General features: G+C 65.1%; 225 protein-coding genes, 2 tRNA genes, 3 pseudogenes and 1 riboswitch (2 of these 231 cut by a window edge). Of the genes and pseudogenes, 135 read left to right on the top strand and 95 right to left on the bottom strand.

The genetic code is table 11. From position 1 onward, the window contains the following. From DIE15_RS12685 to DIE15_RS12670, 4 genes are all read right to left on the bottom strand, one after another. Positions 1-613, bottom strand: the 5' portion of a protein-coding gene (locus tag DIE15_RS12685) for an IclR family transcriptional regulator (RefSeq protein ID WP_057927823.1). The gene continues 212 nt to the left of window position 1, outside the view; only the first 613 of its 825 coding nucleotides appear in the window; it begins with the start codon at positions 611-613; its stop codon lies off the left edge, out of view. Between the two features lie 589 nt (positions 614-1,202). Then, complete coding sequence (locus DIE15_RS12680) at positions 1,203-3,161, bottom strand: PhoX family phosphatase (RefSeq protein WP_124833384.1); 1,959 nt, start codon at positions 3,159-3,161, stop codon at positions 1,203-1,205. Positions 3,162-3,353: 192 nt separating this feature from the next. Continuing rightward, complete coding sequence (locus DIE15_RS12675) at positions 3,354-4,547, bottom strand: ammonium transporter (protein WP_124833383.1); 1,194 nt, start codon at positions 4,545-4,547, stop codon at positions 3,354-3,356. Positions 4,548-4,800: 253 nt separating this feature from the next. After that, positions 4,801-5,136: a hypothetical protein gene (locus DIE15_RS12670; RefSeq protein ID WP_057927826.1), complete on the bottom strand. Its 336-nt coding sequence runs from the start codon at positions 5,134-5,136 to the stop codon at positions 4,801-4,803. Positions 5,137-5,329: 193 nt separating this feature from the next. Here DIE15_RS12670 and DIE15_RS12665 point away from each other — a divergent pair, with 193 nt between their 5' ends. From DIE15_RS12665 to DIE15_RS12650, 4 genes are all read left to right on the top strand, one after another. After that, complete coding sequence (locus DIE15_RS12665) at positions 5,330-5,758, top strand: hypothetical protein (RefSeq protein ID WP_124833382.1); 429 nt, start codon at positions 5,330-5,332, stop codon at positions 5,756-5,758. Positions 5,759-5,851: 93 nt separating this feature from the next. Then, entirely contained in the window at positions 5,852-6,307 is a 456-nt protein-coding gene (locus tag DIE15_RS12660; RefSeq protein WP_124833381.1) for an Rrf2 family transcriptional regulator, read from the top strand. Positions 6,308-6,442: 135 nt separating this feature from the next. Beyond that, complete coding sequence (locus tag DIE15_RS12655) at positions 6,443-7,084, top strand: NAD(P)-dependent oxidoreductase (RefSeq protein ID WP_124833380.1); 642 nt, start codon at positions 6,443-6,445, stop codon at positions 7,082-7,084. A 292-nt stretch (positions 7,085-7,376) separates the two neighbouring features. Beyond that, positions 7,377-7,847: an Lrp/AsnC family transcriptional regulator gene (locus tag DIE15_RS12650; RefSeq protein WP_006754321.1), complete on the top strand. Its 471-nt coding sequence runs from the start codon at positions 7,377-7,379 to the stop codon at positions 7,845-7,847. A gap of 102 nt (positions 7,848-7,949) precedes the next feature. On the opposite strand, the gene DIE15_RS12645 is transcribed toward DIE15_RS12650, so the two are convergent. Genes DIE15_RS12645 through DIE15_RS12635 form a run of 3 tightly spaced genes read right to left on the bottom strand, consistent with a single transcriptional unit; the run spans position 7,950 to position 11,437 of the window. Then, entirely contained in the window at positions 7,950-8,723 is a 774-nt protein-coding gene (locus DIE15_RS12645; RefSeq protein ID WP_124833379.1) for an ABC transporter ATP-binding protein, read from the bottom strand. Between the two features lie 4 nt (positions 8,724-8,727). Further along, positions 8,728-10,404, bottom strand: coding sequence for an iron ABC transporter permease (locus DIE15_RS12640; protein ID WP_124833378.1), 1,677 nt, complete (start codon positions 10,402-10,404; stop codon positions 8,728-8,730). Next, complete coding sequence (locus DIE15_RS12635; protein ID WP_124833403.1) at positions 10,394-11,437, bottom strand: Fe(3+) ABC transporter substrate-binding protein; 1,044 nt, start codon at positions 11,435-11,437, stop codon at positions 10,394-10,396. The genes DIE15_RS12640 and DIE15_RS12635 overlap by 11 nt, the downstream gene beginning before the upstream one ends. Before the next feature lie 242 nt (positions 11,438-11,679). Here DIE15_RS12635 and DIE15_RS12630 point away from each other — a divergent pair, with 242 nt between their 5' ends. After that, the gene (locus DIE15_RS12630; RefSeq protein WP_014897547.1) at positions 11,680-11,847 is read left to right on the top strand and encodes a hypothetical protein; all 168 of its coding nucleotides are present in this window, start codon (positions 11,680-11,682) and stop codon (positions 11,845-11,847) included. 171 nt (positions 11,848-12,018) lie between these two features. Here the strand turns inward: DIE15_RS12630 and DIE15_RS12625 are convergent, their stop codons facing one another. Both DIE15_RS12625 and DIE15_RS12620 read right to left on the bottom strand, forming a co-directional pair. Next, complete coding sequence (locus DIE15_RS12625; protein ID WP_124833377.1) at positions 12,019-13,386, bottom strand: amino acid permease; 1,368 nt, start codon at positions 13,384-13,386, stop codon at positions 12,019-12,021. A gap of 331 nt (positions 13,387-13,717) precedes the next feature. Beyond that, on the bottom strand, positions 13,718-16,009 hold the full coding sequence (locus DIE15_RS12620; protein WP_057927833.1) for an FUSC family membrane protein: 2,292 nt from the start codon (positions 16,007-16,009) through the stop codon (positions 13,718-13,720). 181 nt (positions 16,010-16,190) lie between these two features. Here DIE15_RS12620 and recC point away from each other — a divergent pair, with 181 nt between their 5' ends. The 4 genes from recC to arfB are packed head-to-tail and all read left to right on the top strand — an operon-like array spanning position 16,191 to position 25,928. Next, complete coding sequence (recC, locus tag DIE15_RS12615; protein ID WP_124833376.1) at positions 16,191-19,529, top strand: exodeoxyribonuclease V subunit gamma; 3,339 nt, start codon at positions 16,191-16,193, stop codon at positions 19,527-19,529. Then, on the top strand, positions 19,526-23,230 hold the full coding sequence (recB, locus tag DIE15_RS12610) for an exodeoxyribonuclease V subunit beta (RefSeq protein ID WP_124833375.1): 3,705 nt from the start codon (positions 19,526-19,528) through the stop codon (positions 23,228-23,230). The genes recC and recB overlap by 4 nt, the downstream gene beginning before the upstream one ends. Next, positions 23,227-25,527 (top strand): AAA family ATPase, encoded by a 2,301-nt coding sequence (locus DIE15_RS12605; RefSeq protein WP_124833374.1) that lies wholly within the window; start codon positions 23,227-23,229, stop codon positions 25,525-25,527. Before recB ends, DIE15_RS12605 begins: the two co-directional genes overlap by 4 nt. Then, positions 25,524-25,928, top strand: a complete 405-nt coding sequence (gene arfB / locus DIE15_RS12600; RefSeq protein WP_059449423.1) for an alternative ribosome rescue aminoacyl-tRNA hydrolase ArfB — start codon at positions 25,524-25,526, stop codon at positions 25,926-25,928. The genes DIE15_RS12605 and arfB overlap by 4 nt, the downstream gene beginning before the upstream one ends. Positions 25,929-25,980: 52 nt before the next feature. Here the strand turns inward: arfB and DIE15_RS12595 are convergent, their stop codons facing one another. From DIE15_RS12595 to DIE15_RS36975, 6 genes are all read right to left on the bottom strand, one after another. Next, positions 25,981-27,261, bottom strand: a complete 1,281-nt coding sequence (locus DIE15_RS12595; protein WP_124833373.1) for an EAL domain-containing protein — start codon at positions 27,259-27,261, stop codon at positions 25,981-25,983. A gap of 487 nt (positions 27,262-27,748) precedes the next feature. Next, the gene (locus DIE15_RS12585; RefSeq protein WP_057927840.1) at positions 27,749-28,675 is read right to left on the bottom strand and encodes a DMT family transporter; all 927 of its coding nucleotides are present in this window, start codon (positions 28,673-28,675) and stop codon (positions 27,749-27,751) included. A 142-nt stretch (positions 28,676-28,817) separates the two neighbouring features. Continuing rightward, the gene (locus DIE15_RS12580; RefSeq protein ID WP_057927841.1) at positions 28,818-29,066 is read right to left on the bottom strand and encodes a hypothetical protein; all 249 of its coding nucleotides are present in this window, start codon (positions 29,064-29,066) and stop codon (positions 28,818-28,820) included. 225 nt (positions 29,067-29,291) lie between these two features. Then, positions 29,292-29,507 carry a glycine zipper 2TM domain-containing protein gene (locus tag DIE15_RS12575; protein WP_057927920.1) on the bottom strand — a complete coding sequence of 72 codons (216 nt, stop codon included), beginning with the start codon at positions 29,505-29,507 and terminating at the stop codon, positions 29,292-29,294. Positions 29,508-29,756: 249 nt separating this feature from the next. Then, positions 29,757-31,688 carry a phosphomethylpyrimidine synthase ThiC gene (gene thiC / locus DIE15_RS12570; RefSeq protein ID WP_048024440.1) on the bottom strand — a complete coding sequence of 644 codons (1,932 nt, stop codon included), beginning with the start codon at positions 31,686-31,688 and terminating at the stop codon, positions 29,757-29,759. A gap of 124 nt (positions 31,689-31,812) precedes the next feature. After that, positions 31,813-31,929: riboswitch (TPP riboswitch) on the bottom strand. A gap of 31 nt (positions 31,930-31,960) precedes the next feature. Then, a complete protein-coding gene (locus DIE15_RS36975) occupies positions 31,961-32,128 on the bottom strand; it encodes a hypothetical protein (protein WP_185734437.1) in 168 nt (55 codons plus the stop codon). Positions 32,129-32,185: 57 nt separating this feature from the next. Here DIE15_RS36975 and DIE15_RS12565 point away from each other — a divergent pair, with 57 nt between their 5' ends. From DIE15_RS12565 to DIE15_RS12555, 3 genes are all read left to right on the top strand, one after another. Further along, positions 32,186-32,437, top strand: a complete 252-nt coding sequence (locus DIE15_RS12565; protein WP_124833372.1) for a pentapeptide MXKDX repeat protein — start codon at positions 32,186-32,188, stop codon at positions 32,435-32,437. Positions 32,438-32,532: 95 nt separating this feature from the next. Further along, positions 32,533-33,165: a cytochrome b/b6 domain-containing protein gene (locus DIE15_RS12560; RefSeq protein WP_057927843.1), complete on the top strand. Its 633-nt coding sequence runs from the start codon at positions 32,533-32,535 to the stop codon at positions 33,163-33,165. Positions 33,166-33,195: 30 nt separating this feature from the next. Further along, positions 33,196-33,984, top strand: a complete 789-nt coding sequence (locus DIE15_RS12555; protein ID WP_124833371.1) for a molybdopterin-dependent oxidoreductase — start codon at positions 33,196-33,198, stop codon at positions 33,982-33,984. A 47-nt stretch (positions 33,985-34,031) separates the two neighbouring features. Here DIE15_RS12555 and DIE15_RS12550 read toward each other — a convergent pair whose 3' ends face one another. Then, positions 34,032-34,313 (bottom strand): helix-turn-helix domain-containing protein, encoded by a 282-nt coding sequence (locus DIE15_RS12550; protein WP_057927845.1) that lies wholly within the window; start codon positions 34,311-34,313, stop codon positions 34,032-34,034. Next, complete coding sequence (locus DIE15_RS12545) at positions 34,310-34,663, bottom strand: type II toxin-antitoxin system RelE/ParE family toxin (protein ID WP_124833370.1); 354 nt, start codon at positions 34,661-34,663, stop codon at positions 34,310-34,312. The genes DIE15_RS12550 and DIE15_RS12545 overlap by 4 nt, the downstream gene beginning before the upstream one ends. 495 nt (positions 34,664-35,158) lie before the next feature. Between DIE15_RS12545 and DIE15_RS12535 the strand changes: the two genes are divergently transcribed. Further along, on the top strand, positions 35,159-36,340 hold the full coding sequence (locus tag DIE15_RS12535; protein WP_124833369.1) for an EamA family transporter: 1,182 nt from the start codon (positions 35,159-35,161) through the stop codon (positions 36,338-36,340). A 21-nt stretch (positions 36,341-36,361) separates the two neighbouring features. On the opposite strand, the gene DIE15_RS12530 is transcribed toward DIE15_RS12535, so the two are convergent. The 7 genes from DIE15_RS12530 to DIE15_RS12500 all read right to left on the bottom strand — a co-directional run bounded on the left by DIE15_RS12530 (position 36,362) and on the right by DIE15_RS12500 (position 43,583). Then, positions 36,362-37,561, bottom strand: a complete 1,200-nt coding sequence (locus DIE15_RS12530) for an MFS transporter (protein ID WP_124833368.1) — start codon at positions 37,559-37,561, stop codon at positions 36,362-36,364. A gap of 245 nt (positions 37,562-37,806) precedes the next feature. After that, the gene (locus DIE15_RS12525; RefSeq protein WP_124833367.1) at positions 37,807-38,631 is read right to left on the bottom strand and encodes a phosphodiesterase; all 825 of its coding nucleotides are present in this window, start codon (positions 38,629-38,631) and stop codon (positions 37,807-37,809) included. A gap of 38 nt (positions 38,632-38,669) precedes the next feature. After that, complete coding sequence (locus DIE15_RS12520) at positions 38,670-39,701, bottom strand: ABC transporter ATP-binding protein (RefSeq protein WP_057927850.1); 1,032 nt, start codon at positions 39,699-39,701, stop codon at positions 38,670-38,672. 13 nt (positions 39,702-39,714) lie between these two features. Further along, the gene (locus tag DIE15_RS12515; protein ID WP_124833366.1) at positions 39,715-40,611 is read right to left on the bottom strand and encodes an ABC transporter permease; all 897 of its coding nucleotides are present in this window, start codon (positions 40,609-40,611) and stop codon (positions 39,715-39,717) included. Between the two features lie 10 nt (positions 40,612-40,621). Further along, entirely contained in the window at positions 40,622-41,446 is an 825-nt protein-coding gene (locus DIE15_RS12510) for an ABC transporter permease (RefSeq protein ID WP_057927852.1), read from the bottom strand. A 17-nt stretch (positions 41,447-41,463) separates the two neighbouring features. Next, positions 41,464-42,492 (bottom strand): ABC transporter substrate-binding protein, encoded by a 1,029-nt coding sequence (locus DIE15_RS12505; protein WP_124833365.1) that lies wholly within the window; start codon positions 42,490-42,492, stop codon positions 41,464-41,466. Between the two features lie 65 nt (positions 42,493-42,557). Next, on the bottom strand, positions 42,558-43,583 hold the full coding sequence (locus DIE15_RS12500) for a substrate-binding domain-containing protein (RefSeq protein ID WP_057927854.1): 1,026 nt from the start codon (positions 43,581-43,583) through the stop codon (positions 42,558-42,560). Positions 43,584-44,399: 816 nt separating this feature from the next. On the opposite strand from DIE15_RS12500, the gene DIE15_RS12490 reads away from it, so the two are divergent. After that, a complete protein-coding gene (locus DIE15_RS12490; RefSeq protein ID WP_124833363.1) occupies positions 44,400-45,428 on the top strand; it encodes a tyrosine-type recombinase/integrase in 1,029 nt (342 codons plus the stop codon). On the opposite strand, the gene DIE15_RS12485 is transcribed toward DIE15_RS12490, so the two are convergent. From DIE15_RS12485 to DIE15_RS12405, 17 genes are all read right to left on the bottom strand, one after another. Continuing rightward, on the bottom strand, positions 45,425-45,649 hold the full coding sequence (locus tag DIE15_RS12485; RefSeq protein WP_260428243.1) for a helix-turn-helix domain-containing protein: 225 nt from the start codon (positions 45,647-45,649) through the stop codon (positions 45,425-45,427). The two genes, DIE15_RS12490 and DIE15_RS12485, sit on opposite strands and share 4 nt — an antisense overlap. Continuing rightward, complete coding sequence (locus DIE15_RS37630) at positions 45,646-45,978, bottom strand: hypothetical protein (RefSeq protein ID WP_260428242.1); 333 nt, start codon at positions 45,976-45,978, stop codon at positions 45,646-45,648. Before DIE15_RS37630 ends, DIE15_RS12485 begins: the two co-directional genes overlap by 4 nt. Beyond that, a complete protein-coding gene (locus tag DIE15_RS12475) occupies positions 45,975-46,274 on the bottom strand; it encodes a hypothetical protein (RefSeq protein ID WP_260428241.1) in 300 nt (99 codons plus the stop codon). The genes DIE15_RS37630 and DIE15_RS12475 overlap by 4 nt, the downstream gene beginning before the upstream one ends. After that, positions 46,271-46,825, bottom strand: a complete 555-nt coding sequence (locus tag DIE15_RS12470) for a hypothetical protein (RefSeq protein ID WP_124833362.1) — start codon at positions 46,823-46,825, stop codon at positions 46,271-46,273. Before DIE15_RS12470 ends, DIE15_RS12475 begins: the two co-directional genes overlap by 4 nt. Continuing rightward, entirely contained in the window at positions 46,818-47,324 is a 507-nt protein-coding gene (locus tag DIE15_RS12465; protein WP_124833361.1) for a hypothetical protein, read from the bottom strand. Before DIE15_RS12465 ends, DIE15_RS12470 begins: the two co-directional genes overlap by 8 nt. Beyond that, on the bottom strand, positions 47,321-48,559 hold the full coding sequence (locus DIE15_RS12460) for a hypothetical protein (protein WP_124833360.1): 1,239 nt from the start codon (positions 48,557-48,559) through the stop codon (positions 47,321-47,323). The genes DIE15_RS12465 and DIE15_RS12460 overlap by 4 nt, the downstream gene beginning before the upstream one ends. A gap of 9 nt (positions 48,560-48,568) precedes the next feature. Then, positions 48,569-49,564, bottom strand: a complete 996-nt coding sequence (locus DIE15_RS12455; RefSeq protein WP_124833400.1) for an RNA-directed DNA polymerase — start codon at positions 49,562-49,564, stop codon at positions 48,569-48,571. A 325-nt stretch (positions 49,565-49,889) separates the two neighbouring features. Beyond that, positions 49,890-50,267: a four helix bundle protein gene (locus DIE15_RS12450; protein WP_124833359.1), complete on the bottom strand. Its 378-nt coding sequence runs from the start codon at positions 50,265-50,267 to the stop codon at positions 49,890-49,892. Between the two features lie 14 nt (positions 50,268-50,281). Then, positions 50,282-50,764 (bottom strand): DUF1566 domain-containing protein, encoded by a 483-nt coding sequence (locus tag DIE15_RS12445; RefSeq protein ID WP_124833358.1) that lies wholly within the window; start codon positions 50,762-50,764, stop codon positions 50,282-50,284. Positions 50,765-50,793: 29 nt separating this feature from the next. Next, positions 50,794-51,147, bottom strand: a complete 354-nt coding sequence (locus DIE15_RS12440; RefSeq protein WP_124833357.1) for a DUF1566 domain-containing protein — start codon at positions 51,145-51,147, stop codon at positions 50,794-50,796. A 26-nt stretch (positions 51,148-51,173) separates the two neighbouring features. After that, on the bottom strand, positions 51,174-51,536 hold the full coding sequence (locus DIE15_RS12435; protein ID WP_124833356.1) for a DUF1566 domain-containing protein: 363 nt from the start codon (positions 51,534-51,536) through the stop codon (positions 51,174-51,176). 35 nt (positions 51,537-51,571) lie between these two features. Continuing rightward, positions 51,572-52,297 carry a 1-pyrroline-5-carboxylate dehydrogenase gene (locus tag DIE15_RS12430; RefSeq protein WP_260428240.1) on the bottom strand — a complete coding sequence of 242 codons (726 nt, stop codon included), beginning with the start codon at positions 52,295-52,297 and terminating at the stop codon, positions 51,572-51,574. Positions 52,298-52,460: 163 nt separating this feature from the next. Further along, on the bottom strand, positions 52,461-53,099 hold the full coding sequence (locus tag DIE15_RS12420) for a ribonuclease H-like domain-containing protein (RefSeq protein ID WP_124833355.1): 639 nt from the start codon (positions 53,097-53,099) through the stop codon (positions 52,461-52,463). A gap of 8 nt (positions 53,100-53,107) precedes the next feature. Continuing rightward, positions 53,108-53,317, bottom strand: a complete 210-nt coding sequence (locus DIE15_RS12415) for a hypothetical protein (protein ID WP_124833354.1) — start codon at positions 53,315-53,317, stop codon at positions 53,108-53,110. Positions 53,318-53,319: 2 nt separating this feature from the next. After that, positions 53,320-53,454 carry a hypothetical protein gene (locus DIE15_RS37625; protein WP_260428239.1) on the bottom strand — a complete coding sequence of 45 codons (135 nt, stop codon included), beginning with the start codon at positions 53,452-53,454 and terminating at the stop codon, positions 53,320-53,322. A gap of 100 nt (positions 53,455-53,554) precedes the next feature. Then, the gene (locus tag DIE15_RS12410; RefSeq protein WP_124833353.1) at positions 53,555-53,902 is read right to left on the bottom strand and encodes a hypothetical protein; all 348 of its coding nucleotides are present in this window, start codon (positions 53,900-53,902) and stop codon (positions 53,555-53,557) included. Between the two features lie 580 nt (positions 53,903-54,482). Beyond that, entirely contained in the window at positions 54,483-55,199 is a 717-nt protein-coding gene (locus tag DIE15_RS12405; protein WP_260428238.1) for a LexA family transcriptional regulator, read from the bottom strand. 113 nt (positions 55,200-55,312) lie between these two features. Here DIE15_RS12405 and DIE15_RS12400 point away from each other — a divergent pair, with 113 nt between their 5' ends. Next, the gene (locus DIE15_RS12400; protein ID WP_124833351.1) at positions 55,313-55,543 is read left to right on the top strand and encodes a YdaS family helix-turn-helix protein; all 231 of its coding nucleotides are present in this window, start codon (positions 55,313-55,315) and stop codon (positions 55,541-55,543) included. 12 nt (positions 55,544-55,555) lie between these two features. On the opposite strand, the gene DIE15_RS12395 is transcribed toward DIE15_RS12400, so the two are convergent. Beyond that, positions 55,556-55,807, bottom strand: a complete 252-nt coding sequence (locus DIE15_RS12395; RefSeq protein WP_124833350.1) for a hypothetical protein — start codon at positions 55,805-55,807, stop codon at positions 55,556-55,558. A 236-nt stretch (positions 55,808-56,043) separates the two neighbouring features. On the opposite strand from DIE15_RS12395, the gene DIE15_RS12390 reads away from it, so the two are divergent. The 27 genes from DIE15_RS12390 (at position 56,044) to DIE15_RS12260 (ending at position 76,695) form a co-directional block, all read left to right on the top strand. Further along, the gene (locus DIE15_RS12390; RefSeq protein ID WP_124833349.1) at positions 56,044-56,307 is read left to right on the top strand and encodes a ribbon-helix-helix protein, CopG family; all 264 of its coding nucleotides are present in this window, start codon (positions 56,044-56,046) and stop codon (positions 56,305-56,307) included. Positions 56,308-56,471: 164 nt separating this feature from the next. Further along, the gene (locus DIE15_RS12385) at positions 56,472-56,741 is read left to right on the top strand and encodes a helix-turn-helix domain-containing protein (RefSeq protein ID WP_124833348.1); all 270 of its coding nucleotides are present in this window, start codon (positions 56,472-56,474) and stop codon (positions 56,739-56,741) included. Positions 56,742-56,934: 193 nt separating this feature from the next. Beyond that, positions 56,935-57,258 carry a DUF4406 domain-containing protein gene (locus tag DIE15_RS12380; RefSeq protein WP_260428237.1) on the top strand — a complete coding sequence of 108 codons (324 nt, stop codon included), beginning with the start codon at positions 56,935-56,937 and terminating at the stop codon, positions 57,256-57,258. Beyond that, complete coding sequence (locus DIE15_RS12375; protein ID WP_124833347.1) at positions 57,255-58,379, top strand: hypothetical protein; 1,125 nt, start codon at positions 57,255-57,257, stop codon at positions 58,377-58,379. Before DIE15_RS12380 ends, DIE15_RS12375 begins: the two co-directional genes overlap by 4 nt. After that, on the top strand, positions 58,376-58,891 hold the full coding sequence (locus DIE15_RS37620; RefSeq protein WP_260428236.1) for a DUF1064 domain-containing protein: 516 nt from the start codon (positions 58,376-58,378) through the stop codon (positions 58,889-58,891). The genes DIE15_RS12375 and DIE15_RS37620 overlap by 4 nt, the downstream gene beginning before the upstream one ends. Continuing rightward, positions 58,891-59,541, top strand: coding sequence for a hypothetical protein (locus DIE15_RS12365; protein ID WP_124833346.1), 651 nt, complete (start codon positions 58,891-58,893; stop codon positions 59,539-59,541). The genes DIE15_RS37620 and DIE15_RS12365 overlap by 1 nt, the downstream gene beginning before the upstream one ends. Further along, positions 59,538-59,831 carry a hypothetical protein gene (locus DIE15_RS12360; protein WP_124833345.1) on the top strand — a complete coding sequence of 98 codons (294 nt, stop codon included), beginning with the start codon at positions 59,538-59,540 and terminating at the stop codon, positions 59,829-59,831. Before DIE15_RS12365 ends, DIE15_RS12360 begins: the two co-directional genes overlap by 4 nt. Beyond that, positions 59,828-60,118: a hypothetical protein gene (locus DIE15_RS12355; protein ID WP_124833344.1), complete on the top strand. Its 291-nt coding sequence runs from the start codon at positions 59,828-59,830 to the stop codon at positions 60,116-60,118. Before DIE15_RS12360 ends, DIE15_RS12355 begins: the two co-directional genes overlap by 4 nt. Then, entirely contained in the window at positions 60,118-60,525 is a 408-nt protein-coding gene (locus tag DIE15_RS12350; protein WP_124833343.1) for a hypothetical protein, read from the top strand. Before DIE15_RS12355 ends, DIE15_RS12350 begins: the two co-directional genes overlap by 1 nt. A 60-nt stretch (positions 60,526-60,585) precedes the next feature. Beyond that, positions 60,586-60,870, top strand: a complete 285-nt coding sequence (locus tag DIE15_RS12345; RefSeq protein WP_221624170.1) for a hypothetical protein — start codon at positions 60,586-60,588, stop codon at positions 60,868-60,870. A 130-nt stretch (positions 60,871-61,000) separates the two neighbouring features. Then, a complete protein-coding gene (locus DIE15_RS12340) occupies positions 61,001-61,360 on the top strand; it encodes a hypothetical protein (protein WP_124833342.1) in 360 nt (119 codons plus the stop codon). A 6-nt stretch (positions 61,361-61,366) separates the two neighbouring features. Next, complete coding sequence (locus DIE15_RS12335) at positions 61,367-61,558, top strand: hypothetical protein (RefSeq protein WP_124833341.1); 192 nt, start codon at positions 61,367-61,369, stop codon at positions 61,556-61,558. Then, a complete protein-coding gene (locus DIE15_RS12330) occupies positions 61,558-62,142 on the top strand; it encodes a Hin recombinase (protein WP_124833340.1) in 585 nt (194 codons plus the stop codon). The genes DIE15_RS12335 and DIE15_RS12330 overlap by 1 nt, the downstream gene beginning before the upstream one ends. Continuing rightward, complete coding sequence (locus DIE15_RS12325; RefSeq protein WP_124833339.1) at positions 62,139-63,374, top strand: PBSX family phage terminase large subunit; 1,236 nt, start codon at positions 62,139-62,141, stop codon at positions 63,372-63,374. The genes DIE15_RS12330 and DIE15_RS12325 overlap by 4 nt, the downstream gene beginning before the upstream one ends. After that, positions 63,374-65,494, top strand: a complete 2,121-nt coding sequence (locus DIE15_RS12320) for a portal protein (RefSeq protein WP_124833338.1) — start codon at positions 63,374-63,376, stop codon at positions 65,492-65,494. The genes DIE15_RS12325 and DIE15_RS12320 overlap by 1 nt, the downstream gene beginning before the upstream one ends. 1 nt (position 65,495) lies before the next feature. Then, the gene (locus tag DIE15_RS12315; RefSeq protein ID WP_124833337.1) at positions 65,496-65,801 is read left to right on the top strand and encodes a hypothetical protein; all 306 of its coding nucleotides are present in this window, start codon (positions 65,496-65,498) and stop codon (positions 65,799-65,801) included. A 107-nt stretch (positions 65,802-65,908) separates the two neighbouring features. Further along, positions 65,909-66,631, top strand: coding sequence for a hypothetical protein (locus tag DIE15_RS12310; protein ID WP_124833336.1), 723 nt, complete (start codon positions 65,909-65,911; stop codon positions 66,629-66,631). Between the two features lie 8 nt (positions 66,632-66,639). Then, positions 66,640-67,848, top strand: coding sequence for a P22 phage major capsid protein family protein (locus tag DIE15_RS12305; protein ID WP_124833335.1), 1,209 nt, complete (start codon positions 66,640-66,642; stop codon positions 67,846-67,848). Next, on the top strand, positions 67,848-68,261 hold the full coding sequence (locus DIE15_RS12300; protein WP_124833334.1) for a hypothetical protein: 414 nt from the start codon (positions 67,848-67,850) through the stop codon (positions 68,259-68,261). Before DIE15_RS12305 ends, DIE15_RS12300 begins: the two co-directional genes overlap by 1 nt. Further along, positions 68,258-68,974 carry a packaged DNA stabilization gp4 family protein gene (locus tag DIE15_RS12295; protein ID WP_124833333.1) on the top strand — a complete coding sequence of 239 codons (717 nt, stop codon included), beginning with the start codon at positions 68,258-68,260 and terminating at the stop codon, positions 68,972-68,974. The genes DIE15_RS12300 and DIE15_RS12295 overlap by 4 nt, the downstream gene beginning before the upstream one ends. Positions 68,975-69,039: 65 nt before the next feature. Beyond that, positions 69,040-70,398: a packaged DNA stabilization protein gene (locus DIE15_RS12290; protein WP_185734435.1), complete on the top strand. Its 1,359-nt coding sequence runs from the start codon at positions 69,040-69,042 to the stop codon at positions 70,396-70,398. After that, complete coding sequence (locus DIE15_RS12285) at positions 70,395-70,814, top strand: hypothetical protein (protein WP_124833331.1); 420 nt, start codon at positions 70,395-70,397, stop codon at positions 70,812-70,814. Before DIE15_RS12290 ends, DIE15_RS12285 begins: the two co-directional genes overlap by 4 nt. After that, entirely contained in the window at positions 70,811-71,137 is a 327-nt protein-coding gene (locus DIE15_RS12280) for a hypothetical protein (RefSeq protein ID WP_124833330.1), read from the top strand. Before DIE15_RS12285 ends, DIE15_RS12280 begins: the two co-directional genes overlap by 4 nt. Beyond that, positions 71,137-71,649, top strand: coding sequence for a GNAT family N-acetyltransferase (locus DIE15_RS12275; protein ID WP_185734433.1), 513 nt, complete (start codon positions 71,137-71,139; stop codon positions 71,647-71,649). Before DIE15_RS12280 ends, DIE15_RS12275 begins: the two co-directional genes overlap by 1 nt. Beyond that, positions 71,640-72,485: a hypothetical protein gene (locus tag DIE15_RS12270; protein ID WP_124833328.1), complete on the top strand. Its 846-nt coding sequence runs from the start codon at positions 71,640-71,642 to the stop codon at positions 72,483-72,485. Before DIE15_RS12275 ends, DIE15_RS12270 begins: the two co-directional genes overlap by 10 nt. Before the next feature lie 2 nt (positions 72,486-72,487). Next, positions 72,488-73,930, top strand: a complete 1,443-nt coding sequence (locus tag DIE15_RS12265; RefSeq protein ID WP_124833327.1) for a hypothetical protein — start codon at positions 72,488-72,490, stop codon at positions 73,928-73,930. After that, the gene (locus DIE15_RS12260) at positions 73,930-76,695 is read left to right on the top strand and encodes a glucosaminidase domain-containing protein (protein WP_124833326.1); all 2,766 of its coding nucleotides are present in this window, start codon (positions 73,930-73,932) and stop codon (positions 76,693-76,695) included. Before DIE15_RS12265 ends, DIE15_RS12260 begins: the two co-directional genes overlap by 1 nt. Before the next feature lie 33 nt (positions 76,696-76,728). Here the strand turns inward: DIE15_RS12260 and DIE15_RS12255 are convergent, their stop codons facing one another. After that, positions 76,729-76,929 (bottom strand): hypothetical protein, encoded by a 201-nt coding sequence (locus DIE15_RS12255; protein ID WP_124833325.1) that lies wholly within the window; start codon positions 76,927-76,929, stop codon positions 76,729-76,731. On the opposite strand from DIE15_RS12255, the gene DIE15_RS12250 reads away from it, so the two are divergent. The 7 genes and pseudogenes from DIE15_RS12250 to DIE15_RS12220 all read left to right on the top strand — a co-directional run. Next, positions 76,919-79,096 carry a glycosyl hydrolase family 28-related protein gene (locus DIE15_RS12250; protein WP_124833324.1) on the top strand — a complete coding sequence of 726 codons (2,178 nt, stop codon included), beginning with the start codon at positions 76,919-76,921 and terminating at the stop codon, positions 79,094-79,096. The genes DIE15_RS12255 and DIE15_RS12250 overlap by 11 nt on opposite strands. A 15-nt stretch (positions 79,097-79,111) precedes the next feature. After that, positions 79,112-79,447 carry a holin gene (locus DIE15_RS12245; protein ID WP_124833323.1) on the top strand — a complete coding sequence of 112 codons (336 nt, stop codon included), beginning with the start codon at positions 79,112-79,114 and terminating at the stop codon, positions 79,445-79,447. Continuing rightward, positions 79,447-79,716: a holin gene (locus DIE15_RS12240; protein WP_260428235.1), complete on the top strand. Its 270-nt coding sequence runs from the start codon at positions 79,447-79,449 to the stop codon at positions 79,714-79,716. Before DIE15_RS12245 ends, DIE15_RS12240 begins: the two co-directional genes overlap by 1 nt. Next, positions 79,709-80,128 (top strand): glycoside hydrolase family protein, encoded by a 420-nt coding sequence (locus tag DIE15_RS12235; protein ID WP_124833321.1) that lies wholly within the window; start codon positions 79,709-79,711, stop codon positions 80,126-80,128. The genes DIE15_RS12240 and DIE15_RS12235 overlap by 8 nt, the downstream gene beginning before the upstream one ends. 124 nt (positions 80,129-80,252) lie before the next feature. Further along, positions 80,253-80,573 (top strand): hypothetical protein, encoded by a 321-nt coding sequence (locus DIE15_RS12230; protein WP_124833320.1) that lies wholly within the window; start codon positions 80,253-80,255, stop codon positions 80,571-80,573. Continuing rightward, positions 80,570-81,046: a DUF2514 family protein gene (locus tag DIE15_RS12225; protein WP_124833319.1), complete on the top strand. Its 477-nt coding sequence runs from the start codon at positions 80,570-80,572 to the stop codon at positions 81,044-81,046. The genes DIE15_RS12230 and DIE15_RS12225 overlap by 4 nt, the downstream gene beginning before the upstream one ends. 309 nt (positions 81,047-81,355) lie before the next feature. Then, a pseudogene (locus DIE15_RS12220) lies at positions 81,356-81,688 on the top strand (tyrosine-type recombinase/integrase); the annotation flags it as partial. 179 nt (positions 81,689-81,867) lie between these two features. Here the strand turns inward: DIE15_RS12220 and DIE15_RS12215 are convergent. The 3 genes from DIE15_RS12215 to DIE15_RS12205 all read right to left on the bottom strand — a co-directional run bounded on the left by DIE15_RS12215 (position 81,868) and on the right by DIE15_RS12205 (position 84,032). After that, positions 81,868-82,671, bottom strand: coding sequence for an SDR family NAD(P)-dependent oxidoreductase (locus tag DIE15_RS12215; RefSeq protein WP_124833318.1), 804 nt, complete (start codon positions 82,669-82,671; stop codon positions 81,868-81,870). Between the two features lie 93 nt (positions 82,672-82,764). After that, positions 82,765-82,965: a hypothetical protein gene (locus DIE15_RS12210; RefSeq protein ID WP_124833317.1), complete on the bottom strand. Its 201-nt coding sequence runs from the start codon at positions 82,963-82,965 to the stop codon at positions 82,765-82,767. 293 nt (positions 82,966-83,258) lie between these two features. Then, positions 83,259-84,032, bottom strand: a complete 774-nt coding sequence (locus DIE15_RS12205; protein WP_124833316.1) for a GntR family transcriptional regulator — start codon at positions 84,030-84,032, stop codon at positions 83,259-83,261. 211 nt (positions 84,033-84,243) lie between these two features. On the opposite strand from DIE15_RS12205, the gene DIE15_RS12200 reads away from it, so the two are divergent. The 9 genes from DIE15_RS12200 (at position 84,244) to DIE15_RS12160 (ending at position 92,459) form a co-directional block, all read left to right on the top strand. Beyond that, entirely contained in the window at positions 84,244-85,740 is a 1,497-nt protein-coding gene (locus DIE15_RS12200; RefSeq protein ID WP_124833315.1) for a class I adenylate-forming enzyme family protein, read from the top strand. Then, on the top strand, positions 85,740-86,498 hold the full coding sequence (locus DIE15_RS12195) for a citryl-CoA lyase (RefSeq protein ID WP_124833394.1): 759 nt from the start codon (positions 85,740-85,742) through the stop codon (positions 86,496-86,498). Before DIE15_RS12200 ends, DIE15_RS12195 begins: the two co-directional genes overlap by 1 nt. 64 nt (positions 86,499-86,562) lie before the next feature. Then, entirely contained in the window at positions 86,563-87,522 is a 960-nt protein-coding gene (locus DIE15_RS12190; RefSeq protein ID WP_124833314.1) for a VOC family protein, read from the top strand. Between the two features lie 89 nt (positions 87,523-87,611). Next, a complete protein-coding gene (locus DIE15_RS12185; protein ID WP_260428234.1) occupies positions 87,612-88,247 on the top strand; it encodes an alpha/beta hydrolase in 636 nt (211 codons plus the stop codon). A gap of 14 nt (positions 88,248-88,261) precedes the next feature. Beyond that, positions 88,262-89,320, top strand: a complete 1,059-nt coding sequence (locus DIE15_RS12180) for a maleylacetate reductase (RefSeq protein WP_124833312.1) — start codon at positions 88,262-88,264, stop codon at positions 89,318-89,320. Between the two features lie 39 nt (positions 89,321-89,359). Continuing rightward, a complete protein-coding gene (locus DIE15_RS12175) occupies positions 89,360-90,070 on the top strand; it encodes an NIPSNAP family protein (protein ID WP_124833311.1) in 711 nt (236 codons plus the stop codon). 272 nt (positions 90,071-90,342) lie between these two features. Next, positions 90,343-90,792, top strand: a complete 450-nt coding sequence (locus DIE15_RS12170; protein ID WP_124833310.1) for a nuclear transport factor 2 family protein — start codon at positions 90,343-90,345, stop codon at positions 90,790-90,792. 167 nt (positions 90,793-90,959) lie between these two features. Then, the gene (locus DIE15_RS12165; RefSeq protein ID WP_124833309.1) at positions 90,960-92,039 is read left to right on the top strand and encodes a porin; all 1,080 of its coding nucleotides are present in this window, start codon (positions 90,960-90,962) and stop codon (positions 92,037-92,039) included. 66 nt (positions 92,040-92,105) lie between these two features. Then, positions 92,106-92,459: a BON domain-containing protein gene (locus DIE15_RS12160; RefSeq protein ID WP_124833308.1), complete on the top strand. Its 354-nt coding sequence runs from the start codon at positions 92,106-92,108 to the stop codon at positions 92,457-92,459. 109 nt (positions 92,460-92,568) lie between these two features. Here DIE15_RS12160 and DIE15_RS12155 read toward each other — a convergent pair whose 3' ends face one another. From DIE15_RS12155 to DIE15_RS12110, 10 genes are all read right to left on the bottom strand, one after another. Further along, positions 92,569-93,249: a hydrolase gene (locus DIE15_RS12155; protein ID WP_124833307.1), complete on the bottom strand. Its 681-nt coding sequence runs from the start codon at positions 93,247-93,249 to the stop codon at positions 92,569-92,571. Between the two features lie 307 nt (positions 93,250-93,556). Next, entirely contained in the window at positions 93,557-94,549 is a 993-nt protein-coding gene (locus DIE15_RS12150) for a cytochrome d ubiquinol oxidase subunit II (protein WP_124833306.1), read from the bottom strand. Further along, positions 94,546-95,949, bottom strand: coding sequence for a cytochrome ubiquinol oxidase subunit I (locus tag DIE15_RS12145; RefSeq protein WP_124833305.1), 1,404 nt, complete (start codon positions 95,947-95,949; stop codon positions 94,546-94,548). Before DIE15_RS12145 ends, DIE15_RS12150 begins: the two co-directional genes overlap by 4 nt. Before the next feature lie 53 nt (positions 95,950-96,002). Then, entirely contained in the window at positions 96,003-96,194 is a 192-nt protein-coding gene (locus DIE15_RS12140) for a hypothetical protein (protein ID WP_124833304.1), read from the bottom strand. A 167-nt stretch (positions 96,195-96,361) separates the two neighbouring features. Further along, positions 96,362-97,267: an HlyD family secretion protein gene (locus DIE15_RS12135; protein ID WP_124833303.1), complete on the bottom strand. Its 906-nt coding sequence runs from the start codon at positions 97,265-97,267 to the stop codon at positions 96,362-96,364. Positions 97,268-97,296: 29 nt separating this feature from the next. Continuing rightward, positions 97,297-97,497: a DUF1656 domain-containing protein gene (locus DIE15_RS12130; protein WP_124833302.1), complete on the bottom strand. Its 201-nt coding sequence runs from the start codon at positions 97,495-97,497 to the stop codon at positions 97,297-97,299. Continuing rightward, positions 97,487-98,995 carry an efflux transporter outer membrane subunit gene (locus tag DIE15_RS12125; RefSeq protein ID WP_124833301.1) on the bottom strand — a complete coding sequence of 503 codons (1,509 nt, stop codon included), beginning with the start codon at positions 98,993-98,995 and terminating at the stop codon, positions 97,487-97,489. Before DIE15_RS12125 ends, DIE15_RS12130 begins: the two co-directional genes overlap by 11 nt. Then, positions 98,979-101,135, bottom strand: coding sequence for an FUSC family protein (locus tag DIE15_RS12120; protein WP_260428233.1), 2,157 nt, complete (start codon positions 101,133-101,135; stop codon positions 98,979-98,981). Before DIE15_RS12120 ends, DIE15_RS12125 begins: the two co-directional genes overlap by 17 nt. Positions 101,136-101,438: 303 nt before the next feature. Beyond that, on the bottom strand, positions 101,439-102,392 hold the full coding sequence (locus tag DIE15_RS12115; RefSeq protein ID WP_124833393.1) for a LysR family transcriptional regulator: 954 nt from the start codon (positions 102,390-102,392) through the stop codon (positions 101,439-101,441). A 132-nt stretch (positions 102,393-102,524) separates the two neighbouring features. Continuing rightward, positions 102,525-102,920, bottom strand: a complete 396-nt coding sequence (locus DIE15_RS12110) for an NADPH-dependent FMN reductase (RefSeq protein WP_124833299.1) — start codon at positions 102,918-102,920, stop codon at positions 102,525-102,527. Between the two features lie 288 nt (positions 102,921-103,208). On the opposite strand from DIE15_RS12110, the gene DIE15_RS12105 reads away from it, so the two are divergent. Beyond that, positions 103,209-104,111, top strand: a complete 903-nt coding sequence (locus tag DIE15_RS12105) for a LysR family transcriptional regulator (RefSeq protein ID WP_124833298.1) — start codon at positions 103,209-103,211, stop codon at positions 104,109-104,111. A gap of 60 nt (positions 104,112-104,171) precedes the next feature. On the opposite strand, the gene DIE15_RS12100 is transcribed toward DIE15_RS12105, so the two are convergent. From DIE15_RS12100 to DIE15_RS12080, 5 genes are all read right to left on the bottom strand, one after another. Then, positions 104,172-105,143, bottom strand: coding sequence for a LysR substrate-binding domain-containing protein (locus tag DIE15_RS12100; protein ID WP_124833297.1), 972 nt, complete (start codon positions 105,141-105,143; stop codon positions 104,172-104,174). A 100-nt stretch (positions 105,144-105,243) separates the two neighbouring features. After that, positions 105,244-105,537: a putative quinol monooxygenase gene (locus tag DIE15_RS12095; RefSeq protein WP_124833296.1), complete on the bottom strand. Its 294-nt coding sequence runs from the start codon at positions 105,535-105,537 to the stop codon at positions 105,244-105,246. A 57-nt stretch (positions 105,538-105,594) separates the two neighbouring features. Continuing rightward, positions 105,595-105,981, bottom strand: a complete 387-nt coding sequence (locus DIE15_RS12090; protein WP_124833295.1) for a DoxX family protein — start codon at positions 105,979-105,981, stop codon at positions 105,595-105,597. 131 nt (positions 105,982-106,112) lie between these two features. Further along, on the bottom strand, positions 106,113-106,751 hold the full coding sequence (locus tag DIE15_RS12085) for a hydrolase (protein ID WP_124833294.1): 639 nt from the start codon (positions 106,749-106,751) through the stop codon (positions 106,113-106,115). Positions 106,752-107,158: 407 nt separating this feature from the next. Further along, positions 107,159-107,872 (bottom strand): FCD domain-containing protein, encoded by a 714-nt coding sequence (locus DIE15_RS12080; RefSeq protein ID WP_124833392.1) that lies wholly within the window; start codon positions 107,870-107,872, stop codon positions 107,159-107,161. A gap of 160 nt (positions 107,873-108,032) precedes the next feature. Between DIE15_RS12080 and DIE15_RS12075 the strand changes: the two genes are divergently transcribed. The 5 genes from DIE15_RS12075 to DIE15_RS12055 all read left to right on the top strand — a co-directional run bounded on the left by DIE15_RS12075 (position 108,033) and on the right by DIE15_RS12055 (position 114,181). Further along, positions 108,033-108,881: a fumarylacetoacetate hydrolase family protein gene (locus DIE15_RS12075; protein WP_124833293.1), complete on the top strand. Its 849-nt coding sequence runs from the start codon at positions 108,033-108,035 to the stop codon at positions 108,879-108,881. Positions 108,882-108,923: 42 nt separating this feature from the next. Beyond that, complete coding sequence (locus tag DIE15_RS12070) at positions 108,924-110,714, top strand: FAD-dependent monooxygenase (protein WP_124833292.1); 1,791 nt, start codon at positions 108,924-108,926, stop codon at positions 110,712-110,714. Positions 110,715-110,725: 11 nt separating this feature from the next. After that, the gene (locus tag DIE15_RS12065; RefSeq protein ID WP_124833291.1) at positions 110,726-111,685 is read left to right on the top strand and encodes a VOC family protein; all 960 of its coding nucleotides are present in this window, start codon (positions 110,726-110,728) and stop codon (positions 111,683-111,685) included. Between the two features lie 119 nt (positions 111,686-111,804). Then, positions 111,805-112,902, top strand: coding sequence for a porin (locus DIE15_RS12060; RefSeq protein ID WP_124833290.1), 1,098 nt, complete (start codon positions 111,805-111,807; stop codon positions 112,900-112,902). A gap of 34 nt (positions 112,903-112,936) precedes the next feature. After that, positions 112,937-114,181, top strand: a complete 1,245-nt coding sequence (locus DIE15_RS12055; RefSeq protein WP_124833289.1) for an MFS transporter — start codon at positions 112,937-112,939, stop codon at positions 114,179-114,181. 185 nt (positions 114,182-114,366) lie between these two features. Here DIE15_RS12055 and DIE15_RS36970 read toward each other — a convergent pair whose 3' ends face one another. Further along, positions 114,367-114,558 carry a hypothetical protein gene (locus DIE15_RS36970; protein WP_185734431.1) on the bottom strand — a complete coding sequence of 64 codons (192 nt, stop codon included), beginning with the start codon at positions 114,556-114,558 and terminating at the stop codon, positions 114,367-114,369. A gap of 250 nt (positions 114,559-114,808) precedes the next feature. After that, complete coding sequence (locus DIE15_RS12045) at positions 114,809-115,108, bottom strand: H-NS family nucleoid-associated regulatory protein (RefSeq protein WP_057927921.1); 300 nt, start codon at positions 115,106-115,108, stop codon at positions 114,809-114,811. A 479-nt stretch (positions 115,109-115,587) separates the two neighbouring features. On the opposite strand from DIE15_RS12045, the gene DIE15_RS12040 reads away from it, so the two are divergent. The 6 genes from DIE15_RS12040 (at position 115,588) to lpdA (ending at position 123,109) form a co-directional block, all read left to right on the top strand. Further along, on the top strand, positions 115,588-116,736 hold the full coding sequence (locus DIE15_RS12040; RefSeq protein WP_057927855.1) for a porin: 1,149 nt from the start codon (positions 115,588-115,590) through the stop codon (positions 116,734-116,736). Between the two features lie 327 nt (positions 116,737-117,063). Then, entirely contained in the window at positions 117,064-117,690 is a 627-nt protein-coding gene (locus tag DIE15_RS12035; RefSeq protein ID WP_057927856.1) for a flavin reductase family protein, read from the top strand. 404 nt (positions 117,691-118,094) lie between these two features. Next, positions 118,095-119,327 (top strand): 3-methyl-2-oxobutanoate dehydrogenase (2-methylpropanoyl-transferring) subunit alpha, encoded by a 1,233-nt coding sequence (locus DIE15_RS12030; RefSeq protein WP_057927857.1) that lies wholly within the window; start codon positions 118,095-118,097, stop codon positions 119,325-119,327. A 2-nt stretch (positions 119,328-119,329) separates the two neighbouring features. Continuing rightward, positions 119,330-120,373, top strand: coding sequence for an alpha-ketoacid dehydrogenase subunit beta (locus DIE15_RS12025; RefSeq protein WP_057927858.1), 1,044 nt, complete (start codon positions 119,330-119,332; stop codon positions 120,371-120,373). Between the two features lies 1 nt (position 120,374). After that, complete coding sequence (locus DIE15_RS12020; RefSeq protein WP_124833288.1) at positions 120,375-121,712, top strand: dihydrolipoamide acetyltransferase family protein; 1,338 nt, start codon at positions 120,375-120,377, stop codon at positions 121,710-121,712. A 5-nt stretch (positions 121,713-121,717) separates the two neighbouring features. Beyond that, on the top strand, positions 121,718-123,109 hold the full coding sequence (gene lpdA / locus DIE15_RS12015; protein WP_124833287.1) for a dihydrolipoyl dehydrogenase: 1,392 nt from the start codon (positions 121,718-121,720) through the stop codon (positions 123,107-123,109). 86 nt (positions 123,110-123,195) lie between these two features. Here the strand turns inward: lpdA and DIE15_RS12010 are convergent, their stop codons facing one another. Beyond that, a complete protein-coding gene (locus DIE15_RS12010) occupies positions 123,196-124,170 on the bottom strand; it encodes an alpha/beta hydrolase (protein WP_124833286.1) in 975 nt (324 codons plus the stop codon). A gap of 147 nt (positions 124,171-124,317) precedes the next feature. On the opposite strand from DIE15_RS12010, the gene DIE15_RS12005 reads away from it, so the two are divergent. The 5 genes from DIE15_RS12005 to DIE15_RS11985 all read left to right on the top strand — a co-directional run bounded on the left by DIE15_RS12005 (position 124,318) and on the right by DIE15_RS11985 (position 129,225). After that, positions 124,318-125,334: an AraC family transcriptional regulator gene (locus DIE15_RS12005; protein ID WP_124833285.1), complete on the top strand. Its 1,017-nt coding sequence runs from the start codon at positions 124,318-124,320 to the stop codon at positions 125,332-125,334. Positions 125,335-125,478: 144 nt separating this feature from the next. Then, positions 125,479-126,108, top strand: coding sequence for an NAD(P)H-binding protein (locus DIE15_RS12000; RefSeq protein ID WP_057927862.1), 630 nt, complete (start codon positions 125,479-125,481; stop codon positions 126,106-126,108). 15 nt (positions 126,109-126,123) lie between these two features. Then, positions 126,124-126,255 carry a hypothetical protein gene (locus tag DIE15_RS37610; protein WP_260428232.1) on the top strand — a complete coding sequence of 44 codons (132 nt, stop codon included), beginning with the start codon at positions 126,124-126,126 and terminating at the stop codon, positions 126,253-126,255. 304 nt (positions 126,256-126,559) lie between these two features. Beyond that, positions 126,560-127,990, top strand: coding sequence for a cytosine permease (locus DIE15_RS11990; RefSeq protein ID WP_057927863.1), 1,431 nt, complete (start codon positions 126,560-126,562; stop codon positions 127,988-127,990). 164 nt (positions 127,991-128,154) lie between these two features. Further along, positions 128,155-129,225 carry a porin gene (locus DIE15_RS11985; protein ID WP_124833284.1) on the top strand — a complete coding sequence of 357 codons (1,071 nt, stop codon included), beginning with the start codon at positions 128,155-128,157 and terminating at the stop codon, positions 129,223-129,225. A gap of 252 nt (positions 129,226-129,477) precedes the next feature. Here DIE15_RS11985 and DIE15_RS11980 read toward each other — a convergent pair whose 3' ends face one another. Both DIE15_RS11980 and DIE15_RS11975 read right to left on the bottom strand, forming a co-directional pair. Beyond that, entirely contained in the window at positions 129,478-130,683 is a 1,206-nt protein-coding gene (locus DIE15_RS11980; RefSeq protein ID WP_057927865.1) for an MFS transporter, read from the bottom strand. Between the two features lie 760 nt (positions 130,684-131,443). After that, on the bottom strand, positions 131,444-132,355 hold the full coding sequence (locus tag DIE15_RS11975; protein ID WP_124833283.1) for a LysR family transcriptional regulator: 912 nt from the start codon (positions 132,353-132,355) through the stop codon (positions 131,444-131,446). A 173-nt stretch (positions 132,356-132,528) separates the two neighbouring features. Between DIE15_RS11975 and DIE15_RS11970 the strand changes: the two genes are divergently transcribed. Then, positions 132,529-133,449 (top strand): pyridoxal-phosphate dependent enzyme, encoded by a 921-nt coding sequence (locus DIE15_RS11970; protein ID WP_124833282.1) that lies wholly within the window; start codon positions 132,529-132,531, stop codon positions 133,447-133,449. Between the two features lie 273 nt (positions 133,450-133,722). On the opposite strand, the gene DIE15_RS11965 is transcribed toward DIE15_RS11970, so the two are convergent. Further along, the gene (locus tag DIE15_RS11965; protein WP_124833281.1) at positions 133,723-134,952 is read right to left on the bottom strand and encodes a DUF2242 domain-containing protein; all 1,230 of its coding nucleotides are present in this window, start codon (positions 134,950-134,952) and stop codon (positions 133,723-133,725) included. A gap of 137 nt (positions 134,953-135,089) precedes the next feature. Continuing rightward, complete coding sequence (locus tag DIE15_RS11960; RefSeq protein ID WP_124833280.1) at positions 135,090-135,983, bottom strand: LysR family transcriptional regulator; 894 nt, start codon at positions 135,981-135,983, stop codon at positions 135,090-135,092. A 108-nt stretch (positions 135,984-136,091) separates the two neighbouring features. Between DIE15_RS11960 and DIE15_RS11955 the strand changes: the two genes are divergently transcribed. Beyond that, positions 136,092-136,847: a TerC family protein gene (locus DIE15_RS11955; protein WP_057927870.1), complete on the top strand. Its 756-nt coding sequence runs from the start codon at positions 136,092-136,094 to the stop codon at positions 136,845-136,847. A gap of 60 nt (positions 136,848-136,907) precedes the next feature. Further along, a complete protein-coding gene (locus DIE15_RS11950; protein WP_057927871.1) occupies positions 136,908-137,210 on the top strand; it encodes a zf-TFIIB domain-containing protein in 303 nt (100 codons plus the stop codon). Positions 137,211-137,317: 107 nt separating this feature from the next. On the opposite strand, the gene DIE15_RS11945 is transcribed toward DIE15_RS11950, so the two are convergent. Both DIE15_RS11945 and DIE15_RS11940 read right to left on the bottom strand, forming a co-directional pair. Continuing rightward, positions 137,318-137,728, bottom strand: coding sequence for an Hsp20/alpha crystallin family protein (locus tag DIE15_RS11945; protein WP_057927872.1), 411 nt, complete (start codon positions 137,726-137,728; stop codon positions 137,318-137,320). A gap of 16 nt (positions 137,729-137,744) precedes the next feature. Continuing rightward, a complete protein-coding gene (locus DIE15_RS11940; RefSeq protein WP_124833279.1) occupies positions 137,745-138,185 on the bottom strand; it encodes an Hsp20/alpha crystallin family protein in 441 nt (146 codons plus the stop codon). 245 nt (positions 138,186-138,430) lie between these two features. Here DIE15_RS11940 and DIE15_RS11935 point away from each other — a divergent pair, with 245 nt between their 5' ends. Next, positions 138,431-139,348: a 3-hydroxyacyl-CoA dehydrogenase NAD-binding domain-containing protein gene (locus tag DIE15_RS11935; RefSeq protein ID WP_124833278.1), complete on the top strand. Its 918-nt coding sequence runs from the start codon at positions 138,431-138,433 to the stop codon at positions 139,346-139,348. A 40-nt stretch (positions 139,349-139,388) separates the two neighbouring features. Here the strand turns inward: DIE15_RS11935 and DIE15_RS11930 are convergent, their stop codons facing one another. Further along, complete coding sequence (locus DIE15_RS11930; RefSeq protein ID WP_124833277.1) at positions 139,389-139,667, bottom strand: DUF4148 domain-containing protein; 279 nt, start codon at positions 139,665-139,667, stop codon at positions 139,389-139,391. 176 nt (positions 139,668-139,843) lie between these two features. Further along, the gene (locus DIE15_RS11925; protein WP_039322076.1) at positions 139,844-140,692 is read right to left on the bottom strand and encodes a LysR substrate-binding domain-containing protein; all 849 of its coding nucleotides are present in this window, start codon (positions 140,690-140,692) and stop codon (positions 139,844-139,846) included. 330 nt (positions 140,693-141,022) lie between these two features. Between DIE15_RS11925 and madL the strand changes: the two genes are divergently transcribed. From madL to DIE15_RS11870, 11 genes are all read left to right on the top strand, one after another. Next, positions 141,023-141,418: a malonate transporter subunit MadL gene (gene madL / locus DIE15_RS11920; RefSeq protein ID WP_057927876.1), complete on the top strand. Its 396-nt coding sequence runs from the start codon at positions 141,023-141,025 to the stop codon at positions 141,416-141,418. Positions 141,419-141,429: 11 nt separating this feature from the next. Continuing rightward, positions 141,430-142,197 carry a malonate transporter subunit MadM gene (gene madM / locus DIE15_RS11915; protein ID WP_057927877.1) on the top strand — a complete coding sequence of 256 codons (768 nt, stop codon included), beginning with the start codon at positions 141,430-141,432 and terminating at the stop codon, positions 142,195-142,197. Positions 142,198-142,351: 154 nt separating this feature from the next. Beyond that, the gene (mdcA, locus tag DIE15_RS11910) at positions 142,352-143,998 is read left to right on the top strand and encodes a malonate decarboxylase subunit alpha (RefSeq protein ID WP_124453982.1); all 1,647 of its coding nucleotides are present in this window, start codon (positions 142,352-142,354) and stop codon (positions 143,996-143,998) included. 10 nt (positions 143,999-144,008) lie between these two features. Next, positions 144,009-144,323 carry a malonate decarboxylase acyl carrier protein gene (mdcC, locus tag DIE15_RS11905; RefSeq protein WP_057927879.1) on the top strand — a complete coding sequence of 105 codons (315 nt, stop codon included), beginning with the start codon at positions 144,009-144,011 and terminating at the stop codon, positions 144,321-144,323. Continuing rightward, complete coding sequence (locus DIE15_RS11900) at positions 144,320-145,243, top strand: biotin-independent malonate decarboxylase subunit beta (RefSeq protein WP_057927880.1); 924 nt, start codon at positions 144,320-144,322, stop codon at positions 145,241-145,243. The genes mdcC and DIE15_RS11900 overlap by 4 nt, the downstream gene beginning before the upstream one ends. A gap of 199 nt (positions 145,244-145,442) precedes the next feature. Then, positions 145,443-146,150 carry a biotin-independent malonate decarboxylase subunit gamma gene (mdcE, locus tag DIE15_RS11895; protein ID WP_124833276.1) on the top strand — a complete coding sequence of 236 codons (708 nt, stop codon included), beginning with the start codon at positions 145,443-145,445 and terminating at the stop codon, positions 146,148-146,150. Continuing rightward, complete coding sequence (gene mdcG, locus DIE15_RS11890; protein WP_124833275.1) at positions 146,137-146,805, top strand: malonate decarboxylase holo-[acyl-carrier-protein] synthase; 669 nt, start codon at positions 146,137-146,139, stop codon at positions 146,803-146,805. Before mdcE ends, mdcG begins: the two co-directional genes overlap by 14 nt. After that, positions 146,802-147,668, top strand: coding sequence for a triphosphoribosyl-dephospho-CoA synthase MdcB (gene mdcB / locus DIE15_RS11885; protein WP_124833274.1), 867 nt, complete (start codon positions 146,802-146,804; stop codon positions 147,666-147,668). Before mdcG ends, mdcB begins: the two co-directional genes overlap by 4 nt. Further along, entirely contained in the window at positions 147,665-148,597 is a 933-nt protein-coding gene (mdcH, locus tag DIE15_RS11880; RefSeq protein WP_124833273.1) for a malonate decarboxylase subunit epsilon, read from the top strand. The genes mdcB and mdcH overlap by 4 nt, the downstream gene beginning before the upstream one ends. A gap of 139 nt (positions 148,598-148,736) precedes the next feature. Beyond that, entirely contained in the window at positions 148,737-149,258 is a 522-nt protein-coding gene (locus tag DIE15_RS11875) for a phospholipase D-like domain-containing protein (RefSeq protein ID WP_057927884.1), read from the top strand. A 167-nt stretch (positions 149,259-149,425) separates the two neighbouring features. Further along, complete coding sequence (locus DIE15_RS11870) at positions 149,426-150,094, top strand: phosphoribosyltransferase (RefSeq protein ID WP_244104895.1); 669 nt, start codon at positions 149,426-149,428, stop codon at positions 150,092-150,094. Here the strand turns inward: DIE15_RS11870 and phaZ are convergent. Then, positions 150,081-151,304 (bottom strand): polyhydroxyalkanoate depolymerase, encoded by a 1,224-nt coding sequence (phaZ, locus tag DIE15_RS11865; RefSeq protein WP_124833271.1) that lies wholly within the window; start codon positions 151,302-151,304, stop codon positions 150,081-150,083. The two genes, DIE15_RS11870 and phaZ, sit on opposite strands and share 14 nt — an antisense overlap. Before the next feature lie 180 nt (positions 151,305-151,484). On the opposite strand from phaZ, the gene DIE15_RS11860 reads away from it, so the two are divergent. Together DIE15_RS11860 and DIE15_RS11855 are read left to right on the top strand one after the other, a co-directional pair. Next, on the top strand, positions 151,485-152,114 hold the full coding sequence (locus DIE15_RS11860; protein WP_124833270.1) for a glutathione S-transferase family protein: 630 nt from the start codon (positions 151,485-151,487) through the stop codon (positions 152,112-152,114). A 350-nt stretch (positions 152,115-152,464) separates the two neighbouring features. Continuing rightward, positions 152,465-152,662 (top strand): hypothetical protein, encoded by a 198-nt coding sequence (locus DIE15_RS11855; protein WP_057927925.1) that lies wholly within the window; start codon positions 152,465-152,467, stop codon positions 152,660-152,662. A 107-nt stretch (positions 152,663-152,769) separates the two neighbouring features. Here the strand turns inward: DIE15_RS11855 and proP are convergent, their stop codons facing one another. After that, positions 152,770-154,254, bottom strand: coding sequence for a glycine betaine/L-proline transporter ProP (proP, locus tag DIE15_RS11850; RefSeq protein ID WP_124833269.1), 1,485 nt, complete (start codon positions 154,252-154,254; stop codon positions 152,770-152,772). Between the two features lie 540 nt (positions 154,255-154,794). Between proP and DIE15_RS11840 the strand changes: the two genes are divergently transcribed. Further along, positions 154,795-155,127, top strand: coding sequence for a YnfA family protein (locus DIE15_RS11840; protein ID WP_057927926.1), 333 nt, complete (start codon positions 154,795-154,797; stop codon positions 155,125-155,127). Between the two features lie 37 nt (positions 155,128-155,164). Here DIE15_RS11840 and dnaQ read toward each other — a convergent pair whose 3' ends face one another. Genes dnaQ through DIE15_RS11825 form a run of 3 tightly spaced genes read right to left on the bottom strand, consistent with a single transcriptional unit; the run spans position 155,165 to position 157,190 of the window. Further along, the gene (gene dnaQ, locus DIE15_RS11835) at positions 155,165-155,899 is read right to left on the bottom strand and encodes a DNA polymerase III subunit epsilon (RefSeq protein WP_124615892.1); all 735 of its coding nucleotides are present in this window, start codon (positions 155,897-155,899) and stop codon (positions 155,165-155,167) included. Positions 155,900-155,937: 38 nt separating this feature from the next. Beyond that, entirely contained in the window at positions 155,938-156,381 is a 444-nt protein-coding gene (gene rnhA / locus DIE15_RS11830; protein WP_057927889.1) for a ribonuclease HI, read from the bottom strand. Then, positions 156,378-157,190 (bottom strand): class I SAM-dependent methyltransferase, encoded by an 813-nt coding sequence (locus DIE15_RS11825; RefSeq protein WP_057927890.1) that lies wholly within the window; start codon positions 157,188-157,190, stop codon positions 156,378-156,380. The genes rnhA and DIE15_RS11825 overlap by 4 nt, the downstream gene beginning before the upstream one ends. An 18-nt stretch (positions 157,191-157,208) precedes the next feature. Between DIE15_RS11825 and gloB the strand changes: the two genes are divergently transcribed. The 8 genes from gloB (at position 157,209) to DIE15_RS11780 (ending at position 167,732) form a co-directional block, all read left to right on the top strand. Then, complete coding sequence (gene gloB / locus DIE15_RS11820; protein WP_057927891.1) at positions 157,209-158,030, top strand: hydroxyacylglutathione hydrolase; 822 nt, start codon at positions 157,209-157,211, stop codon at positions 158,028-158,030. A 151-nt stretch (positions 158,031-158,181) separates the two neighbouring features. Further along, positions 158,182-159,768 carry a transglycosylase SLT domain-containing protein gene (locus tag DIE15_RS11815; protein ID WP_124833268.1) on the top strand — a complete coding sequence of 529 codons (1,587 nt, stop codon included), beginning with the start codon at positions 158,182-158,184 and terminating at the stop codon, positions 159,766-159,768. A gap of 153 nt (positions 159,769-159,921) precedes the next feature. Beyond that, positions 159,922-161,154, top strand: a complete 1,233-nt coding sequence (locus DIE15_RS11810; protein ID WP_124833267.1) for a nitrate/nitrite transporter — start codon at positions 159,922-159,924, stop codon at positions 161,152-161,154. Positions 161,155-161,516: 362 nt separating this feature from the next. After that, complete coding sequence (gene carA, locus DIE15_RS11800; protein WP_057927894.1) at positions 161,517-162,662, top strand: glutamine-hydrolyzing carbamoyl-phosphate synthase small subunit; 1,146 nt, start codon at positions 161,517-161,519, stop codon at positions 162,660-162,662. Positions 162,663-162,699: 37 nt separating this feature from the next. Next, on the top strand, positions 162,700-163,359 hold the full coding sequence (leuE, locus tag DIE15_RS11795) for a leucine efflux protein LeuE (RefSeq protein ID WP_057927895.1): 660 nt from the start codon (positions 162,700-162,702) through the stop codon (positions 163,357-163,359). A gap of 49 nt (positions 163,360-163,408) precedes the next feature. Continuing rightward, positions 163,409-166,663, top strand: a complete 3,255-nt coding sequence (carB, locus tag DIE15_RS11790) for a carbamoyl-phosphate synthase large subunit (RefSeq protein ID WP_124833266.1) — start codon at positions 163,409-163,411, stop codon at positions 166,661-166,663. 119 nt (positions 166,664-166,782) lie between these two features. Continuing rightward, complete coding sequence (greA, locus tag DIE15_RS11785) at positions 166,783-167,259, top strand: transcription elongation factor GreA (protein WP_057927897.1); 477 nt, start codon at positions 166,783-166,785, stop codon at positions 167,257-167,259. Positions 167,260-167,273: 14 nt separating this feature from the next. Then, positions 167,274-167,732, top strand: coding sequence for a DUF4149 domain-containing protein (locus tag DIE15_RS11780; protein ID WP_057927898.1), 459 nt, complete (start codon positions 167,274-167,276; stop codon positions 167,730-167,732). Positions 167,733-167,790: 58 nt separating this feature from the next. Here DIE15_RS11780 and DIE15_RS11775 read toward each other — a convergent pair whose 3' ends face one another. Next, the gene (locus DIE15_RS11775; RefSeq protein WP_057927899.1) at positions 167,791-168,318 is read right to left on the bottom strand and encodes a YhbY family RNA-binding protein; all 528 of its coding nucleotides are present in this window, start codon (positions 168,316-168,318) and stop codon (positions 167,791-167,793) included. Positions 168,319-168,512: 194 nt separating this feature from the next. Here DIE15_RS11775 and DIE15_RS11770 point away from each other — a divergent pair, with 194 nt between their 5' ends. From DIE15_RS11770 to phoR, 11 genes are all read left to right on the top strand, one after another. Continuing rightward, positions 168,513-169,175, top strand: coding sequence for an RlmE family RNA methyltransferase (locus DIE15_RS11770; RefSeq protein ID WP_124833265.1), 663 nt, complete (start codon positions 168,513-168,515; stop codon positions 169,173-169,175). A gap of 166 nt (positions 169,176-169,341) precedes the next feature. Beyond that, entirely contained in the window at positions 169,342-171,237 is a 1,896-nt protein-coding gene (gene ftsH / locus DIE15_RS11765; RefSeq protein WP_057927901.1) for an ATP-dependent zinc metalloprotease FtsH, read from the top strand. Between the two features lie 28 nt (positions 171,238-171,265). Beyond that, positions 171,266-172,207 carry a dihydropteroate synthase gene (folP, locus tag DIE15_RS11760; RefSeq protein ID WP_124833264.1) on the top strand — a complete coding sequence of 314 codons (942 nt, stop codon included), beginning with the start codon at positions 171,266-171,268 and terminating at the stop codon, positions 172,205-172,207. A 34-nt stretch (positions 172,208-172,241) separates the two neighbouring features. Then, positions 172,242-173,597, top strand: coding sequence for a phosphoglucosamine mutase (gene glmM / locus DIE15_RS11755; protein WP_057927903.1), 1,356 nt, complete (start codon positions 172,242-172,244; stop codon positions 173,595-173,597). A gap of 450 nt (positions 173,598-174,047) precedes the next feature. Further along, a complete protein-coding gene (gene pstS / locus DIE15_RS11745) occupies positions 174,048-175,082 on the top strand; it encodes a phosphate ABC transporter substrate-binding protein PstS (RefSeq protein WP_057927904.1) in 1,035 nt (344 codons plus the stop codon). 94 nt (positions 175,083-175,176) lie between these two features. Further along, the gene (pstC, locus tag DIE15_RS11740; RefSeq protein WP_057927905.1) at positions 175,177-176,163 is read left to right on the top strand and encodes a phosphate ABC transporter permease PstC; all 987 of its coding nucleotides are present in this window, start codon (positions 175,177-175,179) and stop codon (positions 176,161-176,163) included. Beyond that, positions 176,160-177,053, top strand: coding sequence for a phosphate ABC transporter permease PstA (pstA, locus tag DIE15_RS11735; RefSeq protein WP_124833263.1), 894 nt, complete (start codon positions 176,160-176,162; stop codon positions 177,051-177,053). Before pstC ends, pstA begins: the two co-directional genes overlap by 4 nt. A 15-nt stretch (positions 177,054-177,068) precedes the next feature. After that, positions 177,069-177,917 carry a phosphate ABC transporter ATP-binding protein PstB gene (pstB, locus tag DIE15_RS11730; RefSeq protein ID WP_057927907.1) on the top strand — a complete coding sequence of 283 codons (849 nt, stop codon included), beginning with the start codon at positions 177,069-177,071 and terminating at the stop codon, positions 177,915-177,917. 18 nt (positions 177,918-177,935) lie between these two features. Continuing rightward, on the top strand, positions 177,936-178,640 hold the full coding sequence (gene phoU, locus DIE15_RS11725; RefSeq protein WP_057927908.1) for a phosphate signaling complex protein PhoU: 705 nt from the start codon (positions 177,936-177,938) through the stop codon (positions 178,638-178,640). A gap of 33 nt (positions 178,641-178,673) precedes the next feature. Beyond that, entirely contained in the window at positions 178,674-179,375 is a 702-nt protein-coding gene (phoB, locus tag DIE15_RS11720; RefSeq protein ID WP_006750313.1) for a phosphate regulon transcriptional regulator PhoB, read from the top strand. Between the two features lie 57 nt (positions 179,376-179,432). After that, positions 179,433-180,752, top strand: coding sequence for a phosphate regulon sensor histidine kinase PhoR (phoR, locus tag DIE15_RS11715; protein ID WP_057927909.1), 1,320 nt, complete (start codon positions 179,433-179,435; stop codon positions 180,750-180,752). Between the two features lie 124 nt (positions 180,753-180,876). Here the strand turns inward: phoR and ppk1 are convergent, their stop codons facing one another. Continuing rightward, on the bottom strand, positions 180,877-182,940 hold the full coding sequence (gene ppk1 / locus DIE15_RS11710) for a polyphosphate kinase 1 (protein ID WP_057927910.1): 2,064 nt from the start codon (positions 182,938-182,940) through the stop codon (positions 180,877-180,879). 279 nt (positions 182,941-183,219) lie between these two features. Between ppk1 and ppx the strand changes: the two genes are divergently transcribed. After that, positions 183,220-184,734, top strand: a complete 1,515-nt coding sequence (ppx, locus tag DIE15_RS11705; RefSeq protein WP_057927927.1) for an exopolyphosphatase — start codon at positions 183,220-183,222, stop codon at positions 184,732-184,734. Between the two features lie 66 nt (positions 184,735-184,800). On the opposite strand, the gene DIE15_RS11700 is transcribed toward ppx, so the two are convergent. Next, the gene (locus DIE15_RS11700) at positions 184,801-185,232 is read right to left on the bottom strand and encodes a hypothetical protein (protein WP_057927928.1); all 432 of its coding nucleotides are present in this window, start codon (positions 185,230-185,232) and stop codon (positions 184,801-184,803) included. Between the two features lie 241 nt (positions 185,233-185,473). Continuing rightward, positions 185,474-185,770, bottom strand: a complete 297-nt coding sequence (locus DIE15_RS11695) for a hypothetical protein (RefSeq protein ID WP_124833262.1) — start codon at positions 185,768-185,770, stop codon at positions 185,474-185,476. Positions 185,771-185,997: 227 nt separating this feature from the next. On the opposite strand from DIE15_RS11695, the pseudogene DIE15_RS11690 reads away from it, so the two are divergent. From DIE15_RS11690 to DIE15_RS11675, 4 genes and pseudogenes are all read left to right on the top strand, one after another. Beyond that, positions 185,998-188,784, top strand: a pseudogene (locus tag DIE15_RS11690) (type VI secretion system Vgr family protein). A gap of 38 nt (positions 188,785-188,822) precedes the next feature. Then, the gene (locus tag DIE15_RS11685; protein WP_124833261.1) at positions 188,823-190,766 is read left to right on the top strand and encodes a triacylglycerol lipase; all 1,944 of its coding nucleotides are present in this window, start codon (positions 188,823-188,825) and stop codon (positions 190,764-190,766) included. Beyond that, positions 190,760-191,797 carry a T6SS immunity protein Tli4 family protein gene (locus tag DIE15_RS36965; RefSeq protein ID WP_311771972.1) on the top strand — a complete coding sequence of 346 codons (1,038 nt, stop codon included), beginning with the start codon at positions 190,760-190,762 and terminating at the stop codon, positions 191,795-191,797. The genes DIE15_RS11685 and DIE15_RS36965 overlap by 7 nt, the downstream gene beginning before the upstream one ends. A 12-nt stretch (positions 191,798-191,809) precedes the next feature. Next, positions 191,810-192,097 (top strand): annotated as a pseudogene (locus tag DIE15_RS11675) (PAAR domain-containing protein). Between the two features lie 884 nt (positions 192,098-192,981). Here the strand turns inward: DIE15_RS11675 and DIE15_RS11670 are convergent. Next, a tRNA-Pro gene (locus DIE15_RS11670) sits at positions 192,982-193,058 on the bottom strand. Between the two features lie 160 nt (positions 193,059-193,218). On the opposite strand from DIE15_RS11670, the gene sixA reads away from it, so the two are divergent. Together sixA and DIE15_RS11660 are read left to right on the top strand one after the other, a co-directional pair. After that, the gene (sixA, locus tag DIE15_RS11665) at positions 193,219-193,680 is read left to right on the top strand and encodes a phosphohistidine phosphatase SixA (RefSeq protein ID WP_057927914.1); all 462 of its coding nucleotides are present in this window, start codon (positions 193,219-193,221) and stop codon (positions 193,678-193,680) included. A gap of 159 nt (positions 193,681-193,839) precedes the next feature. Further along, positions 193,840-194,646, top strand: coding sequence for a GNAT family N-acetyltransferase (locus DIE15_RS11660; RefSeq protein ID WP_057927915.1), 807 nt, complete (start codon positions 193,840-193,842; stop codon positions 194,644-194,646). 211 nt (positions 194,647-194,857) lie between these two features. Here DIE15_RS11660 and DIE15_RS36960 read toward each other — a convergent pair whose 3' ends face one another. Further along, the gene (locus tag DIE15_RS36960) at positions 194,858-195,028 is read right to left on the bottom strand and encodes a hypothetical protein (RefSeq protein ID WP_162840567.1); all 171 of its coding nucleotides are present in this window, start codon (positions 195,026-195,028) and stop codon (positions 194,858-194,860) included. A 135-nt stretch (positions 195,029-195,163) separates the two neighbouring features. On the opposite strand from DIE15_RS36960, the gene DIE15_RS11655 reads away from it, so the two are divergent. After that, a complete protein-coding gene (locus DIE15_RS11655; protein WP_124833260.1) occupies positions 195,164-195,355 on the top strand; it encodes a hypothetical protein in 192 nt (63 codons plus the stop codon). A 19-nt stretch (positions 195,356-195,374) separates the two neighbouring features. Here the strand turns inward: DIE15_RS11655 and DIE15_RS11650 are convergent, their stop codons facing one another. The 5 genes from DIE15_RS11650 to DIE15_RS11630 all read right to left on the bottom strand — a co-directional run bounded on the left by DIE15_RS11650 (position 195,375) and on the right by DIE15_RS11630 (position 200,894). Then, positions 195,375-196,745 (bottom strand): MATE family efflux transporter, encoded by a 1,371-nt coding sequence (locus tag DIE15_RS11650; RefSeq protein ID WP_124833259.1) that lies wholly within the window; start codon positions 196,743-196,745, stop codon positions 195,375-195,377. A 10-nt stretch (positions 196,746-196,755) separates the two neighbouring features. Further along, entirely contained in the window at positions 196,756-197,082 is a 327-nt protein-coding gene (locus DIE15_RS11645; RefSeq protein ID WP_057927917.1) for a DUF2288 domain-containing protein, read from the bottom strand. Between the two features lie 83 nt (positions 197,083-197,165). Then, complete coding sequence (locus tag DIE15_RS11640; protein WP_124833258.1) at positions 197,166-198,785, bottom strand: acyl-CoA synthetase; 1,620 nt, start codon at positions 198,783-198,785, stop codon at positions 197,166-197,168. Positions 198,786-199,162: 377 nt separating this feature from the next. Continuing rightward, positions 199,163-199,849, bottom strand: a complete 687-nt coding sequence (locus DIE15_RS11635; RefSeq protein WP_124833257.1) for a peptidoglycan DD-metalloendopeptidase family protein — start codon at positions 199,847-199,849, stop codon at positions 199,163-199,165. 133 nt (positions 199,850-199,982) lie between these two features. Beyond that, positions 199,983-200,894 carry an aldose epimerase gene (locus DIE15_RS11630; RefSeq protein ID WP_124833256.1) on the bottom strand — a complete coding sequence of 304 codons (912 nt, stop codon included), beginning with the start codon at positions 200,892-200,894 and terminating at the stop codon, positions 199,983-199,985. A gap of 486 nt (positions 200,895-201,380) precedes the next feature. Between DIE15_RS11630 and DIE15_RS11625 the strand changes: the two genes are divergently transcribed. From DIE15_RS11625 to DIE15_RS11575, 11 genes are all read left to right on the top strand, one after another. Continuing rightward, positions 201,381-202,211, top strand: coding sequence for an undecaprenyl-diphosphate phosphatase (locus DIE15_RS11625; protein ID WP_057928434.1), 831 nt, complete (start codon positions 201,381-201,383; stop codon positions 202,209-202,211). Between the two features lie 176 nt (positions 202,212-202,387). Beyond that, positions 202,388-202,464 (top strand) — tRNA-Arg (locus tag DIE15_RS11620). A gap of 413 nt (positions 202,465-202,877) precedes the next feature. Then, on the top strand, positions 202,878-203,645 hold the full coding sequence (locus DIE15_RS11615) for an SDR family oxidoreductase (protein WP_057928386.1): 768 nt from the start codon (positions 202,878-202,880) through the stop codon (positions 203,643-203,645). A 132-nt stretch (positions 203,646-203,777) separates the two neighbouring features. Beyond that, positions 203,778-204,473: a TetR/AcrR family transcriptional regulator gene (locus DIE15_RS11610; protein ID WP_124833255.1), complete on the top strand. Its 696-nt coding sequence runs from the start codon at positions 203,778-203,780 to the stop codon at positions 204,471-204,473. A 73-nt stretch (positions 204,474-204,546) separates the two neighbouring features. Then, the gene (locus DIE15_RS11605; protein WP_124833391.1) at positions 204,547-205,806 is read left to right on the top strand and encodes an alpha/beta hydrolase; all 1,260 of its coding nucleotides are present in this window, start codon (positions 204,547-204,549) and stop codon (positions 205,804-205,806) included. 16 nt (positions 205,807-205,822) lie between these two features. Next, positions 205,823-206,686, top strand: coding sequence for a VOC family protein (locus tag DIE15_RS11600; RefSeq protein ID WP_057928383.1), 864 nt, complete (start codon positions 205,823-205,825; stop codon positions 206,684-206,686). Between the two features lie 22 nt (positions 206,687-206,708). After that, on the top strand, positions 206,709-208,394 hold the full coding sequence (locus DIE15_RS11595; protein WP_057928440.1) for an AMP-binding protein: 1,686 nt from the start codon (positions 206,709-206,711) through the stop codon (positions 208,392-208,394). 1 nt (position 208,395) lies between these two features. Beyond that, entirely contained in the window at positions 208,396-209,178 is a 783-nt protein-coding gene (locus DIE15_RS11590) for an Asp/Glu racemase (RefSeq protein ID WP_124833254.1), read from the top strand. A 1-nt stretch (position 209,179) separates the two neighbouring features. Then, positions 209,180-209,677, top strand: a complete 498-nt coding sequence (locus tag DIE15_RS11585) for a thioesterase family protein (RefSeq protein ID WP_124833253.1) — start codon at positions 209,180-209,182, stop codon at positions 209,675-209,677. Then, positions 209,677-210,816 carry an FAD-dependent monooxygenase gene (locus tag DIE15_RS11580; protein WP_124833252.1) on the top strand — a complete coding sequence of 380 codons (1,140 nt, stop codon included), beginning with the start codon at positions 209,677-209,679 and terminating at the stop codon, positions 210,814-210,816. Before DIE15_RS11585 ends, DIE15_RS11580 begins: the two co-directional genes overlap by 1 nt. A 144-nt stretch (positions 210,817-210,960) precedes the next feature. Continuing rightward, positions 210,961-212,301, top strand: coding sequence for an MFS transporter (locus tag DIE15_RS11575; protein WP_124833251.1), 1,341 nt, complete (start codon positions 210,961-210,963; stop codon positions 212,299-212,301). A gap of 127 nt (positions 212,302-212,428) precedes the next feature. Here DIE15_RS11575 and DIE15_RS11570 read toward each other — a convergent pair whose 3' ends face one another. After that, a complete protein-coding gene (locus tag DIE15_RS11570; RefSeq protein WP_063791561.1) occupies positions 212,429-212,815 on the bottom strand; it encodes a nuclear transport factor 2 family protein in 387 nt (128 codons plus the stop codon). Between the two features lie 147 nt (positions 212,816-212,962). Between DIE15_RS11570 and DIE15_RS11565 the strand changes: the two genes are divergently transcribed. Beyond that, positions 212,963-213,862, top strand: a complete 900-nt coding sequence (locus DIE15_RS11565; RefSeq protein ID WP_057928377.1) for a LysR family transcriptional regulator — start codon at positions 212,963-212,965, stop codon at positions 213,860-213,862. Positions 213,863-213,916: 54 nt separating this feature from the next. On the opposite strand, the gene DIE15_RS11560 is transcribed toward DIE15_RS11565, so the two are convergent. The 6 genes from DIE15_RS11560 to DIE15_RS11535 all read right to left on the bottom strand — a co-directional run bounded on the left by DIE15_RS11560 (position 213,917) and on the right by DIE15_RS11535 (position 220,569). After that, on the bottom strand, positions 213,917-214,393 hold the full coding sequence (locus DIE15_RS11560; protein WP_124833250.1) for a nuclear transport factor 2 family protein: 477 nt from the start codon (positions 214,391-214,393) through the stop codon (positions 213,917-213,919). Positions 214,394-214,412: 19 nt separating this feature from the next. Continuing rightward, on the bottom strand, positions 214,413-215,243 hold the full coding sequence (locus DIE15_RS11555; protein ID WP_057928376.1) for an SDR family NAD(P)-dependent oxidoreductase: 831 nt from the start codon (positions 215,241-215,243) through the stop codon (positions 214,413-214,415). Further along, positions 215,240-216,139: an NAD-dependent epimerase/dehydratase family protein gene (locus DIE15_RS11550; protein WP_124833249.1), complete on the bottom strand. Its 900-nt coding sequence runs from the start codon at positions 216,137-216,139 to the stop codon at positions 215,240-215,242. Before DIE15_RS11550 ends, DIE15_RS11555 begins: the two co-directional genes overlap by 4 nt. 182 nt (positions 216,140-216,321) lie before the next feature. Beyond that, positions 216,322-217,797: a benzaldehyde dehydrogenase gene (locus tag DIE15_RS11545; protein WP_124833248.1), complete on the bottom strand. Its 1,476-nt coding sequence runs from the start codon at positions 217,795-217,797 to the stop codon at positions 216,322-216,324. A 111-nt stretch (positions 217,798-217,908) separates the two neighbouring features. Beyond that, positions 217,909-219,465, bottom strand: coding sequence for a GMC family oxidoreductase (locus DIE15_RS11540; protein ID WP_260428231.1), 1,557 nt, complete (start codon positions 219,463-219,465; stop codon positions 217,909-217,911). A 201-nt stretch (positions 219,466-219,666) separates the two neighbouring features. Next, positions 219,667-220,569, bottom strand: coding sequence for a LysR substrate-binding domain-containing protein (locus tag DIE15_RS11535; RefSeq protein ID WP_057928372.1), 903 nt, complete (start codon positions 220,567-220,569; stop codon positions 219,667-219,669). Between the two features lie 540 nt (positions 220,570-221,109). Between DIE15_RS11535 and DIE15_RS11530 the strand changes: the two genes are divergently transcribed. The 3 genes from DIE15_RS11530 to DIE15_RS11520 all read left to right on the top strand — a co-directional run. Further along, entirely contained in the window at positions 221,110-222,459 is a 1,350-nt protein-coding gene (locus tag DIE15_RS11530; protein ID WP_124833246.1) for an MFS transporter, read from the top strand. Between the two features lie 380 nt (positions 222,460-222,839). Then, on the top strand, positions 222,840-223,301 hold the full coding sequence (locus DIE15_RS11525; protein WP_057928371.1) for a (2Fe-2S)-binding protein: 462 nt from the start codon (positions 222,840-222,842) through the stop codon (positions 223,299-223,301). Then, positions 223,298-225,551: the 5' portion of a xanthine dehydrogenase family protein molybdopterin-binding subunit gene (locus tag DIE15_RS11520; RefSeq protein ID WP_124833245.1), read on the top strand. 71 nt of this gene lie beyond the right edge of the window; only the first 2,254 of its 2,325 coding nucleotides appear in the window; the start codon lies at positions 223,298-223,300; its stop codon lies beyond the right edge, outside the window. The genes DIE15_RS11525 and DIE15_RS11520 overlap by 4 nt, the downstream gene beginning before the upstream one ends.

Raw genomic sequence — 225,551 nt, 5'->3', positions numbered from 1 at the left:
TCGCATGGCCTGCGCGCACCGCGTCTTCGAGGGCGGGGGTCAGGCGCGCCGAGACGTGCGGCCAGTCGTCGCCGGCCGTCGCGCGCAGCGCGTCGAGCAGCGTGCGGCGCTCGTCGTCCTCCAGCGCCGCGAGATACGCGCGGCCGACTGCGGTGCGCGCGATGTCCATCCGCGAGCCGATCTCGAGGCGCGTGACAAGCACGGCCGAGCGCGGCCGGATCACGTCGATCGCGACCATGTCGAGCCGGTCGCGCACTGCGAGGTGCACCGACAGCGACGTGCGCTCGGCGAGCTCGATCATGAACGGCCGCGAGCGCGCGCGGATGTCGAAGTTGCGCAGGAAGCCGTGGCTCAGCTCCAGCACCGACGCGGTCAGCACGAAGCGCTCGCTGTCGGGCAGCTGGAACAGGAAGCCGGCGCTGACGAGCGTCGCCGTGATGCGCGACACCGTCGGCTTCGGGATGCCCGTTAATTCGGTCAGCTCGCGGTTGCTGACCGGGGCGTCGGCGGCCGCGATGCGGCGCAGCACGGCGAGGCCGCGCGCGAGCGCGGTGATCTCGTCCGGCGACGATTCGCGGTCTCGGGGCGCGGGAGGCGTTACAGATGTCGACACGAGGGGTTCTCTCTATTTCCGAAACTCGATTTCAATTTTGTTGGTATTGTAGGATGATTGTCAAAAGATGCATGTTCCATGGGTGAATCGTTCATTGGATGAGATTTTACGGGTTCACCCTTGGTTTATTAGGAAAGCGCTCAAAGGAGCCTTGCCGGAAAGTGCAGAAACCGGTGCAAATACCGCTTGACTTGTCGGGCGGAAACAGAAAGAATGTCTCACGTTTTCGAAACATCGTTTCAGGAGTTTAACCGGCAACGGTGTTTCGCGCAGTCTCTCAGGTTCTAGCACGGCCCTCGGAATGGCTAGAACTTTTTTAGCGCCACGGTCTCCGTGGCGCTTTTTTTTGCCCGTCCGCCGGCCGCGTCAGGCCCGTATTATCCCCCCGATCGCTGAAAACACCCGTTCGACCGGGTTCGCGCATACCTGTGTGCTCACGTATCGTGACGTGACGCGCGCGCAAAAAAAAGCGCGACGCCCGCAACGGGCATCGCGCATGAAACGGCGTGGAGCGCCGACGAATGAAGCGTGATGAAGGGACGGACACCCGGCCAGGGGCGCCCGGCCAGGGGCGCCCGGCCAGGGACGTTCAGGCCTTCGCGAGCTTGATGCTGGTCGCCTCCGCCGTGAGGTAGCCGACGCTTGCGCCGAAGCGGTCCTTGTAGTTCGCGCGCACGAGCGGATCGAGCGTCGCCTTGACCTTGTCGTGCAGCGGCGACTCCCAGTCGCCTACGTGCTGGAAGTTGCTCATGATGTAGGTCCAGCCGTTAATCTCGTCGACCGCGTGCAGGCCCGTCGATTCGGCGCCGGCCGGGCACGACAGCACGCGCGCGAGCGACTTCGTGTCGACGTTGTACGCCCACAGGAAGTTGTTGACGTGCATGCCTGAGTCTTCGCCGATGAAGAGCGTGCGCAGCTTCTCGGAGAACTTCAGGTTGTCGGGGTTCGCGATCTTGTCCGGGTTCGCGAGGTTGCCGAGCGTGTCGGCCGCGGCGAGGTCCTCGCCGACGAGCGCGGCCGGCGCGCCCATGTCGACCGGCACCCATTCGCTGTCGATTGCGCCGCCCGACGTGTCGCGCTGGCCGGCCTTCAGGTTCAGCGCGTAGACGGCGCCTGCCGTGATCTTCTTGTCCACCGCGACGTCGCGCGATACCGCATTGCCGCTGACCATCGACGTCTCGATCCGCGACATCGCCGTGTAGACGATCTTGTCCTTCGCGTTGACCGTCGTGCCTTCGAGCTTCGTGAACGCCATGCTGCCGCCGATCAGCGCCGCGTAACGGTGCGTCTCGAGGAACGCGGCCGCCTTCTCCATCCCGGGCTTCACGCGCATCCAGTTGAACTTGCCGCCGAAGTGGATCTTCGTGTAGCTCGCGTCGTTCGGGTCGGTCGTCGTCAGGTCCATGATGTCCGACGCCTTCAGCGTGTTCGCGAGCGTCTCGATCTCGCTGCTCGTCGCGTGGCCGATTTTGATCCACGTGAGCGTTGCGCTGCCCGCGCCGGCGGACGACGTCTGCGTCCACTTCGCGACGTACAGCGTGCCGGCCGACAGGTCGGCCGCCTTGTCGGCGACGAACATGAACAGGCCGCCGTTGGTGGCATCGTCACCCATCATCACGGTGCGCTGGTCCGGCATCACCTGGATCAGCTCGTGCGAGATGCGGCCGAGGCAGTAGTGCTTCTTCACCGTGCCGGTGCCGTCCGGGTTCACCGTGATCTCGGGCAGGTGGCCGTAGTGGTAGGGGTTCGCCTTCGTCTCGTCGCCGAACGTGTTCTTGCTGAACGCCTTGAACTGCGCGTCGGTCGCGGCCTTCGTCGCGTCCGGCTCGTATTCCTCGCTCGACAGGTGCGTGCCCCACGGCGACAGGCTCGCGCCGCACGTGATCCACAGGCCGTGCGCCTTCGACGTGTCGACGTTGTGGTACTTGACGACCTTCAGCGCGCCGTTGGACGGATCCTGGTCGAGCGTGATCACCGCGATCGGCGACGGCAGCTGGCCGTACTGCGATGCGCTCGCCTGGTCGCGCGTCGTGTATTCGAACTGCACGACCGCGAAGACCGTGTTGCCCTTCACGCCGGCGACGTTCGTGTTCTTCAGCGTCAGCAGCGAGCTGCCGTCCGGGCAGTCCGAATAGAACTGGCGCTCCTTGCCGGCCACCGAGCGGTCGATGATCGGCTGGTTGTTGATGTCGTAGTAGCCGCCCGCGAGCGTCGTGCCGCCCTTGCCGTCCGGCACCATGTCGCCCGTCACGAAGAACGGCCGGTACGCGAGCTTGAAGTTGCGCGACGAGCCGTCAGAGAACGACACCGCGAGCGTCGAGCCGACCGTCGTGGTGGCCATCGCGGCCGCGTTGTCGAGCGCGGGCGCGGCCATTGCCGAGAACGCCGCCGACGTGTACGCGGCGGCGGCCGGCGTTGCCGCCGGACTGTCGTCGCCGCAGCAGCCCGTCAGCAGGGCCGGCAGCGCGAGGCCGGAGAGGGGCAGCATGGGCGCGCCGGCGAGGATCTTCAGGGCCTGACGACGGGAGGCATTGGGCAACGCGGGCATGTGGAGTCCAGTTTCGAATGTTGGAAGAATGGCCTTCGCGAGGCAGGCAATCGGCAAGCAATGCGAAGGCGAGTTGAAAACTGGACCGAAGTGTAGGGATGCTCGATGAAAGTTTTTTGAATTGAAAACGTAATGATGCGTCGGGCGTCCGTCAGGCGGGCTGCCGGACGCCGGTCGGACGCGTGACGGGGTTCAGTCGCGCTCGGGCGTGGCCGAGATGCGATGGATCGACAGGTCGGCGCCGTCGAATTCGGCTTCGCGATCGAGGCGCAGGCCGACGGTCGCCTTCAGCGCGCCGTACACGAGCGCGCCGCCCGCGGTGGCGATCGCGATGCCGCCGAGCGTGCCGATGAGCTGCGACACGAACGATACGCCGCCGAGACCGCCGAACGCGGGCTGTCCGAACACGCCGGCCGCGAGGCCGCCGAGCGCGCCGCACATCCCGTGCAGCGGCCACACGCCGAGCACGTCGTCGATGCGCCACTTGTTCTGCACGCAGGTGAACATCGCGACGAACACGGCGCCGGCTGCGGCGCCCGTGACGAGCGCGCCGATCGGGTGCATCACGTCGGAGCCCGCGCAGACCGCGACGAGGCCCGCGAGCGGGCCGTTGTACGTGAAACCCGGGTCGTTGCGCCCGGCCATCCATGCGGCGAGCGTGCCGCCGACCATCGCCATCAGCGAGTTCACCGCAACGAGGCCGCTGATCTTGTCGAGCGTCTGCGCGCTCATCACGTTGAAGCCGAACCAGCCGACCGCGAGTACCCACGCGCCCAGCGCGAGGAACGGAATGTTCGACGGCGGATGCGCGGCGATTCGGCCGTCCTTCGCATAGCGGCCGTGGCGTGCGCCGAGCAGCAGCACGGCCGGCAGCGCGACCCAGCCGCCGAACGCGTGCACGACGACCGAGCCCGCGAAATCGTGGAACGGCGCGCCGAACGCATGCGTGAGCCAGTCCTGCACGCCGAAGCGGTCGTTCCATGCGATCCCTTCGAAGAACGGATAGATGAAGCCGACGATGATCAGCGTCGCGACGAGCTGCGGATTGAATTTCGCGCGTTCCGCGATGCCGCCGGACACGATCGCGGGGATGGCCGCCGCGAACGTCAGCAGGAAGAAGAAGCGCACGAGCGCGTAGCCGTTGTGCTGCGACAGCGTGCCGATGTCGTCGAAGAACTCGACGCCGTACGCGATCGTGTAGCCGATGAAGAAGTACGCGAGCGTCGACACCGAGAAGTCGACCAGGATCTTCACGAGCGCGTTGACCTGGTTCTTCTTGCGGACCGTGCCGAGCTCGAGGAATGCAAAGCCCGCGTGCATCGCGAGCACCATGACGGCGCCGATCAACAGGAACAGTGTGTCGACGCCGGATTTCAGACCATCCATGCCGGAGCTTCCTTGCGCAAAAAACGGGCAAGGAATGCAAGTATCGAGCCAACTTGGTGAACGACTGCGTGCAATTGGTGCGGAAGACCGAGCGGTGCGGCATTCCGGTGAAGCATGCACGGTAGCGGGGCAGCACGTGTGCGGTCGGGATGCCGCGGCAAGTGCACGTGCGTGGTGCGAAAAGTGCGCAACTGGTGCGTATGCCGTTCGGCGCGGTGCGACGTGGTGCGCCGCGATGCACCGGTCTGGCGCGTCAGCGGCGCGCGAACAGCGTGCGCGGCCGTCGCAGCCGCAGCGCGCAGGCGGACCAGTACGCGGCGACGGTCGAAATCCCGAGTGCGGCGAGTGCGAGTGCGGCGAAGCCCGCGTGCGACTGTCCTTCGCCGTCGGGGCCGAGGATGCCTTGCGCGACGATCAGCGCGGCCGTCCAGAAGCCGATGACCGCTTGAGCGAGCAGGCGCGCGCACGCCACGCGGCGCGGGCGCCCGGCGGCGCGCAGGCGCGTCGCGGACGGTGAGCGAAGACACAGAAACAGGGTGGCGGCGAGCACGGCGGCCAGCGCGATGAACCAGTCGATGAGGAAAGCCATGAAGAAACGGAAAGCGGACGGAGCGAATGAAAGCCTGCCCACTTTAGTGTCGGCGCGCCTGCGATTGAATCAGACGAATCCGAAATTGAAAGGCATTTTTAATCGGGAGTGGTCATTGGCCCTGTTCCACAGGCGGTATCATCGACACCGGTCCAACCATTCAGGCCGTGCGGCGCACGGCCGGAGATTGCTGATGAAGATGAAGACTTCGCGGGCGCGTCGCGTGCCCGGGTTCGTGCTGGCGGCCGCGGCCGTCGGCGCGGCGCTGTTGCTCGCAGGCTGCGAGAAGTCCGGCACGCCGGCCACGCAACCCGATACGGCCGCGAGCGCGGCCGCCGATGCCGCGAACAACGCGGCCAAGGCGCTCGACCAGGTGGCGAGCACGGTCAACCAGCAGCTCAATGCCGCAAAGGCCGGTATCGCGTCGGCCGCATCGGCCGTGCCGGCGTTGTCCGCGAGCGGCCTCGCGTCCGTCGCGCAGGCACAGTTCGATGCGGCCGCTTCCGCGGTCGTCGCGCACGCGGCGTCCGAAGCGGGCGCGAGGATGGCGGAGGCCGGCAAGAAGCTGCAGCAGTGGAGTCAGCAGAATGCGTCCGGCGCGAAGCCGGCCAGCGGCGAGTAACCTGGGCCATTGCGCAATCCGTAAAATGTAATTATAGTGGTTACATATTGTCGCCGGCTGCCGTTCGGGCCGGCGTCGTCGAGTGAGTGAGAAATGAATACCAGCAGCCGGTTCGCGTTTGCCGTTCATGTGCTTGCGTTGCTGTCGATGCAGGAGGGCGCGCCGCTGTCGTCCGACATCATCGCGGGCAGCGTGAACACGAATCCGGCGCTGATTCGCCGTCTGCTGTCGATGCTGGCAGCCGCAGGGCTGACCACGTCGCAGCTCGGCGCGGGCGGCGGTGCGCTGCTGGCGCGCGAGCCTGATGAAATTACGCTGCTCGACGTGTATCGCGCGGTCGACGATGCGCAGCTCTTCGCACTGCACCGCGAGGCGCCGAATCCGGCGTGTCTCGTCGGGCGGCACATCCAGGGCGTGCTGATCGACTATATCGGCGACGCGCAACGCGCAATGGAAGCATCGCTGGCCACGCGCACGCTGGCGGACGTCACGGCAGACGTGCTCGAATCGGAGCACCGCAGCCGGCCTGCTGGAAGCGCCGGCGGGTGAGCGCAGGCAACGGGTGACGCAGGGCAGGAGGCCGGGCGGCGCGTACGCGCGGCGACCGGTACGACGGAGTTTCGCTCCGTTTTTTTTCGGTCTTATGTGTAATCAATGCAGTTACTTTTTTTATGGAGAATCGTCATGACGCAACGTACCTTGAACATCGCCCTCTTCGGTGCCACCGGGATGATCGGCTCGCGCATCGCAGCGGAAGCCGCGCGCCGCGGCCATCGCGTGACTGCGCTGTCGCGCCGCCCGGGCACGGCCGGTGACGGCATCACCGCGAAGGCGGCCGACCTGTTCGATGCGGCCAGCATCGCGGCCGCGCTGCCGGGTCACGACGTCGTCGCGAGCGCGTACGGTCCGAAGCAGGACGATGCCGCGAAGGTTGTCGCGGCGGCGAAGGCGCTGGTTGCAGGCGCGCGCCAGGCGGGCCTGAAGCGGCTCGTGGTGGTGGGCGGCGCCGGTTCGCTCGAAGTCGCGCCGGGCAAGCAGCTGGTCGACACCGAAGGCTTCCCGGACGCGTACAAGGCGGTCGCGCTCGCGCACCGCGATGCGCTCGACTATCTGAAAACGGCCGGCGATCTCGACTGGACGTTCTTCGCGCCGGCCGCCCTGATCGCGCCGGGCGAGCGCACGGGCACGTTCCGCACGGGCGTCGGCAAGCTGATCGTGGACGCGCAGGGTAACAGCAGGATCTCGGCGGAAGACTACGCGGTTGCCTTCGTCGATGCGCTTGAGCAGCACAGCTTCGTGCGCGAGATCGCGACGGTCGCGTATTGAGCGGCATCGCGGCGAGGTGGCGCGCACGTGCCGCATTCGCCGTGAGCGGCCTGTGCAGCAGGCAGCGCAAATGGCAGTGACTTCAGGCGATTCCACCTCGACAGGTGGAATCGCCTGTTTCGTCCTGGGTGCCGATGATCGATGGACGGGCGCGCACGGGATCGCGCGCATCGCGCATCCTTTCCTTGCCTGATTGGTATTTATCCCGGTCGACGCCGCGTGGCGGTTTCCATATTGTTCCCCGTCATGCACGATGCATAGAAAAAATTTCTATCTACGAGGGACCAGGTAAATGGATGCCATCGATCGCAAGCTGCTGGAGCTGTTGCAGGCAGATGCCACATTGCCGATCGCGGAACTCGCGCAGCGCGTGAACCTGTCGCAGACGCCCTGCTGGAAGCGCGTGCAGCGGCTCAAGGAAACCGGCGCGATCCGCGCGCAGGTCGCGCTGTGCGATCCGCGCAAGCTCGGAGTCGGCACGACTGTGTTCGTCGCGATCCGCACGAACCAGCACACCGAGGAGTGGGCGCAGCGTTTCACGCAGGCCGTGCGGGACATGCCGGAAGTCGTCGAGGTGTACCGGATGAGCGGCGAGACCGACTATCTGCTGCGGGTCGTGGTGGCCGGCATCGACGACTACGATCGTGTGTACAAGCAGTTGATCCGCGCGGTGCCGCTGTTTGACGTGAGCTCGTCGTTCGCGATGGAGCAGATCAAGTATTCGACCGCGCTGCCGGTGCGCGATCTGTCCGAGCCGGCGTAGCGCGATACGGCAGCGCATCGCACCGGTACGCGTGCGTACCAGCCGACGTGTGCGCCATTATCGTTATCGCCTGCCGCCTGCCGCCTGCCGCCTGCCGCCCGCTCAGCGGCCGCGCGCCAGCGCCTGGGCGCGTTCGTCCGCCAGCGCGTCGCGACGCACGAACTCGGCGATGAACGGGCTCGCCGGGTGATGGTGCAGTGCATACGGCGTGTCCCATTGCGCGAGCTGGCCATCCTTCATCACGCCGATCCGGTCGGCGATCGCGAACGCTTCCGCCTGGTTGTGCGTGACGAGGATCGCGGTATGACCCGTGCGCTTCAGGATGTCGCGCAGCTCGAACGCGAGCCGCTCGCGCGTATCGACGTCGAGATTCGAGAACGGCTCGTCGAGCAGCAACAGTTCCGGTGATGGCGCGAGTGCGCGGGCGAGGGCGACGCGTTGCTGCTGGCCGCCCGACAACTCGTGCGGATAAGCGCTGCCCGAATCGGCAAGACCGACGAGTTCGAGCATGTCCGCGACCCGGGTGCGCCGCTCGGCCTTCGGCATGCGCCGCAGGCCGAACGCGACGTTGTCGGCCGCGCTCAGGTGCGGGAATAGCGCATAGTCCTGGAACATCATCCCGATACGCCGCCGCTCGGGCGGCACGTCGAGCGACGGTGCCGCGACGGACATACCGTCCAGCATGATGCGCCCCATGCGCACGGGCTCGAAGCCCGCGATCGCGCGCAGCACGGTGGTCTTGCCGCAGCCCGATGCGCCGAGCAGGCAGCCGATGTCGCCGCGCGGCAGCGCGAGGCTCAGCCCGTCGACCACCGTGCGGCGGCCGTGCGGCGTGTCGTAGGCGACGCAGAGGTCGTCGAGTTCGAGCAGGTTCACGGTGTCAGGCTCCGATCTTGTGACGGGTGCGCGCGAGCAGGATCACGGGCACGAGCCCGGCCAGCACGATCGCGAGCGCGGCGACCGCGCCTTCCTCATAGGTGCCGCGCGCGGCTTCCGCATACAGCCAGGTCGCGAGCGTGTCGAAATTCAGCGGGCGCAGCAGCAGCGTCGCCGGCAGTTCCTTCATCGCGTCGACGAAGACGAGCAGGGCGCTCGTCGTGAGCGCGGGCCGCAAGAGCGGCAGGTGCACGCGGCGCAGCGTGCCGCCGGCCGTCTCGCCGAGCGAACGCGCGGCCTGTTCGAGCGACGGCGGAATGCGCGCGAGGCCGGCTTCGATGCTGCCGGCCGAGATCGCGAGAAAGCGCACGGTGTACGCGATCACGAGCGCGGCTGCCGAACCCATCAGCAGCAGCCCGTCGCGACCGAGTACCGCGCCGAGCAGCCGGTCGAGCGCCGCGAACGGGATCAGCAGGCCGATCGCGAGCACGGTGCCCGGCACCGCGTAACCGAGGCTCGCGATGCGTGCACACACGCGGGCCGGGCCCGTACGCGCGCTGTCGCGCTGCGCGCGTGCGGCCCATGCGACGACGAGCCCGCAGGCAAGTGTCGCGACGGTCGCGGCGGCCGCGATCGTCAGCGTGTTCGCGAGCCCGGTCAGCAATGGCGCGGACACGCCGCCAACGAGATGCAGCCGCTTGCCGGTCTCGACCGCGAGGTACGCAGCCGGCGCGCCGAACCCGAGCAGCACCGGCAGCCAGCCGAGCGCGGCGGCGCTCCACGCGGCCGTGCCCGTCAGCTTGCGCGGCGTGACGGCACGCATGCGCCGGCCGTGCGCGTAGCGCTGGCGGCGGCGTCCGTAGCGTTCGAGCACGATCATGCCGACGACGATCGCGAGCATCGCGAGCGCGATCTGCGCGGCGCCGGCGAGATCGGAGCGCGTGATCCACGTCGTGTAGACCGATACGGTCAACGTCTGGACGCCGAGGAATTCCGACGCGCCGATGTCGTTCAGCGTTTCGAGCAGCGCCAGGCTCACGCCGACCGCGATCGCGGGCCGCGCGAGCGGCACGACGACGCGCCAGAACGTCGCGATGCGTCCCGCGCCGAGCGCGCGCGCGGCTTCGAGCAGGCTCGCGGACTGCGTGACGAACATCGCGCGCGTGCTCAGGTACACGTACGGATACAGCACGAAGCCGAGCACGAAGATCGCGCCGGGCAGCGAACGCAGGTCGGGCAGGCGGAACTGGCGCGGGCTGTCGACGCCGAGCAGCCAGCGGATCGCCCCCTGCACGGGACCGATCGGGTGGAGCAGGTCGAGATACGCGAATGCGACGATATAGGTGGGTACCGCGAGCGGCAGCAGCAGCGCCCAGGTCAGCATCCGGCGGCCGGGAAAGTCGTACGCGGTGACGAGCCATGCGCAGCCGGTGCCGACCACCGAGACGATCGCACCGACGCCCGCGAGCAGCAGCAGCGTGTTGGCGAGCGCCTGCGGCAGCACGAATGCGGCGAGATGCTTCCAGTGCGCGAGATCGGCGCCGAACGCGGCGGCGACCAGTACCGCGAGCGGCGCCGCGACCGCCGCGGCGATCGCGACGGCCGCGCCGAGCCAGAGGCTGCCCGCGCGCGCACGGAACGGCCGGCGGCGCGCGCGGACGAACGATGCATCAGTTGTCAAAGCCGACCTTGTCGACGAGCTGGCTGGCCGCCTTGCGGTGCTTCGCGATGTCGGTCAGCGGCAGCGGATCGACCTTCAGCGTGCCGAAGCTCGCGATCACCGGATCGAGCTTCACGTTCGCGCGCACCGGATATTCGTAGTTCGCCTGTGCATACAACGCCTGCGCGTCCGGCGACACGAGATACTCGAGCAGTTTCACCGCGTTGGCCTTGTGCGCCGCGTGCTTCGCGACCGTCGCGCCGCTGATGTTCACGTGCGTGCCGCCGCTCTTCGCGTTCGCGAACGTCGGCCGCACGACCTTGATCGCGTCGCCCCACTTGCGCGCGTCGGTGCCGGCTTCCGCGTTCTTCATGTGACCGACGTAGTACGCGTTCGCGAGGCCGACGTCGCAGATGCCGCCGAGAATGTCGCGCGCGACGTCGCGGTCGCCGCCCGTCGCCTTGCGCGCGAGGTTCGCCTTCACGCCGCGCAGCCATTTTTCGGTCGCGGCTTCGCCGTCGTGCGCGATCATCGCCGCGACGAGTGCCGTGTTGTACGGATGCTGGCCCGAGCGGATGCAGACTTTGCCCTTCCATTTCGGATCGGCGAGATCCTCGTAGCGGAATGCATCGACCTTCAGGTCCTTCTCCACATACAGCACGCGATCGCGCAGCGACAGCGCGTACCAGTCACCCTGCGCGCCGCGCAGGTTCGCGGGAATCGCTTCGTCGAGCACCTTCGAGCGCACCGGCTGCGAGAGTCCGCCGTCGACGAGGTCGAGCAGGTTGCCGATGTCGACCGTCATCAGCACGTCGGCTGGCGACTGCGCGCCTTCCGCCTTCACGCGCTCGAGCAGGCCGTCCTTCACGAACACCGTGTTGACCTTGACGCCGCTCTGCTTCGTGAACGCGTCGATCAACGGCTGGATCAGCTTCGGCTCGCGGGTGGTGTACAGGCTCACTTCCTCGGCCGCGTGGGCCAGCGGCGCGAACGCGGCGGCGGCAAGGGCGAGGGCGCCGGCGAGCGGCAGCAGGCGGGTGCGCGGGTTCGACATGGAGACTCCGGTGAGGCAGGCGGACGAAGAGGCGTTCCGGGGCGTGCCTGCCGCCTGGGCGACCCGAAACATTACAAAGCGAAAGATTTCTGATTCTAGATCGGAATGGGAATGATTATCAAATGAAAGGTATCGGGAAGTCGCGGGAAAGGTGGGGGAGAGGGCGCGCAACGGGGCGTCGCAGCGCGGGCGCAAGCGCGTAGAATGCCCGCTTCAATGAATTCGACGGAGCCGCACCGACCATGAACGATCAGCGCAAGAAGAACCCTGTCCGCAACGTGAGCATCCTGATCGTCGTGGCGGTGCTGCTCGTGATCGGGACGATCCTCTACAACGCGATCTCGCAGAAGCGCGCGTACGACGAGGCCCATCCGGCCGAGGCCGCGAGCGCGAGCGCCGCGTCACACTGACGCCGGCACGGCGAGCATGATCGCTGCGGCCCGGCTGATCGGGGCGCAAGCGACGTGCGGAAACGGCGGGAGGCGCAGAAGGAGCGGCGGGCGACGCGCGATATCTCGCGTCGCGCCGGGACAGACACGGGCGCCGGACCCGGCGCGCCGCATGGAAAGATCAGTCGTGCGTCAACGTGACGCAGGCGCGAACTTCGGACGGACCCGCGCGTAGAACACGGCCGCGAGCAGCACGAGCCATGCCGCGCCGACGTAGAGCGCGACGCGCGTGTCTTCGAACCAGCCGAGCATCACGATCACGAAACCCATGAACGCGATCGTCAGCGCAGGCGCGACGGGCCACAGCGGCACCTTGAACTTCAGCGCGGCGACTTCCGCGCGCGACAGGCGACGGCGCATCGCGACCTGCGACAGCAGGATCATCAGCCACACCCAAACGGTCGCGAACGTCGCGATCGCCGCGACCACCAGGAACACGTCCTTCGGCATCAGGTAGTTGAGCAGCACGCCGACCAGCAGCGCGCCGGCCATCACGAGCACCGTGACCCACGGCACGCCGTGCCGCGACGTCGTCATCAGCACGCGCGGCGCCTGGCCCTGCCGCGCCATCCCGAACATCATCCGGCCCGCGCCGAAGATATCGCTGTTGATCGCCGAGATCGCCGCGCTGATCACCACGAGGTTGAGGATCGTCGCGGCCGACTTTACGCCGAGCGCCGAGAAGATCTGCACGAACGGGCTGCCGTCGCCGCCGACGCCGGTCCACGGGCTGATCGACATCAGCACGACCATCGTCAGCACGTAGAACAGCAGGATGCGCGCGGGCACCGCGTTGATCGCGCGCGGAATCACGCGCTCCGGATTCTTCGCCTCGCCGGCGCTCATCCCGATCACCTCGATGCCGCCGTACGCAAAGATCACCACCGACAGCGACGCGATCAGCCCGCCGATCCCGTTCGGGAAGAAGCCGCCATGGTTCCACAGGTTCGCGAACGTCGGCACGTCGGCCGAATGGCCGAAGTGCATGCCGGTCAGCAGGATCGCGACGCCGCCGCCGATCATCGCGACGATCGCGCCGACCTTGATGATCGACAGCCAGAATTCGAGCTCGCCGAACACCTTCACGTGGCACAGGTTCAGCCCGCAGATGACCGCGACGACGCCGAGCACCCAGATCCATTGCGGGACATCCGGAAACCAGAAGCCCATGTAGATGCCGAACGCGGTGATGTCGGCGATCGCGACGATCACCATTTCGAGCGTGTAGGTCCAGCCGGTGACGAAGCCCGCGAACGGGCCCAGATTTTCGGTCGCGTAGTGGCCGAACGAGCCGGCGACGGGCTCGCGCACGGCCATCTCGCCGAGTGCGCGCATCACCATGTAGACAGCGGCGCCGCCCAGGATGTAGGCCAGGATTACCGCCGGGCCCGCGAGCTGGATCGCGGACGCCGAACCATAGAACAGGCCGGTGCCGATCGCCGAACCCAGCGCGAGAAAGCGGATGTGCCGCGCGCTCAGATGGCGTTGCAAGTTTTTCATCGAGTCTCCGATATCGTTATGCGACGGACCGGGCGAGCGAGGCCGGTCCGGTTGGCTTAAGTTGTCTATACAACTTAAATGTGAACGAATGATAACAAGCTGGGCCATGGGACCGGAATCGGGTATTCCCTGACTGGCGCAACCGGCGGAATCGGGAATGAGGCCAGCGCGCGGCGTGCGCACGGGCTGTGTGAGGCGGGCGGGTCATGCTTCGGGAGGGTATTGCGAGCGCAGGGAGGGCTGCCGGCCGGCCCGCTTGCGTGTGCGGGCCGGCGGCGGGACAACGTCATGCGGTCATGCGGTCATGTAATGCGGTCATGTAGTTACGCAGTCATGCGGGCAGGCGGATAACGCTCGCGTCCTTGCGGATCAGCAGCGACGACGCGAGCATCTGCTTGCACTGGTGCGCGAGGACCTTCAGGTCGTGCGTGAGATCGGCACCCACCGCGTCGGATTTCTCCGCGGACACGACCATCGCGTCGAGGTCGCGCGTGATCTGCTTCGTTGCATCGAGCTGGTCGGCCGGCGGCGGATCGCCGGCTTCCGCTTTCTCGAGGTTCTCCAGCACGGCGGACAGGCCGCGGTGCAGCGCGTCGTCGTGGACGAAGTTCTCGTCTGCCGCACATGCGCTGCGGATCAGCGGCGCGGCGGCGGTGATCTGCGCGCCGAGCACGTGCGTCTGCACGAGCAGGTCGTTCAGCTCCGGCACGAAGCGCTGGTGCGCCTTCGGCTCGATCATCATCCGCTGGAACGCCTGACCGAGGTTCGCGAACGCGATGTGCACGTCCTTGCGCGCGAGGCGGTAGCGGTAGTCGTCGTCGAGGGTAGTGGCAGGCGCTTCGATCGCCGCGGCGACGCCCGGCACGACTGCCGCGCCGTCGGCGGCCGGCACGGGCGGCGGCGATGCGCCGCGCCCGGCGCGCCACGCGGCCTCGAAATACTTGCGGGTCGACGTCAGCATGTCGGTGACGAGCTTGCCCATCAGCCGGTATTCCCAGTACGGGAACAGGCGGCTCGCGGCGATCGCGATCATGCACCCGACCACGGTGTCGATCGCGCGCTCGCCGATGATCCGCATGCTGCCCGGCGCGAGCAGGTGGAACATCAGCAGCACGTACGACGACGTGAACACGACGCTCGCCGCGTAGTTGAACAGCAGCAGGCTGTAGCTCATCACCATCGACCCGAACATGATCGCGATCAGCAGGTGCGGCTCCTTCACCGTGTAGATCAGCGCGATGCTCGCCGCGCAGCCGATCAGCGTGCCGACGATACGCTGCGCGTTGCGCTGCTTGGTCAGCGAGTAGCCGGGCTTCAGGATGATGATGGTCGTCATCACGATCCAGTACGCGTTCGTGAGCGGCAGCAGCCGGCCGAGCCAGAAGGCGACCGCCACCGCGATCGTCACGCGCAGCGCGTGGCGGAAGCTCGGCGAGCGCATGTTCAGGTTGGAGAAGATCAGGAGCGGCGACATCCGGCGCCGCTGCAGGAAGCGCGTGAGCGCCTTGTCGATCTTCAGTTCGGTTTGCTGCGGATCGGCATGACCCGACAGGTTGCGGCGCATCCGGTCGATGAGGCGCGTCGCGCTCCAGATGCGCCGGAACGTCGCGAGCACGGCCGCGTACGCCTCCGCATTGCTGGCCGGGAAGTTCTTCTTGCGCATCAGCTCGATCTCGTACTCGATCGCGCGCAGTTCGGCCTTCACGCTGATCCGCGAATGCGGCGCGCGGTTCTCGAGCACCGCGAGGCCGATCTCCTCGAGATCGGCGGCCGCCTTGCGGATCAGATCGCGATAGAAAATGATCAGGTCCGAGCCGCCGAACGTGTTGCGCACGAGCGGGTAGTCGGTGTGCGCGCCGACGAACAGCTCGTGCAGGTCGACGCTGTTGATGAACAGGTTGTACATCGTCGTGCGGCCGGGATCGAGCTTGCCGCGGCGCAGCTTCGGCAGGTTGCGCAGCACGATGTCGCGCGCGGTTTCCTGCGTTTCGACCGCGGTGATCTGCTTCGCGACCAGATTGCGGTAGCACTCGTCGAGATCGGCGTCGAGATCGTAGAACTGCGCGCGCGCGAGCAGGTAGTCGGCGCACGCGAACAGGCTTTCGGCGAGCGCCTGCTGCTCGATCCGGCGCGCCTGCCATTGCGACACGAACGTCGCCCAGTACGTGTACCAGAGGCCGCCTGCGAGAATCCAGCCCGCGTTGATGAACGCCTGCAGCGGCGTGAACTTCTCCTCGAGCGTCATCACCATCATGAACAGCGTCGCGAAACTGATCTGCGGCCAGCGGTTGCCGTAGACGACGATCAACGACAGCACGAACGTGAGCGGCACGATCGTCAGCCACAACGCGAAGATGTTCGGCGTGGCGAGGCCGGTCGCGAGCGCGGCCAGGAAGCCGATCACGCTGCACGCAAGCATTTCGTTGTGCTTGTACTTCAGCGGGCCCGGCATGTCGACGACGCACGCGCCGAGCGCACCCGTCGAGATCGTGAAGCCGAGCTCCCGGTTGTGAAACACGATCAGGCACAGCACGGCCGGCAGCGACACGCCAACCGCGATCCGCAGGCCGCCGAAAAAGTACTGGCTGTAGAAAAACTTTCTGATTTCGACCGAATAGCGCATCGATGGGCTGAATGACAGACGAAGACGCCCGGGGCGGCGTATTGACTGGCGACGAGTCTATCGTATTTCGCGGTCCGCAAAACCTGGCCGTTCGGACGAGGTTCGCCGCGACGCCCCTTTTGCTATCCTTGGTGCTCCTGTTCGCGCGGCCCGGCCGGCGCGAGGCTTTGATACCCGTTTCATGCTCCATCTCTTCTATTCGAACCGTCACGAAACGCTGGCCGACGCGCTGCTCGAGGACCTGGCCGCGTTCCCGGCCCGCAACGGCCCGTGGGCGCCACAACAGGTCATCGTGCCGAGCGCGGCGCTGCGCCGCCGTCTCGAGCTCGACATCGCCGCGCGCCACGGCGTGTGCGCGAACGTCGAGTTCACGTATCTCGCGCAATGGCTGTGGGCGCAGATCGGCCGCGTGCTGGCGGTGCCTGCGCGTTCGCCGTTCGCACCCGATCGCCTCGTGTGGCGCTGCTACCGGTTGTTCGCGCAGGCCGCGGGCGGCGCGCCGTGGCTCGCGTCGCCCCGGCTGGCCGCGTATCTGTCCGCATCCGACGACGCGATGCGCTACGAGCTCGCGCAGCGCGTCGCGGCTGTGCTCGATCACTACCTGACCTATCGGCCCGAATGGCTGGCAGCTTGGCAGGCCGGCGAGTCGGTGCTTGCGGGCGGCGCCGCGCCGCGCGGGATCAGCGATGCCGCGCGCGACGACGAACACTGGCAGGCCGCGCTGTGGCGCGCGCTGCTCGCGGAACTGAGCGACAGCGGCACGCCGCCCGCGCATCGCTTCCTCGTGGAGGCGCGCAACCTCGATCCCGAGACCGTCGCGCGCGCCGATTGGCCGGAATCGGTCAGCGTGTTCGCGCTGCCGACGATGCCACCGCTGCACGTTGCGCTGCTGCGCGAGCTGTCGCGCTGGATCGACGTGCGCGTCTATGCGCTCAATCCGTGCCGCGAATTCTGGTTCGACATCGTCACGGCCGCACATGCGGAAGCGCTCGATGCAGCCGGCCGGCTCGACTTCCAGGAAGTCGGCCATCCGCTGCTCGCGGAGTGGGGCCGGCAGACGCAGGCGCAGCTGCACATGCTGCACGAACTGACTGAAAGCGCTGCGTCGGGCGACGCGTCGCGTTTCGTCGGAAATCCCGCACCGACCTGGCTCGCGCGCGTGCAGAACGCGATCCTCGACCTGCAGCCGGAAGCCGACCTCGGCGACGCGCCGGCCGAGCGCGGGATCGAGGTGCACGTGTGCCACAGCCTCGCGCGCCAGCTCGAGGTGCTGCACGACCGCCTGCTCGCGTGGTTCGATGCCGATGCGACGCTGCAGCCGTCCGACGTGCTGGTGGCGGTAGCCGATCTCGCGGCGGCCGGGCCGCTGATCGATGCGGTGTTCGGCACGGCCGGCGCCGGCGGCGCGCGCGTGCCCTACCGGATCACCGGCCTGCCGCCGTCGCAGGCGAACCCGGTCGCGCGCGTGCTGCTCGAATGGCTCGCGCTGCCGGAACGGCAGGTCGGCGCACCGGAGCTGGTCGAATGGTTGCGCGTCGACGCGGTGGCGGCCCGTTACGGCATCGACGCAGCCGCGCTCGAGACGGTTCAGACCTGGCTCGCGGCCGCCGGCGCGCGGCGCGGGCTGTCGCCGATGGCGAGCGACGATGTGGCGGTGCCCGCGCCGCGCCATACGTTCTCCGATGCGCTCGCGCGGCTCTTCCTCGGCTATGCGATGCCCGAAGGCGCCGCACCGGTCGGTGCATGGCTGCCGATCGAGGCGGCCACCGGCAGCGAGGCCGAACTGCTCGGCCGGCTCGCGCGCTTCACCGACGATCTCGACGGCTTCGCGCGGCGGCTTGCCGACGCGCACACGCCGCGCGCATGGAGCGAACTGTTTGCCGATACGCTCGCGCGGTTCTTCGACTCCGGCGCCGCGTATGCCGATGCACTCGCAGGCGTGCGCGACGCGCTCGACGCGATGCTTGCCGCAATGACGGAAGGCGCGCCCGACGAGGCCTTGCCCGCGGCCGTCGTGCGCGCTGGGCTGGCAGCCGCGCTCGACGATCCGGCGCGCGGCGGGGTGCCGTGGGGCGGCGTCACGTTCTCGTCGCTGACGAGCTTGCGCGGGTTGCCGTACCGCGTCGTCTGCCTGCTCGGGATGGACGACGGCGTGCTGCCGAGCCTCGCGCGCGCGGACGAGTTCGACCTGATGGCCGTCCTGCCGAAGCTCGGCGACCGGCAGCGCCGCGACGACGAGCGCAACCTGTTCCTCGACCTGCTGCTCGCCGCGCGCGATCGGCTGATGATTGCGTATACGGGGCGCAGCATTCGCGACAACGCGCCGTTGCCGCCCGCGGCGCTCGTCGACGAACTGCTCGACCATCTCGCGCTCGTCACGGCCGGCGCGGACGCAGCGCCAGATGCGGTCGATGCCGCGCGGCGCGGGTTCATCGTCGAGCATCCGCTGCAACCGTTCGCGGCCGAGTATTTCCGGCACGGCAGCGAACTGGTTTCCTACGATGCCGAACGCGCGACGCTCGCGTCGCTGCTGGCGGCCGAAGCCGCGCGCGATGCGACGCGCGAGCAGCCGTTCTTCGCGCAGCCGCTGCCGGCCGAGCCGGTCGAGCCCGTCGCGTTCAGCGAATTCGACCGTTTCTGGCGGCATCCGGCCCGCGCGCTGCTGCGCGCGCGGCTCGGCATCGTGTTGTCCGATGCGCAGGCCGAACTGCTCGACACGGAGCCGTTCGCACTCGATTTCGCTGGCAGCGACGCGCTCGCCGAGCGCGTGCTGCCGCTCCTGATCGAATCGGATGAAGGCGGCGTGCACGATCATGCGCTGCGCATCGCGGACGCCAGCCCGGAATTGCCCGGCGGCGCGACGGGCGCTGTCTGGCGGGACCAGGCGCTCGGCTCGATGACGCAGCTTGCGTCGAACGTGCGCCGTGCGCTGGCCGGCGGCATGGAACGGCGGCCGTTCACGCTCTCGATCGCGCCCGCATGGCCCGACACCGACCAGGCGCTGTTCGGCGCAGATGACGCGATGCTGTCGGCCGATGCGGTGAGTGCACCGCTCGAACTGTACGGTACGCTGAACCGGCTGACGCCGGCGGGCCAGATCATCTATCGCTATGCACGGCCGAGCGCGCGTGACTACCTGTCTGCCTGGCTTGCGCACGTCGTCTACTGCGCGGTGGAGCCCGGCGGCCCGCGCCGCACGCTGTGGTTCGGCAGCGGCGGTGCCTTCGAACTCACGCCGGTCGCCGCACCGCTCGAGCGTCTCGCGCCGCTCGCCGCGCTGTTTCGCGCGGGGCGGCGCATGCCGCTGCGGTTTTTCCCGCGCAGCGCATGGGCGCGCATTTCCGACGGCGAGGCGAAGGCCGCGAGCGTGTGGATCAACGAGCGCGTGGTGAGCGAAGCCGACGATCCGGCCATCGCGATTGCATGGCGCGGCGCACATCCGTCGCTCGACGAGCCATTCGGCACACTCGCACGGCTCGTATTCGAGCCGATGCTGGAACACCTGAAGGAGGTCGCATGAGCGCCGCATCCCAGCCGCAGGCGGCGCTCGAACTCGACGTATTCGCGTGCCCGCTCGACGGCGTCAACCAGATCGAGGCATCGGCTGGTACCGGCAAGACGTGGAACATCTGCGCGCTGTACGTGCGCCTGCTGCTCGAAAAGGATCTCGGCGCGGACGAAATCCTCGTCGTGACCTTCACGAAGGCGGCGACGGCCGAGCTGCATGAGCGTATTCGCGGTCGGCTCGCGCAGCTTGCGCATGCGCTCGATACCGGCGACGATGGCGGCGATCCATTCGTCGCGCGTCTGCTCGAGACGACGCTCGGTGAAGCCGGCTTGCTCGACCCCGAGACTGCGGCGAAGCGGATCCGGCGCGCGCTGCGCGCGTTTGACCAGGCCGCGATCCATACGATCCACGCGTTCTGCCAGCGCGCGCTGCAGGAGGCACCGTTCGCGGCCGCGATGCCGTTCGCATTCGACATGCAGACCGACGATGCGGCGCTGCGTTTCGAGCTCGCGGCGGACTTCTGGCGCACGCGCGTCGAACCGATGGCCGCACGCTGGCCCGGCTTTGCAACATGGCTCGTCGATTCGGGCGCAGGCCCGGCCGCGCTCGACGCGCAGCTCGCGCGCCGGCTGAAGAAGCCGCTCGCCGCGCTGCGTTGGGATGGTGTGGCCGAACCGGACGAATCGGCCGAGGCTGCTGCGATTGCGTGCTTCGAAGCGGCCGCGCGGATGTGGGCCGGCGAGCGCGATGCGATCGACGCGTTGCTACGTACCGCACAGCCCGCGCTCAACCAGCGCTCGCACAAGCCCGACGCGGTGGCCGATGCGCTCGGCGCGTGGGCCGCGCATTTCGCGCAGGGCGATGCGACGGCTGCGCTGCCGAAGGCAGCGCTCAAGCTCACGCGCGCCGCGCTCGTGAAGGCAACGAAAAAAGGCGGCGCGACCCCCGAGCACGCGTTCTTCGACGTGGCCGACGCGCTCGAAGCGGCGGTGGCCGCGGCCGAGGCCGCGCAGCGCGCGCGCTGGCTCGCGCTGATCGCCGACTGGCTCGACACCGCGCCAGGCGAGCTGGCCGAACGCAAGCGTACGCGCCGCGTCGTGTCGTTCGACGACCTGCTCGCGAACCTGTATCACGCGCTACACGCGCACCCGTGGCTCGCCGAGACGCTGCGCGCGCGTTATCCGGCCGCGCTGATCGACGAATTCCAGGATACCGATCCGCTGCAGTTCGCGATCTTCGACCGGATCTTCGCGCCGGGCGGGCCGCTCTTTCTCGTCGGTGATCCGAAGCAGGCGATCTACAGCTTCCGCGCGGCGGATTTGCATACCTATCTCGCTGCACGGGCAAGCGCGAGCGCGTGCTATACGCTCGCGGTCAACCAGCGCTCGACGCCGGCGATCGTCGACGCGTGCAACCGCTTCTTCATGTCGAACCCGCGCGCGTTCGTGCTCGACGGGCTCGACTATTACGCGGTGCGAGCCGGCACGCGCGTGCGTGCTCCGTTCGTCGACGAAACCGATCCTGGCCCATGCGGCGATTTCCGGATCTGGGCGCTGCCAGGCGGCGACGGCATGCTGCTCAAGCGCGACGCGCAGGCGCAGGCCGCGCAGGCATGCGCGGCCGAGATTGCCCGGCTGATGCGCGGCGCGCGCGAAGGGTATGTGCGGCTCGGCGATACGCCGCTGTCGCCGGGCGACATCGCGGTGCTGGTGCAGACGCACCGGCAGGGCAGTCTCGTGAAGCGCGTGCTCGCCACGTGGGGCATCGGCAGCGTCGAGCTCGCGCAGGCGTCGGTGTTTTCGACCGGGGATGCGGAGCAGCTCGAGCGTGTGCTGGCGGCGATCGATGCGCCGGGCGACCTGCGGCGCCTGCGCGCGGCGCTGGCAGCCGACTGGTTCGGCCTCGATGCGGGTGCGTTGTGGCGGATGGAGCAGGGCGACGGCGACGCATCGCGCGAAGCGGCGGACAGCGCGGACGCGATGAGCTGGGTCGAGCGCTTCTCACGCTATCGGCTGTTGTGGCGCGAACGCGGCTTCGCGGTGATGTGGCGTACGTTCACGCGCGAGCTGCGCATCGCCGAGCGGCTGATGGCCGGCGCGGACGGCGAGCGCCGCGTAACCGACCTCAACCATCTGGCCGAACTGACGCAGGCGCGCGCGTCCGCGCAGCCGGGCATCGCGCCGACGCTGCGTTGGCTTGCCGCGCAACGGCTCGACGGCGGCGGCGAGGAAGCGCAGCTGCGTCTCGAGTCCGATCGCAACCTCGTGCAGATCGTGACCGTGCACAAGTCGAAGGGTCTCGAATACGCGGTCGTGTTCTGTCCGTTCCTGAACGACGGCGGGCTGCGCGAGCCGCCCGCGTCGGGGTTGCCGGACGCGCGCGAGTATCACGACGACGTGGGCGACGCCGTGCTGCATTACGGGTGCGACGACGAAGCCGCCGCGCATGCCACGCGCCAGGCGCTGCGCGAGCAGGCGGCGGAACGCGCGCGGCTCGTCTACGTGGCGCTCACGCGCGCGGTCTATCGGTGCTATCTCGTCGCCGGGCCTTATCTGTCGTCGCGCTCGACCCGCGAGGCGCGGCGCAGCGTGCTGAACTGGCTCGTGGCCGGCGCCGGCCAGTCGTTCGACGCGTGGCTCGACGAGCCGCCCGACGAAGCGGTGCTCGACGCTGCGTGGCAAGCGCTGGCCGGTGGCCCCGTGAGCGTTGCACCATTGCCGATGCCGGCGCGTCGCGAACGGCTCGCGGCCGGCCACGATGCATCGCAGACGCTCGCGGCACGCCATGCGACGCGCGTGTTGCGCGACGCGTGGCGGATGGCGAGCTTCAGTTCGCTGACGGCGTCGATGGCGCGCGAGGAAGCGGGCGTCGCGCTCGTGCCGGACGACGAACTGCGGCCCGATCACGATGCGCTTGCCGCCGTGGCACCGGACGGCGCGGCCGTCCTGGCCGACACGGTCGCCGCCGAGCCTCCGGACGACGACATCCTCGTGTTTCCGCGCGGCGCTGCAGCAGGCGAGTGCCTGCACCGCTTGTTCGAACTCAGCCGCTTCACGGAGCCCGATTCATGGCGCCAGGCCGCGCTCGGCGCGCTGCATGACCGGCCGGTCGAGGCCGAGCCCGAGCTCGCGACGCGCCTGCCGGCGATGATGGCGCGGCTCGTTGACGATGTCGTGCGTACGGAACTCGTGCCGGGCATGCGGTTGGCGGATCTCGATCCCGCCAAGCGGCTCGATGAAATGGGTTTCCTGTTCCCGGCGCCGTCGCTCGAGTTGGGCGCGCTGCGCCGGCTGCTGGTCGCGCACGGTTATCCTGACGTTGCGCTCGACACGGGCATGCTCGCCGGCTTCATCAAGGGTTTCATCGACATGATCGTCGAACACGACGGCCGGTTCTGGATCGTCGACTGGAAGTCGAACCATCTCGGCAATACGCCGGATGCCTACGGCCCGCGCGCGCTCGACGTCGCGATGGCCGATCACGCGTATCACCTGCAGGCGCTGCTCTATACGGTTGCGCTGCATCGTTATCTGCGCGGGCGGCTGCCGGACTACGACTACGACACGCATATGGCGGGCTACCTGTACCTGTTCGTTCGCGGCGTGCGCCCGGGCTGGCGCAGCGGTGGCGAACCGGCCGGCGTGCATGCGCGGCGGCCCGCGCGCGAACTCGTCGACGCACTCGACCGGATGATGGAAGGGGGCCGCGTATGAATGCGTCCGACGATACGCTCGAATTCACCGGCGGCCTCGTCGCACGCCTGCCCGAGCCCGCGGATTTCGGCATCGCGCTCGCGGAAGGATTCGCGCGGCGCATCGGCGACCTGTCGCGCCGCGCGGGTGCGCCGGCCGCGGCCGCGCGCTGGGCGGCGCGTGCCGCGTTCGCGACGAGCCGGGCGACCGCGGGCGGTCATGTGTGCGTGTCGCTCGGCGCGCTCGCGCAGCGCTACGAAGAACCGGTCGACGACGTGCGCGCCGCGCTTGCCGCGAGCGGCGTGGTGGCGTTCGGCACGCTCGCGCGCGGCGACGAGCGGCCGCTGATCGTTGACCGGCACAACCATCTGTATCTGTCGCGCTATTTCGACTACGAACGGCGGCTCGCCGATGCGCTCGTCGCGCAGGCCGGCGTCACCGTGCCAGGCGACGCGCTGTCGCCCGACCGGTTGCGCGACAGTCTCGCGCGTTATTTCGGGCCCGCGACGGGCGAAGTGGACTGGCAGCGCGTCGCGGCGATCGTTGCGCTGACCGGACGCGTGACGATCGTCAGCGGCGGCCCAGGCACCGGCAAGACGACGACCGTCGTGGGCGTGCTGGCTTGTCTGCTCGATGCGCATCCGGGGCTGCGCATCGCGCTGGCGGCACCGACCGGCAAGGCCGCGCAGCGGATGCAGGAAGCGCTGCATGCGCGGGCGGGCGACCTGCCGCCGGAACTTGCCGCGCGCCTGCCCGATACGTCGTACACGCTGCATCGCCTACTGGGCGGCGGCGGAGCGGCGGGCTTCCGCCATCATCGCGACAATCCGTTGCCGTACGACCTGATCGTCGTCGACGAGGCGTCGATGATCGACGTCGCGCTCGCCGCGCATCTGCTCGATGCGCTTGCGCCCGGCGCCCGGCTCGTGCTGCTCGGCGACAAGGATCAGTTGGCCGCAGTCGAGGCCGGCGCGGTATTCGCCGAACTCAGCGCCCGGCCGACGTTTACCGCCGCCGCACGCACGCGCATCGCGGATGCGCTCGGGATCGACGAAGCGGCTTTCGTCGCGGCGTTGCCGGTGCCGGACGGCGAGGCGGCCGAGAGGGTTGCCGCGCCAGCTCCAGCTCCGGCTCCGGCATCCGCCCCGTTGTCGGCGACCGCTGCGCGCAAGCCGTCGGCGCGGCGGAACGTGGATACGCGCCAGGCGTCGCTGTTCGACGACGACCCGCAGGACGAAGCGGCGTCCGCTGCCGATGTCGCGCCGCCGGCCGCTTCGTTGCCGCCTGCGGCACCCGCACCGACCGGCATCGATAGCGCCAGCGCGGCAGCCGATCCCGCATGGATCGAGGCCGGCGAACTCGCGTGGCTCGACGCGGTCGAGCTCGTACCGTTCGGCCCTGCCGATGCGACGGGTTCGACGCTTGCGTCGACTAGCGCAACGCGAGCCGACGGCATCGCCGTCGCGTCGCCCGCACCCGCACCGCTCGCCGACTGCGTCGTATGGCTCGAACGCAATTACCGTTTCGGTCTCGATTCGCCGATCGGCCGCCTGTCGCTCGCGATCCGCCGCGGCGACGTGCAGGCCGCGCTCGATGCGTTGCCGATGGACGATACCGCTGCCGCGTCGTTTCATGACGACGCGGGCGATACGCTTGCTGCATCGACGGTCGTGCGGCTCGCGCATCGGTTCGGCGCGTACCTTGATGCCTTGCGCACCGCGTTGTCCGAGCCGGTGCCCGATCCGCTGCCCTTGTTCGATGCGCTCAACCGCTTCCGGATCCTGTGCGCGACGCGCACGGGCTCGCGCGGCGCCGAGCACGTCAATGCGCTGGTGGCCACGCACGTGCGACATGCCGCGCGCGTGCCGCTCGCGGTCGGCGCACACTGGTTCACCGGGCGGCCCATCATGGTGACGCGCAACGATTATGCGTTCGGGCTGTTCAATGGAGACATCGGCATCGCGTTGCCGGACGCGAACGGCGTGCTGCGCGTGTGGTTCCGGCGCGCGGACGGCACCGCGCGCGCCGTGTCGCCGGCCGCGCTGCCGCCGCACGAAACGGCGTTCGCGCTGACGGTCCACAAATCGCAGGGCTCCGAATTCGACGAGGCCGCGCTGGTGCTGCCGGCGTCGTTCGGGCGCGTGCTCACGCGCGAGCTCGTCTATACCGCCGTTACGCGCGCACGCACGCGCGTGCAGGTGATCGGCCCGCGACGCGTGCTGGCGCAGGCGGTCGCGACGCGCACACAACGCGATTCGGGGCTGGCGGCCCGCGTCGACGAGGCGCTCGCGCGGCGAAGCAAGGAGACGTCGCGATGATGATCCGCTACACGCTCGATCCGGCCGAAGTCGAATGGACCGCCGTGCGCGCCCAGGGCGCCGGCGGGCAGAACGTCAACAAGGTGTCGAGCGCGATTCACCTGCGCTTCGACATCCGCGCGTCGTCGCTGCCGCCCGTCATCAAGGAGCGGCTCCTCGCGCTGTCCGACCAGCGCATCACGCGCGACGGCATCGTCGTGATCAAGTCGCAGGAATACCGCACCCAGGAGAAGAACCGCGAGGCAGCGCTCGCGCGGCTCGATGCGTTGATCGGCAGCGTCGCGTTCACGCCGCGTGCGCGTGTCGCGACACGGCCGACGCGCGCATCGAAGGAGCGGCGGCTCGAACACAAGTCGCGGCGCAGCATGGTGAAGTCGGGAAGAGGCAAGGTGATCGACTGACGAAAGGCCGAACCGGCCAGGGCGGCGGGCGGATCCGTACCGCCCGCGCTCGCTACCGCATCACGGTGCCCGCGCTGTCGAGCACGAAGTCGACGCAGAACACGACGAGGCGACTTTGCGCGCGAATCGCGACGGCGGCCGTATAGCAGTCGCGGCCTTCGGTCAGCGAGAAGTGCGGGCCCATCAGCGCGACGCGTCCCGGCGCCGCGATCGCGCGCTGGAAGTACGGACGCCGCGACCAGTTGCTGTGCGTCTCCGGGAACAGCGGCGCGAGCCGTGCGCCGCTCGCCTGGCCGTCGTCGGGGCGCGCGCCGATCGACGGCAGGAACTGTTCGCCGATTTCGTCCGTCACGAACACGCGGCGCGCGGCCGGCACCGCGAATACGCGCTGCGCGGCGTCGTTCAGATTGCCGCTCGCGGAAAACGCGGCCGCGCCGGCGAGCACGAGCCGCTCGATCGCGTCGAAGCCCGGCTGCTCGGCGACCGCCGGTGTATGCCGCTGCGCGATGAATCGTTGCCACGCGGCGTCGAGCATTGCGGGCGCCGCTGCGCTCGCATATGCGATCGACGCATCGGGCTGGCCGAACTGGAAGCCCTGGACGAAATCGATATCGGCCTCCATCAGCGCCTGCAGCGCATCGTCGCTTTCGACGCCCTCGGCGAGCACCATCGCGCCGGCCTGGTGGAGCATCGATACCAGGTGATGCATGATGCGGCGATCGTCGGCCGACGAGTTCGCGCGCTCGACGAGCGATCGATCGAGCTTGACGATATCGGGCCGGGTGCGCCACACGCGGTCGAAATTCGAGAATCCGGTGCCGAAGTCGTCGATCGCGATCAGGAAGTCGCGATGCTGGATCATGTCGATCGTGCGGGCGAGCGCGGCTTCGTCGCGCGCCGGTTGCTCGACAACTTCCAGCACGATGCGGTTCGGCGGCAGTGCGAAATGCCGGCACAGTGCCTCGACGAATTCACGCTGTACGAGGCCCGAATCGAGTACGCGCGGCGTCACATTCAGGAACAGCCAGCCGTCGCCGATACCTTGCGCAACGAAGTTGGCCGTGTGCAGGCAGCGGGCGAGCCGGTCGAGCAGCAGCGCATCGGCAGCAGCGCGCGTCCTGTCGAACAGCGCGACCGGCGACACCAGCGTGCCGTTCTCGTCCACGACGCGCAGCAGCGCTTCATAGCCGACCACGCGCTTGTGCGTGATCGACAGCACGGGTTGAAACACGCTGCGCAGCGTCGTGTCGCGATACGTGGCGATCCAGCCGCTGGGCGTCGGTGTCAGGCGTTCGAGCAGGGAATCGAGCGAGATGTCGCGGGCGGGCTTCATGTCAACGGTGCCCTGCGGCGATCGGGGGGGCGGTGTCGTGCCGCCACGCCGAAGCCGTCGCACGCGCAGGTGGACGCGAAAGAACGTGGAGCATCGTAACCGCCTTCTGCGGATGAGTGTTTCGAGTGTAACGGGATTAGCGCGGTGCGCGTATCAGGGTAACTCCAGACGCAAACGCTACACTGACGCGCGAGCGGGGCTGTCCGTCTGGAGCGTGCACCATGCAGCAGCAGTCGCCGACTGTCCACGCGGCGATAGCGCCGCGTGTGTCGCGCGCATTGCGTGCGACGAATGCGAGAAATTCGGAAAGCGGCGGAATGCCGGCGCCGCTGCGCAACCGTGCGCGATCATCGGCATCGGGTGAAGAACGACATGCTCCGGCACGCGCCGGTCGATGGGCGGCGTTCGAAGACCGAAGGCTGGCGGCCGGCGCTTCGCCGGCAACGGGCAACGGGCGGTCGTCGGCTGAGCGAGCCGCGTATGCCGCTCAGGCCGCCTCGCCGCCCCGTGGGCGGAGCCCGGGAATCCGCTTGATCACGCCGGTCGCAAGCGCGGTGCCGACGAGCACGATCGCGCAGCCTTCGATCATCACGACCGATACGTGTTCGCCGAGGAACAGTGCACCCCACAGCAGGCCGAACACCGGGATCACGAACGTCACGGTAATCGCGCGGGCCGGGCCGACGTGCGCGATCAGATAGAAGAAGATGAAATACGCGATGCCCGTACAGGCGATGCCGAGCGCGAGCACGGCCCCCCACGCATGCGTGCTGACGGCCGCCGCCGGCCACGTCGCGATCGCGAACGGCAGCAGCAGCACGGTCGAGCCGATCATGCTGCCGGTCGCGTTGACGAGCGGATCGACGCCGCTCAGCTTGCGCTTCGTATAGTTGGCCGCGATGCCGTACAACAGCGTCGCGCCGAGCGCCGCGGCGGCGGCCAGTGCGGTCGCGCTGGCGCCGGTGCTGCCGTGCGCGTTCGCGATCTGATCCCACACGAGCGTGAGCACGCCGGCAAAGCCGATCACGAGGCCGAGCGCGCGCGGTAGCGACAGCTTGTCCTTCAGCCACAGGTACGCGACGAGCGCGCCCCACAGCGGCGTCGTCGCATTGATCACCGAGGTCACGCCGGCGGACAGCGTCAGTTCGGCATAGGCGAACAGGCAGAATGGTGCGCCCGAGTTCAGTACGCCGACGACGAACAATGGCCACGCGTGCCGGCGCAGCCGCGCGCCGAGGTCGGCGGGCTTGAAGCGCGTCAGCGCGAGGCCCGTCAGGAACAGCGCGCCGATACCCACCCGCAGCGCCATCAGCGGCGCGACGCCGAATTCGGCAACGCCGATCCGGATGAACAGGAACGACGCGCCCCACAGGGCAGCGAGGACGGTCAGCAGAAGGGCGTTCTTGGGTGACATCGAGCGTGGCGGGCGAGGGGACGGGATGCGGTGAATCTTACACCGCGTTACCGCACCGTCGTTTCACGATCGGATGAAACGACAAGAAACGAGAACTCCGCCTGCCGCCGACGCGAACCGGCCGGATGGCCGGCACGGCCGCTCAATGATGGTGCCGGCCGCCGCGTCCGCCAAACCCGAAGTTCAGCGACAGCGCGGGGCCCCAATAACCCCCCCATGCCGGGGCATATGCAGGGGCCGGATAGTAGTACGCGGGGCCGGGGTCGACATACACGGGCGCGGGCTGTACCGGCGCCGCCGCGTAATAGCCGGACGGATAGTAGCCGTAAGGGTAATAACAGCCGGCGAGTGTCGCGCACGCGAGCGTCGCGGCGACGAGGGTCCTGTTCATGATGTCTCTCCGGCGGCGCCGGCAATCGGCAGATGCTTAAGCTTAGGCCGCATGGAGGCAACACGGTGCGCAAAACGGTAACGGATCATTTCGGGGCATCGCCCCGGAGCGCCCGGGCGACCGCTACCGCCAGATGCGAAAACGGCGCTTCCGCACCGCGGAAACGCCGTCTGGCCGAAACCGAAACGCGCCGCGCAGCGTGCGGCACGCGGGCGCCGGGCCGGCTTACTTGCCGACCTGGTTGCCGATGATGCCGCCCGCTGCCGCGCCGCCCAGCGTCGACAGCGCGTTACCGCCGATCGCCGCGCCGGCGACGCCGCCGACACCCGCCCCGATGGCCGTATCGCGCTGGCGCCGCGTCATCGAATCGCATGCCGACAGGCTTGCCACCGTTGCGACGAGCAGAGCGCATACCCCAAAACGCCGAATCGAGTAACTCATGATCATTGTCCTTGTGGTAGTGAATGGAGGACGCGCGACCGGCTGACGGCCACACACAACCCCAATCTACCCGCCGCCCCGAGGGGCTGCTGTAAGGACTTGTTAAGGCTCGGACGGTTTCGTAATCAATTGTTTCCCCTGCGCCAGCAGGCATGCGGGATGCGGCCGCGCGCGCAAAAAAGCCCGCTCGAAAGCGGGCTTCCTGCAGCGCGTCACGATGCGATCCGTTTGGCGGACCGCAGCGTTCGCTTACTGACGATGATAGATCTCGGCACCGGTCTTCACGAACTCGACCGCCTTGACTTCCATCCCCTTCTTCAGCGCCTCGGTTTCCGACACGCCCTGCTGCGCCGCGAATTCGCGCACGTCCTGCGTGATCTTCATCGAGCAGAAGTGCGGGCCGCACATCGAGCAGAAGTGCGCGACCTTTGCCGAATCCTTCGGCAGCGTCTCGTCGTGGAATTCGCGCGCCTTGTCCGGATCGAGGCCGATGTTGAACTGGTCTTCCCAGCGGAACTCGAAGCGCGCCTTCGACAACGCGTTGTCGCGCACCTGCGCGCCCGGGTGACCCTTGGCGAGGTCGGCCGCGTGCGCCGCGAGCTTGTACGTGATGATCCCTTCCTTCACGTCGTCCTTGTTCGGCAGCCCGAGGTGCTCCTTCGGCGTCACGTAGCACAGCATCGCGGTGCCGAACCAGCCGATCATCGCGGCGCCGATGCCCGACGTGATGTGATCGTAGCCCGGCGCGATGTCGGTGGTCAGCGGCCCGAGCGTGTAGAACGGCGCTTCCTTGCACCAGTCGAGCTGGAGATCCATGTTCTCCTTGATCAGCTGCATCGGCACGTGGCCGGGGCCTTCGATCATCACCTGCACGTCGTGCTTCCACGCGATCTGCGTGAGTTCGCCGAGCGTCTTCAGTTCGCCGAGCTGCGCTTCGTCGTTCGCGTCGTAGATCGAGCCGGGGCGCAGGCCGTCGCCGAGCGAGAAGCTCACGTCGTACGCCTTCATGATCTCGCAGATCTCTTCGAAGTGTTCGTACAGGAAGCTTTCCTTGTGATGCGCGAGGCACCACTTCGCCATGATCGAGCCGCCGCGCGACACGATGCCGGTCATCCGGTTCGCGGTGAGCGGCACGTACTGCAGGCGCACGCCCGCGTGGATCGTGAAGTAGTCGACGCCTTGCTCGGCCTGCTCGATCAGCGTGTCGCGGAAGATTTCCCAGGTCAGGTCCTCGGCCTTGCCGTTGACCTTTTCGAGCGCCTGGTAGATCGGCACCGTGCCGATCGGCACCGGGCTGTTGCGGATGATCCACTCGCGCGTTTCATGGATGTGCTTGCCGGTCGACAGGTCCATCACCGTATCGCCGCCCCAGCGGATCGCCCACGTCATCTTGTCGACTTCCTCGCCGATCGACGACGTGACGGCCGAGTTGCCGATGTTCGCGTTGATCTTCACGAGGAAGTTGCGGCCGATGATCATCGGCTCGGATTCCGGGTGGTTGATGTTCGCGGGGATGATCGCGCGGCCGCACGCTACTTCCGAGCGCACGAATTCCGGCGTGATCTCGGCCGGCGCGTTCGCGCCGAAAGCCGCTGCGCCGAACGCCTGGCCCGGGTGCTGGCGGCCCATCATCGCGGCGAGCTTCGCGCCGTTCGGGCCGCTCGCCTTCAGGCTCTCGAGGTACTCGGCGCGGCGCTGGTTCTCGCGGATCGCGATGTATTCCATTTCCGGCGTGATGATACCCTGGCGCGCATAGTGCATCTGCGTGACGTTCTTGCCGGCCTGTGCGCGGCGCGGGTTGCGGTGCAGGCCCGGGAACCGCAGGTCGGCGGTGGCCGGGTCGGCCGCGCGCTCGAGGCCGTACTGGCTCGACAGGCCGCCGAGCACTTCGGTGTCGCCGCGCGCTTCGATCCAGCCCTGACGCAGCGCGGCCAGGCCCGCGCGGATGTCGATCTTCGCGTCCGGATCGGTGTAGGGGCCCGACGTGTCGTACACGTAGATCGGCGGATTCTTCTCGCCGCCGAAGCCGGTCGGCGTGTCGGCCTGCGTGATTTCACGCATCGGTACGCGGATGTCGGGCTGCGAGCCGGTTACATAAACCTTGCGGGAATTCGGCAGCGGGGCGACGGCCGCGGCATCGACATGAGCGTCGGCGGACAGAAACTTCGGATTGGCGTTCATGCAATCTCCTGTGTGAGCGCCGGACACGCGCTTCGGCGCTTGCCCGGAGCCCTTGACGAATGTGGGGCTCGAGCTAAGCAGGAGACGAGGTTTGGTGAGGCGGCGGATTTCGTCAGAAGGATGGCGGTGAAATCCGTACGCTTCCCTGCGCTGGCATTATCCAGATCAGGTTCAAAGGGTATTTCTCACCCGCAATGCCGGTTGTTTGACCGAACGCATTGCAGGACCCCCGCGTTAGCAAGGGCACACGATACACCGGCTTCGCGGCGGTTTCAACCGGGGGCAGATCCGATGCGGCGGTGCAGCCGCAGCATCGCGGGCGGTGCGCGCGGCTGTCGCCCGGCCGCCAGCGCGCCCGCCGGGGCGAAGCGGTGCAGCATCGCGGCCGTTCGGTTCTGGCCGAAAGCGTCGGCTAAAAAAATTTTCAATACGGCTGTCATTTCCGGCGCACACGTCCGTCTATTCGGCTCCTTAAACCCATGTATCGGAGAAATGTCATGAAAAACGGAATCCTGGTCGCCTGTGTCGCCGCTATCGCGATGGTTGCCACGAGCGCTTATGCGCAGAACGACGCGATGTCGAAGGACGGCACGTCGATGTCGAAGGACGCGATGGGCCACGACGCGATGGCGAAGGACGGCGCGATGAAGAAGGGCGCCATGAAGAAGCATGCGATGAAGAAGGACGCGATGTCGCACGACGCGATGGGCAAGGCGATGTCGGGCGACAAAATGGCGCCGTCGAACTGACGCAGGCGGGCCGGTCGGGTGGTGCGTGCATCGCATCGCCCGACGTCTCGCATCGAGTGCGTTTGCATCATCCCCGCATCCTCTGAGGCTCCACCATGCAAACCGTTCCCGCCACCGGTCGCGACGCGGCGTCACCGCCCGCGCGCCCGATCCATCCGCCGTGGGTGCGCGTGAGTCACTGGCTCAACGCGCTCGCGGCCATCGTGATGGCGCTGTCCGGCTGGCGCATCTACGATGCGTCGCCGATCTATCCGCCGTTCGCGTTTCCTCACGGCATCACGCTCGGCGGCTGGCTGGGCGGTGCGCTGCAATGGCATTTCGCGGCGATGTGGCTGCTCGCCGCCAACGGGCTGTTCTACCTGGCGATGTCGATCGCGACCGGGCGCTTCGCGCGCATGCTGCTGCCGGTCACGCCGGCGTCCGTCTGGCGCGACCTGCGTGCCGCACTGCGCGGGCGGCTGTCGCATGACGACCTCGGCGTCTACAACGCGGTGCAGCGCGCTGCGTACCTGGTCGCGATCGCCGATCTCGTCGTGCTGGTGCTGTCGGGGCTCACGATCTGGAAGTCCGTGCAGTTTCCGCTGCTGCGCGACCTGTTCGGCGGCTACGACATGGCGCGCGCCGTGCATTTCTGGGCGATGTCGCTGCTGGTCGCATTCTTCGTCGTGCACGTCGCGATGGCGCTGCGCGTGCCGCGCTCGCTGCTCGCGATGCTGCGCGGGCGCTGACTCGCAGCGTGCGGACAAAAGGAAATCATCATGTCGGAATCCGAAAGCACACGCGACCGTTCGCGCTGGACGCTCGATCGCACGTCGCTTGAACTCGACGTGCGCCGCACGCTCGAGATGCCGTCGCGGCGGCTCTTCAATCGCCGCATCCTGACGCTCGGCGGCCTGACGATGCTGACCGGCTGCACGCTGCAGGACGACGCGTCGGTCAACACGTTTCTCGAGCGGGTATCGCGGCTGAACGATCGCGTGCAGGCCTGGCTCTTCAGCGGCGAGCGGCTCGCGCCGACCTATACCGAAGCCGACATCACGCGGCCGTTCCCGTTCAACGCGTACTACGGCATCGACGAGGTGCCGCACGTCGACGCGGCGACGTACCGGCTCGTGCTGTCGGGCCGCGTGACGGGCAAGCGCGTGTGGACGCTCGACGAGCTGTATGCGCTGCCGCATGAGGAGCAGATCACGCGGCACATCTGCGTGGAAGGGTGGAGCGCGATCGGCCGCTGGGGCGGCACGCCGTTCGGCGCATTCCTGGCGCGCGCCGGCGCCGATACGCACGCGAAATACGTCGGCTTCAAATGCGCGGACGATTACTACGAAAGCATCGACATGCCGACCGCGCTGCATCCGCAGACGCTGCTTGCATTCGACTACGACGGCCGTCGCCTGCCGCCGGAATTCGGCTTTCCGATGAAGCTGCGGATGCCGACCAAGCTCGGTTACAAGAATCCGAAGCACATCATGGAAATCTTCGTGACCGATACCTACCCGGGCGGCTACTGGGTCGACCAGGGGTACAACTGGTTCGGCGGATCGTGAGCGACGAGGCGCGCCCGCCCGCGCCCGCCGTCGTGCCGCGCGGTGCGTTACGCGGATTCACGCACCTGCAGATCGACGCGCAGGCCGACGGCCGCCGCCATGTTCACGAGCGCGTCGAGCCCGAACAGGTTGATCTTGCCGCGCAGCAGATCGGACACGCGCGGCTGCGTGACGCCCAGCCGTTTCGCGGCCTGCGCCTGGCTGAGTTCGAGCTGCGCGATGCGCTGCTTGAGCGCGATCATCAGTTCGGAGCGCAGCTTCATGTTCTCGGCCTCGGCCGGCTGGTCTTCGATTGCGTCCCAGACGCTCGCATGGCGTTCGTTGCTCATCGTTTCCTCTCCATCATCAGCGCCCGATAGCGCCGGGCGGCCAGCTCGATATCGGCCTTGCGGGGGCGCGCCGATTGCTTGCGCAAGCAGTGCAGCACGTAGATCGCGTCGGCGAAGGTCGCGACGTAGATGATCCGGAATGCGCCGCTCGCATCGCGCAGGCGAATTTCCCGCACGCCGGGGCCGACTGTGCGCATCGGTTTCCAGTCGTCGGGCGCCAGGCCGCGCTGCACCTGGTCGATCTGGTGACCGGCTTCGCGGCGCGCCGGCAGCGGAAAGCCGCGAAGTGCGTCGAGCGCGCCGCCGGCGAAGACAACCGGCTTCGGCGGAAGAATGGTGGAATCATACAAAATTTTGTATGGAAGTGTGCGGATCGAATGAGCGGAACGTCGGCGGCCGGACGGGCATGCCGACCGTCACGATAAGCGGGAAGCGATATCTGACGCGCATGACTGGCCATCAGGCCGAGGTATCGATCGTGACGCGAGGGAAGGGGGGAGCAGGGCGCCCGCGACGCCCGTGCAGCGCGTATCCGGCGCCGGATTTCACACGTCCCGCGGCCCGAAAATTGTCGCGTCGAAACATCAGTCGATATCCTTTCAGACATGTCCGACGATGCTTTCGAATCCTTGATGCCATAATGCCGAGCGTGCATGGACGAAGCCGTTCGCGCACGTTTTTTGACCCCCTGCCGCCGCTTGCCGGTTCTTATTCGTCGCCGTTCGCACTGCCATGTCGTCCCGCACGTTCGTCTCCGCCTTCCCGGTCCCGTCAGGGCCGTTTGCCGGCCTCTCCGGCGTCTTTCAGCGGAGCACGCAACGCGTCTCGTGCGGGCGGGCTGAACGATGACCCCGCTCGACCGTCTGCTCGATTTCTTCGCCCGCCTGCCGATCCGGATCCGCCTGCCGCAAAGCCGCGGCGGCCGCGTCGCACTGGCGCTGGTATTCATCTATTTCGTCTGGGGTTCGACCTACAGCGGCCTGCATTTCGCGCTGCAGTCGTTCCCGCCGCTGCTGCTGTCGGGGCTGCGCAACCTGCTCGGCGGGATCGGCCTGTTCATCTTCGCGCTGCGGCGCAAGCCCGAATGGCCGACGTTGCTGGAAATCCGCAACTCGGCGATCGTCGGCACGATGCTCGTTGCGCTGTCGTCCGGCACGATCGCGCTCGGGATGCGCACGGTCAGCAGCGGCTCGGCCGCGGTGATGGTCGCCACGGTACCGCTGTTCGCGACCGTGATCGCGGCGGTCGCCGGGCGCCCGGTAACGAAGGGAGAGTGGGCGGCCGTCGCGCTCGGGATGGTCGGCATCGTCGTGCTGAATTCGGGCGGCGCGGCCGCCGCGAACTCGGCGCTCGGCACGATCTGCGTGCTGGCGGGCGCACTGTTCTGGGCGGGCGGCGCGCATCTGTCGACACGGCTCAAGCTGCCGTCGGACCTGTTCCTGTCGACGTCGCTGCAGATCGGTCTGGGCGGCCTGATGTCGACGATCGCCGCCTGGCTGCTCGGCGAGCGCATCGAGCAGGTCGCGGCGGGGCCGGTGTTCGCGTTCCTGTACCTGATGGTGTTCTGCACGATGGCGGCGTACGTCGCGTACGGCTACCTGATTCGCCACACGAGCCCGATCATCGCGAGCAGCTGCATGTACGTGAACCCGATCGTCGCGGTCGCGCTCGGCGCGCTGATGCTCGGCGAGCCCGTGACCACGGCGACCGTGATCGCGACGATCGCGATCCTCGGCAGCGTGGGGCTGTCGTTCCTGTTCGATCCCGCGCGCCGTCCCGCCGCGCGCGCGGCGGCCGATGCGTCGTCGGCCGTGGCGGCCGTGGCCACCGATTCGGCCGCAAGTGCGGCGCCCGCACCGGCTCAGGTCGCGATGCCCGAGCCGGCGCCGATCCTCGCGCCTTCCGCGGTACCGCTTGCGGTGCCGGCACCGGCCGCCGTCATGGATCCGGCCGCGGTCATGGATCCCGCGCAGGCATTCACGCCGCCGCCCGCTGGCGAACCGGCCGCGTCGCGGGCCGACGCTTGACGCCGGCGCGCGCGGCAGCGGTCAGCCGCGCCGTGCGCCGCGATGGTGGAACCAGCCGGCGAGCGCGGTAAACAGCAGTCCGGCCGTGCACATGCCGATCCAGCCGAATGCGCGCCACGCGGCGACGCCGGCCGACGAGCCGAGCGCGCCGCCGATGAAGTAGCACACCATGTACACGGTGTTCACGCGGCTGCGCGCCTCGGGCTTCAGCGCGTAGATGCGTGACTGGTTCGAGATCTGTGCGGCCTGCACGCCGACATCCAGCACGATCACGCCGATCACGAGCCCGACGAGGCTCGTCCCCGACAGCGCGAAAATCACGAACGACGCCGCGAGCAGCGCGATCGCGAGCGAGATGATCGCGCGCGGGCCGCGCGTGTCCGCGAAACGGCCCGCGTACGGCGCGGCCAGCGCACCGGCCGCGCCGACGATGCCGAACAGCCCCGCGGCCTGTGGGCCGAGATGGAACGGCGCGCTGGCGAGCAGCAGCGTGAGCACCGGCCAGAACGCGCTGAACGCGGCGAACAGCGCGGCGCCCGTCAGCGACGCCTCGCGCAGCCCGCGCAACTCGACGGCCAGATGCCACATCGAGCCGAGCAGCTTGCCGTACGACAGCGTCGACGTCGGCGAACTGCGCGGCAGCCGCAGCACGATCACCGCGGCCAGCCCGACGAGCGTCGCGACGGACGCACCGAACACCGCCCGCCACCCGAAATATTCGGCGACGAAGCCGGCCGCCGTGCGCGCCAGCAGGATGCCGAGCAACAGCCCGCTCATCACGGTGCCGACCGCATGCCCGCGCTCGGCGGGCGGCGCGATCTCGGCCGCGAACGGCACGGCCTGCTGCGCGATCGTCGCGAGCACGCCGATCGCGAGGCTTGCCGCGGCGAGCACCGCCAGCGACGGCGCGGTGGCGGCGACGATCAGCGCGATCGACAAGCCCGCGATCTGCAGCAGGATCAGCCCGCGGCGATCGAAACGGTCGCCGAGCGGCGCGAGCAGGAACATGCCGGCCGCATAGCCGAGCTGCGTCGCGGTCGGCACTGTGCCGATCCACGACGCGCCGTCGGGAAACGCCGAGCGGAAGCTGTCGAGCAGTGGCTGGTTGTAGTAGATGTTCGCGACTGACACACCCGCGATCGTCGCCAGCAGCAACAGCAGGCTGCGCGAGTAGTGGGGCGAGGCGGCGTCGGTCGGACGGTCGGTGGAGGCGGCGGACATGGCGGCAACGGAACGGAATGGGGCGGCGTGGCGCGCGGCGCGGCGTCGGTCGCGCAGGCGGCCGGGTGCCGATCAAGGCTGCCGATCATACCGGAGCACCGTGAATCCTGCCGGGCGCGCGGCCAGGCGGCTGGGCGGGCGCGATCCGGGTGCGGCGGGCCGCTGTCGGTGCCGATCGGCCGCAACGGGCGCCGACCGACGGCCGCCGCGCGTCATTCCGCGTCATTCGCTCGCGATGCGCGCCGTCAGTCGACCAGTTCCCCGTTCGGTTCATAGAACGGATAGGGCCCGTCGCCTTCGTCCACATATACGTGATGGGACATCATCCCCGTTTCCGGCGTATGGACGTGTACCGCGAACGCGGGCGGCTCGAGCCGGAACGCGGATGGCGCGTCCGCGCGCAGGTCGAACGCGACCTGATGCGCGGGCGCCGGCACGGCCGACGCGAGCGTGCCGCCGAAACGCGTGAACATCGTACGGTGCACGTGGCCGCACAGCACGCGCTCGACGTTCGGATAGCCGCGCAGCAGCGCATCGAGCTGCGCGGCGGCGGCGGGCGCGAGGCGCAGCGCGTCCATGTGCCCGATCCCGGACGCGAACGGCGGATGATGCAGCGCGACGATCACCGGCCGGTCGCGCGCGGCGTCGAGCTGCGTGGCGAGCCACGCGAGCCGCGCGTCGCAGAGGTCGCCGTGGCTCGTACCGGGCACCTGCGAATCGAGGGCGAGCACGCGCACCGCGCCGACGTCGAATGCGTATTGCACGAATTCGCCCTCGTGCAGCTCCGGGCGATCGGCGAACGCGCGGCGCAGCCCCGCGCGATCGTCGTGATTGCCGACCATCAGGTAGTACGGAATCTCGAGCGGCGCGAGCAGGTCGCGCAGATGGCGGTATTCGTCGTCGTGGCCGAAGTCGGTCAGGTCGCCCGTGACGAGCACGGCGTCGGGGCGCGGCACCAGCGCGTTCAGTTTCGCGATGCAGCGCGCGAGCGCGGCGGCCGTGTCGACGCGCCGGTACGCGAGCTGGCCCGGGCGCTTGATATGGAGATCGCTGATTTGAGCAAGCAGCATCGTCGTTCCTCGGAATGTCTGGTTATCGTGGGGCGGTGTTACGCGGCGAGTGCGATCAGGCCCTCCGACGCGATCGCGATGCCGACCGCCGTGCCGCGCGCAAGCTCGACGCGGCCCGGCACGTCGATCACGAGCGCGTCGGGCGCCGCATGCTCGATCGTGAGTCGCGTGCGCTCACCGAGGAACGCGCACGCGCCGATCGCACCGCGCAGCGGCGCATGCGCGGGATCGGCAAGCTGCGCGTCCTCCGGGCGGAAGAACCACTCGTCGGCGGCGTGCGGCGTGACGATCGAGCCTCCCGTTGTCACGAGCGCGCCTTCACGCCATTGTCCTGCAAGCCGGTTCAGCGTGCCGATGAACTGCGCGACCGTGCGGTTCGCGGGCCGGTAGTAGATGTCGCGCGGCGTGCCGATCTGCTCGATGCGGCCCGCGCCCATCACGACGATCCGGTCGCCGAGTTCCATCGCCTCGGCCTGGTCGTGCGTCACGTACACGGTCGTCACGCCGAGTTCGCGCAATAGCGCATTCATCTCGCGGCGCAGCACGTCGCGCAACTTCGCGTCGAGCGCGGTCAGCGGCTCGTCGAGCAGCAGCACGCGCGGGCGCACCGCGAGCGCGCGCGCCAGTGCGACACGCTGGCGCTGGCCGCCCGACAGCTGATCGACGGGTTTGTCCGCGTGCGCGTCGAGCCGCATCATCGCGAGCAATTCGTCGACGCGTTCGCGCAGCGCGCGCGGCTCGGTCTTGCGGATCTTCAGCCCGTAGCCGACGTTGCCGCGTACCGTCAGGTTCGGAAACAGCGCGTAGTTCTGAAACACCATGCCGACCTGGCGGCGCTCGATCGGAAGCAGGGTCACGTCGTCGCCGCCGAACAGGATCGTGCCGCCAGCGTCCGGCGTGTCGAGCCCGGCGATCAGGCGCAGCGTGGTCGTCTTGCCGCAGCCGGACGGGCCGAGCAGCACGAGCGTCTCGCCCGCGCCGATCGACAGGTCGAGCGGTTCGAGCACGCGCGTGCCGCGGAACGTCTTCGCGCAGCGGGTCAGGGTGATGGGAGTGGAGTCGAGTTTCATGGGAGCGGTAGGTTCAGCGCGGCCGGCGCTTCAGTGCGCGCGTACCGGACGGATCGACGCCGAGCCACTGCATCGCGACGAGCAGCGGCAGCGTCATCAGCAGGAACACGATCGTGTAGGCGCTGCCGACTTCGAGACGCAGCGATGCGTAGGTGTCGGCGAGCCCGACGGGCAGCGTCTTGGTGTCGGGCGTATGCAGCATCCATGTCAGGTTGAATTCGCCGATCGACAGCGTGAGCACCGCGAGCGCACCCGCGACGATGCCGGGGCGCAGGTTCGGCAGCACGATCGTCACGAAGCGCGTGACGAACGATGCGCCGAGGCTCGCCGCGCCTTCCTCGAGCGTGCGCAGGTCGGCACCGGCCGCGACGGCCGCGACCGCGCGCACCATGAACGGCAGCGTGAACACGACGTGGCCGACGACGATGAACCACAGGCTCATCCGGAACGCGGTGAAGCCGCCGTACACGACCAGCAGCGCGAGCGCCGACGCGAGGCCCGGCAGCGCGACCGGCAGCACGAGCGCTTCCTCGATCACGCGGGCGACGCGGCTCTGGCTGCGCGCGAGCGCATAGCCGGCCGGCACGCCGACGGCGAGCACGATCGCGAGCGTCGCGAATGCGACGCCGAGCGACAGCGCGACCGAGCCCTGGTATTGCTGCCACACCTGTTCGAGCCAGCGCAGCGTGAGGCCGCTCGACAGCCCGCGGAAATAGTTGACGGTGAGGCCTGCGAGCACCGACATCACGACGGGCGCGATCAGGAACGCGCACAACAGCAGCGTGACGCCCCATTGCAGCGCGGCGATCGCGCGCGCGCCGGACACGCGCGGCGCGCGTCGTGCGGCGCCGTTCGCGTGCGACGCAGCGGGCGCTGGCGACGGCGCGGACGAACCGGAAAGCGATTGCATGACGGAATCCTCAGGCCGCGGCGGCGGCGGTGTGGCCGGTGAACCGGCGTGCGAGCGCGAGCACGGCCCACGTGACGATGCCGAGCACGATCGACAGGCCGGCGGCTGTCGCGATGTTCGCGTTCAGCGTGAATTCGGTGTAGATCGTCATCGGCAGCACGTTCAGGTCGGTGGCGAGCGTAAATGCGGTGCCGAACGCGCCCATCGCGGTCGCGAAGCAGATTGCGCCGGCCGCGATCAGGCCCGGCGCGAGCGCCGGCAGCACGATGTCGACGAAGATGCGCCACGGCGACGCGCCGAGCGAGCGCGCGGCTTCCTCGAGCGACGCGTCGAGCTTCGACGCAGCGGCAATCACGGTGACGATCACGCGCGGAATCGAGAAATACAGGTAGCCGACGAACAGCCCGGCAACCGAATACGCGAACACCCACTTGTCGCCGGTCAGCTTCGCGGACAGCATTCCGATCAGCCCCTGCCGCCCGGCAAGCATGATCACCATGAACCCGACCACGACGCCCGGGAACGCGAGCGGAAACGTGAGCAGCGCGAGCAGCACGCGCTTGCCCGGGAACTCGCGGCGCGCGAGCAGCAGCCCCGAGATCGTCGACAGCGCGAGCGTCGCGAGCGTGACGCCGGCCGACAGCGCCACCGTCTCGCCGAGGCTCTTCATGTAGCGTGCATTGCCGAGCAGCGCCGCGTATTGCGCGAAGAACGCGCCGTCGGCGGACACCTGTACGAGTGCCGCCATCGGCAGCAGCCAGAACGCGGCGAACACCGCGAGCGCCGGCGCGACGAGCGCGATGCGCCAGCGCAGCGGGAAAGTCAGGTCGAGCATGGCGTGGCTCCGGCTGCTTACTGCATCACCTGCAGGTATTGCAGGCCGAACGCTTGCTGGCCGGCCGCCATCTTGCCGAAGTCGACCGGCTTCGCCCGCGCGTATTCGCTCGCCGGCAGGAACTTCGCGGCGACGTCGGCACCGAGCGTCTGTGCGCGCACCGGACGCAGGTACGCGTTGGCCCACAGCTTCTGGCCTTCGTCGGACAGCACGAAGTCGAGCACCTTCCTGCCGTTCGCGTCGTGCGGCGCGCCCTTCACGAGGCTCATCACGTAGGGCACCGCGATCGTGCCTTCCTTCGGAATCACGAACTCGACGTTCGCGTGATCCTTGTACTTCGCGCGATACGCGTCGAAGTCGTAGTCGAGCAGGATCGGAATCTCGCCGGACAGCACGCGCGCGTACGCGGTCTGCTTCGGCACGATCGGTGCGTTTGCCTTCAACTTGCGGAACCAGTCGAGTGCCGGCTTGAAGTTGTCGAGGCTGCCGCCGAGCGCCTGGTTGACCGCCACCGCGCCCGCGTAGCCGACGAACGCGCTCGACGGATCGAGGTAGCCGACCATGCCCTTGTATTCGGGCCTCAGCAGGTCGGACCACGAGCGCGGCATCGGCTTGCCGTCGAGCGCGTCCTTGTTCACGAAGAAGCCGAGCGTGCCCGAGTGGATCGCGAACCAGTAGCCTTGCGGGTCCTTCAGGTTCGCGGGGATGTCGTTCCAGTGCGCGGGCTTGTACGGCGCGATCACGCCCTTGTCCTTCGCCTGGAATGCGGACGACACGCCGAGATAGACGACGTCCGCGACCGGGCTCTTCTGCTCGGCGATCAGCTGCGCGATCGCCTGGCCCGAGTTCTTGTTGTCGAACGGCACGCGAATGCCGGTCTTCTGCTTGATCGCCGCGATCTGCGCGGCCCAGTCGGCCCATTCGGGCGGGCAGTTGTAGCAGATCGCGGTTTCGTCGGCGTGGGCGACGGGTGCGAGCGCGACGAGCGCGGCGCAGGCGACGGGCGCGGCGAGCACGCGCAGCAGCGAGGTCAGGCGAAAGGACACGGTGGGTCTCCGGGCGGGGTATGGGTATCTCGTCGCACCGCGCACGACCCGCGCGGCGCGTTCGTTCAGGCGTGGCGCAACTGCAGGTCGGCAGCCGGCGGCGCGACCGTCGCGCCGTCGCGCACCGTGTGCGGCAGGATCAGCGACGTGCGCTCGATCGTCGCGCCGCCGATGCATTCGACGAGGCGCCGCCACGCATGGCGGCCGATGTCCTGGTTCGGCGTTGCGACGCTCGCGAGCGGCGGCGCGAGCAGCTCGCCGATCGCGATGCCGTCGAAGCCGAGCACCGACAGGTCGTCCGGAATCGAGAAGCCTGCGCGGCGCAGGCCGCGCATCACGACCATCGCGAGCAGGTCGTTGCTGCAGAAGAGGGCGGTCGGGCGCGTGGCTTGCGCGGTGAGGTGCGCGAGCACCGCATCGGGCAGCTCGGCCGCGTTGAAGTCGACTTCGACCGGCGGCAGCGTCGCGACACCGGCTTCCTCGAGCGCCTGCGCGTAGCCGAGGTGACGCTGGCGTGCGCGATCCGATGCGGCGAGCGAGCCGGCCAGCATCAGCACGCGGCGATGGCCGCGCGCGGTCAGCAGACGGACGCCGTCGTAGGCGGCGCGGCGGTTGTCGACCGACACCGACGGGCGGCGTTGCGTGTCGTTGTGCATCAGCACGTAGTGCGGACCGTCGTGGTCGAGCATGTCGAGCAGCGGATGCGTGTCCGCATCGGCGACGGTCAGGATCAATCCTTCGACGCGCTGCTCGCGCAGCGTCTCGATCGCGTGGCGCTCGCGCGCCGCGTCGTATTCGGTCGTCATCAGGATCAGCTTGAAGCCGGCCGCGGTCGCGAGTTCGTCGATGCCCTGCAGGCAGTCGGCGAACACCGGGTTCGACAGTGTCGGCACGATCACGCCGACGAGGCGCGTGCGCTCGCCGCGCAACTGCCGGCCGAGCGGGCTCGGGCGGAACTGCAGCGTGTCGATGGCGGTGCGGATCGTCGCCAGCGTGGCGGGGCTGACGGTATGTGGCGCGTTGATCGCGCGGGAGACGGTGGCGATCGAGAAGCCGGCGAGCGCGGCGACGTCCTTGATGGTCGGGGTCATGAAGTTACGCGATGTAAACGTTTTCGGCGGGGAAATTATCGAAAACGTTTGTGACTTCGCGATGACGCGCGAGATGTCGGTTTCGCAAAAAGCACGATACAAACATCAGACGTTTGACGCCTGGCGAGCGGGGCGGAGTCGATTGTATCGGTGGATGCTGCGGCGCGGGACGAAATCGATGACGGTGTCGCGCGATGTCGGTTGCGCATGTGAAGCCGCGCGAAGACGGAGCAGGCAAACATGCTGCGTCGCGATGTATTGCGCGTGAATCAGCGAACGCATGTGCAAGCAATGGTAGAATCGCGTCCGCCCTTTTGCCGGGGTGATGAAATTGGTAAACATAGCGGACTTAAACGATTGAGTGCCCGGCCGGAAACGGTCGGTGCAGAACCCTTCAAATTCGGCGAAACCCCTGATGTGCGCATGCGCATCGAGGCAACGCCGAGCCAAGCCTCGCGGGTACAGCGCCGCGAGGAAGGTGTAGAGACTAGACGGGGGGCGCCTAAGGCGCACGGGTGGCGATCACGCCCGCGCGCGACGGCGAAGGCATAGTCCAGCGCACGAACGGCGTCGTTTCGACGACGCCGGCTTTGAAAGAAGCAGTGTGACGAAAATCCGCCGCCTTCATTGGCTTGCCGGTTCGAGTCCGGTCCCCGGCACCACGACGGTTCAACACACACTTTCTCTAAAAGTGGAATCTTGTAGAAACAACGGGTTAGCGCAACGCACCTGTTCATGCATACAGGTATTTTCCCCCGCTTTATGGGGAGGGTTGTAGAATGGATTCCCCATCCGCTACACACCATTCTCCCCACGATGGCATCAATCACCCCTCACAAAGATGGCTTCCGCGCGCAGGTCTATGTCGGCGGCGTACGCGATTCGAAGGTGCTGCGCACACGTCGCGAGGCAAACGCGTGGGGCGCCGCGCGCGAAGCTGAACTGAAACGTCTACGAGACATGCCGGTCGGTGACCGCCATACGTTGGGCGACGCGCTCAACGAATACTCGACCCGCGTATCGACGAAGAAGGGCGGTACGAAGTGGGAGCAAAACCGCATCGCCTCGTTCATCAAACAGTTTCCCGAGTACGCGCAGCGGCCGCTGTCGCAGGCCGATACCCCAATGTGGGCTGAGTGGCGCGACCGGCGTCTATCCGGATATGTCGGGCCGGACGGCAAGAAGGTGGACGGCATCACGAACGGCTCCGTACTGCGGGAGATCAACCTCTACCGCAACGTCTACACGATCGCGCGGAAGGAATGGAAGTGGGCCGACGTAAACCCATTCACTGATCTAGGTATCCCGCCTGACAACGCTCCACGCACGCGGCGCGTCCACTGGAAAGAGGTTCGCAGAATCGTACGCTGGCTCGGGTATCGAACCGGACATGAGCCGACGACGATATACCAGGAGGTCGCGCTCGCGTGGCTCGTCGCGCTACATAGCGGCATGCGCGCGAAGGAACTGCGCGGGCTCGGGAAGAAAACGCTGAACATGAAGACCGGGGTTGCGCGGCTCGAGCACAAGATGCAGTACCTGACTGGGAGGCCGCGCGAGATTCCGTTGCCGCGGCCCGCGCTGCGTCTACTGAAGGCGGTCGCCCACCGTGAGCAGTGCTTCACCGTCGACGCCGATTCGTTGAGCACGCTGTTTCGAAAGGCGCGGATCGCGCTGCTGATCACGGGAATGACGTTTCACGACTCGCGAGGCGAGGCGCTTACGCGCCTGGCTCGCAAGGTCGATGTGCTGACGCTATCGCGCATCAGCGGGATCAAGGATTTGAAGCTGCTGCAGGAACACTACTACCGCGAGACGTCCGAGCAGATCGCCGCGCGGCTTTAAGCATGCGCCTCGCGAGCCTTGTCGATCTCCTCGATCGGAATGAGGCCGCACCGGTTCAACCTGAGACTGCCGGCTTTTACCATCTTGCTCACCGTCCACCGGCTGATCCCGAGCATTTCGGCTGCCTGAATCTGCGTTACGTGCGTCGGGCGCGGATGGGTTTCCGCGTAGAGCTGCACCGCGCGGCGGGCGACGTTCATCACTTCGTTCGTTTCCATCATCGTGCCCTCGTGGTCATGGCAAGCTCGACGCGGCGGCTGATCTCGCGATCGTAGCCGTTGAGCGTAGATTTCAGGTTCGGCGGCGCGGGTGGTGTGGCCGTGAGCGGATCGATGGCTTTCTCAGCCGTTGATAGCACGCGAACATATTCCATCTGCCTGCCTCCGCGAGCGCGTTTCACGATCATGCCGATGTGGGCGGCGCAGGTGAGCATCTTTCTGGTGACGCCCACGGTTTGCCGGCTATCGAACCAGTCATGGATCTGATCGATCGTGTAGGGGCGGTCGAGCTCCATGTGGGCGATGAGGGTTGTTTGGTCGATCTGCTTCACGATGCGTTTCCCCCGCGGGCGGCGTCGAATTTGAGGTATTCCGCGTACTCGGGCCAGTACTTGGCGACGCTTTCGGCGTGCTCATTGGCCGTGCCATCCCATTCGATGACGACTGCCGTGACGGTCGGCCAGTGGTCGGGATTGCGGCCGTCTGCAACCGACTGCGCTCGCTGCTTCGCGAGATATGCGTCCCAATACGCATTGAACGCAACGGCAACCTTGTCGGCATCCTCTTTCGACGGTGCGGCTACAACATCGTCCGGGCCTTGGATATTGAGCATCCAGAGTTTGGTCATTGCTTTTCTCCCTCGCGGGCGGCGTCGCCGTCCACGTATTCGAGGATCGCGCGTGCATGGTGGTAGTCGACCGCCAAGCCATCACACTCGCCTTCGATGGCTTCCCGAAGACGCGCGATGCGTTCGTCCATCACCGCCCGTCCCGCACCTGCTTGTGGAGTGGGGTGGGTGGAGAGAAGCGCGCGAATCTCGTCGGAGCACCGGTCGCCCACTTCGGCCATGAAGTCGTAGCGGCCGTCTCGGGCAACCTGCGCTTGAAGATTCCAGTTCTCGGCCAGCTCGTCGCAGACCTTTGCGCATTCCTCGATCGCTGCCGCCCGCTCCTCGCTCTGCGCTGCCGCATCATCGGCGACGGGCTGGGGTGTGGCGGAGAGAAGGTCAGTCAAGCGGCCGAGCAGGCGCAATTCAGCGTCGTAGAACGCCTTGTCGTCTGCATCAGGCCATTCGTCACCGATCGCGCAACCGGCTTTCAGTCCGTCAGCGCTGCGCGAAATGCTCTGGCAGGCGTCTATGATCGTGGCGCGCTCGGCGGCCGTCAGCGTCTTATTCATGCTTGGCTCCTTCCAGATTCGATTGGACCCAGTCACGCATGCGCTGCCAGCGCTTGGCGCCAAGACGATCCTCCGGGATACGCTCGTACTTTCTAAAGACGTGTTGCCCCCATTCCGGATACCAGGGGCGCACCGGGCCGCACAGCACGAAGGTGATGGGCTCGAATGGATACAGCCCTTCGTCGTTCTCGTAGACGATCTCGCGGACCATCGCTGGCGCGATATTGAATGCCACGGCGACAGCATCCCAGTCGTCCGGGTCGATCGGCCCCATGTCCAGCCCGCGAGCGTGACCGAGCGCGCCGAGGGTGCAGAACTGCCCGTCTTCGTTCACGAGCGATTCGGCCGCGAGGGACTTTACCGGCATTGCATCGAGAGCGGCGGCGAGCTCGCGCAACGCTGCTTGACCACGCTTGCCGCTGATAGCCCGATGTACGGCACCGCGCCACAAGCCAAGAGTGCCGTCCTCGTCTTCATCCGTATATCCGCTTCTGCTCATTGCTTGGCTCCCTCGAGAAGGGCGCTGCGGGCCTGCGATAACGTGTCGCCGACCTTGCGCAAGAGCTTGCTCAGGCCCGTGAGCGACTTTTCATCGGCAGCGATTGCCACGTTGCCAATCGAGGCGATGTTGTTATCGATCATCACTATGAGCGGGTGTTCCTCCGTCAGCCCGACAGGAGCGGATGCCGGGGCGGCGATCGGATGAAGCCCAACGTGCCAGACGACGATGCCGCCGATCTCGAACGAGCAGCTCCACACATCAGCCGCCCACTGATGTTCATCTTCGAGATCCTGCGCATACATAACGCGCAAATCCTCCGGGGCATCCGATGCTGAGCCGTAGATCAAGCTGAGAACGGCATCGAGCAAATCGTCGCGGCACATGACGATCTTCGCCTCCGGAATGTCGGTTTCACCGTGGCCGATGACGATGAAGCACTCGCCGGCCAGTTCTGCCGGTTGCGCGGATGCCGTGGCGGGAGGGGACGAATTCAATGGCTCAGCTGCGCGCAGGCACCCCCGATGTTCGCTGGCGGTTACGAGATAGCCGCAACATTTGCACCGCTCGATCTCTTCCGCCCCCGCTGCATTGGGCGATGAGGCGCGGGCGTCGCGCAATTCCTGAATCGCGTCGAGGATGACCGAGTAGTCGCAGTCCTCTTCGAGCTCAAGCGCCTCGCGGATCGCATCCATTTCCTCGCACTGCTTCGACACGGTAACGCCGAGCGCCCATTCAGGAGCCGCCCGCTCGTCCGCCACTGGCGGTTCGGGCTGTGCGACACCCGGTCGCCAACGATCGGAACCCGGGGTGTAAACGAGCCCCATTGCCTGAACGGTTCGCATCGCCGCATCGCGCATTGCTTCCGCGTCGTCGGCCGGCGCTGCTTCGTGCTGCTCAGTGGACGGCGCGATGATCGCGTTGCAACTCGTGAGCGCACCGGAGACGGCCTCGCGGATGCCGGGCGCATCGTTAGCAAGCCGGGCCACTTCTTCCGTGAATTCCTCGGTCAAGCCGTCGTAGGGAATTGGCGCTGCTTCGTGCTGCTCGACAGGGGATGCGGCGCGAAGGTTGCGGATCGCGTCCGCGCAGCGCCGCATCGAAGCGGTGCCGATCTTCTGGATATAGCTGCCCCGCCCGGTTGCCGGCCCGAGGCGTTCATTGGCGCTCGCCAGCCGGTCGCAAATCGTTGCGGCTTCCGTCAGCGCATCAGCGCGGCTATTGTCGGTGGTCATGTGTGGTCCTCAGAATGTTTTTGTGAGATCGCGATCAACAGCCTTCCCGAGCGAGCGCAGGAGATTCGCGAGCTGCGCGCGGTCGTGGTGGTTCGCAGTCGCCTGACGTAGCAGCCCGAAGTACGAATTCGCGACGGGCATCAGGTCGCCGGACGGCGTTTCTGCGACACGGCGCAGTGCTTCATTGCGCGTGCGCTTCCGCGTCTCGCGGCGCCAGGGTTTGATGACCTGGCCAACGAAGTCGACGCCGCGGTCGACGGGTTGCAGGATCGTCTTGCGAGGATTGATGCGCGCGCCGAGCCGGGCCGGCAGAAACGCCGTCACGTCCGCGAGGATCTCGTTTAGCCGAGCTGGAGATTCGTGCAGGAACACGAAGTCGTCGACGTAGCGAACGTAGTGCCGCGCGCGCAGCTGATGCTTCGCGTGCTGATCGAGCACATCGAGGTAGACGTTCGCGAAGAACTGGCTCGACAAATTGCCGATCGGTAGGCCGAGGTGTGCTGGCTGCTCGACCAGACGCTTGTGACGCGGCACCTGCTCGAGCAGCGCCGGATCGCCCCGATAGACGAAATCGGTACGAGGGTCGTGCATGAGCACGATCTCAGCCAGGGACCGCCAGAACGGTTCGCGGATCTTCGCGAGCAGCAGCTCGAGCAGGATCGTCTTGTCGATGCTGACGAAGAAGTTCGCGAGATCGCACTTCAGGTAATACGCCGGCCGCGACCAGTTCTGTGTGATCGAACGGATCTTCGATTCGAGGCGCTCGGCGGCGCGCAGCATGCCGCGTTCCTTGATGCATGCGAACGTGTCGGCGATGAACGAGCGCTCGAAACGCGGGCCGATGCGGTTGTACAGCAGGTGATGCACGACGCGATCGCGAAACTCGGCCGCCCATACCTCGCGGTGCTTCGGCCGAGTGATGACGAAGCAGATCGAGCGGCCGGGGCGATAGGTGCCCCCGGCCAGCTCGTCATGCAGGCGGCGCAGGTTGTGTTCGAGGTCTATCTCGAACGCGAGCGCCGCCGGGGTGTTGCGCTTCGTGCGCCGGCAGTCGAGGTAGGCCTCGACGAGCTCGGCGAACGTGAATCCGTCGTTCCAATCTGCGGACGGCCCGGGCGCGCAGCTGGTTGTTCTGTTGGTTGTTGTTCTGGTTGCCGTTGTTGAAGTTCTGATACCAGGCCCAGCCGGAAGAATCGTGCTATCTACGTCGCCCGACCGATTGCTCAGCCGGGAAACTGCGCTGGACGCCGCCGCACACTGGCGGCGCGTTTCCTCATTGCGCATAGCGGTGCCCTTGTGGGGCAGCGGCACGACCAGATTGAAAGATCGCTCAGCCATGGAAGCCTTGACCTCCCTGGAGCGGGCGATTACCTGCGGACTTCTTCCATGCGTTGGCCTGCTTCCCGATGCTGGTCGTCAGCTCGACGGCGCGCCCGTAGGCGCCCTTGTCGACCTTGCGCTTGTTGAAGCCGAGCCGCAGCAGCAGGTTGATCACCTGCAGCCGCTCGATGAGCTCCGACAGGTGGGGCGACTTGTCTGCTGCGACATTCGCGCGGTACACGAGCACGATGATCTCGATGCACTCGACGTTGATCTTCTCGCCGATCGATCGCTTGAAGTCCCGCTGCATGTTCGTGACGACATCGGTCACGACATCCAGCAGGCCTTCGGCAGCGCGGTAAATTGGCAGTTGGGTGTGCAGGGCCACGATGGTCTAAATGGTCAAATTACTGAAGGAATGAATCTGCGGACGGCCCGGGCGCGCAGCTGGTCGTACTGCTGGTCGTAGTCCTGGGTGCCGCTGCAGAAGTTCTGATACCAGGCCCAGCCGGAGGTCTCCGCTTCCTCGCCGGACCAGTACCAGGCCGATTCGAACTCGCCCTGCAGGTTCGTGAAGAGCAGCGACTGCTCGCGCCGCGAGGGGAGTTCACCGCCTTGCTGCTCGGCCCATTCGCACGCCTGGGCCCACGTCACGTCCTCGGCCTCGCCGGGGAGCAGGATCAGGTAGTGGGTCAACGCGCCGTCCTCGTCGAGGATCGAGCCTACGAAACGCTCGCCAGCTGCGAGCGGGATCGTGACTGCGTCGACGCGATACTCGGTCGCGCGCGGCAGCTTCTTGAGCTCGTCGATCATCGCGTTGATGCGGGCGTGATCGTCAGCGAGCTTCGACTGTGCGGCCTCGATGGCCGCGAGTGTGGTCGTCATGCGATGCTCCGGTTGAAATGGATGAAGGGTTAAATCGGCAATCTGCGGACGGCCCGGGCGCGCAGCTGGCTGCGCTGTTGGCTGCCGTACTGGGTGCCGTAGCTGAAGTACTGATACCAGGCCCAGCGATCGCCGTCGGGCTCGTTGCTCCAGTACCAGTCGCGCTCGAATGAGTCACGGCAGTTCGCGAACAGGAGCGCCTGCTCGACGCGCGTCGGCAGGTCGCCGCCGATGCTCTTTGCCCACGCGATCTGATCCTTCCAGGGTGCGGCTGCGTTGTCGCCCGGCAGGAGGATCACGTGATGAAAGTCACCGTTCTTGTCGCCGATCGCGCCGACATAGATTTCGCCCTCTGCGAGTGGCGGAATTTGCAGTTGCTGCATGGCTGATCCTTGAATGGATGAATAGATTAATTTTTGAATCTGCGGACGGCCCGGGCGCGCAGCTGGGTGCGCTGTCGGGTGTCGTTCTGGGTGCCGCTGCTGAAGCCCTGAGCCCAGGCCCAGCCGGAATATTCGGGATCGTCGTCGGGCGTGTTCGACCAGTACGCGGTCTTCTCGAACTGGTCGCGGCGCTGCTCGTATGCGATCACGAGCTCGGCACGCGTCGGGAGATCACCGCCGCGCGATTTCGCCCAGTCGATCTGGGCTTGCCACGACGCGCGGCCGTTCTCGCCGGGAAGCAGAACGGTGTGCTCGACATCGCCGTTGGAATCGACGATGCCGCACAGATAGATCTCGCCTTCGGCGAGCGGTGGAAGCTGGATCTGCATGGTTTCTCCTGGTGGGTGCTGAGGAAGTGCGGGGGCTATCGGGGCATCCATTCGGTGCCGCGCACGATCCGGCCGACCGGTTCGAGCACGAGCACCTCGGATTCTTTTTCGCTGCGCACGAGGGCGCGGCCGCGGCGTTGCGCCTTCTCGAGCGATTCGTGGCGCTGCGGTTTGCAGTTGCGGCCGACGGTCACAAACAACGGTGCGCGAGCGCCGACCGGGCCGAGCGTGAGCTCGTCGATGCGCGCTTCGAGCGTCGCGGCGTTCGCGCGCCAGGTGTCCGCCTTTTGCTTCAGCTCGGCGTTTTCGATCTGCAGTTGCGAGATCTGACTCGCGGCGTCCGAGACGAGGTCCGCGTTCTCCGCGGTGAGCCGCTCGATGGTGGCGTGCAGTTCGGCAATGACATGCGCGCTATCGACATGGCCGACAGCCGCGGGAGGCAGGCTCGCGATCGCTTCAGCGAGAGTGGGGCTGGAAACGACCGGAGCATCCTGGTCCGACTCAGCTGCCGCCGGCGTGCCGCGCGCGAGCCAGTACACGTACTCGTTGTCGCCGCCGACACGCTTCTCGCGCTCGACCTGGCCAACTGCATGCATCTTGTTGATCGCCTTCACGACGTCCAGGTGCGGCAGACCGATGCCGGTCGCGACCGTCTTGGCGGTGGCCTCGGCCACGGTGCCGAGGAAGGTTTCGATGTCTTCCGTCATGCTGTCCTCACGTGTTTGAGGTGGAAGCCTCAAGGGTGGGTGCTCGGCTCGCATATGGCAGCGGGTAGCATGAATCGCCGGCGCTGCAGGCCTGGTTGTGACGGCGCCCACCCGTCACTCCGAGCACCCACCGTTGAAGCCGGTGGAAAAAGCGGGGCGAGACTTCCGCCCCAAAGTGCCGCGCGATACGAGGGAACGCGCGGCGGCCATGGGGAAATCAGTCGATGAAGGGATGCTCAACTTGCTCAAGCGAGCGAAGGCGCACTGATTCGCCGGTCTTCGCAAGAGCGATCTCTTCGCCATGGATGACAGCCCAATCGAACAGTCGCTTCGTCAGGCGGATGTCGTTGATGCAGTAGTCGATGACTTCGCCGATACGGCCCTGCTGCCAGGCGATCGGCGCGTGCGCGCCATTGCCTGACTTGCGGATCCCGAAGTTCACTTCGCATGTCGCGTCGAGGCCGTAGCCGGTATGCGAGTTGCCGCCGAACGTCGGATCGAGGCCGGCCGCGCGCCAAATCTCTGCGAGCAGGTCGTAACGCGTCACATCGGGGAAGAACCCATCGGTGAAGCCGGATTCGCAGGCGAGCACCTTGTCGTCAAAGCCGATTCCGTTGAACGAGACGAGCGGCGCGCGGTCAGCGCACAGCGCGAAGAATTCCTCGAAGTTGTCGCGGCAGAAAACGCGGTACCGCGACTCGGCGTAGTCGTACGCGCCGATGACGCTGATCCCCATGCCGGCATGGTCGTGCCAGCCGTCGCAGTACTGGATGCCGTCGACGCGCGTTTCGCCGCGGCCCAAGATCGCCTTGGCGATCTCGATGTCGTAGATAAGGGAGTTTCCGAATTCGGTCATGGAATGCCTCAATCGTTGTCGTTGGCGGCGCGGGATTTCGCGTCGCGGGTGGGGGAGGGGGCGGTGGTGGCTTCCCGGACGGCGCGCGCTTCCGCGCCGAGCGCGAGGCAGCGGCGGATGAGCGGGTTGGTGATCGCGTCAACGGCCGAGCCGCGGCAGCGCTGCAGGCGGAATTCGCGCGCGATCATGGCGTCGGTGACGGGAGGCGGGCCGGCCATGGTCAGGCGCTCCGCAGCATGCTGGTGCGCACGCGCGCGGTATCGGCTTCGTCCCATTGCTGAGCAAGTGCGAGCACCAGAACGATGACGAGCAGGGCGGCGAACGATTTCGCCCAGAAGACGAGTAGCGCCTTCATGCCCACAGCCCCATAAGGCGATCGAGCGGCGGCGCGATAGCCGAACCGAGCAGATAGAACAGGGCGAGCACGGCGAGCGGCAGCCAGTCGGCGCGGGGCTTCATGCGACAGCCTCGATCGCGTGATACACGTCGAGCGCCTCGGCCGCGATCACAGCGTCGCGGGTGAAGTAGTACGTCGCGAGGTGGACGGCGTTATCCCAGCGCAGCTTGCGCGCCTTGCGCTGGCGCTTCTGCTCGGCACGCATCACAGCGTCGAAGTCGGCCGGCGTGCGCGGGCGCTTCAGGCGAGGTGCGTTCGACTTCGGCGGTCGGCCCGCAACGATGCGCGTCGCCCGCTTGCCGCTTGCGGGAAGCACATCAACGGGAATGCCGCGCGACGGCAGGATCTGCGCGAGCAACGCAGCCGCGACGCTGCCGGCTGCGATGGCGATACGGTTCTTGAACATGGAGGTCTGCCTCGTCTGGTTGATGTGCCTACAACCGTAGATTACAACCTACAACTTATGTGTGCAAGTGAAAGTTGTAGTGAGGCGCGAAAAAAAGCCCGCTGATGCGGGCGTTTCGTACTCGATAGCGCGTCTAGTCCGTTTTCAGTCGGCGCCAATATGGCGAGCAGCCTCCGATGTTCCCGTTGTACTGGTAGCTTCGGATTCGATTCGACATATCGACTTCGAGCAGGATTTCGCAGTTATAGCCCACTGTCATCGGGACGTAACTCGTGGATGATCCATATGCTGTCGTCGTGCCGAATCTATTGAAGGCGGTAGCGGTCCCATAGGTGGTCTGAGGCATCGAAATTATGCCAGTGGAATTTGACGACCAAATATAAACATGGTGACCAGCAATCTGACGCTCCCCGTTCGGGTATCCGAGCCGTTGAATCACCAGATCGAGCGGTTCGCCGACTAGGCCGCCAAGCTGCTCATTGAATCCACTCCAAGTCATACATCCCGCCAGGGCGACGGGAAGGGCGGCGCTCGCAAGAATCTTCAATCTCATTCGTCGGGTCTCCGGCAGGGATAGGAATTATTCCGGCACCCACTTCCCGATTACAACACCGACGATGCGAGCATTTCCATTGATGTGAATGTAAGGCATGGGCCAATCAGGATTCAGCGCCTTCAGCATACGAGTGCCGTCAGGATCAATGATGAGCTGCTTGAACGTCGCGCGATCGTCGTTAGTGAGGCGCACGACGACCATACTTCGATTGATTGGATCGCGAGAGGGGTCCACCGCGATAAAGTCGCCTGGTGCATAGCTTTTGTCGCCGCCCGGGTTATACATAGACTCCCCGACGACCCGCAGGCAGAACGATTCTTTGCCGTGCTTGAACGGGCACGGGATCCAGTCTTCTGCGTCGTGCTCTGTAAACGAACCCACCAGATCAGCCCATTCCCCTGCTTGAACCCACGAGATCAGGGGCAGCTTCCCCTCAACGTTCAAGCTCTTTTCCCCGAATCGCTGCGCCGGAGACGGGGCTTTCGTGTCTGCGCCGCCCTCCGAACTTACATCCAGCAATTGTAACGAGTTTTCGTAAATTGTCCCTTTAATTAATTGAGCAAAGGTAACGCTGAGAGCTTCCGCGATCGCGGAAAGACGCCCATAACGAGGTCGTCCGCCGTCCTCCCATTTCTGGACGGCCTGCGGCGAGATGCCGAGTGCGCGGGCGAGATCCGACTGTGAGAGCTCCTTCGCTTCGCGCAGGCGCGCAATGCGCGTTCCGATTTCTTCTGGTTCCATGGCCCGCATCGTACAAGCATCAGTTGTAGGGCGCATTGCAAATCTCGGTTGAAAGTTTCGGTTGTAAGTTGTACTCTCTCGGTTGTAGGCAACCCAACCGGAATAAGCGCTCTATGGAAACCTCTGCAATCAAGCGAGCCTGTGCCGAAGTCGGCGGTCAATCTGCCCTCGCTCGCAAGCTCAATTGCACACCGCAGGCTGTCCAGAAGATGTGCGCCTCCGGCCGCGTCCCATCTGAGCGTGTTCTCGAAATCGAGCGCATCTCTGGCATCAGCCGGCACGAGCTTCGCCCCGATCTTTACCCAGAACCAACCGTCGCCGACCCCCAACAGGAGGCGGCATGACTTCGGCCGAGCCTATTGCTTCGTTGCAGGCCCTTCTTGAATCGGCTGAATCGGGAGAGCGGATCGATCTTCGGCCTTGTCCGCCATACGTCCTAATGCAGCTGCCAGATGGCGAGCTTCGTCGGGGGACAGACGAAGAGTCAGCTGAATGTCTTCGACAAGTCCGAGCTGCGCTCCAACGGTATGGAACATGAGCGCGACATCGCCGGGGATGGTGCCGACCGACACACCCTCGGGTTTGACGACGATGATTTTTTTGCTCACAGGAGCCTCCTTTCATGGAAGGGATTGACGTAGGGGTACGCGATTCTGGCATGGCTGGAGGCTCCGCTTTTTACGGGATCTGCGTTGATCTCAGTTTTGTCGCAAGTCGATGAGGTCGGGGCGGTCCCGCTCTACCAGCCGTCGTATAACCCGCAGCCCAATCGAAAGCGGTCCGCAGCAGCACACATAACGATAGACGCATCAGGGAGCAACAAGATTGACCCGAGGCCGCGTACGTGGACGACAAACAGATAGGTGAAGGCATGGCAAGACCACGGTCAAGCAGCACGATCGGCAAGCTCACTGTCGATATCAAAACCCGCGTTGACGACGACACGCGCGATGAACTGGATCGCCTCGCTGGCGATGCTGGTCTGAACCTGTCCGAATTCCTGCGGGAATTGATCATGGTGCGCGTGTATGGGCGAGATCACGTCGTGAGACTACATCGCGCGCGCCTCGCGATGGTGGCGGGAATCGGTCCAGAGGAGGGCGAGTAATGGCCCTTCTGTGCATGCTCGCCCTCTGGGTCGGCATCGGCACGCGCGCGTTCGCGCCGCTTTTCTGGGCTGTCGGGTGACTACCTGATGGACGCCGACATTCTGACCTTCGGCATGGCGGCGTGCATCGCCGTGTCGATCATCTTTTGCCTGAGGAACCCCCAATGAGCCTTCATCACGAGAATCTCGCGTGGGAGATCGAGCTCCCGAGCGTGAAGAAGATCGTGCTGCTCGCGATCGCTCGCGCGGCGAACCTGAACAACCGCGAATGCTGGCCGACCGTGCAGCACCTCGCGTTCAAGTGCGGCCTGAGCGAGAGCGCGGTGCGGAGCGGTATCGACGCGCTCGTCGAGCTGGGCCTGATCGAGGTGATGAAGGCGCCGGGGAGGGGCCGCATCTTCCGCGTGCTGCTCGGCGCCGAGGTGACGGCATGACGCTCGCCTCCATGTCCGAATCGATGCGCAACGCGTTCTATCGGGATGTGCTCGAGCGCGTTGCGGTGGCTCCGCGCCCACGGTTCTCTCCCCTCGATCGCGCCATCCCTCCGGCAGAGCGGCCTTCCGCTGGCCGTATGTGCTTGTCGTGCGGCGCGCGCGAATCCGGCGGTGTGTTGCCGTGCGGGCACTGATGGAGGCCGCCATGCGCATCTACGTTGCCGGCCCGATGACAGGGCATCCCCAGCTGAATTTCCCGGCCTTCCATGCCGAGGCGGCGCGCTTGCGTGCCCTCGGCTACGACGTGGTAAATCCGGCCGAACTGAACGCCGATCCGGCGGCCGACTGGCTGCAGTGCATGCGGACGGACATCAAGCACCTGGTCGACTGCGATGCGATCGCCATGCTGGAAGGCTGGCATCACTCGCGCGGCGCACGGCTCGAATACACGATCGCGATGCTGCTCGGGCACGCCGTGTTCCGCGCGGTCGATATCGTCGAGAGGCTGGCGGCATGAGGCTCTCCGACTTTCTCGAAAACGTCGGTCACCCCGTTGCCTACTACCCGGCGCTAGCGAGCACGCTCGGCGGTGTGAATGCGGCTGTGCTGTTCTGCCAGCTCTATTACTGGTCGAAGCGTTCCACGTCGGATCTCGGCGTGCACAAGACGACCGAAGAATTGAAGGCTGAAACAGGCATGTCGCGGGCTGAGCAGGAGACCGCGCGCAAGGCACTGAAGAAGCGTGGCGTGTTGATTGAGAAGCATATCCGCCTCGAGCACAAGATGTATTACCGCCTGGATCTGGACGTGCTTGAGCGCCTGATGGAAATGCGCTCAAGCGCTGCCGAAGAGGGTGCTGATCCCGAAAGCGAGAATCAAGCATCCCCGAAAGCGAAAAACTCGCGCTCCCGAAAGCGAGATTCCAGCATTCGGGAAAGTGACATTCCAGCATTGGCGGATGCGGGAATCATTGAATCGGGAGCGCGGGAACCTAGCGCCCCCGAAGCAGCAAATCTCGCATTCGTTAACGAAGAAAAGACTACAGCAGAGACTACAGCAGCAGAGGCGCGCGAAAGTGGGCCTGTGGATAACTCTGCTGCTGTTGCTGCTGATTCGAAAAACGAAAAAGCCAACACCGAGCTCGAACTCATCGACTTGCTGATCGCGCTTGAGCGTGAGCGAGGCAAGGATCTGTCGATCGACCGAAGTCGAGATCGCGCCCACGTGCTGACATGGATCGGGAAGGGTGTGACGCCCAACCAACTGCGCGCGGCGCATGTGCTTGCCGTGGCGGCGCGCAAGCGCGACAGCGATGACCGACCGGCCTATGCGGGCTTCGTGTCGACGTTCATCGACGACGCCATGTCGCCGGCCGCCGCCGCACCTGCTGATCCCATGGAATGGCACCTGACCCAGGTCGGCACCGAGGCACGCGGCGCTGAGCTGGGTATGCGCGAGCGCAAGCAGGACGAGGACTGGCGGTATTACCGCGTCCTGGTCGCGCGGGCGTCGCGCGAGCCGCGCGCCATCGAGCACGTGCTTACCGACGCTCAGCGTTTCAACGCCGTCGACCTCTACCAGTTCGCGCGCGCCACTTTCGGCGACGCGCTCATGCCCGTGGACGACTTCGCATCATGAGCAAGAGCGCACTTCGCTATCCCGAGAGCGCGATCGCCGGTGGCATGTTCGGCACCGCGCGTGTGCGCGGCATGCTCGCTGACACGGCGGCGCGCCTGACGTCTTCCGCTGCCGTTCCGCTCGAGCCGACGATCGCACGGCTGATCAGCGCGACGCCGGCCGCGGTCGCAGCGACGCCGCTGCAGCGCATGCAGGCGCTCGGCCGACTGCCGGCCGGCCGCATGAACAAGACCGAGGCCGCATACGCGGAGCAGCTCGCAGCGCGCGTGCACGTCGGCGAGATCCTCGAGTTCAAATTCGAGTCGCTGAAGCTGCGGCTCGCCGATCGCACATGGTACACGCCGGACTTCTCGATCGTGCTGCCAGACGGCACACGCGAGATTCACGAGGTGAAGGGTCATTGGACCGACGACGCCCGCGTGAAGATCAAGGTCGCCGCCGAACTCTATCCCTACTACCGCTTCATCGCCGTGCGGCGCGTGAAGGGTGAGTGGATTCGGGAGGTGTTCTGATGGGCGGCAAGCGCTGGAGCGACGACGAGATCGCCACGATGAAGCAGATCGCCGAGTCTGGTGAGACGCTGCTCTCGCAGATGCATCGCCTGCCGGGCCGCACATGGGCGGCAGCGCGCCTCTACGCGTCGAAGGAAGGCATCGCCTTCAAGGAATCGGTCTCTTGGTCGGCCGACGAGCAGGCGAGGCTCCGGAAGATCTACAGCAGCAACGAGTCGATCAAGCTCGGCGTCCGCCGGCTGCTGCCGCACCGCAGCTATCTGGCCGCGAAGGGCGAGGCGCAGCGCCTCGGCCTGTCGGGAACGAAGACGCGCACCGGCCGCACGGGCTACTCGTGGATCGAGCGCGCGATCGAAGACGTGCTCGCCAACGGCGGCCGGATGACGGTAAAGCAGTTGGCGACCCGGACTGGCGGCTCGATCAACGCGATCGGGAAGGTCCTCGCGAAGAACCGCGGCACGAAGTTCCGCGTCGCTGATTGGGAGCGCGTCGGCGGCGCGGCGGTTTGGGAACTCGGCAGCGGTCCGGATGCGCCGCGGCGCCCGCCGCGCACCGCAGCTGATGCGTGCCGCGCATTCCGCGAGCGCTCCCGGATCCGCGCCGGCCGTGTCGACCCCTTCGCTTCGCTGATTCAGCAGGTGACGGCATGAGCCATCGATCGAACAAGCGCGAGCGTGAGCACATGGGCCGCATCGCAGGTATGGAGTGCATCTGCTGCTACCTACTCGGCCGGAAGCAGCAGAGCAAGACGGATGTGCATCACGTGCGTGTCGGTCACGGCGGCGCGCAGCGCGCTGGGGATTTCTGCACGGTCCCGCTCTGTCATGACGACTGCCACCAGGGCAAGAACGGCGTGCATGGCGACCAGACATACCTGCGCATCCTGAAGGTGACGCAGATCGACCTTCTGAACGCGACGCTTGAGAGGCTGTACGGATGAGGCTGCTCGTGCGCATGACGCTTCCGTTTGCATCGGCTGACGGATACGAAAAGTTCGAATGCCTCGCGCAGCGGCTTGTTGGACCGGTGATCGATTCGGAGAAGGGCGGCGCGTTCATCTTCGTCGATGTCGATCTGCCCGAGAAGTATCGCGTCTTCGCGGCGGCGCGTGGCTGGAATGCCGATGGCACCTATCGCGTCGAGGCGACGGTGAAGGAGAACCGGCGATCCCTTTCTGCCTTTCTGGCAAGCGGCGATCTGAACTGGAACATGGAGGAAGGGAACTGATGGATCGAATCGATGAATTGCTGCTCGACTGGTACGAATGGAGCCAAGGCTACAACCTGGGCGTCGGCTACCAGGCATTCGATAGCAGCACCGCGCAGTTCCGGTCGAGCCGTCAATGGATGGAATACGAGGATCTGAACGAGGAGGTCGACTGGCAGTTGAAGAAGACCGTCGGAAAGATCATCGAGCCGATGATCCAGAAGCTCGACCTGCGCGCGCGCGTCGCGATCAACACGGAGATGCGCAACTTCTCGGCCGGCGCAGAGGTTTGGTCGAGTGCGCGTCTCGGCCATGGATCGAATATACGTGCCGAGTACGAGCGCGCGAAAGCTATCCTTTGCCCGCAGATGATTGCGGCCGGGTTGCTTGACCGGAATGCTTGTACGCCGCTCGAAAATGCCCTATGATTTCTCGCAGTTGGACGAGTTGCGTCCAGAGAAAGCCGAATTGATTTCCCGAAAGCCCGCTTGGCAGCCGCCAGCGGGCTTTTTGCATTGGAGCTGGCGATGGCGACGATGAGTGCGAAGAAACGCGACAAGTTGCCCGCGAAGGCGTTTGCGGGCCCGGATCGGTCGTACCCAGTCAATGATCGTGCACACGCGGCGAACGCCAAGGCTCGCGCGACGCAGGCCGTCAACGCCGGGCGCATGTCCGGCAGCGAGAAAGCCAAGATCGACGCCAAGGCCGACAAGGTTCTCGGCGAATCCCCGAAGCGCGGCGAGCGCACGGCCAAGCATAAGGCCACGAAGTGATTCTTCCGCAAGCCGTGAGTGCGCGAACCTCGGCAGCTGCTGACGTATTGGAAGCCAGTGGTCTCCGCCGGATTCCGGAACTCGTGCTGGCGACGCGCGGCAGCGATCCCCTCAATGAACGGAGCATGACATGAGCGACATCAATGCAGCACCGAGCAGTACCGAGCCCGCAGTGCCGGTCGAAACGCTTCCGCCGAGCGACAACGCGTTCACGCAGGGGGCTGGCGCGGTCGCGCCGGGGGAATCGAATGCCGCTGCCCCGGATGCGGGCGCCGCGGCTGACGCCTTGGTACCTTCGGCCTCTATGGAGACTGCGCCGTCGACGGATGCGCCCGGTGCTGTTGATGTCGATGGTGGCGTCGACGCTCCGTCGCACCTGATGCTGCTCGACGCCATGCTCGCCGAGATCGAGCGCAAGATCGCAGCTGGCATCCACACGTTCGCGCACGAGGTTGCGGCTGCGCGCGATCACCTTGCGAAGCTGCTGTAACGCGGTATGCGCACCGAGGCCACGCACGTAATCTGCTGCCCTGCTAGCGAGCACGACGGGAAGCGCGTGCGAGTGATCTCGGATTTCGGCTATGACGAGGATGTTGACAGCTATGACCGCAGCCGCGTCGAAGTCGAAATGATCGACACGGGCGTCTGCGGCAGCATCGAGCGGCGCTATTTGTCCGAGGTGCAGTGATGGGCCGCAAATCGGCTTTGACGCCCGAGCAGTGGGCAGAAGTCGAGCGTCGTCATCTGGTCGATGGTGAGTCGATTAATTCGTTGGCGAAGGTCTTCGGTGTCAACGAAGCGACGATCCGGAAAAAAATAAATCCGAATAAATCCGAACGGGGAAAATCCGCGAAACCCTTGCGTGAGCTCGCACAGGAGAAAGTTGAAGCTGATCGGCGCGCCAAGGATATTTCCGAACAGATCGCCGCATTGCCGATTGCGCGCCAGACGATCGTCAATGACCTTGCGCAGAAGCTGACGAATATCAGCGGGCACCTCGCGTCGGCCGCCGAATACGGTGCTGCGACTGCGCATCGGCTCGCGGCCATTGCGAACGAGCAGGCGGCGAAGATCGACGATGCGAATCCGCTCGCGGCAGACAGCGTCGCGGCACTGAAGGGCATTGCAGCGCTGAACAATCTGGCGAACAACGCGAGCGAGATCGGCCTGAACCTGCTTCGCGCAAACAAGTCCGAGATCGAGAAGATCAACGCAGGCGAGGTTGGCAAGATCGGATCGATCGTGCGGCGCATTGTGGATGCGAAGGCATGATCGAGCTCACGATCGAGACGCCGCGAGTTTTCCTCCCGCTGCTTGAGCCTGCGCGTTACAAGGGCGCGCACGGCGGTCGCGGCTCGGGCAAATCGCATTTCTTCGGTGAGATGCTGATCGAGCGCTCGATCATGGCGAAGACGGACGCCGTCTGCGTGCGCGAAGTGCAGAAGTCGCTCAAGCATTCGGTGAAGAAGCTGCTCGAGAACAAGATTGAGGCGTTGAATGCGGGCGCGTATTTCGAGGTGCTCGACTCGCAGATCAATGCGGCGAACGGCGGCCTGATCATGTTCCAGGGCATGCAGAACCACACGGCCGACTCGATCAAGTCGCTCGAAGGGTTCGATATCGCGTGGATCGAAGAAGCGCAATCGCTCAGCCAGCGTTCGCTGGATCTGCTGCGCCCGACGATCCGGAAACCGCGCTCGGAACTCTGGTTCAGCTGGAACCCGGACGAGGAAACCGACCCGGTCGACGTGCTGTTGCGCGGCCCGGAATTGCCTCCGGACGCTTGCGTGATCGAGGTCAATTTCTCTGACAACCCGTGGTTCCCGGATGAGCTGCGTGCAGAGATGGAATACGACAAGCGCCGCGACCCGGACAAATACGCGCACATCTGGCTCGGTGCATACCGCCAGAACAGCGAAGCGCGCGTGTTCAAGAACTGGCGCGTCGAGGAATTCGAGCGGCCACAAGGCACGATTTTCCGTCTCGGTGCCGATTGGGGATTTGCATCTGATCCTTCGGTGTTGATCCGCTGCGACATCGACGGCAACCGCCTGTGCGTCGACCACGAAGCGTACATGGTCGGCTGCGAGATCGTGAACCTGCCGGAGCTGTTTATGGGAGTGCCCGACGCCGAGAAGTGGCCGATCACGGCCGATTCCGCGCGGCCCGAAACGATCAGCCATATGCAGAAGCACGGCTTCCCGAAGATCCGCGCTGCGATCAAGGGCGCGAAGTCGTTGGAAGAGGGCGTCGAGTTCCTGAAGTCGTTCGACATCATCGTGCACCCGCGCTGCAAGCACCTGATCGATGAGCTCACGCTCTACAAATACAAGGAAGACCCGCTCACGGGGGCCGTGCTCCCGATCCTTGAGGACAAGGACAACCACGTGATCGATGCCCTGCGCTACGCCTGTGAGGGCGCTCGCCGGGCCACAAAACCCGCGAAGTCGAAACAACCCGTTGTGCGCCGCTCTGTCATGGGTGGCGGCGCTTGGATGAGCTGATGGCCCGCAAACCGAAAGAGACGCCTGCGTCGCCCGAATCGAAGATCGTCGCCGAAGCGAAGGAGCGCTTCGAGCGATGCCAGGAATTCGAGTCCGAATTTCGCCAGCGATTCATCGAGGACCTGCGCTTCTCGAACGGCGATGCGGACAACGGCTGGCAGTGGCCTGACCAGATCCGCACGACGCGCGAGGGCGATGCGCGGCCGTGCCTGACTATCAACAAGGTCCGTCAGCACAACCTGCAGATCATCAACGACGCGAAGCAGAACAAGCCGAGCGTCAAGACGCTGCCGGTCGACGGTGAGGCTGACATCGAGATTGCGAAGATCCTCGACGGCATCGTGCGCCACATCGAGTACAACTCGCATGCTGAGATCGTATACGACACGGCGACCGAATTCGCGGTGCAGGGCGGCCTTGGCTACTGGCGCATCGTCTGCGAATACGCGCACGACGGTTCGTTCGATCAGGAGATCTTCCTGCGGCGTGTGAAAGACCCGCTGACGATCTATCTCGATCCAGACATCGAATCTGCTGACGGCTCCGACGCCAAGTTTGCATTCGTGTTCGAGGAAATGGCGAAGGCCGAGTACGAGGCGCGTTACCCGAGTGAGGATGCGCAAAGCGTCGTGTTTGGCGACGATACGCAGAGCGATGGCTGGATCAGCAAGAACAAGATCCGCGTGTGCGAGTACTTCCGCAAGACGGCAAAGGTCGACAAGCTCGTGAACCATCCGGTGCGCGGCCCGGTTCGTCTGTCGGAAATCGAAGACGCAGATGAGCGTAAGGTGATCGAGAACGACAAGTCGATCCAGAAACGCGAGATCACCGAACCACAGATCACCTGGTACCTGATCGCCGGCGACAAGATCATCGACGAGAAGCCATGGGCCGGCCGCTACATCCCGATCGTACGTGTGGTGGGTGAGGAAATCGTCATCAACGGCAAGATCGAGCGCAAGGGCCATACGCGGAACCTGAAAGATGCGCAGCGCATGTACAACTACATGTCGTCGGCGAACGTCGAGTACATAGCGTTGCAGACGAAAACGCCGTTCGTCGGGCCGGCTGAAGCGTTCGAAGGGTACGAGAACGAATGGTCGAACGCGAACAAGGACAACCTGCCGTATCTGCCGTATAACTCGCGCGACGAGGAGGGCAACCCGATTGACCGCCCGTCGCGCGAGCAGCCACCGGTTGGAGCGAACGCATACCTGACTGGCATGCAGAACGCCCAGCAGGAGCTGATGATGGCCTCGGGCCAGTATCAGGAGCAGTTCGGCCAGCAGTCGAATGCGCAGGCCGGCGTCGCGATCCAGGCGCGGCAGCGGCAGGGCGATCGCGCAACGTACCACTTCATCGACAACGTGGCGCGTGCGATCCGCTATACGGGCCGCGTACTGATCGACCTGATCCCGAAGATCTACGACACCCAACGGGTGGTTCGCATCGTCGGTGAGGATGGTACCGAGACGTTCGCGAAGCTCGACCCTGAGCAGCAGCAACCGCTGCAGCAGGTTCCGCATCCGTCGATCGCCGACAAGGTGCAGCTGATCTTCAATCCGGGCATCGGTCGCTACGACGTGACCGTCGAGGTCGGCCCGAACTACGAGACGCGCCGGCAGGAAGCATTCAACGCGCTGACGCAGATCATGTCGCAGGATCAGGAGCTGATGAAGGTGGCTGGCGACCTGCTGTTCAAGGCGGCCGACTTCCCGATGGCCGACGAGGTTGCAGAGCGTCTGCACCGCACCATCCCGCCGCAGATTCTCGGCAACGGCCCGACGCCGCAAGAGCAGGACATGCAACAGAAGATGCAGAAGATGGGCCAGATGATCGAGCACCTATCTACCGAACTGCAGAACGCGCGCCAAGGTCGCGAACAGCAAGATACGAACATCAAGGCATACGACGCCGAAACGAAGCGTTTGCAGGCGCTTGGTCAGCCCCTCGATCCGCAGCTCGTTGCGCACGTGGCGACGCAGGTCGTCATGCAGATGACGCAGACCGGTGCGCCGGAAGGTGCGCCACCTGCGCCACCCGATCCAATACAGCCTCAGCAGCAACCCCAGAACCCGCCGAGTGCGGGTTTTTCTTTGCCCGCACCTCAAGGACAGTGACATGAGCTATCCCGGCATCCTCCAGGACCTCGGGTCCACCGCCCCGATTCAGGGCGTCTACCGCATCACGCAGACGCTTGCGCCGGCGCAGGTCGCAGCGAATACCAGTGCCGAACAGACGTTCACGGTGCCGGGCCTTCAGGTGGGCGACTCGATCGATGTCAACAAGCCCTCGCACCAGGTTGGTCTGTCGATTGGCAACGTGCGCGTCTCCGCAGCGAATACGCTGGCGATCCAGTACGTGAACACCACGGCGAGCCCGATCACGCCGACGACCGAGCAATACATCATCGGCGGCCAGCGCTAACCCTGGACCGTCTAGCTTCTTCCCGAAGGCCCGCATCTGAAAGGAGTGGGCCTTTTTCGTTTCCGTACCGGCGCGGCATCACCGGGCTGAAATTCTTGGATACGTCCATGCAAACCGAAGACCAGGCAGCACCCACTGAAGTGACCGTACCGCCGACGACGGAAACACCGGAACAGGCGCACGAGCCCGCTGACACGAGCACGGCCCCGGGCACCGAGCAACCCGCAGCAGCAGTCGAGCAGCAGCCGCAGGAAAAGCCCAAGAACGACTGGGTACAACGGCGCATCGACCAGCTGACGCGGGAGAAGCATGAGGAAAAGCGGCAGCGTGAAGCCCTCGAGGCGCGCCTGCGCGAGCTTCAACCCGATGCGACGACGACCACGACGCAGCCGATGACTGCGGACCAGATCCGCGCGGAAGCGACCCGGCTCATCGCTCAGGAGAAGTTCGACACGGCCTGCAACAGGGTGTTCGACGCCGGCAAGACCGAGTTCCCGGATTGGGATACATCGCTGCGCACGTTCCAGATGCTCGGCGGTGCATCGCAGGACTTCCTGGAGGCGGTCACGTCGATGGATTCCGGCCATAAGGTGCTCCACCACCTCGGCCAGAACCCCGAAGAAGCCGAACGCCTGCTGTCCCTTCCTCCGCTCCGTATGGCGCTTGAGCTCGCCCGTCTCGAAACGACGGTCGGTCAGGCGAAACCCGCTCCCGTATCGAAGGCGCCTGCGCCGATCTCGCCTGTTGGCGGCAAGTCTGCTCCGGTTGAACCGGCTGAGTTTGCCACGACGGCGGATTACGTCGCATGGCGTCGTCGCAACCGCTCCTGAGGCGATAAATGGCAAACACTCTTCTCACACCCGTCAAGATCCTCGACGAATCGCTGATGATTCTCGAGAACATGTTGACCTTCACCAGCCGTTCGAACCGCGACTATTCCAACGAGTTCGCGGTCAGCGGCGCGAAGATCGGCGCGACCGTCAACGCCCGCAAGCCGAACCGCTTCGTCGGCACGACGGGTCCGGCGCTGAACATCGAGAACGTGAACGAAACGTCGGTGCCGATCACGCTGACGACGCAGTTCCACGTCGACTTCACGTTCAGCTCGCAGGAGCTGACGCTCATCGTCGACGAGTTCGCCGACCGCTATATCAAGCCGGCGATGGCAACGATCGCGAACAAGATCGACTTCGACGGCCTCGGTCTGGCGAGCACGGTCGCAAACAGCGTCGGTACGGTCGGCACGATTCCGAACGACATCAAGGTCCTGCTGGATGCTGGCGTGAAGCTCGACAACGAAGCCGCGCCCCGCGACGGGCGACGCACCGCGGTCTGGGATCCGGCCACGAACGGCTCGATGGTGAAGTCGGCAGCCGGCCTGTTCAATCCGTCCACGAAGATCGGCGAGCAGTACGAAAGCGGCATCTTCTCGCCGTCGGGCCTGGGCTTCGACATCGGCATGGACCAGAACGTGAACACGTTCACGACCGGCACGCGCACGAACGGCACCGTTTCCGGTGCTGGACAAACGGGCTCGACGCTGCTCGTCACCGGCCTGGGTGCCGCTGGCACCGTGAACAAGGGCGATACGTTCACGATCGCTGGTGTCTACGGCGTGAACCCGCAGAATCGCCAGTCCACCGGCGTCCTGCGCCAGTTCACGGTGCTCGCGAACGCGACCGCCGACGGCTCTGGCAACGCGACTCTGTCGATCTTCCCGTCGATCAACACGTCGGCGTCGAATCAACAGTACCAGACGGTCACGGCTGGCCCGGCGAACGCCGCCGCCGTTACGTGGGACATCGCCGCGTCGACGCAGTACACGGCAAGCCTCGCATATCACCGTGACGCGTTCACGCTGGCCACGGCCGACCTCGAGGACGTCAGCAAGTACGGCGCGTGGGGTGCGCGTCGCGTGCATAAGGGTATTTCGATGCGGATTGCACGCCAGTATGCGATCGGCACCGACACCGTGCCGTGCCGGATCGACGTGCTGTACGGCTGGGCGCCGGTGTACAACGAGCTGGCCTGCCGGATCGTCCGCTGATGGGCGCTCTGCTTCAGCAATCAGCCCCCGCCGCGGCGGGGGTTTTTGTTTCCGGAGGCAGCGTGTTCCAGGAATTCCCGATGTGGGTCAATGGCCCGAGCGGCAAGCAGCAGATCGTCGAGTCCCAGGCCGCATTCGAGGCGCTCGGCGAGGGCTGGAAGAAGCCGGCGCGCGTCGATGCTGTACCGCGCGAGCAGCAAGCTGATTTCATCGAGTATCCGAAGTGGGTCGGCGATGTTCTCGTACAAAACGCCGAGGAAGAGGCTGCAATCGCGCCGACTGCTCCAGGCGACGCCGATGCACAGGCCGACGATGAGCGCACGGCGCTGATCCAGATCGCCGACGAGAAAGGCATCAAGATCGACAAGCGCTGGTCGAACGACAAGATCCGCGCGGCTCTGGAGGCGGTATGACGACGGCGGTCGATCTCATCACGCTCGCACTGAAGGACATCGGTGCGCTCGGGATCGGCCAGTCGATTTCGCCCGACGACACCGAGGATGCACTGAACACGCTCAACATGATGCTCGGCCAGTGGCAGGGCGAGCGCCTGAGCGTCTATCACCTCGTCGACACGGCGATTCAGTCCACCGGTGCACAGTCGTACACCGTCGGGCCCGGTGGCAACTTCAACACGCCGGCGTGGCCGTACCAGATCAACGCTGCCTATGCGCGACTGAACCCGGGCACCGCGACGCCGATCGACTATCCCGTGACGATCATCCCGGCACGCGAGGACTATTCGCGCATCGCGTTGAAAGCACTCCAGTCGTTCCCGAACTATGCGTTCTACGACGCGGCATGGCCGCTCGGGACGTTGTTCATGTATCCGATCCCGAACGCAAGTTTCGAGCTTCATATCGCCACGCTCGAGGCGCTTCCGCAGTTCGACACGCCGGCCGACGATATCAACCTGCCACCGCAGTACATGGCCGCGATCCGATATTGCCTCGCATGCTATCTGGCGCCTTCGTATCAGCTCGATCCGCAGCCAGCGCTTGTGCGCCTCGCGATGAACGCGAAGCGGATCGTGAAGCGCATGAACGTGCAGATCAAGGCAATGAGCATGCCGCGCGGGCTCGCGACACAGCAGCGGTACAACATCTACAGCGATAGGCCGTATTGATGCGAGTTCCTCTGACTATCGGTGCATATGCCGCGCAGAGCCTCATCGCCGAGGCGCAGCGATGCGTGAACCTGTACGGCGAGCAGAATCCGCAGGATGCTCCGGTGCCTTTTACGTATTACCCGACGCCGGGCCTCACGCTGATCTCGACTCCGCCTGTCGCGGCCGAGTCGCGCGGCATCTACACCGCGTCGAACGGCCGTCGCTACGAGGTTGTGGGTCGCAACGTCTATGCCGTCTCGGCCGACAACAGTTACCAGGCGCTCGGCACGCTTTCGACCGGAAGCGGACCGGTATCGATGGTCGACAACGGATTTTCGATGTTCATCGTCGACGGCAGCATCTCTGGATTCACGGTCGACATCAGCAGCAACGTCATGTCCGCGTGCAGTGATCCGGCCTTCTACGGCGCTGATAAGGTCGATCTCGTAGACGGCTATTTCGTCTTTAACAAGCCGAACAGCACGCAGTTCTATATCTCGAAATACCTCGACGTCACGTTCGATCCACTCGATATCGCGTCGAAGTCGACGTATTCCGATAACCTCGTGACGCTCGCAGTGATGCACCGTGAGATCTGGCTGTTCGGCGCGTTGACGACGGAAGTGTGGTTCAACACTGGCGCATCTGATTTCACGTTCGGCCGCATGCCGGGCGTCTACATCGAGCATGGGTGCGCAGCAAAGTACTCGGTCGCCAAGATCGATCTCGCACTGTTCTGGCTTGGTCAGGATTTGCAAGGGCATGGCGTCGTGTTCGCGGGGCGTAACTATCAGGCCGAGCGCATTTCGACCCATGCGCTTGAGCAGGCGATCAGCGCATATAGCCGCATCGACGATGCAATCGGGTTCTCGTATCTGCAGGGCGGCCATGCGTTCTACGTGCTGACGTTCCCCACAGCAAACGCGACGTGGTGTTTCGATGTCGCGACAGGCCAATGGCATCAGCGCGGATACCTCGAGGCCGACGGCTCGCAGAGCCGCCATCGTATGAACTGCCATTCGTTCAACGATGGTCGGAATCTGGTCGGTGACTGGCAGACCGGCATCGTCTATGAACTCGATCCGAATGTCTATACGGACAACGGCGCACCAATCGAGCGCATTCGGTCATTTCCCCACATCCTCGGCGCCGATGGCAACCGTGTGATGTTCCGCCAGTTCATCGCGGATATGGAGGTGGGCGCCGGGATGCCGGACGACTCCACCGATCCGCTCGTCAGCCTGCGCTGGAGCGACGATCGCGGCGCGACATGGGGCAACCCGGTCACGGCAACGATGGGGCGCCGCGGCGAATTTCGCACTTCGATCCAGTTCCAACGCCTCGGATATGCGCGCGATCGCGTGTTCGAGCTGTCGTGGTCGGAACCGATCAAGACCGCACTGAATGGGGCATGGGTAGACGTTTCGAGGGCGCGAACATGAGAACGACCGCGACGATGCCCAATCCGGGCACGCCTATGACCGGGCCCGACGGCCGCTTGAATCCCGAATGGACCGCTCTGATCATCGCATTGTTGACGCGCACGGGTGGAGAGGGCGATCCGATCGACATCGTCAGCCTTCAGAAGCAAGTGCAGGCGCAAGCGGAGCAGATTGCCAATCTGTTCATGCTCGAGAACAGCGCAGTCCCGGGGGCGCTCATCGGCGCGCTGCTGTTGCGCATTATTGCTCTTGAGTCGATGGTGCAGGGGGTTGTTCCGGTACAGCCAAGCGCGCCGCAAACCGTCCCGGATGCAGTCTCCGTACTTCAGCGAGCAACGACTTCCATTCCCGATGCCGTCGCGATACCGCGGCGCGATACCGACGACCTTCGAAAACTCATCGAGGCACAAGCATGAGCGTCAACTACAAGACTCTGTGGCAAAGCGTCCTCACGGGGACCGCTGCGGCCACGTATGCGCCCGGCGCGGCCATTCAGGGGGCAGTGCATACCGCGAACCTCTGGAACCCCACAGCGGCAGCCGTAACGGTCAATTTCTATCTTGTCCCGAGCGGCGGTACGGCAGGCGACCCGACGCGCATCCATCAGGTTCAGGTGGGGGCCGGCAAGTCGATCATGGTTCCGGAAGTGATCAACACGAAGGTCGTCAATCCGGGTGTGCTGTATGCCGATGGTGCCGGCGTCACATTGACGCTCACGGGAGCAGAGGTAAGCCCGTGATGAGCTCCATGAAAATCTCAATCGAGACATTCACCGGCGAACTCGCAGACGAGATCGTCCCGCTCGGACAGCAGAGCTGGGACGAATGCTCGGAGATCAAGAAAGACACCTGTGCCTATCACGGGCAGCGCGGCCTTCAGATCGAACCGGACATCGATCAGTACCTTTACCTATCCGACCATCAATCATTGATCGCCTTCACTCTGCGTGACGATGAAGGCGTTCTGCATGGATACGCTCTGGCGATCCTCTATCGAAGCCTGCATCTGAAGACTGAACTGTGCGGGAACGTCGATACGTTCTACGTGCAACCGGATCATCGCCGCTCGATGCCACGTCTCATGTCGCAAATCGAAGAAACGCTGCGCGAGCGCGGAGTCAGCATCATCGGATGGCCGGTCACGATGACTGGCAAGCTTTGCGAGATTCTCCAGCGACGCGGCTATATTGCCGATGACGTGGTGATGGAGCTCAAGCTCAAAGATCTTCCGCGAGGTGAGACATGTGCGTAGCTGCTGCAATTGCAGGTGCCGGCGTTGTCGGTATCGCCGGATCGGCGATGCAGTCGAACGCAGCTTCCGACGCAGCACAGACCCAAGCTGACTCCGCAAACTACGCGGCTTCACTCCAGAACCAGCAGTGGCAGCAGACGCAGAAGAATCTCAAGCCCTATATGGACTTGGGTTCGTCGGCGATCAATCCGCTGTTGTCGGCGATGGGCTACAACGTCACGAAGAGCGACGACGGCACGTATTCGTTCAATGGCACGAATCCGACCAACATCCTTCAGCAACAGTTTTCCGCTCCGACCGCAGCGCAGGCGGCTGCGACTCCTGGCTATCAGTTCACGCTCAATCAGGGCTTGAAGTCCGTCCAGAACAGTGCAGCTGCACGCGGGCTTGGCACGTCTGGCGCTGCATTGAAAGGGGCATCGACGTATGCGACCGGTCTCGCCGACTCGACGTACAACGATGTGTTCAATCGTGCGCTGCAGACGTTCAACACGAACTACAGCTCGGCCGCGAACAACGTGAACCGCCTGAGTGGTCTGGTCGGGAATGGTCAGAATGCCGCTGCTACGAATGGTTCGCTGGGGGCCGCAGCAGCCGGCAATATCGGCAATACGCTGATGAGCGGTGCGAACGCACAAGCCTCTGGAATGGTGGGTTCTGCGAATGCCCTGGCCGGTGGCATGAATAGCGTTGCAAATGGCGCGATGACTTACGGGCTTCTTAGTAATAACGCCCTGAGCAACGCCACGTCAGTAAATCCTTCCTATGGCGCCGTAAGTGCGAGCAATCCCACCGGCTACAACGTCGGCTCCAATTCCTACGGATTTTCGGTCTGATCATGCCACTCGATCCCTCGATTCCGCTTCAGGTCAAGGCACCTGAGTTCAACCCGCTCCAGCAGGCGCTGCAGGTCGCGCAGTTCCGCTATATGAATGCGAACGGGCAGGCGATGCAGCAGCAGCTCGACGCGAACAAAGCAGTTTCGGCTGCCTATCAGCAGGCGACGGATCCGACGACTGGGAAGGTCGACAACAACAAGCTGATGGGGATCATCAGCCAAGACCCTCGCGCGGCCTACAACATGAGCCAGATTGCGCAGGGCATCAATACGCAGCAACAGCAGCAGATCGGCATCGACACCGCGAAGCTTGATCAGTCGATCAAGGCGCAGTCCGGGCTCCGGCAGGGTCTCGGCAGTCTTCTGACGAAGCCGGACCTATCGCCGCAGGACGTGATGAGTTTTGGGGTGACACAACTTCAGGCCGGCGCGATCACGCCGCAGGTATTCCAAGCCGAAATGCAGTCGATGCCACAAGATCCGCAGGCACTCCGCGGATGGGTCCAGCAGCATTACATGTCGGCGCTGAACGGCGAAACGCAGCTGAGCGCGATGATGCCGAAGTACGCGCAGGTCAATACCGGGCCCGCAATGGTTGCGGTGAACCAGAACCCGCTAGCAGCCGGCGGAGGCGTTGGAACGGTCGGCTACACGGTTCAGAACGGCTTGTCGCCGAGCGAAGCGCTTGCGCCGGGACTGACGATCAACCAGAACGGGCAGCCGACCACGTACACGAAAGGGCAGATGGCCGGCGGCGCAGTTCCGCAGACGCCGGGTGGCGGATATGCGACCGGGACGCCCCTCGGTGCGTCCGACGTCGCCAGCGGGGCAGCGACGCGCTACAACACGCTGCAGACGGCCGCATCGCAGGCGAAGCCGATGATGCAGACCTACGACCTCGCGAATCAGGCAGTGCAGGGAGCGATCGCGGCCGGTAAGGGATCAGCATCTATTGCGAATGCTCGCGGCACGATACAGACAATTCTGGGTGCCTTTAACATCGCGCCGACCGGTAACTCGGTCAAGGATTATCAGCTCGCGGTGAACTACCTGAATAGCGCAGCTGACCAGGCAGCTTCGTCGCTTGGCCTGTCGGGGAGTGATTCGCGCCTCGCCGCGGCGAAGGCAGGCCAGCCGGACCCGAACAATATGAACCTGCCGGCGCTCCAAGAATCAATCGCGCATGCGAAAGGACTGCAGCAGGCGCTGCTTGACCGTCAGCAGGCGACGACCAACTTCCTCGCGCAGAACGGTAACAACACAAGCCAGCTACCGCAGTTCGAAGCGAAATGGAATCAGTCGTTCAATCCGGACGTGTCCTATATCCGATCATTGCCTAATGAGGCAGCACAGCAGGCTGCAATGGAAGCACTGAATAAGCAGGGCAAGTTGCAGGGCTGGATGAAGGACTATCAGGCCATGAAGGCACTTGGGGCATTCTGATGGCGAACGTTCAGGGTTTCGTCCAGCAGTATGGGCCGGTGGCGGCGGCCGTCAGCCAGCGCATCGGCGTTGCGCCCGATGTGCTGCTCGGCCAGTGGGGGCTGGAAACGGGATGGGGCAAGTCCGTCATCCCGGGCACGAATAACCTCGGTAACATCAAGGGTCCGGGCGTCGCAGCGAAGGACAACCAGACGGGTGCTGTTGATCAATACCGCACGTATCAGTCGCCGGGCGACTTCGCGGCAGATTTTGCTAACCTGATCTCGAGCAACTATCGGAACGCGGTCGGCAAGGGTGCTGATGCCGCTGGCTATGCCGGCGCGCTGAAGGCCGGCGGCTATGCAGAGGACCCGAAATATGTCGGGAAGCTCGCGACGGCTGTCGACATGGTGCGCAAGTTCGGCGATACGGTTGCATCGGCGTTGTCGGGCGCCGCGAATGCGGGCGAGCTCACGCCGGCGCAGATGGGCGGCGCGCCGGTGATCTCGGCAACTGGCCAGCGGCTGAACGGGCCGCAGTCAGCCGCCGCGCCGGCGCAAGCGTGGTCGGCTCCGGCCGTGGCGTCGCCCGGCGATCCGCTGCTCGACATGGCGCACGGCATCATGGGCGGAACCACGCCGGGTGGGGTGTCCCCCTCGGCGAGCGCCGTGCCGAGTACAAAGCCCGCGCAAACCACGGACGACCCGCTATTGTCGATGGCGAGCAACGTGATGGCGGCGAAGCCTACCTCGCAGCCTCAGCAGGCGCCGCAGGCGAATCAACCGCACGAAACTACGCCTCTCGATGTTGCGGGCGCCGCTGTCGAGCCGATCGCGACGCTCGCAACTGGCGCGCTCGGTGGTCTTGTAGGCGGTGTCGCGCGTCTCGGTTCGGCTGCGCTTGGCAGTAGCTACGCTGATGCACAGGCAACTGGCAACAAGATTGCTGACGCGCTCACCTATCACCCGCAGACGCAGGGCGGACAGCAGGCGCTTGCGGGCCTCGGCAATATGGCGTCGAGCGCGAAAAATGCCATCATGAACACGCCGGTCGGGCAGGCGGCGGCTGCCGTTGGGAAAGCCTACGACGACACCTTCGTGAAGGGCGCACCCAATGCGCTGTTGGCGACGATCAACGATCAAGTTCCGGCTGCCACCGCGAACATTGTCGCGCCTGAGCTGGCTGCCCGCGTCAATGGACTCGTGAAGTCGATCGGCCGCGCGGATTTGCCGGCCCCGACGCCAGGCAGCATTCCTTGGTCTGATGCGCGGGGCGCCGGGCCATCGCCGGCGCCTGCACCAAACGCAGCGGCGACGCCGGCCGTGGCGCCGAGCGGATCTGTGCAGGCAGCCGTGCCTCCGGGCGCGGCTGCCGCAGCCGGTGGCGCCCGTGGGAGCATGGGCGCGGCTGGAACCAGCTTCGCTAATCAGGCGCGCGCGGAGGGCGTTCCGGATTCGCTCGTCCAGAAGATCGCCGCGCAAGAGCAGGCCGGAACGTTGAACCCCACGGCAGCGGAGCGCCATATCGAGGCAGGATCGCTGCCGGTGCCGGTTGAACTCACGGCGGGGCAGGCAACGGGCGATGTCAACCTCCTGTCGCATGAGCAGAACATCCGCGGTAAGGCGCCGGAGCTGGCGGAACGCTTCAATGCTCAGAATGGGCAGCTTGCAGCGAACTTCGACGCCATCCGCGACCGCGTCGCGCCCGACGTGAATGTGCCGTCCGGGACGCCCATCGGGCAGGCTCTCGTGGATGCATACAAGCAGGCCGACGCTCCGATTCAGGAGCAGATCGCGCGCGCATATGAGGGCGCGCGCAACGCGGACGGCACGCCCGCGCTCGTGGATTCGGCCGGTGCGATGCGAGATTTTGAGTCGGAGATCGGGCCGACGCGGTTCCGCGCGCTGCCGGCGCGCGTGCAGCAGATATTCTCGGATGCGAAGAACAACGTCGTCGCGCTTCCGGAGGCTTTCGATCGGTCGGCGGGTGCCACGAGGCCGCTGACTGCTCGAGACCTGATGGATATTGACCAGACGCTGTCGGGTGCAATCGGCGAAACCAAGAACACCAGCGTCCAGCACGATATCGGCTTGCTCCGGCAGGCGATTCTCGATGCCCCGATCAGCCCGGCCGCCGGTCCGGAGGCGATGGCTGCATTCAAATCGGCGCAAGCGCAAGCGCGCGCGCGCTTTCAGGCCATGGCCTCAGATCCTGCTTACAAGGCAGCCGTCAATGATGGGGTCGGCGCGGGAGAGCCATCACCGCTGGCGGACGGCTTCGTTCAGAAATATGTCGCTGGCGGCAAAACGGCGAACGTGCAAAACATGCTCCAGAACCTTTCCAGCGACCCGCTGAATCAGCAATACATCGCGGCTGGACTATTGGATCACGTCAAGAGCCAAGCGGGCATCGATCTTCGGACTGGCACCGGGAACGTGAGTCAGGCCGCCCTGAATAAGACCATCCAGAATCTCGGCCAGAAGAGCGGCATTGTATTCGGTGGCGACAATGCGCAGATACTCGACAAGCTGGGAAACGTCGCGCGCTATACGCAGGAACAGCCCCGGGGCAGTTATGTGAACAACAGCAATACTTTCGTGGCAGGGGCAGCCAATGCCGCGAAATCGGCGTTGGAGGGTGCAGCGAACGTTTATGCGCACGGCATTCCGGTTGGCACATGGGCGCGTCAACATCTGGCGAAACGGTCGCTCGGGAAAGAGGCGGCCCAGTCGTTGGAACCGGGCGCCGGCCTCAATAAGCTCAAGTCGGCCGTGGGAAAAAACTAACGGCTATCTCCTCGCATGGCTTCGAGCAGGGCGTCAGTCCCGCCGAAATACGTAATCGCAGCAATTATGCCGAGCGGCCACCAGACGCTTGTAGCCATCGCCACAAGGATCAACTTCCAGATAACGCCCAAAGCCTTTTTCATTTGTTTCCCCTGAGCCTGCCCCGTGCGGGCTTTTTCGATTATAGGCCGCCATCGAGCGGCCTTTTTGTTTTGAGGTGGCAATGGCCTCCATCCTTCCGAACGGGAAAACCCAGTTCATCGACCAGAACGGGAAGCCTCTCGCCTATGGTTACGTTACGTTCTATGCGCCAGGAACGACAACGAAAAAGGATACCTGGCAGGACGCTGCGATGACGCAGCCGAACACGAATCCAGTCGTGTTGGATTCGCGCGGGCAGGCGACCATCTGGGGGTCCGGAACATATCGGCAAATCGTCAAGGACTGGAATGGTGTCCAGATCTGGGATCAAGTCGTCGCCGATCTTTCAGGGCAACTTTCCGACTCGGGCGGCTCGAGCATCGTCGGATTTCTTCAGGTTGGACCGTCGCCTACGCCGCGGACGGCTCAAGACAAGATGCGAGATACCATCAGCGTCAAAGACTATGGCGCCGTTGGGGACGGCGTAACTGACGATACTGCTGCAATCCAGCGAGCCATCAATGCCGCGATCGCTAGGAAGGCGATGCTTTACTTTCCGTGCGGGAACTACCTTGTTTCGTCGAATCTGAATGTATCGAACGCATCGCTCAAGTTCCATGGCGATGGGCTCCAGCAATCCATTCTGACTTTCTCGAATGGAGCTGGGATCGTTGTCGACAACAGCGGCATCACGACCATTCGAAAGCCAGTCGAAATGACATGTCTGTCGTTACTCACGACGACTGTCAAGACTGGTGTGGCGATCACATTCACGGGAAGCGCTGGCACGCGATACGGCCAGCAGCTGCTGTTGCGCGACGTTGAGATTGCGGGGGTGGATTCCAACACTTGCTGGGGTACGGGCGCATCTATCGTGAGCGGCGGAGGTCAGAGCACCATTCATCGCTGCATTTTCAATGGCGGAGGATCTGCCGTTCGTAGTCCCCAGATGATCAGCATCAATGCATCGAAGGGAGTTCACATCACCGAATCGTGGTTGTTCAACTTCGACGATGGTGTCTACATTACCGGCGGCTCCGAGGGGATTACCGTTCGCGACAACATGATCCAAGCCGGGCGCCGTGGCGTTGTCATGGACAACAACAATGGCAACTTGCTCGTCATGACCGGCAATGACATGGCGGTTCGGGAGCGGGGCGTTGTCGTTGGCACGGGAGCAGCGGCCAATGGCTCGAATAGCTGCAATATCAGCGACAACTTCATCATCGCGTGGGACCCGGCGGATGGGGGCACCTACTCGGACTTTGTTGGGGTTGAGTTTTTCTCTCAGTACAACCAGATTCATTCGAATGAGTTTTACAAAAACTCAGTCGGCTTTACCTGCACGGCAATTCATGGCGGCGTAAGTGCGTCTCGCACTGCATCGGTGAACAGCATTCGCGGGAACGTCTATAACACAGTAGATTTTGGGTTGGTCCTCGATTCTGGCGTGACAGCCACCGAGGCATCATTCTGGCGCGCGGTTGGCACAACGCCCGCAAATAGCTTTGTGAATAACGGGAACAGCACCTCGCGAGTTGCATTCCTGGATTCGGATACCTTTTTCTCGTCCGGTGGACTGAAGGCGTGCGTCAATGGCGTGGCCGCTCCTAGGGAGGTTCGGCTCCATTCCCTAGGCGGCTCGACTTGGGATTCTCGTTTTGTCGGAACTGGAGGCACATCGGGTAGCAATGGCGGCGGTTCGGTCACGATTAGTGGTGTGAATGTGTATGGGCCGAATATCGGTCCATCTGCTGACAACTCATCCTCCTCGGGCTATGCCAGTCTGCGATGGTCCGTCGTCTATGCCGCCAGCGGCGCGATCAACACATCCGACGCGCGCCTCAAATCAGCCGTGCGCTCCATGACGGCTGCTGAAATCGCTGCGGCTCAACAACTCGCCGCAGAAATCGGCATTTACCAGTTCCTCGCCGCGATCTCAGAGAAGGGCGCGGACGGCGCGCGCCTTCATACCGGCACGACCGTGCAGCGCGTGATCGACGTTATGCAGTCGCACGGCCTCGATCCACTCCGCTACGCATTCATTTGCTACGACAAGTGGGATGCCGTGGATGCAATCCTTGATGAAGACGGCGGGATTGTGATGCCTGCGCGCGAAGCGGGTGATCTGTATTCATTCCGAGACAACGAGTTTCAGTTCTTCTTATTGGCTGGAATGTTCGCGAGCGTGGCCCAGCAGCAGACAGATAACGAAGCCCTCACTGCTCGCGTCACCGCGCTCGAGGCCAAGGCCGCATAACCACAGGGGAATCGAATGGCTGAACCCACAACCAGCGTGCTCGCGGCGGCCGGCGCGCTGCTCGTCAAAATCGTCCCTGGTGCCATCGGATCGTTGATCGCGCTGCGCTTCATTGGCGATGGGTTGACAGGTCGGCAGAAAGCCGTGTCGTTCGTTGCTGGCGCGGCGTTCTCATACTTCGTCGGTCCGCTGATCGTTACATGGTTTGCAATCGCGGACGGCGGCGCGCAGCAGGCGATTGGCTTTCTTGTCGGCCTGTTCGGACTGGCGATCACGAAAGAGCTGTTCAAAGAAATCAACAACGCGGACTTCATCGGGGCCCTGAAACGACGCTTCCTGGGAGGTCAGTGATGGTCACGATTTTTCTTTTCGCAAATCTCGTCGTGCTCGGCTTCTGCATGTGGATCGCTGTGACTGATGCGATCTCGACGGGCTGGTGGGGCACAGTTGGGTTCTCGATCATCGGTATCGCTTCGGCCGTGAACGTGCTGAAGCCGCTGCGGATGGTCTCGGCGATCGACATGCCCGAGACGCTGATGATGGTCGGCATGGCGATCGTGTGCCTGTGGGTCATGGGCCGAAAGGCGTACTGGTGGAGCAAGGAGCACAAGCATGGGTAATTTCGACCGCTCGGTCCTGATGGCCGAGCTGACTCGCGATGAGGGGCGCAGGCTGAAACCTTACGTCGACACGGTCGGCAAGACGACGATCGGCGTCGGCCGCAACCTGACGGACATCGGGATCAGCGATGCCGAGTGCGACACGCTGCTGTCGAACGACATCGACCGAACGGTCGCATGGCTCGATCGCAACCTGTCGTGGTGGCGCCAGCTCGACGCGGTGCGCCAGCGCGTGGTGGTCAACATGGCGTTCAACATGCAGGGCAAGCTGCTGACGTTCGTCAATACGCTCGCGGCGATGAAGCGCGGTGACTATGCGGCAGCAGCCGATGGCATGCTCGCGTCGAAGTGGGCTGGACAGGTCGGCGCTCGAGCGACGCGACTCGCCGACATGATGCGGAGCGGTGCTTGATTATTTCCTGAGCAGCATCGCGAAGACGTACGACACCATGATCGATGTCCACATCGCGATTCCAAACACGGCTTGTCGAGTGAGTGGATCGGTGGATTTCAGTTGCTGCTGGAGCGTATAGAGAATGAATCCGACTACCACCGTATCAAAAAGGCTGCGCCGCGTGATCTTCCACATGATCGTGCTGGTTTTCATGGCGGTATCCATCGCCGCTTTTGTGGAAGCGCTGGTCTTTGAAACAGCCCACTTGAACAGCGCAATTGTCACGGCGACGATCAGTGCAGCGGTAACGCTGGTAGCTAACTGGCTGATGTCGATCATATTCCCTCGCTGGATGAGTTGGGGTGAACCACCCGAGCAGGGAAGCGGCGAGAAAGAGGGTGGCGGCGCACCGGGAAGTTACCACACCGCCCAACGTGACCAGAAAAACGGGGAAGAATCATGACGATCCTCGACCCGCGCGTCTGGCTGGCCTTCCTCGCCGCGCTTGCGATCACTGCCGGTGGCTGCTACTTCAAGGGGCATGCCGACGGCGTGCGTGTGACGACCGCCGCAGCGCAGAAGGACCAGCTCAAAGCTGTCGACGCGGCCCGCACCGAAGAACAACGCCGCACTGCGGCGCAACAGGAGGTAGCCGAGAATGCTGCTCAACAACGTGACCAGGCGCGCGCTGATGCTGCCGCCGCTGCTTCTGCTGCTGACGGCTTGCGCAAGCAAGTTGCCGTGCTCGTCGAGCGCGCCCGCCATCCCGCCGCTGCCGCCGGAAGCGCGCCAGCCGGCGACCCCATCGGTGTGCTCGCCGACGTGCTCGACAGCATTGACGACCGCGCGGGAGAACTGGCAAAAATCGCTGACGAGCGAGGCATCGCCGGCCAGCAGTGCGAGCGGGACTACGACGCGCTGACGGTTGCAAAATAGGCACGGGGCGCCGGTTCAATTCCGGCGTCAATCTTCTAGAAACTACGCATTCGTTACGCACGAATCGCTGAATCTCTTGCTGATATTGGGGCGTAATTTTCCGGTCCCCGGCACCAAAATCGCTTCCATGTGATTCCACGAAGTTCCAAAGACCCGCGAGGAATAAGCCTCTCGCGGGTTTTTTGTTTCCATGACGTTCTGTCGGGTGCGTTTGCCATCCGGGGGGGTATGTGGTGGGTATGTTAGGGGTATGGGCTGCATTCGTGGCCAGTTTGGCAGGAGATACCCCCAATGCCTTTGACCGACACCGCTATCAGGAACTCGTTTGAAGCAGTGGCGTATGACTGGCTCGAAGAGCGCAAGTCCGTGGTGCAGATCGAGCAGCACGAGAAGACGTTGGCGCGGTTCAAGAGCGACGTGTTTCCATGGTTGGGAAAACGTCCTGTCGTCGAGAGCGACGCCCCTGAAATTCTTGCGGTTTTGACGCGGATCGATAGCCGCGGGACTCGCTATTCTGCACACCGGGTCCATAGCGAGATGAGTCGCGCCTTCCGCTATGCAATCAAGGAAGGGCGTGCGAAGAGCGATCCGGCGCGGGATTTGATCGGTGCGATCCCGGCTCCGGTGGAAACGCACTTTGCACAGGCCAGTTGCAAAAGGCGTCCCGGTGTTCCCGGATCTTAACTGGACTGTCACGGTAATCGAATCCGGATCGATCTGGATGGAGACGGTTTGCACGGTCCGAGATCTGCAAGCGTATCCCTTTGTCGTGCTGTTAGGTGAGCCGGGAAGCGCCAAGTCGGCGACGCCGCATCGCGAGCCTATCTCGAGTTGACGGTGAGGCCGCCGTCGACTGCAACACGCGCACCATTGATGTAGCGCGCCTGATCGGAGGCAAGATAGGCAACCATACTGCCAATCTCTTCTACGTGTGCCCAGCGCCCGGACAAAATGCCCTTCGCAAGACAAAATTCACGCAACCACTCGTCGACGTTCTTCCCAGCGTTCTGGGCCATTGTCCGCGCCCATTCATCTCGCCATTCAGTTCCCACCAGCCCTGGCACCACCGCATTGACATTGATCTTGTGGCTCGCAAGATCGGCGGCAAGGTATCCGGTCATGTGAATAAGCGCAGCGTTATTCATCCCGTAAGTCAGCGCGGGGTTCCAGGTCATCACCCCCGATGCGCCTGTAATATTGACGATCCGTCCGGTGCCATCGGTCGGGATCAGCGGGAGAAACTCGCGGATCACTCGCAATGCCCCGAGATTCTTGATCTCGATCTGGCTGAGCCAGTCGCTGTCGTCCCACAAAATTTCGCGATCGCGTCGCTGAATCGCTGCCCCGGCATTATTGACCACGATGTGGACGTTTCCATAATGCTTCTGGGCCCGTAAGCTCGCATGCCGGACCTCCTCGGGCTTTGTAACGTCGGCACTGATGGGCAGAGTCTGTACGCCAAACTCGTCTGCGATGTCATGAGCCGTACGCTCAAGATCGACGGTGCCTCGCGCCAGCAGCACGAGGTTCACGCCCTCGGCGGCGAGCGCTCTCGCGACTCCTTTTCCTACACCTTTGCTTGCTCCCGATACAAGCGCTGTCCGTCCGTTGAGATTCAACTCCATCGCTGTCTCCTTTTTTTCGATGTTCCTTCTTGCATTCAACGCACACGCGCCCTTGGCTAGTGAGCGCGCGGGAATCCTTCTAAAAATGGCGTGTCAGGAGTCCAGGATCCTGACGTTGTAGCCCGCATCGTCGAATGCAACGAGAAACTCTTCTGGAAACAGCCACGAATCGACGACGACACGATTCGTAGTCCGATTGATCGTGATGCCGGCATCCGGATCGACCCGTTTGATTTCATGCGCGATTGCGCTTTCAGTCTCGTCGTCGATCAAGTGATCAAGTAGAAATTCCATGATTTGATTCCTGTTTGTGGCAGGCGTGCGTTGCGCACGTGCCACCGTGCAGATTGCATCCGTTCGCACGCGGGCTACATAGTCGGCAACACACGTCCGAAACACGTGCGCGGACGTTGTGCACGGCTGGCCGAGAAAGCGGGGGAGTGATCCGCGCAGTAGCAAACGGATCGCGGGAATCACGTTAAGGGAATTGTGATGCGATGGATAGATCCGGTTCGTCGAACATAGTGTTTTCGATCAACGAACACGAGCTGCGCGGTTAGCGGAGTAGACGGCTGATGCGTCGCGTTTCAGTGCGGCGTATGCGTCAATTGGAAGGACATCGAATAACTGAAGCGGCTTGCGGGATGTACGCCCGACGTTACCTCAATAACCGTGTCCTGCGCATAGTAGGTTCGGACAATGCGCAGTCCGGCCGATCCGTCCGGGACGTGCAGTGCCGCTGCCTGCTCGCCGACAAGTAGCAGCCCATGGATCTGCTGCTCGACACGTGTCGCCCTGACGCCGTATTGCTGTTCGAGCATCGTATGAACCGGCGTGTCCAGCGTTTTCGAAACCCCCTTTAATTGACTGTAGCGGCCAGTGACATAGAGGTCGACGATTGCTATCGGCTCGTCGGCGCCAGCCAGGTCGTATCGAATTCCTTCGATGTGCAGCCACTTCGCCCCCGGCGGGCAGTGCAGGAACTGGGATTCGGCATCGCTGACCGGACGCACGTTATGCGACATGACATCGAGTCGCGTGCCTTGCGCATAGCGAGCAAGATCCGACAACGAATCCATCGACTGCACATAACGCGTCTGCGGATAGCGCGCGATCACGCGCGTGCCGATACCTGCCTGTCGGCTGATCAGACCGAGATCGCACAACTTCAGAATGGCCTGACGCACGGCGTAGCGGCTGAGATTCCACTGAGCGCACAGTTCAGCTTCCGTAGGCAACATGTCCCCGACCTGAAACTGGCCGCTGCCGATGCTCTGCACCAGCGCGCGCGCGAGGTCGACGTGACGAGGCTGGGGCGATTCGAGCGAGACGATGTCTGACGCATGGGTGGGGGCGATCATGGGTGGCAAGACGGGGGTTGAGCGGCTTTCAGTATAGCGGGCACCTCTTGGTTTGTTCGAATGTTCGTATGCCGATGGTGGGTACGGATCGCGGGGACGCATCAGGGGATCGGGGTATATCCGAATGTTCGAACATTTGAACAATTCATAAAGTTCAGCCACGTACTGATGGCGCTCGAACCGACGGCGCCCTGAATCCGGAGCTCGTTCCATGTATCCAATCGATTATTTCTGGCGTGCTGTGCAGCGGCATCCCAATCGTCCCGCAGTCATCAGCCCCCAGGGCAACCTGTCGTTTTCCGAATTGGCGGAAATCGTGCTCGATCGGGCCGCCGCGCTCGACTGCATTGATCCGCAGCCGCGGAGCCGCGTGTGCGTGGGTGCCGCGAATTCGGTTGACCATCTCGTGGCGATTCTCGCGATTCTCGCGGCCGGCAAAATCTGGGTGCCGCTCAATCCGCGCAACGGCGATCCCGAGTTGCGCCGAATCGTCGATTTTGTCGAGCCGTCGCTGGTTCTTGCCGATGTGGAGATGCTGGAACGCCTCGTCGGGATCGACGCGCCGCTGCAATCGTTCGATGTCCTGGCCCGCCAGGCCGGCAATCGCCAGTTGCTCGCGATGGGGCCGCTGTCGCGCGCGGGCATTCATCCGGAGGATGCGCAGGCGATCAAGTTCACCGGCGGTACGACGGGTTTCCCGAAAGGGGTGATCCAGCCGCTGCGCGCATGGACGACGAGTATCGCGACCCAGATCCACGAACTCGAATTGCAGCCGAGCGATCGCTATCTGGTCGCGGCGCCGATCACGCACGGAACGTCGACCTACATGCTGCCGATCCTCGGTGCAGGCGGCGCGCTGGTGTTTCCCGACTATGCGAAACCGGGTGCGTTGCTCGATGCTGCGAGCGCGCACGACGTGACTCTTTTCTTTGCGCCTCCCACGCTGATTCAGGCACTCGCGGAGGAGCAGCGCCGCGAGCCGCGAGCGCTGGGCGCACTGCGCTACCTGGTGTACGGCGGTGCGCCGATGCGACCGGAGCAGATTCGCGACGCGCAAGCCGTGTTCGGGCCGATTGTCTGTACGTCGTTTGGTCAGACGGAAGCGCCGCAGATCATCACGTTCCTGCCGCCGTCGGAAATGACCGGAGACAATCTCGCGTCGGTGGGCCGGCCGTCGCTGCTGACCCAGGTGGCGATCGTCGACAAGGACGGTCGGCCGTTGCAACCGGGCGAGGAAGGCGAGATCGTCGTGCGCGGCAGTCTCGTCATGAGCGGGTACCTGAAGGCAGAAGAAGAAACGCGCAAGACCTTGATCGACGGCTGGCTGCATACCGGCGATGCAGGCGTGTTCGACGAACGCGGCTATCTGTTTTTGCGCGACCGCATTCGCGACGTCATCATTACCGGCGGATTCAACGTCTATCCCGGCGATGTCGAAGTGGTCCTGTCCGGTCATCCGGCTGTCGCGGACTGTTCGGTGGTCGGCGTTCCCGACGACAAGTGGGGCGAAGCGGTACATGCGGCGGTGCAACTGCGGGCGGGTGCAAGCGTGCAGACGGACGAGCTGATCGCCTTCGTTAAACGCGAGCTGGGCTCGGTCAAGACACCGAAGGTCGTCCACTTCTTCGACGAGTTGCCGCGCAGCGCAGTGGGCAAGGTGCTCAAGCCGGCGGTACGCGATGCCATTCTGGGTGGACGGGGGCAATGATGACGGACCATGCCGAGACGCCGGAAACCCGGCTCTGTCGTTACACCGCGGATGCCGTGTATTACCGCGACAGCAACCTTGTCGACGACTTGATCGGCAAGGCAGGCTTCATCGACGTTTTCATGCGGCAGACCTTCGGGGTCACGCTGGAGCAGAACCAACGACGCGTCGTGGATGCGATTCTCGTGACGCTGATGGAGCACGGCATGACGCCCAGTGCAATCGCAACCCGGATGATCTACTCGAGTTCGCCCGAGAACTTGCAGGCCGGCGTTGCCGCCGGCCTGCTCGCGGTGGCCAGCCGTTTCGTCGGCACGATGGAGCCGGCAGCGGAACTCCTCGCGAGAATCGTGGGGGCGAAGCCCGACGAGCGCAGCGAAGCGGCCGCGGTAGCGAGCGAGTACCGTGCCCGTCGCGAGCCGGTTCCGGGATTCGGCCACCATCTGCATCGGCCGGACGATCCGCGTGCCGTTGCATTACTGGCTCTCGCGCGCGATGCGGGTACGCATGGCGCCCACTGCCGTGCCCTGGAGATGCTGGCGATGGAGGTCGATGCCGCTGCCGGCAAGCACATCACGATCAATGCGACCGGCGCCATCGCGGCGTTGCTGGGCGATCTCGGCATTCCGCCGGCCCTGATGCGCGGCTTTGCCGTGCTCAGCCGCGCGGCCGGCTTGATCGCCCACATCGCGGAAGAGCAGCAGCGCCCGTCAGGGCGTTTCATCTGGCAACTCGTCGATGACGCGATGACCGGCTAGTGCGTCGGCAGTTGCCTGCCCGCCGCGTATTCGTATTGCATTCGATTCCATGAAGGAGACACACATGACCCAGATCAACCAGGCGATCATGCGCCACCATCACATCACGCTGTGCGTGGGCACCGCGCAGCAGGACTATGACTTTCATACGAAGCTGCTGTCGCTGAAAAGCGTAAAGAAGACGCTCATCTACGACGGCATGGCACCGTTCTATCACCTCTATTACGGCAACGACCTCGGCGAGGAGAGCACGCTTATCACCTGCTTCCCGGTGGCGCATTTCGGACGCAAGGGGCAGCGCGGCGCGGGACAGATCGGCGGCCTGTCGCTGTCGGTTCCCGAGTCGGCCATTCCGTTCTGGGAAAGGCGGCTCGTCGTGCATGGCTTCGACGTTCGGCGTTCGGAGCGCTTCGGCGAGCAAGTGTTGTCGTTTTCTCATCCGTGCGGCATCCCGTATGAGCTGATCGGCATTGCCGATGATGCGCGCAAGCCCTATTCGAACGGTGAAGTGCCGGCCGAACTCGCGATCCGCGGTTTGCACACGATCGGCGTGAACGTGCGCGACATGGAGGCGTCGCAGGAATTCATGCAGCAGGGTTGGTCGGCGCACGAAGTCGGGAAGGACGGCAAGTACGCGCGGTATGCGTTCGGCGACGGTGGTTCCGGGAAGTTCGTCGATTACGTGCTGGAGCCGGAAATGCCGCAGGCGAGCTGGACCTACGGGGAGGGCATCGTGCATCACTGCGCGTTTCAGGTTGCCGACCGCTCGGTACAGGACCGCGTCAAGGCCAATCTCGAAGGATTGGGCTTCACCGACACCTCGGAGCGGAAGGATCGCGGTTACTTCGAATCGATCTACGTTCGCACCCCGAGCGGCGCGATGTTCGAGGCGACCGTTTCGAAGCCGGACGCTTTCCTGATCGACGAGCCGTACGAGAAGATGGGGCAGACGGTTCAGCTTGCGCCGCAGTTCGAAAGCCAGCGTGCGGTGATTCTCGAATCGCTCGAAGCCCTCAATTACTGAAACGGAAGCAGACCGGGTGACGAGTGCGGCACCCGGCACCATTGCCTGGAAGCATCGACCTCATGACGAATGCGCATCTCGAACAGCCGGTGGTCGACTATGGCGAGTCGATCGATCGTGCGGATACCGCCGTGATTCTCGTTCACGGGCGCGGCCAGTCGCCTGCCTGGATGCACGACAACGTGGTCCGCCGTTTCGGCCGGCCGGATCTTGCCTGGCGGGCGCCCACCGCGGACGGCGCGTCGTGGTACCCGGAACGTTTCCTTGTGCCCGTCGAACTGAACGAGCCACGTCTTTCCGATGCGCTGGCATGCCTGGAGGTGCTGTCGGAGCGGCTGCGGCAGCAGAGCATCCCGTACGCATCGCAGGTGCTGATGGGCTTCTCGCAAGGGGCGTGCCTGTGCAGCGAATTCGCGTGGCGCAGCCGGCGCCGGTATCGCGCGCTGGTGTCCCTGACCGGTGCGCTGATCGGGCCGCCCGAACTGCCGCGCGACGCGGCCGGACGCGATTTTGCCGGAATGCCGGTGTTGTTTTCCACCTGGGAACACGATCCGTATGTCCCTGCGGAGGCGGTGCGCCGATCCGCCTACCTGTTCGAAGCGGCCGGCGCGGTCGTGGCCCTGCACGTCGATCCGGCGGCCGAGCATGGCATACGCGATGCGGAAATCGGGTATGCGAGACGCACGCTCGATACGTGTCCGGGCCGTGTTCGCCCACATCCTTGAGCAGGAATCACATCATGCAGTCGTTCAATCATGAAAACCACGCGGGGCGGGTCGTGTTTGGCAGCGCGAGCCTCGATACCCTGCCCGACGTGCTCGACTCGCTGGGGATCGTCCGGGCGCTTGTCGTGACGACGCCCGAGCAGGCGGACCTGGGGCATCGCATCGATCGGATACTCGGGCAACGAAGCGTGGGCGTGCTGGACAAGGCGGTCATGCACGTTCCGGTGGAAGTGGCGCGGGAGGCCATTCGCGCGGCACGCGCGACCGGCGCCGATGCCTGTATCGCGGCCGGCGGCGGATCGACGATCGGACTTGCCAAGGCGATTGCGCTGGAATCCGATCTGCCGATCGTGGCGTTGCCGACGACGTATGCCGGTTCCGAGATGACGCCGCTTTACGGTCTGACCGAGGCGGGTGTGAAGAAGACCGGCAAGGACTGGCGCGTGCTGCCGCGGTGTGTGGTCTATGACCCGGAGCTGACGCTTTCGCTGCCGGTGGAGCTGAGTGTGACTAGCGGAATGAACGCCATCGCGCACGCCGTGGAGGGATTGTATGCGCGCGACGGCAGCCCGGTTTACAGCCTGATGGCGGAGGAGGGCATACGTGCGCTCGCGGATGCGCTGCCTCGACTCTACGCATCGCCGTCCGACGTCGATGCACGCGGCGACGCGCTCTATGGTGCGTGGCTTTGCGGGACCGTGCTCGGCAATGTGCAGATGGGCATTCATCACAAGATCTGCCACACACTCGGCGGGACCTTCAATCTTCCCCATGCCGCGGTGCATACCGTCATCCTGCCGTATGCGCTGGCGTACAACGCGGCGTACGCGACGCACGCGCTTGCGCGCGTCGGTCGCGCGATCGGTGCCGCGGATGCGGTGGCGGGCTTGCGTGGCCTCGGCGATGCGCTCGACATGCCTCGTTCGCTGCGCGAGATCGGGATGCCTCGCGACGGCCTCGATCGCGCGGCCGACCTGATTGTCGAGAAGCCTTATCCCAATCCGCGCCCGATCGAGCGGCAGGCGGTCCGCGCGCTGCTGGAGCGTGCGTATGAAGGCACTGATCCCCTGTAACACGATAGCCGGCGGCTTCGCCGTCCCGTGGAGAAATCGATGTTGATCGAGCGTCGCACCTATACGTTGCAACCAGGCATGCTGAACGACTTCTGGGATGCCCAGCGTTTGCGCGAGGACCGCTTGCAACCGATCCTGGCGCGCCTGATCGGCGTATTCGCGCCCTTGTCGGGCATGCCCGAGTCGGTCGTTTCCCTGTACCGATACGACGACTTCGCGGACTGGCAAACCCGCCTTGGCGGCTTGTACGGCGATACGCGGCTGTCGACCTATTTCGGACACGTGCGATCCATGATCGTGCGCCAGGAAAACGAATTGTTGTCTCCGGCCGGATGGTCCGGCGTGACGCCGATGTGGGGCAACGGCAACGACTGGCTGCCGGCGCACGGCGAGCCGATACCGGCGTCGGCGTCGCGAACCGTTATCGTCGAGACAACCTTGACCTTCCGCTCGGGCGGTGTGCCGAGATTCTGGCAGGCGTTCGCGCAGCATGGCCTGGCCGACGCCGCCGATATTGCCGTCGGTTTGCTGGGTGCGTTCAATACGATGGTCGGCCCACTGAACCGGGTGCGCTTCTATACGCGAGCGGGGAGCGTGGATGACTGGATCGTCCGGCAGGAGGCGCTGGTCCGGTCCGCTGCATGGACGACGCTGATGAATGAAATCGCCCCGTTCTTGCTGGACATCACGCATGTGTTGCTCAGACCGTCGCGGATAGCAGACATGTCGCCGATGTTCCTCGAACCGTAAACGGTCGCGATAGCACCGGATTAGCGGCGCGATGCACCGCGCCTTCTATGAAAGCGGCCTATCGATGTTCTTGAGAAAGGTCCGGCCCGCCGGCATGGGGAATACGGGCTGGACTCTTCAATCCGTACCTTGGGCGAACAGTGATCCCGTCGTTACCCGGTGGTAAGGACGCGGATTCGAACAGGATATCAAGGGAGACGATTATCAAAATAGATAAGTACTCCATAGATATTTTTATGAAATCTGGGATTCTCGAAAAAATGGAGACAGTGATGGAGATCAAGGAAATGAACGACGAACAACGAAAAGCGATTGCGATCGAGTACTTCAGACGGCTGGATCGCGGCGGTAATCTGCTCGAACTGTTTGACGATCAGGCGCAGATGTATTTCCCGAAATGGGGCCTGGCGCGCGGCAAGGAGGAAATCGGGCAGCTGTTCGCGGATCTCATGACGATTCTCGCCGGCGTCTCGCACGAGATTTCCTGTCTTAACGTTATTCAGCAGGGGGATCTCGTTTGCGTCGAGGGTCTTTCGAGCGGCGCGTTGAAGAACGGCGAGACCTGGCAGGCGGGGGCCACGCACGCGGGCCGCTGGTGCGACGTGTTCGAGATCCGCGACTTCAGGATCCAGCGTTGCCACGTCTATCTGGATCCGGACTATGCGGGGAGCGATACCGACCGCTATCCGTGGCTCGGAGCGAATCGGATTCGCCGGTACTGACGCGTCGCTGGCGATACCGGATGGCGATGCTGAACCGTCCCGGGGTAAATGGGGTGTGCTGATTGCGTGAGCCATGTGCTGCACACAAGACGATCCGTCCATCCGATCAATAAATTGAGGATAACAAATCATTGCCGCATGCGATGCGGCGGGTTATGGAGAAATGAATGTCCAGGAGAAAGCATGTTTCGCTGGGCCTCGCCGGTTGCCTGGTGGCGACCGCTGCGTGCGCGCCGGCGCAAGCGCAGAGCAGTATCACGCTGTTCGGCGTAGTCGATGTGGCGATGCTCTACACGAACAAGACGCGTAACCCCGTCACGGGTCTCAATGACGGAAGCCAGATTTCGATGATCGACGGTGGCCGCTACTATTCGCAGTTCGGCCTGCAGGGGGTCGAAGATCTCGGGGGTGGACTGAAAGCGAAGTTTCGTTTGCAGAGCGGCATCAGCGCGACAAACGGTAGCCTGTTCCACTGTAACGGCAATATGTTCGGCTGCGAATCGTGGATTGCGCTGTCCGGTTCCGCAGGCGAGCTGAAAATGGGATTGCAGTTTTCTCCGTTCTTTCAGGCCGTCTACGATTCCGATCCCCGCGATCTCTCACTGTTTGGCAGCGAAGCGACCATTTACGTCGGCACCGTGCTGGGAACCAGCATCTTCAATCCCAACGCAGTGACGTATACCAGTCCGACCATCGCCGGACTGACCGTCAGCACCATGTTTGCGTTCGGCGGAAAGCCGGGCGATTTTAACTCGGGCAAGCAATATGCGGCACGTGTGCGCTATCAGCGCGGCGGACTGACGGTCAACGCCGCGCTCTACAGCGGCAATGCGGGAGGGGCGGAAAGTACACCGGTGCCAACCAACGTCGCATTCACTGGCCGCATGATCGGGGCCGGGTATCAGTTCGGCGCGCTCACGGCGAAGGCTTCGTTCGTCAATTTCAAGGTGGCCGGCTCGTTCGACAGTAACGTGTTCGGCGGCGGCATCAACTGGTTCGCATCGCCGACGCTGGGCATCAATGGCGGTGTCTGGCTGACCAGCGATCGCAACCATACGACCAACCATTCCGTGATGGCGGCTGTCGGGGCAGACTACTTCCTGTCGAAGAGCACGACGCTCTATGCGCAGTGCGGCGTGGTGAACAACCACGGTGCGATGAACACCGGCCTGTCGATGATCGGTGCGCTGTACGGTACGGCGGGTACGACGTTCGGTGGCACCGTCGGCATCCGGAAATTCTTCTAATCAACTTGCCCGCGATCCCGGACCGGGCCGAACCGGAATCGGAGCGCGGATATAGGAATGACAGACATGAAAGCCCGCAACGCATTGATTTTTCTCCACGTGGCGACTGCGCTGCTCGTCACGACGAATGCATACGCTCAGACCAATCCGACCGGTTCCGACGTCGCACAGCCGGCGAGCACACTCGGCAAGAAGGAAATGAAGGCCGAAAACCGCAGACTCCAGCGGGCCGTCGTTCGAGCGCTCGGCAGCGCCAAAGGCCTGAATGCGGCCAACATCGGCGTTGTCGCGCGCCAGGGCGTCGTTGTATTGCGCGGCTCCGTCACCGATGGCGCCCAGTCTCAAATTGCAACCGCCGTGGCGAGTTCGGTGAGCGGCGTGACCGCTGTTACGAACAATTTGCTGATTCGGCCGGAATAAGTCGTCGATATCGCCGGCCGCAGCCGTGCGGCCACTTCCAGGCGAAACCGTGGGGAGGCGACATTCGCGAGCGGTGCCAGCGGTGATGCGCTGGCGCCGCTCGCGCGATTTACGACCGTTCCGAATCGAGCTGCTCGTTATGCTTCACGACATCCTGAGCCTTGAGATAGCTCTCGATGAGCAGTCGATACGGGGGGAAAATCATCCCGTAGACATCGGCCCATTGCTGTGCATCGGGACGATGCCAGGTCTGTTGCAATTCGGAGGCGACTGCTGCCGTGTCGATCGGAACCACACCCGCTTGAACGACGCGAGCGAGGGTGATTTCCTGCGCCATTTTCGAGTACGTGCCGGAGGCGTCGACCACAGCGAAGACCTTGTAGCCTTCCTGGACGGCCGAGATGGCCGGGAATGCCATGCAGACGCTGGTGATGGTGCCGGCGATGATCAGCGTCTTGCGTCCCGTTGCCTTGACCGCATCGACGAAATCGGGATTGTCCCACGCGTTGATTTGCCCCTTGCGAGCGATATATTGGGCGTGCGGCGCGCTCTCGTGGATTTCGGGGATCAACGGACCGTTCGGGCCCTGCGGAACCGATGCGGTCGTGATCACCGGCATTTTGCAAAGCGTTGCGATCTTGGCCAGCGCGATCGCATGGTTGCGCAGGACGGTCATTTCCATATCCTTGACGGTCTGGAACAGGCCGCTCTGATGGTCGATCAGCAACATGGCGGAATCGTTCGGGTCAATGACGGGGCGCTGGCCATTGAAGTTTGCGGGTGCGCTCATGGGACTACTCCTGATAGTGCGGCCGATCGCAGCGCCCGAACGGGGCTGGAAAGACCGGGGGTTGCGCGGTTGCGCGAATAACTGCTTTGCCGCATCGGCACTACAGTCGGAAAATCATGACGAAAAGGAGATGCAGCAAGCCACAAATCATCGCGAACAGCAGGAGGGACGCGACGTATAGGCCTGCTGCGGCGGCTATTTCCGGCCGCATCGGTCGGCGGCGCGGAAAGCCGGAGCGAAGTCGTGGCGCCCACGCAATGTATCGGCGGGCAACATGGTTAGCGATCCGTATTAAGGTGCCCATGGTTCAATGGCGTCCGGACGAGCCGACCTTGCCACGGAATACCCAATAGGCGAATGCGTTGTAACCGAGGACAACCGGTAACAGGATCAATGCGCCCGCCGCCACGATGAGCTGGCTGCTCGGAGCCGCCACGGCATCGCCGAACGTCAGGCTGAACGGCACCACATAAGGCCAAAGGATGGTCACGAAACCGAGCAGCAGGACCGCCACCGCGGCCTGGTTGCAAAGCAGGGGCCGAATGTCCGAGGTGGTGTGCAATGCCGCAAAGCCGGCAATCCACAAGGCTGCGCTGATGGCGCCGAGCAGGCCCATGCGGACAGGGTGCGTATCCCACGTCGCTGCCACGGTCGGGATCGCCGCGGCAAAGACGCAGGTGGCCACCGTGAGAACGAGGAACGCCAGCATGACAACGCGCAGTATCGGCAACCGATATCGTTGTAGTCGAATGTCGGTCTTCCATCTGAGCCAGGACGCGCCGAGGGTGGCGTACGCGGCGACTGCGGTCACGCCTGCCAGCACATTGAAGCCGGTGAACACGTCGATCGTGTGCCCGGAAAATTGCCCGTCTGCCACGATAACGTCACCTGAGAGCAGCGCACCGGCAACCAGGCCTTGGGCGAATGCGGCGAGGGTCGATCCGACGCTGAATGCACCGTCCCAGAAGCGCGGAAACGGCGTGTGAACCCGGAATTCCATCGCGACGCCGCGAAAGCCCAGGGCGACCAGCATGACCATGAACGGGAGATAGAAAGCCGGCACCAGGATCGAGTAGGCCAGAGGAAAGGCCCCGAACAACACGATTGCGGCAAGAATCAGCCACGTCTCGTTGCCATCCCAGATAGGCGCGATGCTGTCGATCAGATCGTCGCGCTCGCGCCCGTGTCGCGAGATCAGCAGAAGGATGCCTGCGCCCAGATCGAAACCGTCCAGCAGCACGTACATCGCGATGGAAAAGATCACGACGAGAATACAGATATGGCTCAGAGCGGCATTCAAGACGGGTCTCCAGGCGGCGTGTCGATGGATGTCCCGGCTCGATGCATGAGGACGGGCTTGAGCGATGCCGCATAGGGCGCGGAGTGAGGCGACGCGTCCGGACCTCGCCGTATCACGCGGGCGGTGATCCCGACGAAGGCGGCGAGAAATAGCGCATACGCAGCAGCAAAGAGGGTCGTGGAGAACACGATGTTGCCGGCCGGTATGGGCGACACCGCATCGGCGGTGCGCAAATAGCCATAGATGACCCACGGTTGGCGGCCGATTTCCGACGTGTACCAGCCGGCGATCGTCGCGATGAATCCGATTGGCATCATTGCCTGGACGACATGCAGGAACCACCGGGTCGAAAAGAGTGCCTGCCTGAGGCGAAGCCAGATGCTGATCGACGCAACGGCGAACATCAGCAGGCCGAGCAGGAACATGGTCCGGAACGCATAGAACACAGGTCCCATGGGAGGGCGGTTCTCGGGGGCGGTGCTGGCGAGTCCGGGGACCATGCCGTGCAGCGAACGCGTGACGATCAGGCTGCCGAGATACGGAATGCCGAGTTGTATGCCGTTATGCGCCTGTTGCTGATTGGGCGTGATGAAGAGAAGGTAGGGCGCGCTTTTCGTCGGTTGCCAGTATCCTTCCATGGCCTGGAATTTTGCCGGCTGGTAGTCGAACATGCGAAATCCGACCGAGTCGCCCAGCGGGAGCTGGAGCGCGATTGCAATGGTTGCGAAGCCGAGACCCATGGACAGGGTGCGTTTCGCGAATGCGACGTGTGAACGGCGGAGCAGATACCACGCACCCACGCCCGCGACGAAGAAGGACGCGGACAGGTAGGCGGCGAGCAGCATGTGCGGAAGCCGAACCAGATAGGACGGGTTGAAAATGACGCGCCAGCGGTCGACGACGTGAAATGCGTGGGCGGCGGCATCGAACGTTACGCCGGCGGGCGTATGCATCCAGGAATTGGCGGCGAGAATCCACGATGCCGAAATCGTCGTACCGATCGCCACCATTGCCGTCGCAAAGAAATGCAGCTTCAGGCCAACGCGCTGCATGCCGAACAGCATGATGCCAAGGAACCCGGCCTCGAGAAAGAATGCGGTGAGTACCTCCAGTGCGATCAACGGGCCGATCACGGGACCGGCCAATCGCGCGAACCCGGCGAAGTTGGTTCCGAATTCGAATGACAGCACGATGCCGCTGACCACGCCCACGCCGAATCCCAACGCGAAGATCGTCAGCCAGAATCGATAGATCTTCAGATAGAGTTCGTCACGCGTCTTGAGCCACAATCCTTCGACGATGGCGAGAAAGGTCGCGAGCCCGATCGACATCGTCGGGAAGATGATGTGAAAGGTGACCGTCAGTCCGAACTGGATGCGAGCAAGCATCACGGTATCCATCTACGTCCTCGTTCCGTGTGTAGCCATGTTTTCGGGAGCTGGCGCGGGGCAGATCAGCTGGTCTGGTCGGTTATCGTGCGACGCCAGGCCGTGATTGCAAGCGCGATGAATGCGACGAGGACGGCGTAACCGACTTCGTCGCCAAAGCTCTTGATCAGCGCCATTTCGACAGCTGCGATGGCGATCGCAAACACCAGACCGGTGCTCACCTTGACTGCAAAAGAAAGAATTTTCGAGGCCGGCATGATAGGTGTGAGAGCTGTCTGAACAACGCTGTTTCGGGTATCAACTGATTTGGATTGCAGATGGATTTTCAGTTTAGGAGCATGTTGCGGTGCGAGCTAGGCGTGTAATCGCGAACACGATGTTTCCCGCTGTCGAACGCGGGTCAGCACATGCGGTGGCGAAGGCATCACGGGGTGATGCCCGAACGACTCTCCTGTTCCGCTCCGCGTCGATGAGGACGAAGGGTGACCGTGCAGGTCGTGCCGGCGGCGAGAAAACGGGCGGCGGGCAGATCGTCCAGATGAATCCGGACCGGCACGCGCTGCGCAAGACGCACCCACGTGAAGATCGGGTTGACGTCGGCGAGCAGCGTCGAGCCCGCCGGGTTGTCGCGATCGCTGATGCCGCGGGCGATGCTTTCGACGCGCCCGGACAGCGGCGGTCCGCCGGCGAGCAGCCGGATCTCGGCCGGATCGCCGACGCGCACCTGCGGCAGCTTGGTTTCCTCGAAGTAGCCGTAGACCCAATAAGAATGCGCGTCGATCAGCGCGAGGCGAGCGACGCCGACGCTCGCATAGTCGCCCGGATACAGGTTCAGGTTGGTGATGTAGCCGTCGACCGGCGCACGGATCTCGCTGCGCGCGAGATTGAGGCGCGCGACGTCGCGCGTCGCGAGCGCCGCCTGGTAGTTGGCCGTCGCCTGCCGTGCGGTTGATCCGGCATCGTCGCGAACCTCGGCCGAGATGACCGAACTGTCGAGCAGCGCACGGCGCGACGCCTGCTGCTTGCGCATGTCGAGCTCGGACTTCCGCAGTTCGACCTGCGCGTCGGCTTGGGCCAGTGCGTAGCGGAAGCGATCGGGATCGATGCGAAACAGCACGTCGCCGCGATGTACTTGCTGATTGTCGGCCACGAGCACGTCGGTCACGATGCCTGACACGTCTGGCGCGACGTTGACGACCTTGGCCCGAACGCGACCGTCGCGCGTCCAGGGCGCGTACATGTAGCGGTTCCACAGTGCGTGGGCAAGGAGGATGGCGGCGACGAACAGAAGCAGGGTGGCCGCCACGCGGAAGCAGGTTTGGGCACGCATGTTGACTCGATACGAAGTGGGAGGAGCGGTCAGCGGGCGAGCAGCAGGCCGGTGCCGCAGAACAGGCACACGAACACCGAGACCCGGAATAGCGCCGGGTGCCAGACATGCCGGTAAAGACCGGAGCGGGCGATTACCCGGTCGACGAGCCAGAATGCGACGCCGCAGCCCGCGAAGGCCGGCAGCAGGCCGGGTACGAGCAGCGAGGCGAACGACACTTCAGCGAACATGGGGCACTCCGTTGCGTGCGCCGACTTCGTCGTCCGGCGGTTCGACGCCGCCGCCGAGCGCCATCATCAGTTGCGCCCAGGCATCGAGGCGCGCGGCACGAACGTTGGCGAGGCCCTGTTGCGCCTGCAAGAGCTCGGTCTGGGTCGACAGCACGTTCAGGTAGTCCGTGAGGCCGGCGCGATAGCCTTGCGCTGCGTAATCGAACGCACTTTGCGCGGAATCGACGGAGGCCGCGATGTCGATCTGCTGGCGCGCGAGCGATTGCAGCGAGACGACCTGGTTTGCGACGTCACGGAACGCCGCGAGCACTGTCTGGTTGTACGTTTCGACCGCAAGGTCATAGTCCGCGACCGCGACGCCGTACCTGCCCTGTCGCAGACCGCCGTCGAAGATCGGCAGGGAAACGGCCGCGCCGAACCGGTGCGTCATCGCGTCGTTGTTCACGAAAGTGAAGAATCCGCCGAAAGCGGCGGACGCGAGCCCCGCGCTCGCGATCAGGTCGATGTTCGGATAGAAGTCGGCCTTGGCCGCCCGGATGTTCGTCGACGCCGCTTCCACGCGCCATCGCGCTGCGACGATGTCCGGCCGGTGGCCGACGAGTTCGGCCGGCAGGTTCGCCGGCAGCGTCGCGGGCACGTCGAGCCGCAGCGCGGGGCGCGCGAGCAGCGAACCGACCATCGGCCCCCGGCCGGTGAGCACGGCCAGTTCGTTGCGCAGCACCGCGAGCTGCCGGTCGAATTCCTCGATCTGCGCGCGCGTCGCGGCGACCGGCGTGCCAGCTTGCGCGACCTCGAACCGGCTCGCCAGTCCCACCCGGGAGCGGCGTTCGATGATGTCCACGATGCTCTGTTGCCGCTTCAGGGTCGCGAGCGTGACGTCACGCTGGTCGAACGCCTTCGCGAACGCGACGTAGGTGCGTACGACGGCGGTTTCAAGCGCCAGGCGTGCCTCGCGCGCATCGGCTTCGGCCGCGAGTGCGCTGTCGAGCGTGCCTTCGCGCTCCGCGCGATGCTTGCCCCACAGATCGAGCGCGTAACTCAGGTCAGCGCCGACCGAGTTGTTCCAGACGGTATTGCCGCCGGGTGGGCTCGAGCTCGCAAAGCGCGCGAATCGTGCGCGCGAGAAGTCTCCGCTCGCGGACGCGACCGGGTAGCGCGACGCCCCCGCAACGCGAGCGAGTTCGACGAAGCGGTCGATGCGCGCCTGGGCGACACGGATCGCCGGGCTGCCGGCTACGGCGTCGGCGACGAGCGCATCGAGCTGCGGATCGCGCCAGCCGGTCCACCAGTCGTCGCGCGGCCATGCGGCGCGTGACGACGAGGCCGCAAGGCCATCCGCGACCTCGACGGGGTCGACGAGCGTCGCGCGCGGTGCAACACCGCCGGTATTCGCGCAAGCGCCGAGCCACAGCACGCCGAGCGCGACGATGCCGCGTGCGGCGTGCGTCCGCATCGATGGCGCTGTGGTGCGGCGGCCGGGATTATCGAGGCGTTTCATGAGGCGAGCCGGGTGGGCATTGCAGCGGTATGAGGTTGCATTGCAGCGAGACGAGCATGAAGGCCACACAATCGGCCAGATGCGGCACCGCATGGCGGGCGTCGGCCGAGCCGCGGTCCAGGGTCGCGAGTGCGTCGGTCGCGGCACGCTCGGCGGCGAGCAAGGTCTCGTGCGATGGCTGTTCGAACAGCTGCGAGATCGACGTGCACAGGGCACGCTCGCGCGCGCGCCACTCGCCGGATGGCGATCCGGCGGCGCTGGCCGTGCGCAGGTCGACGACGCTGCGACCGATCTCCAGCGATGCGAAGGTCCACGCGAACAGTTCGTGCTGGCTGAGGCGGCCGGTCGCCGGGCGCGTGCCGATCTGCAGCATGAAGTCGCGAACCCCTGCGTCGAAACGCGGCATCAGTCCGGCAAGGTCGCCGAAGCACGCATCGACCGAAACCAGGCGCCTGAGCTGGCGAAGATAGCGCCCGGTTGCCCAGTCGCCGCGATACGGCGCGACGACGGAATAGGCGAGCGATGCCGCGACGATGCCGAGTATCGACGAGAAGCCGGCGTCGAGCGTCGCGGCGGGCGCATACACGCCCGGATTGGTGACGTTGGCCAGGAAGCAGAAATAGATGCTGAAACCGAGGCCGAACGCGGCGGTGGATGCAAACGTGTTCAGATATGAGCCGACCGCGACGAACAGCGCGAGCGCTGCGGCGAGCGGTGCAAAGCCGTCCAGGCCCGGCATCAGCACGAAATTGAAGTACAGGCTTGCCAGCCACGCCATCGTACAGCCCAGTGCCACCTGGCGCGTCGCCTCTGCCGGGGCCGGCATGATCGAGTAGAGGGCGCTGGCGATCGTGACCGACACGACGGCGCCGGCCGCGCCGCTCCAGCCCGACGCTATCCAGAACAGGGACACCGCGGAAACGGCGACGACGGCGCGCAGGCCGGCCGCGGCGGAGACCATGCGGTTCGCCGCGGTGGGGGCACGGACGGGGCGCATGGTGACGCTCGACGCGTCGGAGAGCGGCCGCGACGGCAGCCGGAGCACGATGAAATCCGCCAGATAGGCTCGCAGGCTGCCCAGCGCTTGCCTTAGCAGCGACAGGCCTGTCATCGTCGCGCGCGATGAATCCGGGACGGTCGACGAAGGCGCGTGCGCCGTGTCGTTCGGCAGTTGCGCAATTGCACGGTCGATCGCCTCGGCGAGCCGCATGGTGGCGCGCAGGTCGAACGATTGCCCGGGATCGTCGACCGGAAGCGCGCGCGCCACCTCGTCGCAGTACGTCGTGATGAATCGGGAAACCTGGCTGTCAGCGATGCGCGCGAGGCGGGCGCGATACTGATGCAGCGCATGGAATCGCGCGGCTGCATCGAGGAATTGTCCGGCCATGTGCGTCATGATGCCGTTGCGCGCGCGCAGGTCGGGATCTTCGAACACGGCGGCGCTGCGCAGGTTTTCTAGTTGAGCGCGCGCCGCGACGAGCTTCAGGTAATGGCGGTTCTGTTCATCGACCTGCAGGTTCTGCGTCAGCGCGGCGCGAACGAAGCCGATGAAATCGGCGTAGTGATCTTCGCCGGTCTTCATCAGGACGGCACTGACGTGACGTGGCAGGATCAGCGCGCTGACCAGGCTGGCCGACAGGATGCCGATCGAAACCTCGCTCAACCCGGTGACGACGTTGGCGATGATGTCGTACGGCCGGTCGATCGACGGTATCGCGGCGATGCACGTCGCATAGCCGGCGAGGACGAATCCGTACGACTGGTAGTTCCGGAAGTAGGCGGCGCCCCAGGTGCAGCATCCGATCCAAAGCACGAGCGCCGTCAGGAACAGCACGCGTTCCTGCGGAAATGTGCCGATCAGCACGATCGCGGCCAGATTGCCGACCAGCATTCCGACGCCGCGATAGAAGCCGCGAGCCATCACCATACCGCTATGCTGATGCATCATCAGGATCACGACGGTTACCATCGCCGTCCGGGGCGCGGCCAGTTCGAGGCGCATCGACACTCCCGTTGCCAGCACGACCGCGATCGTCGTTTTAGCAACATGGATCAGTCGTGTTCCGTCGGTTCGTCGAAATTCCTGCGCCATCCCTGCTAGCGCACGGATCCAGCCCAATGCGCTGATCGGCCTCGACATCGTTGGCTCATTCTCTGACATGGCGTGACAGCTAGATGGTGCCCGGCGGGACGTGTTTGACGGAATGCCGCATCCGGCCAGCGCAGCGGATCGCGACGACTCGGGTTGACCGGACTCGGAACGCGTCGACGGGGTAGCCGGTGCTCACGCGCCACGGTGCGGAAATTGGCGGGATGTCATCAGGACAACTTTACAAAAGTCGACCCGGTCGCGGTAGTGCCGGGACGCGAAACTCTCTGTTCTGCGGATGAGAACGCAAGTCGAGCCTGCACGTCTGGAGAATCGTATGCAGCGCTTGTAGATTCAGGCAGAAACTGCCGGCATCGATTCGAAACACTGATCTTCGTCCGATCGTTCGGACCACGGTGGATCAAGTAGCGCGATTCGCACGTGCTCGATGAAAAGCTTCAACTTGTTGCTCGCGAATGGGCTGTGCGGGTAGACGGCATAGATGATTTCATCCTGTGGTGTCTCGCCGGCGAGCACGGATACGAGTCGCCCGTCACGCAGGCATTTGTCGGCGATGTAGAGCGGCAGCATGGCGATGCCGATACCTTGTATCGCGGCATCACGCAGCGCTTCGCCGTTGTTGGCGAGAAATGCGCTCCCCGGGCTGAGCGTGCGGGGTTTGCCTGGACTGCCAGGCGTTGAGAAGGACCACGTGGTGGACGGTGCCGTATTGCTGTAGTTCAGGCATTTGTGTTCGAGCAATTGATCGATCGATGTCGGCTCGCCGTGTTCTTCGAGATAGGCGGGGCTGCACACCGCGACCCGCTTACAGGTGGCGATCCGGCGTGCGATAAGCGTGCTGTCCGGAAGTCGTGCGGAGCGGATGGCTACGTCATACCGCTCGGCTTCGATGTTGACAATGCGATCGTCGGTTTCAAGGGTGACGCGCAATTGCGGATGGGCAGCGGCAAACTTTGCGATCGCCGGGCCGAGCCAACATCGCGTCAGGCTCACCGGCGATGTAATGCGCAGTTCGCCGCAAAGCCCGTGCGACCGCTCGGCGACTTCCTCGGCAACTTCGGTGAGTTGCTGCATCGATTTCGAAGCGGTCTGATAGAAAACCAGACCGACCTCGGTCGGGACGACGTTGCGTGTGGAGCGCATCAGCAGCTGCACACCGAGCGTCCGTTCGAGATCGCTGATGCGTTTGCTGACTACCGATTTCGACAGCCCCAGTCGGCGGGCGGATTCAGTGATGCTTTGCTGCTCGACCGCGAGCAGGAAAGCCCGGATATCGTCGTGGTTCAGGGTTTTCATCAGGCAGTTCGACTGGTTGCCAATATTGATTGAAAGCAGACGTACGTCGCGAATCGGTGCGGCGCGAGTCCGGAAAAGGAACAGGAGCGGCATCGCTCGTCGTGTAGCAACGTGGATGCCATTTCAGTGGACGAATCGACGAGGCGCGGAAGCAGCGAATTCGGCGAATCGCGCGATGAATTCCCTGAGCTGCTCGCGAACTGCGTCATCGGTTGGCGTCATCTGCGTGCCGAACACATGTCCGGCCCTTGACACTAGCAACCTATCACCGAACCATGCGCGCATGCCGAGCGCCCGGAGCACCGGCAACCATGCCGCTTGCGCAAGCACGGTGCTGAATCCGCCAGGCGACGCGCCGATGAAAGCGACCGGAAAATCTCGGAAGTACAGCGCAATGTCCTGAATCGGGGCAATCTCGACGGATACGCCGGCGGAGGCGAGATGAGTTGCTGCGCGTAACGGGGCGCTGTTATAGGGCTTGGCGTGCAGACTGCCCGAAATGGCTAGGAGTTTGATCACGGTGTTTTTTCAAGAAGACTCATTGCGGCCGGCCAGGATCATTCGGCGTCGTGTCGAATATTCGGCGGCAACGTGTCGGTCGGCTTCCGTGGCGAGGCGGATGCAGGGCAGCTGTTTCCCCGTGAGCACACGGATAGGCAGTTGCGATAGAGCGGGGAATATCTTGATCGCATCGGCTCGGTGTTGGCGGGGAACTCGTATGCTGTAAGCGTAGAGGATCATGTTTTGCGCCGGTAGTCTGCACGAGTTATCCTCAGTGTCCCATTTATGGAACGATCAACCGAGCCGATGCAAGACCTGAACGATCTCTATTTCTTCGCGCAGGTGGTTGACCACAGAGGTTTCGCGCCCGCCAGTCGCGCCCTGGGTATCCCGAAATCCACATTGAGCAGGCGAATCGCGACGCTCGAGCAGCAACTCGGCGTGCGGCTTGTCCAGCGGTCCACGCGTCAGTTCTCGATTACCGATATCGGTCAGCATTACTACAATCACTGCAAGGCGGTGCTGGTCGAGGCCGAGGCAGCGCAAGACGCCATCGAGCAAATGCGCGCGGAGCCGCAGGGCGTGATCCGGTTGGTCTGCCCGGTCGCGATGCTACACGCGCGAATCGGTGCAATGCTGGCTGAGTTCATGGCCGTTACACCGCGAGTCACAGTCCATCTTGAGGCGACCAACCGGGTTGTCGATGTGATTGGTGAGGGCGTGGACATCGCCATTCGCGTACGGCCACCGCCGTTGAAAGACAGCGATCTCGTGATGCGCGTCCTTGGCGAGCGCACATGGTGTCTCGTGGCGAGTCCTGCGCTCGTGCGCCGGCACGACATTGCGATGCCGATCGATCTCGCCGGCTGCCCGAGCCTCGATTTCGGCCCGCCGCAGCCGCAGCATGCCTGGCACCTCGTCGGCCCGGATGGTGTTCAGACGACGATTCGACATGTACCCCGGTTTGTGACGGACGACATGATTTCCTTGCGTCAGGCAGCGGTTGCCGGCGCCGGCATTGTCCAATTGCCCCTGATGATGGTGAGCGACGAGATCCGGCGTGGCGACCTTGTCCGCGTATTGCCGGGCTGGTTCCCGAAAAGCGGAATCGTTCACGCGGTATTCCCGTCCCGCCGTGGACTGCTGCCATCAGTGCGCGCCTTATTGGATTTTCTGGCCGATTCGTTTGCCCGGATCGACGAAATATGAGAGTGAGTTGAGTGGCGATATCAGGAGGGGCTGATCAGCGTGTCTCGTGTTTGTGGGGCGCTACATATCTTCCGTGGTCTCGAAGCGGTGTGCGAGAAAATCCAGAAGTAGCCGTACCGCAGCTGGCATGCCTTTTCTCGTCGAAAAGACGGCATGAATTACATCGCGACGCGGCGGCCAGTGAGGCAAGATTCGAAAGAGAGCCCCGTCGGCGAGCTGATCACGCACCATCATCATCGGTAGTTGTGCGACGCCAAGACCGGCGACTACCGCTTTGCGAAGAGTCAGCAAGTCGGTTGTTACGAAGCGCGGTACATAGTGGACGGAAATTTGTGTCCCATTCGGGGCAGTGAGCAACCACACATGCCCCGGTGTCGGCAGGCCGAAGCCCAGGCTTGGCCAGGATCGAAGATCGGTCGGCTTGCGCGGCCGGCCGAGACGCTCGCATAAGGAAGGGCTCGCGACCAGGTATTGAGTAGCATGACCAAGCACGCGTACGACGAGATCCTGAGTGTCGCAGGGTTCAGCATTCGAATATATCGCGATATCCAGTCGTTCCCGGATGACATCGGTACGCCGGTTCATTCCGACGAGTTCGATTTTGATTTCGGGATAGCGAGCGGCGAACGCGATGATTGCTGCCCCGACGTGCGTATGGAGCAGCGCAATTGGACACGATAGACGAACGGTGCCGCACGGTTGCACATGTGCCGATTCGATCAATGCCTGAGCGGCTTCGACTTTCGAGAGCATGGTCTTGCAACGAGCGTAGTAGGCTTGACCATATTCCGTCATGAAGAACGAGCGCGTGGAGCGGTGGATCAGCTTGATGCCTAGTTGTTGTTCCAGCATGGCGATACGGCGACTTAACCGCGATTTTGGCAGTTGAAGTGCGCGCCCGGCTGACGCAAATCCGCCATAGTCGACAACCTGGACAAAGTAGTACAGGTCGTTAAGGTCGTAACCAAGAGCCGGCGCGATCGTGCGTGAGGGCCGTATGCCATGGACGGTCGAGCTACTGCTATTGGTCATGAAGATCATCCGATTTCGATGGATGCTGAAATCGCATCGACAGATCGAAGGTAAAGCGGTGCCTGGTGAATGTTACTCAACGTGTGACGTAAGCGAGATCCTATGTAATCCGGTTCAGGCGGAAGACTTCCACCTTTTCAACGGCGTCCCAATGACGGGTCTGGAAAGTCTGGATGTGGGGGCTTTCGTTGTGATGCGTGGCCTGGGCCTTCTCGTTTTCCCACAGCTCGACGAACACGAAGCGGCGCGGATCGGCTTCGTCGAACAGGAGTTCATAGCGCAGGTTGCCGTGCTCCTGCCGGGACGGCTCGACGAGCTCGGCAAGCCGGGTGCGCAGGCGAGCCTCTTGGCCGGCCCTGGCGTACAGCACCGCGACGATGTGCAGTTGCGTCATCTTCGTTCTCCTCGATCCCGGGCGCGTGCGGGGCGGCCGGTCATCGGCGAATCCGCTTCACGCATGGGCGGCCAGGTGGCCGGGGCCGGCGGCGATCAGGATCATGAAGCCGCCGATGATGCTGATGTGTTCGAGAAAGCCGGTGAGCATCAGCGTGCGCTGGTTGCATTGCTGGTTCCAGAAGTCGTAGAAAACGACCGCGGTCGCAAGCGTGAAGACCGCGAGCAGCAGCGACGCGAGCGTGGTCTGGAAGCCGACCATGATCGCGATGCCGCAGGCGAGCTGGACGATGATCGTGTTCGCAAGGGCGAGGCGCGGGAACGGCAAGTTCTTCGCGCGAACCTCGTCGAGGCCGTGCTGGAAGAACAGGAATTTGTTGATTCCGCTCAGCACGAACATCAGCGCGATAAAGAAGCGGCCCGCGAACAAAAGATAGTCGGCCATGGCGCGTTCGTATCCGTTATCGGTCGGAGGGAAAGCATCGACGCCGGGCGTCGATGCAGCGTTGCTTCGCGGTTGCGCCCGTCGCGGACGAGGCGGGCGCAACCGCACGGAACAGCATTCGCAGTCGCCGCTCAGCTCTTGTCGTACGAGAACTGGATGCCTGCGGTGCCGCCGGTTTCGATGAACAGGTTGATGAACGCCGGGACGGTTGCGCTGCGGGCCCAGTCGCGCTGCAGTTCGCAGAACAGCTGCGCGACGCTGATCATCTGGCCGCCGGCCTGCTCGATGCGGCGCAGCGCGGCTTCGTGCGCGGCGACCGACGTGCCGCCGACCGCGTCGACGACCACATAGACCTCGTAGCCGGCCTTCAGCGCGTCGAGCGCCGGGAAGGTCAGGCAGGCCTCGGTCCACAGCGCGGTCATGATCAGTTTCCTGCGGCCGGTGGCTTCGACGGCCTTGCGGAACTCGACGTCTTCCCATGAGTTGATGCTGGTGCGGTCGTAGGTCGGATAGCCTTCGAGCGCGGCGCGCAGTTGCGGGATCGGCGGCTTGTTCAGGCCGGTCTTGACGTTGACGGTGGAATGGACGATCGGCAGGCCGTACGCGACCGCGGCCTTCGATGCACCGACGATGTTGTTGATCAGCAGCTGGCGATCCATTGACGCGATGGAGTTCACTTGGACCGGCTGGTAGTCGATGACGATGAACGCCGCGTTCTGCGGGGTGAGCAGGTGGTCGTTCGCGGGATCGCGAATCGGTTCGCTTGCCATGGTTCTCTCCAGATCAGGGGGGAAGCTGCGGTCACGATTTTGCAGGCCTGTCGCGCGATGGGTGCCTGCTCCGGTGTGGCGCAGTGACGATAGGTTCGCGAGGCTGAAGCTAGATCTCGTGCCCGGTGAGTCGTCGGATTGGGGGCCGGCGAGTGTCGTCAGCTTATGCGATTCGTAGTGCGGTGCGTAGCCCGCCCGGACAGAACATAGTGTTCTCGTTCATCGAACAGAACAAGGGGAAGGCGAGATAGGGATGCCGCTAATATGGACGGTGTGATAAGGAAAGCTGAATGAATGTCTGACGATGATTACCGGGAATGCGGACCGGGTTGTACAGCGGGCACCCGCAGCCGACTGCACGAATTCGATGAGGAGCGGTCGAGACGAACGGAATGTGCAGCCTGGCGCTACCCACGTGCACGCGTGCTGGCTTGCGGGATCGGCGTGGCGTCATCGAGTACGAGCCGCGCGGTAGCAGCGAAGTGCTGGCGCAACAGTTCGCAGGCGCGATCAGCGTCGCGTGCGAGCACGGCCTTCACGATCTCCTCGTGTTCGCGACCGACATCCCGTTCGCTCGCATGCTGGCTGCGCAGCGACTGATGCCTGTAGCGGGCCGTCTGCGTGCGCAGCGTCGCCGCAAAATGTTTGAGCCATTTTGAGCGGCAGCCGGCCAGCAGCGTTGCGTGGAAATGATCGTGTGCTCGCTCCCAGTCCGGATTCATCCGCTGCGGATTGTCAATAACGCTGGGCAGGCTGCTGACGAGGTGAAGCGCGGCGAGCACCGCGGCTTCCCACTCGAGGTTTCCATTTTCGATCGCGTCGCGCAGTGCTTCCGATTCGATGCGCTGTCGCGCCGACGTAATGTCTTCGAGGTCCGCGCGTGAAACAGGGGCGACGCGAAAGCCGCGCTGGTCCTCCGCGTCGACGAAGCCGCTCATCGCGAGCCGCGACACGGCCTCGCGCAGCGGGATCACGCCGGCCTGGTAGCGGTCGGCCAACTCCCGGATCTTCAGCTTGGAGCCGGGTGCGAGCGCCCCGGACACGATGTCCCGAAGAATGGTGTCGGCCAGTACCGACGCCATGGTGCGCGAGCCGCCGGTCGTCACGTCGTCAAACGTCATGTCCACGAATGTTTCCCTCCAGATGGCTAAATTATATGCAGAACACGGAGATATATGCGAAGCCTAGGGTAAACATGCAAAGACGAAAATATATATATTTTATAAATTTGTATCTAAATCGCGGCCAGCCCGGCGGCGACCCCCTTGATCTGGAGATGTCATGCGTTACGTGAATTTTTCGCCCGATGGCCACAAACGGATGCTCGGCGTGCAGCGCGACTCGACCATCGTGTCGCTCGGCGACGCGACGCTCGAGCAACTTCTCGCGAGTGGTATCGATCTGGCCGGCTTCGCCGACCGTCACACGTCCGGCCCGACCTTTCACGTCGACGAAGTGCAGTGGCTGCCGCCGCTGACGCGGCCCGGCAAGATCATCTGCGTCGGGCTGAACTACGCCGACCACACGAAGGAAAGCCCGTACGAACAGCCTTCCTATCCGACGCTGTTCCCACGCTTCACGACCAGCCTGATCGGGCACGGCGCGCCGATGATCCGCCCGCGCGTGTCCGATTCGCTGGACTTCGAAGGCGAGCTGGCCGTCGTGCTGAAGAGCGGCGGCCGTCATGTGCCGAAGGCGCGCGCGCTCGATTGCGTAGCCGGCTACTCGGTGTTCAACGACGGGTCGGTACGCGAGTACCAGTTCAAGGCGCCGCAATGGACCGTCGGCAAGAACTTCGACGGCACCGGTGCGTTCGGCCCCGCGCTCGTCACCGCCGACGAGCTGCCAGCGGGCGGCGCGGGGCTGCGGCTGGAAACGCGGCTGAACGGCAAGGTCGTGCAGTCGGCGAACACGAGCGACATGCTGTTCGACGTCGCGACGCTGATCGCGATCGTCAGCGAGGCGATCACGCTGGAAGCCGGCGACGTGATCGTCAGCGGCACGCCGGCCGGCATCGGCTGGGCGCGTGAACCGAAGCTGATCATGCGCGATGGCGACGTGTGCGAGGTCGAGATCGAAGGGCTCGGCATCCTGCGCAATCCGGTGCGCGACGAAGACGCGGCGCAGTGAACGCCGGCCGTTGAACGGACCTATCAAGAGACTGAGGAAGACATGAGACAGATTCGAGTTCCGGTGTTGGTGGTCGGCGCAGGGCCGGCCGGGCTGACGACCGCGGCGCTGCTGGCGAAATACGGTGTCGAGGTGCTGGCGATCACGCGCTATCCGGGCACTGCCCATTCGCCGCGCGCGCACATCACGAACCAGCGCACGATCGAGGTGTTCCGCGACCTCGGCATCGAGGAGCGCGTGCGCGCGCTCGCAACGCCGAACGAGCTGATGACCAACAACGTGTGGGCGACCAGCTTCGCGGATCGCGAGATCGCGCGGCTGCAGACCTGGGGCACCGGCACGCGCCGCAAGGCCGATTACGAGGCGGCCAGCCCGTCGCAGATGTGCAATGCGCCGCAGGATCTGCTCGAACCGGTGATTCTCGGGGCGGCGCGCGAGTACGGCGCGCGCATCCTGTTCAACACCGAACTCGTGTCGATTCGTCAGACGGAAGACGCAGTGATCGCGCAGCTCATCGATGTCGTGACGCGCGAGGAGATCGAGGTGATCGCCGATTACGCGGTTGGAGCGGACGGCGCGCAAAGCATCGTGGTCAAGCAGATCGGCTTCGAACTCGACGGCGAAATGGGGCTCGGCTGCGCGGTGAACTGCTGGCTCGAGGTCGACCTCGAGAAATACACCGCGCATCGTCCGGGCGTGCTGTACTGGATGAGCCAGCCGGGCAGCGACTACTGGGTCGGCAGCGGCACGTACATCTGCGTGCGGCCGTGGAACGAATGGGTGCTGCTGTTCATGTACAACCCGAAGGACGGCGAACCCGACCTGAGCCACGACGCGGTGATTGCGCGGGCGCGCACGACGATCGGCGACCCGGACATCCCGATCCGCGTGAAGGCCGTGTCGAAATGGACGATCAACCGGATGGTCGCGCGCACCATGGTGAAGGGCCGCGTCGCGATCGCCGGCGACGCCGCGCATCGCCATCCGCCGGCGAACGGGCTCGGCTCGAACACGTCGGTGCAGGACGCGTTCAACCTCGCATGGAAGCTCGCGATGGTCGTGAAGGGGCAGGCGTCGCCCGCACTGCTGCGGACCTATTCGGACGAACGCCAACCGGTTGCCGAGACGGTCGTGAATCGTGCGATCAAATCGGTCGGCGAGATGCTGCCGATCGCGAAGGCACTCGGCTTCTCCGAAGGGCAGAGCGTCGAAGAAGGCTGGGCGTCGCTCGACGGGCTGTTCGCGCAGGACGACGCCGGCCGCAAGCGCCGCAAGGCGCTTGCCGACGCGGTCGAGCTGCAGAACTATCAGTTCAACTGCCATGGTGTCGAGCTCGGGCAGCACTACACCTCGTCCGCGATCGTGCGCGACGGCGCGACATTCCCGATTCCGTCGCGCGACCCGGAGCTTTACTATCATCCGACGACGACGCCGGGCGCGTCCATTCCGCATGCGTGGATCCAGCGCGACGGCACACAGGTGTCGACGCTCGACCTCGTTGGCCAGGGCGCGTTCACGGTGCTCACGGGTGCCGGCGGGCACGCGTGGCTCGACGCGGCGAAGCAGGTCGGCGACGAATTCGGCATCGAGATCCGCGCGGTGTCGATCGAGCACGGCACGTCGACCTTCGATGCGTACGGCGACTGGGCGCGGCAGCGCGAGATCGAGGATCACGGCTGCGTGCTGGTGCGGCCGGACCGCTTCGTCGCATGGCGGTCGGAAGCGCTGGCGGACGATCCGGCCGGCGCGCTGCGCCGTGTGCTGTCGCGGATTCTGGGCGGCGCAGGGCAGGCACGCGTGAATGCCGACGCGGCCGCGTTGGCCGAAGCGTAACGGAGGCCGGAATGACGACTTCGACGACTGCCAGGACCGGGATCAGCAAGCGGGCCCCGTTCGGCATCCACAGCATCGACCACTTCGCGCTCGACGTGCCGGGCCTGGCAGACGCCTATCGCTTCGTGACCGCGTTCGGCTTCGACGTCGAGGCCGGCGAACACGAACTGCGGCTGCGCACCGAGCCCGGCGGCCATGTATGGGCGACACTGCGCGAGGGGCCGCGCAAGCGGCTCGCGTATCTGTCGCTGAACTGCTTCGCCGACGACTTCGCACCGCTGCGCGCGCAGATTCTCGACGCGGGCGCGCGCGCGGCGGCGCCGCCCCACGGGCGCGCGACGGACGACGGCTTCTGGTTCGAGGATCCGGACGGCAACCTGCTGCAGTTGAAGACGGGCGCGAAGACGACGCCCGGATGCAAGCCGGCGGCGCCGCGCGCGACCGGCATCCGGCCGCAGCGCGGCGCGCTGTTCCGCGGCGATGCGCCGACCGTGCATCCGGTGCGGCTGTCGCACGTGCTGATGTTCACGCCGGACATCGGCCGGGCGATCGCGTTCTACGAGCAGGCGCTCGGTCTCGGTTTGTCGGACGGTGCGGCGGGCATCGTCGCGTTCCTGCACGCGCGCCACGGCAGCGACCATCACCTGGTCGCGTTCGCGCAGGGTAGCGCGAAGGGCTGGCATCACAGCGCATGGGACGTGCCGGCTGTCGACGATGTCGGGCTCGGCAAGATGCAGATGCAGCGGGCCGGTTACGTCGAAGGGTGGGGCGTGGGTCGTCACGTGCTGGGCTCGAACTACTTCCAGTACGTGCGTGATCCGTGGGGCTCGTTCTGGGAGTATTCGGCCGACATCGACTATGTCGGTGCGGGCGTCGAGTGGCCGGTTGGCGACCACGCGCCGGAGGACTCGCTGTATCTCTGGGGCCCGGACGTGCCGGACTACTTCTTCGAGAACACCGAAGCCGGCTGAGCTTCACTGCATGCCGCCGGCTCGCGCCGGCACATCTTCGTCGGGCCGCCCGGCCCGGCGCTTCAGGCGCTTCATTCTCGTCATATTAATCAGTATAACGAATCACATTGGAGATCTGGATGGTCGACAGGAAAACCTGTGCAATCGGAGTGCTGGCGCTCGGGTATGCGTGCGCTGCATCCGCGCAGAGCAGCGTCACGCTGTTCGGCCTGCTCGATGCAGGCGTGAGTTACGTGAGCAACGAAGGCGGTCACGGCGTCGCGAAGTTCGACGACGGCATTTTCACGCCGAGCCTCGTCGGGCTGCGCGGCAACGAGGATATCGGCGGCGGCACGCACGTGATTTTCCAGCTGGTCAGCCAGATTGCGATCGGTTCGGGCGCGACGATCGGCGACGGGCTGTTCGCGCGCACCGCGTTTGTCGGTGTGCAGAACGAACGCTACGGCACGATCACGCTTGGCAATCAGTATGAGTTCATGGCCGACACGCTGTTCTTCGGCGGTGTCGATGCGGCGCGCGACGTGGGTGGCCTGTACAACCTGCGCAACGGCCCGTTCGAAAAGCTTGCGTTGCCGGGCAATCCGACCGGTGCGTTCGACTGGGACCGGATGGCCGGCAGCCAGCGCGTCGCGAACGCGGTCAAGTACGTGAGTCCCGTGATCGGCGGGCTGAAGTTCGGCGCACTGTACGGCGTCGGCGGCGTGCCCGGCAGCATCGGCGCGAACAATACCGTGAGCGTTGGCGCTGACTATTCGATCGGCACGTTCGGCGCGGCCGCCGCTTATACGAACGAAAAATATGGCGCGCAGGCCGGTGCGCCCGCGACCAGCGTGCGCAACTGGGGTGCTGGCCTGCGCTACGGCTTCGGCGCGGCCAGCCTGAGCGCGCTGTTTACGACGGTGCGCAACACGGCGTCGGGCGGCGCTGCGTGGATGACCGAGGTGGGCGGCACGTGGAAGCTGACGGGCGCGACGACGCTCGGCGCGGACTACATGTACATGAAGGGCAACGCGGCGCTCGACGACAACCATGCGCACCAACTGACGGCCACCGTCCAGTACGGGCTGTCGAAGCGGACGATGGTCTACGCGAGCGGCGCATGGCAGCGCGCGAGCAGCGGCGCACGCGCGCAGATCAACGGCGTGCTGGATCCGGACGGTGCGTCGTCCGGCGCGAACCAGGCGATCGCCCGCATCGGCATGCACACCGTGTTCTGACCGCGCGACCCGCGCACCCTCTTGGAGAAACCAGATGAACAACGCACGCGTGTCCGGCCGGGACACCTCATACGAATGGAAGATCGTCGCGCTGCTCGCGCTCGGATTCGGGCTCGTCGGCGTCGACCGCTTCATGATCATGCCGCTCTTTCCCTTGATGATGCGGGACCTGAAACTCGACTACCAGGATCTCGGCCACATCACGGCGGCGCTATCGGTCGCGTGGGGCGTGTCCGCGCTGCTGACCGGCAACTTGTCCGACCGCTTCGGTCACCGCAAGGTCATCATTCCAGCGATGCTCGCATTCTCGCTGCTGGCCTGCGCGAGCGGGCTCGCGTGGGGCGTCGGCAGCCTGATCGCGATCCGCGCGGTGATGGGCTTCGCGGAAGGGGCATACACGCCGTCGAGTATCACGGCGACGCTTGATGCGTCGGATCCGGCACGCCACGGCCGCAACGTCGGCATACAGCAGGCGGCACTGCCGTTGTTCGGCCTCGGCATCGCGCCGATAATCGTCACGCAGCTGATTCGCGTCGTGCCGTGGCACTGGATCTTCGCGATGGTCGCGGTGCCGGGGCTCGTCGTCTGCGGGCTGACATGGAAGGTGCTGCGCGATACCAGCGCCGAACGCGCGGCCGCGCATACCGGCACCGCCGATGCCGGCCCCCATCGCTGGCGTGACGTGCTGCGCTACCGCAACGTGCCGCTGTGTTTCGTCGGAATGCTGTGCTGGCTGACCTGCCTGATCGTGCTGAGCGCGCTGCTGCCGAACTACCTGACCGATTATCTGCACTTGGATCTGCAGCAGATGGGTTTCGTGCTGTCCGCGACGGGCATCGGCGGAACGCTCGGCGGGATCGCGATGCCGTCGTTGTCCGACCGGATCGGGCGGCGGCCAGTGATGGTGCTATCGGTGCTCGGCGCGTTCGTGTCGCTGTGGTCGTTCTCGCGCACGGGGGCCGATCCGGTCGCGCTGTTCGCGAGGCTGCTGGCGACGATCTTCTTCGTGTTCGCGATGATCACGCTGACGGTCGGGCCGATCAGCGCGGAAGCCGTACCGGCGAACCTTATGACCACTGCGTCGGGGCTCGTGATCGGCGTCGGCGAGATATTCGGCGGCGGAATTGCACCGTCGGTCGCGGGGTATGTTGCGCAGCACTTCGGTATTCAATACATCATGCAGCTTGGTATGAGTGCGTTGGCTATTGGGCTTGTCGTCGCCATCTCCCTTAAAGAGACGGCACCAGTTCGACTCGCTCGTTCCGAGGCTTTGTCGTAGACGGATCGGGACGGCGGTTTGGTACGGAAACCTATGCCCTGGGTCGATCGAAATTCTGTGTAAAGAAAGACTTCCGGCAAGTCGAAAGCGACCTGCCGGAAGCAGTGATTGACTTAGCGACTCAGAATCGGAGAAAGTTTCTTGATTGCCGCCTGCAGACACGTGCGATAGATATCTGGTGCCCATCAGCCGACCGCAAGCGCCGAGTCCAGAAGGTCGATACATTCGTCGTAGTGTTCGCGATAACCAAACCTGAGCGCGATAACGATGCCAAGCGTGCGTGCAGCCTGGACGAATTTTTTGCAGGCGTCGCTATACCGTTCGAGATCAGGCGCTTCACGGATCAGAACACGAGGACGAAGCATCAGTTGGCGCACGTGGTACCCGAAAATCCGGGCGCGGCTTATAACCGGACGAAGTTCGTCAGGGAGCGCCGCGTGATGATGCAGACGAGGGCCGACTACCTGGACGATCTGAAGGGCAGTGCGGATGGATTGTCCTTGGCCTTGTCCAACAGGGGATGGCGGCTAACATTACGTTAGCTTTACAACTGATCGCGACAATTGCTGCATAGGCGCGAGCAGAACTCGCGCCTATACGCCTGATTCATGTCGCGGCCAACGAGACTTACTCGCCGATCAAGAACCGATTGCGATTCTTCGCATCCTTGATCCATGCCGGAGCGCGACCGCGACCAGACCATGTCGCGCCGGTCTTTGGATCGCGATATCTGGCCTCCGTCGGGGCCTTTGCCGGCGCTGCGGTTCCGCGGCGCCGCGGGCCGAATATGTCCTTCTCGGTAATGCCGTATTCCGCGACCTTGATGCGGATGTCCTCGATGACGGCTTGAAATTCTGCCAAGCGAGCAGCTTCAGCTTTCTCTGCTAGCGCTTCCATCTGTGCTTTGAGTTCCTTGTAAGTCGCCATGCTCTTTTCCTCCTTGATTACGTTATATCCATGATAGCCGGTTTGTATCGATACAGGAAAGGCACAGGTGATTTGCTGTACTAAAGCATGTCGATCGTCGGAATCCCGCAGTTTCCACCTACATTTGCGTCTGTACCTGTACAACTGGCTCGCGCCAAAGATCTGGTCAAGCCTGCATTCGAGAGCACGCAACGTTCGGTGAAAAAGCTTCGTCGTCCACTCGAAGGCCAAGCATTTGAATTCGTTTGCCGCACCGCACTTCTCGCCAAAATAAAGTGATCTTCAACATCTTGCTAGCCGCTTTCCATACCGAAAAATAGTCTCCATTCTGGAGAGCACCTTTCCGCTGCCGGCCACTAACAGTAGAAAAACGGCTCATTACACTGCGCCCGTCGCATCGCGGGGGAACATCGACGCGGCACGCATTCGCAGCGCGCAAGCATTGCGACCGGCAAACGAACGACCTGGGGGTAAATCACATGAACAAGCGTTGGGGGATCATTGCGCCCGCCGCGTTGCTTGCAGCCGCCGCGCATGCACAAAGCAGCGTGACGCTGTATGGCAAGATCGAGGACGGGATCAACTACACGAGCAACGCACGCGGCCACGGAACCGTGCAACTGCAAAGCGGCTACGATTACGGCAGCCGCTGGGGCATCAAGGGTACGGAGGATCTCGGCGGAGGTTATCAGGCCATTTTCACGCTGGAGAGCGGCTTCGACGTCAACAACGGAAAAATGAGCCAGGGTGGCCGGGAATTCGGCCGCCAGGCTTTCGTCGGCATCGCGTCGGACCGTTACGGTACCGTGACGCTCGGCCGCCAATACGATCCGAGCGTCGACATTTTTTCGCCGCTCACCGCGAACGGAAACTGGACCGGCTATCTGTTCGCGCATCCGTATGACAACGACAACACCGATTACTCGTTCCGGGTGAACAACTCGGTGAAATACGTGTCGCCTGTATGGCACGGAATTACCGCGGAAGCGATGTACGGATTCAGCAACCAGGCGGGCGGCTTTGCGAACAATCGTCTGTATGGCGCCGCGCTGCAGTATCAGCAGGGAGGGCTGACGGTCGGCGCGTCGTATTTGAAGATCAACAATGCACGCAATGCCGATACGACAGGCGCGATCACCGGCGACAACACGTTCGACGCGTCGTCTCAGCAGAACATCGGCATTGGCGTGAACTACGCGTTTTCGAATGCGCTCGTCGGATTCACGTACTCGCACGTCGATGTGTACGATCCGACGTCGAATGCGTATTTCACCGGTACGACGCAGCCGGCGGGCGGCGCATGGAACGCGTGGAAATTCGATAACTTCGAGGTGAACGGGCTGTATCACTTCACTTCCGCGTTGTACCTCGGCGCGGCTTACACATACACGCAGGCCCGTGTCGCTTCGACGGTCGGCGCGTTCAATCCGAAGTGGCATCAGTTGAGCACCAAGTTGAATTACGACATGTCGAAACGCACGTCGGTATTCGTGGAAGGGGTCTATCAGCATGCGATGAATGCGCACACCGGAACCGACTTCGACTACGCGTACGTTCCGGGCGCTGCCGACATCTCGTCGAGCCCGAACCAGTACGTCGTGCGTGTCGCGCTACTGCATCATTTCTGACGTTGCTGCTGTTCGCCGGCTACCTCATCGGCTTCCCCGGCGGCCCGCACGCGACAGCGTGAAGGATCGCGGGGCTTTCTCCTTTTGCCGCGATTCCTGGCGCCGGGGCCTCGGCGAGACGCGCGAGAAGCGATGCACTCGCAGATTTTTGATTCGGCATGCCGCGTGCGCCGGCGTTGCAACACGGCCCGTGGCGCGCTTCACTGCGACGAATGTGAGGCCATGTGATACTTGGCAAAGGACGTCGCGCCGCACGCGTGTGCTCCACCGGCACACGCCTGCGCCGATTGCTTTCAACGCAATTTGCCAGTCGCAGGACCACCCGCCATGACGCACCCGACCTACCACTATTACGAACCCTCGCAAGGCCACGGCCTGCCGCACGATCCGTTGAATGCGATCGTGGGCCCGCGCCCGATCGGCTGGATCTCTTCCCGCGGCAGCGACGGCACGCTCAATCTCGCGCCGTACAGCTTCTTCAACGCATTCAACTATCGCCCGCCGATTATCGGCTTTTCGAGCACGGCCGCGAAGGACAGCCTGCGCAATGTGCAGGAGACGGGCGAGTTCGTATGGAACCTCGCGACGCGCGACCTTGCCGAGAGAATGAATCAGACCTGTGCCGCCGTGCCGTACGACGTCGACGAATTCGAACTCGGCGGCCTGACCGCGATTGCGTCGCGTCTCGTCAACGTGCCGCGCGTCGCGGAAAGCGGCGTCAACTTCGAATGCAAGGTGACCGACGTGATCCGGCTGCGCGATCACCACGGCGTCGAGACGCCGGCCACGCTGGTGCTGGGCGAGGTCGTCGCCGTGCATATTCGCCACGACCTGCTGAAGGACGGCATCTTCGACACGTTCGGCGCGGGCATCATTCTTCGCGCGGGCGGCCCGTCGGCCTATGTGCACGTCAAGCCGGACAGCCGCTTCGACATCGCGCGCCCCGACGCGTAACGCATCGTGCCGGAACGACCCGGCACACGGGTGCGGAAACGCCCGGGCCCCACCAAGACCCCGCCGAGATCCAGGATTTCGCGGGGTCTTTTGCTTCGCACCCTCCGGCATGATCGGCCGTACCGTACCGTTCCGACCGGCCTCGATACGCGCCGCACCGGTCGTTGATGCATCGCAGCACGCGCGTGCTTCATCCGCGACGCCGGCAACACCGATCGCCCGCCGATACCCGCCATGGCAAATCTGCTCACCGTAATCGAGCGGCTTGGTCATCGACGTCGCGCGTCGCGAGGCATACATTCCCAAGGTTGGCGTGCTTATCCGTGCGCCAGCCCGCGCGCGAGCCGGCAACCGGCCGCGCGTTTCCAACAGCGTGAGACACAATCGAGCGTGGAGACAACACGATGAGCCTGTCAGAGCCATTGCGTCTGCATGTGCCGGAGCCCACCGGGCGTCCGGGCTGCAAGACGGATTTTTCCTATCTGCATCTATCGCCGGCCGGCGCGGTTCGCCGACCGCCGATCGACGTCGCGCCGGCGGACACCGCCCATCTCGCCCGCAGCCTCGTGCGCGTGCTCGACGACCACGGCCAGGCCCTCGGCCCGTGGGCACCGGACCTCGACGATGCGCGTCTGATCGCCGGGATGCGCGCGATGCTGAAGACTCGCATCTTCGACGCGCGCATGATGATCGCGCAGCGTCAGAAGAAAATCTCCTTCTACATGGTGAGCCTCGGCGAAGAGGCGATCGGCGCCGCGCATGCGATGGCGCTGCGCCACGGCGACATGTGCTTCCCGACCTACCGCCAGCAGAGCATCCTGATCGCGCGCGACGTGCCGCTCGACCGGATGATCTGCCAGCTGATGTCGAACGAAGGCGATCCGCTGAAGGGGCGTCAGCTCCCGGTGATGTACTCGGACCGCGAAGCCGGCTTCTTCTCGATTTCCGGCAATCTCGCGACGCAGTTCATCCAGGCGGTCGGCTGGGCGATGGCCTCGGCGATCAAGGGCGACACGAAGATCTCGTCCGCATGGATCGGCGACGGCGCAACCGCGGAAGCCGACTTCCATACCGCGCTGACGTTCGCGCACGTGTATCGCGCGCCGGTCGTGCTGAACGTCGTCAACAACCAGTGGGCGATCTCGACGTTCCAGGCGATTGCGGGCGGCGAGGGGACGACGTTCGCCGGGCGCGGCGTCGGCTGCGGCATCGCTTCGCTGCGCGTCGACGGCAACGACTTCCTCGCGATCTACGCGGCATCGACCTGGGCGGCCGAACGCGCGCGTCGCAATCTCGGTCCGACGCTGATCGAGTGGGTCACCTACCGTGCCGGTGCGCACTCGACGTCGGACGATCCGACGAAGTACCGGCCGGCCGACGACTGGGCCCATTTCCCGCTCGGCGATCCGATCGCCCGCTTCAAGCAGCACCTGATCGCGAAAGGCATCTGGTCGGACAGCGCGCACGACGCGCTCGCGGCCGAACTGGAAGCCGAGGTGATCGCCGCGCAGAAGGAAGCGGAGACGTTCGGGACGCTGGCCGACGACCGGATTCCGTCGCCGGCGTCGATGTTCGACGACGTGTACAAGGAGCTGCCCGCGCACCTGCGCCGTCAGCGCCAGGAACTGGGAGCGTGATCATGGCGCAACATGAAACGACGACGGCATCGGCGCAGCCGATGTCGATGATCCAGGCGCTGCGCTCCGCGATGGACGTGATGCTCGAGCGCGATGGCGACGTGGTCGTGTTCGGCCAGGACGTCGGCTACTTCGGCGGCGTGTTCCGCTGCACCGAAGGGCTGCAGGCCAAGTACGGCAAGTCGCGCGTATTCGATGCGCCGATCTCGGAAGGCGGGATCGTCGGTGCGGCGGTCGGGATGGGCGCGTATGGATTGCGGCCGGTCTGCGAGATCCAGTTCGCGGACTACTTCTATCCGGCGTCCGACCAGATCGTGTCGGAAGGCGCGCGGCTGCGCTATCGCTCGGCGGGCCAGTTCACCGCGCCGATGACGATCCGCATGCCGTGCGGCGGCGGCATCTACGGCGGCCAGACGCACAGCCAGAGCCCAGAGGCGATGTTCACGCAGGTTTGCGGATTGCGCACGGTGATGCCGTCGAATCCGTACGACGCGAAAGGGCTCCTGATCGCATCGATCGAGAACGACGATCCGGTGATCTTCCTCGAACCGAAACGCCTGTACAACGGGCCGTTCGACGGCCATCACGAGCGTCCGGTCACGTCGTGGCTCAAGCATCCGGGCAGCGTGGTGCCGGAAGGCTATTACACGGTGCCGCTCGATACGGCCGCCGTCGTGCGGCCCGGCAACGACGTGACGGTGCTGACGTACGGCACGACCGTCCACGTGTCGCTGGCCGCGGCCGAGGAGACCGGCATCGATGCGGAGGTGATCGATTTGCGCACGCTGTGGCCGGTCGATCTCGACACGATCGTCGCGTCGGTGCGCAAGACCGGGCGCTGCGTCGTGGTACATGAAGCGACGCGCACCTGCGGCTACGGCGCGGAACTGGTGTCGCTCGTCCAGGAGCACTGCTTCTACCATCTGGAAGCACCGATCGAGCGGACGACGGGCTGGGACACGCCGTACCCGCACGCGCAGGAATGGGCGTATTTCCCCGGCCCGGCCCGGGTTGGCGAAGCGTTGCGACGCGTGATGGAGGCCTGAGATGGGGATTCATGTCATCAAGATGCCGGATATCGGCGAAGGGATTGCCGAGGTCGAGCTGGTGGCCTGGCACGTGCAGCCCGGGCAGGTGATCGCTGAAGACCAGCCGCTCGCCGACGTGATGACCGACAAGGCGGCGGTGGAGATTCCGTCGCCGGTCGCGGGCAAGGTGCTCGAACTCGGTGGCCGGATCGGCGAGATGATGGCGGTCGGCAGCGAGCTGATTCGTCTGGAGGTCGAAGGCGACGGCAACCTGAAACAAGGTGCGAAGGCGCGCGATGCCGGAGCGGAGGCGACGCCGCATCCGGTAGCCGTCGATGCGCCAGCGAAGTCGTCGACAGTCACCGAAGCAGCCGAAGCGCACGACGCGTCGAAGACGGCGCGTCAACCCGCTGATCGTGCGCCGGCCGAGCCGCGTCGTACCGGACACGCGGTGCCGCCGCGCGCGGCACTCGCGCCGGGCGAGCGGCCGCTCGCGTCGCCGGCGGTGCGCCAGCGCGCATGGGACATGGGCATCGAGCTGCGCTACGTGCGCGGCACCGGCGAAGCCGGGCGGATCCTGCACGCAGACCTCGATGCGTATGCACGTACGGGCGGCGCCGCGGTGCGTGGATCGCAAGCGCACGGCTACGACGAACGCAATGACGAAACCGAGGTGCCGGTGATCGGCCTGCGGCGAGCGATCGCGCGCAAGATGCAGGAAGCGAAGCGCCGCATTCCGCACTTCAGCTATGTCGAGGAGATCGACGTCACCGAGCTCGAATCGCTGCGCGCCGAACTGAACCGACGCCACGGCGACGCGCGCGGCCGGCTCACGCCGCTGCCGCTGCTGATCCGCGCGATGGTGATCGCGCTGCGCGACTTCCCGCAGATCAACGCACGCTACGACGACGAAGCCGGTGTCGTGACGCAATACGGTGCGGTGCACATGGGCGTCGCGACGCAGACGGACGGCGGCCTCACGGTGCCGGTACTGCGTCATGCGGAAGCGCGCGACGTATGGTCGATCTCGGCGGAAATCGCGCGGCTTGCGGACGCGGTGCGTGCGAACCGCGCGCAGCGCGACGAGCTGAGCGGCTCGACGATCACGATCTCGAGCCTCGGCGCGCTCGGCGGAATCGTGTCGACGCCGGTCATCAACCATCCCGAGGTCGGCATCGTCGGCGTGAACCGGATCGTCGAGCGGCCGATGATTCGCGACGGTGCGGTCGTCGCGCGCAAGATGATGAACCTGTCGTCGTCGTTCGACCATCGCGTCGTCGACGGTGCGGATGCGGCCGAATTCATCCAGGCCGTGCGCGGGGTGCTCGAGCGCCCGGCGCTGCTGTTCGTGGAGTGAGCGCGATGCCGAACGAACACACCACATTGCTCGTGGTCGGCGGCGGTCCGGGCGGCTACGTCGCGGCGATTCGCGCGGGGCAGCTCGGCATTCCCACGGTGCTCGTCGAGCGCGAACGCCTTGGCGGCACGTGCCTGAACATCGGCTGCATTCCGTCGAAGGCGCTGATTCATGTCGCCGACGCGTTCGGGCAGGCGTGCGGGCAGGCCGGTGAAGGCATGCTCGGGATTCGCGTGCGCACGCCGGAGATCGACATCGCGAAAAGCGTCGCGTGGAAGGACGGCATCGTCGAGCGGCTCACGCGCGGCGTCGGCGCGCTGCTGAAGAAGCACGGCGTGCGCGTGCTGCATGGCGACGCGCGCGTCGTCGACGGCAAGACGGTCGATGTCGTTGCCGGCGACGGCACGACGCGCATCGCATGCGAACATCTGCTGCTCGCGACGGGTTCGGAGCCGGTCGCGTTGCAGTCGATGCCGTTCGGCGGGCACGTCGTGTCGTCGACGGAGGCGCTGTCGCCCGCATCGTTGCCGAAGCGGCTGGTTGTCGTCGGCGCCGGCTACATCGGGCTCGAACTCGGGACCGTCTATCGCAAGCTCGGCGTCGACGTCAGCATCGTCGAAGCGGCGGAGCGCGTGCTGCCCACGTACGACGCGGAACTCGCGAAGCCGGTGGCCGATTCGCTCGCGCGGCTCGGCGTCGGATTGTGGCTGGGCCACCAGGTGCTGGGCCTCGCGAGCGACGGCGCGGTGCGCGTGCAGGCACCCGACGGCGCAGCGAAGACGCTGCCGGCCGATCGCGTGTTGGTCGCGGTCGGCCGTCGGCCGCGCGTCGACGGCTTCGGGCTCGACGCGCTGCCGCTCGATCGCAACGGCCGCGCGCTGCGGATCGACGACGCATGCCGGACGTCGATGCGCAACGTATGGGCGATCGGCGATGTCGCCGGCGAGCCGATGCTCGCGCATCGCGCGATGGCGCAGGGCGAGATGGTGGCCGAGCTGATCGCGGGTCGGCGCCGCAAGTTCACGCCGGCGTCGATCCCGGCCGTGTGCTTCACCGATCCCGAGGTCGTCACGTCCGGCTGGTCGCCCGATGACGCGAAGGCGGCCGGCGTCGATTGCATCGGCGCATCGTTCCCGTTCGCGGCGAACGGACGCGCGATGACGCTGCAGGCGACCGACGGTTTCGTGCGCGTCGTCGCGCGGCGCGACACGCACCTGATCGTCGGCTGGCAGGCGGTCGGGCGCGGTGTGTCGGAGCTGGCCGCGGCGTTCACGCAGTCGCTCGAGATGGGCGCGCGGCTCGAGGACATCGGCGGCACGATCCATGCGCATCCGACACTCGGCGAAGCGATGCAGGAGGCGGCGTTGCGCGCGCTGGGGCACGCGTTGCACGTGTGACGCGCACGCCGGTATCGATGGCCGAACGAAGCCCCGCGGTGACGGGGCTTTCTGTTTGCGTCGTCAGCAGGCATGGATCGTTGTGCTCACGACAATTCCCGCGCCCGAGCGGGCTGCGCCGTCACGTCGCGATAGAACGCATCGATCGCCTCCACCATCTGCGCAAGCCCCGGCTGTTCGAGCGGATAGTGGCCGGCGTTCTCGAGCATCGCGACCTTGACCGGCACGTTGCGGATGCGCGCGAGGAACGGTTCGCTCAGGTGCTTCGGTGTCCAGCGGTCCGCGGCCGGCTGCGTGAGCAGGACCGGGCAGACGCGGAAATGCTCCGGCTCGAGCGCCGGCCGATACGACATGTACGAATCGAGAAAGGCCATCGTCATCGCGTTGCCGGCCGACGTGCGATCGGACAGCCATACCTTCAGCGCGTCGTCGCGGTTGACGAGCGCGTGCATCTTGCTCGCGAGCGACATCGGGATGCGCATCGCGCGCAGCGGCGTCTTCGCGGTGAAGTGCGTCATCGGGCCGCCGACGCGGCTCATGAACAGGTTGCGCGCGGTTTCGTCGCGCACCTGCTGAAGGCGCTGATCGAGGAACGTCATGCCGACGATGCCATCGACCCTGCCGTTCAACGCGGCCACATGATAGGTCAGCATGCCACCCGCGCTCAGCCCGTAGAGCACGACCGGGCGGTCGTCCTTCGCGCGCTCCGCGTCGATCAGGTCGCTGCCGGCGCGCACCCAGTCGTCGTAGCGCACGAGCGCGCCACGTGCGACTTCGGTCATCCCGTATTCGGGCATGTCGACCGCGATCGTCTCGTAGCCGCGACGCGCGAGCTGCTCGCCGGCGATCATCGACATCTGCCGCCCGTTGGTGCCGACGCCATGGAACAGGATCACCTTCACCCTGGCCTCGGGATTGCGATACGTGTCGAGGTGGAGGCGATGACCGTTCCAGTGCCACCATTCTTCGTGCGGCTCGCGCTCGGCCGTCCACTGGAAGTCGGGCGGCAGGAAGGCCTGCATGGCGCGCCAGGCGGGCTGGTCTGCATAGGTCCTGGACATGGCGGCGGTCTCCGGTCGATTGCCCGAAAGGGCGGGTTGCGATGGCTCCCATCATGATTCGGCGACCGGTCGCCGACCATGCTGGCGCGGGCCAACCGCTTTAGAATCTAGGCCAACATACGTCCAACACCCGTCACGAGGCGTCCGATGAACGTCTGGAATTTTGCCCGCAGCCCGGCTTCCGTCCTGCTGATGATCGCGTTCGGGCGCGCGCGCGGGATCGCGCCGGCGGCCTTGCTGAAGGGCTCGCAACTGACGCTGAAGCAACTCGCCGATCCGGACTTCACGGTGCTGGCCGCGCAGGAACTGACGGTCGCGTCGAACCTGCTTGCGCTGACCGGCGACGCACCCGGCGTCGGCCTGACGGTGGGCCTGTCGTACCAGCTTTCGGCATACGGGCTGCTCGGGTACGGGCTGCTGAGCAGCGCAACCGGCATGGACGCCGTGGCGCTCGCGGGCCGCTATCTGGCGCTGACCTATACGTTCGTCGGGATGACGTACCGTCGTGCCGGCCGGCACGACGCGATCGTATTCGACGCGGCGCCGGAGCTGTCCGCGCCGCTGCAGCGCTTCTTCGTCGAGCGCGCGATGGGGGCGACCTGCCGCGTGCTGCACGACGCGGTCGGCGACGCGTTCGAACTCGCGACGTTCGATCTCGCGTACGACGCGGAGCCGGGCGGTCGGCAGGTACTCGGCACGCGGCTCCGGTACGGGCGGCCGGCCAATACGATCACGTTCGAGCATGCGCACCTCGAACGGCCGTTGCCGCAGGCCAACGCCGCGACCGCCGCGATGTGCGAGCGCATGTGCGCGGAGCTGATCTCGCGCCGGCGCACGCGCGTCGATTTCGTGTCGTTCCTGAACGAGTACCTGTCCACGCGGCCGTTCGATCGCCCGCCGCAACTGAAGGACATCGCGACGCTGCTGAACACGAGCGAGCGCACGCTGAAGCGTCGGCTGCAGGAGGAGGGCGCGAGCTTTCGCGACATCTCGAATGCGGTGCGCAAGACGCGCGCGCAGACGCTGATTGCCGAAGGGCGGCTGTCGGTCAAGGAGATCGCGCAGGAGCTGGGGTTCAGCGACATGTCGTCGTTCTCGCAAGCGTACAAGCGTTGGACCGGTGTTGCACCGAGCGTGTCGCGGCAGGCGGGAACGGGGGCATAGCGGGCGGTTGCGGGTTGCCGTTGACCCGCCCGCGCGAAGCGTTCATCGTGTCGATTCCACGCTGATTCACCGGCGGCACCCGGTGGGACCACGGCGGCCTGTCATGGCGACAGCCGGTGCCGGCCTCATACGGAACAAACGAACATGAAACTGTTGCTCGTCGGCGCGACCGGACTCGTCGGGCGCCACGTCCTCGAAGTCGCACTGGCCGACGCGCGGGTGGACGAGGTCGTCGTGCTCGCGCGCCGGCCGCTGTCGCCGCATCCGAAAATGCGCGCGCTGACGATCGACTTCGATCACCTGCCAGAGGCGGCCGACTGGTGGCAGGCCGACGCGGTGATCTGCACGCTTGGCACCACGATGCGGGCCGCGGGCTCACAGGCCGCGTTCCGCCGCGTCGATCACGACTATCCGCTCGCGGTCGCGCGGCTCGCGCACCGGTCCGGCACGCCGACCTACGTGCTGAATTCCGCGCTCGGGGCGGACCCGGCGTCGCGCATCTTCTACAACCGCGTGAAGGGCGAGGTCGAGCGTGCGCTCGCGGGCATCGGGTTCGCGTCGCTCACCTGCGTGCGGCCGGGCCTGATCGGCGGCAACCGCGACGAGTTCCGGTTCGGCGAACGGATGCTGGTGCTTGCGCTGAGCATCGCCGGACCGCTGCTGCCGTCGAAATGGCGCGTGAATCCCGCGCCGCGCATTGCACGCGCGCTGCTCGACGCGGCCCTCGACGCGCGGCCGGGCGTGCATGTCATCGGATCGGAACGGCTCGCCTGATCCGGAACGGGCGACGTGCTGCCCACGCACGTCGCCGGCACGGATGAACGAGCGGACGCACGCGCCGGCTATTCGCGCACGAAGCTGTCGAGCGGGCCGAACTGTCCCGCGAGCGCATCGCAGAGCGCGTCGTCCGCCGACACCTGAGCTTTCATCTTCCATACGCACAACCGGCGCCTTCACGGTTGGGCGTGTCCCGTTTTCTCAGACGATTTCGAAAATTGCCGGACACCGGGTAATCACCGATATCACCCAAGTTGTATATACAAGATCATCCGCTGGCAATCTCGGCACACGTCGTGCCGGTTGCGCGCCAGCGTGCAGACCGTGCGTGCGTGGCGCATGCCGGCGATCCACGGCGCACCGCACCCGACGAGCCGAACGGCCGGCTCGGCACGTTTCCTGTCTCGTCCAAACCATTTGTGATCCTCAGTATCTTGGAGATTTTCCCGTGTCAACGAATCCCAGTGGAAAAGCCGGCGGCCTGATCGAGGTACGCTCGATCGATTTCATTCCCGACGCCGAGCGCCACGGCGGCCTGCTGAGCCAGTTCACGCTGTGGCTGTCGGCGAACATGCAGATCACGGCCATCGTCACGGGCGCGCTGGCGGTCGTGCTCGGCGGCGACGTGTTCTGGTCGCTGGTCGCGCTGCTGCTCGGCCAGTTCGTCGGCGGTGCCGTAATGGCGCTGCACGGCGCGCAAGGGCCGCAGCTCGGCTTGCCGCAGATGATCTCGAGCCGCGTGCAGTTCGGCGTCTACGGCGCGATGATCCCGATCGTGCTCGTGTGCCTGATGTATATCGGTTTTTCCGCCAGCGGCTCGGTGCTCGCCGGGCAGGCTGTCGCGCAACTGCTGCACGTCGACGACGCGGCCGGCATCCTGCTGTTTGCGGCCGTGATCGTCGTGCTGACGGTGTTCGGCTATCGCGCGATCCACTTCGTCGGCCGGATCGCGAGCGTGGTCGGCATCGCCGCGTTCGTCTACATGTTCACGCAGCTGTTCGCGAACCACGACGTCGGCGCGCTGCTCGCGAACAAGCACTTCTCGCTCGCGAGCTTCCTGCTGTCGATGTCGCTGTCCGCATCGTGGCAGATCGCGTTCGGCCCGTACGTCGCCGACTATTCGCGCTACCTGCCGCGCTCGACGTCGTCGGTCGCCACGTTCCTCGCGGTCGGCCTCGGCTCGGTGATCGGCGCGCAGGCCGCGATGGTGTTCGGCGTGTTCGCGGCCGCGCTGGCCGGCAGCCAGTTCGCACACCATGAGGTGTCGTACATCGTCGGCCTCGGCTCGACGGGCGCCGTCGCCGCGCTGCTGTACTTCAGCATCGCGTTCGGCAAGGTGACGGTGACCGCGCTCAACGCATACGGCAGCTTCATGTCGATGGCGACGATCGTCAGCGGTTTCCGCGGCAAGGGCGCGGTGTCGTCGCGCAGCCGTCTCGTCTACATCTTCGGGATGATCTGCGTGTCGACGCTGATCGCGCTCGCCGGCCGCCATTCTTTCCTGAAGGAATTCACCGCGTTCATCCTGTTCCTGCTCGCGTTCTTCACGCCGTGGAGCGCGATCAACCTGGTCGACTACTACTGCTTTACGCGCTCGCGCTACGACGTGCCGGCACTGTCCGATCCGGATGGCCGCTACGGCCGCTGGAACGTGATGGCGATCACGATCTACGTGGTCGGCATCCTGGTACAGCTGCCGTTCATGTCGACGCACATCTACACGGGGCCGCTCGTCGACGCGCTCGGCGGTACCGACATCTCGTGGATTCTCGGACTCATCGTGCCGGCCGCGCTGTACTACGTCGGTGCGCGTGCGTCGCGACGCAGCATCCCCGAGCGCCTGATCCTGCCGCTCGAGCGCGGCGAGGTTCACCACTGACGCATCGCGTCATCCATCGGGCCGGCCAGCAGTCGGCCTGAGCGGCCCGCCGCGCCGTACCCGGCGCGCCTGGCAGCCGCGCTGCACATTCCTTCGTTATCCGCGATGCCGGCACGGCAGACCACCGTGCGCGGCATCGTTCCTTTCTCTTTTCATTGGATAGTATGACTAAACGAGTGAACGCACGAGACAATCGTTCCCGGGCGCGATCGGCGCATGCCGGTCTTCGCATGACCGTCGCGGCCGCATGTCTTGCCGGTTCAGGCGCCGCGCTCGCGCAGGACGGCGTCACGCTGTACGGGGTGATAGACGAATTCGCGCAGTACGTGAACACCGGCAACGGCTACACCGCGGCGATCGGCTCGGGCGGCCAGTGGGGCAGCCGCTTCGGGGTGAAGGGCGGCGAGGATATCGGCGGCGGCCAGAAGATCGAGTTCGCGCTCGAGAACGGCTTCAATCCGAACGACGGTTCGCTCGCGAGTTCGGGCAGCATGTTCAATCGTCAGGCGTGGGTCGGCATCGCGGGGCAGTGGGGCAAGGTGCGCGCGGGCCGCCAGAATTCGCCGCTGTTCAACGACCAGGGCGGGCAGGACGCGTTCGGTGGTGTCACGCAGGCGTCCGGCATGGACAACCTGACCGTGTTCTCGTTCCGCACGAGCAATACGCTGTCGTACCAGAGCCCCGAGATCGCCGGCTTCCAGGCCGGGCTGTACTTCGGCTTCGGCGATGCGGGCGGCGTGCGTTCGGCAGGCTCGAGCCAGCAGTTCGACGTGACTTACGAGCACGGCCCGTTCGCGGCGTTCGTCGCGGGGCAGTGGCTGAAGAACGCGACGGCGACCACGACCGATCGCACGATCATGGCCGGCGCATCGTACGCGATCGGCAAGGCGACCGTGTACGGCGGCTTCTCTGCGGTGAAGTGGGCCGACCTCGGGATCGATTCGCGCGTGTACGGGTTGTCGCTCAAGTACCAGCTCAACCCGGCGAACTATGTCGCGCTCGGCTATGCGTACCTGCACGACCAGACGTCGCAGGGCGACAACGCGGACCAGTTCGGGCTGATGTACGAATACGACCTGTCCAAGCGCACGAGCTTCTATGGTGCGCTGTCGTACCTGCGCAACCGCAATCAGGCCGGCTACACGCTCGCCGGTGCGGCGAACCCTGGCCTGCCGCTCGCATATCCGGGCGCGAACGCGCGCGGCGTGCAACTCGGCATCGTGCATCGCTTCTGACGGTGCATCGGGCGCTGGGCCGTGTGGCGCGGCGCCGGCTTCCTTCCTTTTGCGAGAGCGCGCATTCGCGCGCCTACATTCCCGGCCGTTCCGCTCGAGCGCCTCGATGCGCATGCGCATGCGTTCTTCGGCGGGTTCGCCACCGCGTGGATACGTCGAGGCGACGACGCGCGGCCCGTGAGCGAAAACGCCCGCGTCGAGATCTCGACGCGGGCGTTTTCAATTGCAGTGCCGTATATCGACGCCGCGCGCTTACGAATTCGCCGCGGCCGGCGCACGGCGGCGTTGCATCATCTGCACTGCGACCAGCGCAAGCCCTGCCGCGGCGATCAGCCCGCCGACGAGCGGCACGGCCGCGTAGCCGAAGCCGGCCGAGATCGCGGCGCCGCCGGCCGCAGCGCCGACTGCGTTGCCGAGGTTGAACGCACCGATGTTGACGGCCGACGCGAGGCCCGGCGCTTCATGTGCGGCACGCATCACGCGCATCTGCAGCGGCGGGACCACCGCGAACGTGGCAACACCCCAGACCAGCAGCGTGACCGCGGCACCGGCATGCGTGCGGGCGAGCAGCGGGAACGCGGCCATCGTCACGATCAGCAGCACCAGGAAGCCGATCAGCGTGCCGTCGAGCGAGCGGTCGGCGAGGCGGCCGCCGGCGATGTTGCCGATCGAGAAGCCGACGCCGATCAGCACGAGCATCGCGGTGACGAAGCCGGGCGTCGCACCGGTCAGGTGTTCGAGCGTCGGTGCGACATACGTGTACAGCGTGAACATCGCGCCGGCGCCGAGCACCGTGGTCGCGAGCGCGCCGAGGACGACGGGGCGCGTCAGCACCGACAGTTCGGCACGCAGGTTCGGCATCTTGCCGGCCGCGCCCTTCGGCAGTGCGGCGAACAGGCCGGCGATCGCGATCACGCCGAGCGCCGCGGTAGCCGCGAACGACATGCGCCAGCCGATCATCTGGCCGAGCCAGGTCGCGGCCGGCACGCCGCCGACGTTCGCGATCGTGAGGCCCATGAACATCGTCGCGACCGCGCTGGCCTGCTTTTCACGCGGCACGAGGCCGGCCGCGACCACCGAGCCGAGCCCGAAGAACGCGCCGTGGTTCAGGCTCGTGACGAGTCGTGCGAGCAGCAGCGTCGTGTAGTCCGGCGCGACGGCCGACAGCAGGTTGCCGATCGTGAAGATCGACATCAGCGCGATCAGCGCCGAGCGGCGCGACCAGCGCGCGAGCAGCAGCGTCATCAGCGGCGCGCCGACCATCACGCCGATCGCATACGCGCTGATCAGCATGCCGGCCTGCGGAATCGACACGTGCACGCCGTCGGCGATCACGGGCAAGAGGCCCATCGGCGAGAACTCGGTCGTGCCGATGCCGAACGCACCGGCGGCGAGCGCCAGCAGCGGCAAAGCCGCGCTGCCGCCGGGGCGGGAAGGAGAAGAAGTCGTGGTGTTCACGCGATGCGCTCCTGTAAGCAGTGGGCAACGGCACCGGGCCGTTGTGGACAGGATGAAGTGTGCCTGCATGACTTTTGCGAAAAAAGCCGTGTTCGGACGAAATTATCTTGATTTCATGTCAACAATACGCGGATTCGGGGTGGCGTGTGCGCGGCTCGCGGCGCCGGGGCTTGTGGCGATTCGTGGCTCGAAGCCGGCTGCCGGCCGTGCCGACGATCGACTGCGCGCCGCGTGAAAGGCTTTCGTCATCCGAAAAGCGTGTGGTGTCGGGACACGGAGCACGAGCCGGTTGTGCGCCGCGTTTGCGATGTGGCCGGCTTTCGACGCAGGGCGGGCGGCAGACGGCGGCGCAGTGTCGGTCAGCCGACTGGTCGCGGCGCGAACGTGTCATCCTTGCCACTGACCCTTTACCGGCGCGGCGTGATGCCAAAAAAAACCCGGTCACAGGGGGACCGTGACCGGGGTAGAAAGGCATCCTCTCATTGGCACGAGGGTTGGATGCGGGCGCAGTATATTTCGGGGCAGAGCATTTCGAAATGACGTTAAACGGCTGTTTTTGGTGTCAATTTAAAAAGTACCGGCGTCACGGCGCCGATCGTCATCGATTTGAAAGATATTCCGTCCGTTCGAGCGGATGTTTGGCGTGCGATGACAGGGAAGCCGGCCGTCTTGCGACGCGCCGCGCAGGTGAGCGGATCCGCGGCCAGGCGATGCTGCGCAATCCGTCGCAGGCGCGCGGGTCGAGCACGCCGGCGGGCGGTCAGTCCGTGTGGCCGGCCGCGGCGCGCACCGCGTCGAGAAACTGCGCGACGACGGGGGAAGGCGGCGCCGCCGCGCCGTCGAACACGAACTCGATGTCGAAGCGGCTCGCGAGTTCGTCGAGCGCGACGAGCCTGACCGTGCGCGGACACGTCGGCGATGCGCTTTCCGGCACGAATGCGCAGCCCATGCCGGCCGCCACGAGACCGATCAGCGTCGGAATGTCGCTGCCGACCTGCGCGATGCGCGGCGTGAAACCGGCCCGCTCACACTGCGCCATCAGGAAGCGGTGGTGCGCGGCGGAGCGCTGCGCGTCGAACCAGACGAACGGTTCGTGCGCGACGTCGGCGAGCGTGCGCGGCGCGTGGAAGCGGCCGCCGGGCGGTGCGGGCATTGCCAGCACAAAGCGGTCGCTCAGCAGCCGCACGCCCGACAGATGCGGTGCCTCGTCGCGGCGCCACGCCATGATGCCGCCGTCGAGCTGGCCGCGCGTCAGTGCCGCCGCCTGTTCGGCCGACAGCATCGGCGCGATCGACAGCTTCACGTCCGGACACGCGTCTCGAAACGCCTTGAGCACGTTCGCGACGACCGGCAGCGGCAGCCAGTTCGGCAGCGCGCCGAGCCGCAGTTCGCCGAGCCGGCCGGCCGCGCTGCGCAACGCGCGCTCGCGGCTCTCCTGCAACGTCGCGAGCAGGACGGTTGCATCCTGCAGGAAACTCGCGCCGGCCGCCGTGAGCGTGACGCCCGTCGCGCGGCGGACCAGCAGCGGCGTGCCGATCGCGTCCTCGAGTTCGCGGATCTGCCGCGACAGCGCGGGTTGGACGATTCCGGCCGCGCGGGCGCCGGCCATCACGCTGCCGGCTTGCGCGACCGCCACGAAGTAACGCAGGTGACGCAGTTCGATCTGACGCATGCGGGGCGGGCTCCGGTTTCGATTCAGTGCGATTCAGTGGATATGCCTGTAAAGCATAGCAAGTGCCATTCAATAGTATTGGAAAGCATGACGGGCGTGTCGTACGATGGTCGCCGTTGCCGGGCCTTTCAGAGGCCGCGTGCGTTCCCTTCGTCCCGACCGCGTCCCGCACCATGCCGCTTCATATCCAGACCCCCTATATCCGTTCGCAAATCGCGTCGCGCCGCCTCGGCACGAACATCCGGCTGAAGCTCGACGCGCTGCAGCCGTCCGGCTCGTTCAAGTTGCGCGGCATCGGCGCGGTTTGCGAAGCGCGGCATGCGGCCGGCGCGCGCCGGTTCGTGTCGTCGTCGGGCGGCAACGCGGGCATCGCGGTCGCGTATTGCGGTCGCGAGCTCGGCGTGCCGGTGCTCGTCGTCGTGCCGGAAACGGCATCGGCCCGCGCGCGCGAGCTGATCCGCGTTGAAGGCGCGGAGGTGGTCGTGCACGGCGCGAGCTGGGCCGAGGCGAACGCATTCGCGCTGTCGGCCGTCGGCGCGCACGACGCGTTCGTGCATCCGTTCGACGACCCGGTGCTGTGGCAAGGGCACGCGACGATCATCGACGAGATGGCGGCGACCGGCCCGAAGCCCGACGCGGTCGTGCTCGCGGTCGGCGGCGGCGGGCTGCTGTGCGGCGTGCTCGAGGGGCTCGCGCGCAACGGCTGGCACGACGTGCCGGTCGTTGCGGTCGAGACGGAGGGCGCCGACAGTTACGCGCGCTCGCTCGCGAAGGGGCACCCGATCGAATTGCCGGCGATCACGAGCATCGCGACGTCGCTCGGTGCGAAGCGGCCGTGCGACGCGGCGGTCGAATGGGCGACGCGGCATGCAATCCATCCGGTCGTGGTGTCCGATGCGCAGGCGGTCGCTGCATCGCTGCGGTTCCTGGAAGAGCACCGGATCGTCGTCGAACCGGCGTGCGGCGCCGCGCTGGCCGCGCTCGAACGGTCGGTGCCGGTGCTCGCTTCGGCGGCCGATATCGCGGTGATCGTGTGCGGCGGCGTGACGGCGACGGTCGAGCAGTTGCAGACGCTGAACGCGACGTTGCGGTAACGCGTCAACGCGCGTGACACGGCGCAGCCGGCAGGCGATGCGGCCGAAGACGTAGCGGCAGGGTGACGGCGGGGCGGGAACGGCCGCGGGCATCCGCGAAACCCCGATGGCGTTGTCTGTCGCGACGGACTGTTCCCGAGCGCCGGTCACGTCACGGCGAGCATGCGCAGCCGGTGGGCGGGTGTGCGGCCCACTCGCCGGACGGTGACAGGCAGCGGCGCACGTGGCGCGCCGCGCGCAATGGGCGCACGGCGCGCAGAGGCGGTCGCGCAGTCAGTTCGTGGATGGTGCGCTGGCACCGGTCGGTGCGGACGAGGCGACGGGATTGGCAGCTGGAGGCGCCGGCGTCTTCTCTGCCGATGCCGAAGCAGCGTTCGACGGTGCAGATGCGGATGCCTCAGATATGGGCGTGGACGATGCCGGCGTTGCGGCAGAAGGCGTCGATGCCGAAGCGGGTGTCGGAGCAGAGGCGGGTACCGAAGCCGAAGCAGGGGCCGGGGCCGAAGCACTAGCCGGAGCCGAAGCAGGGGCCGAAGCACTAGCCGGAGCCGAAGCAGGGGCCGGGGCCGAAGTACTAGCCGGAGCCGAAGCACGGGCTGAAGCTGAAGCACTGGCCGGAGCCGAAGCACGGGCTGGAGTCGAAGCCGTGGTCGGAGCCGAAGCAGGCGCCAAGGTCGAAGCCGGTGCCGAAGCAGAAGCCGGCACCGAAGCCACACCAGCCCCCACACCCCGCATCGCCCCCGGCGCGACCACGGCCGATGCCGCGCCAGGCACAGCCGGCACGACGGGCGTGCCCGAAGTCGGCGCGACGCTCGGCACCGACAGCGGCACCGGCGCGGCCGGCGGCGTCGGCACGACGGGCGTCGTCATCTTCATCGGCTCGCCTTGCGGCGTCGGCGCGGGTTCGGGCAGCGGCGTGACCGGCTCCTTCTCGGCCGCCTTCACGGTCGCGCGATCGCGGTGGGCCGGATCGATCTTCAGGAAATGCTCGACGAGATTGAAGAAGCGCTCGTAGAACACGCCGGCGGGAATCGTCTCGCTCGCGGTCTTCACGAGCGCGTCGTCGCTCGACCCGATCGGCAGCGACAGCGAACCGAACACGCTGAGCCCGACGCTCGCCGACGTATTCGACTTCTTCAGCGTGTAGCGGTCCTGCACCGCGTTCACGTACGCGATGCTCGACGTGCCGTCCGCGTTCGCGTCCGCGCACACGACGTGAAACTCGATCACGACGTGCATGTCGTTGCTCGGCTGGAAATTCTTGCTGCCGTCGACCGCATCGTTGCGCGACGACGACACGACATAGCCCTGGCTCAGCAGCGCGCGACGCGCGGCCTCGCAGGCCGCGTCGGATTTCGAGCGGAACGTGTGCGCATACGGGCTGCTCGTCGCGTCGAACTGCTCCTGCTGGTAGATCGGCTTGGGCGGCGACGAGCACGCCGCCAGCACGGTCGCGGCCGCGAGTGCGCACGAAACGGAAAACAGGCGAAGTCGGTTGTGCATGGCGTCTTTCAAAAGGCTCGGCGAGATGCCGCGCGGGGCTGCGGCGCAGGGCGCACAACGGCGGTGCCGGTGCGATGCGCGTGGCAATCTCGTATGGCCGGGGCGTCATTATAGTTTCGTTTGATGTCGCGCTTGCTTCAGCCGGCCGGCGCCGGCCGCGCGGCGGCGAGCAGTTGCGACGCGAGCGGATGGTGTTCGCCGCGCCGTGAGCGGATCGCGTGGATTTCCTCGGTCACGTCGCCCGCACGGCCGAGCCGGCGCAGCCCGCGCAGCAGCGACGCGTCGTTCGCGCCGAGTTCGCTGAGCGGAAACACACCGAGGCCGCGTGCCGCGAACACGGCCATCAACGCGCTGTCCTCGAATTCCCCAGCCACGCGCGGTACGACCCGTTCCTGCTCCAGCCACCGGTCGAGGCGTGCGCGCAGCGCCGAATGGGCGGTCGGCAGCAGCACCGGCAGCTCGGCGAGGCACTGCGGAAAGCGCTGCCGCGCGGCCGGCGTGACGAGCACGGCCGGCCCGTGCCAGTCGACCGGCGATGCGACGAGCCGCTCGCTCGTCACGCGCAGATTCGACCCCGACGGCGCACCCTGGCCGGCCAGCACGAGATCGAGGTGATGTAGCGCCAGCTCCGCGAGCAGTGCATCGTGCTCGCCCTCGTGGCACAGCAGTCGCAGCGTGGGCGTATCGAGCACCGGTGCGAGAATCGCATGCGCGGCGAGCTTCGAGATTCCGTCCGCGAGGCCGACCGCGAGCCGCACGGTCGGCTGGCTGGCCGCCGCGCGCACTTCGTCGGGGATTAGCCGGCCCATCTCGAAGATGACCTCAGCGCGCGCATACGCGGCCTGGCCGGCATCGGTCATCGCGACGCCGCGCCCGGCCGGGCGCAGCAGCTGGTGGCCGAGCGACTTCTCCAGTTCGCGCACCTGCGCGCTGATCGTCTGCACGGCCATGTCGAGCCGCTCGGCGGCGCGCGCGAAGCCGCCTTCCTTCACGACGACCCAGAAATAGTACAGATGTCGGAAATTCAGCATCGGATCAATATTTCGGAAAAACCGAACCAAAAATCAGATTCTCTCTGATTTTTGCGAAGTCGTGAGTCGCCTATCATCGGGCTTTCCACATTCGAATCGGCCCTTTTCATGGACTACCTGCTGACGCTTGCCGCCGACCCCGCCGTCTGGGCTGCGCTCCTGACGCTCGTCGTGATGGAAGTCGTGCTCGGCATCGACAACCTGATCTTCATCTCGATCCTCAGCAACAAGCTGCCCGAAGCGCAGCGCGCCCGCACGCAGCGCCTGGGCATCGCGCTCGCGCTCGTGATGCGCCTCGCGCTGCTCGGCAGCGTCGCGTGGATCGCCAGTCTCACCGAACCCGTGTTCACGCTGTTCGATCACGCGTTCTCGTGGCGCGACATGATCCTGCTGGCGGGCGGCCTGTTCCTCGTGTGGAAGGCGACCACCGAGATCCACCATCACGTGTCGCATGACGGCGACGGCGCGGGCGCATCCGGCGGCGCGGCCGGCCTGACGGTATGGGCCGCGATCGGCCAGATCGTGATGCTCGACATCGTGTTCTCGATCGACAGCATCGTGACCGCGATCGGCATGACCGAGCACATCCCGATCATGTTCGTCGCGGTGATCGTCGCGGTGAGCGTGATGTTGTTCGCCGCGCAGCCGCTCGCACGCTTCATCGACCGCAACCCGACCGTCGTGATGCTCGCGCTGTCGTTCCTCGTCGTGATTGGCATGACGCTGATCGCGGAAGGTTTCGGTTCGCACGTGCCGAAGGGCTATATCTACGCGGCGATGGCATTCTCGGCGTTCGTCGAGGGCATGAACATGCTGGCGCGGCGTGCGAAGGCAAAGCGCGCGGCGCGGGGCGAAGCTCACTGAGCAAGCGGGCGGGCCGAGGCCCGTCCTTGATTCGGAATTCTCAACGAAAGGAGAAGCGCGATGAAATGTCCGGTCTGCAAGACGCCCGACCTGCTGATGGCGGAGCGCCAGTCGATCGAGATCGACTACTGTCCGACGTGCCGCGGCGTGTGGCTCGATCGCGGCGAACTCGACAAGCTGCTCGCACGCGAAACCGGCGACGTGCCGGCACGCCGCGACGAGCCGCCCGTGCGGCACGATGCGCATGCACCGCGCGGGCGTGACGATGGCTGGGGGCGCGACGGTCGCCCGCACGATGATCGTTACCGGCACGACGGCCAGCGTCGCAAGAAGTCGGTGTTCGACCTGTTCGATTTCGATTGAGCGCGACGGCGTGCGCGTGTCACGTCGCATGTTGAAAAAAGCCCCGCCAGGTGTCATGCCTGGCGGGGCTTTGTCATGCGCGTTACGCGATGAGCACGTGCCGGCGCTTACGCGTTGCCGGCCGTCACGTCGATGCGGCGCGGGCGCGTTTCCTCGCGGCGCGGAATCGTCAACGTGAGCACGCCGTCGCGCAGGCTCGCATCGATTCTCGACGTATCGAGATCGGGGCTCAGCACGAACGTGCGCACGAAGCGCGGCGCGCGGACTTCGGCGTGCCGCACGCGCAGGTCGGCCGGCGTGTCGATGCGCGTGTCGGCTTCGATCGTCAGCGTGTTGTCGTGCACCTTCACGTCGAGGTTCTCGCGCGGCACGCCCGGCAGGTCGGCGCGCAGCGTGACGCGCTGCCTGTCTTCGACGATATCGACGGCCGGCGTGATCGCAGGCCGGCGCGCGGCGTCGATGGCAGCCGCATGGGCTGCACCGGTCTGGCGTTCGCTCAGGGTCTGGCTCGTATTCATGTCGTTCTCCTGAAGATTACTGAACGGGGATCGCACGCGGCTTCGATGCCTCGCGCCGGCCGACGCGAATCAGCAGGCAGCCGTTTTCATAGCGGGCGCTGACGTTGTCGGCGTCCGCGTTCTGCGGCAGTTCGACGACGCGGCGGAATGCGCCGTGAAAGCGCTCCTGCGCATAGGTGCGCAGCTCGTCGCCGGCATCCTGCGGCACGGGCTTGCGCTCGCCGCTGATCGTCAGTAGCTCCTTGTCGATCGATACGTCGAAGTCGGCCGCGGCCATGCCGGGAGCGAACGCGACGATCTCGATCGCGTCGTCGGTCGCGCCGACGTTCAGCGCGGGAAACGCGCTCGGCCGCACCGCGCGGATGCCGGTCGGAAGCTCGCCGAACAGGCTCGCCATCTGCCGCTGCACGCGGGCGAATTCGTCGAACAGGTCGTGGCCGTTATGGATGCCGCTCATGAAGGTCCTCCGAAACATGGAACGCGAAAGACGCGACGACGCGACGCCGATGGCGAGTGCGACGCGCGGTTTTCCGCTGAGTCGAAACGAGGGCAGTGCGCGTGACGGGCACTGCCTGGCAACCGGTAATTAGAGGCTGCCGCAGCGGTTTTCAAGAGGGAAATTGCAACCGGCATCAACGCGTGGCGATGCGGTTCGATGCGACAATCGTCGCGCTATCCACAGACCACGGAGACGGAACGGACATGGACATTCAACGCATCGCGATCGTCGGGGCCGGCGTGATCGGCGCGAGCTGGGCGGCTTTCTATCTGTCGAAGGGCTTCGACGTCGTCGCGACGGATCCCGCGCCGCAGGCCGACGCGCGGCTGTGCGACGCACTCGCTGCATTCCTCGGCGAGCGCGCCGCCGAGCTTTCCGCGCGGCTGTCGTTCGACGCGGATCTCGTGCGCGCGCTCGACGGCGTCGATTTCGTGCAGGAAAACGGCCCCGAGCGGCTCGACCTGAAGCGTGCGCTGTACCGGCAGATGGACGCCGTGCTGCCCGCGCGCGTACCGATCGCGTCGAGCTCGTCGGGCCTGAAGATGTCCGAGATCCAGACCGCGTGCGACAAGCATCCGGAACGCTGCCTGATCGCGCATCCATTCAACCCGCCGCACCTGATTCCGCTCGTCGAGCTGGTCGGCGGCGACGCGACCGACCCCGGCGTGATCACGCGCGTGAAGGATTTCTACGACGCACTCGGCAAGCAGACGATCGTGCTCAACAAGGAAATGACCGGCCACGTCGCGAACCGGCTCGCAGCCGCGCTGTTTCGCGAGGTATATCACCTCGTGGGCGAAGGCGTGGTGAGCGTCGCCGATGCGGACAAGGCGGTCGCGTGGGGCCCGGGGTTGCGCTGGGGCCTGATGGGACAGTGCCTGACCTATCACCTCGGCGGCGGCGCGGGCGGGATCGCGCACTTCCTCGAACACTTGTCGGGGCCGATCACGTCCTGGTGGGACGACCTCGGCACGCCGTCGTTCGATCCGGCCGTCGATCGCAAGCTGAACGACGAACTGCGCGCGATCCAGGGCGAGCGTTCGATGCAGGAACTGGCGGCCGAGCGCGACCGGCTGCTCGTCGAGCTGATCGACGCGCGGCGCCGCAGCTTCCTGCCCTGAGCGGGTCGCCGCGCCGCGTTTCGGCCGGGTCGTGAAAGGGCTATTGCTGCGTGACCATCTGCGGTGCCTGCGGCGTCTGCGCGAGCCACGCGGGCTGCACGGCCTGCACCAGTTCGCGATTGCGCGCGCGCGTCGCGGCATTCGGCGGATAGTTGCCGTCGTTGGTCGGCAGTTCGCCGTCGAGATAGGCCTGCTTCAACTGGGCGATGACCTCCGCACGCGTCAGGCCCTGTGCGGGTACCGTGGCATCGGTTTGCGCAAAGGCGGGGGACAGCAGCGCGGCTGCGGCGGTCGCGACGGCGAATCGCAAGACGTTCATGGTGTGCTCCGATCAAGGGGACGGGACAGCGGGCGCGCGGCACACTGCCGTGCGTTCCGATGGGTCCCATTGTCGCGAGCGCGTACTGCACGGACGCTGACGCGTTCCGGGCGAGGCTGTCAGTTGCGCGCGAACGCCGCCGCGGGGCGGCACCGGCGCGATGGCGAAGGCTTTCGCTACAGTTCGGCCGCCGCCGCGATCAGCGTCGCTTCGAGCGCGAGCGTCGAGCGTGACGCAGCCGCGGGCCGGTCGATCACGTATTCGAGTTCGCCGAGTTCGGGCAGCCCCGCGTCGAGCCGCGCGAGCCCGGCCGGAATCACGTAGCCCGCGAATGCGCTGACGCCGAGCCCCGCGCTCGCGGCCGCGCGCAGCACCGCGATGCTGCTGCTCACGACGGCGATCCGGTAAGGGCGGCCGACCGCCTCGAGCGATTCGAGCACGCGGCGGCGCGACACGCTCGGCTCCGGATGCATCGCGAGCGGCAGCACGGCTTCGTGACCGGTGATCCGCGAATCGGGGCCGGTGCACCAGTACAGCGGTTCGCTGCGGATCACGCGGCCGCGCCGGCTGCCCGCGACGCGCTTCGCGAACACGAGATCGTGGCGGCCTTCGTCGAGCGCATCGAACAGGTCGCCCGACAACCCCGTCGAGATCGCGAGCTCGACTTCCGGATTGCGCTGCACGAAGCTCGCGAGCGCGGCCGTCAGGTGCGCGGACGCGAAATCCTCCGACATCGCGAGCCGCACCTTGCCCGACAGAGGCGGCCCGCACACCGACGTGACGGCCTCGTCCATCAGTTCGAGGATGCGCACCGCGTAGCGGAACAGCGCGTCGCCGTGCTGCGACAGGTGCACGTTGCGCGTATCCCGCTCGAACAGCGGCCGGTCGAGCAGCTCCTCGAGGCGGCGGATGTGCTGGCTGACGGTCGACTGCGACAGGCTCACGCGCTCGGACGCGGCGGTGAAGCTGCCGGACTGGGCGACGGCGACGAAGCTGCGCAGCAGCTCGGGCGGTAAGGGACGCATTGCTAAATCCACTGAATCGGTTTCGACAACTTCATAAATGGCCGGATTTTGCGGCGCTAGTATCGGATCACGCCCTGGTGCGGCCCATGCAAGCGGGGCGCACCGGACGCGTAGCCCGTGTCGCGCCGCCGGCTTGCTTCGGTCAGTCTAAGCCATCCGGCGTCCGGCCCGAAACCGCATCATTCCATCGACCCCGAGAACGCGCTCGCACGACGAGCCGCCGGGCCGCGGCGCACCGCCGCAGGAGACAGGCAGTCCGCACGGGATCGGCGTGCGGGCCCGGCTCCCGCAGGTGTCAGGCGCCCGTCACGAAGAGACTGGAGACGACTCATGATCATCTATGGAACCGCGCTGCTGGCGTTCTGCCATCTGGCCGGACTGTTCCTCGGCGACCTGCTGGGCGCCGCGATCGGCGTGAAGACCAACGTCGGCGGCGTCGGTATCGCGATGCTGCTGCTGATCTGCCTGCGCCTGTGGCTGCACCGGCACGGCTGGCTGCCGAAGGAGACCGAAGCGGGCGTCGGTTTCTGGGGCGCGATGTACATCCCGGTCGTCGTCGCGATGGCCGCGAACCAGAACGTCGTCGCCGCGCTGAAGGGCGGGCCGGTCGCGCTGCTCGCGGCCGTCGGCGCGGTGGCGATCTGCGCATGCTGCATCGCGGTACTCGTGCGCATGGGGCGCGACGACACGGCCTTCGCGGGCGTGCCGCAATTTGAAGAACAGTGACGGAGGCCGCCATGCTGCAGATGCTCGAAAAAACCGTCGCCCACAACGGGCTCGTCGCGTCGTTCGCGCTGGTCGGCCTGATCATGTGGCTGTCGTCGATCGCGTCGCGCAAGCTGACGTTCGGCCGCGTGCACGGCTCCGCGATCGCGATCGTGATCGGTCTTGCGCTCGCGTATGTCGGCGGCGCATTCACCGGCGGCGAGAAGGGAATCGCCGACGTGCCGCTGTTCGCCGGCGTCGGCCTGATGGGCGGCGCGATGCTGCGCGATTTCGCGATCGTCGCGACCGCGTTCGAAGTGCAGCCGACCGAGGCGCGCAAGGCCGGGCTCGTCGGCGTCGTGTCGCTGCTGCTCGGCACCGTGCTGCCGTTCATCGTCGGCGCGTGCATTGCGCGTGCGTTCGGCTATACCGATGCGGTCAGCATGACGACCATCGGCGCGGGCGCCGTCACCTATATCGTCGGGCCCGTCACGGGCGCGGCGATCGGCGCGAGCTCCGACGTGATCGCGCTCAGCATCGCGACGGGCCTCGTGAAGGCGATCATCGTGATGGTCGGCACGCCGGTCGCGGCCAACTTCATGGGCCTGAAGACGCCGCGCTCCGCGATGATCTTCGGCGGGCTGGCCGGCACCGTCAGCGGCGTGAGCGCGGGCCTCGCCGCGACCGACCGCCGGCTCGTGCCGTACGGCGCGCTGGTCGCGACGTTCCATACCGGCGTCGGCTGCCTGCTCGGCCCGTCGGTGCTGTTCTTCGCGACGCGCGCGCTGATCGGCGCGTAGCCGCCGCGAGCGATTCGGGCGGCCTGTGCGTGCAGCCGGTGCGCGCGGGCCGCATCCATCGCGGCGTCCTCTGAGTCGCATTCGTCAACATCATCAATCGGCGGCGGCGCCCGGCTTAGAATGCCGCTGAACCATCGAAGCGGGAGAACTGTTCATGACGGGATGGAATCACGCGCGGCAAGCGCGCGATGCACGCCTCGCGGCCGGCGCGGCGTACGCGCAGGGCAAGCGGGTCGATGCGCGCGACACCGTCGCGTTGCTCGAAGCGGTGCTGCGGCCGGGCGACCGCGTCTGCCTCGAAGGCGACAACCAGAAGCAGGCCGACCTGCTCGCGACGGCGCTCGCCGATGTCGACAGCGCGAAGATCCACGACCTGCACATGGTGCAGTCGGGCGTCGTGCTGCCCGAGCATCTCGACGTGTTCGAGCGCGGGATCGCGAAGCGTCTCGACTTCGCGTATTCGGGCCCGCAGTCGCAGCGGATCGCGAAGCTGCTGTTCGGCGGGAAGATCGCGCTCGGCGCGGTGCACACGTATCTCGAGCTGTTCGCGCGCTACTTCATCGACCTCACGCCGCAGGTCGCGCTGATCGCGGCGGTCAGCGCGGACGCGGACGGCAACCTGTACACCGGCCCGAACACGGAAGACACGCCGACCGTCGTCGAGGCCACCGCATTCAAGGACGGCATCGTGATCGCGCAGGTCGACCGCATCGTCGACAAGGTGCCGCGCGTCGACATTCCGGGCGACCGCGTGCATTTCGTCGTCGAGGCCGGCCGGCCGTTCTACGTCGAGCCGCTGTTCACGCGCGACCCGGCCGCGATCACCGAAACGCAGATCCTGACCGCGATGCTCGCGATCAAGGGCATCTACGAACCGTACGGGATCAAGCGCCTGAACCACGGGATCGGCTTCAACACGGCCGCGATCGAGCTGCTCCTGCCGACCTACGGCGCGAAGCTCGGGCTGAAGGGCAAGGTCTGCACGCACTGGGCGCTCAATCCGCACCCGACGCTGATCCCCGCGATCGAATCGGGCTGGGTCGAGCAGATCCACTGCTTCGGTTCCGAAGTCGGGATGGACGACTACATCCGCGCGCGCTCCGACGTATGGTTCACCGGTCCCGACGGGTCGCTGCGCTCGAACCGCGCGTTCTGCCAGACTGCCGGCCTCTATGCGTGCGACATGTTCATCGGCTCGACGCTGCAGATCGACCTGTCCGGCCATTCGTCGACGGTCACGGCCGAGCGGATCGCCGGTTTCGGCGGCGCGCCGAACATGGGCAGCGACGCGCGCGGCCGGCGTCACCCGAGCGAGCCGTGGCTGAAGGCCGGCGCCGAAGCCGACCCCGACACGCCGGCGGCGCTCAGGCGCGGCCGCAAGCTGGTCGTGCAGATCGGCGAGACGTTCGGCGACAAGAACGTGCCGATGTTCGTCGAGAAGCTCGACGCGCTGAAGCTTGCCGACAAGCTGCAGCTCGACCTCGCGCCGATCATGGTCTACGGCGACGACGTCACGCACATCGTCACCGAGGAAGGGATCGCGAACCTGCTGATGTGCCGCGACAAGGATGAACGCGAGCACGCGATCCGCGGCGTCGCCGGCTATACGGAAATCGGCCGCGGCCGCGACCGGAAGATGGTCGAGCGGCTGCGCGAGCGCGGCGTGATCCGCCGCCCGGAGGATCTCGGCATCGATCCGCTCGACGCCGATCGCCGCTGGCTCGCCGCGCGCTCGATCAAGGATCTCGTGCACTGGTCGGGTGGGCTCTATGCGCCGCCGGCCCGGTTCCGCAACTGGTGAGGAAGAGGGCATGGAACAGTTGAACTATCGCTTCACCGCGCGCGAGCGCGCGAAGGGCGAGCAGGCCGCGGCGCTCGTCGGCGTGGTCGCGTCCGGCAACCTCGAGGTGCTCGTCGAGCGCGTGCTGCCGGGCAACGAATGCGAGATCGACATCCGCACCGCGGCGGTCGGCTTCGGCACGGTATGGCAGGCCGTCGTGTCGGACTTCGTCGAACGGCGCGCGCCGGGCGGCCTGAAGCTGTCGATCAACGACGGCGGTGCGCGGCCAGACATGGTGTCGCTGCGGCTCGCGCAGGCCGTGCGCGCGATCGAGGGGGACGCATGACGAACGAAGTGATCCACGACGCGCCCGCGTTCGTCGCGAACGGCGCGAGCTGGTACGAAGCGTCGGCGCGCCAGCGTGTCGACGGGCTGCTCGACGCGGGCAGCTTCACGGAATTTCTCGGCCCGGGCGAACGCGTGACGAGCCCGCACCTGCCGCTGTTCGACCTGCCGCAGCAGTTCGACGACGGAATGGTGGTCGGCCACGGCCGGCTCGACGGCCGGCCGGTGTTCGTCGCCGCGCAGGAAGGTCGCTTCATGGGCGGCGCGTTCGGCGAAGTGCACGGCGCGAAGCTCACGGGCTTGCTGCGCGCGGCGCGCGACCTCGGCACGCCGGTGCTGATCCTGTTCGATACGGGCGGCGTGCGGCTGCAGGAGGCGAACGCGGGCGAACTCGCGATCGCCGAGATCATGCGTGCGCTCGTCGAGGCGCGTGCGGCCGGCGTGCCGGTGATCGGGCTGATCGGCGGGCGCGCGGGCTGCTACGGCGGCGGCGGGCTGCTCGCGGCGTGCTGCTCGGCGCTCGCGGTGTCCGAGCAAGGGCGCATCAGCGTGTCGGGCCCCGAGGTGATCGAGACCAATCGCGGCGTCGAGGAATTCGACGCGAAGGATCGCGCGCTGATCTGGCGCACGATGGGCGGCAAGCATCGCCGGCTGATCGGCGGCGCGGACCGCTATGTAGCCGACACGCCCGACGCGTTTCGCGTGGCCGCGCTCGAACTGATCGGCCGTGCGCCGACGTTCGATGCGGCGATGCTGCGCGCGGAACAGGCGCGTCTCGAAGCGCGCGTCGAACGGTTCGGTGGATGCAAGGACGCGCTCGACGTGTGGCGCGCGCTCGGCGCGAACACGCCGGAAGCGATCCCCGGCATGCCCGACGATGAATTCGCGAAGCTCGCCGATCAATTGCAGGAGCAGAAATGAAACGACCCCCACGCTCACTTCGTTCGCTGTCGACCGGAGTTAGCGCTTCAGCGCTTACTCCGGTCCCATGCACGGCTCCCCCCGAGGGGGCGCCTGCCGTCCACGGCCGGCTTTGCAAAGCCGACCGGCTGCGCGGGCGCGGAGCGATGCTCCGCGAATTCCCCGCTACGCCCCTTGGGGCGGCTCGGCGGGAGGCAGCATGACGCTCGATGAAGTTCTGAACTCGCTGTTCCCCCAAGGCCATTCGATCGCGCGCACCGGTGGCCTGCTGACGGGCCACGCGGATCTCGCCGGCACGCGCGTCGACGTGATCGGCGTCGCCGACCGCTTGCCGTTCGGCATCGACGAAGCCGTGACGCTCGCGTCGCACGTGCTCGACACGATCGCGCGCAGCGGCGGCACGCCGATTCTCGTGCTCGTCGATAGCGACAGCCAGCGGATGAGCAAGCGCGACGAACTGCTCGGCCTGAACGAAGGGCTGTCGCATCTCGCGAAATGCCTGATGCACGCGGAGCTCGCCGGGCACCGGACGATCGGCGTGCTGTATGGCCATACGGCCGCCGGTGCGTTCATCGCGACCGCGCTCGCGACGCGCACGCTGCTCGCGGTGCCGGGCGCGGAGCCGGAGGTGATGGACCTGCCGTCGATGTCGCGCGTGACGAAGCTGCCGATCGACGTGCTGAAGGAGATGGCGCGCTCGACGCCGGTATTCGCGCCGGGGCTCGACAATCTCGTGAAGATGGGCGCCGTCGACGCCGTGCTCGATCCGGCTCGCGCGCTCGACGCGCAGGTTGGCGAATGGCTCGGCAAGCCGGCCGATCGCGGCGATGGTCGTGCGGCACGCGGCCGGCCGGTCGCGGCCGACGTCGCGCGGCGCGTCGAGGCACTCGCGCGTGCCGCACGCTGACACGCCGCTGCGCCGCCACACGCTCGTCACGCTGACGGCGGCCGGGTGGGGCGCGGCATGCGCGCGCGATCCCGCGCTGGCGGCCGATCCGCTCGTGCAGGCGTGGGCCGCGTACGGCTGGCCGCTGATCGTGCGCCGCGCGTCGCCCGACGAGGCCGATGCGCGGCGCATCCCGCTCGGCCTGCCGCTGCCGCCTGCCGCGGGCAAGCGGCGCATCGCACTGAACGTCGGCGTCGACGCCGTGAAGTCGGTCGGCCCGCTGCCCGCATTGGCCGACGTGCTCGTTGTCGCGCCCGACGCATGGCATGCGACGTTGCGCGAACTGGATGCGCTCGGCGCGCGCTGCGGTGTGCCGGGCCGCGTGTTCGGCAGCCTCGCATGGCAGGCGCTGACGGGCGAGCGCTACCTGAGCGCGTCTTCCGATCTCGACGTCGTGTTTCCGCTGCCGGACGCCGCGTCGCTCGCTGTGCTGCTCGACGGCCTGACGGCGCTCGACGCGCGGGCGCCGATGCGTATCGACGGCGAACTGCTGCGCGACGACGGTGCGGGCGTGAACTGGCGCGAACTGCATGCGCGGCTGCCCGAAGTCGCGGTCAAGACGGCGATCGCCGTCGAATTGATGTCTGCCGACGCATTCGCGGGAGGCCTGCGATGAGTGCATCGGCCGCCCGCCGCGTGACGGCGCCGTCCGACGCCGAGCGCATCGCCGAACTCGCCGAGCGCAGCCTCGTGCTCGAAATCGACACGTATCCGAAACCGGGGCTCGTCAGTCACGTCGACACCGGCAGCCATGCGGACATGGATGCCGCGACGTTCGCGCGCAGCGCGGCGGTGCTGCGGCCGTACTTCGCGGAACTCGCCCACGCCGGCGCGCGCGACGCGGACATGGCCGTGCTGCGCAAGATCGGGCTGCGCGCGGAACACGCGATGCTTGCCGTGACCGGTGGCGTTAACACCCATCGCGGCGCGATCTTCGGGCTCGGGCTGCTGTGCGCGGCCGCCGGTCGCCGCACGGTGCCCGGCACGGCCGCACGCACGATGACGCTCGGCGCGTTCGTCGCGCAGCGCTGGGGTACCGAGATCCTCGGCGGCCCGCGGCTGCCCGACAGTCACGGCGAGCGTGCAAGCCGCCGTTACGGCGTCGGCGGCGCACGTCGCGAGGCGGCCGACGGATTCGCGACCGTGTACTGCGTCGGGTTGCCGGCGTTGCGCCGTGCGCGGCGCAGTGTCCCGGACGACCCGGAAGCCGCGCGTGTCGACGCATGCTTCGCGCTGATCGCCGCGCTCGACGATACGAATCTCCTGCATCGGGGCGGTCAGGCCGGCCTCGATTTCGCGCGGGCCACGGCACGCGCCTTCGTCGCCCGCGGCGGCATCCGCGCCCGCGACTGGCGATTGCGCGCGGCCGCCGCACACCGCGCCTTCGTCGCGCGCCGGTTGAGCCCGGGCGGCGCGGCCGACCTGCTGGCGATGAGCGTGTTCGTCGATGCACTCGAAGCGGACGAGGAGGAGCGATGACGCTGGCGATCCTGTGTTCGGGGCAAGGTGCGCAGCGCGCGGACATGTTCGAGCTGACCGGCGCGGTGCCGCAGGCCGACGCGCTGTTCGCGCACGCGGGCCGGCTCCTCGGCGACGATCCGCGCAACTGGGTGCGGCACGCCGAACCGGACGCGCTGCGCGAGAACCGCGCCGCGCAGATCCTCTGCACGGTGCAGGCGCTCGCGGCGGCCGCGTTGCTCGAGGCGGTGTGGCCGCGGCGGCGCTGTGTCGCCGGATACAGCGTCGGCGAAGTCGCATCGTGGAGCGTCGCCGGGATGATCGACCCGCACGATGCGCTGGATCTTGCCGATGCGCGCGCGCGCGCAATGGACGCCGCGAGCGGGGGCGATGAACGAATGGTGTTTGTACGCGGGCTGGCGCGTGCGCAGCTCGCGCAGCTGTGCGACGGCCGCGATGCAGCGATCGCGATCGCCAATCCCGGCGACGCGTTCGTGGTGGCGGGGCGGCAGGCCGACGTCGACGCAGTGGCCGACGCTGCCGCACGCGACGGTGCGCTGCGCGTTGCCCCCGTGTGCGTGCGGATCGCATCGCACACGCGCCGGCTCGCGGCGGCGGTGCCCGCGTTTCGCGCGTCGCTGGCCGCGGTGAACGTGCGCCGGTCGCTGCCCGGTACGCGACTGTTTTCGGGGATCGACGGCGCGTCGGTGCTCGATGTCGATGCGGGCCTCGACAAGCTCGCGCGGCAGATCGCGGAGCCGGTCGAATGGGCGGCCTGCCTGGCCGCGTGCGTCGAGGCAGGCGCGACCGCTTTCCTCGAACTCGGCCCGGGCCGCGCGCTGGCCGAAATGGCGGGCGGCGCGTATCCGGCGCTGCCGGCGCGCAGCGTCGCGGATTTCCGTTCCGTCGACGGCATCGCGAGCTGGCTCGCGCGCGTCGCGGCCGGCTGACCGTCGGCGCGCAAGCGGCCCGGCAACGCGGCGAAATCGATTCGGGAATCGGCCCGCCGGTTGATCGTTCGGCAGCGGGTGTTGCGCCGGCGCAGCACCGTTTCAGCAGGCGCTTGCCACGCGAATTGGCGTCGCTACAATGGCGCCCGCCATGAGACCAGCCGCCTTCCTCCTCGCCGCGTTCGGCTACGCGGCGAGTGCCCACGCCAGCCCGATTCCGTCCGACGCCGCCTCCGTCGGCAGGTACTTTTCGTATGACAATGCAGCGGCCGACGCGACCGTCGACCTGATCGGGCAAGCGCAGCGCCGCGTGCTGCTGGCCGGCTACGCGTATGTGCCGCCCGCGGTTGCTGCGGCGCTGTGTGCGGCGCGCTCGCGGGGGATCGAAGTGCGGGTCGTGCTGGTGCGTTCGTCGCGTGCGGGCAAGTACAGCGGCGCGGGCTATCTGAAATCGGCCGGCATCGATGTCGCGATCGACTCGCGGCACGGCGATCCGGCGCCACGCTTCGTGATCGTCGACGACAGCGTTGCGCTCGCGACGCTGTCCGACGGCGCGGCCGCGCGCGCGGAAACGGTGAACGTGTTCCAGCGCGCGCCGGAGCTTGCGCAGTCGTACGCGCAATCGTTCTGGCGGCTGTACCGGCAGGCCGGCGGGCTCTGATCGACGGCCCGCCCGGCCGAACGCCATCCATCCCCTTTCTCGTCGCAAACTGCACGCCGTCCACGCCGGTGTGACCCCGCTTGCATCAGTGCGACCGATGAACCATGCTCGTTGGACAGGCGCCGGCGCGAGTGTCGCGCATCCGACGCAACGGCAGGGAGCCAATCGTGACCGAATGTTTTGCCGATCGCGCCGACGCGGGGCGCCGGCTTGCGCACGCGCTGCGCGACTATGCGGGGCGTCGTGACGTCGTCGTGCTCGCGCTGCCGCGCGGCGGCGTGCCGGTGGCATTCCCGATCGCGCAGGCGCTGCGCGTGCCGCTCGACGTGCTGGTCGTGCGCAAGCTCGGCATGCCGTCCGATCCTGAATTCGCGATCGGCGCGATCGCGACCGGCGGGGCGATCCACCTGCAGCACGCGGCGATCCGCGCGATGGGCGTGACCGATGCGCAACTGGCCGACGTGATTGCACGCGAAACCGCCGAGCTGCAGCGCCGCGACGCGCTGTATCGCGGCGCCCGGCCGCCGCTGCCGGTCGACGGCCGCATCGCGATCGTCGTCGACGACGGCGTCGCGACCGGCGCGTCGATGCGCGTTGCCCTGCAGGCGCTGCGCGAGCGCCATCCTGCGCGCATCGTGGTTGCCGTACCGGTCGCGCCGGCCGGCGCGCGGCACACGTTCGACGGTCTGGCCGACGCGTTCGTCACGGCGTCGGAGCCGCTCCGGTTCTTCGGCATCAGCCAGTTCTACGCGCGTTTCGACCAGACCAGGGACGACGAGGTGCGCGCGCTGCTCGAGGCGGCGCGCGCGCAGGACGACGGCATTACGTCCGCCTGATCCGGCGCCGGCGCGCGCCGGGGCGACCGGCTTCGGCCTGTGCGAACACGCGCTGCAGCGCCGGATGGACGTCGCCGTGCCAGCGGTCGCCGGTGAACAGCCCATAGTGGTCGCAATCGTCGATATCGCTGCGATGACGCTCGCCGGCCGTGAGGCCGCGGCACATGTCGTGTGCCGCATGCGTCTGGCCGGCGCCGGTGACGGCGTCGCAACCGCCTTCGACCGTCAGCAGCGCGACGTCGCGCAGCGCGGCCGGCTCGACGCGCTGGCCGCCGACGTCCCACGTGCCGTTCGCGAGGCACATCCGCTGGAATACGACATCGACGGTATCCAGGAAGTATTCGGCCGGCATGTCGAGCAGCGCCGTGTATTCGCGCAGCGCGCGCCGCGCGTCCGTCAGCGCGGTCAGGTCGAAGCGGGACGCTGCGCGCGCGTAGTCCTCGATCAGCGTCAGGAAGCGCTGCGGATACAGCAGCGCGATCTCGCCTTGCTGAAGATAGGTCGGGAACACATGGCGGCCATGGCCGGGGAAGCAGGGTGGCACGATGTCGATCAGGTGGCGGCGGCACCATGCGAGCGACCGGGACGCGGCGGTGGTGCCGAGCACGCTCGGGTTGACGCGCGCGTCGAGCGGCCCGCCGATCAGCGTGATGCTCGCGGGCGGCGCGAGGCCGCGCGCGGCGCGCAGCGCGAGGGCGCCGAGCGCGGGAACGGTAGCCTGGCACACGGCGACGACGTGCAGCGGCCGGTCGTCACGGGCAAGCGCGTCGACGAAGCCGTCGAGTGTCGCCACGTACTCGTCGAGCCCGAAGCGGCCCGCTGCGAGCGCAACGTCGCGCGCATTGACCCAGTCGGTCACGCACACGTCGCCGTCGGCGAGCAGCGTCTCGACGGTTTCCCGCATCATCACGGCCGCGTGCCCCGCGAGCGGCGCGCACAGCAGCACCGTGCGCCGCGCATCGTCGCGCGCGAAGCGCCGCAACTGGCAGAACGGCGTGCGCGCGACGATCCGCTCGTCGACGGCCGGCCGCCGGATCTCGAAGCGAGGCGGCCCGATGGCCGGCCCGAGCAGCGGCTCGAAAAGATCGTCATAACACGACGACGCGGCGTGCGGCAGCGTCGTGGCGGGCCACACGTCGAACGCGTGACGTGTCGCCGCGCGCCAGGCGCGCATCCATTCCCTCTGCTGCTCGACGACGGCATACCACATGGCAAACCTCGGGGCGGAAGGGGCGTGAATCTGCATTATGGTCACTCTGGCCGCGCAGCGGGTGTCGGATACGTGACCGGGTAACGCGCATCAAGCGCAGATCGGGCACGCATCGCTAGGCGGCAACGCACGGCGCTGCTACAGTCGTCGGTCCCATTCCCTCAAGCGGAGCAATTTGCGATGAAGCTGATCGGCATGCTGGATTCCCCGTTCGTGCGCCGTGTCGCCATTTCGGCGAAGCTGCTCGACCTGCCGTTCGAACACGAGTCGGTCTCGGTGTTCCGGCACTTCGACCGGTTCCGGACGCTCAACCCGGTCGTGAAGGCGCCGACACTGATTACCGACGATGGCACGACGCTGATCGAATCGTCGCTGATCGTCGACTACCTCGATCATCGCGTCGCGCCGGAGCGGCGCCTGCTGCCCGACGCCGCCGACGAGCGGCTGCGCGCGCTGGTGCCGGTCGGTTTCGCGCTGGCGGCGGCCGAGAAGACGGTGCAGGTCGTGTACGAGCAGGCGCTGCGGCCGGCCGACAAGCAGCACGCGCCGTGGCTCGAGCGCGTGCTGAGCCAGCTCGAGGCTGCGTATGGCGAACTCGAACCGCTCGTCGCGGCCGCGAACGGCTGGCTCGGCGGCGCACGCCTGCTGCAGTCCGATGTGACCGTCGCCGTCGCATGGCGCTTCACGCAGTTCATGGCCGCGGATTACCCGGCACTCGCACGCATCGATCCGGCCCGTTATCCGGCGCTCGCCGCGCATTCGGCACGCGCGGAAGCGCTGCCGGCGTTTGTCGAGACACCGCTCGACTGAAGCCGGCGTCGAGCGCGGCGGCGCAGGAGAAAAGAGGGCGGGGCGGCGCGAGCAGCGCGTGGCCTCGCTGGAACCTGCGCCGGCATCCGGCACGGATCGACCCGGCCGTCATCGACCGTGCGGCCGCCCGTTTTCTCCACAGCCGTTCGGCTCGGCGTCGGCAAAACCACCGCAGGTTCGTCCGTTTTGCGCTCCCGGGCTGTCCGGCGCCACCGGCTCAGCCCCGTCGGATAAAGGGCCGGCCGATTGTTCACTGCCGCCAACAAGTGACTTCGCATTCGTGCTGTTTATCCGGATGAGGGTCATCCCTAGAATCCACTCCATCGAACATGCATTGCCTGATGGAGCAAATGATGAGAGCCCTGATCGAATCGAGCCTGTACCACCCGGCCGTCGTGTTGCCGCTTGCCGCGCTGACGCAGCTGATGGTCGAGCGCGATTTCAATCTCGGCCAGGTCGGCCTGATCGTCGCCGCTCGCGGTGCGCAGGCTGCCGTGTCGCGTTCGCGTGCGCTGATCTTCTGCCGCCACTGCGAAGCGCACGCATGAACGCGCGTTTGACGAACATATGAAAAAGCCCGGCCGGCGCAAGCCGGTCGGGCGGATCGGATTCGATCGGGCCCCGGCTTTTGCCGGGGCTTTTTCATACGCGACGCTCAGGCGCGCGCGGTCGACACGACGCTGTAGATCTGCGATTCGTCGTCCTCGCGCAGTTGGCGCACCAGCTGGTGCGCCTCGCGACGCGACGCGACGGCCGGCGGCGAGCCCTTGAGCGGCTGGCGCGCGGTTTCGGCGAGCGCGACGACCGACACGATGCCGATCACGGCGGCACCCATCATGTAGTACGCGGGCATCATCAGGTTGTGGGTCACATCGACGAGCCATGCGGTCATCAGCGGCGTCGTGCCGCCGAACAGCGATACCGACACGTTGAAGCCGATCGCGAGCGCGCCGTAGCGGATCTCGGTCGGGAACAGCGCCGGCAGCGCGGACGGCATCACGCCGGTGAAGCACGACAGCAGCACGCCGAGGATCAGCAGGCCGCTGAACACCGACGCGGTGCTGCCCGCATGGACCAGCATCATCGACGGGATTGACAGCACCAGCAGGCCGACGCAGCCGGCCAGCATCACGGGCTTGCGGCCGATCTTGTCCGACAGGCGGCCGGCGGCGAGCGTCAGCGGCATCATCAGCACCATCACGATCAGCACCAGCACGAGGCTGTGCGATTCGTCGAAGTGCAGCGTCGACGACATGAAGCTCGGCAGGTACGACAGCACCATGTAGTCGGTCACGTTGAAGATCAGCACGAGGCCGACGCAGAGCAGCAGCGCGCGCCAGTTGCGCAGCAGCGTCTCGCGAAAGCGTGCCTTCGGCACGGCCTTGTCCTGCGCTTCGCGCTCTTCGGCCTGGCGCTTGAACGCCGGCGTTTCCTCGAGCTTCATCCGGATGTACAGGCCGATCAGACCGAGCGGGCCCGCGATCAGGAACGGCACGCGCCAGCCCCACGACAGCAGCGCTTCCTGCGACAGCGACGCGGTGAGCAGCGCGACGACGCCGGCGCCCATCACATAGCCGATCAACGTGCCGAACTCGAGGAAGCTGCCCATGAAGCCGCGGCGCTTGTCGGTCGAGAACTCGGCGATGAAGGTGGCGGCGCCGCCGTATTCGCCGCCGGTCGAGAAGCCCTGCACGAGGCGGGCGACGAGCAGCAGCACGGGCGCCATGATGCCGATCGATGCGTAGCTGGGGATCAGGCCGATCGCGAAGGTGCCGGCGGCCATCATGATCATCGTGGCGGCGAGCACGCGCTGGCGGCCGATGCGGTCGCCGAGCGGGCCGAACACCATGCCGCCGAGCGGGCGTACGAGGAAGGCGGCCGCGAACGTGCCGAAGGTCGCGAGCAGCTGCGCGGACGGGTTGCTCGACGGGAAGAACACCTTGCCGAGCGTGACGGCGATATAGCTGTAGACGCCGAAGTCGAACCATTCCATCGCATTGCCGATGGCCATTGCGCTGACGGCGCGCTTGAGCAGGCTCTGGTCGACGACGGTAATGTCGTCCGCGGCGAGCGGGGCCTCGCCGGAAGACGTGGAGGAAGAGGCAGCGGTCGGGCTGACGTGTGTTGCGGTCAAGGTCATGCACTCCTTTGACTGCGCCGGAACGGGCGGGCCGTCCGACACGGTTTGCCGGCGAGCGCGATGTCGTGTGCTGCGCGTCGGGGCAAGCCTTTAAGCACTTACTGCACACGGGGCGGTAAGAGGCTGCAAGGGACTGCTTCGACGCGGGCCCGAAGGGCCGTCGCGACGGTGCGCTCATGAAGAATGGGCCGCGTGATGCGAGCGGCAGATGCCGGTGCGGACGGGGTCCGGCGTTCCGGCAAGCGCCCCGAAAGGGGCAACGAAACGAGAAAAGCGGGCCTGTCGGGCGGGCTTTCCTGTGGATGCAATTTCGGTCGAAGCACCGGCCCGCAACGCGCGGACGGACTTCTTTCGAAATCGAATAGACAGAGATTGAATGTTGAAACAGGCGACATGATAGCACGATGGCAGACGATCGTGCAAATTGCCCGGAATCCCCCGTCTGGCGGCGGTTTCGGCGGAGCCGGCTCCGGTATGATCGGCGGCGCGCGACGGCATCGCGCGGCCCGCCGGGCGACGGGCGAATCCACGAGGAACCGGATGACCGAACTGATGAAGATCGCGGCGCTGTTCGCCGTCACCGCGCTGGCCGAAATCGTAGGCTGCTACCTGCCGTGGCTCGTGCTGAAGGGCGGGCGGCCCGCATGGCTGCTGGTGCCGGCCGCGCTGTCGCTCGCGCTGTTCGCGTGGCTGCTCACGCTGCACCCGAGCGCGGCGGGGCGCACGTACGCGGCGTACGGCGGCGTGTATATCGCGGTGGCGCTGATCTGGCTGCGGATCGTCGACGGGATCGCGCTCACCCGCTGGGATGTGATGGGCGCAGTACTCGCGCTAGGCGGGATGGCCGTCATCGCGCTGCAGCCGCGCGCGTGAGCGCGGGCTGCAGCGCGGCTGGCGTGTGCGGCCCGCGTCAGGCGGCTTCGGCGGTGTCGGCGTCGGCGGACTTGCGCCACACGCAGGTGCCCTTGACTGACTTGTCGAGCTCGTCGAGCTGGGTCTGGTGGGCGGCGAGCTCGTCGTCGCTCGCCGCGAGAACCGGCAGGTCGAGCGACGCGAGCGATACGCGCTGGCCGTTCGCCGCGCCGCCGTCTGCACCTGCGTCGTCGAGCATGTCGATCACGAGGCTGTCCTGGCCGCGCGTCATCGCGAGATAGACCTCGGCGAGCAGCTCCGAGTCGAGCAGTGCGCCGTGCAGCGTACGGTGCGCGTTGCTGATGCCGAACCGGTCGCACAACGCGTCGAGCGAGTTGCGCTTGCCCGGGAACATCTGCTTGGCTTGCACGAGCGTGTCGATCACGCCGCCGCAATGCTCGGTGAACGGCGGCAGGTCGAGCCGCGCGAACTCGGCGTCGAGGAACCCGAGGTCGAACGGCGCGTTGTGGATGATCAGCTCGGCGTCCTTCACGAAGTCGCGGATCTGGTCGACGACTTCCGCGAACTTCGGCTTGTCGCTCAGGAATTCGGTCGTGAGGCCGTGCACGGCCAGTGCGCCCGGATCGCTGTCGCGTTCGGGGTTTACGTAGATGTGCAGGTTGTTGCCGGTGAGCCGCCGGTTCAGCAGCTCGACGCAGCCGATTTCGATCAGGCGGTCGCCCGTGCGAGGGTTGAGGCCGGTGGTTTCGGTATCGAGAATGATCTGGCGCATATCGGATAAATCGGGAAAGACAGTGGGGCGGCCTGCGTTCAGGCCACGAGCGATTCGACGCCGCGATTCGCGAGCGCGTCCGCGCGTTCGTTTTCGGGATGGCCCGCGTGACCCTTCACCCAGCGCCACTCGACCTCGTGCTGCGCGACGAGCGCGTCGAGTCGCTTCCACAGGTCGGCGTTCTTCACCGGGGTCTTCGCCGCGGTGACCCAGCCTTTCTTCTTCCAGCCGTGGATCCACTCGCTGATGCCTTTCTGCACGTACTGCGAATCGGTATGGACGATCACGCGGCACGGCCGTTTCAGCGCCTCGAGCGCGGCGATCACGCCCATCAGTTCCATGCGGTTGTTGGTCGTGTTGGGTTCGCCGCCGAACAGCTCCTTTTCGCGGTCGCCGTAGCGCAGCAGTGCGCCCCAGCCGCCGGGGCCGGGGTTGCCCTTGCAGGCGCCGTCGGTATAGATGTCGATGGTGTCGGTGGTCATGAGTGCTCTTGATGGGTGGTTGGGGTGGCCGCCGGCGTCAGGCCCGGCGCGAGCACGGGCTTCTTCATCTTGATCGGGCCGACGAGGCGCATGCCGCGCACGCGCTTGACGGCCGTGACCATGTAGACGGCGCCGAAGATCGGCCACCAGCGGTCGCCGGCGGCTTCCATGAAGCCGTAGCGGGCAAGCCATTTGTCGGTGACGAGCGGCGGCCGGTAGCAGCCGAAGCGGCCGCGCTCGAGATCGAAGCCGAGCAGCTTGATCCAGTCCTTGAGCCGGATGAACGCGATCTGGTCGCGCGTGGCCGGCACGAACGGGCGGTTCGCCATGCGCCCGAACGATTGCCGCATGCCCCACAGGCTCAGCGAATTGAAGCCGGTGATCACGAGCTGGCCTTCCGGCATCAGCACGCGTTCGGCCTCGCGCAGCAGGCGGTGAGGGTCGGACGTGAATTCCAGCGTATGCGGCATCACGATCAGGTCGACGCTCTGCGACTCGAACGGCAGGTCGAGCAGGTCGCACCAGGTCGTGCTGCGATCGGCCGGCGCATGTTCGGGCGCGCGCGCCTCGCGCGCCCACGGAAACTGGTAGGGCGCACTGGCGCCGCTCGCCGGATCGAGCACGAGGCCGCGATACGGCATGCGGTTCTCGCGCAGCGCATCGAGCTGCGGCAGGCCGAGCTGGAGCGCGTGAAACCCGAAGACGTCGGACACGATCCGGTCGAGCTGCGCCTGCTCCCAGTCCAGCACGTAGCGGCCGGGCGGCGAGTCGGTCCAGGCGGGCCAGTCTATAATTTGACGATCGGACATAACGATGATTGCGCGCCCATGAACGAGCTGGAATACGTGCCGGTGCCGGCATTCGAAGACAACTATATCTGGCTCGTCTCGGACGGCCGCGATGCGATCGCCGTCGATCCGGGTGAAGCCGCGCCGGTACGCCGTGTTCTTGCCGAACGCGGCTGGCGGTTGACCGCTATTTTACTCACGCACCATCACGCCGACCATGTCGGCGGTGTTGCCGCACTGCGCGATAGCCAACCGGACGATGTGCCGCTCGTCGTGTGCGGCCCGGCGGCCGAGGCGATCGGCGTGGTCACGCGGCCGCTCGCAGGCGGCGATCGCGTGACGCTCGATGCGCCGGCGCTCGCGTTCGACGTGCTCGACGTGCCCGGCCATACGCGCGGCCACATCGCGTATTTCCAGACGGCCGGTCAAGGCACGGGCGGGCAGGGCGCCGTCGCCCCGCACGTGTTCTGCGGCGACACGCTGTTCTCGTGCGGCTGCGGCCGCCTGTTCGAAGGCACGCCCGCGCAGATGCTCGCGTCGCTCGACGCGCTCGCGGCGCTGCCGGGCGACACGCGCGTGCATTGCGCACACGAATACACGCTGTCGAACATCCGTTTCGCGCTCGCGTGCGAGCCGGGCAATGCGGCGCTCGCCGCCTGGCGCGACGACGCGCAGGCGCTGCGCGCGCGCGGCGTGCCGACGCTGCCCACTACGATCGCGCACGAACGTGCCGTCAACCCGTTCATGCGATCGGACAGCGCGGCGATCCATGCCACGCTCGAGGCCGAGCTGCACGAAACGGTGTCGGATCGCCTGGCGGCGTTCACGCTGATGCGGGAGTGGAAAAATCGTTTCCGGTGACGCTTTCCGGAGGACTCCAAACCTCAGGTGGCGTCTGTAAAAATTGCTGCAAATGTAGGATTTCGCTGAGTTTTCGGTGTTTTTATTGACGTGAAGCACGCACTTCCGTAGTATCGCCTGCAATTTCCAGCCGTCGGAAGCCGAGATTTTCATGCGACTTATATTGAGCGCGCTGATGGTCCTGCTACTCGCCGCTTGTGCGAGTCAGGGCCCTGTCGCCAACACCGCCGCCGATTCGCAGGCGACGTCCAACTACCTCCGCAAATCAGCCACCGCCAAAGAAACTGTCGACGTCGACAAGCAATCCGTCGGCGACCTGACCAGCGCAGACTCCGATCTGTGGGGGCGCATTCGCCGCGGCTTCCAGATGCCCGACCTGCAGAGCGACCTCGTCGACATGCAGACGACGTGGTACACGCAACGCCCCGATTACGTGCAGCGCATGACCGAGCGCTCGCAGAAGTACCTGTATCACATCGTCGAGGAACTCGAAGCGCGCCACATGCCGACCGAGCTCGCGCTGCTGCCGTTCATCGAATCCGCGTACAACCCGCAGGCACTGTCGGTCGCGAAGGCGGCCGGCATGTGGCAGTTCATGCCCGGCACGGGCCGCACGTACAACCTGAAGCGCAACATGTGGCAGGACGAGCGCCGCGACGTGCTCGCGTCGACGAGCGCCGCACTCGACTACCTGTCGCGCCTGCATGACATGTTCGGCGACTGGTATCTGGCGCTGGCCGCCTACAACTGGGGCGAGGGCAACGTGCAGCGCGCGATCGCGCGCAACCAGGCAGCGGGCCTGCCGACCGACTACCAGAACCTGCGGATGCCGAACGAGACGCGCAACTACGTGCCGAAGCTGCAGGCGGTGAAGAACATCATCGCGAATCCGCAGCAGTTCGGCCTGACGCTGCCGGACATCCCGAACCACCCGTATTTCGTGACGGTCACGACGTCGCGCGACATCGACGTGGCGGTGGCCGCGAAGCTCGCGAACCTGTCGCTCGACGAGTTCCGCTCGCTGAATCCGTCGTTCTCGAAACCGGTGATCCTGGGCGCGACCGAGCCGCAGATCCTGCTGCCGTTCGACAACGCGGCGGCGTTCGAGAAGAACCTGAAGGCGTACAACGGCCAGCTGTCGTCGTGGACCACCTACACGGTCAGCGAGCGCACGCGCCCGGCCGCGATTGCCGAGAAGATCGGTGTCGACGCCGATACGCTGATGTCGGTCAACAAGATTCCGGCCGGCATGCGCCTGAAGCCCGGTTCGACGATCGTCGTGCCGCGCGGCGATGACGACGACGAGGACATCAGCGCCGACGTCGCGGAAAACGGCGTGCTCGCGATGGAGCCCGACGTGCCCGATACGCGCAAGATGCTGATCCGCGTGCGCCGAAAGCAGTCGATGGCCGCACTCGCTGGCCGCTACGGCGTGTCGGTCGGCCAGCTGAAGGCATGGAACCGCACGCACCGCGATCTCGTGATGCCGGGCCAGGCGCTCGTGCTGCACGTGCCGGTCGGCCGTGCGGTGCCGGCCGAGCCGGGTCCGGAGCGGATCGCGACGTCGACGGGCAGCGCGCATATCGAGCGCGCGAGCCTGTCCGTCGGCGGCAAGTCGCGCGGTGCGAAGCAGGGTGCCGCGAAGCCGGCGGCTCGCACGGCGAAGGCTGCTCCCGCGAAGGCGGCGCCGGCCAAGGCTGTGCCGAAGGCCGCTGCACACAAGGGCAAGAAGAAGTAACGCGCGATCGTGATCGCAGCGCGACTGCGCTATCATCCGACGAACGCGCAGCAACGCCGTCACCGAGGTGACGGCGTTTTCGTTTGTGCGCGGCAGCGGGGCCGCTGCTGCGCGGGCCGTGGAATCACGAGCCCGGAACAACAAGGAGAGGCGATGTCGTCGGTGCAGGTGAGGGTGCTCGCGCTGTTTGCGATCGGGTATTTCGTGTCGTATGTGTTCCGCGGCGTCAATCTCGGCTTCGCGCCGTTCGTCACGCACGAGCTCGGGCTGTCGGCCGCCGATCTCGGGCTGCTCACCAGTCTCTATTTCCTCGGCTTCGCGGGCGCACAGATTCCGGCCGGCGTGCTGCTCGACCATTTCGGCCCGCGCCGCGTGGCGGCCGGCATGCTGCTGTTCGCGGCGGCCGGTGCCGCGGTGTTCGGCGTCGCGCACGACCTCGGCACGATGATGGCGGGTCGGCTCCTGATCGGCGTCGGCGTGTCGGTGTGCCTCGGTGCGGCGTTCAAGGCGCTCGCGCAGCATTTTCCGGTCGGCCGGCTGCCGCTCGTCAACGGTCTCGTGATGGCCGTCGGCGGTCTCGGCGGCGTCGCGGTCGGCTCGCCGCTGACCTGGCTGCTCGGCGTGACGAGCTGGCGCGCTGTCTGCGGCGGTCTCGCGGTGCTGACGATCGTCGTCGCGGCCGCGATCGGCTTCGGTGCGCCGGAAGCCGAGCGGCCGCGCCACCAGGGTGGGCTCGTCAGCCAGTTCAAGGGCACCTGGCACATCCTGGGCAGCCGCGCGTTCTGGAAGATCTCGTCGTTCTCGATCGTCACGCAGGGCGTGTTTTACGCGATGCAGTCGCTGTGGGTCGGGCCGTACCTGCGCGATGTCGCGGGGTTCGATGCGCAGCACGCCGCACGGCTCGTGTCGGTGCTCGGCTTCGCGATGATGGCCGGCTGCGTCGGCTTCGGCGCGGCGGCGCGCGTGCTCGAGCGGCGCGGGGTGTCCGTCCACGCATTTTGCGGCATCGGCATGGTGCTGTTCGTCGCCACGCAAGCCGCGATCGTCGCGCGCGTGCCGCTGCCGCCGGCCGTGCTGTGGGCCGCCTACGGGATGTTCGGCGGCGTCGGGATCCTGACCTACGCGGTGCTGGCCGGTCACTTCCCGGCCCATCTGATCGGCCGCGCGAACACGACGCTCACGCTCGTGATCTTCGTGCTGATCTTCGCGTTCCAGATCGGCATCGGCGCGGTGCTGTCGCACTGGCCGGCCGTCGACGGCCATTACCCGGCGGCCGCGCACATTACCGCGTGGAGCGTGCTCCTCGCGCTGCAGCTCGCGAGCGCGGTCTGGTCCGTGTGGCCCGCGCGCGGCGCTGGCAAGCAGGTTGATCCGGCGGTACGCTGACGGGTAGGGCGGCTGCGGAAACGGGGCCGCAGCAGCGCTTGCCGCGCGCGGCTGTCGCGGCGGCATGTGTGCCGCACACACGATCGGACGGCCATATCGATTGAAAATATGGTCATTTTCGGGCTATAATTTGAAAGTTTGTGCTGATCAACCTCGCACCCTAGCGCCTACCTCACTCATCCCGTTCATCCGCCGCACGCCGCCTGTCGGGCGATGCCGCGAAGCCTCGTGCGCCACGCGCCGGGTTCGCGTCTCGACAACGCAGGTCGCGTCCAGCTAGCGACTCCGCGCGCCTACGCAGCGCGGCGCTCGCGCGGCAGGGTAAACAGGTCGGCAGCAGGGTGTTCCCCAAGGAGCCTCCCGTGTTGCCGTCTTTTTCTCCCGCCTTGCTTGCACTCGCCGACGGCACGGTCTTTCGTGGTTATTCGATCGGGGCCGAAGGCCATACGATCGGTGAAGTCGTGTTCAACACCGCGATTACCGGCTATCAGGAAATCCTGACTGATCCGAGCTACGCGCGTCAGATCGTCACGCTCACCTACCCGCATATCGGCAACGTCGGCGTCAACGCCGAAGACGTCGAAGCCACGAAAGTCCATGCCGCCGGCCTGATCATCCGTGATCTGCCCACGCTCGCATCGAACTTCCGCATGAACCGCACGCTCGGCGATTACCTGCGCGACGAAGGCGTCGTCGCGATCGCCGGCATCGATACCCGCAAGCTGACCCGTATCCTGCGCGACAAGGGCGCGCAGAACGGCTGCATCCTGGCCGGTTCGGACGACGAGGCGAAGGCGATCGAGCTCGCGCGCTCGTTCCCGGGCCTCGCCGGCATGGATCTCGCGAAGGTCGTGTCGACCACGAAGCCGTTCGAGTGGAAGCAGACCGAATGGCGCCTCGGCAGCGGCTACGGGATGCAGGAAGCCCCGAAGTACCGCGTCGTCGCGTATGACTTCGGCGTCAAGTACAACATCCTGCGCATGCTCGCGGAACGCGGCTGCCACGTGACCGTGCTGCCCGCGCAGGCGAGCGCGGAAGATGCGCTGGCGCTGAATCCGGACGGCATCTTCCTGTCGAACGGCCCGGGCGACCCGGAACCGTGCGACTACGCGATCGCGGCCACGAAGCAGTTCATCGAGCGCGGCGTGCCGACCTTCGGCATCTGCCTCGGCCACCAGATCATGGGCCTCGCGGTCGGCGCGAAGACGCTGAAGATGAAGACGGGCCACCATGGCGCGAACCACCCGGTGAAGGATCTCGGCGACGGCCGCGTGGTGATCACGTCGCAGAACCACGGCTTCGCGGTCGACGCGGATTCGCTGCCGGCCAACGCGCGCGTGACGCACGTGTCGCTGTTCGACGGCACGCTGCAGGGCTTCGAGCTGACCGACAAGCCGGCGTTCTGCTTCCAGGGCCACCCGGAAGCGTCGCCCGGCCCGCACGACATCGGCTATCTGTTCGACCGTTTCACCGCACTGATGGACGCGGCGAAGCAGCGCAACGCCTGACGTCACCGAAGCAACCGAAGAACGGGAGATTCGCATCATGTTCGGCCACGCACTCGGCATCACGGATATCTGGACCTACGTGTTCGGCGTGATCTTCATCATCCTGCTGCCGGGGCCGAACTCGATGTACGTGCTGTCGCTCGCGGCGCAGCGCGGCGTGAAGGTCGGCTATCGCGCGGCTTGCGGCGTGTTCCTCGGCGACACGGTGCTGATGGTGCTGTCCGCCGCGGGCGTCGCGTCGCTGCTGAAGGCGAACCCGCTGCTGTTCTCCGTCGTCAAGTACGGCGGCGCCGCGTACCTGCTGTACATCGGCACCGGGATGCTGCGCAGCGCGTGGCGGAAGCTGCGCGCGCGTGCCGATGCGCCGGCGGACGCACCGCGTACGGTCGACGGCGAGCAGCCGTTCCGCAAGGCGCTGATCGTGAGCCTGCTGAATCCGAAGGCGATCCTGTTCTTCATCTCGTTCTTCATCCAGTTCGTCGACCCGGCATTCCCGCATCCCGCGCTGTCGTTCGTCGTGCTCGGGGCGATCGCGCAAAGCGCGAGCTTCGTGTACCTGAGCACGCTGATCTTCGCGGGCGCACGGCTCGCCGAGCATTTCCGCCGCCGCCGCAAGCTCGCGGCGGGCGCGGCGAGCAGCGTGGGCGGCCTGTTCATCGGTTTCTCGGTGAAGCTCGCGCTCGCCACCATGAGCTGAGCGCAGCCGGCCGACCCACGACAACGATTACTTATTGAATTCACAAGCCATGCCAAAACGCACAGACATCAAAAGCATCCTCATCATCGGCGCCGGCCCGATCATCATCGGCCAGGCTTGCGAGTTCGACTATTCGGGCGCGCAGGCTTGCAAGGCGCTGCGTGAAGAGGGCTACAAGGTCGTCCTCGTGAACAGCAACCCGGCGACGATCATGACCGACCCGAACACGGCCGACGTCACGTACATCGAGCCGATCACGTGGGAAGTCGTCGCACGCATCATCGAGAAGGAGCGTCCGGACGCGATTCTGCCGACGATGGGCGGCCAGACCGCGCTGAACTGCGCGCTCGACCTGCACCACCACGGCGTGCTCGAGAAGTTCGGCGTCGAACTGATCGGCGCGTCGCCGGAAGCGATCGACAAGGCGGAAGACCGCCAGAAGTTCAAGGACGCGATGACCAAGATCGGTCTCGGTTCCGCGAAGTCGGGTGTCGCACACTCGATGGAAGAAGCGACCCAGGTGCACGCCGAGATCATGGCGCTCACCGGCGGCAGCGGCTACCCGGTCGTGATCCGTCCGTCGTTCACGCTCGGCGGCTCGGGCGGCGGCATCGCGTACAACCGCGAGGAATTCGAGGAGATCTGCAAGCGCGGTCTCGACCTGTCGCCGACGCGCGAACTGCTGATCGAGGAATCGCTGCTCGGCTGGAAGGAATACGAGATGGAAGTCGTGCGCGACCGCGCCGACAACTGCATCATCGTGTGCTCGATCGAAAACCTCGACCCGATGGGCGTGCACACCGGCGACTCGATCACGGTCGCGCCGGCGCAGACGCTCACCGACAAGGAATACCAGATCCTGCGTAATGCATCGCTCGCGGTGCTGCGCGAGATCGGCGTTGACACGGGCGGTTCGAACGTGCAGTTCTCGATCAACCCGAAGGACGGCCGCATGGTCGTGATCGAGATGAACCCGCGCGTGTCGCGCTCGTCGGCGCTCGCATCGAAGGCGACCGGCTTCCCGATCGCGAAGGTCGCGGCGAAGCTGGCCGTTGGCTACACGCTCGACGAGCTGAAGAACGAGATCACCGGCGGCCAGACGCCGGCATCGTTCGAGCCGACGATCGATTACGTCGTCACGAAGATCCCGCGTTTCGCGTTCGAGAAGTTCCGCGAAGCCGATTCGCGCCTGACCACGCAGATGAAGTCGGTCGGCGAAGTGATGGCGATCGGCCGCACGTTCCAGGAATCGTTCCAGAAGGCGCTGCGCGGCCTCGAAGTCGGCGTCGACGGTCTCGACGAGAAGTCGACCGACCGCGACGAGATCGCGATCGAGATCCACGAGCCGGGCCCGGATCGCATCTGGTACGTCGGCGATGCGTTCCGCATCGGCATGACGGCCGAAGAGATCTTCGCGGAAACCGCGATCGACCCGTGGTTCCTTGCGGAGATCGAACAGATCATCCTGAAGGAGAAGGCGCTGTCGGGCCGCACGCTCGCGTCGCTGACGTTCGACGAGTTGCGCTACCTGAAGCAGAGCGGCTTCTCGGATCGCCGCCTCGCGAGGCTGCTCGGGGCGACGCCGGAAGACGTCCGCAAACGCCGCGTGGAACTGAACGTGCGCCCGGTCTACAAGCGCGTCGACACCTGCGCGGCCGAATTCGCGACGAAAACCGCGTACATGTACTCGACCTATGAGGAAGAGTGCGAGGCGCAGCCGACCACCAACAAGAAGATCATGGTGCTGGGCGGCGGCCCGAACCGGATCGGCCAGGGCATCGAGTTCGACTACTGCTGCGTGCACGCGGCCCTCGCGATGCGCGAGGACGGCTATGAAACGATCATGGTCAACTGCAACCCGGAAACGGTGTCGACCGACTACGACACGTCCGACCGCCTGTACTTCGAGCCGCTGACGCTGGAAGACGTGCTCGAGATCGTCGACAAGGAAAAGCCGGTCGGCGTGATCGTCCAGTACGGCGGCCAGACGCCGCTGAAGCTCGCGCTTGACCTCGAGGCGCACGGTGTGCCGATCGTCGGCACGTCGCCCGACATGATCGACGCGGCCGAAGACCGCGAACGCTTCCAGAAGCTGCTGCAGGACCTCGGCCTGCGCCAGCCGCCGAACCGCACCGCGCGCGCCGAAGACGAAGCGCTCGCGCTGGCCGCCGAAATCGGCTATCCGCTCGTCGTGCGCCCGTCGTACGTGCTGGGCGGCCGCGCGATGGAAATCGTCCACGAGCCGCGCGACCTCGAGCGCTACATGCGCGAGGCCGTGAAGGTGTCGAACGATTCGCCGGTGCTGCTCGACCGCTTCCTGAACGACGCGATCGAATGCGACGTCGACTGCATCTGCGACGGTGAGTCGGTGTTCATCGGCGGCGTGATGGAGCACATCGAGCAGGCGGGCGTCCACTCGGGTGACTCGGCATGCTCGCTGCCGCCGTATTCGCTGTCGAAGGAAACCGTGGCCGAGCTGAAGCGCCAGACGGGCGCGATGGCGAAGGCGCTGAACGTGGTCGGCCTGATGAACGTGCAGTTCGCGATTCAGCAGGTGCCGCAGGCGGACGGTTCGAAGCAGGACATCATCTACGTGCTCGAAGTGAACCCGCGCGCATCGCGCACGGTGCCGTACGTGTCGAAGGCGACCAGCCTGCCGCTTGCGAAGATCGCGGCGCGCGCGATGGTCGGCCAGAAGCTCGCGCAGCAGGGCGTGACGAAGGAAGTCGAGCCGCCGTACTTCAGCGTGAAGGAAGCGGTGTTCCCGTTCGTCAAGTTCCCGACCGTCGATCCGGTCCTCGGGCCTGAAATGCGTTCGACCGGCGAAGTGATGGGCGTCGGCCAGACGTTCGGCGAAGCGCTGTTCAAGTCGCAGCTCGCGGCCGGTTCGCGCCTGCCGGAATCGGGCACGGTGCTGCTGACCGTGATGGACGCCGACAAGCCGAAGGCGGTCGAAGTCGCGCGCATGCTGCACGACCTCGGCTACCCGATCGTCGCGACCAAGGGCACGGCTGCCGCGATCGAAGCGGCCGGCGTGCCGGTGAAGGTCGTCAACAAGGTGAAGGACGGCCGTCCGCACATCGTCGACATGATCAAGAACGGCGAGATCGCACTCGTGTTCACGACGGTCGACGAGACGCGCCAGGCGATCGCCGATTCGCGTTCGATCCGCATGAGCGCGCAGGCGCACAAGGTCACGTACTACACGACGATGTCGGGCGCGCGCGCGGCTGTCGAAGGCTTGCGCTACCTGAAGGATCTGGAAGTCTATGATTTACAAGGTCTTCATGCTCGCCTAAACTAAGCAGTCAGTTACCTGTCGAAGCAACACGTGCCGCGGTTAAGCGGTGTTTCCGGTTCGCCGGAAACGCGCTTAATCGCGGTGATTTTTTTTATAGCCGTTTTTTAGCGATTGAGCCGTTTATGAGCACCATTCCGTTGACAAAGCGTGGCGCAGAACTCCTGCGCGATGAATTGCAGCGCCTCAAGTCCGTCGAGCGGCCGGCCGTGATCAACGCGATCGCGGAGGCCCGCGCACAGGGCGATCTGTCCGAAAACGCCGAATACGATGCGGCGAAGGAAAAACAGGGCTTTATCGAAGGCCGTATCGCCGAACTCGAATCGAAGCTGTCCGCCGCGCAGGTCATCGACCCCACCGTGCTTGATGCCGAAGGCCGCGTGGTCTTCGCGTCGACGGTCGAACTCGAGGATCTCGAGTCGGGCGACACCGTCAAGTACCAGATCGTCGGCGACGACGAAGCTGATATCGATCACGGCCTGATCTCGGTCAGCTCGCCGATCGCACGCGCACTGATCGGCAAGTCCGAAGGTGACGTCGCGGCCGTGCAGGCACCGAGCGGCGTGCGCGAATACGAAATCATCTCGGTCAGCTACATCTGAAGCGGGGCGACGTGATGCCGCATCGCGTGTTTCGCCTGCTGTCGGCCGTGTGGGTCGGCAGCCTGCTGACGATCGGGTACGCGGTCGCGCCCGTGCTGTTCAAGACGCTGGAGCGGATGACGGCCGGTTCGGTCGCCGCTCAGCTGTTTCGCATCGAGGCGATCCTCGGCGTCGTGTGCGGTGTGCTGCTGCTCGCGCTGTCGAACCAGCAGGTGCGGCGCGGCAGCGGCGATTATCGTCGCGTGCGCTGGATCGTCGCGGCGATGGTCGCGTGCGTGCTGGTCGGGTATTTCGCGCTGCAGCCGTTCATGAACGCGCTGCGGGTGGCAGCGATGGAAGCGGGCACCGATATCGCGAACTCGCCGTATGCGAGCCGCTTCGGGATGCTGCACGGCGTCTCGAGCCTGTTCTATCTCGTCGAGAGCGTGCTGGGGCTGATGCTGATCTGGCGTCTGCCGGCGCAAGACGCCTGAACGGCCCGAGCGCCGCTCGGGCAGCGCGGCACGGGGTGTCCCGTGCCGGCAGGCAAGATTACTTGTCCTGGTGTGGCCGCTTCGTGCTGGCCTGACGCTTTTTCGCCCGCTTCACGGTGCCGCCCGCCGTCACGCGCTCGTTGCCGCGCACGACAACCTTGGTCGGCTTCGGGCGCCGCACCGGGCTCGCGTTCGGCGATACCTTGACGACCTTGACGGTGCGCGGCGCACGGCCTTTCTTGTCGTCGGCGGCTTCGGCCGCGCTCGGCAGCGCGCCGGCACGGCGGCCGCGAGCAGGGGTTGCCACGGCAGCCTCGGGCTTCCAGATCACCAGCAGCTTGCCGATGTGCTGGATCGGCGCCGCATTCAGGCGATCGCAGATCTCGTCGTAAATGGCGACGCGTTCGTCGCGCTCGTCACCGAACACACGGATCTTGATCAGCTGGTGCGCGGCGAGGTGCACCTTGATTTCCTTCAGCACGGCGTCGGTCAGCCCTTCGGCGCCGATCAGCACGACGGGCTTGAGCGCATGGGCCTGGGAGCGCAGCGCGGAGCGCTCGGCGGGGGAAAGCGAAAGGGCGGGCATGGAAATGTCGAAATCTAAATAAGGGCGCGCTGCGTCAGAAGCGAATCGCGGGAAGTTACCGCATCAGCCGCGCGCCGAAACCACGTAAAATCGCGGCTTGGGCCTCAAAAGGGGCCGCAGCCGCGCGAAGAAGACGCGTATTATCCGCCAAAAGCACGGCTTCACGAAGCAAATAGCAGCAATCTCTCTCTCGAATGGCAAAAAACCGCTTTAACCAGCACTGGCTGCACGACCACATCAACGACCCGTACGTCAAAATGGCGCAGCGGGAGGGCTATCGCGCGCGTGCCGCGTACAAACTGAAGGAAATCGACGAGCAGGACAAGCTGATCCGTCCGGGCCAGGTGATCGTCGACCTCGGCGCGACGCCGGGCAGCTGGAGCCAGTATGCCCGCAACAAGCTCGCGCAGGGCAAGAAGCGTGACGCGGAGCGCGAAGGCGGCATCGACGGCACGATCGTGGCGCTCGACATCCTGCCGATGGAGCCGATTGCCGACGTCCACTTCCTCCAGGGCGATTTCCGCGAGGACGACGTCCTCCACCGGCTCGAAGAAGTGCTCGAAGGTCGCTCGGTGGACCTTGTTATTTCCGACATGGCCCCCAACCTCTCCGGCGTGGCCTCGGCGGACGCGGCGCGCATCGAGCATCTGTGCGATCTGGCGCTCGAATTCGCGCAGAACCATCTGAAGCCGGACGGTGCGCTGCTCGTGAAATGTTTCCACGGCAGCGGCTACAGCCAGATCGTCGAAAAGTTCAAACAGCAGTTTAAGGTCGTCGCGCCACGCAAACCGAAGGCGTCGCGCGACAAATCGTCCGAAACGTTCATTTTGGGCCGGCAGCTCAAGCATCCGCGGTGACGCGGAGCGCGGTGCCGCAAACGGGCTCCGGCCCTTGCCAGGCAAGCGAATCGCTATCGCGACGGTTGTCAATGCTTATGGCAGGGGTGGTCGGACTGGATTAGAATGACCGAGGAGCGCCGCAAGGAAAATGTAGGCGCTCGTCTACGAGTGAAGGAGTGGTGCTTTGAACAACAATATGTTTTCGAAGGCAGCAGTGTGGCTGGTGATCGCACTGGTGCTGTTTACGGTGTTCAAGCAGTTCGACAAGCCCCGCGTCCAGGAAGGTGTGTCCTATTCGCAGTTCATGGACGACGCCAAGAACGGCAAGGTCAAGAACGTCGTCGTGCAGGGGCGCAACCTCACCGTCACTCCGGCTGATGGCCAGAAATACCAGATCGTGTCGCCCGGCGACATCTGGATGGTCGGCGATCTGATGAAGTACGGCGTGCAGGTCAGCGGCAAGGCCGACGACGAGCCGAACGCGCTGATGTCCGCGCTGTATTACCTCGGGCCGACGATCCTGATCATCGTGTTCTGGTTCTACATGATGAGGCAGATGCAGGGGGGCGGCAAAGGCGGCGCATTCTCGTTCGGGAAATCGCGCGCGCGGCTGATCGACGAGAACAACAACGCGGTCAACTTCTCCGACGTCGCCGGCTGCGACGAAGCGAAGGAAGAAGTGTCCGAGCTCGTCGACTTCCTGCGCGACCCGCAGAAATTCCAGAAGCTGGGCGGTCGCATTCCGCGCGGCGTGCTGCTCGTCGGCCCCCCGGGTACCGGCAAGACGCTGCTCGCCCGCGCGATCGCAGGTGAAGCGAAGGTGCCGTTCTTCAGCATCTCGGGTTCCGACTTCGTCGAAATGTTCGTCGGCGTCGGTGCGGCCCGTGTGCGCGACATGTTCGAGCAGGCGAAGAAGCACGCACCGTGCATCGTGTTCATCGACGAAATCGATGCGGTCGGTCGTCATCGCGGCGCCGGCATGGGCGGCGGCAACGACGAGCGCGAGCAGACGCTGAACCAGATGCTGGTCGAGATGGACGGCTTCGAGGCGAACTCGGGCGTGATCGTGATCGCCGCGACCAACCGTTCCGACGTGCTCGACAAGGCGCTGCTGCGTCCGGGCCGTTTCGACCGCCAGGTCTATGTCGGTCTGCCGGACATCCGCGGCCGCGAGCAGATCATGCGCGTGCACCTGCGCAAGGTGCCGATCGCGAACGACGTCGACGCAGCGGTCATCGCACGCGGCACGCCGGGCTTCTCGGGCGCCGATCTCGCGAACCTCGTGAACGAAGCGGCGCTGTTTGCCGCCCGCCGTGGCAAGCGCATCGTCGAGATGCAGGATTTCGAGGACGCGAAGGACAAGATCTTCATGGGTCCGGAGCGCAAGTCGGCGGTGATTCGCGAAGAAGCGAAGCGCGCGACGGCTTACCACGAGTCGGGCCACGCGGTGATCGCGAAGCTGCTGCCGAAGGCCGACCCGGTGCACAAGGTCACGATCATCCCGCGCGGTCGCGCGCTGGGCGTCACGTGGCAGTTGCCGGAGCATGACAACGAGACGTACTCGAAAGACTATCTGCTCGACCGCCTGGCGATCCTGTTCGGCGGCCGCGTGGCCGAGGAGCTGTTCCTGAACCTGATCAGCACCGGCGCGTCGGACGACTTCAACAAGGCGACGCAGACGGCGCGCGCGATGGTGGCCCGTTTCGGCATGACCGACGCACTCGGACCGATGGTCTACGTCGACGACGAGAGCGATAACGGCCCGTTCGGCCGCGGCTTCACGCGCACGATCTCGGAAGCGACGCAGCAGAAGGTCGACGGCGAAATCCGCCGCGTGCTCGACGAACAGTACGGCCTTGCGCGCCGCCTGCTCGAAGAGAACCGCGACAAGGTCGAGGCGATGACGGCCGCGCTGATGGAGTGGGAAACGATCGACGCCGATCAGATCAACGACATCATGGAAGGGCGTCCGCCGCGCTCGCCGAAGAGTTCGCCGGCTGTCGGCGGCGACTCGTCGGGTGGCGGCACGACCGCCGAAGTGAAGCCCGGCAATGCGCCGGCGCCTGCTTCGCCGGCCTGACTTCCGCTGTAGCACCGTTCACGGGCTGGTGTGGCTTCACACCGGCCCGTTTTGCATTCATCAACGCCTCCCGTCCGTGTCCGATTCCGCTGTTTCCGCGTTCATTCCCGCGCCGCTCCAGTGCGGTCGCTTCTCGTTGACGTTTGAGCGCCCGCTCGTGATGGGCATTCTCAACGCCACCCCCGATTCGTTTTCCGACGGCGGCCGCTTCCTCGCGCGCGACGATGCGCTGCGTCAGGCCGAGCGGATGATCGCCGAAGGCGTCGACCTGATCGACATCGGCGGCGAGTCGACGCGCCCAGGCGCGCCGCCCGTGCCGCTCGACGAGGAACTCGCGCGCGTGATCCCGCTCGTCGAAGCGCTGCGGCCGCTGAACGTGCCGCTGTCGGTCGACACTTACAAGCCGGCCGTGATGCGTGCGGCGCTCGCGGCCGGCGCGGACCTGATCAACGACATCTGGGGCTTCCGCCAGCCGGGCGCGATCGACGCGGTGCGCGACGGCAACAGCGGGCTGTGCGCGATGCACATGCTCGGCGAGCCGCAGACGATGCAGGTTGGCGAACCTGACTACGGCGACGTCGTGACCGACGTGCGCGACTTTCTCGCCGCGCGTGCGCAAGCGTTGCGCGACGCGGGCATCGCGCCGGAACGAATCTGCGTCGATCCCGGTTTCGGGTTCGGCAAGGCGGTGGTCGAAGACAACTACGCGCTGCTGGCCGCATTGCAGGACACGGCGCCCGCGCGGCCCGACGGGCACGCGTATCCGATTCTCGCGGGCATGTCGCGCAAGTCGATGCTCGGCGCGGTGATCGGCGGCAAGCCGCCGATGGAGCGCGTCGCGGCGAGCGTGGCGGCCGCGCTGTGCGCGGTCGGGCGCGGTGCAGCGATCGTGCGCGTGCACGACGTTGCGGCGACGGTCGATGCGCTGAAGGTCTGGAACGCCGTGCGCGCAGCCGCGCGGCAACGATAAGTCAGAACAGAAAGACGAAGGAGGAAGGTTCGCCATGGGACGTCGATATTTCGGCACGGACGGCATTCGCGGCACGGTGGGCGAGGCGCCCATCACGCCTGATTTCGTGTTGCGTCTCGGCTATGCAGCCGGCAAGGTATTGGCCGGCACGGCCGACGTCGCGGCGGGTGCGCGTCCGACGGTGCTGATCGGCAAGGACACGCGCGTGTCGGGCTACATGCTCGAGGCCGCGCTCGAGGCCGGCTTCTCGGCAGCCGGCGTCGATGTGATGCTCGCCGGTCCGATGCCGACGCCGGGCGTCGCGTACCTGACGCGCGCGCTGCGCCTGTCGGCCGGCGTCGTGATCAGCGCATCGCACAACCCGTATCAGGACAACGGGATCAAGTTCTTCTCCGCGGACGGCAACAAGCTGCCCGACGATACCGAAGCCGCGATCGAAGCGTGGCTCGACAAACCGCTCGAATGCGCATCGTCGGACAGGCTCGGCAAGGCGCGCCGCCTCGACGACGCGGCCGGCCGCTACATCGAGTTCTGCAAGAGCACCTTCCCGGCCGCATACGACCTGCGCGGGCTGAAGCTCGTGATCGACTGCGCGCACGGCGCCGCGTACCAGATCGCACCGCACGTGTTCCACGAACTCGGCGCGGACGTGATCCCGATCGGCGTCGCTCCGAACGGCTTCAACATCAACGACGGTGTCGGCGCGACGGCGCCCGATGCACTGGTGCGCGCGGTCCGTGCGAACCATGCGGATCTCGGCATCGCGCTCGACGGCGATGCGGACCGCCTGCAGGTCGTCGATTCGACGGGCCGGCTGTACAACGGCGACGAGCTGCTCTACGTGCTCGTGAAGGACCGGATCGCGACCGCCGGCAAGGTCGACGGCGCGGTCGGCACGCTGATGACGAACCTCGCGGTCGAGGTCGCGTTGCAGCGCGAGGGCGTGCAGTTCGTGCGCGCGGCGGTCGGCGACCGCTACGTGCTCGAACAGCTGCGCGAGCGTGGCTGGCAGCTCGGCGCGGAAGGCTCGGGCCACATCCTGTCGCTCGACCGTCATTCGACCGGCGACGGCATCGTGTCGGCGCTGCTGGTGCTCGCTGCGCTCAAGCGCAGCGGCCGCACGCTCGCGCAGATGCTCGACGGCGTCACGCTGTTCCCGCAGAAGCTGATCAACGTCCGGATGAAGCCGGGCGCCGACTGGAAGGGCAGCACATCGATTCGCGCGGCGATCGACGCGGCCGAAAGCGCGCTTGCCGGCCGCGGCCGCGTGCTGATCCGCGCATCGGGCACCGAACCCGTGCTGCGCGTGATGGTCGAGGCGCAGCATGCGGCCGACGCGACCCGTCACGCGGAAGCGATCGCCGACGCGGTGCGCGTGGCGACGAGCTAAGCCGGATCGGTGGTGGCGCGCGACGGTCCGACCGTGCGCGCCGCCCCCTCCGGTGATTGGACTTGCGGCGCCTCCGGGCGCCGCAATTCGTCAGACGCAAAGGTTTGCGCCATTAAATAGAGGGGGCTTCGGCGCGAATTTCATCCGCAGAAGAAACCATTCGACCCTCAGTCGCGGCAGCGTACAGGCAAGGGCTGGCCGTCTGCTTCCGCAGCGACATGATCGCCCGCACACCTTCGTCAGGGACTTCGGGGCGCTCCTTTCCGGCCGGCAATTCTTGCCGCCGTCCCCCGCCGCGCCGCGCCTGCGCGGCTGCCCGCGCGGGCCCGATATACCCTTTCAAGTAGTCATGTTACTGTCACGCCAGTTTCATCGATTGTCACATTATCGTCATGAGGAGCCCCTAACCTTCGCGGTGCCGTAGTCATCCGCTCACACACTGGAGGTCTCATGAAATTGATGCAAACCGCGATTGCCGGCCTGGCTGGCGCGCTTTTCGCAGTCGCCGCGCAAGCTGCCGACATCACGGGCGCAGGCAGCACGTTCGCAATGCCGATCTATACGAAATGGGCTGCAGACTACCAGCAGTCCGGCGGCGCGAAGGTGAACTACCAGGGCATCGGTTCGTCGGGCGGCCTGAAGCAGATCAATGCGAAGACGGTCGATTTTGCCGGTTCGGACGCTCCGCTGAAGGATGACGAACTCGCGAAGGAAGGTCTGTTCCAGTTCCCGACGGTGGTCGGCGGCGTGGTGCCGGTCGTCAACGTGCCGGGCGTGAAGGCCGGTGAACTGACGCTGTCGGGCCCGGTGCTCGGCGACATCTACCTCGGCAAGATCAAGAAGTGGAACGATCCGGCGATTGCCGCACTGAACCCGAAGGTCAAGCTGCCGGACACGGACATCGCCGTCGTTCGCCGTGCTGACGGTTCGGGCACGAGCTTCATCTGGACGAACTACCTGTCGAAGGTCAACGACGAGTGGAAGTCGAAGGTCGGCGAAGGCACGACGGTCAACTGGCCGACGGGCACGGGCGGCAAGGGCAACGACGGCGTCGCAGCGTTCGTGCAGCGCCTGCCGGGCGCAGTCGGCTACGTCGAGTGGGCGTACGCGAAGAAGAACAACATGGTCTACACGGCCCTGAAGAACTCGACGGGCACGGTGGTCGAGCCGAAGACGGAAACGTTCAAGGCCGCTGCTGCCGGCGCGAACTGGTCGAAGTCGTTCTACCAGATCCTGACGAACCAGCCGGGCAAGGAAGCATGGCCGGTCGTCGGCGCGACGTTCGTGCTGCTGCACGCGAAGCAGGACAAGCCGGAGCAGGGCGCGGAAACGCTGAAGTTCTTCAGCTGGGCGTTCAAGAACGGCGAGAAGGCAGCGGACAGCCTCGACTACATCTCGCTGCCGGCGTCGGTCGAGACGGAAATCCGCAAGCAGTGGAAGACGAAGGTCACGGACGCATCGGGCAAGCCGGTCGCCGCGGAGTAAGCATTGCAGCGGTTCGCTGCCCGGCCGTGCCGGTCGGGCAGTGTGTGCGGTAAGGCCGGGCGTCAAGGCGCCCGGCGATCGAGAACAGGCACCCATGTCTGAAATTTCCTATTCGTCCTCCCGGTCCGCCGACGCCGCGTCGCAACGTGCGCCGAGCCGTCTCGGTGACGTTCTGTTCGGCGGCCTCGCACGGCTTGCCGCGATCGTGACCCTGCTGCTGCTGGGCGGGATCATCGTTTCCCTGATCATTGCGTCGATGCCGACCATCGAGAAGTTCGGCCTCGGCTTCCTGTGGCAATCCGAGTGGGATCCGAACTCGGATGTCTACGGCGCACTCGTGCCGATCTACGGCACGCTCGTGACGTCGCTCATTGCACTCGTCATCGCGGTGCCGGTCAGTTTCGGCATCGCGCTGTTCCTCACTGAACTGTCCCCCGTGTGGCTGCGCCGCCCGCTCGGCATCGCGATCGAGCTGCTCGCCGCGATTCCGTCGATCGTGTACGGCATGTGGGGCCTGCTCGTGTTCGCACCGATCTTCGCCGAATACTTCCAGAAGCCGATCGGCCGCATCTTCAAGGACGTGTGGGTGCTCGGTCCGCTGACGTCCGGGCCGCCGATCGGCATCGGTATCCTCGCGGCTGGCGTGATCCTCGCGATCATGATCATCCCGTACATCGCGTCGGTGATGCGCGACGTGTTCGAAGTCACGCCCGTTCTGCTGAAGGAATCGGCGTACGGGATCGGCTGCACGACGTGGGAAGTGATGTGGAAGGTCGTCCTGCCTTATACGAAGACCGGTGTGATCGGCGGCGTGATGCTCGGCCTCGGCCGCGCGCTCGGCGAAACGATGGCCGTGACCTTCGTGATCGGCAACACGAACCTGCTCGACAGCGTGTCGCTGTTCGCGCCGGGCAACAGCATCACGTCGGCGCTCGCGAACGAATTCGCGGAAGCGCAACCGGGCCTGCATACGTCCGCGCTGATGGAACTGGGCCTGATCCTGTTCGTGATCACGTTCATCGTGCTGTCCATCTCCAAACTGCTGCTGCTTCGTCTCGAGAAGGGAGAGGGCAAGAAATGAGCGAGTCCATCATGAATTTCCCGGGGCCGAACGGCGCCGCGCTCGACGCGATGCGCAACCGCCTGCAACGCAAGCGCAAGGTCACCAACGCGATCGCGCTGACCGCGTCGCTCGGTGCGATGGCATTCGGCCTGCTGTGGCTTGTGTGGATTCTCTACACGACGGTGCATCTCGGCGTCGGCGGCCTGTCGCTGCAACTGTTCACCGAGTCGACGCCGGCACCGAACACGGAAGGCGGCGGTCTGGCCAACGCGATCGTCGGCAGCCTGCTGCTGTGCGGTTTCGGCACGCTGGTCGGCACGCCGATCGGCATCCTCGCGGGCGTCTATCTCGCGGAATACGGCCAGAAGAACCTGCTCGCGAGCACGATCCGCTTCATCAACGACATCCTGCTGTCGGCGCCGTCGATCGTCATCGGCCTGTTCGTATACGCGATCGTCGTCGCGAAGTCGGGCCGCTTCTCGGGCTGGGCCGGCGTGATCGCACTCGCGCTGCTGCAGATTCCGATCGTGATCCGCACGACCGAGAACATGCTGAAGCTCGTGCCGAACGCGCTGCGCGAAGCGGCCGTCGCGCTCGGCACGCCGAAGTGGCGCATGGTGATGAAGATCACGCTGCGCGCATCGGTCGGCGGGATCGTGACGGGCGTGCTGCTCGCGGTCGCGCGGATTGCCGGCGAAACGGCGCCGCTGCTGTTCACCGCGCTGTCGAACCAGTTCTTCTCGTGGGACATGAGCCAGCCGATGGCGAACCTGCCCGTCACGATCTACAAGTTCGCGATGAGCCCGTTCGCGGAATGGCAGTCGCTCGCATGGGCGGGCGTGTTCCTGATTACGCTCGGGGTGCTCGGACTCAACGTCCTGGCGCGCTCGATCTTCTCGAAAAAGTAACGGCGGAGCAATCCGATGAATATGGCAGAAAGCCACCTGAATCCCGTCGAGCGCACCGCTGCGCCCGCCGGCACGCAAGATGCGGCGCATGGTCGTCCGCTGGCGCCGCTGAACGCGAAGATCGAGGTCAACAACCTCAACTTCTTCTACAACAAGTTCCACGCGTTGAAGAACATCAACCTGCGCATTCCCGAAGGGAAGGTGACGGCGTTCATCGGCCCGTCGGGCTGCGGCAAGTCGACGCTCCTGCGTACGTTCAACAAGATGTACGCGCTCTATCCGGAGCAGCGCGCCGAGGGCGAAATCCTGATGGACGGCGAGAACCTGCTGACCACCAAGCGCGACATCTCGCTGCTGCGTGCGCGAATCGGCATGGTGTTCCAGAAGCCGACCCCGTTCCCGATGTCGATCTACGACAACATCGCGTTCGGCGTGAAGATGTTCGAAAAGCTCACGCGCTCGGAGATGGACGACCGAGTCGAGTGGGCGCTGACGAAGGCCGCGCTGTGGAACGAAGTGAAGGACAAGCTGAACCAGAGCGGCTACGGGCTGTCAGGCGGCCAGCAGCAGCGTCTGTGCATTGCGCGCGGCATCGCGATCCGTCCGGAAGTGCTGCTGCTCGACGAGCCGTGCTCGGCGCTCGACCCGATCTCGACCGGCCGCATCGAGGAACTGATCGCGGAGCTGAAGAGCGACTACACGGTCGTGATCGTCACGCACAACATGCAGCAGGCCGCGCGCTGCTCGGACTTCACGGCCTACATGTACCTGGGCGAGCTGATCGAATTCGGCGAAACCGAAAAGATCTTCATCAAGCCGGTGCGCAAGGAAACGGAAGACTACATCACCGGCCGTTTCGGCTGATGACGGAGAACAACAACCATGTCGGATAAACATCTGTCGAGCCAGTTCGACGCGGACCTGAATGCCGTGTCGTCGAAAGTGCTGGAAATGGGCGGACTCGTCGAGTCGCAGATCGTCGGCGCGATGCATGCGCTGAACGAATTCGACCGCGAGACGGCCGAGAGGGTGATCGCGGCCGAGGAAACGCTGAACGCGATGGAAGTCGACATCGACCAGGAGTGCGGCAACATCATCGCGCGGAGGCAGCCTGCCGCGCGCGACCTGCGTCTTCTGATGTCGATTTCGAAAACGATTACGAACCTCGAGCGCGCCGGCGACGAAGCCGAGAAGATCGCGAAGCGCGTGCGCCGCCTGATCGACGAGCCTGCCGCGCGCGCGGTGAACATCGCCGAGATCAAGATATCGGGCGAGATGGCCGTGACGATCCTGCGCCGCGCGCTCGACGCGTTCGCGCGCCTCGATACGGTGGCCGCCGCGCAGATCGTCAAGGACGACAAGGAAATCGATCAGGAATTCCGCGCGTTCGTGCGCAAGCTCGTGTCGTACATGCAGGAAGATCCGCGCACGATCTCGGTCGGTCTCGAATACCTGTTCATCGCGAAGGCGATCGAACGGATCGGCGACCACGCGAAGAACATCGCGGAGTTCATCATCTACATCGTGAAGGGCACGGACGTGCGGCACCAGCCGCGCGACACGCTCGACCGCGAAGCCAACAGTTAACGCGACCACGCACAGGAAAAGAAAGAGGTGCCGATGCCCAGCAACATTCTCGTCGTTGAAGATGAGCCCGCGATTTCCGAACTGATCTCGGTGAATCTCCAGCATGCCGGTCACTGCCCGATCCGCGCGTACAACGCGGAGCAGGCGCAGAACCTGATCAGCGATGTGCTGCCCGATCTCGTGCTGCTCGACTGGATGCTGCCGGGCAAGTCCGGTATCGCGTTCGCGCGCGACCTGCGCAACAACGAACGGACCAAGCACATCCCGATCATCATGCTGACCGCGCGTGGCGACGAGCAGGACAAGGTGCTCGGCCTCGAGATCGGTGCGGACGACTACGTGACGAAGCCGTTCTCGCCGAAGGAATTGATGGCACGCATCAAGGCCGTGCTGCGCCGCCGCGCGCCGCAGCTGACCGAGGACGTCGTGTCGATCAACGGGCTGCGCCTCGATCCGGCCACGCACCGGGTCGCCGCACATGGCGACGGCAGCGAGATCAAGCTCGATCTCGGCCCGACCGAATTCCGCCTGCTGCATTTCTTCATGACGCACCCGGAGCGCGTGCACAGCCGCACGCAACTGCTCGATCAGGTCTGGGGCGATCACGTGTTCGTCGAAGAGCGCACCGTCGACGTGCACATCAAACGATTGCGCGCGGCCTTGAAACCGGCTGGCTGCGATGCGATGATCGAGACCGTGCGCGGCAGCGGCTACCGGCTCGCCAAGCACGCGTAACGTATCCGGGCATGCCGTGTGCCACGGCATGCCGTTCATTCTTTCGGGCGCTGAATCATGAACATCATCTGGGCGCGCTTTCTCGTGTCGCTCGTGCTGCTCGTGCTGATCAGCGTATTGGTCGGCGTGTTCGCCGGCCCGATCGCGGCCCTCGGGTTCGCGGTCGTGATGCTGGTCGCGCAGGGCTTCTTCAGTACCTTCCATACGCAACGCCTGTGGCGCCTGCTCGATGCGCCCGTCTACGGCGAGGTGCCGAGCGCACCCGGCATCTGGGGTGAAATCTACTATCGGCTGCACAAGCTCGCGAAGCAGTGGCACGCGCAGGTGCGGCAGGTCGAGCAGCAGCATTCGCGCTTCATCCAGGCGATCCAGGCGTCGCCGAACGGCGTCGCGATGCTCGACGATCATGACCAGATCGAGTGGTGCAACGCGATCGCCGAGGTGCACTTCGGCCTCGATGCGAAACGCGACCTGCGCCAGCACATCACGAACCTGGTGCGTCATCCGGATTTCGTCCGCTACCTGAACGCGCAGCATTACGACGAGACGCTCGTGATGCGCGGGATGGGCGGCTCGCGGCAGAACGTGCTGGAAGTGCAGGTGTTTCCGTACGGCGAGAACCGCAAGCTGCTGCTTACGCAGGACATCACGGAGCTCGAGCGGACCGACGCGATGCGGCGCGACTTCGTCGCGAACGTGTCGCACGAACTGAAGACGCCGCTCACCGTACTGTCGGGCTTTCTCGAGACGATGCGCGAACTGCCGCTGAACGAAGAGGATCGCGCGCGCTATCTCGAGATGATGGAGCAGCAGGCGTCGCGGATGCGGCACATCGTCACCGACCTGCTGGTGCTCGCGAAGCTCGAGGGCGAAAGCAAGCCGCCGATGGATCACGCGATCGACATGCGTGCCGTGTTCGACCATCTGAAGGAGGATGCGCAGACGCTGTCGAACGGGCATCACGAGATCGCGTTCACGATCGACGAGACGCTCGGCGTCACGGGCGCACAGACCGAAGTGTTCAGCGCATTCGCGAATCTCGTCACCAACGCGATCCGCTATACGCCGGACGGCGGCAAGATCGTCGTGTCGTGGCGGCGCGAGGGGGCACAGGGCGTGTTCTCCGTCACTGACAGCGGCTTCGGCATTCCGGCCGCCGACCTGCCGCGGCTGACCGAGCGCTTCTACCGCGTCGACCGCAGCCGCTCGCGCGACACGGGTGGCACGGGGCTCGGTCTTGCGATCGTCAAGCACGTGCTGCAGCGGCACGACTCGCACCTGTACGTGCAGAGCGAGGAAGGGCGCGGCAGCACGTTCACCGCGCGGTTCCCGGCGTCGCGGATCATCGCGATCAGGCCGGCTGCGTTCGAGGCGTGAGCGTATGAGCGCGTGATGCGGATGGGGCGCCTCACGTCGGCCCCCCCGGGAAACAAAAAAGCACAGCCCGAGGGCTGTGCTTTTTTGTTTGTTGCCGCGGCGCGTGAAATCGCGTGCCGTGTGCCTACGAACAGAACTTCGCAAGCAGCCCGAGTTGAGCGTTGCGGATCGTCTTGCCCGCGCGACGCCGGCGGTAGTGGCCGTCGCTGTGCATCTGCCATGCCGACTGGTTGTCGCCGAGGCAGACCGACAACCCTTCTGCGATCACGCGGCGCTTCAGCTTGCGCTCGCGGACCGGGAACGCGACTTCGACGCGGCGGAACAGGTTGCGGTCCATCCAGTCGGCACTCGACAGATAGACGTCCTCGGCACCGCCCGCGTGGAAATAGTAGATGCGGTGGTGTTCGAGGAAGCGGCCGACGATCGAGCGCACCGTGATGTTTTCGGACAGCCCCGGCACGCCCGGCTTCAGCGCGCACACGCCGCGCACGATCAGGTCAACCTTGACGCCGGCCTGCGACGCTTCGTACAGCGCGGCGATCACCGACGGCTCCAGCAGCGCGTTCATCTTCGCGACAATGCGTGCGCGCTTGCCGGCTCGTGCATTGTCGATCTCCGCGCGGATCGATTCGATGATGCGCGGATGCAGCGTGAACGGCGACTGCCACAGCTCGTGCAGCGTGAGCTCGCCGCCGATCCCGGTCAGTTGCTGGAAGACGTGGTGGACGTCCTCGCAGATCTTCTGGTCGGCCGTCATCAGCCCGAAGTCGGTATAGAGGCGGGCGGTGCGCGGGTGATAGTTGCCGGTGCCGAGGTGCACGTAGCGTCGCAGCGTCGCCTTGCCGCCCTGCACGACGCGGCGCACGATCAGCATCATCTTCGCGTGGCACTTGTGACCGACCACGCCGTACACGACATGCGCACCCACGGCTTCGAGTTGCGACGCCCAGTTGATGTTGGTTTCCTCGTCGAAGCGCGCGAGCAGCTCGACGACGACGGTCACTTCCTTGCCGTTGCGCGCGGCTTCCATCAGCGCGTCCATCAGCGGCGAATCAGTGCCGGTCCGGTAGATCGTCTGCTTGATCGCGACGACGCTCGGGTCCTTCGCGGCCTGCTGAAGCAGTTCGAGCACCGGCTGGAAACTTTCGTACGGATGGTGCAGCAGGATGTCGCCGTCGTCGATCGCGTCGAACATCGTCGGCGCGTTGGCGATCGCGGGCGGGATCGACGCGGCGAACGGCGCGAACTTCAGGTCCGGGCGGTCGACGAGATCGGGGATCTGCATCAGTCGCACGAGATTCACGGAGCCGGACACGCGATAGCAGTCCTTCTCGCCGAGCAGGCTTTCCTCGAGCAGGCGGCGCACGATATGTGCCGGCGTGTCGGCCGACACTTCGAGCCGCACCGCGTTGCCGAGGTGGCGCGCGGGTAGTTCGCCCTGCAGCGCGACGCGCAGGTTGGTGATTTCGTCCTCGTCGACGAACAGTTCGCTGTTGCGCGTGATGCGGAACTGGTTACAGCTCTTCACGACGAGTTGCGGGAACAGTTCGCCGACGAAGCGCTGCATGAACGAGCTGAGCAGCACGAAGCCGTGCTCGAAGCCCGACAGCGCCTGTGGCATGCGCACGACGCGCGGCAGCGCGCGCGGCGCCTGAACGATACCCATCACCGCCTGGCGGCCGAACGCGTCGCGGCCTTCGAGCTCGACGACGAAATTCAGGCTCTTGTTCAGCACGCGCGGGAACGGGTGCGCGGGATCGAGGCCGATCGGCGTCAGCACCGGCAGCAGTTCGTCGAGGAAGTAACGGCGCGCCCATTCGAGCTGCTCGTCGTTCCACGTGTCGCTCGCGTGGAAGTAGATGCCTTCCTGTTCGAGCGCGGGCAGCACGGTTTCGTGCAGCATCGTGTACTGGCGGTGCACGAGCCGTTGTGCGCGCTCGACGACGAGATCGTAAGCGTGCTGTAACGACATGCCGTCAGGCGTCAGTGCGCCGGGGTTGTCGCGGATCTGTTCCTGAAGGCCGGCCATCCGGACTTCGAAGAACTCGTCGAGATTGCTGCTGGTGATGCAGATGAAGCGCAACCGCTCGAGCAGCGGAATCTGCGGGTCAGCCGCCTGGGCCAGCACGCGCTCGTTGAAACCGAGGATGCCGAGTTCACGATTGAGAAGCGGATAACGGACGGACATCGGCAGAGTAGGGGGTAATTCGGGCGATGATTCGAAAGGATGCTCGGAAACTCTCACGGTACGATGACGTGCTGATGACGATAATGTATTTATATCGGGAAATTCTACGCCGTGACCGTTTTGTCTCATAAATGTTTCGGCCATATACAATCTACCCGTGTACATGCCCGTGAAGCGTGGCAACGGCAAGCGTTCCACGCTTAAAATGTCGCCTTTGAATGATCGTCCAGCATGGCCGCAGCGGCTGCCGCGGGCGAACGCGCACGGAGCTCCCTTCTGATGGTTACATCCCCCCACTTGCTGGCTGCCGTCGATCTCGGCTCGAACAGCTTCCGGCTGATTGTCGGGCGCGTCGAGGAAACGCCGGCGGGCAGCCAGATCTATCCCGTCGATGCGCTGCGCGAGCCCGTTCGACTGGCCGCGGGCCTGTCGAGCGACAAGATGCTCGATCGCGCGTCGCAGGAGCGTGGCTGGGAGGCGCTCAAGCGGTTCGGCGAGCGCCTGCGCGATTTCCATCCCGATCATGTGCGCGCGGTGGCGACCAACACGCTGCGTGTCGCGAAGAATGCGGGCGAATTCCTCGGCGAGGCCGAAGCGGCGCTCGGTTTTCCGATCGAAGTGATCGCGGGCCGCGAAGAGGCGCGCCTGATCTATGCGGGTGCCGCGCATTCGGTGCCGGCGAGCGCCGGCAAGCGGCTCGTCGTCGACATCGGCGGCGGCTCGACCGAATTCATCATCGGCTCGCACTACACGCCGATCGTGATGGAGAGTCTCTACATCGGCTGCGTGAGCCATAGCCGTGCGTTCTTCCCGGCCGGCAACGTCGACGAATACACGATGCGGCAGGCCGAACTCGCGGCCAAGCGCGAGATCCAGATCATTTCGAGCGAGTACAAGAAGGCCGGATGGGACCAGGCGATCGGTTCGTCCGGCACCGCGCGTGCGCTCGCGGAACTCGTCGAGGCGAACGGCTTCAACGACCCGGGCATCACGCACGGCATTTCGCGCGGCGGGCTCGAACGCCTGAAGCGCGCGCTGATCAAGTCGGAAAACGTGAACCGGTTGAAGCTGATCGCGCTGAAACCCGACCGCGTGCCGGTGCTCGCCGGCGGCCTCGCGATCATGCTCGCGGTGTTCGAGGAACTGGGTGTCGACTATGTCGATACCACCGACGGCGCGCTGCGTCTTGGCGTGCTGTACGACCTGCTCGGGCGGACCCAGCACGAGGACATGCGCGCGGTGACCGTCGAAGGCTTCACGCGCCGCTACGGTGTCGATCGCGCGCAGGCCGAGCGCATTGGTGCACTGGCCGTGCGGTTCTACGACGAACTCGACGTGTCCGACGACGAAGAACGCGAGGAAGGCCGGATGTTCCTCGGCTGGGCCGCCGCGTTGCACGAGATCGGCTTGTCGATCTCGCACAGCTCGTATCACAAGCATTCGGCCTATATCGCGAGCAACGCCGACATGCCGGGTTTTTCGCGTACCGACCAGGCGCGCCTCGCCGCGCTCGTGCTCGGGCATGCAGGCAAGCTCGGCAAGCTGTCGCAGGCGCGCGACGTCGAATGGCCGCTGCTGTTCTGTCTGCGACTCGCCGCGCTGCTGTGCCGGCGCCGGACCGATGCCGGGCTGCCGGACATTTCCGTGTCGCAGATGAAGAAGGGCGGGTATGAAGTGCGCCTGCCGAGCGCATGGGTCGAGCAGAATCCGCTGACCGACTATAGTCTCAGCCAGGAAGCGGCCGAGTGGGAGAAGGTCGGCATTCCGTATCGCGTGGTTTATACGGGCGCGTAACGAGACGACCCCGGAGACGATACCGACGCGGCGCGCTCGCGCCGCGCAATTTTCTTTACGACACGCTCAGTCCGAGCACACGATCGCGGTCAGGAACGGGAATGCCTGCTTGACGGTCGCGTCGCTGCCGGCCTTGCGCACGGCCTGCTCGACCGCGTTCTTTGTGCCGCGTACCACGACGCCGTACGCCCAGTTACCGATCGGCGTGCCGTCGCCCGGCTGGAAGATCGGGTCGTTCGCCTGGTAGCCGAGCACGACATAGACACCGAAGCCGTAGGCAGTCAGCGGGTGATTCGTGCGGAACGCGTTCACCGAATTCGCTTCGACGTGCATCGGCTCCGACTGGATGTCTCCGGCCGCGAGCAGCGGCGCGACGAACTTGTGGCCATTCGAATGGCAGTCGAGCGCGTCGTCGAGCGACTTGGCCGACACGGCGCCCGACGCGCCGAGTGCGAGCAGCGCGCCGAGCAGGGTGGTCTTGAAAACGTGGTTTTTCATGCGCGGTTGCGGGTTGGTCGCGGACATTATCGCGTGTTCCAGCAAGTTTCGTGCGCGGGGTGCGGGTGGAGCGGCGATCGATGGAAGGAAGCAGGCGGCGGACAAAACGAAAAAGGGTCGCAAGCGCGATGCCCGCAGTTGCTGCCTCGCGACAACGCGTTTTCTACTCCCCGCGACTAAACGGCGGCCATTGAAGCAATCGGCGACCATGACGAAGGAGATGCTGTTATCTATTCCGGCGTCAGTTGCTCGCCGCAAATCGGTCGAACATCACATGGCCTACCATTCGCTCGCAATCGGCAGTGGCAATGCGTTGATCGTCGCGTAACTGTTCAACGCGGTCTACTGCGCATCCTTCGTTCACGAAGCGACAGAGGGGCGAAGTGACCTGGATGTTTTCCGTGTCGCTGAAGCGGCGCTTCACGATTGCGCCGTTCGCGGCAAAGCTGAAGGTAAATTTTCGACCGCGGCCGATGGCATGATCGCGGTCCAGAGGGTGCTCACCCTCCGCGACGATCAATTGATGATTCCTTCCCACGTCATCTCCGACGCTTAAGCACGGCTTGTCAAATTTCTGACCAACGACTTGCTGTCGCCTATTGTGCCGGAATGCGAGTCCCTAATAGGTGATCTGGCGCCAATTTTTGTCAAGCCAAACTATATTTGTCAGATTTTAGATAAAATCGCGCGAGCGACTTGCTGTCGCAATGGCTGACCGTCTTTGTGCCACTGTTTTGACGGTCGAACCTGAGAGAGATAACGAAAATGGATATCAGACCGTCCGCACTCGGGGACCTGAAGTTGCGCGACCTCCGTGAGGCGATAAGCAAGGGCGTTTTGCAGCAGGGGCGACTGTTGATGCTGGATACGCCGCTCGGCAAGAATGCGTTGGTGCCGCTACGTGCGCGCGGATCGGCCAGAATCGGGCGTGACTATTCGTACACGATCGACGTTGCGTCGACACGCGACGATACTGCACTGCTGTCGCTGATGCACCAGCCCGTTACGTTGCAGATTCAGCAAGTCACGGCTCCCTTTGCTGTTCCCGTTTATCGCCCAGTCCACGGCTTCGTGCATCGGGTCGCCTATTTGGGCGGAAACGGTGGCCTTTCGACGTACCAGCTCGAGTTTTCATCGGCGTTGGTCTTCCTTGAGAAAACCCACAACGAAGAAGGCTGGCTCGAGAAAGACGCCCGCGAGATCATTTCCGACGTGTTTGATCGATATCCGCAACTGCGCGGACAGTACCGTTTCGCGCTGTCGTCCGATCCTGTCAAGCGCTCGTGGTGCAGGCAAAGCGAATCCGATCTTCACTTCGTGAACCGCCTGGCTGAAGCCGAGGGCTGGTATTTCTACTGGACTCACGAAAACGTTGGCGAAGGTGACGCCCCCACGACGACGCTCGTAATCGTTGACCGCGTCTCGACACTTCCCGACGCGAAGTCGGTCGAATTTATTCGGGCCAACGATAGCAACGAATCCGACGGTTTCGCCCATTGGGCTGCAGTGCAGACGATGCAGAGCACGCGTTACATGTCACGCGCGTTTGACTACAAGCGGCCCACTTCCGATTTTCAGGTCGAGAGCGGGCTCGCCGCGACGAGCTATGTCACGGAGGAGCGCCGCCAGAAAGCTGAGCATAGCGTTCCTAATGCGCCGATGACGGTCTACGAATCGACGGCTTACGGCTATTCCAGCTCAGACACGGGCGAGGTGCGAGCGCGTCGGCGAGTAGAGATATGGGATGCGCGAGCAAGCCGATATTTCGGCGTCGGAGGCGTGCGGTGGCTCGATGCCGGTTCGCGGTTTGCGTTGAACGGACATCCCCGCCACGAAGACGGTGATGCGAAGAAGCGAGAGTTTCTGGTGGTCGAGGCGCGTTGGTTCATCGAGAACAACGTCCCGATTGGTCAGCAGACGGCCGAGTTTCCGCAAAGTCTTCGTGCAACGCTGGCCGAGCAACAGGCGATTCACCGTGAGCGGTTCAAGACGCTTGGACATGAGGCGGATGGTTCGGCCGGATTTTTCGTGCTCGAAGTCGAAGCGCAGCCCACGGCTGTTGAATACCGGAGTCCGTTGGATCATCCGAAGCCGGTCATGTCGATCGAACACGCGCTTGTCGTGACCCCGGATGGCGCGGAAGCGTGGACCAACGACCGAAACCAGATCAGGGTGCATTTCGCATGGGATCGCAAGAATCCACTGCACGCCTTCAATTCCTCACCGTTGCTGTCGTCGCTTCAATCCGATACCGGGAACGGTTATGGAGCGGTTCATGTTCCGAGGGCGCGGGAATGGGTCATCGTCGGTTACTGGAACGGCGACTGTGACAAGCCGTTCGTGTTGGGGCGAATCAATGGCGGGACGACCCCTTCCCAATGGCATTCGAACGCATTACTTTCCGGGTTTAAGTCGGAAGGGTTCGGCAAAACAGGCGCCTACAACTCGTTCGTCCATGACGATTCCACGAATCAAAGCGGGACGCGGCTGGTCAGCTACACGGGCAAGAGCTATGCGGCCCTGACACAGGGCTAACTGATCAAGCAAGACGGCAACACACGAGGTCAGTATTTGGGTGCCGGCTTCATCTTGCACGCTGACGAGTTCGGTGCGGTTCGTGCCAGCAAGGGGCTCTCTATCAGTGCGCACTCGAAATCCTACGACGACGAGCAGATGGGCGTGGACGAGGCGCGATCGCAGTTGCAGCAGGCGGGAATGCTGGTCGAGTCGTTGTCCAGCGCAAGCACGACCGCTCAGGCGGAATCGCTGCAAACCGGACAGGATGCGCTCAAGGCGCTGTCGAAGGACATCCAGCACCCGGTATCGGGCGATACGTCAGGTGGGGTGACGGCAGGCGGTGGTACTGGTAGCGCGAACGGATTTGCGCAGCCGAACATCTTGGTATCGACGCCGAAGGACATCGCACTGATCGCGGACAGCTCGACGCATATCGTCGCCGAGAAAGAGGTCAACGTTGTCAGTAACGAGAACACGTACGTTGCAACCGGCAAGTCGTTCGTCGTGGCGGCTGCAGAAAAGGTGAGCTTCTTCGCGCAGAAACTCGGTGCGTACTTCGTGACCGCGAAAGGGCCGATCAAGCTGTCGGCCAACACGGATGACGTGAGCGTCAACGCGGGGAAAGACGTGACTGTAAAGGCCAAGCGCATTGTGCTTGATGCCGATGAAATCATCATCAAGGCCGGTGGCTCCTACACAAAGTGGATGGCCGCTGGCATTGAAGACGGCACACAAGGCCCTCGCACGATCAAATCGGCGTCGCTCAGCCGACAGGGACCTAGTTCGATTGCGCAGCACATGAACAGCCTGCCGCAGGCCAAATTCAACGATCCCTATGTGCTGCGAGATCGCATCTCTGGCGAGGTGTTGAAGAATCACCCCTATGAACTGGTGCGGGGCGACGGCACTCGCATCAAGGGAATGACGAATGAGTTGGGCCACGTTGCCGAGCAGAAGAATGAGGACATCGAGACGCTGAAATTGCATGCGCTTCGTCCGGAGCTGCCCGCGAGCTCGGGCAACGGCTCGGAATGATCTCTTCGCGACCGATTGAAACTGATCCAGAAAATTCTATGAGCGACAATCAGGCAGGTAATCAAGGGGGCGACTCGCCATTCAGCGACGATGCGGAGCAGGAGGTCGTGCGACAGACGGGACGTACAGCTCCGGACGGCTCGTCCTACGGAACGTTTACGCTTACCCCGGCGAGCGATACGCGGCAGAAGGAACTGTTGTGTGACGTACGGCCCATTATTCCCGTGATCTTTCTGCCGGGCGTGATGGGATCATTGCTGACGGATAACGAAAATGGCAATGAACTGTTCTTTGCACCAAACACGGACGGCATGCTCGGTAACCTGGGTGCGCTTCCGGCGCTGCTTGGCTTGTGGTTCACGAGCGCAACAACGCGGGAAAGGCAGTTCGATCCGACTAGGGCGGCGGTGACGCCGCTCGGGCCGATCAATGTCGGCAAGCATGGCAAGAACGATGTTCCTGAGCAGTTCGTCGACGAAAAAGAAGCCAGACGGCGCGGATGGGGCTCGATTCACCGCACGAGTTATCACCCGGTGCTGGCGTGGCTCGAAGAAACGCTGAATCAGCCGAAGCTTTTGGGGGAACCGCACGGGCCGTGGGTCACGCCAGACCCCGACGGCGAGAAATGGACGCTCAAGCCCGTGATCGACACCGATCCAGCCGAATACGGTGCGCTTGGGAAGGGCGGGAAGATTACTCTGAATTCTGCGGAATTCGAGCATTTCTCGAAGTTCCGGTATCGCGTGTATGCAATCGGCTACAACTGGTTGCAGTCGAACGCGGACTCGGGAAAGCAGGTGGTTGAAGGATCCAATTACCAAGACCCGAAGACGAAGAAAATAACGCGCCTGATGGGAATCAAGGAAATCATTGCAGAGAACCATAGTGGTAAGGCGATCATCTTGACGCACTCTATGGGGGGACTGGTCGCGCGGATGGCGATTGCAATGCATGGCGCGGAAGATTTGATGCACGGAGTGTTTCACAACGTGCAGCCGGCGACTGGCGCGCCTGTTGCTGTCAAACGGTTCAGGACCGGCGGCGGTAATGAAGGTGGGATGAACAGCTTTATTAATGGCAGCCTGGTTGGTCGTGATGCGGACGAGTTTGTGGCGGTGATGGCGAATGCACCAGGGCCGTTTGAACTGACACCCATGCCGGATTACATCAATGGCAAACCATGGTGGGTGTTCGCGCGACTCAATAGTGAGGTGGTCATGGAGTTGCCTAAGAATGGCGATGCATACAAAGAAATTTATATGAATTCAAAATGGTATGGCTTGGTGCCTGATCCGTCCTTGTTAGACCCGGCGGGAATCGTGAAAAAGAGGCTCGATAAAATTGGGCAGGGGAAAACGGTTTTGGACAATTTTTATGAAACCATCAAGGATGTTGTTGCGAAGCAGAATAAAATAACGAACCTTTATCATGCGAGAACATACGCGGCATATAATGGAATTGGAGAGTTGCATAAAAAATCGCAAGATGAAGCTGAAGGTGGGGGCAAAGATAAGCCGGGCATCGAAAAAGGTCTGCCGCTCGAAAAGTTGCTAACGTTTGGTAAAGTGATTTGGAAGGGAAATATCCCGGCAGGCGTTACGGAGGAGGAATTGCGCGCCGCTCGGTTCATGCGTGCGGATGATTCGCATAGAGGGAACGTGCGGGTGTATTTGGATTCGCGCAACGCAACCATCGATTTTGAGGTGCAGAAGGTTGCGAAGTTGCCCGCTGAGGCAACTGTCCCCGATCCGGATAAGAACGGAATCATTGTTGGTGATGCTACGGTGCCCGCGTGGTCGGCCGACGCGCAGGCACGTGGGTTGAGACCGGGAGTAGACGGTGATCCGGCACAAGGCGTACAGATGGCGTTTGTGCAGGGCGGCTACGATCACCAGGGGAGCTTTAACCATCCGTGGACTCGATGGGCGTTGCTCTACAGCATCGTGCAGATCGCGCAGGATGCGCAGGAGCCATCATGCTGAAACGATTCCTGAAATTTCTGTTGTTTGTGGCGGGCGTGTGCGCCTGTTCGATTGTGTTTTCCGGGGAACCGACGATGACTAATCCCTTGCTTTCCAAATCGCGTCCGTGGTGTATCGGTCGTTTCGTGTTCAACCGGCCCGTGATGAGCGAAATTTCGAATCAGCGATATGAGTTTCGTGGGGAGAAGTTGCAGACCACGTACAATGTTTCGCTTGCAAATTATCAAGCTAAGGTTGAAGCGAGGGAGAGCGAGTTACGCAATAAGCGACGTATAGACCCTGGAAATAAAAATAAAGAAACGAGTCATCCGTGGCTTGAAAGGGCATTTTCTCCGGTCAAAGATTCGAGGGTGTTCGTGTACCAGGATGCTGCGACTGAGGGGGTTGTGCTACCTTTTAATACCGAGGGATTTGTCTATGATAAAGGCACGCTTTTTCATACGACTGGTGGAGTTGGTTCATCTGCAATTGGTAGGGTGGAAGATATTTATAATGATACGATTCGTCGTATCAAGGCGCGCGATAACTGGACGGTGCCTGCGGAATCGGGATTCTGTTTCGACGGTGGAATCGTCACCGGTTCATCGACCTATACTGAGGAAGTTAGCCAGTCATTCGCATTGATGCCGGGCCGACCGGCGTTGCTGGTGATTAAGATGCGTGACGCGGTGGACACGGATCTGAAAGAGCCGTTGACCAAGACGTTGCCGCAATTGCGCGCGCAGATGGATCGATTGCCCGGCCATTATCGAATCCTGCGACAAGGCAAGCGCACGGTTGCGGGGATGGATGCAGAGGAAGTGTTGTTCGAGTTGAAGGAGGGCGATATTACGTCATACCGTTTTTATCTTCTTGCACCGGGCGATGAAAGCACGCTGGCGAAACCACATACGGCAATTCAGATGTTGCTTGGCGCGAGCAGTCCCGACTTGAAGCCGGAAGAGGCAACATCGCCGGTAGATGAAGCAGGGGCGCTGCAAACGTGGGACACGTTGCTAAACAGTTTGCGGCTGCGTCCAGGTGCCGTGTGAGCGGAGGGCCGAATGAAGCGATACGACATCGTGAAGGGCGACAAGACAACGGTTGGTGGAGTTGTCTAGGCCGGGGATAGCACCGACCAGATCGGGGGCCGTGAACAGGCGCGCGAACTTGATCCGGTCTGGTGTCCCGTCTGCAAATCCATCGGCAAGATTCAATGCACCGGTCCCCGGATTTCGAGCACCGGGCCGGATGGGCGCGAGGCGGCGTTGAGCGACGATCTTTGTATCTGTCAGTGCTCTCCGCCGCCGAAACTTGTAGCGTCACAGTCGGTGTCGTATATCGATGTCTGAACAAAGGAGAATGAGATGATCCGAAATATGATGAGTTGGGTTGCGTTGCTGGTGCTGGCAGTGAGCATGTCGGGGTGTGCCTCGACCGGCATACTGAACGGGGCTATGTAACCATCGTGCACCGGCACGGGTGCCGTGCCGGGTTGTTGTATGGAACGTGGTTTGTTATTGGGAACGGGCCCAGTCTTTATTGACCCTGACCCAAGAAGTAGTCCGGTTCAAAAGTAGAGAAATTCGGCACGAGTACTTCGTTCTCGACGCAGACACCGGTGACTTTTGATGCCAACAAGTGGCTTCTTTGCGTCCATCGGTCCGGGGAATTGATTACGTTGACCGTATTGCAGGCAAACAGCCAGGCCAATGTGCCGCGCGGGGCGCGCGATCTCGATGCTTCTCCAGCAGTTCCGCCCCACTGCTGCCCGGGTTCGGCATGTCGCTGATTTGCCACTTTCGCCGGACGGCATCCTTGACGGGATACACAAAGTGATTGCGATGCTGTCTCGCGTAATCACGATAGAGCATGTGTGGATCGAGAGGGTCCGGCTCACATAGTGTGTAAGCGGGTCCATCGGATACGGAGTTGCCGGGACGTTGAGGTAAACGTCCTTACAAACTCGGTAGTCGTGTGCATATTCGCCGCTGCGCAGTAGCAGTTCCCAAGCCCAAATTGATGGATCGTTGACTTCTGGGGCGGGATATTGTGTACCGCCGCGCCAGTCGGCGCGGGCAGCGAACAGGGGATGCTGGACGGGGATTGGGGCGGTCGGCCATCCTCACGGTTCCTCTACGGAAATCGCCCTACTGGATGGTAGCAAAATAGTAACAATAGTCCGGCGAAACGGCAAAGAAAAAGGGGTTAGCATCAGCTAACCCCTTGATTCCTTTGGTCGGAGCGATAGGATTCGAACCTACGACCCTCTGATCCCAAATCAGATGCGCTACCAGGCTGCGCTACGCTCCGACGAGCCAAAGATTCTATCGCCTAATGGGGGGCGGGTCAATCACGTTATGCATGCGACCGACATCATCACGAATCGCTCATGATTGGCGACAATGCGGATGATGATCGCCCGGCACGCACGTGTGCGACCGGATCGTTCGCCGACGCATGGAGAGACATCATGATGAACCTGATCCTGTGGCGCCACGCCGAAGCTGAAGACTACGCGACAAACGACCTCGCACGCCAGTTGACGGCCCGCGGGCGCAAGGAAGCACAGGCAATGGCCAAATGGCTGCGCAGCCGGCTCGAGTCGAGCTGCGTGATCCTCGCGAGCCCGGCGGTGCGTACCGTGCAGACGGTCGAGGCGCTGACCGACCAGTACCGGACCATCGATGCGCTCGCGCCGGGCGGCAGCGTCGACGACGTGCTGGCGGCCGCCGGCTGGCCGGACGGCATCGCGCCGACGGTCGTGATCGTCGGGCACCAACCGACGCTCGGCAGCGTCGCCGCGCAGCTGATCGCCGGCAACGATGATAGCTGGAGCGTCAAGAAGGGCGGCATCGTATGGCTCGCGAGCCGCACGCGCGACGGCAGCCGTCAGGCCGTGCTGCGCGCATTATTGACGCCGGACCTGGTGTGAAGGGGGTTGAAGGCATTGATCATACGGTTTCGCAAGCTTTCTGCTAAAGTCAATTCGGCGACACGTCATTGAAAGGACACGGTCGTGCCACAGAATGGTAACGACCGGTTACTACATTGGCTGGCATGTCGTCCTATTCCTTACGACCAGGAAAGCCTAATGCGAGAACTGCCGACGCCTACGCTCCCTTTTGCCTCGCTTCCCCTCGACACGACGCGGCGTCACCTGCCGCGCGCTGCTGAAACCGTCACATCCGAGTACCGTCTGCGTGCCGCCTGGGCGCGCACGGAAGACGAGTTGCGCGAGGCCCAGCGCCTGCGCTACACCGTGTTCGCCGAAGAGATGGGCGCGCAGGTCAGCGGCCCCTCCGGTCTCGATGTCGATCCGTTCGATGCCTATTGCGACCATCTGCTGGTGCGCGATCTCGACACGCTGAAGGTGGTCGGCACGTATCGCGTGCTGCCGCCGCACCAGGCCGCGCGTGTCGGCCGCCTGTACGCGGAAGGCGAATTCGATCTGTCGCGCCTCACGCACCTGCGCGGCAAGATGGTCGAGGTCGGCCGCTCGTGCGTGCACAGCGACTACCGCAGCGGCGCCGTGATCATGGCGCTGTGGGGCGGCCTCGGCGCGTACATGATGCAGAACGGCTACGAGACGATGCTCGGCTGCGCGAGCGTGTCGATGGCCGACGGCGGTCACTATGCGGCGAACCTGTATCAGTCGCTGCCGGCCCACTCGCTGACGGCGCCGGAATACCGCGCGTTCCCGCATACCGCGCTGCCGGTCGACGAGTTGCAGACGGGCACCGTGGTCGCGCCGCCGCCGCTGATCAAGGGCTACCTGCGCCTCGGCGCGAAGATTTGCGGCGCGCCGGCCTGGGATCCCGACTTCAACTGCGCGGATTTCCTGACCTTGTTCCGCCTGTCGGACATCAACGCTCGCTACGCCCGCCACTTCCTGGGCTGAGCAAAGCGAATCGTGGCGCCGGTTACGGCGCGCACGCATGCGAACACCCGTCGCGTCGCAGCCTGCTATGCGACGGGTGTTCGACCGTTCGGATGGTGCGAATGTATCCGGCCCTGTTAATTTCAACGACACGCGGCCACCGCCGTGCCGCAACGACACGTTCGCGGGCGGGCCGCGCGTGCTGCGGCCCGGGCGACAGGGCGGAGCGTGCCTAGTGCTTGCGCCGCCAGTCGAGTAGATGGTGTTCGGCCATCCAGTGATGGATCATCCCTTCGCCGCCGTGGCTGCGCTTGTATTCGCGCGATTCGAAGTAGGACAGGGCGACGAGCACCATCAGGCCGATGAACAGGCCGATTAGGCCAGCGATTTCTTCAGACGACATGGCAGCCTCCTTTCAACGGCACAGCGCCATGGCTCCATAGTAGAACATGCGCGGGACGACCCCTAACCCGGAATTCGGCTAGACTCGGCGCGGTTCTGGCGCGCGATGGGCGCGCCGTTTTCCGGAGCCTTCCCGATGACCCGTTTCATGCTGGCCGTGCTGGCCGCGTCCATTCTTGCCGGCTGTGGCAGCGACCCCCGCCAGACCCGTCGCGGCCACCCGCCGCAGGATCCCACCGATTACCACGGCGTGCCGACCGACATGACGCCACCCTCGATGCTTGGCAATCCGTCATCGTCGGCACCCGCGCCTACCCCGGCGCAATAACGCCCGGCCCGTGCGGCCGTCAGGCGCTGGCCGCGGTTGCGTCGGCGCCGATCCGCCGCGTCAGCGCCGGCAGGTAGCTCGCGAGCGTTGCGCCGCGCGCGACCATGAACAGCAGCAGCGCGAACCACAGCCCGTGATTGCCGAACGGGCCGACGGCCGCCAGCGTCGCGGCAATGAAGATTGCGAACGACGCGACCATCGCGCGCATCAGCGATTGCGTCTGTGTCGCGCCGATGAACACGCCGTCGAGCAGAAACCCCCACACGGACACGATCGGCGAGATCGCCGCCCACGGCAGGTATTGCAGCGCGACCGCGCGGATCGCCGCCTGATCGGTCAGCTGCGCGACGATCCAGCCGCCGGCTGCCCAATAGACGAATGCGAACAGCAGTGCACCGAGCGCGGACCACAGCAACGTGACGCGCACGGCCTGCCGGAATGCGACGCGGTCGCGTACGCCGGCTGCGGCACCGACGAGCGCTTCGGCCGCATGTGCGAAGCCGTCGAGCCCGTACGCCATGAAGGTCTGGAAATTCAGCAGCAATGCGTTGGCCGCGAGTATCGCGTCGCCTTGTTTGGCGCCGAGATGCGCAAACCAGCCGAACGCGCCGAGCAGGCACAGCGTGCGCAGGAAGATGTCGCGATTCAGCGCGATCAGCCGCTTGAGCGCCGCACGGTCCGCCAGTGCGCGCGCGGCGAGCGGCGCGAGGCCGCGCGGCCGCAGCCGCCACAACATCCACGCGCCGAGCGCGAAGCCGCACGCGTCGGCGGTCGCGGTCGCCGCACCGATCCCGGCAATGCCCCAGCCGAAACCGTACACGTACAGCAGCACGGCACCGATGTTCACAGTATTGATGAAGACCTGCGCGACGAGCGCGAGCCGCACGCGCTGCACGCCGAGCAGGTAGCCGAGCACGACGTAGTTCGCGAGTGCGAATGGTGCGCTCCAGATCCGCGCGTGGCCGTAGGCCAGCGCGGTTGCGCGGACGGCCTCGCTGCCGCCCAGCGCGGTCAGCGCGAACGACAACAGCGGCACCTGCAGCGCGAGCACCGTGGCGCCGAGCGCGAACGCGACGATCAGCGCGCGCAGCACGTTCAGACGGATGCCGGCGGCGTCGCCGGCGCCGTGCGCCTGCGCGACGAGGCCGGTCGTGCCCATGCGCAGGAAGCCGAAGCCCCAGAACACGAAGTTGAAGAACAGCCCGCCGAGCGCGACGCCGCCGAGATATTGCGCGCCTTCGAGGTGGCCGGCGACGGCCGTGTCGACCGCGCCGAGGATCGGCTGGGTCAGGTTCGCAAGAACGATCGGAAACGCGAGCGCGAGGACGCGCCGGTGCGAGACGGCGGCCGACCCGGCGCCGGTTCCGTGCGGTAATGCGGATTCGGACATGGCGGACGCGTCAGGCGCGTTCCTGCACGCAGACCCACGGCGATACGACGACTGCCCACAGCTCCGGATTGCGCGCCGCGAAGGCGGCGGCGGTTTCCGCCGGCATGCGCGCGACGAGGCCGGACGACAGCCAGCGCGTGACCTGTTCCGCATCGTCGCCGGCAATCGCTTCGGCGACGCTGACGAGATCGAGATCGCGCGCGACCGACAGCAGCTTGCCCTGCGCGAAGAAGCGCTCGAGATCGCACCAGTCGATCTTGGCGGTTTCGCCGAGGAGTTTGGCGTAGAGCGGGCTGTGCGACGCGCCCGCAGCGGATTCGTGTTGGTGGGAGGACATCGGTCGTGTATTGGAAAGACTGCGTGGCGCCACTATAAACCATCCGGGCGACCGGCCGGCCGCCCGGCACGGCCGCGCCCGGTTCACGCGTCACGGAGCGCGCGGCGCACGATCTTGCCGGTCGCCGTCATCGGCAGGCCGTCGACGAACGCGATCGCGCGCGGGTACTCGTGAGCGGCCAGGCGCGTGCGCACGTGCGCCTGCAGCGCCTGGACGAGCGCGTCGTCGCCGACATGGCCGGGATTCAGCACCACGAACGCCTTGACGATCTCGGTGCGCGTCGGGTCGGGTACGCCGACGACGGCCGCCATCCGCACCGCCGGATGCGTGAGCAGGCAGTCCTCGATCGGCCCCGGGCCGATCCGGTAGCCGGCGCTCGTGATCACGTCGTCGTCGCGGCCGACGAAGCGCACGAAGCCATCGGCGTCGATCGTGCCGGTGTCGCCGGTGAGCAGGTAGTCGCCCGCGAACTTGTCGCGCGTCGCGGCCGGATTGCGCCAGTATTCGATGAACATCACCGGGTCGGGGCGGCGCACCGCGATGCGCCCCTCGACGCCGGTCGGCAGCGGCGTGCCGTGCTCGTCGACGATCGCGACCGTATGCCCGGGCACGGCCTTGCCGATCGCGCCGGGCTGCGCATCGAACAGCGCGGCGCACGACGACAGCACCATGTTGCATTCGGTCTGTCCGTAGAACTCGTTGATCGTCACGCCGAGCGCGTCGCGCCCCCAGGCCGTCAGCTCGGTGCCGAGCGATTCTCCGCCGCTCGCGACCGATTTCAGCGTCAGCGTGTGGCGCTCGCGCGGCACCGGCACCGTGCGCATCAGCTTCAGCGCGGTGGGCGGCAGGAACGCGTGGGTCACGCCGTGCCGCGCCATCAGCGCGAACGCGGCCTCGCCGTCGAACTTCTCGAAGCGGCGCGCGAGCACGGGCACGCCGTGATGCCATGACGGCAGCAGCACATCGAGCAGCCCGCCGATCCACGCCCAGTCGGCGGGCGTCCAGAACAGGCGCGCGTCGCGCGGGAAGCATTGCTGCGACATCTCGACGCCCGGCAGGTGGCCGAGCAGCACGCGATGCGCGTGCAGCGCGCCTTTCGGCTTGCCGGTCGTCCCGGACGTGTAGATGATCACCGCCGGATCGTCGGCGGCGGTGTCGGCCGGCACGAACTCGGGCGATTCGGCCGCGAGGGCTGCGTCGTAGCGCAGCACGCCCGGCGCGTCGGGCACGTCGTCGCCGATGCAGTAGCACGTGCGCAGCGCCGGCAGTTGCGCGCGCAGCGGCGCGATCTTGGCGTAGCCGGCCGCGTCGGTGACGAGCGCGGCGGCTTCGCTGTTCGCGAGCCGGTATTCGAGCGCGTCGGCGCCGAAAAGCGTGAACAGCGGCACCGCGATCGCGCCGAGCTTGTACGCGGCGAGATGAGCGATCGCCGTTTCGGGGCCCTGCGCGAGGAAGATCGCGATCCGGTCGCCGCGTTGCAGGCCGGCACGCGCGAGACTGTTCGCGAAGCGGTTAGAAGCATTCTTCAGGTCGTCGAACGTGAAGCGCGACTCGTCGCCTTGCGACGTTTCGTAGATCAACGCGAGCTGTCCGCTGCCGTCGGCCCACTTGTCGCAGACGTCCACGCCAATGTTGTAGCGGGCCGGAATGTCCCATCCGAAGCGGGAGAGCAGGTCGTCGTAGCGTTCGGCGGCGGGCAGCATCACGGGTCTCCTTGGCGTCGATCGAGGGGGCGGTCGATGACTTACATCAGCATTTCACGAGGCCGAAACCACAATGGCGCCTGATAGATAGGGAATGTTCGGGCTCGTGCAACGGGTGCGGCTCAGTGCACGATTCCACAATGACGCATAAGATCACGACAAAACAGTGATGTGACCATGGATTTGCTTTTGATAGCTGCGGGGTTCAGCCTGTTCGGAATCGGTGCGCTGGTGGTGTTTGCCAGCCGCGTCGATCCGTTGTCCGGCCGGTTCACCGGCCGTCTGCGCAAGCGCTGACACAACCTTCCCGATTTTCCTCGCGACGACATGCGATGCATGCCGGCATCGCGTGTCGCCCCTCGTCGACGGTGGCGCACTCAGCGCGCCGGCAGGTAGCGTGCCGGATCGATCGAGCGGCCGCCGTAGCGCAGCTCGAAATGCAGCGCGACGCGATCGCTGTCGCTGTTGCCCATCTCCGCGATCGTCTGCCCCTGCGTGACCGATTGGCCTTCCTTCACGAGCAGCGCACGGTTGTGCGCGTAGGCCGTCAGGTAATCGGCGTTGTGCTTGAGAATGATCAGGTTGCCGTAGCCGCGCAAGCCGTTACCTGCATAGACGACCGTGCCCGGCGCGGCGGCCAGCACCGGCGTGCCCGACGCGTTCGCGATATCGATGCCCTTGGATTTCGATCCGTCGAACGTGCGCACCACGTTGCCGGTGGACGGCCAGATCAGCGCGATGTTGGTGGCCGGCTTGACGGCCGATTCGACCGGCGCGGAAGGCGCGGGACGGCTGCGGCCCGCGCTGCCGGTGGTCGACGCTGTTGTCGTGCCGGGCGGCGGCGCAACGCGCAGCACCTGGCCGACCTCGATCGCGTCGGGGTTCGTGATCTGGTTCCAGCGCACGATGTTCGCCGTCGACGTGCGATTCTCGCGCGCGATCCTGTAGAGCGTGTCGCCGCGCTCGACGCGGTAGTAACCCGGGCCGACGGGGGCGGAGCCGCACGCGACGAGCAGCGCGGCGCAGGCGGCCGCGAAGAGCCGCTTCGTTGTTGTTCCGAACATTGAACCTCGCAAAACCCTGCCGCGCGCGACGCGGCAGGCAATACAAAACGTCAGATTTTAACGGGTTCGACCCGCGCACCGCAGTTTCGAGCCGCGGGCGCGGCCTGCGCGTACCGGTTCGATGCGGCCGGTGTCAGCCGGCGAGCGGCAGTACGCGAATCCGCAGCGTGGCCGTTTCGGTCGCGCCCGGCGCGAGCATGCGCAGCCCGAGACCGTTGTGGATCGCGTCCGGCAGCCCGAGCCACGGCTCGACGCAGTAGAAGTCCGATTCCGGTTTTTCGGTCCAGGTCGTGACCGCATACCACGGGATCGAGCCCGGGACGTCGAGTGCGATCTCGATCGTGCGACCGCGGCCCGGCATCACGATGCGCACAGGCGTGGAAGGCGCGCCGTCGAGGCAGTGGAAGCGGTCGAGGATGTCCGGATCGCCGAGGCTGTACGACGCTTCGCCGGGCTCGAGCGGGCTGATCGAGCCGTCGGCGCGCTGCAGGCAGCGATGCGTCGGCGGCAGTTCCAGCGTGGTTTGCGCGCGTTCGCCGTGCGGCAGCGCGAAATAGAAATGGTGGCCCGCGTAGTAGGGCAGCGGCGTGTCGCCGCGGTTGGTCGTGGTGAGCGCGACGTCGAGCGTATGCGCGTCGGCGAGCCGGTAGGTCGTATCGAACCGGAAATCGAACGGATAGCTGTCGCGCAGCGCGTCGTTCGCATCGAGTGTCATTGACAGCGCGGCGCCGTCGGCCGACGGCTGTGCCGCGAACGGCAGGTCGCGCGCGAAACCGTGCATCGGCAGGTCGCGGACCACGCCGGCGGCATCGCGCCAGCGGCCCAGTTCGCCGTCGACACGGTGGCGGCCGAGGAACGGGAACAGCAGCGGATTGCCGCCGCGCACGCGCGCGAGGTTGCTCCAGTCGGCCGTTTCCGGCCAGAAGATGACCGGCTCCCCGTCGACGTGCCAGGACAGCAGGCGGCCGCCGAATTGCGGGGCGACCCGAACGAGCGACGGGCCGGCGTGAAGTTCATGAATGTCGTGCTGCTGGAAGATCGGCATGGCGAATCGGTATGAACAGGGTGGGCGGGGGGGCGCGATGGCGCGCTCCATTATCGGGCCGCGAGGCGGTCGGGGAAAACCCTTCTCGGGAAATCGCGAGTTTTTCAGATTGTCAGCTGTCGGGATAATGCCTCTAAACCGGTGATGTTGCCGGGTCATGACACTTCGTGGAGGGGCCATGGATCTGGCAATGGCAATGGGACTCGCACTGTTCGGCATGTTCACTGGCAGCACGGTATTGTTTTTCTATCAGCTCGGCCGCTGACGGCAATTTCTGCCGGAATCGAAAGGCCCGCCATGCAAATGGCGGGCTTTTTGCTTTCCGGTCGCTTACAAATTGCAAGCGTTTGTGTGCAATGCCGCAATAATCCGCCAAATGCCTTGGCGCGGTAATCCTGGCTCGGCATAATCGGGGCGCGTTTTTTCGGACGCGCGATGCGTCGTCCGCTTTTCTACCCGATTGATCACCACTAAAAGGACCGACGCGTGAGTCTCTGGTTTCTGGTATTCCTGAGCGTCCTGCAGGGCGTCACCGAACTCTTCCCCGTCAGTAGTCTCGGCCATACGCTGCTCGTGCCCGCGCTGTTCGGCATGCACATCGACAAGCATGCGCCGCAGTTGCTGCCGTTCCTCGTCGCGCTGCACCTCGGCACCGCGCTCGCGCTGCTGTGGTATTTCCGTGCACGCTGGATCGCACTGATCGGCGGCTTCTTCGCGCAGCTCGGCGGCCGCAAGAACGACGACGGTCACCTGATGTGGGCGCTGATCATCGGCACGATCCCGACCGGGATCGTCGGGCTGCTGCTCGAGAAGCGCATCGAGCGCGTGTTCCACGATCTGCGGATCGTCGCGATCGCGCTGATCATCAACGGCGTGCTGCTGTGGGTCGGCGATCGCATCCAGCGCAGCCGTGCGCACCAGCCGCCCGAGAAGATGACGTTCAAGCAGGCGTTCTTCGTGGGCCTCGCGCAGATCGGCGCGCTGATTCCGGGTTTCTCGCGCAGCGGGCTGACGATGATCGCCGGCAATGCGGCCGGGCTGACGGCGGAGAAGGCGGCGGAGTTTTCGTTCCTGCTTGGCACGCCGATCATCTTCGCGGCGGGCGTGCTCGAGCTGCCGAAGCTGTTCCATGCGCGCGACCAGCTCGCGGACGCGCTGCTCGGCGGCGTGCTGACGGCGATTGCGGCTTATCTGAGCGTGCGGTTCTTGATGCGCTATTTCGAAGGGCGCGGGCGGTTGGCCTCGTTCGGCGTGTATTGCGTGATTGCCGGGCTGTTCTGTTTCGGGTGGTTCATGCTGCATGCGCAGCCGGTTTGATGGCTGCAGTGCTGGTCACGCGTGATATGACGCAATGATCGGGTATAATTTAGGGCTCGGCTTCATGCCGGGCCCGTTTCGTTTCGGGGCTTTGAGTTCGTGGTTGTTGTGGCGGTGCTCGAAGCCTCACGCGTCAAATGCGGTCCGGGTTGTGTGGCCGTGTCTTTTTCCCTCGACCGCCCTTAGCTCAGTTGGATAGAGCAACGGCCTTCTAAGCCGTAGGTCACACGTTCGAATCGTGTAGGGCGGGCCAGAAATTCCAGAAAGATCAACGTGTTGCACTCGGTCTGTTTCCCGTCGACGGTCACGTAACCCGCATCAGTCCTCGAAACTCGATTCGGCAGCGGGAAATCGGTTGCAGAGAATGCGCACTGATCGCCTCCACGGCGCGCATGCATCATCTTGCGCAGAAGGGCGCGTCTTGCAGTCACATACTCGGGACGATTTCTTCATGCGGAGCAGACACTTAAACTATTCACACCGCTAATTGTTCGCACTGCAGTGCGATACCCGACAGATTGTCCGTTCTGAACGGATTGTTACCCCGGTTGTTCCGCGCAGCTCAAGAAACTAGATTCGATCCTGCGTAATGCACGGTCCTGCAAGGGCGCTCGCCCGGCAGCCGCTCCGTTGCACGTTGATGACTTTCCACGCAGGAGTATTTCGATGTCGCATCAATCCAGACTTTATGTCATCACCGGTTCCGCTTCGGGTATCGGCCGGGAGACGAAGCAACTGCTCGAGTCGCAGGGGTACCGGGTAATCGGGGCCGACATCCGCGATGCGGACGTGATCGCGGATCTCGCCACGCCCGAGGGGCGCACGGCGCTGGTCGAACAGGTCACGACACTCAGCGGCGGCATCGTCGATGCCGTGCTGGCCGTCGCCGGGGTCGACCTTGCGGGCCCGGCAACGGTGGCGATCAACTACTACGGTGCGATCGCTACGCTCGAGGGATTGCGGCCCTTGCTGCTGCGTTCGCGTGCGCCGCGCGCGGTGGCTGTCTCGTCGATCACGTCGGTTCATCCGTTCAACGACCAGTTACTCAACGCGCTGCTGGACGGCACGGAAGCCTTCGCGCTGGAGAAGGCGGCCGAAGTGCCGTACGTCTATGCGACGACGAAGCGCGCGTTGTCGCGCTGGATCCGGCGCAATGCGCTGAAAGCGGAATGGGCCGGCTCGAACATCCCGCTGAATGCGATCGCGCCAGGGCTCGTCAAAACCGAACTGCTCAAGCGGCTGTTTGAAGATCCCGAGACCCGGCAGCGCATCAACGCCGGTACGCCGATGCCGCTCGGTGGGCCGTACGAGCCAGTCGCGGCCGCGGAGTTGCTGGCGTGGCTGTCCAGCGAAAAGAACGGGCACATGACCGGCCAGACGATCTTCATAGACGGCGGCGCGGACGTGATGATTCGCGGCGATGCCGTGTGGTGAGTGCCGGTCGCGGGACTTCGCTCGTCGTCGCAGGACCGCAGCCGGCGTGTTCGCGAGAGTTTCGGCGCTACAATCGCGGACACGACAACGGATGGCGTGGCTCCATGCGCCATCCCCGACAGGAGTGCACTTGTGGCAAAGGTCAATGCCGACGCGCAAAAAGAACAGATCCTGAACGCGGCGGCGAAGCTCTTCATCGAGAAGGGATTCGGCGGTGCTTCGATGCAGGAAATCGCGGAATCGCTCGGTGTGACGCGTACTGCGGTCTACTACTACTTCAAGAACAAGGACGAGATCCTGACCGCGCTGGTCGAGGAAGTCACGCTGCGTGCGAGGCGCGAGTCGAGCCGCGTGGCGGCGGAAGCAGACGCCGACCCGAAGGAGCGGCTGCGTGCGCTGGTGTACCAGCACGCGATGCTGATCCTGAAGCATCACAACGAATTCCGCGTGATCGACCGTACCGAACGGCAACTGCCCGAACGCGCGTACCGTGCGAACGAAGAGGCCAAGCGCGCGGTGCTGGACAATTTCACCGCGGCCATCGAGGCCGGCGTGCAGACCGGCGTGTTCCGCGTGGTCGACGCGAAGGTAGCGGCGTTCACGATGATCGGCATGTGCAGCTGGCCGGCATTCTGGTACAAGCCGGACGGCGCGAAGAGCGCGGAAGAAATCGCGGACGAGATCGCCGAACTCGCGGTGCACTCGGTCATCCGGCCTGCCAAGCGTCAACTCAAGCGGGCCGGCGACGTGACGGAAGCGCTGGCGCTGCTGCGAGAGGATCTCGATCATCTGGAACTGATTGTCGAAAAAGCACCGAAAGCAGGCTAGGAAAATTTTTTGCACTGAATTTGACATCATCGTCAAAAAACATATACTTGTGTCAAATCAAGGAGACGACTCGATGAACGATCTGACTGAAGGGCTCGCCGACACGCAGGCTCGCGCGCTGGCGATCGACTGGTTTCCGCAAACGCCGCCGCAGTCCGCCCGGCAGTTCGGCGTGACATTGCGGACGGAGGATGGCGCGGCGACCTCGGGCATCCTGTATCGCGGCGAGTCGTCGAAGACGGTGGTGTGCCTGATGCATCCGCGCGAGAACTTCGCGTTTCACTACATGATTCCGGCCTTGCTGAACGCGGGTGCGTCGGTCTGGGCGCAGGCCAGTCGATCGGTCGGCAACGACTTGCGTCTCGAGCACGAACTGGCGTTGCACGATGTGGCTGCCGGCATGCGCTACTTGCGCGAGTCGGGTTTCGAGCACATCGTGATGCTCGGCAACTCCGGCGGCTCGGGGTTGTACAGCCTTTACCACCAGCAAGCCACGCGTCCGGCCGAAAGCCGGATTGCGCGGACGCCCGGCGGCAGGGCGACACAGCTTGAAACGGCCTCGTTGCCCGTGGCGGACGCGATGATCTATCTTGCGCCGCATCCGGGTCAGGGCCGTCTGCTGCTCGGCTGCATCGATCCGGCGGTGACGGACGAGGCCGATCCGCTTTCCGTCGACGACAGCCTGAACGCGTTCAATCCGGCAAACGGATACTCGCGCGAACCCGGCCAGACCCGGTACAGCCCTGAATTCGTGACGCGTTACCGGCAGGCCCAGCGCGAGCGCGTCGCACGGCTCGACGAGCACGCCCGTGCACTGATCGCGGTGCGGCAGGACGCGCGGCGGGCCGTGAAGGAACAGCGGGCGACGTCGCGTCAGAAGGCCGAGGCGAATCACACGCCGGTCCTGACGGTCTGGCGGACCGACGCCGACCTGCGCTGTCTCGACCAGACGCTGGACCCGTCGGATCGTCTGCCGGGTTCGCTGTGGTCGTCGAACCCGGTTATTTCGAACTACGGATCAGTCGGCTTCGGTCGCTTGTGCTCGCCCGAGTCGTGGTTGTCGACGTGGTCCGGGATTGCGTCGAATGCGGCGCTCGAGCTGACCGCACCTGCGGTCGAGGTGCCGGCGCTACTCGTGGAATACACCGGCGACCAGACGACGTTTCCCGACGCGATCCGCGACATCTTCGCGGCGATCGGCGCGACTGACAAAACCCATCTGCGAGTGCGCGGCGATCATCATGGCCGGCCGCTCGGATCGGGTGAGGAGGCCGGCCGCTATGTCGCCGGGCGGCTGATTGCGAACTGGCTGAAAGAGCGAGATTTCCTGTAAAACGAGGAGTTCCAGCATGAACCTGTCATCACCGCTCCGGCTGAAAGGAGTCGATCACACGGCCCGACCCACCTGGAAGTTGCGCGAGACCGTCGAGTTCTATCGCGACATTCTGGGGTTGCCGCTGATCCACACCATCTCGGCGCGCGGCTGGGGCCCGGAAACGCACCCGGACTTCCTGCATTTCTTCTTCGACAGCGGCAACGGCAGCACGATCGCGTTTTTTTACTATCTCGGCGAGCCGCAGCCGGCGGATCGTCCGTCGATGCCGCCGACGCCCGACGATCACGTGTTCGATGCGACGCATACCGCATGGCTGGCCGACAGCGAGGCCGAGCTGCTGGCCTGGAAGGCGGCACTGGAAGCAAGGGGTGTCGAGGTGTCGTCGACCACCCGGCATGAAGTGATCGAGTCGATCTACTTTCGCGACCCGAACGGCTATTTCATCGAGATCACGGTGAAGCTGCGCCCGCTGCAGCAACTGGACGAGCAGGATGCGGCGCTGACGCTGCAGGCCGCCATCAACGCCGAACGCGCGGCGGCGCCGTCAGCGGGTGGTGTGCGGGCGATCGATATCGTCTGGCGCGAAAAAGGCAGACTGCTCAGCAGCGCATTCGGGATCGCGAGCGATGCGCCGGGCATGTTCGTCCCAGCACTGGCCGAATTCGCAAGCGTCGTCGACGCCGCCCGGCAGAACGCCGAATATCGGGTGTCGCAGCCGTCGGCCGATTATTTCCTGATCGAAGGCCGGACGGCCCTCGAATTCGACCGCAAGGCACTCGGGATGAAACCGGCAGTGTGGTACGGGCTCTTCACCGGTGGCCTGCGCGGCAGCATCGAAGTGTTCGACAAAGACCGCGTGCGTGTCGTGGCCGCATAGCCCGGAACAGGAGGAGATGACCATGACGGGCATTCATTTTCCGATCGACGGCGTCGTCTATTGCGATCCCGCCGACGCGCGGCGTTACCTGCGGGCCGGCGCGTGGATCGACCGCACGTTCGGCGAGGCATTGGCGGAGACGGCGCGGCGGCTCCCGGACAAGGCTGCATTCATCGCCGACGACCGGACGCTGACGTTTCGCGAACTGGACGAGCAGAGCGACCGCCTCGCTGCAGCACTCGTGCGTCTCGGACTGAAGCCGGGCACGCGCGCGATGTTCCAGATGGGAACGACCATCGATACTGCGCTCGCATTGTGCGCTAGCTACAAGAGCGGTGTCGTGCCGGTCTGTTCGCTGCCGCAATACCGCGAGGTCGAAATCGGCAAGCTCGCCGACCTCGCGCGACCGGAAGCCTACTTCGTGCAGGCCGATATCGGCCGCTTCGATCTCGTCGGGTTTGCGCAGACGATGTGCCGCGAACACGCATCTTTCCGGCATCTGATCGTTGCGCGCGGCGACGCGCCGGCCGGCGCACAGTCGATGTCGGAGCTGGCGTCGTCACTTTCGCTGGACGAAGCGCGACGGGTGCTGGCCGACGTCCGGATCGGATCGGAGGACGTGCTGAGCTTCCAGTTGTCCGGCGGCACGACGGGCGTGCCGAAGATCATCCCGCGCTTTCATGCGGAATACCTCGGCCATTCTCTGGCGTGGTCGCGGCATGTAGACGGCGGCGAGCACGCCACGCTGATCTGGTCGCTGCCGTTGCTGCACAACGCGGCGCACCTGTACGCGCTCGTGCCGACGATCGCGGCAGGACAGACCACGATCCTGATGGCGTCCGTCGACGTGGTGCAGATGGCCCGGCTGATCGAGCGGCACCGCGTGACGCATGCGGTGTCGATCGGCCCGGTGGCGCCGCAGATCATGGCGAATCCGCAGGTGCTCGACCACGATCTATCGTCGCTGAGGCTGTTCTTCTGCCTCACGCGCGCCGACAACCTCGAATCGTACCTCGGTGTGCGTTGCTCGAATATGTACGGTACGACAGAGGGATTGCTGATTGGGTCAGGCGCAGGCGTCGACGAACACGTTCGCCATCACACGCACGGCCGCTCGGGATGCGACCAGGACGAGCTTGTGCTGCTCGATCCCGACAACGAGGCGCCGGTTCCCGTGGGGCAAGTGGGCGAACTCTGCTTTCGCGGGCCGTCCAGTCTCCGTGGTTACTTCAGTGCACCGGAGGCCAACGCGACGGCCTTTACGAAGGACGGCTTCTTCCGCACCGGCGACATGATGCGCGCGCATGTGATCGACGGCGTCATGTATTTCTCGTTCGAGGGACGCCTGCGCGACAACATCAATCGTGGCGGCGAAAAGATTGGCGCGGAAGAAGTCGAGGCGTTCCTGAGCCATCACCCGGCGGTGCTCGACGCGAAGCTGGTCGCCATGCCCGATCCGGTCTACGGCGAGAAAGGCTGCGCGTTCCTGATCCTGCGGCCGGGACATGTCTCACCGACGATCCCTGAGCTGATCGACTTCCTCGGCGCACAGGGCCTCGCGAAGTTCAAATGCCCGGAGCGCATCGAAGTGGTGGACGAATTTCCGGTTACCCGGGTCGGCAAGGTGGACAAGCCGGCCATGCGACGCACGATCGCCGCCATTCTCGAGACGGAGCAGTTGTCCCATCCCCCCAGGCAGGAGCAATGACATGAGCCAGGTCAGCTATCGAATCGGCCAGATCGTACCCAGTTCGAACACGACGATGGAAACGGAAGTACCGGCGCTGCTGCGCCGCCGCGAACTGGTTGCGCCGGAGCGCTTCACGTTTCATTCGAGCCGTATGCGCATGCACAAGGTGACGAAGGAAGAGCTCGTCGCGATGAACAAGGAAGGGCTGCGCTGCGCGGCCGAGCTCGCGGATGCGCGCATGGACGTGATGAGCACGGCATGCCTCGTCGCCATCATGGCGATGGGACCGGGGTACCACCGGACCGTCGAGCGTGAGCTGGAGGAGGTGGCGCGGGCCAACCGTTGTGATGCGGCCGTGATGACGTCGGCCGGTGCGCTGATCGACGGGCTGCGCATCATGGGCGCGCGTCGGATTTCGCTGATGGCGCCGTACATGAAGCCGCTGACGAAGCTGGTGGTCGAGTACATCGAGAGCGAAGGCATCGAGGTGATCGATGCGCTGTCGTTCGAGATTCCAGACAATCTCGACGTCGGCCGCCGCGATCCGATGCGACTCGTGAACGATGTTGCGCGGCTGAACACCGCGAACGCCGATGTCGTGGTGGCGTCCGCATGTGTGCAGATGCAGTCGCTGCCGGCGATCGAGACGATCCAGGCGTCGCTCGGGATACCGGTGACTTCGACTGCCGTGTGTACCACGCGGCGGATGCTCGACAAGCTCGGCCTCGATGCGGTGATTCCCAGCGGCGGCGCGCTGTTGACGGAGGCGTACGCCGGTCGTGTCGCCGCGGCGGAGGCCTGACATGAACGTGACGTCAGGGTTCGACGCGGGCCCGTCGGAGTGGCTCGTCAGCGAGCATCCGTTCGTGGTGCGGCGTTGCGTGAAATGGGGCGAGTGCGATCCCGCGGGTGTCGTCTATACCGTGAACTTCAGCGAATACGTGATCGCACTCGCGAACCGGTTCTACGCGTACCTGCTCGGCGGGTCGCTCGAATCGGTCAAACGCGAACACGGGTTCGGAACGCCGGTCAAGGCGTTGAGCTTCGTGTTCAACCAGAGCCTGCGCCCGGACGAACTGTTCGATATGCGGCTCACCGTCACGGATGTGCGCGAGCGCTCGTTCGATCTGACGGTCGAAGCGGTCGACCTGTCCGGCGCGAGCGTGTTCTCGGCAAAGCTGAGCCCGATCTGCGTCGCGCGTCCGGAGCGCCGCTCCATCGCGATTCCGCCCGCGCTCCGGGCGAAGTTGCTGGAGCGGCTGGAGGGAAAGGCCGTGCCGACATCGGAAGGAGAAGCGTGATGAAGATCGATGTGATCGGCGGTGGTCCCGGCGGGCTGTTCTTTGCCTACCTCGTCCGGAAGCAGAATCCGGACTGGCGGGTCCGGGTATTCGAACAGAACGGTGCAGACGCAACCTACGGATGGGGCGTCGTGTTCTCGGGCGTGGCGTTGTCGTTTCTCGAGCAGGTGGATCCTGCATTCTTTCGCCGTTTTACGGCGCTGCATGCACGCTCCGATCATATGGAGATCGTGCATCGCGGCGTGCACGTTCCGATCGACGGCAACAGTTTCTCGCGCGTCGCCCGGCTGGCGATGCTGCAGTTCCTGCAGGCGGAGTGCCGCGCGGTGGGTGTCGAGCTGCACTTCAACGCGCGAGTGGACGACGTCGGGCGACTGGACGATGCCGACCTCGTCGTTGTTTCTGATGGGGTACATAGCCGTACGCGCACGCAGTTGGCGTCCGCTTTCAGGCCGTCGTTCACGCAGCGCCGCAACAAGTTTGCGTGGTACGGCACGTCGCGGCTGTTCTCTGCCGTCTCGCTGATCTTTCGCGAAACGCAATACGGGGTATTCATCGCGCACAGCTACCAGTACAGCGACCGGATGAGCACGTTCCTGGTCGAGACCGATCCCGATACGTGGCGGCGCGCCGGGCTCGACGGGATGGACGATGCCGGCAGCCGTGCGCTGTGCGAGGACGTCTTTGCCGACGACCTGCAGGGACATGCGCTGCTGTCCAACAAGTCGGCGTGGTTCGAGGCCGTGACCGTCAGGAACGAGAACTGGCACGACGGCAATCGGGTCCTGCTCGGTGATGCGTTGCGTTCGGTGCATTTTTCGCTGGGCTCGGGCACGCGCATGGCGATGGAGGATGCGATTGCGCTGAGCGACGGCGTGTGCCGGCATCGCGACGATCTGGGCGCCGTGTTCGAGCACTTCGAGACGGTCCGGCGTCCGGCGTCGGAACGCTTCCAGCTGGCGGCCGCGAAGAGCCTGGATTGGTACGAGAACGTTGCCGACCGGATGCACCTGGATCCGTATGCATTCACGTACGACTACATGCTGCGTACCGGGCGCGTCACCCACGACGACCTGCTGAAGCGCGCGCCGGAGTTCATCCGGCAGTACGACGCGCAGCGTGCGGATGCGGCGGGTTGATGTGCGTCGCGCGGCAGGCGTGAATGGGTAGGACAAGAAGGCGGACCGCGATCACGCGGCCGTCCGGATCGTCATGAGGCGGCGAAGGGTTGCGGCGAATCCGCCGCAACTGTAGAAACCCGTCAGGGCACGGAGGAGACAATCATGGCTGCGTCGTCGGACGAGGCGGTTCTTTCGGTATTCGATGCGCGCCCGATGGGGCGGCTGCAATGGCTTGCGCTATCGCTGTGCGGTTTGTGCATGGTCGTCGATGGATACGACGTGCAGGCGATGGCTTATGCCGCGCCGGCCTTGATGAAGACATGGGGTATCGAGCGGGCGGTGCTGGGGCCGGTATTCGGCGCAGGACTGCTCGGCATGTTTGCCGGGTCGTTGCTGCTTGCGGGATTGGCCGACCGGATCGGGCGCCGCCCGTTGCTCGTTGCCGCGAGCGTATGGGTTGCCGGCTGCATGGCGGTGACGACGCACGCGGGTACGCTCGATCAACTGATTGCCATCCGGTTCGCGGCGGGTATCGGGATGGGCGCGATCGTTCCCAATGCGATGTCCCTGGCCGGCGAGTACAGCCCGCGCCGCTTTCGGGTGACGCTGATGATGGCAGTATCGTCAGGCTATATCGCCGGCGGTGTGCTGGGGGGCGCCGTGGCCGCGTTCGTCATCGAGACCCTCGGATGGCGTGGCGTGTTTCATGCTGGTGCGTTGCTGACGGCCGTACTGTCGGCGGCGATGTGGATCGCATTGCCCGAATCGCTTCAGTTTGCCTTGGCACGACGCCCGGGGCGACCGCAGACGCTGCGTCTTCTCCAGCGCGTGGCGCCCGACACGACGTGCGCATCTCAATTCCGCACGGAGAGGCCGGTTCGGCAACATGCGGTCGCGACATTGCTCGGCGGCGGCAGGGCCGTGGCGACGCCGCTCCTGTGGGGCGCGAATTTCGCCAACATGCTGTGTGCATACTTCCTTGCAGCGTGGATCCCGTTGCTGATGGCCGGTACGGACGCGTCGCCTGGCACGCCAGTGCTTGCGGGCACGGCGCTGTGGCTGGGCGGACTGCTCGGAAACTGGCTACTCGGGCTGCTGATCGACCGCCGGGGCTACGCCGTGGTGCTGATCGCGAATTTCGCGGTCGGCGGCATGGCCATCGTCGGGATCGGCATGTTCCATTCGTTGCCGATTCCCGCACTGGCCTGCATCTCGCTGGCAGGCTTCTGCGTGCTCGGCGGGCAATCGGGCCTCAATGCGTTGGCCGTTGTTCTCTATCCGAGCGCGGCGCGGGCGACAGGCGCCGGATGGGCGCTAGGTATCGGGCGGCTCGGCGCCGTACTGGGGCCCGTCGCAGGTGGTTACCTGATGGCGATGACGTGGACGGCGGAGCAGACCCTGATTGCGTCCGCATTGCCCGCGATGGCCACGGCGGCGGCGGTCGGCATGCTGGGCCGGATCTGCCGACAGGGCGCCGTGCCGGTTGCGCAGACCGCGGCGTGATGCGGGCTGCCAGTCGGATTGGCGCGGTACGTCATTGCATTGCGTAGCCGTGCGATGCTCGATTCGGTGCAACCGGAACAACGAGCCGCGCGGCACGGAGTCGTCCGTGCGCACACCGGTGGCGTACTCATGCCGGCAATGCGGTGGTCTGGTGCAACGCCAGCCGCCACGCGTCCTGCTCGCGGCGCCAGACAACCGTGAACACCGAGTGAAGGGTGCGTGGCGTGCCGCGCAGCGTGACGCTCATCTTCACGGTGCCGTTGACGAAAAAGGCCGCATCGCCGAGCGGCTCGACAAAAGCGATGTCGCGATCGGCAGAATGATAGACGACGGCGCCGGTTTCGATGGATGCGAGATAGGAGTGCTTGTCGTCGTTCAGCCCGGTCGAATGAATGAACCGGAGATCGTCGGACAGCAAAGCGGCGAGCGCGCGGGCTTCGCCATGCAGGATACGGTTCCAGCGGAGTGCCTCGAGTTCATTGGCGAGTTGCAGGAGGGTTGGTTCGGTGGTCATGAGGTCGTCCTGTCGGAGGCGGTTTAACGTCGTCGCACATGTCGCGCGGGATATCGGGAAAGTTATCGTCTTTTCCAACGAGAATTAAGTCAGGTAGAGTTCCCCGCTGAACGGACAATCTGTCCGCTATTCAAGGAGCGTCGGCTCATGGACAGCTTCGCGCTGAACGTTTTTGTACAGGCTGCGGATACACGCAGTTTCGTTGCGGCTGGCCGCGTACTCGGCATCTCTGCATCGGGCATCGGCAAGAGTGTGACGCGGCTCGAACAAAGCCTTGGGGTGCGATTGTTTCATCGCAGCACGCGCAGCGTTGCGCTGACGACGGAAGGCGCGCTGTTTCTCGAGCGCGCGCGGCGAATCCTCGCGGAGTTCGATGCGGCGCAGGCCGAGCTGTCGGAGGCGAGTTCGGTTCCTCGCGGGCGGCTGCGGATCGGCTTGCCGATGGTCGGCGATCCGTTCCTGCCGGTGTTTGCAGCGTTTCGTCAGCGTTATCCGGAGATCGAACTCGATCTCGATTTCGACAACCGCATGGCGGACATCATCGACGAGGGCTACGACGCCGTCGTGCGCAGCGGCGACGTCGACGATTCTCGTCTGACCGCACGGCCGCTGGGCCGTTTCAGGATGATGCTGGTCGGCGCGCCCGACTACTTCGCGCGACGCGGGACGCCGTTGCATCCTCGCGAACTCGGCGGGCACGATTGCATCCGATTCAGGATGCCGAATACGGGGAAACTGCAGACGTGGCGGCTGCGGTGCGACGCGGGCGACGAGCAAGAGCTGCAATTGCCGACTGCGATTACGTGCAATACCAACGAGGCCCGCATGTATTTCGCGGTCGCGGGTGTCGGCATTGCTTACGTGTCGGAATTTTCCGCGCGTGATGCGCTTGATGCGGGGCAACTGGTGACGGTGCTCGACAACTACGTGGCCGAGCAGAATACGTTTCAGTTGCTTTGGCCGTCAGGCCGTCATGTGACGCCGCGATTGCGTGCATTCATCGATTTTCTCTCCGAGCACGTGCAACTCGACAAGACGCGTCGGTGACGCGGGCATGCAGGCAAGGATATCCCGCGCCTGCGCCCGCGTCTGCGTCCGTGCTTACTCGTGTGCAGCCGCTTCGCTTCCCGCGATCGGCTTCCAGTTCGGCAGCGGGGTCAGGTAGTGCAGCTCGAATCGGCGCTGCGTAAAGGCCCAGCGGCCCTTCCGGCGTTCGAAGGTGTCGTGATACAAACCACTGATCTGTGCCGGGCCAAGTTCGACGTGAGTGACGAGCGCATCGAGCGCTACTTTGCCGGACGCGCGGTCATCGTCGATATCAAGCAGTGGATTGGCCATCCAGTGATGCATGTGCGGCATTTGCTGCCAGTTCCGGTGTGCCGATTCGACGATCGCATCGATCCCCGTATAGTTGCCGAAGGCGTCGCCGAGCAGCAGACGCGCGTCGTCGTGCCAGATGTCGCGCAGCAGCGCCTCGTCGTGAGTGTCAAACGCCTGGTTATACGCCGCAATCAGACGTTCCAGTGCAAACCGGCTTTCCAGCGCGTCGAGTCGCGCTTCGTAGTTCTGCATGTTCATCAGGGCTCCACAAGATAATTCAGAAATCGGTGGAAAGCGTCAGGTCGCGCCACGCGGCAATATCGTCGGCTACTGCCGCCAGCTTCGCTTCGACCACGTGCAGGGCGTCCGCGCCGGCGACAAAACGCAGCGGCGGTGAAGAGTCTTCAGCGAGACGGACGAGTGCAGTGGCGAGCTTGTCCGGATCGCCTCTCTGCTGGTGGTTGCGCTTCTCGAACACGGCTTTTGCTCCGCTCCAGAATGCCGCATAGTCATCGATCGGCAGATCGCCGTAGCGCAGAACCTGGCTGTCGAGAAAATTGGTGCGAAACGCACCCGGTTCGACGATGGTGACCTTGACGCCGAATGCCGCGACTTCCTCGGCGAGCGACTCGGAGAATCCTTCGATCGCGAACTTGGAGGCCGAGTACATCGATGCGCCACTCACCCCCTTGAAACCACCGTTGGACGACATGTTGATCACGTGCCCCGCACGTTGCCGGCGCAACACGGGCAGGACTGCCCGCGTGACGTTGAGCGTGCCGAACACATTGGTGGCGAACTGGCGTTCAATCGCTTCTGGCGCGATCGTCTCGAACGGTCCGAACTGCCCGTAGCCGGCGTTGTTGACCAGCACATCGATTCGTCCGAAGTGCGTGAGGGCGGCAGCGACTGCGGATTCGGCCTGCTCCGGGTGGCGGATGTCGAGCTTCACGGTCAATGCATCGGTGCCGTAAGACTCGTACAGCTCGCCAAGGCGTGCCGTGTCGAGATCGCTCACGACGACGCGGTTTCCGGCCGCGAGCGCGGCCTTTGCGATACTGGCGCCCAAGCCATTTGCGCCGCCAGTGATAAACCATACCTGGCTCATGCGGACATCTCCCGTTCGATCCATGTTTGTGCCGACGTATGCACGGGTTGCCAGCCGAGCTCCCGGCGTGCGCGTCGTGCCCGGACGCGGCTGTTGGTGCCGAACGTGTAGTGGGTGTGCATTTCGCCCCAATGCGGCAGTGCCTCTTCCGCTTGCCATGACTGAACCGGCTCCATCCCGAGTCGAGCGGCGATTGATGCACCGATTTCCGCGAACGACGCCTCACCGTTCTCGGCGAAGTAATAGGCACCGGCGGGCGCATCGTTCAGTGCAAGCAGATAAAGTTCGGCCAGGTCGGCGACATGCACGTTGGACCATCGGTTCAAGCCGCGCCCGACGATACGGACGACACCAGTCTCACGTGCATGTGAGACGAGAAACGGAATCTGGAAACTATCCGCAGTCAGACCTGAGCCGGTACCGTAGACATTGCTCGGGCAGATGACGATCGAACGCACGCCGACGTCCTTTGCCGCCAGGATGCGTAGCTCGTTGTCACGCCGCGGCTGCTTGAAGGGCAGCACGACGAATGGGGTGTCCTCGTCGTAGATCGCGTCCGTGGCGCTTTCCCCACGCGCATCGTCGGCGATCACGCTCGACCCGCTGGTGTGGATGAATGGCTTGTTTGATGCGTGCAGTCCGTGCAACAACGCGTCGATTGCACTCGCATGGTCACTGTCGGCGGCATTGATCACCCCGTCGGCGTTGGAGGCTTCTCGCGTCAGCAGTGCGCTGTCGTCGAGATTGCCGATGACGGGATCGATCGACATGGCGCTCAGGCGAGCTGCCTTTTCGCGGTCTCGAACGAGTCCACGGACGGTATGACCCGCTTCGACGAGTCGTCGTGAAACGGTTCCTCCAATAAAGCCGGATGCTCCGGTAACGAAGATGCGCATGATTGAGTCTCGTGTCGTAGAAGGAGCTTCGAGGCTACCTGCTTCGGAGGTGGGGACAAACCCGGTCTGCGCTCCACTCAGAACGGACGGGATGTCCGGAGTCGAGCAGTGTCTCGCCGTGTTCTTCGAAATGCGTGGGGCGCGTGATCCGGCCGTTGGCGTCCCCGCCACCGCAGAAAAGATCAGAACGGATACGTCGGGATCTGTTGGCGAGTCGTGATCCATTGCCACTCGCTGAACTGGTCGGCGTTGGTCAGCGTGCCGTGATTGAAGCCGTTGCCGGATGTGCCGATGCCGCCGATTGGACCGTAGACTTCATGCAGGACTGTCTGGTCGTTTATGTGAATGATGCCGGCGTGCAGCCGGTCCGCAATGCACTGCGCGTGAGCGAGATCGGCCGATGCAACGGTGGCGACCAGCCCGTAATCGGTGCCGTTGGCCAGTGCAACGACCTCGTCGTCGCTGCTGAAGGTCGTTATGGGCGCGACGGGCCCGAAAATCTCCTCGTCGAATGCGGCCATGCCGGGGCGCACGCCGACGATCACCGTCGGTTCGAAGAACAGCCCGCTGCGCGTGCCACCGGCCAGGACGATGGCGCCCTGATCGCGCGTGACGGTGACGATTCGATCCACATTCGCCGCTTGCTGCTCATTGATGATCGGGCCAATCTGCACGCGCTCGTCGAACGGATCGCCGACCACGAGTGCCTTGGCCTTGCGCACGAGTGCGGCCGCATAGGCCTCGGCGACGCGCTCGTGGACGAGATGCCGGCCAGCCGTGAGACAGATCTGCCCCTGGTGGAAGAACGCTCCCCATGCGCCGGCGCTTGCTGCCGCCTCGATATCGGCGTCTTCGAGGACGATGTACGGGTTGTTGCCGCCGAGTTCGAGCGACACACGCTTCAGCTGGCCACCCGCGATTGAACCGATCTGCCGGCCGACGCGGGTTGACCCTGTGAAGCTGATCATGTCGACGAGCGGTTCGCTGACGAGTGCCGCACCTGTGTCCGCACCACCGGGTATGACGTGGAAGAGTCCTACGGGCAGGCCGGCTTCCTCGAACAGACGGGCGAACGTTACACCGCCGGCGATCGGCGTCTGTACGTCGGGTTTCAGAATCACGGCGTTGCCCATCGCCAGCGCGGGACCGATTGCCCGGGAACCGAGAATGAATGGCGAGTTCCACGGTGTGATGATACCGATCACGCCGACCGGGATGCGGCGCGCGATACTCTGGCGGCCGGCCTCGGCCGTGGCGACGAGCACTCCCTGCGGTTGGCTGCCGAGGGTAGCGGCTTCGAGGACTTCGCGTGCCGAGACTTGCACTTCCCACAGCGCCTTGGCGCGAATCGACCCGGTTTCCCTGACGATCTGGTCGGCGATCTCGTCGGCATGGACGAGCGCGAGCCGGGCGAACTCCCGCAGCACGTCGCCGCGCTTCGGTCCGGGTACGCTTGCCCACGCCTTTTGGGCCTCGCGTGCAATGGCTGCAGCCTTGGCGACATCCTGCGACGATGCAATGCCGATGGAGCCCAGACGTTTCCCCGTTGCCTTTTCCAGCACGTCTTCCGTGTTAGCGAAATGGGATCGGGTCCATCCGTTGCTGTAGATCTTTTCGCTCCATACGTCTGCGGGCGAGAGAAGGGCCTTGCTGGTCAAGATTTTTCTCCTGTCATGAAACGTTCAAATCGAACAAGATTTGAACTACTGATTAAAATACAGTCGAGTCGCTGGCGGAGCGGTGCACTTACCGATACGAGTGCCGTTCGCTCAGGCCGTCATCGTCGCGGCTATACGCTCGGCAAGCATGATGGTCGTCACGTTCGTCGGCGCGGAAGGGATCTCAGGCATGATTGACGCATCGACTACCCGCAATGCGTCGACGCCACGCACGCGACCCCACGGGTCGACAACGGCGGACGAATCCGACTCGGCACCCATCGGTGCGGTCGATGTCGGATGCAGGTAGGCCGCGACATTGGCAACGATATTGGCGCGCAATGCGGCCGGATCGTCGGTACGGATGCCGGCACCCGGCGCCATCTCGCGATAGACGAGCGAGGAGAATGGTGCCGTCCGCCCGATTTTTCGCGACAGCTGGACCGCCTCGGCCATCCGGTCGAGATCGTTCGTGTCGCTGAAGAAGTTGTAGCGAATACGGGGCGCGACACGCGGATTGCGGCTTGCCAACCGAAACTGGCCGAGCGACTTCGGTAACGTGACCGCGCAGGCAAGCACGATCGCGGCGCCGGTCGGGCTGATCTTCGGGTCGACCAGATGCGTGGCGGAAATCTGCAGGTCGAGATCGTCGGATGCTGCGCTGAGCGAACCGGTCCAGACAATCGCCCCCGCGGCGGGTGTCATCGCATTGGCTTCACGCTTCAATGCGTAGACGTTGTAGAAAAACGGATGGTCCTGTAGCCGGTTTCCGACCGGAAGGTCTACGACGGCAGTGATACCCAGATCCCGCAGGTGCGAGGATGGGCCGATGCCTGAGCGCATGAGGATCGAAGGGCTGCCAAACGTACCTGAACAGAGGATGACCTCTCCTGCGGGAATGAATTCCCCGCTGATGAGCTTCACACCCATTGCGCGTTTGCGCTCGATCATTACGCTATCGACTTCGGCCTCGCCGCGGATGACGAGATTGGGGCGCGCACGCACGGCGGCAGTCAGGTATGCCATGCCAGTGTTGATTCGTACGCCGTCGACGACGTTCAGCGCATAGTAGCCGACACCGCGCGGATCCGGACCGTTAAGATCCCGTACGTGACTCAGACCTAGAGCCTGCGAACCATCGACGAATGCGCGCATCGCCGGCGTGTCTTCTTCGGCCGTTCTTTGACGAATCGGGAAGGGACCTGAGCGCCCATGCCATGCATCATCGCCGGACGGCGTGTTCTCCATCGCCTTATATGCGGGGAGAACGTCGTCCCACGACCAGCCGTCGATGCCACGCCGTGTCCAGCGAGCGAAGTCGGAGGGGCGCGCGCGCATCGCCACGGCCGCGTTGACTGCGGAACTGCCGCCGACGACACGGCCACGAGGGACGGGGATGTTGTGGCCAAGGCGGGCGGCATCGTCAGTGTGGTAATGCCAGTCGTAGGTGGGTGAGCCCGCAACGATATTGGCATTCTTGAGCACCGCCGGATAGCTGCCGGGCGCGAAGTTCGGTCCCGCCTCAAGCAGCAGGACGCTGCGGTTAGCGTCGGCGCTCAGTCGCGCAGCAAGCACTGCACCAGCTGAGCCGCCACCGACAATCACTATATCGAATGCAGTCTTTGATCGTTCACCTGCAGTGGCCTTGAGGCCGGATACGGCACTCATTGCCGCTGCGGCTCCGGTGACGAGAACATCGCGTCTTGACATCTTCACTGTCTGTCTCCTGAATATGTTTCCGGTGCGTGCTGGCGTCCGGTAGCGTTTGCCGAAAGGAATCTTGCGGCAGTGTGTTCAGGATGGCGTTGGATCAGGAGGGCAACAAGATGGATATTTGGGAACCTGCGTCCAGTTGGCTGGACGATCTGGTCAGGACACCGCTTCGGGAATTCTCTGGGCGAGATAGTCGAGAAAGACACGCACGGACGGTTGCATACCGTGTCGGAATGGAATCACGGCAGTGATGTTGGCTTCACCAGCCAGCCAGTCAGGAAGGACACGCTGAAGAGCGCCCGTCTGAATCTCATCGCGACACACATAGTGAGGCAACGCAATGATGCCGAGACCGTCTCGTGCGGCCTGTTTGAGCGTGACGATATCGTTGCCAGCCAGCCGCGGCTTGAGCGGAACGACAACTTCGCCCTGCGTCGGATGTTTCAACTTCCACGTTTGCGGGTGACCGTGCCGAAGCATGATCAGCGTGTCGTGTCGGGTAAGGTCGCCGATCGAGAGTGGTATGCCACGCTGCTGGAGATAATCCGGTGCGGCGAACAGGAACCAGGGTGCTGGCGCAAGCGTGCGCTGCACCAGCGCGGAGTCTGAAAGTGGGCCAGTGTGTGCCCGCAACGCGAGATCGTAGCTTCCGCCGACGATGTCGACCTGATCGTCACTAACGTGCTGGATGACGTTAACTTTGGGATAACGTTTGATGAAGTCGGGCAATATCTGCCGGATTGCAAACAGCGATGTTGCTGCAGCAGTTGTGAAACGAATCGTGCCGCTGGGTTCGAGGAGGCGCTCTCGGACGACAGCTTCGGCAAGCTCTGCTTGCTCGAGGGTAGCGACGGCGTGACGATAGAACACGTCGCCGGCATCGGTCACGCTCAGGCTTCGGGATGTCCGGTTGATCAGTCGAATACCCAACGCGGCTTCAAGCTGCTGGAGGCGATGGCTCACAGTTGATTTGGGCACGTCGAGATTACGGCTCGCAGCTGTGACTCCGCCACATTCCACGATTCGAACGAAATAACGAAAGTCATTGAGGTCGAGCATTTGCGCACCTTATCGTTCAATCTAGAGCGTTGTGATTCCATCAGTGGCGTTGAACGGGCATCCGGGAGCGGTCCACCGTGCAGGCGCCTTGCTTGAGTGCCTCTGCTTGAGCGCGCCTGGATATCATTTGACTATTGTGTCAAATATCTGTCTGATATGTCGAGTAATATTGCGTGGCGCAGGTGTGCCGCTGCCTGGGGATAACGCAGTTCACCTGGAGAAGCTGCACAACCCGACGTCACGTGTTGACGATTTCGCACGGTTCGTATCGAGGCAGCGGCGCATGTTCTTGCGCCACGAGCCAGCGGGATATCGATCCTTCGTCGGATACACCGGCCAAGGGCTGATGTCGGTGAGTGCTATAGGTGTTTTGAACGCCATCAAAACAGCAAGTACGGGTTGCTAGCCAATCTGACGATAGTAGTCGATATACCGGTATCGCAAGAGGACTGCTTAGCACTTGCGCGAAGTCGTAGCATGACATGCACGTCGTGACTTCAATGCGTGACGATGCGGACCACCCCAACACAGGGACACCTCATGCCAGAATTTCGGGATCATCCCACCGTCGCGGCCGTCCCGCCCGTTGACGATCCTGGCGGCTTCGGCCATTGGCGACGCAATCTCGTGGTCTGTGTTTTTGGATCATTTGCGATGGCCGTTGCCATGACGCTCATGCTCCCGTTCTTGCCCCTCTACGTTGAGCAGCTCGGCGTTTCTGCCCCGCCTGCTGTGATCCAGTGGTCCGGAATCGCATATGGCGCGTCGTTTTTTTCCGCTGCCCTGACTGCGCCACTTTGGGGACGCGTCGCTGACCGCTACGGTCGAAAGCTTACGCTCGTGCGCGCGAGCCTTGGGATGACGATCGTCATGTCGTTGATGGGATGCGCGCACACTGTTGAACAGCTCGTAATTCTTCGTTTGTTTGCCGGGCTCCTCGGTGGTTACACGTCTGGCTCGATGGTACTCGTGGCGACGCAAACGCCGAAGGCGCGCTGTGGCTGGGCACTCGGCGTGCTGTCGTCGGGAATCGTGGCGGGTAATGTCGTGGGCCCGCTGATCGGCGGTACGCTGCCATCGATGATCGGCATCCGCGCGACGTTCCTTGCTGCGGGCGCGGTAATCGGCGTCGCGTTTGTCGCGACCGTGTCATTTGTGAAGCGCGACTACCCAACCGCAAAGCGCGGCGAGCATGCGACCGAGAATAAGGGGTGGGGTGCGGTTCCGGACAAACGTCCAATTGTCGCTATGCTGCTGACAGGAATGCTGCTGCTGCTGGCTAACATGTCGATTGAGCCCATCATCTCCGTGTACGTGGGTCAACTTGTCACCACACCTGACCACGTCACGTTGGTCGCAGGTCTCGTGATGTCGGGCGCGGCGCTCGGCAGCATTCTGTCTGCATCATGGCTCGGCCGACTTGCCGATCGGATTGGTCACTGGCGCGTTATCGTAGGGAGCCTCTTCGCATGCGCGATCCTGCTCGTACCACAGGCGTTCGTTACGCATGCGTGGCAGTTGATCGCGCTGCGCTTTTCGATGGGCATTGCACTCGGCGGGTTGTTGCCGTCTATCGCAAGCGTGATTCGGCATTCGGTACCGCCCAATGTGACTGGCTCGATGCTCTGCTATTCGACGTCTGCGCAGTATGCGGGCCAGGTCGCCGGCCCGCTCGTCGGTAGCTACTTCGGCAGCCACTACGGGATGCGCTCGGTGTTTTGGAGTACTGCGTTGCTGATGTCGGTCGGCGTGCTCGTCAACTGGATCGTGCTCACACGCATTCGACATCGCCCGACGAACGTGCGGCCATCGGGACACTGCCGGGCTGACGTACTTTGCAACGGCACGCCAGCGCGGACGCGCGTAGCAGAAGCAAATGCCGAGGGATGAGGGCGCGGTCCATGTCAACGCCCGGCGGCGCACCGGCGAACTGGTCCGAGAGACACGCGCCAGGCGTCGACGACGCCGAAGCGGTTCGACCGAACTGATGCTCCGACCGCCCGAATCCGCCGAATCGCCCCGATCCGACGACAATCGCGAATTCATCTGATAATACGTGCGGCGATCCACACGAACGAGCAATCGTCCGAACCCCGCCAAACCGTTGCACAGGCAACCGGGCGGCAGCATCGCCGCGATTGCGTCGTCACCCGACGCAATCCGAAAACGAAACGGCGTCAGGCCCACCTGGTCGTTCGGAATGTGCCCAGCGCCGTTCAAATCCCCACCCGACGCCCACGCGACGCGGCGCCGCAAACAGGAGGTGAACGATGATCACGCTGACCGTCAACGGTAGCGAACAGCATTTCGACGGCAATCCCGACATGCCGTTGCTCTGGTATCTGCGCGACGTCCTCGGCCACACGGGCACCAAGTTCGGCTGCGGGATGGCGCTGTGCGGCGCGTGCACCATCCATCTCGACGGCGTGGCCATCCGTTCGTGCATCACGCCCGTCGCGGCCGCCGCCGGCAAGAAAGTGACGACGATCGAGGGCCTGTCGACGGACGTGAACCACCCGCTGCAGCAAGCCTGGCGGGAACTGAACGTCGCGCAATGCGGCTACTGCCAGTCTGGACAGATCATGCAGGCTGCGTCGCTGCTGAAGACGAATCCCCATCCGAGCGATACCGACATCGACGACGCGATGTCCGGGAACATCTGCCGCTGCGGCACCTATACGCGCATTCGTGCGGCGATCCGGCTGGCGGTGCGCCGCGGAGGTGCCGCATGAACGCACCGGAACTCTCCATCCACAACGAAAGCCGCCGGGCCTTGCTGCTCGGCTTCGCATCCGGCGGGCTGCTGCTCGCATTCGGCGTGCCGTCGATCGCGCGCGCGGCCGCGCCGGTGCAGCCGCCGGTCAGCCCGAATCCGCAGTACGGCGGCGCGGGCATGCCGCACGGATTGCGCGACGATCCGAACCTGTTCGTCGCGATCGCGCCGGACGGTACGGTCACGGTGACCTGCATTCGCTCCGAGATGGGCCAGGGCGTGCGAACGAGCGTCGCGCTGGTGGTGGCCGACGAACTCGGTGCGGACTGGGCACGCGTGAAGGTTGCGCAGGCCGTCGGCGACGAGCCGCGCTACGGCAACCAGAACACCGACGGTTCGCGCAGCCTGCGACAGAGTTTCGCGGCGCTGCGGCGCGCGGGTGCGGCCGCGCGCACGATGCTCGAGCAGGCCGCGGCGACGACGTGGGGCGTCGACGTGCGGCAGGTGAAGGCGAAGGTGCACGAGGTCGTCGATATGAAAACCGGGCGCAAGCTCGGCTTCGGCGAACTGGCCGCGAAGGCGGCCGCGCTGCCGGTGCCCGATACGAAAACCGTGCCGTTGAAGGGGCTGGCCGAGTTCCGCTACATCGGCAAGGGCACAACGGCATTGATCGACGGACGCGACATCGTCGGCGGCCGCGCGCACTACGGGATCGACACGCGGCTCGACGGCATGCTGTACGCGGTCGTCGCGCGTCCGCCGGCCTATGGCGATACGGTCGCATCGTTCGATGCGTCGGCCGCGGAGAAGCTGCCGGGTGTCGTCAAGGTCGTGCAGCTCGCGTCGACGCCGCTGCCGTCCGGGTTCCAGCCGCTCGGCGGCGTGGCCGTGATCGCGCGCGACACGTGGACGGCCATCCAGGCGCGTGCGCAACTGAAGATCGACTGGAAGCACGGGCCGCACGCAGGCTACGACTCGGCCGCCTACCGCAAGACGCTCGAGGCGGCGGCCTCGCAGCCGGGCGACGTGATCCGCAACGACGGCGATACGGCCGGGGCGCTTGCGGGCGCCGCGAAGCGGGTGCGTGCGACGTACTACATTCCGCATCTCGCGCACGCGACGATGGAGCCGCCCGCGGCGGTCGCGCGCGTGGCTGACGGCCGCTGCGAAGTGTGGACCTGCACGCAGGCGCCGCAGACCACGCGCGACGAAATCGCGAAGGCGCTTGCGCTGCCGGCCGAGCGCGTGACGGTCAACGTGACGCTGCTCGGCGGCGGCTTCGGCCGCAAGTCGAAGCCGGACTACGTGGTGGAGGCGGCACTGCTGTCGAAGGCGGTGGGGGCGCCGGTCAAGCTGACGTTCACACGCGAGGACGACATCGCGCACGACTATTTCCACGCGGTGTCGCTGGAGGCGTTCGACGGCGGCCTTGATGCAGCGGGGAAAGTGGTCGCGTGGCAGCATCGCACGGTCGCCCCGTCGATCCAGTCGACCTTCAGGGCCAGCGTCGTGCACGAGCAGCCGGGCGAGCTCGCACAAGGTATCGCCGATCTTCCATTCGCAGTCCAGAACGTACGGATCGAGAACCCGGCCGCGGAAGCGCATACACGGATCGGCTGGTTTCGTTCGGTATACAACATTCCGCACGCGTTCGGGATCCAGAGCTTCGTGTCGGAACTTGCGCACGCGGCGGGCCGCGATCCGAAGGATTTCCTGCTCGACCTGATCGGGCCGGCGCGACGCTTCGAGCCGCACATCACGGTGAAGAACGTGAACTACGGCGAGGATCCGGCGTTGTATCCGGTCGATACCGGGCGGCTGCGGCGCGTGATCGAGACAGTCGCACGTGAAGCCGGCTGGGGCCGCAAGCTGCCGAAGGGGCATGGGCTCGGGATCGCCGCGCATCGCAGCTTCGTGTCGTACACGGCGGCGGTGTGCGAAGTGCAGGTCGGCGCGGATGGCGCGATTACGGTGCCGCGCGTCGACATCGCGATCGACTGCGGCCCGCAGGTCAACCCGGAGCGCGTGCGCTCGCAGCTCGAAGGCGCGGTGGTGATGGGGCTTGGCATCGCGCTGCACGGCGAGATCACGTTCAAGGACGGGCACCCGGAGCAGAGCAATTTCAACGGCTTCCAGGTGCTCAGGATGAACGAGGCGCCACGTGAAATCCGTGTGCATCTGGTCGCGCCGGACGACTATGCGACACCGCTCGGCGGCGTAGGCGAGCCGGGCCTGCCGCCGGTCGCGCCGGCGCTGACCAATGCGATCT

It is taken from the genome of Burkholderia sp. Bp9031 (assembly GCF_003857965.1).
GTDB lineage: Bacteria > Pseudomonadota > Gammaproteobacteria > Burkholderiales > Burkholderiaceae > Burkholderia > Burkholderia ambifaria_A.
The sequence above is the reverse complement of the archived record's forward strand: the minus strand, read 5'-3'. Positions and strand labels throughout refer to the sequence as shown.

What these genes read in the sequence shown, in the direction of transcription:
- madM (WP_057927877.1), top strand. Translation starts at nt 141,430, where the DNA reads ATGCTGCAGATGCTCGAAAAAACCGTCGCCCACAACGGGCTCGTCGCG.
- DIE15_RS11640 (WP_124833258.1), bottom strand. Translation starts at nt 198,785, where the DNA reads ATGCTGCCCGCCGCCGAACGCTACGACGACCTGCTCTCCCGCTTCGGA.
- phaZ (WP_124833271.1), bottom strand. Translation starts at nt 151,304, where the DNA reads ATGTGGTATGCCGTCGTCGAGCAGCAGAGGGAATGGATGCGCGCCTGG.
- DIE15_RS11970 (WP_124833282.1), top strand. Translation starts at nt 132,529, where the DNA reads ATGCCGCTTCATATCCAGACCCCCTATATCCGTTCGCAAATCGCGTCG.
- pstS (WP_057927904.1), top strand. Translation starts at nt 174,048, where the DNA reads ATGAAATTGATGCAAACCGCGATTGCCGGCCTGGCTGGCGCGCTTTTC.
- pstB (WP_057927907.1), top strand. Translation starts at nt 177,069, where the DNA reads ATGAATATGGCAGAAAGCCACCTGAATCCCGTCGAGCGCACCGCTGCG.
- DIE15_RS12090 (WP_124833295.1), bottom strand. Translation starts at nt 105,981, where the DNA reads ATGGCCGACTATCTTTTGTTCGCGGGCCGCTTCTTTATCGCGCTGATG.
- DIE15_RS12020 (WP_124833288.1), top strand. Translation starts at nt 120,375, where the DNA reads ATGGGGATTCATGTCATCAAGATGCCGGATATCGGCGAAGGGATTGCC.
- DIE15_RS11555 (WP_057928376.1), bottom strand. Translation starts at nt 215,243, where the DNA reads ATGAGCCAGGTATGGTTTATCACTGGCGGCGCAAATGGCTTGGGCGCC.
- phoR (WP_057927909.1), top strand. Translation starts at nt 179,433, where the DNA reads ATGAACATCATCTGGGCGCGCTTTCTCGTGTCGCTCGTGCTGCTCGTG.
- DIE15_RS12225 (WP_124833319.1), top strand. Translation starts at nt 80,570, where the DNA reads ATGACGATCCTCGACCCGCGCGTCTGGCTGGCCTTCCTCGCCGCGCTT.
- DIE15_RS12340 (WP_124833342.1), top strand. Translation starts at nt 61,001, where the DNA reads ATGAGCGACATCAATGCAGCACCGAGCAGTACCGAGCCCGCAGTGCCG.
- DIE15_RS12165 (WP_124833309.1), top strand. Translation starts at nt 90,960, where the DNA reads ATGTCCAGGAGAAAGCATGTTTCGCTGGGCCTCGCCGGTTGCCTGGTG.
- DIE15_RS12510 (WP_057927852.1), bottom strand. Translation starts at nt 41,446, where the DNA reads ATGCTCGACCTGACTTTCCCGCTGCGCTGGCGCATCGCGCTCGTCGCG.
- DIE15_RS12335 (WP_124833341.1), top strand. Translation starts at nt 61,367, where the DNA reads ATGCGCACCGAGGCCACGCACGTAATCTGCTGCCCTGCTAGCGAGCAC.
- DIE15_RS11955 (WP_057927870.1), top strand. Translation starts at nt 136,092, where the DNA reads ATGGACTACCTGCTGACGCTTGCCGCCGACCCCGCCGTCTGGGCTGCG.
- DIE15_RS11645 (WP_057927917.1), bottom strand. Translation starts at nt 197,082, where the DNA reads ATGTCCTCCCACCAACACGAATCCGCTGCGGGCGCGTCGCACAGCCCG.
- DIE15_RS11660 (WP_057927915.1), top strand. Translation starts at nt 193,840, where the DNA reads ATGCGAGAACTGCCGACGCCTACGCTCCCTTTTGCCTCGCTTCCCCTC.
- DIE15_RS12000 (WP_057927862.1), top strand. Translation starts at nt 125,479, where the DNA reads ATGAAACTGTTGCTCGTCGGCGCGACCGGACTCGTCGGGCGCCACGTC.
- DIE15_RS12095 (WP_124833296.1), bottom strand. Translation starts at nt 105,537, where the DNA reads ATGACGCAACTGCACATCGTCGCGGTGCTGTACGCCAGGGCCGGCCAA.
- DIE15_RS12530 (WP_124833368.1), bottom strand. Translation starts at nt 37,561, where the DNA reads ATGTCCGCCGCCTCCACCGACCGTCCGACCGACGCCGCCTCGCCCCAC.
- recC (WP_124833376.1), top strand. Translation starts at nt 16,191, where the DNA reads ATGCTCCATCTCTTCTATTCGAACCGTCACGAAACGCTGGCCGACGCG.
- DIE15_RS12630 (WP_014897547.1), top strand. Translation starts at nt 11,680, where the DNA reads ATGAACGATCAGCGCAAGAAGAACCCTGTCCGCAACGTGAGCATCCTG.
- DIE15_RS12085 (WP_124833294.1), bottom strand. Translation starts at nt 106,751, where the DNA reads ATGGCAAGCGAACCGATTCGCGATCCCGCGAACGACCACCTGCTCACC.
- DIE15_RS12420 (WP_124833355.1), bottom strand. Translation starts at nt 53,099, where the DNA reads ATGACCGAATTCGGAAACTCCCTTATCTACGACATCGAGATCGCCAAG.
- DIE15_RS12375 (WP_124833347.1), top strand. Translation starts at nt 57,255, where the DNA reads ATGAGGCTCTCCGACTTTCTCGAAAACGTCGGTCACCCCGTTGCCTAC.
- ppx (WP_057927927.1), top strand. Translation starts at nt 183,220, where the DNA reads ATGGTTACATCCCCCCACTTGCTGGCTGCCGTCGATCTCGGCTCGAAC.
- DIE15_RS12485 (WP_260428243.1), bottom strand. Translation starts at nt 45,649, where the DNA reads ATGATGGAAACGAACGAAGTGATGAACGTCGCCCGCCGCGCGGTGCAG.
- DIE15_RS12100 (WP_124833297.1), bottom strand. Translation starts at nt 105,143, where the DNA reads ATGACCAATAGCAGTAGCTCGACCGTCCATGGCATACGGCCCTCACGC.
- DIE15_RS11595 (WP_057928440.1), top strand. Translation starts at nt 206,709, where the DNA reads ATGACGGGCATTCATTTTCCGATCGACGGCGTCGTCTATTGCGATCCC.
- DIE15_RS12400 (WP_124833351.1), top strand. Translation starts at nt 55,313, where the DNA reads ATGGAAACCTCTGCAATCAAGCGAGCCTGTGCCGAAGTCGGCGGTCAA.
- DIE15_RS12155 (WP_124833307.1), bottom strand. Translation starts at nt 93,249, where the DNA reads ATGAGCGCACCCGCAAACTTCAATGGCCAGCGCCCCGTCATTGACCCG.
- DIE15_RS12240 (WP_260428235.1), top strand. Translation starts at nt 79,447, where the DNA reads ATGGTCACGATTTTTCTTTTCGCAAATCTCGTCGTGCTCGGCTTCTGC.
- DIE15_RS12170 (WP_124833310.1), top strand. Translation starts at nt 90,343, where the DNA reads ATGGAGATCAAGGAAATGAACGACGAACAACGAAAAGCGATTGCGATC.
- DIE15_RS12135 (WP_124833303.1), bottom strand. Translation starts at nt 97,267, where the DNA reads ATGCGTGCCCAAACCTGCTTCCGCGTGGCGGCCACCCTGCTTCTGTTC.
- DIE15_RS12680 (WP_124833384.1), bottom strand. Translation starts at nt 3,161, where the DNA reads ATGCCCGCGTTGCCCAATGCCTCCCGTCGTCAGGCCCTGAAGATCCTC.
- DIE15_RS12285 (WP_124833331.1), top strand. Translation starts at nt 70,395, where the DNA reads ATGAGAACGACCGCGACGATGCCCAATCCGGGCACGCCTATGACCGGG.
- dnaQ (WP_124615892.1), bottom strand. Translation starts at nt 155,899, where the DNA reads ATGCGCCAGATCATTCTCGATACCGAAACCACCGGCCTCAACCCTCGC.
- DIE15_RS12215 (WP_124833318.1), bottom strand. Translation starts at nt 82,671, where the DNA reads ATGGAGTTGAATCTCAACGGACGGACAGCGCTTGTATCGGGAGCAAGC.
- DIE15_RS12145 (WP_124833305.1), bottom strand. Translation starts at nt 95,949, where the DNA reads ATGGATACCGTGATGCTTGCTCGCATCCAGTTCGGACTGACGGTCACC.
- DIE15_RS11985 (WP_124833284.1), top strand. Translation starts at nt 128,155, where the DNA reads ATGACTAAACGAGTGAACGCACGAGACAATCGTTCCCGGGCGCGATCG.
- DIE15_RS12445 (WP_124833358.1), bottom strand. Translation starts at nt 50,764, where the DNA reads ATGACGACCACACTCGCGGCCATCGAGGCCGCACAGTCGAAGCTCGCT.
- DIE15_RS11840 (WP_057927926.1), top strand. Translation starts at nt 154,795, where the DNA reads ATGACCGAACTGATGAAGATCGCGGCGCTGTTCGCCGTCACCGCGCTG.
- DIE15_RS11775 (WP_057927899.1), bottom strand. Translation starts at nt 168,318, where the DNA reads ATGCCCGCCCTTTCGCTTTCCCCCGCCGAGCGCTCCGCGCTGCGCTCC.
- DIE15_RS12595 (WP_124833373.1), bottom strand. Translation starts at nt 27,261, where the DNA reads ATGAAGCCCGCCCGCGACATCTCGCTCGATTCCCTGCTCGAACGCCTG.
- DIE15_RS12105 (WP_124833298.1), top strand. Translation starts at nt 103,209, where the DNA reads ATGCAAGACCTGAACGATCTCTATTTCTTCGCGCAGGTGGTTGACCAC.
- DIE15_RS12670 (WP_057927826.1), bottom strand. Translation starts at nt 5,136, where the DNA reads ATGGCTTTCCTCATCGACTGGTTCATCGCGCTGGCCGCCGTGCTCGCC.
- DIE15_RS11565 (WP_057928377.1), top strand. Translation starts at nt 212,963, where the DNA reads ATGGACAGCTTCGCGCTGAACGTTTTTGTACAGGCTGCGGATACACGC.
- DIE15_RS12080 (WP_124833392.1), bottom strand. Translation starts at nt 107,872, where the DNA reads ATGACGTTTGACGACGTGACGACCGGCGGCTCGCGCACCATGGCGTCG.
- phoU (WP_057927908.1), top strand. Translation starts at nt 177,936, where the DNA reads ATGTCGGATAAACATCTGTCGAGCCAGTTCGACGCGGACCTGAATGCC.
- DIE15_RS12200 (WP_124833315.1), top strand. Translation starts at nt 84,244, where the DNA reads ATGTATCCAATCGATTATTTCTGGCGTGCTGTGCAGCGGCATCCCAAT.
- DIE15_RS11965 (WP_124833281.1), bottom strand. Translation starts at nt 134,952, where the DNA reads ATGCACAACCGACTTCGCCTGTTTTCCGTTTCGTGCGCACTCGCGGCC.
- DIE15_RS12120 (WP_260428233.1), bottom strand. Translation starts at nt 101,135, where the DNA reads ATGTCGAGGCCGATCAGCGCATTGGGCTGGATCCGTGCGCTAGCAGGG.
- DIE15_RS12065 (WP_124833291.1), top strand. Translation starts at nt 110,726, where the DNA reads ATGACGACTTCGACGACTGCCAGGACCGGGATCAGCAAGCGGGCCCCG.
- DIE15_RS11540 (WP_260428231.1), bottom strand. Translation starts at nt 219,465, where the DNA reads ATGAGTGCCGTATCCGGCCTCAAGGCCACTGCAGGTGAACGATCAAAG.
- pstC (WP_057927905.1), top strand. Translation starts at nt 175,177, where the DNA reads ATGTCTGAAATTTCCTATTCGTCCTCCCGGTCCGCCGACGCCGCGTCG.
- DIE15_RS11930 (WP_124833277.1), bottom strand. Translation starts at nt 139,667, where the DNA reads ATGAACGTCTTGCGATTCGCCGTCGCGACCGCCGCAGCCGCGCTGCTG.
- DIE15_RS12250 (WP_124833324.1), top strand. Translation starts at nt 76,919, where the DNA reads ATGGCCTCCATCCTTCCGAACGGGAAAACCCAGTTCATCGACCAGAAC.
- DIE15_RS12270 (WP_124833328.1), top strand. Translation starts at nt 71,640, where the DNA reads ATGTGCGTAGCTGCTGCAATTGCAGGTGCCGGCGTTGTCGGTATCGCC.
- DIE15_RS12235 (WP_124833321.1), top strand. Translation starts at nt 79,709, where the DNA reads ATGGGTAATTTCGACCGCTCGGTCCTGATGGCCGAGCTGACTCGCGAT.
- gloB (WP_057927891.1), top strand. Translation starts at nt 157,209, where the DNA reads ATGAACGAGCTGGAATACGTGCCGGTGCCGGCATTCGAAGACAACTAT.
- DIE15_RS12555 (WP_124833371.1), top strand. Translation starts at nt 33,196, where the DNA reads ATGTCGGAATCCGAAAGCACACGCGACCGTTCGCGCTGGACGCTCGAT.
- DIE15_RS11535 (WP_057928372.1), bottom strand. Translation starts at nt 220,569, where the DNA reads ATGCTCGACCTCAATGACTTTCGTTATTTCGTTCGAATCGTGGAATGT.
- DIE15_RS12665 (WP_124833382.1), top strand. Translation starts at nt 5,330, where the DNA reads ATGAAGATGAAGACTTCGCGGGCGCGTCGCGTGCCCGGGTTCGTGCTG.
- DIE15_RS12675 (WP_124833383.1), bottom strand. Translation starts at nt 4,547, where the DNA reads ATGGATGGTCTGAAATCCGGCGTCGACACACTGTTCCTGTTGATCGGC.
- DIE15_RS12265 (WP_124833327.1), top strand. Translation starts at nt 72,488, where the DNA reads ATGCCACTCGATCCCTCGATTCCGCTTCAGGTCAAGGCACCTGAGTTC.
- DIE15_RS11815 (WP_124833268.1), top strand. Translation starts at nt 158,182, where the DNA reads ATGCGACTTATATTGAGCGCGCTGATGGTCCTGCTACTCGCCGCTTGT.
- DIE15_RS11570 (WP_063791561.1), bottom strand. Translation starts at nt 212,815, where the DNA reads ATGACCACCGAACCAACCCTCCTGCAACTCGCCAATGAACTCGAGGCA.
- DIE15_RS12470 (WP_124833362.1), bottom strand. Translation starts at nt 46,825, where the DNA reads ATGAATAAGACGCTGACGGCCGCCGAGCGCGCCACGATCATAGACGCC.
- DIE15_RS12350 (WP_124833343.1), top strand. Translation starts at nt 60,118, where the DNA reads ATGGATCGAATCGATGAATTGCTGCTCGACTGGTACGAATGGAGCCAA.
- DIE15_RS12300 (WP_124833334.1), top strand. Translation starts at nt 67,848, where the DNA reads ATGGGCGCTCTGCTTCAGCAATCAGCCCCCGCCGCGGCGGGGGTTTTT.
- DIE15_RS11810 (WP_124833267.1), top strand. Translation starts at nt 159,922, where the DNA reads ATGTCGTCGGTGCAGGTGAGGGTGCTCGCGCTGTTTGCGATCGGGTAT.
- DIE15_RS11945 (WP_057927872.1), bottom strand. Translation starts at nt 137,728, where the DNA reads ATGAATACGAGCCAGACCCTGAGCGAACGCCAGACCGGTGCAGCCCAT.
- DIE15_RS12125 (WP_124833301.1), bottom strand. Translation starts at nt 98,995, where the DNA reads ATGAAACGCCTCGATAATCCCGGCCGCCGCACCACAGCGCCATCGATG.
- DIE15_RS11875 (WP_057927884.1), top strand. Translation starts at nt 148,737, where the DNA reads ATGGCGCCCGCCATGAGACCAGCCGCCTTCCTCCTCGCCGCGTTCGGC.
- DIE15_RS12325 (WP_124833339.1), top strand. Translation starts at nt 62,139, where the DNA reads ATGATCGAGCTCACGATCGAGACGCCGCGAGTTTTCCTCCCGCTGCTT.
- DIE15_RS11855 (WP_057927925.1), top strand. Translation starts at nt 152,465, where the DNA reads ATGATGAGAGCCCTGATCGAATCGAGCCTGTACCACCCGGCCGTCGTG.
- DIE15_RS37625 (WP_260428239.1), bottom strand. Translation starts at nt 53,454, where the DNA reads ATGAAGGCGCTACTCGTCTTCTGGGCGAAATCGTTCGCCGCCCTGCTC.
- DIE15_RS12025 (WP_057927858.1), top strand. Translation starts at nt 119,330, where the DNA reads ATGGCGCAACATGAAACGACGACGGCATCGGCGCAGCCGATGTCGATG.
- DIE15_RS12075 (WP_124833293.1), top strand. Translation starts at nt 108,033, where the DNA reads ATGCGTTACGTGAATTTTTCGCCCGATGGCCACAAACGGATGCTCGGC.
- DIE15_RS12415 (WP_124833354.1), bottom strand. Translation starts at nt 53,317, where the DNA reads ATGGCCGGCCCGCCTCCCGTCACCGACGCCATGATCGCGCGCGAATTC.
- DIE15_RS12175 (WP_124833311.1), top strand. Translation starts at nt 89,360, where the DNA reads ATGTTGATCGAGCGTCGCACCTATACGTTGCAACCAGGCATGCTGAAC.
- DIE15_RS36965 (WP_311771972.1), top strand. Translation starts at nt 190,760, where the DNA reads ATGCTGAAACGATTCCTGAAATTTCTGTTGTTTGTGGCGGGCGTGTGC.
- DIE15_RS12655 (WP_124833380.1), top strand. Translation starts at nt 6,443, where the DNA reads ATGACGCAACGTACCTTGAACATCGCCCTCTTCGGTGCCACCGGGATG.
- DIE15_RS12245 (WP_124833323.1), top strand. Translation starts at nt 79,112, where the DNA reads ATGGCTGAACCCACAACCAGCGTGCTCGCGGCGGCCGGCGCGCTGCTC.
- DIE15_RS12005 (WP_124833285.1), top strand. Translation starts at nt 124,318, where the DNA reads ATGAACGTCTGGAATTTTGCCCGCAGCCCGGCTTCCGTCCTGCTGATG.
- DIE15_RS12330 (WP_124833340.1), top strand. Translation starts at nt 61,558, where the DNA reads ATGGGCCGCAAATCGGCTTTGACGCCCGAGCAGTGGGCAGAAGTCGAG.
- DIE15_RS12550 (WP_057927845.1), bottom strand. Translation starts at nt 34,313, where the DNA reads ATGAGCAACGAACGCCATGCGAGCGTCTGGGACGCAATCGAAGACCAG.
- DIE15_RS11780 (WP_057927898.1), top strand. Translation starts at nt 167,274, where the DNA reads ATGCCGCATCGCGTGTTTCGCCTGCTGTCGGCCGTGTGGGTCGGCAGC.
- DIE15_RS12045 (WP_057927921.1), bottom strand. Translation starts at nt 115,108, where the DNA reads ATGGCGACTTACAAGGAACTCAAAGCACAGATGGAAGCGCTAGCAGAG.
- mdcA (WP_124453982.1), top strand. Translation starts at nt 142,352, where the DNA reads ATGACGGGATGGAATCACGCGCGGCAAGCGCGCGATGCACGCCTCGCG.
- DIE15_RS12260 (WP_124833326.1), top strand. Translation starts at nt 73,930, where the DNA reads ATGGCGAACGTTCAGGGTTTCGTCCAGCAGTATGGGCCGGTGGCGGCG.
- DIE15_RS12490 (WP_124833363.1), top strand. Translation starts at nt 44,400, where the DNA reads ATGGCATCAATCACCCCTCACAAAGATGGCTTCCGCGCGCAGGTCTAT.
- DIE15_RS11580 (WP_124833252.1), top strand. Translation starts at nt 209,677, where the DNA reads ATGAAGATCGATGTGATCGGCGGTGGTCCCGGCGGGCTGTTCTTTGCC.
- mdcC (WP_057927879.1), top strand. Translation starts at nt 144,009, where the DNA reads ATGGAACAGTTGAACTATCGCTTCACCGCGCGCGAGCGCGCGAAGGGC.
- DIE15_RS11700 (WP_057927928.1), bottom strand. Translation starts at nt 185,232, where the DNA reads ATGAAAAACCACGTTTTCAAGACCACCCTGCTCGGCGCGCTGCTCGCA.
- DIE15_RS11590 (WP_124833254.1), top strand. Translation starts at nt 208,396, where the DNA reads ATGAGCCAGGTCAGCTATCGAATCGGCCAGATCGTACCCAGTTCGAAC.
- DIE15_RS11960 (WP_124833280.1), bottom strand. Translation starts at nt 135,983, where the DNA reads ATGCTGAATTTCCGACATCTGTACTATTTCTGGGTCGTCGTGAAGGAA.
- DIE15_RS12035 (WP_057927856.1), top strand. Translation starts at nt 117,064, where the DNA reads ATGACGCACCCGACCTACCACTATTACGAACCCTCGCAAGGCCACGGC.
- DIE15_RS12190 (WP_124833314.1), top strand. Translation starts at nt 86,563, where the DNA reads ATGACCCAGATCAACCAGGCGATCATGCGCCACCATCACATCACGCTG.
- DIE15_RS12560 (WP_057927843.1), top strand. Translation starts at nt 32,533, where the DNA reads ATGCAAACCGTTCCCGCCACCGGTCGCGACGCGGCGTCACCGCCCGCG.
- DIE15_RS12010 (WP_124833286.1), bottom strand. Translation starts at nt 124,170, where the DNA reads ATGTCCAGGACCTATGCAGACCAGCCCGCCTGGCGCGCCATGCAGGCC.
- DIE15_RS12055 (WP_124833289.1), top strand. Translation starts at nt 112,937, where the DNA reads ATGAACAACGCACGCGTGTCCGGCCGGGACACCTCATACGAATGGAAG.
- DIE15_RS12195 (WP_124833394.1), top strand. Translation starts at nt 85,740, where the DNA reads ATGACGGACCATGCCGAGACGCCGGAAACCCGGCTCTGTCGTTACACC.
- DIE15_RS12650 (WP_006754321.1), top strand. Translation starts at nt 7,377, where the DNA reads ATGGATGCCATCGATCGCAAGCTGCTGGAGCTGTTGCAGGCAGATGCC.
- DIE15_RS12040 (WP_057927855.1), top strand. Translation starts at nt 115,588, where the DNA reads ATGAACAAGCGTTGGGGGATCATTGCGCCCGCCGCGTTGCTTGCAGCC.
- DIE15_RS11630 (WP_124833256.1), bottom strand. Translation starts at nt 200,894, where the DNA reads ATGCCGATCTTCCAGCAGCACGACATTCATGAACTTCACGCCGGCCCG.
- DIE15_RS12580 (WP_057927841.1), bottom strand. Translation starts at nt 29,066, where the DNA reads ATGAACAGGACCCTCGTCGCCGCGACGCTCGCGTGCGCGACACTCGCC.
- mdcB (WP_124833274.1), top strand. Translation starts at nt 146,802, where the DNA reads ATGAGTGCATCGGCCGCCCGCCGCGTGACGGCGCCGTCCGACGCCGAG.
- DIE15_RS12625 (WP_124833377.1), bottom strand. Translation starts at nt 13,386, where the DNA reads ATGAAAAACTTGCAACGCCATCTGAGCGCGCGGCACATCCGCTTTCTC.
- DIE15_RS12295 (WP_124833333.1), top strand. Translation starts at nt 68,258, where the DNA reads ATGACGACGGCGGTCGATCTCATCACGCTCGCACTGAAGGACATCGGT.
- DIE15_RS36960 (WP_162840567.1), bottom strand. Translation starts at nt 195,028, where the DNA reads ATGTCGTCTGAAGAAATCGCTGGCCTAATCGGCCTGTTCATCGGCCTG.
- DIE15_RS37620 (WP_260428236.1), top strand. Translation starts at nt 58,376, where the DNA reads ATGAGCAAGAGCGCACTTCGCTATCCCGAGAGCGCGATCGCCGGTGGC.
- DIE15_RS12465 (WP_124833361.1), bottom strand. Translation starts at nt 47,324, where the DNA reads ATGAGCAGAAGCGGATATACGGATGAAGACGAGGACGGCACTCTTGGC.
- DIE15_RS11585 (WP_124833253.1), top strand. Translation starts at nt 209,180, where the DNA reads ATGAACGTGACGTCAGGGTTCGACGCGGGCCCGTCGGAGTGGCTCGTC.
- DIE15_RS12405 (WP_260428238.1), bottom strand. Translation starts at nt 55,199, where the DNA reads ATGGAACCAGAAGAAATCGGAACGCGCATTGCGCGCCTGCGCGAAGCG.
- DIE15_RS12385 (WP_124833348.1), top strand. Translation starts at nt 56,472, where the DNA reads ATGAGCCTTCATCACGAGAATCTCGCGTGGGAGATCGAGCTCCCGAGC.
- DIE15_RS12070 (WP_124833292.1), top strand. Translation starts at nt 108,924, where the DNA reads ATGAGACAGATTCGAGTTCCGGTGTTGGTGGTCGGCGCAGGGCCGGCC.
- DIE15_RS11685 (WP_124833261.1), top strand. Translation starts at nt 188,823, where the DNA reads ATGAGCGACAATCAGGCAGGTAATCAAGGGGGCGACTCGCCATTCAGC.
- sixA (WP_057927914.1), top strand. Translation starts at nt 193,219, where the DNA reads ATGATGAACCTGATCCTGTGGCGCCACGCCGAAGCTGAAGACTACGCG.
- DIE15_RS12320 (WP_124833338.1), top strand. Translation starts at nt 63,374, where the DNA reads ATGGCCCGCAAACCGAAAGAGACGCCTGCGTCGCCCGAATCGAAGATC.
- DIE15_RS12180 (WP_124833312.1), top strand. Translation starts at nt 88,262, where the DNA reads ATGCAGTCGTTCAATCATGAAAACCACGCGGGGCGGGTCGTGTTTGGC.
- madL (WP_057927876.1), top strand. Translation starts at nt 141,023, where the DNA reads ATGATCATCTATGGAACCGCGCTGCTGGCGTTCTGCCATCTGGCCGGA.
- DIE15_RS12500 (WP_057927854.1), bottom strand. Translation starts at nt 43,583, where the DNA reads ATGACCCCGACCATCAAGGACGTCGCCGCGCTCGCCGGCTTCTCGATC.
- DIE15_RS12355 (WP_124833344.1), top strand. Translation starts at nt 59,828, where the DNA reads ATGAGGCTGCTCGTGCGCATGACGCTTCCGTTTGCATCGGCTGACGGA.
- DIE15_RS36975 (WP_185734437.1), bottom strand. Translation starts at nt 32,128, where the DNA reads ATGACAGCCGTATTGAAAATTTTTTTAGCCGACGCTTTCGGCCAGAAC.
- ppk1 (WP_057927910.1), bottom strand. Translation starts at nt 182,940, where the DNA reads ATGTCCGTCCGTTATCCGCTTCTCAATCGTGAACTCGGCATCCTCGGT.
- lpdA (WP_124833287.1), top strand. Translation starts at nt 121,718, where the DNA reads ATGCCGAACGAACACACCACATTGCTCGTGGTCGGCGGCGGTCCGGGC.
- DIE15_RS12380 (WP_260428237.1), top strand. Translation starts at nt 56,935, where the DNA reads ATGGAGGCCGCCATGCGCATCTACGTTGCCGGCCCGATGACAGGGCAT.
- DIE15_RS12605 (WP_124833374.1), top strand. Translation starts at nt 23,227, where the DNA reads ATGAATGCGTCCGACGATACGCTCGAATTCACCGGCGGCCTCGTCGCA.
- DIE15_RS11925 (WP_039322076.1), bottom strand. Translation starts at nt 140,692, where the DNA reads ATGCGTCCCTTACCGCCCGAGCTGCTGCGCAGCTTCGTCGCCGTCGCC.
- DIE15_RS11940 (WP_124833279.1), bottom strand. Translation starts at nt 138,185, where the DNA reads ATGAGCGGCATCCATAACGGCCACGACCTGTTCGACGAATTCGCCCGC.
- DIE15_RS11900 (WP_057927880.1), top strand. Translation starts at nt 144,320, where the DNA reads ATGACGAACGAAGTGATCCACGACGCGCCCGCGTTCGTCGCGAACGGC.
- DIE15_RS11650 (WP_124833259.1), bottom strand. Translation starts at nt 196,745, where the DNA reads ATGTCCGAATCCGCATTACCGCACGGAACCGGCGCCGGGTCGGCCGCC.
- DIE15_RS11530 (WP_124833246.1), top strand. Translation starts at nt 221,110, where the DNA reads ATGCCAGAATTTCGGGATCATCCCACCGTCGCGGCCGTCCCGCCCGTT.
- DIE15_RS12130 (WP_124833302.1), bottom strand. Translation starts at nt 97,497, where the DNA reads ATGTTCGCTGAAGTGTCGTTCGCCTCGCTGCTCGTACCCGGCCTGCTG.
- DIE15_RS12620 (WP_057927833.1), bottom strand. Translation starts at nt 16,009, where the DNA reads ATGCGCTATTCGGTCGAAATCAGAAAGTTTTTCTACAGCCAGTACTTT.
- DIE15_RS12160 (WP_124833308.1), top strand. Translation starts at nt 92,106, where the DNA reads ATGAAAGCCCGCAACGCATTGATTTTTCTCCACGTGGCGACTGCGCTG.
- DIE15_RS11575 (WP_124833251.1), top strand. Translation starts at nt 210,961, where the DNA reads ATGGCTGCGTCGTCGGACGAGGCGGTTCTTTCGGTATTCGATGCGCGC.
- DIE15_RS12535 (WP_124833369.1), top strand. Translation starts at nt 35,159, where the DNA reads ATGACCCCGCTCGACCGTCTGCTCGATTTCTTCGCCCGCCTGCCGATC.
- thiC (WP_048024440.1), bottom strand. Translation starts at nt 31,688, where the DNA reads ATGAACGCCAATCCGAAGTTTCTGTCCGCCGACGCTCATGTCGATGCC.
- DIE15_RS12310 (WP_124833336.1), top strand. Translation starts at nt 65,909, where the DNA reads ATGCAAACCGAAGACCAGGCAGCACCCACTGAAGTGACCGTACCGCCG.
- DIE15_RS11605 (WP_124833391.1), top strand. Translation starts at nt 204,547, where the DNA reads ATGAACGATCTGACTGAAGGGCTCGCCGACACGCAGGCTCGCGCGCTG.
- DIE15_RS11770 (WP_124833265.1), top strand. Translation starts at nt 168,513, where the DNA reads ATGGCAAAAAACCGCTTTAACCAGCACTGGCTGCACGACCACATCAAC.
- DIE15_RS12585 (WP_057927840.1), bottom strand. Translation starts at nt 28,675, where the DNA reads ATGTCACCCAAGAACGCCCTTCTGCTGACCGTCCTCGCTGCCCTGTGG.
- DIE15_RS12660 (WP_124833381.1), top strand. Translation starts at nt 5,852, where the DNA reads ATGAATACCAGCAGCCGGTTCGCGTTTGCCGTTCATGTGCTTGCGTTG.
- DIE15_RS12430 (WP_260428240.1), bottom strand. Translation starts at nt 52,297, where the DNA reads ATGCGAGCCGAGCACCCACCCTTGAGGCTTCCACCTCAAACACGTGAG.
- DIE15_RS12030 (WP_057927857.1), top strand. Translation starts at nt 118,095, where the DNA reads ATGAGCCTGTCAGAGCCATTGCGTCTGCATGTGCCGGAGCCCACCGGG.
- DIE15_RS11825 (WP_057927890.1), bottom strand. Translation starts at nt 157,190, where the DNA reads ATGTCCGATCGTCAAATTATAGACTGGCCCGCCTGGACCGACTCGCCG.
- DIE15_RS12305 (WP_124833335.1), top strand. Translation starts at nt 66,640, where the DNA reads ATGGCAAACACTCTTCTCACACCCGTCAAGATCCTCGACGAATCGCTG.
- DIE15_RS12575 (WP_057927920.1), bottom strand. Translation starts at nt 29,507, where the DNA reads ATGAGTTACTCGATTCGGCGTTTTGGGGTATGCGCTCTGCTCGTCGCA.
- DIE15_RS12060 (WP_124833290.1), top strand. Translation starts at nt 111,805, where the DNA reads ATGGTCGACAGGAAAACCTGTGCAATCGGAGTGCTGGCGCTCGGGTAT.
- DIE15_RS11550 (WP_124833249.1), bottom strand. Translation starts at nt 216,139, where the DNA reads ATGCGCATCTTCGTTACCGGAGCATCCGGCTTTATTGGAGGAACCGTT.
- mdcE (WP_124833276.1), top strand. Translation starts at nt 145,443, where the DNA reads ATGACGCTCGATGAAGTTCTGAACTCGCTGTTCCCCCAAGGCCATTCG.
- DIE15_RS12520 (WP_057927850.1), bottom strand. Translation starts at nt 39,701, where the DNA reads ATGAAACTCGACTCCACTCCCATCACCCTGACCCGCTGCGCGAAGACG.
- proP (WP_124833269.1), bottom strand. Translation starts at nt 154,254, where the DNA reads ATGACCTTGACCGCAACACACGTCAGCCCGACCGCTGCCTCTTCCTCC.
- DIE15_RS11975 (WP_124833283.1), bottom strand. Translation starts at nt 132,355, where the DNA reads ATGCGTCAGATCGAACTGCGTCACCTGCGTTACTTCGTGGCGGTCGCG.
- DIE15_RS12365 (WP_124833346.1), top strand. Translation starts at nt 58,891, where the DNA reads ATGGGCGGCAAGCGCTGGAGCGACGACGAGATCGCCACGATGAAGCAG.
- arfB (WP_059449423.1), top strand. Translation starts at nt 25,524, where the DNA reads ATGATGATCCGCTACACGCTCGATCCGGCCGAAGTCGAATGGACCGCC.
- DIE15_RS12210 (WP_124833317.1), bottom strand. Translation starts at nt 82,965, where the DNA reads ATGGAATTTCTACTTGATCACTTGATCGACGACGAGACTGAAAGCGCA.
- DIE15_RS11560 (WP_124833250.1), bottom strand. Translation starts at nt 214,393, where the DNA reads ATGAACATGCAGAACTACGAAGCGCGACTCGACGCGCTGGAAAGCCGG.
- rnhA (WP_057927889.1), bottom strand. Translation starts at nt 156,381, where the DNA reads ATGACCACCGACACCATCGACATCTATACCGACGGCGCCTGCAAGGGC.
- mdcH (WP_124833273.1), top strand. Translation starts at nt 147,665, where the DNA reads ATGACGCTGGCGATCCTGTGTTCGGGGCAAGGTGCGCAGCGCGCGGAC.
- DIE15_RS12635 (WP_124833403.1), bottom strand. Translation starts at nt 11,437, where the DNA reads ATGTCGAACCCGCGCACCCGCCTGCTGCCGCTCGCCGGCGCCCTCGCC.
- DIE15_RS11600 (WP_057928383.1), top strand. Translation starts at nt 205,823, where the DNA reads ATGAACCTGTCATCACCGCTCCGGCTGAAAGGAGTCGATCACACGGCC.
- DIE15_RS12230 (WP_124833320.1), top strand. Translation starts at nt 80,253, where the DNA reads ATGAATCCGACTACCACCGTATCAAAAAGGCTGCGCCGCGTGATCTTC.
- DIE15_RS12255 (WP_124833325.1), bottom strand. Translation starts at nt 76,929, where the DNA reads ATGGAGGCCATTGCCACCTCAAAACAAAAAGGCCGCTCGATGGCGGCC.
- DIE15_RS11525 (WP_057928371.1), top strand. Translation starts at nt 222,840, where the DNA reads ATGATCACGCTGACCGTCAACGGTAGCGAACAGCATTTCGACGGCAAT.
- DIE15_RS12460 (WP_124833360.1), bottom strand. Translation starts at nt 48,559, where the DNA reads ATGACCACCGACAATAGCCGCGCTGATGCGCTGACGGAAGCCGCAACG.
- phoB (WP_006750313.1), top strand. Translation starts at nt 178,674, where the DNA reads ATGCCCAGCAACATTCTCGTCGTTGAAGATGAGCCCGCGATTTCCGAA.
- DIE15_RS11615 (WP_057928386.1), top strand. Translation starts at nt 202,878, where the DNA reads ATGTCGCATCAATCCAGACTTTATGTCATCACCGGTTCCGCTTCGGGT.
- DIE15_RS12140 (WP_124833304.1), bottom strand. Translation starts at nt 96,194, where the DNA reads ATGCCGGCCTCGAAAATTCTTTCTTTTGCAGTCAAGGTGAGCACCGGT.
- DIE15_RS12315 (WP_124833337.1), top strand. Translation starts at nt 65,496, where the DNA reads ATGAGCTATCCCGGCATCCTCCAGGACCTCGGGTCCACCGCCCCGATT.
- DIE15_RS11860 (WP_124833270.1), top strand. Translation starts at nt 151,485, where the DNA reads ATGAAGCTGATCGGCATGCTGGATTCCCCGTTCGTGCGCCGTGTCGCC.
- DIE15_RS12515 (WP_124833366.1), bottom strand. Translation starts at nt 40,611, where the DNA reads ATGCAATCGCTTTCCGGTTCGTCCGCGCCGTCGCCAGCGCCCGCTGCG.
- DIE15_RS11635 (WP_124833257.1), bottom strand. Translation starts at nt 199,849, where the DNA reads ATGTTCGGAACAACAACGAAGCGGCTCTTCGCGGCCGCCTGCGCCGCG.
- DIE15_RS12440 (WP_124833357.1), bottom strand. Translation starts at nt 51,147, where the DNA reads ATGCAGCAACTGCAAATTCCGCCACTCGCAGAGGGCGAAATCTATGTC.
- DIE15_RS12435 (WP_124833356.1), bottom strand. Translation starts at nt 51,536, where the DNA reads ATGCAGATCCAGCTTCCACCGCTCGCCGAAGGCGAGATCTATCTGTGC.
- glmM (WP_057927903.1), top strand. Translation starts at nt 172,242, where the DNA reads ATGGGACGTCGATATTTCGGCACGGACGGCATTCGCGGCACGGTGGGC.
- DIE15_RS12205 (WP_124833316.1), bottom strand. Translation starts at nt 84,032, where the DNA reads ATGATCGCCCCCACCCATGCGTCAGACATCGTCTCGCTCGAATCGCCC.
- leuE (WP_057927895.1), top strand. Translation starts at nt 162,700, where the DNA reads ATGTTCGGCCACGCACTCGGCATCACGGATATCTGGACCTACGTGTTC.
- DIE15_RS11655 (WP_124833260.1), top strand. Translation starts at nt 195,164, where the DNA reads ATGACCCGTTTCATGCTGGCCGTGCTGGCCGCGTCCATTCTTGCCGGC.
- DIE15_RS12525 (WP_124833367.1), bottom strand. Translation starts at nt 38,631, where the DNA reads ATGCTGCTTGCTCAAATCAGCGATCTCCATATCAAGCGCCCGGGCCAG.
- greA (WP_057927897.1), top strand. Translation starts at nt 166,783, where the DNA reads ATGAGCACCATTCCGTTGACAAAGCGTGGCGCAGAACTCCTGCGCGAT.
- DIE15_RS12565 (WP_124833372.1), top strand. Translation starts at nt 32,186, where the DNA reads ATGAAAAACGGAATCCTGGTCGCCTGTGTCGCCGCTATCGCGATGGTT.
- DIE15_RS11950 (WP_057927871.1), top strand. Translation starts at nt 136,908, where the DNA reads ATGAAATGTCCGGTCTGCAAGACGCCCGACCTGCTGATGGCGGAGCGC.
- DIE15_RS12360 (WP_124833345.1), top strand. Translation starts at nt 59,538, where the DNA reads ATGAGCCATCGATCGAACAAGCGCGAGCGTGAGCACATGGGCCGCATC.
- DIE15_RS12475 (WP_260428241.1), bottom strand. Translation starts at nt 46,274, where the DNA reads ATGACCAAACTCTGGATGCTCAATATCCAAGGCCCGGACGATGTTGTA.
- carB (WP_124833266.1), top strand. Translation starts at nt 163,409, where the DNA reads ATGCCAAAACGCACAGACATCAAAAGCATCCTCATCATCGGCGCCGGC.
- recB (WP_124833375.1), top strand. Translation starts at nt 19,526, where the DNA reads ATGAGCGCCGCATCCCAGCCGCAGGCGGCGCTCGAACTCGACGTATTC.
- DIE15_RS12410 (WP_124833353.1), bottom strand. Translation starts at nt 53,902, where the DNA reads ATGTTCAAGAACCGTATCGCCATCGCAGCCGGCAGCGTCGCGGCTGCG.
- DIE15_RS12275 (WP_185734433.1), top strand. Translation starts at nt 71,137, where the DNA reads ATGAGCTCCATGAAAATCTCAATCGAGACATTCACCGGCGAACTCGCA.
- DIE15_RS11935 (WP_124833278.1), top strand. Translation starts at nt 138,431, where the DNA reads ATGGACATTCAACGCATCGCGATCGTCGGGGCCGGCGTGATCGGCGCG.
- DIE15_RS12280 (WP_124833330.1), top strand. Translation starts at nt 70,811, where the DNA reads ATGAGCGTCAACTACAAGACTCTGTGGCAAAGCGTCCTCACGGGGACC.
- pstA (WP_124833263.1), top strand. Translation starts at nt 176,160, where the DNA reads ATGAGCGAGTCCATCATGAATTTCCCGGGGCCGAACGGCGCCGCGCTC.